The sequence below is a fragment of the Burkholderia sp. BCC1996 genome (genome assembly GCF_905339955.1).
Classification (GTDB): domain Bacteria; phylum Pseudomonadota; class Gammaproteobacteria; order Burkholderiales; family Burkholderiaceae; genus Burkholderia.
Map to the genome: position 1 here is coordinate 1 of NZ_CAJPHM010000017.1, position 195,002 is coordinate 195,002.

At 68.6% G+C, this 195,002-nt stretch carries 170 protein-coding genes, 3 tRNA genes, 1 pseudogene and 3 riboswitches; of the genes and pseudogenes, 120 read left to right on the forward strand and 54 right to left on the reverse strand.

Annotated elements, in window-relative coordinates; genetic code table 11:
- Nucleotides 1-64: 64 nt before the first annotated feature.
- Nucleotides 65-1,054, reverse strand: a complete 990-nt coding sequence (locus tag U4Z64_RS23630; protein ID WP_321821246.1) for an aliphatic sulfonate ABC transporter substrate-binding protein — start codon at nt 1,052-1,054, stop codon at nt 65-67.
- A 336-nt stretch (nt 1,055-1,390) separates the two neighbouring features.
- Nucleotides 1,391-1,477: transfer RNA gene (locus U4Z64_RS23635), tRNA-Leu, on the reverse strand.
- A 249-nt stretch (nt 1,478-1,726) separates the two neighbouring features.
- Here U4Z64_RS23635 and rnr point away from each other — a divergent pair.
- The 6 genes from rnr to U4Z64_RS23665 all read left to right on the forward strand — a co-directional run bounded on the left by rnr (nt 1,727) and on the right by U4Z64_RS23665 (nt 8,957).
- Nucleotides 1,727-4,189 (forward strand): ribonuclease R, encoded by a 2,463-nt coding sequence (rnr, locus tag U4Z64_RS23640; RefSeq protein ID WP_044845082.1) that lies wholly within the window; start codon nt 1,727-1,729, stop codon nt 4,187-4,189.
- Between the two features lie 151 nt (nt 4,190-4,340).
- Entirely contained in the window at nt 4,341-5,084 is a 744-nt protein-coding gene (gene rlmB, locus U4Z64_RS23645; protein WP_044845081.1) for a 23S rRNA (guanosine(2251)-2'-O)-methyltransferase RlmB, read from the forward strand.
- Nucleotides 5,085-5,186: 102 nt separating this feature from the next.
- Nucleotides 5,187-6,059: an N-acetylmuramoyl-L-alanine amidase gene (locus U4Z64_RS23650; RefSeq protein ID WP_321821247.1), complete on the forward strand. Its 873-nt coding sequence runs from the start codon at nt 5,187-5,189 to the stop codon at nt 6,057-6,059.
- Between the two features lie 116 nt (nt 6,060-6,175).
- Nucleotides 6,176-6,868: a ribose-5-phosphate isomerase RpiA gene (gene rpiA / locus U4Z64_RS23655; protein WP_044845079.1), complete on the forward strand. Its 693-nt coding sequence runs from the start codon at nt 6,176-6,178 to the stop codon at nt 6,866-6,868.
- 284 nt (nt 6,869-7,152) lie between these two features.
- Nucleotides 7,153-7,869, forward strand: coding sequence for a FadR/GntR family transcriptional regulator (locus U4Z64_RS23660; RefSeq protein ID WP_044845078.1), 717 nt, complete (start codon nt 7,153-7,155; stop codon nt 7,867-7,869).
- A 101-nt stretch (nt 7,870-7,970) separates the two neighbouring features.
- Entirely contained in the window at nt 7,971-8,957 is a 987-nt protein-coding gene (locus U4Z64_RS23665) for a Gfo/Idh/MocA family oxidoreductase (RefSeq protein WP_321821248.1), read from the forward strand.
- Between the two features lie 63 nt (nt 8,958-9,020).
- On the opposite strand, the gene U4Z64_RS23670 is transcribed toward U4Z64_RS23665, so the two are convergent.
- The 7 genes from U4Z64_RS23670 to U4Z64_RS23700 form a co-directional block, all read right to left on the reverse strand.
- A complete protein-coding gene (locus U4Z64_RS23670; protein ID WP_321821249.1) occupies nt 9,021-9,713 on the reverse strand; it encodes an amino acid ABC transporter permease in 693 nt (230 codons plus the stop codon).
- 122 nt (nt 9,714-9,835) lie between these two features.
- Nucleotides 9,836-10,630: a cystine ABC transporter substrate-binding protein gene (locus U4Z64_RS23675; protein ID WP_044845075.1), complete on the reverse strand. Its 795-nt coding sequence runs from the start codon at nt 10,628-10,630 to the stop codon at nt 9,836-9,838.
- Between the two features lie 102 nt (nt 10,631-10,732).
- Nucleotides 10,733-11,770 carry a quinone-dependent dihydroorotate dehydrogenase gene (locus tag U4Z64_RS23680; RefSeq protein ID WP_321821250.1) on the reverse strand — a complete coding sequence of 346 codons (1,038 nt, stop codon included), beginning with the start codon at nt 11,768-11,770 and terminating at the stop codon, nt 10,733-10,735.
- A gap of 178 nt (nt 11,771-11,948) precedes the next feature.
- Entirely contained in the window at nt 11,949-12,779 is an 831-nt protein-coding gene (locus U4Z64_RS23685; RefSeq protein WP_321821251.1) for an arginyltransferase, read from the reverse strand.
- 33 nt (nt 12,780-12,812) lie between these two features.
- Nucleotides 12,813-13,577, reverse strand: coding sequence for a leucyl/phenylalanyl-tRNA--protein transferase (aat, locus tag U4Z64_RS23690; protein ID WP_044845072.1), 765 nt, complete (start codon nt 13,575-13,577; stop codon nt 12,813-12,815).
- 11 nt (nt 13,578-13,588) lie between these two features.
- Entirely contained in the window at nt 13,589-14,134 is a 546-nt protein-coding gene (locus tag U4Z64_RS23695) for an NUDIX hydrolase (RefSeq protein ID WP_040144100.1), read from the reverse strand.
- Nucleotides 14,135-14,306: 172 nt separating this feature from the next.
- A tRNA-Met gene (locus U4Z64_RS23700) sits at nt 14,307-14,383 on the reverse strand.
- Between the two features lie 214 nt (nt 14,384-14,597).
- On the opposite strand from U4Z64_RS23700, the gene U4Z64_RS23705 reads away from it, so the two are divergent.
- Genes U4Z64_RS23705 through U4Z64_RS23715 form a run of 3 tightly spaced genes read left to right on the forward strand, consistent with a single transcriptional unit; the run spans nt 14,598 to nt 16,617 of the window.
- Nucleotides 14,598-15,095 carry a heme-degrading domain-containing protein gene (locus tag U4Z64_RS23705; RefSeq protein ID WP_044845071.1) on the forward strand — a complete coding sequence of 166 codons (498 nt, stop codon included), beginning with the start codon at nt 14,598-14,600 and terminating at the stop codon, nt 15,093-15,095.
- 3 nt (nt 15,096-15,098) lie between these two features.
- Nucleotides 15,099-15,437, forward strand: a complete 339-nt coding sequence (locus U4Z64_RS23710; RefSeq protein ID WP_044845070.1) for a DMT family transporter — start codon at nt 15,099-15,101, stop codon at nt 15,435-15,437.
- Between the two features lie 31 nt (nt 15,438-15,468).
- The gene (locus U4Z64_RS23715; RefSeq protein WP_321821252.1) at nt 15,469-16,617 is read left to right on the forward strand and encodes an enoyl-CoA hydratase/isomerase family protein; all 1,149 of its coding nucleotides are present in this window, start codon (nt 15,469-15,471) and stop codon (nt 16,615-16,617) included.
- Between the two features lie 117 nt (nt 16,618-16,734).
- Here U4Z64_RS23715 and U4Z64_RS23720 read toward each other — a convergent pair whose 3' ends face one another.
- Nucleotides 16,735-17,163 carry a hypothetical protein gene (locus U4Z64_RS23720; RefSeq protein ID WP_044845068.1) on the reverse strand — a complete coding sequence of 143 codons (429 nt, stop codon included), beginning with the start codon at nt 17,161-17,163 and terminating at the stop codon, nt 16,735-16,737.
- 341 nt (nt 17,164-17,504) lie between these two features.
- Here U4Z64_RS23720 and ssuD point away from each other — a divergent pair, with 341 nt between their 5' ends.
- The 9 genes from ssuD (at nt 17,505) to U4Z64_RS23765 (ending at nt 23,753) form a co-directional block, all read left to right on the forward strand.
- A complete protein-coding gene (gene ssuD, locus U4Z64_RS23725; protein ID WP_321821253.1) occupies nt 17,505-18,662 on the forward strand; it encodes an FMNH2-dependent alkanesulfonate monooxygenase in 1,158 nt (385 codons plus the stop codon).
- 16 nt (nt 18,663-18,678) lie between these two features.
- On the forward strand, nt 18,679-19,491 hold the full coding sequence (gene ssuC, locus U4Z64_RS23730) for an aliphatic sulfonate ABC transporter permease SsuC (protein WP_044845066.1): 813 nt from the start codon (nt 18,679-18,681) through the stop codon (nt 19,489-19,491).
- A complete protein-coding gene (locus tag U4Z64_RS23735) occupies nt 19,488-20,447 on the forward strand; it encodes an ATP-binding cassette domain-containing protein (protein WP_321821254.1) in 960 nt (319 codons plus the stop codon). The genes ssuC and U4Z64_RS23735 overlap by 4 nt, the downstream gene beginning before the upstream one ends.
- A 57-nt stretch (nt 20,448-20,504) precedes the next feature.
- Nucleotides 20,505-20,720, forward strand: coding sequence for a TOBE domain-containing protein (locus U4Z64_RS23740; RefSeq protein WP_006400187.1), 216 nt, complete (start codon nt 20,505-20,507; stop codon nt 20,718-20,720).
- 141 nt (nt 20,721-20,861) lie between these two features.
- Nucleotides 20,862-21,059: a hypothetical protein gene (locus U4Z64_RS23745; protein ID WP_044845064.1), complete on the forward strand. Its 198-nt coding sequence runs from the start codon at nt 20,862-20,864 to the stop codon at nt 21,057-21,059.
- Nucleotides 21,060-21,114: 55 nt separating this feature from the next.
- The gene (locus U4Z64_RS23750; RefSeq protein ID WP_044845063.1) at nt 21,115-21,369 is read left to right on the forward strand and encodes a hypothetical protein; all 255 of its coding nucleotides are present in this window, start codon (nt 21,115-21,117) and stop codon (nt 21,367-21,369) included.
- A gap of 126 nt (nt 21,370-21,495) precedes the next feature.
- A complete protein-coding gene (gene dusA / locus U4Z64_RS23755) occupies nt 21,496-22,482 on the forward strand; it encodes a tRNA dihydrouridine(20/20a) synthase DusA (RefSeq protein WP_044845062.1) in 987 nt (328 codons plus the stop codon).
- Between the two features lie 59 nt (nt 22,483-22,541).
- Nucleotides 22,542-22,617 (forward strand) — tRNA-His (locus tag U4Z64_RS23760).
- A gap of 575 nt (nt 22,618-23,192) precedes the next feature.
- Entirely contained in the window at nt 23,193-23,753 is a 561-nt protein-coding gene (locus U4Z64_RS23765; RefSeq protein ID WP_321821255.1) for a GNAT family N-acetyltransferase, read from the forward strand.
- 19 nt (nt 23,754-23,772) lie between these two features.
- Here U4Z64_RS23765 and U4Z64_RS23770 read toward each other — a convergent pair whose 3' ends face one another.
- Nucleotides 23,773-24,237, reverse strand: coding sequence for a plasmid fertility inhibition factor family protein (locus U4Z64_RS23770; protein ID WP_044845051.1), 465 nt, complete (start codon nt 24,235-24,237; stop codon nt 23,773-23,775).
- Nucleotides 24,238-24,500: 263 nt separating this feature from the next.
- On the opposite strand from U4Z64_RS23770, the gene U4Z64_RS23775 reads away from it, so the two are divergent.
- Both U4Z64_RS23775 and U4Z64_RS23780 read left to right on the forward strand, forming a co-directional pair.
- Nucleotides 24,501-24,980 (forward strand): hypothetical protein, encoded by a 480-nt coding sequence (locus U4Z64_RS23775; RefSeq protein WP_321821256.1) that lies wholly within the window; start codon nt 24,501-24,503, stop codon nt 24,978-24,980.
- Between the two features lie 193 nt (nt 24,981-25,173).
- Nucleotides 25,174-25,794 (forward strand): hypothetical protein, encoded by a 621-nt coding sequence (locus U4Z64_RS23780; protein WP_321821257.1) that lies wholly within the window; start codon nt 25,174-25,176, stop codon nt 25,792-25,794.
- Nucleotides 25,795-26,212: 418 nt separating this feature from the next.
- On the opposite strand, the gene U4Z64_RS23785 is transcribed toward U4Z64_RS23780, so the two are convergent.
- A complete protein-coding gene (locus U4Z64_RS23785) occupies nt 26,213-26,956 on the reverse strand; it encodes a DUF695 domain-containing protein (protein ID WP_044845048.1) in 744 nt (247 codons plus the stop codon).
- A gap of 201 nt (nt 26,957-27,157) precedes the next feature.
- Here U4Z64_RS23785 and U4Z64_RS23790 point away from each other — a divergent pair, with 201 nt between their 5' ends.
- From U4Z64_RS23790 to U4Z64_RS23800, 3 genes are all read left to right on the forward strand, one after another.
- Complete coding sequence (locus U4Z64_RS23790) at nt 27,158-27,466, forward strand: hypothetical protein (protein WP_044845154.1); 309 nt, start codon at nt 27,158-27,160, stop codon at nt 27,464-27,466.
- A gap of 260 nt (nt 27,467-27,726) precedes the next feature.
- Entirely contained in the window at nt 27,727-28,200 is a 474-nt protein-coding gene (locus U4Z64_RS23795) for a VOC family protein (protein WP_321821258.1), read from the forward strand.
- Between the two features lie 434 nt (nt 28,201-28,634).
- Nucleotides 28,635-28,853, forward strand: coding sequence for a hypothetical protein (locus tag U4Z64_RS23800; RefSeq protein ID WP_124485550.1), 219 nt, complete (start codon nt 28,635-28,637; stop codon nt 28,851-28,853).
- A 178-nt stretch (nt 28,854-29,031) separates the two neighbouring features.
- Here the strand turns inward: U4Z64_RS23800 and U4Z64_RS23805 are convergent, their stop codons facing one another.
- Together U4Z64_RS23805 and U4Z64_RS23810 are read right to left on the reverse strand one after the other, a co-directional pair.
- The gene (locus U4Z64_RS23805) at nt 29,032-29,655 is read right to left on the reverse strand and encodes a phospholipase D family protein (RefSeq protein ID WP_321810049.1); all 624 of its coding nucleotides are present in this window, start codon (nt 29,653-29,655) and stop codon (nt 29,032-29,034) included.
- A gap of 417 nt (nt 29,656-30,072) precedes the next feature.
- A complete protein-coding gene (locus tag U4Z64_RS23810) occupies nt 30,073-30,555 on the reverse strand; it encodes a helix-turn-helix domain-containing protein (RefSeq protein WP_321821259.1) in 483 nt (160 codons plus the stop codon).
- A 169-nt stretch (nt 30,556-30,724) separates the two neighbouring features.
- On the opposite strand from U4Z64_RS23810, the gene U4Z64_RS23815 reads away from it, so the two are divergent.
- Both U4Z64_RS23815 and U4Z64_RS23820 read left to right on the forward strand, forming a co-directional pair.
- Nucleotides 30,725-31,162, forward strand: coding sequence for a PaaI family thioesterase (locus U4Z64_RS23815; RefSeq protein WP_044845043.1), 438 nt, complete (start codon nt 30,725-30,727; stop codon nt 31,160-31,162).
- A 198-nt stretch (nt 31,163-31,360) separates the two neighbouring features.
- Nucleotides 31,361-32,413, forward strand: a complete 1,053-nt coding sequence (locus U4Z64_RS23820) for an NADP(H)-dependent aldo-keto reductase (RefSeq protein ID WP_321821260.1) — start codon at nt 31,361-31,363, stop codon at nt 32,411-32,413.
- A gap of 97 nt (nt 32,414-32,510) precedes the next feature.
- On the opposite strand, the gene U4Z64_RS23825 is transcribed toward U4Z64_RS23820, so the two are convergent.
- Both U4Z64_RS23825 and U4Z64_RS23830 read right to left on the reverse strand, forming a co-directional pair.
- Nucleotides 32,511-33,797 carry an MFS transporter gene (locus tag U4Z64_RS23825; protein ID WP_044845041.1) on the reverse strand — a complete coding sequence of 429 codons (1,287 nt, stop codon included), beginning with the start codon at nt 33,795-33,797 and terminating at the stop codon, nt 32,511-32,513.
- A gap of 36 nt (nt 33,798-33,833) precedes the next feature.
- Complete coding sequence (locus tag U4Z64_RS23830) at nt 33,834-35,255, reverse strand: M20 family metallopeptidase (protein WP_321821261.1); 1,422 nt, start codon at nt 35,253-35,255, stop codon at nt 33,834-33,836.
- Between the two features lie 163 nt (nt 35,256-35,418).
- Here U4Z64_RS23830 and U4Z64_RS23835 point away from each other — a divergent pair, with 163 nt between their 5' ends.
- The 4 genes from U4Z64_RS23835 to U4Z64_RS23850 all read left to right on the forward strand — a co-directional run bounded on the left by U4Z64_RS23835 (nt 35,419) and on the right by U4Z64_RS23850 (nt 39,275).
- Complete coding sequence (locus tag U4Z64_RS23835) at nt 35,419-36,372, forward strand: LysR family transcriptional regulator (protein ID WP_124485544.1); 954 nt, start codon at nt 35,419-35,421, stop codon at nt 36,370-36,372.
- 64 nt (nt 36,373-36,436) lie between these two features.
- The gene (gene mnmH / locus U4Z64_RS23840; RefSeq protein ID WP_321821262.1) at nt 36,437-37,564 is read left to right on the forward strand and encodes a tRNA 2-selenouridine(34) synthase MnmH; all 1,128 of its coding nucleotides are present in this window, start codon (nt 36,437-36,439) and stop codon (nt 37,562-37,564) included.
- Nucleotides 37,561-38,619: a permease gene (locus U4Z64_RS23845; RefSeq protein WP_321821263.1), complete on the forward strand. Its 1,059-nt coding sequence runs from the start codon at nt 37,561-37,563 to the stop codon at nt 38,617-38,619. The genes mnmH and U4Z64_RS23845 overlap by 4 nt, the downstream gene beginning before the upstream one ends.
- A 233-nt stretch (nt 38,620-38,852) precedes the next feature.
- Complete coding sequence (locus U4Z64_RS23850; protein ID WP_044843615.1) at nt 38,853-39,275, forward strand: hypothetical protein; 423 nt, start codon at nt 38,853-38,855, stop codon at nt 39,273-39,275.
- Between the two features lie 69 nt (nt 39,276-39,344).
- On the opposite strand, the gene U4Z64_RS23855 is transcribed toward U4Z64_RS23850, so the two are convergent.
- The 3 genes from U4Z64_RS23855 to U4Z64_RS23865 form a co-directional block, all read right to left on the reverse strand.
- Nucleotides 39,345-40,178, reverse strand: coding sequence for an ABC transporter permease (locus U4Z64_RS23855; RefSeq protein ID WP_321821264.1), 834 nt, complete (start codon nt 40,176-40,178; stop codon nt 39,345-39,347).
- A 6-nt stretch (nt 40,179-40,184) separates the two neighbouring features.
- A complete protein-coding gene (nodI, locus tag U4Z64_RS23860) occupies nt 40,185-41,099 on the reverse strand; it encodes a nodulation factor ABC transporter ATP-binding protein NodI (RefSeq protein WP_044843613.1) in 915 nt (304 codons plus the stop codon).
- Between the two features lie 164 nt (nt 41,100-41,263).
- Nucleotides 41,264-41,428 (reverse strand): hypothetical protein, encoded by a 165-nt coding sequence (locus tag U4Z64_RS23865; protein WP_185500322.1) that lies wholly within the window; start codon nt 41,426-41,428, stop codon nt 41,264-41,266.
- Here U4Z64_RS23865 and U4Z64_RS23870 point away from each other — a divergent pair.
- Nucleotides 41,427-41,924, forward strand: a complete 498-nt coding sequence (locus U4Z64_RS23870) for a universal stress protein (RefSeq protein ID WP_044843612.1) — start codon at nt 41,427-41,429, stop codon at nt 41,922-41,924. The two genes, U4Z64_RS23865 and U4Z64_RS23870, sit on opposite strands and share 2 nt — an antisense overlap.
- A 94-nt stretch (nt 41,925-42,018) precedes the next feature.
- On the opposite strand, the gene U4Z64_RS23875 is transcribed toward U4Z64_RS23870, so the two are convergent.
- The 3 genes from U4Z64_RS23875 to lexA are packed head-to-tail and all read right to left on the reverse strand — an operon-like array spanning nt 42,019 to nt 43,753.
- Nucleotides 42,019-42,711, reverse strand: coding sequence for a DUF2939 domain-containing protein (locus U4Z64_RS23875; protein WP_321810043.1), 693 nt, complete (start codon nt 42,709-42,711; stop codon nt 42,019-42,021).
- 29 nt (nt 42,712-42,740) lie between these two features.
- Nucleotides 42,741-43,079 carry a hypothetical protein gene (locus U4Z64_RS23880; RefSeq protein ID WP_044843610.1) on the reverse strand — a complete coding sequence of 113 codons (339 nt, stop codon included), beginning with the start codon at nt 43,077-43,079 and terminating at the stop codon, nt 42,741-42,743.
- 26 nt (nt 43,080-43,105) lie between these two features.
- Nucleotides 43,106-43,753 carry a transcriptional repressor LexA gene (gene lexA, locus U4Z64_RS23885; RefSeq protein WP_006754655.1) on the reverse strand — a complete coding sequence of 216 codons (648 nt, stop codon included), beginning with the start codon at nt 43,751-43,753 and terminating at the stop codon, nt 43,106-43,108.
- A gap of 264 nt (nt 43,754-44,017) precedes the next feature.
- Between lexA and U4Z64_RS23890 the strand changes: the two genes are divergently transcribed.
- The 18 genes from U4Z64_RS23890 (at nt 44,018) to U4Z64_RS23975 (ending at nt 67,286) form a co-directional block, all read left to right on the forward strand.
- Entirely contained in the window at nt 44,018-45,055 is a 1,038-nt protein-coding gene (locus U4Z64_RS23890) for a sulfate ABC transporter substrate-binding protein (protein WP_321821265.1), read from the forward strand.
- Between the two features lie 134 nt (nt 45,056-45,189).
- Entirely contained in the window at nt 45,190-46,089 is a 900-nt protein-coding gene (cysT, locus tag U4Z64_RS23895; protein ID WP_044843608.1) for a sulfate ABC transporter permease subunit CysT, read from the forward strand.
- Entirely contained in the window at nt 46,086-47,033 is a 948-nt protein-coding gene (gene cysW, locus U4Z64_RS23900) for a sulfate ABC transporter permease subunit CysW (RefSeq protein WP_044843607.1), read from the forward strand. Before cysT ends, cysW begins: the two co-directional genes overlap by 4 nt.
- A 13-nt stretch (nt 47,034-47,046) precedes the next feature.
- A complete protein-coding gene (locus U4Z64_RS23905) occupies nt 47,047-48,105 on the forward strand; it encodes a sulfate/molybdate ABC transporter ATP-binding protein (protein ID WP_044843606.1) in 1,059 nt (352 codons plus the stop codon).
- Between the two features lie 80 nt (nt 48,106-48,185).
- Entirely contained in the window at nt 48,186-49,112 is a 927-nt protein-coding gene (locus U4Z64_RS23910; protein WP_044843605.1) for a CysB family HTH-type transcriptional regulator, read from the forward strand.
- A gap of 520 nt (nt 49,113-49,632) precedes the next feature.
- Nucleotides 49,633-50,583, forward strand: a complete 951-nt coding sequence (locus U4Z64_RS23915; protein WP_044843604.1) for a sugar ABC transporter substrate-binding protein — start codon at nt 49,633-49,635, stop codon at nt 50,581-50,583.
- A 145-nt stretch (nt 50,584-50,728) separates the two neighbouring features.
- On the forward strand, nt 50,729-52,342 hold the full coding sequence (locus U4Z64_RS23920) for a sugar ABC transporter ATP-binding protein (protein ID WP_321821266.1): 1,614 nt from the start codon (nt 50,729-50,731) through the stop codon (nt 52,340-52,342).
- Entirely contained in the window at nt 52,339-53,358 is a 1,020-nt protein-coding gene (locus U4Z64_RS23925; protein WP_321810039.1) for an ABC transporter permease, read from the forward strand. Before U4Z64_RS23920 ends, U4Z64_RS23925 begins: the two co-directional genes overlap by 4 nt.
- Nucleotides 53,359-53,393: 35 nt before the next feature.
- On the forward strand, nt 53,394-54,425 hold the full coding sequence (locus U4Z64_RS23930) for a LacI family DNA-binding transcriptional regulator (protein WP_044843601.1): 1,032 nt from the start codon (nt 53,394-53,396) through the stop codon (nt 54,423-54,425).
- Nucleotides 54,422-55,351: a ribokinase gene (gene rbsK, locus U4Z64_RS23935; protein ID WP_321821267.1), complete on the forward strand. Its 930-nt coding sequence runs from the start codon at nt 54,422-54,424 to the stop codon at nt 55,349-55,351. The genes U4Z64_RS23930 and rbsK overlap by 4 nt, the downstream gene beginning before the upstream one ends.
- 278 nt (nt 55,352-55,629) lie before the next feature.
- The gene (locus tag U4Z64_RS23940) at nt 55,630-57,387 is read left to right on the forward strand and encodes a methyl-accepting chemotaxis protein (protein WP_321821268.1); all 1,758 of its coding nucleotides are present in this window, start codon (nt 55,630-55,632) and stop codon (nt 57,385-57,387) included.
- 543 nt (nt 57,388-57,930) lie between these two features.
- Nucleotides 57,931-59,853, forward strand: a complete 1,923-nt coding sequence (locus U4Z64_RS23945; protein ID WP_044843599.1) for a PrkA family serine protein kinase — start codon at nt 57,931-57,933, stop codon at nt 59,851-59,853.
- 126 nt (nt 59,854-59,979) lie between these two features.
- A complete protein-coding gene (locus tag U4Z64_RS23950) occupies nt 59,980-61,248 on the forward strand; it encodes a YeaH/YhbH family protein (RefSeq protein ID WP_044843598.1) in 1,269 nt (422 codons plus the stop codon).
- Nucleotides 61,245-62,924, forward strand: coding sequence for a SpoVR family protein (locus U4Z64_RS23955; protein WP_044843597.1), 1,680 nt, complete (start codon nt 61,245-61,247; stop codon nt 62,922-62,924). The genes U4Z64_RS23950 and U4Z64_RS23955 overlap by 4 nt, the downstream gene beginning before the upstream one ends.
- A gap of 235 nt (nt 62,925-63,159) precedes the next feature.
- A complete protein-coding gene (locus tag U4Z64_RS23960; protein WP_124485536.1) occupies nt 63,160-64,464 on the forward strand; it encodes an MFS family transporter in 1,305 nt (434 codons plus the stop codon).
- Between the two features lie 452 nt (nt 64,465-64,916).
- Nucleotides 64,917-65,732, forward strand: a complete 816-nt coding sequence (locus U4Z64_RS23965; protein WP_321799658.1) for an ABC transporter substrate-binding protein — start codon at nt 64,917-64,919, stop codon at nt 65,730-65,732.
- A 103-nt stretch (nt 65,733-65,835) separates the two neighbouring features.
- The gene (locus U4Z64_RS23970) at nt 65,836-66,558 is read left to right on the forward strand and encodes an amino acid ABC transporter permease (protein ID WP_321821269.1); all 723 of its coding nucleotides are present in this window, start codon (nt 65,836-65,838) and stop codon (nt 66,556-66,558) included.
- Nucleotides 66,559-66,560: 2 nt separating this feature from the next.
- Nucleotides 66,561-67,286 (forward strand): amino acid ABC transporter permease, encoded by a 726-nt coding sequence (locus U4Z64_RS23975; protein ID WP_044843594.1) that lies wholly within the window; start codon nt 66,561-66,563, stop codon nt 67,284-67,286.
- Between the two features lie 171 nt (nt 67,287-67,457).
- On the opposite strand, the gene U4Z64_RS23980 is transcribed toward U4Z64_RS23975, so the two are convergent.
- Nucleotides 67,458-68,735 carry a M23 family metallopeptidase gene (locus U4Z64_RS23980; protein WP_321821270.1) on the reverse strand — a complete coding sequence of 426 codons (1,278 nt, stop codon included), beginning with the start codon at nt 68,733-68,735 and terminating at the stop codon, nt 67,458-67,460.
- A gap of 330 nt (nt 68,736-69,065) precedes the next feature.
- Nucleotides 69,066-69,713 (reverse strand): TetR family transcriptional regulator, encoded by a 648-nt coding sequence (locus U4Z64_RS23985; protein WP_124485531.1) that lies wholly within the window; start codon nt 69,711-69,713, stop codon nt 69,066-69,068.
- 150 nt (nt 69,714-69,863) lie between these two features.
- On the opposite strand from U4Z64_RS23985, the gene U4Z64_RS23990 reads away from it, so the two are divergent.
- The 14 genes from U4Z64_RS23990 (at nt 69,864) to U4Z64_RS24055 (ending at nt 88,579) form a co-directional block, all read left to right on the forward strand.
- Nucleotides 69,864-71,048 (forward strand): MexX/AxyX family multidrug efflux RND transporter periplasmic adaptor subunit, encoded by a 1,185-nt coding sequence (locus U4Z64_RS23990; RefSeq protein WP_321821271.1) that lies wholly within the window; start codon nt 69,864-69,866, stop codon nt 71,046-71,048.
- A 19-nt stretch (nt 71,049-71,067) separates the two neighbouring features.
- Nucleotides 71,068-74,205 carry a multidrug efflux RND transporter permease subunit gene (locus U4Z64_RS23995; RefSeq protein ID WP_321821272.1) on the forward strand — a complete coding sequence of 1,046 codons (3,138 nt, stop codon included), beginning with the start codon at nt 71,068-71,070 and terminating at the stop codon, nt 74,203-74,205.
- A complete protein-coding gene (locus U4Z64_RS24000) occupies nt 74,202-75,665 on the forward strand; it encodes an efflux transporter outer membrane subunit (RefSeq protein ID WP_321821273.1) in 1,464 nt (487 codons plus the stop codon). The genes U4Z64_RS23995 and U4Z64_RS24000 overlap by 4 nt, the downstream gene beginning before the upstream one ends.
- A gap of 864 nt (nt 75,666-76,529) precedes the next feature.
- Entirely contained in the window at nt 76,530-77,042 is a 513-nt protein-coding gene (locus U4Z64_RS24005) for a fimbrial protein (RefSeq protein ID WP_044843588.1), read from the forward strand.
- 119 nt (nt 77,043-77,161) lie between these two features.
- Nucleotides 77,162-79,615: a fimbria/pilus outer membrane usher protein gene (locus U4Z64_RS24010; RefSeq protein ID WP_321821329.1), complete on the forward strand. Its 2,454-nt coding sequence runs from the start codon at nt 77,162-77,164 to the stop codon at nt 79,613-79,615.
- Nucleotides 79,616-79,631: 16 nt separating this feature from the next.
- A complete protein-coding gene (locus tag U4Z64_RS24015) occupies nt 79,632-80,378 on the forward strand; it encodes a molecular chaperone (protein ID WP_321821274.1) in 747 nt (248 codons plus the stop codon).
- Nucleotides 80,375-81,397: a fimbrial protein gene (locus U4Z64_RS24020; protein WP_321821330.1), complete on the forward strand. Its 1,023-nt coding sequence runs from the start codon at nt 80,375-80,377 to the stop codon at nt 81,395-81,397. The genes U4Z64_RS24015 and U4Z64_RS24020 overlap by 4 nt, the downstream gene beginning before the upstream one ends.
- A 321-nt stretch (nt 81,398-81,718) precedes the next feature.
- The gene (locus U4Z64_RS24025; protein WP_321821275.1) at nt 81,719-82,387 is read left to right on the forward strand and encodes an RNA polymerase factor sigma-70; all 669 of its coding nucleotides are present in this window, start codon (nt 81,719-81,721) and stop codon (nt 82,385-82,387) included.
- A gap of 117 nt (nt 82,388-82,504) precedes the next feature.
- Nucleotides 82,505-82,747: an MbtH family protein gene (locus U4Z64_RS24030; RefSeq protein WP_044843583.1), complete on the forward strand. Its 243-nt coding sequence runs from the start codon at nt 82,505-82,507 to the stop codon at nt 82,745-82,747.
- 44 nt (nt 82,748-82,791) lie between these two features.
- Nucleotides 82,792-83,811, forward strand: a complete 1,020-nt coding sequence (locus tag U4Z64_RS24035) for a TauD/TfdA family dioxygenase (RefSeq protein ID WP_321821276.1) — start codon at nt 82,792-82,794, stop codon at nt 83,809-83,811.
- A complete protein-coding gene (locus U4Z64_RS24040) occupies nt 83,801-84,652 on the forward strand; it encodes an ABC transporter ATP-binding protein (protein WP_321821277.1) in 852 nt (283 codons plus the stop codon). The genes U4Z64_RS24035 and U4Z64_RS24040 overlap by 11 nt, the downstream gene beginning before the upstream one ends.
- A complete protein-coding gene (gene fhuB, locus U4Z64_RS24045; RefSeq protein WP_321821278.1) occupies nt 84,649-86,751 on the forward strand; it encodes a Fe(3+)-hydroxamate ABC transporter permease FhuB in 2,103 nt (700 codons plus the stop codon). Before U4Z64_RS24040 ends, fhuB begins: the two co-directional genes overlap by 4 nt.
- Complete coding sequence (gene fhuF, locus U4Z64_RS24050) at nt 86,748-87,548, forward strand: siderophore-iron reductase FhuF (protein WP_321821279.1); 801 nt, start codon at nt 86,748-86,750, stop codon at nt 87,546-87,548. The genes fhuB and fhuF overlap by 4 nt, the downstream gene beginning before the upstream one ends.
- Complete coding sequence (locus tag U4Z64_RS24055) at nt 87,548-88,579, forward strand: iron-siderophore ABC transporter substrate-binding protein (RefSeq protein ID WP_321810025.1); 1,032 nt, start codon at nt 87,548-87,550, stop codon at nt 88,577-88,579. Before fhuF ends, U4Z64_RS24055 begins: the two co-directional genes overlap by 1 nt.
- Nucleotides 88,580-88,855: 276 nt before the next feature.
- Here U4Z64_RS24055 and U4Z64_RS24060 read toward each other — a convergent pair whose 3' ends face one another.
- A complete protein-coding gene (locus U4Z64_RS24060; RefSeq protein WP_321821280.1) occupies nt 88,856-90,601 on the reverse strand; it encodes a cyclic peptide export ABC transporter in 1,746 nt (581 codons plus the stop codon).
- A 272-nt stretch (nt 90,602-90,873) separates the two neighbouring features.
- Between U4Z64_RS24060 and U4Z64_RS24065 the strand changes: the two genes are divergently transcribed.
- The 9 genes from U4Z64_RS24065 (at nt 90,874) to U4Z64_RS24105 (ending at nt 113,223) form a co-directional block, all read left to right on the forward strand.
- Nucleotides 90,874-100,560: a non-ribosomal peptide synthetase gene (locus U4Z64_RS24065; protein WP_321821281.1), complete on the forward strand. Its 9,687-nt coding sequence runs from the start codon at nt 90,874-90,876 to the stop codon at nt 100,558-100,560.
- Between the two features lie 9 nt (nt 100,561-100,569).
- Nucleotides 100,570-105,573, forward strand: a complete 5,004-nt coding sequence (locus U4Z64_RS24070; RefSeq protein WP_321821282.1) for a non-ribosomal peptide synthetase — start codon at nt 100,570-100,572, stop codon at nt 105,571-105,573.
- Nucleotides 105,563-106,588 carry a GNAT family N-acetyltransferase gene (locus U4Z64_RS24075; RefSeq protein WP_321821283.1) on the forward strand — a complete coding sequence of 342 codons (1,026 nt, stop codon included), beginning with the start codon at nt 105,563-105,565 and terminating at the stop codon, nt 106,586-106,588. Before U4Z64_RS24070 ends, U4Z64_RS24075 begins: the two co-directional genes overlap by 11 nt.
- A 34-nt stretch (nt 106,589-106,622) precedes the next feature.
- Nucleotides 106,623-107,999, forward strand: coding sequence for a lysine N(6)-hydroxylase/L-ornithine N(5)-oxygenase family protein (locus U4Z64_RS24080; protein ID WP_321821284.1), 1,377 nt, complete (start codon nt 106,623-106,625; stop codon nt 107,997-107,999).
- A 46-nt stretch (nt 108,000-108,045) separates the two neighbouring features.
- Nucleotides 108,046-110,310, forward strand: coding sequence for a TonB-dependent siderophore receptor (locus U4Z64_RS24085; protein WP_321821285.1), 2,265 nt, complete (start codon nt 108,046-108,048; stop codon nt 110,308-110,310).
- 86 nt (nt 110,311-110,396) lie between these two features.
- Nucleotides 110,397-111,236 (forward strand): formyltransferase family protein, encoded by an 840-nt coding sequence (locus U4Z64_RS24090; protein ID WP_321821286.1) that lies wholly within the window; start codon nt 110,397-110,399, stop codon nt 111,234-111,236.
- The gene (locus U4Z64_RS24095) at nt 111,236-112,252 is read left to right on the forward strand and encodes a GNAT family N-acetyltransferase (protein WP_321821287.1); all 1,017 of its coding nucleotides are present in this window, start codon (nt 111,236-111,238) and stop codon (nt 112,250-112,252) included. Before U4Z64_RS24090 ends, U4Z64_RS24095 begins: the two co-directional genes overlap by 1 nt.
- Before the next feature lie 285 nt (nt 112,253-112,537).
- The gene (gene vapB, locus U4Z64_RS24100) at nt 112,538-112,804 is read left to right on the forward strand and encodes a type II toxin-antitoxin system VapB family antitoxin (protein WP_044843570.1); all 267 of its coding nucleotides are present in this window, start codon (nt 112,538-112,540) and stop codon (nt 112,802-112,804) included.
- Nucleotides 112,801-113,223: a PIN domain-containing protein gene (locus tag U4Z64_RS24105; RefSeq protein ID WP_257773187.1), complete on the forward strand. Its 423-nt coding sequence runs from the start codon at nt 112,801-112,803 to the stop codon at nt 113,221-113,223. The genes vapB and U4Z64_RS24105 overlap by 4 nt, the downstream gene beginning before the upstream one ends.
- A 42-nt stretch (nt 113,224-113,265) precedes the next feature.
- Here U4Z64_RS24105 and U4Z64_RS24110 read toward each other — a convergent pair whose 3' ends face one another.
- Both U4Z64_RS24110 and U4Z64_RS24115 read right to left on the reverse strand, forming a co-directional pair.
- Entirely contained in the window at nt 113,266-114,171 is a 906-nt protein-coding gene (locus U4Z64_RS24110) for a nucleotidyl transferase AbiEii/AbiGii toxin family protein (protein ID WP_321821288.1), read from the reverse strand.
- A complete protein-coding gene (locus U4Z64_RS24115) occupies nt 114,140-115,210 on the reverse strand; it encodes a type IV toxin-antitoxin system AbiEi family antitoxin (RefSeq protein WP_321821289.1) in 1,071 nt (356 codons plus the stop codon). The genes U4Z64_RS24110 and U4Z64_RS24115 overlap by 32 nt, the downstream gene beginning before the upstream one ends.
- A 355-nt stretch (nt 115,211-115,565) precedes the next feature.
- Between U4Z64_RS24115 and U4Z64_RS24120 the strand changes: the two genes are divergently transcribed.
- Together U4Z64_RS24120 and bamE are read left to right on the forward strand one after the other, a co-directional pair.
- Complete coding sequence (locus U4Z64_RS24120) at nt 115,566-116,729, forward strand: M20 aminoacylase family protein (RefSeq protein WP_321821290.1); 1,164 nt, start codon at nt 115,566-115,568, stop codon at nt 116,727-116,729.
- Between the two features lie 250 nt (nt 116,730-116,979).
- Nucleotides 116,980-117,519, forward strand: a complete 540-nt coding sequence (gene bamE / locus U4Z64_RS24125; RefSeq protein WP_321821291.1) for an outer membrane protein assembly factor BamE domain-containing protein — start codon at nt 116,980-116,982, stop codon at nt 117,517-117,519.
- Between the two features lie 35 nt (nt 117,520-117,554).
- Here the strand turns inward: bamE and U4Z64_RS24130 are convergent, their stop codons facing one another.
- From U4Z64_RS24130 to cobA, 4 genes are read right to left on the reverse strand one after another with little or no spacing between them, the layout of a single operon-like run.
- Nucleotides 117,555-118,859, reverse strand: coding sequence for a cobyrinate a,c-diamide synthase (locus tag U4Z64_RS24130; RefSeq protein ID WP_321821292.1), 1,305 nt, complete (start codon nt 118,857-118,859; stop codon nt 117,555-117,557).
- 3 nt (nt 118,860-118,862) lie between these two features.
- Nucleotides 118,863-119,465 carry a cob(I)yrinic acid a,c-diamide adenosyltransferase gene (cobO, locus tag U4Z64_RS24135; protein ID WP_321821293.1) on the reverse strand — a complete coding sequence of 201 codons (603 nt, stop codon included), beginning with the start codon at nt 119,463-119,465 and terminating at the stop codon, nt 118,863-118,865.
- A gap of 34 nt (nt 119,466-119,499) precedes the next feature.
- The gene (locus tag U4Z64_RS24140) at nt 119,500-119,877 is read right to left on the reverse strand and encodes a cobalamin biosynthesis protein (RefSeq protein ID WP_044843564.1); all 378 of its coding nucleotides are present in this window, start codon (nt 119,875-119,877) and stop codon (nt 119,500-119,502) included.
- Entirely contained in the window at nt 119,874-120,683 is an 810-nt protein-coding gene (gene cobA / locus U4Z64_RS24145) for a uroporphyrinogen-III C-methyltransferase (protein ID WP_415750591.1), read from the reverse strand. The genes U4Z64_RS24140 and cobA overlap by 4 nt, the downstream gene beginning before the upstream one ends.
- A 109-nt stretch (nt 120,684-120,792) precedes the next feature.
- Nucleotides 120,793-121,029, reverse strand: a riboswitch (cobalamin riboswitch).
- A 131-nt stretch (nt 121,030-121,160) separates the two neighbouring features.
- Nucleotides 121,161-121,424, forward strand: a riboswitch (cobalamin riboswitch).
- Nucleotides 121,425-121,608: 184 nt separating this feature from the next.
- Between cobA and U4Z64_RS24150 the strand changes: the two genes are divergently transcribed.
- From U4Z64_RS24150 to U4Z64_RS24185, 8 genes are all read left to right on the forward strand, one after another.
- A complete protein-coding gene (locus U4Z64_RS24150) occupies nt 121,609-122,667 on the forward strand; it encodes a HoxN/HupN/NixA family nickel/cobalt transporter (protein WP_044843562.1) in 1,059 nt (352 codons plus the stop codon).
- A 25-nt stretch (nt 122,668-122,692) separates the two neighbouring features.
- Nucleotides 122,693-123,790 (forward strand): cobalamin biosynthesis protein CobW, encoded by a 1,098-nt coding sequence (cobW, locus tag U4Z64_RS24155; RefSeq protein WP_321821294.1) that lies wholly within the window; start codon nt 122,693-122,695, stop codon nt 123,788-123,790.
- A 6-nt stretch (nt 123,791-123,796) separates the two neighbouring features.
- Nucleotides 123,797-127,609 (forward strand): cobaltochelatase subunit CobN, encoded by a 3,813-nt coding sequence (cobN, locus tag U4Z64_RS24160; protein ID WP_321821295.1) that lies wholly within the window; start codon nt 123,797-123,799, stop codon nt 127,607-127,609.
- Nucleotides 127,606-128,694 carry an ATP-binding protein gene (locus U4Z64_RS24165; protein ID WP_321821296.1) on the forward strand — a complete coding sequence of 363 codons (1,089 nt, stop codon included), beginning with the start codon at nt 127,606-127,608 and terminating at the stop codon, nt 128,692-128,694. Before cobN ends, U4Z64_RS24165 begins: the two co-directional genes overlap by 4 nt.
- A gap of 68 nt (nt 128,695-128,762) precedes the next feature.
- Nucleotides 128,763-129,371, forward strand: a complete 609-nt coding sequence (locus U4Z64_RS24170; RefSeq protein WP_321799596.1) for a vWA domain-containing protein — start codon at nt 128,763-128,765, stop codon at nt 129,369-129,371.
- 84 nt (nt 129,372-129,455) lie between these two features.
- On the forward strand, nt 129,456-129,908 hold the full coding sequence (locus U4Z64_RS24175; RefSeq protein WP_044843557.1) for a YaiI/YqxD family protein: 453 nt from the start codon (nt 129,456-129,458) through the stop codon (nt 129,906-129,908).
- Between the two features lie 128 nt (nt 129,909-130,036).
- Nucleotides 130,037-130,609, forward strand: a complete 573-nt coding sequence (locus U4Z64_RS24180; RefSeq protein WP_321821297.1) for a DUF1993 domain-containing protein — start codon at nt 130,037-130,039, stop codon at nt 130,607-130,609.
- Between the two features lie 36 nt (nt 130,610-130,645).
- The gene (locus tag U4Z64_RS24185) at nt 130,646-130,972 is read left to right on the forward strand and encodes a low molecular weight protein tyrosine phosphatase family protein (RefSeq protein ID WP_321799593.1); all 327 of its coding nucleotides are present in this window, start codon (nt 130,646-130,648) and stop codon (nt 130,970-130,972) included.
- Between the two features lie 15 nt (nt 130,973-130,987).
- Here U4Z64_RS24185 and U4Z64_RS24190 read toward each other — a convergent pair whose 3' ends face one another.
- Together U4Z64_RS24190 and U4Z64_RS24195 are read right to left on the reverse strand one after the other, a co-directional pair.
- Nucleotides 130,988-131,416, reverse strand: coding sequence for an NUDIX hydrolase (locus U4Z64_RS24190; protein WP_044843626.1), 429 nt, complete (start codon nt 131,414-131,416; stop codon nt 130,988-130,990).
- Nucleotides 131,417-131,561: 145 nt separating this feature from the next.
- On the reverse strand, nt 131,562-131,804 hold the full coding sequence (locus U4Z64_RS24195; protein WP_321799590.1) for a hypothetical protein: 243 nt from the start codon (nt 131,802-131,804) through the stop codon (nt 131,562-131,564).
- Nucleotides 131,805-132,076: 272 nt separating this feature from the next.
- Between U4Z64_RS24195 and U4Z64_RS24200 the strand changes: the two genes are divergently transcribed.
- The 4 genes from U4Z64_RS24200 to U4Z64_RS24215 all read left to right on the forward strand — a co-directional run bounded on the left by U4Z64_RS24200 (nt 132,077) and on the right by U4Z64_RS24215 (nt 136,761).
- On the forward strand, nt 132,077-133,273 hold the full coding sequence (locus U4Z64_RS24200) for a CoA transferase (protein ID WP_321821298.1): 1,197 nt from the start codon (nt 132,077-132,079) through the stop codon (nt 133,271-133,273).
- A 117-nt stretch (nt 133,274-133,390) separates the two neighbouring features.
- Complete coding sequence (locus U4Z64_RS24205) at nt 133,391-134,692, forward strand: CitMHS family transporter (protein ID WP_257773201.1); 1,302 nt, start codon at nt 133,391-133,393, stop codon at nt 134,690-134,692.
- Between the two features lie 106 nt (nt 134,693-134,798).
- Entirely contained in the window at nt 134,799-135,965 is a 1,167-nt protein-coding gene (locus U4Z64_RS24210) for an acyl-CoA dehydrogenase family protein (RefSeq protein ID WP_321821299.1), read from the forward strand.
- 52 nt (nt 135,966-136,017) lie between these two features.
- A complete protein-coding gene (locus tag U4Z64_RS24215; protein ID WP_321821300.1) occupies nt 136,018-136,761 on the forward strand; it encodes an IclR family transcriptional regulator in 744 nt (247 codons plus the stop codon).
- Nucleotides 136,762-137,001: 240 nt separating this feature from the next.
- Here U4Z64_RS24215 and cobJ read toward each other — a convergent pair whose 3' ends face one another.
- The 4 genes from cobJ to cobG are packed head-to-tail and all read right to left on the reverse strand — an operon-like array spanning nt 137,002 to nt 141,485.
- Nucleotides 137,002-138,777: a precorrin-3B C(17)-methyltransferase gene (cobJ, locus tag U4Z64_RS24220; protein ID WP_321821301.1), complete on the reverse strand. Its 1,776-nt coding sequence runs from the start codon at nt 138,775-138,777 to the stop codon at nt 137,002-137,004.
- Nucleotides 138,774-139,508, reverse strand: a complete 735-nt coding sequence (locus tag U4Z64_RS24225) for a precorrin-2 C(20)-methyltransferase (RefSeq protein ID WP_044843548.1) — start codon at nt 139,506-139,508, stop codon at nt 138,774-138,776. Before U4Z64_RS24225 ends, cobJ begins: the two co-directional genes overlap by 4 nt.
- On the reverse strand, nt 139,505-140,131 hold the full coding sequence (locus tag U4Z64_RS24230) for a precorrin-8X methylmutase (protein WP_124570491.1): 627 nt from the start codon (nt 140,129-140,131) through the stop codon (nt 139,505-139,507). Before U4Z64_RS24230 ends, U4Z64_RS24225 begins: the two co-directional genes overlap by 4 nt.
- Nucleotides 140,124-141,485 carry a precorrin-3B synthase gene (gene cobG, locus U4Z64_RS24235; protein WP_321821331.1) on the reverse strand — a complete coding sequence of 454 codons (1,362 nt, stop codon included), beginning with the start codon at nt 141,483-141,485 and terminating at the stop codon, nt 140,124-140,126. Before cobG ends, U4Z64_RS24230 begins: the two co-directional genes overlap by 8 nt.
- A 106-nt stretch (nt 141,486-141,591) precedes the next feature.
- A riboswitch (cobalamin riboswitch) is annotated at nt 141,592-141,784 on the reverse strand.
- A 215-nt stretch (nt 141,785-141,999) separates the two neighbouring features.
- Here cobG and cbiE point away from each other — a divergent pair.
- From cbiE to cobM, 4 genes are read left to right on the forward strand one after another with little or no spacing between them, the layout of a single operon-like run.
- A complete protein-coding gene (gene cbiE, locus U4Z64_RS24240) occupies nt 142,000-143,235 on the forward strand; it encodes a precorrin-6y C5,15-methyltransferase (decarboxylating) subunit CbiE (RefSeq protein ID WP_321821332.1) in 1,236 nt (411 codons plus the stop codon).
- Nucleotides 143,235-144,323, forward strand: coding sequence for a cobalt-precorrin-5B (C(1))-methyltransferase (locus tag U4Z64_RS24245; RefSeq protein WP_124570493.1), 1,089 nt, complete (start codon nt 143,235-143,237; stop codon nt 144,321-144,323). The genes cbiE and U4Z64_RS24245 overlap by 1 nt, the downstream gene beginning before the upstream one ends.
- Nucleotides 144,320-145,051 carry a cobalt-precorrin-6A reductase gene (locus U4Z64_RS24250; protein ID WP_321821302.1) on the forward strand — a complete coding sequence of 244 codons (732 nt, stop codon included), beginning with the start codon at nt 144,320-144,322 and terminating at the stop codon, nt 145,049-145,051. Before U4Z64_RS24245 ends, U4Z64_RS24250 begins: the two co-directional genes overlap by 4 nt.
- A 44-nt stretch (nt 145,052-145,095) precedes the next feature.
- Entirely contained in the window at nt 145,096-145,824 is a 729-nt protein-coding gene (gene cobM / locus U4Z64_RS24255) for a precorrin-4 C(11)-methyltransferase (protein WP_124485487.1), read from the forward strand.
- Between the two features lie 50 nt (nt 145,825-145,874).
- Here cobM and U4Z64_RS24260 read toward each other — a convergent pair whose 3' ends face one another.
- Nucleotides 145,875-147,059, reverse strand: coding sequence for an MFS transporter (locus U4Z64_RS24260; RefSeq protein ID WP_321821303.1), 1,185 nt, complete (start codon nt 147,057-147,059; stop codon nt 145,875-145,877).
- A 135-nt stretch (nt 147,060-147,194) separates the two neighbouring features.
- On the opposite strand from U4Z64_RS24260, the gene U4Z64_RS24265 reads away from it, so the two are divergent.
- Nucleotides 147,195-147,713: a MarR family transcriptional regulator gene (locus U4Z64_RS24265; RefSeq protein ID WP_321821304.1), complete on the forward strand. Its 519-nt coding sequence runs from the start codon at nt 147,195-147,197 to the stop codon at nt 147,711-147,713.
- A 155-nt stretch (nt 147,714-147,868) separates the two neighbouring features.
- On the opposite strand, the gene U4Z64_RS24270 is transcribed toward U4Z64_RS24265, so the two are convergent.
- The 3 genes from U4Z64_RS24270 to U4Z64_RS24280 form a co-directional block, all read right to left on the reverse strand.
- On the reverse strand, nt 147,869-148,573 hold the full coding sequence (locus tag U4Z64_RS24270; RefSeq protein ID WP_044843541.1) for a glutathione S-transferase N-terminal domain-containing protein: 705 nt from the start codon (nt 148,571-148,573) through the stop codon (nt 147,869-147,871).
- A gap of 325 nt (nt 148,574-148,898) precedes the next feature.
- On the reverse strand, nt 148,899-150,023 hold the full coding sequence (locus tag U4Z64_RS24275; RefSeq protein WP_321821305.1) for a porin: 1,125 nt from the start codon (nt 150,021-150,023) through the stop codon (nt 148,899-148,901).
- A gap of 290 nt (nt 150,024-150,313) precedes the next feature.
- Complete coding sequence (locus tag U4Z64_RS24280) at nt 150,314-153,007, reverse strand: LuxR C-terminal-related transcriptional regulator (RefSeq protein WP_321821306.1); 2,694 nt, start codon at nt 153,005-153,007, stop codon at nt 150,314-150,316.
- Between the two features lie 254 nt (nt 153,008-153,261).
- Here U4Z64_RS24280 and U4Z64_RS24285 point away from each other — a divergent pair, with 254 nt between their 5' ends.
- The 14 genes from U4Z64_RS24285 to U4Z64_RS24350 all read left to right on the forward strand — a co-directional run bounded on the left by U4Z64_RS24285 (nt 153,262) and on the right by U4Z64_RS24350 (nt 165,766).
- A complete protein-coding gene (locus U4Z64_RS24285; RefSeq protein ID WP_321821307.1) occupies nt 153,262-154,215 on the forward strand; it encodes a universal stress protein in 954 nt (317 codons plus the stop codon).
- A gap of 33 nt (nt 154,216-154,248) precedes the next feature.
- Nucleotides 154,249-155,229: a quinone oxidoreductase family protein gene (locus tag U4Z64_RS24290; RefSeq protein WP_124485480.1), complete on the forward strand. Its 981-nt coding sequence runs from the start codon at nt 154,249-154,251 to the stop codon at nt 155,227-155,229.
- Nucleotides 155,230-155,239: 10 nt separating this feature from the next.
- Nucleotides 155,240-156,088 (forward strand): TauD/TfdA dioxygenase family protein, encoded by an 849-nt coding sequence (locus tag U4Z64_RS24295; protein WP_321821308.1) that lies wholly within the window; start codon nt 155,240-155,242, stop codon nt 156,086-156,088.
- A 120-nt stretch (nt 156,089-156,208) separates the two neighbouring features.
- Nucleotides 156,209-157,264: a 3-keto-5-aminohexanoate cleavage protein gene (locus U4Z64_RS24300; RefSeq protein ID WP_044843535.1), complete on the forward strand. Its 1,056-nt coding sequence runs from the start codon at nt 156,209-156,211 to the stop codon at nt 157,262-157,264.
- A gap of 164 nt (nt 157,265-157,428) precedes the next feature.
- Nucleotides 157,429-158,757, forward strand: coding sequence for an MFS transporter (locus U4Z64_RS24305; protein ID WP_321821309.1), 1,329 nt, complete (start codon nt 157,429-157,431; stop codon nt 158,755-158,757).
- 22 nt (nt 158,758-158,779) lie between these two features.
- Nucleotides 158,780-159,373: an RBBP9/YdeN family alpha/beta hydrolase gene (locus U4Z64_RS24310; protein ID WP_321799556.1), complete on the forward strand. Its 594-nt coding sequence runs from the start codon at nt 158,780-158,782 to the stop codon at nt 159,371-159,373.
- 124 nt (nt 159,374-159,497) lie between these two features.
- Nucleotides 159,498-159,671, forward strand: a complete 174-nt coding sequence (locus U4Z64_RS24315) for a hypothetical protein (protein WP_174389514.1) — start codon at nt 159,498-159,500, stop codon at nt 159,669-159,671.
- Between the two features lies 1 nt (nt 159,672).
- Nucleotides 159,673-160,059, forward strand: a complete 387-nt coding sequence (locus tag U4Z64_RS24320) for a type II toxin-antitoxin system death-on-curing family toxin (protein WP_044843532.1) — start codon at nt 159,673-159,675, stop codon at nt 160,057-160,059.
- 305 nt (nt 160,060-160,364) lie between these two features.
- A complete protein-coding gene (locus U4Z64_RS24325; RefSeq protein ID WP_321821310.1) occupies nt 160,365-161,531 on the forward strand; it encodes an ABC transporter substrate-binding protein in 1,167 nt (388 codons plus the stop codon).
- Nucleotides 161,532-161,580: 49 nt separating this feature from the next.
- Nucleotides 161,581-162,660: an ABC transporter ATP-binding protein gene (locus U4Z64_RS24330; protein ID WP_321821311.1), complete on the forward strand. Its 1,080-nt coding sequence runs from the start codon at nt 161,581-161,583 to the stop codon at nt 162,658-162,660.
- Between the two features lie 145 nt (nt 162,661-162,805).
- Nucleotides 162,806-163,678, forward strand: coding sequence for an ABC transporter permease (locus U4Z64_RS24335; protein WP_044843529.1), 873 nt, complete (start codon nt 162,806-162,808; stop codon nt 163,676-163,678).
- On the forward strand, nt 163,678-164,601 hold the full coding sequence (locus U4Z64_RS24340; protein WP_321821312.1) for an ABC transporter permease: 924 nt from the start codon (nt 163,678-163,680) through the stop codon (nt 164,599-164,601). The genes U4Z64_RS24335 and U4Z64_RS24340 overlap by 1 nt, the downstream gene beginning before the upstream one ends.
- A 228-nt stretch (nt 164,602-164,829) precedes the next feature.
- The gene (locus tag U4Z64_RS24345; protein WP_321821313.1) at nt 164,830-165,267 is read left to right on the forward strand and encodes a hypothetical protein; all 438 of its coding nucleotides are present in this window, start codon (nt 164,830-164,832) and stop codon (nt 165,265-165,267) included.
- A gap of 286 nt (nt 165,268-165,553) precedes the next feature.
- Nucleotides 165,554-165,766, forward strand: coding sequence for a hypothetical protein (locus U4Z64_RS24350; RefSeq protein ID WP_044843526.1), 213 nt, complete (start codon nt 165,554-165,556; stop codon nt 165,764-165,766).
- A 356-nt stretch (nt 165,767-166,122) separates the two neighbouring features.
- Here U4Z64_RS24350 and U4Z64_RS24355 read toward each other — a convergent pair whose 3' ends face one another.
- Both U4Z64_RS24355 and U4Z64_RS24360 read right to left on the reverse strand, forming a co-directional pair.
- Nucleotides 166,123-167,088 carry a D-2-hydroxyacid dehydrogenase gene (locus U4Z64_RS24355; protein WP_321821314.1) on the reverse strand — a complete coding sequence of 322 codons (966 nt, stop codon included), beginning with the start codon at nt 167,086-167,088 and terminating at the stop codon, nt 166,123-166,125.
- A gap of 213 nt (nt 167,089-167,301) precedes the next feature.
- Nucleotides 167,302-167,457 (reverse strand): hypothetical protein, encoded by a 156-nt coding sequence (locus U4Z64_RS24360; RefSeq protein ID WP_321821315.1) that lies wholly within the window; start codon nt 167,455-167,457, stop codon nt 167,302-167,304.
- Nucleotides 167,458-167,484: 27 nt separating this feature from the next.
- On the opposite strand from U4Z64_RS24360, the gene U4Z64_RS24365 reads away from it, so the two are divergent.
- The 5 genes from U4Z64_RS24365 to U4Z64_RS24385 all read left to right on the forward strand — a co-directional run bounded on the left by U4Z64_RS24365 (nt 167,485) and on the right by U4Z64_RS24385 (nt 172,209).
- A complete protein-coding gene (locus U4Z64_RS24365; RefSeq protein ID WP_321821316.1) occupies nt 167,485-168,675 on the forward strand; it encodes a CoA transferase in 1,191 nt (396 codons plus the stop codon).
- 29 nt (nt 168,676-168,704) lie between these two features.
- Nucleotides 168,705-169,670, forward strand: a complete 966-nt coding sequence (locus tag U4Z64_RS24370; RefSeq protein WP_321809991.1) for a hydroxymethylglutaryl-CoA lyase — start codon at nt 168,705-168,707, stop codon at nt 169,668-169,670.
- A gap of 19 nt (nt 169,671-169,689) precedes the next feature.
- Nucleotides 169,690-170,073, forward strand: coding sequence for a VOC family protein (locus U4Z64_RS24375; RefSeq protein WP_044843522.1), 384 nt, complete (start codon nt 169,690-169,692; stop codon nt 170,071-170,073).
- Between the two features lie 294 nt (nt 170,074-170,367).
- The gene (locus U4Z64_RS24380; RefSeq protein WP_321821317.1) at nt 170,368-171,195 is read left to right on the forward strand and encodes an alpha/beta hydrolase; all 828 of its coding nucleotides are present in this window, start codon (nt 170,368-170,370) and stop codon (nt 171,193-171,195) included.
- Nucleotides 171,196-171,315: 120 nt separating this feature from the next.
- Nucleotides 171,316-172,209 (forward strand): LysR family transcriptional regulator, encoded by an 894-nt coding sequence (locus U4Z64_RS24385; protein ID WP_044843520.1) that lies wholly within the window; start codon nt 171,316-171,318, stop codon nt 172,207-172,209.
- 95 nt (nt 172,210-172,304) lie between these two features.
- Here U4Z64_RS24385 and U4Z64_RS24390 read toward each other — a convergent pair whose 3' ends face one another.
- A complete protein-coding gene (locus U4Z64_RS24390) occupies nt 172,305-173,762 on the reverse strand; it encodes an MFS transporter (RefSeq protein ID WP_321821318.1) in 1,458 nt (485 codons plus the stop codon).
- A 486-nt stretch (nt 173,763-174,248) separates the two neighbouring features.
- A complete protein-coding gene (locus U4Z64_RS24395; protein WP_321821319.1) occupies nt 174,249-175,418 on the reverse strand; it encodes a hypothetical protein in 1,170 nt (389 codons plus the stop codon).
- A gap of 143 nt (nt 175,419-175,561) precedes the next feature.
- Here U4Z64_RS24395 and U4Z64_RS24400 point away from each other — a divergent pair, with 143 nt between their 5' ends.
- The 7 genes from U4Z64_RS24400 to U4Z64_RS24430 all read left to right on the forward strand — a co-directional run bounded on the left by U4Z64_RS24400 (nt 175,562) and on the right by U4Z64_RS24430 (nt 181,714).
- On the forward strand, nt 175,562-176,488 hold the full coding sequence (locus U4Z64_RS24400) for a LysR family transcriptional regulator (protein ID WP_044843518.1): 927 nt from the start codon (nt 175,562-175,564) through the stop codon (nt 176,486-176,488).
- Nucleotides 176,489-176,605: 117 nt separating this feature from the next.
- Nucleotides 176,606-177,808 (forward strand): YbfB/YjiJ family MFS transporter, encoded by a 1,203-nt coding sequence (locus tag U4Z64_RS24405; protein ID WP_044843622.1) that lies wholly within the window; start codon nt 176,606-176,608, stop codon nt 177,806-177,808.
- Nucleotides 177,805-179,064 (forward strand): MFS transporter, encoded by a 1,260-nt coding sequence (locus U4Z64_RS24410; protein ID WP_321821320.1) that lies wholly within the window; start codon nt 177,805-177,807, stop codon nt 179,062-179,064. Before U4Z64_RS24405 ends, U4Z64_RS24410 begins: the two co-directional genes overlap by 4 nt.
- Before the next feature lie 275 nt (nt 179,065-179,339).
- A complete protein-coding gene (locus U4Z64_RS24415) occupies nt 179,340-180,440 on the forward strand; it encodes a nitronate monooxygenase (RefSeq protein ID WP_321821321.1) in 1,101 nt (366 codons plus the stop codon).
- Between the two features lie 180 nt (nt 180,441-180,620).
- Entirely contained in the window at nt 180,621-180,992 is a 372-nt protein-coding gene (locus U4Z64_RS24420; protein WP_044843515.1) for a GFA family protein, read from the forward strand.
- Nucleotides 180,989-181,132, forward strand: coding sequence for a hypothetical protein (locus tag U4Z64_RS24425; protein WP_185500367.1), 144 nt, complete (start codon nt 180,989-180,991; stop codon nt 181,130-181,132). Before U4Z64_RS24420 ends, U4Z64_RS24425 begins: the two co-directional genes overlap by 4 nt.
- 126 nt (nt 181,133-181,258) lie before the next feature.
- Nucleotides 181,259-181,714 (forward strand): MarR family winged helix-turn-helix transcriptional regulator, encoded by a 456-nt coding sequence (locus tag U4Z64_RS24430; protein WP_044843621.1) that lies wholly within the window; start codon nt 181,259-181,261, stop codon nt 181,712-181,714.
- Nucleotides 181,715-181,838: 124 nt separating this feature from the next.
- Here U4Z64_RS24430 and U4Z64_RS24435 read toward each other — a convergent pair whose 3' ends face one another.
- The 6 genes from U4Z64_RS24435 to U4Z64_RS24460 all read right to left on the reverse strand — a co-directional run bounded on the left by U4Z64_RS24435 (nt 181,839) and on the right by U4Z64_RS24460 (nt 185,089).
- Entirely contained in the window at nt 181,839-182,582 is a 744-nt protein-coding gene (locus U4Z64_RS24435) for a GNAT family N-acetyltransferase (RefSeq protein WP_321821333.1), read from the reverse strand.
- A 139-nt stretch (nt 182,583-182,721) separates the two neighbouring features.
- Entirely contained in the window at nt 182,722-183,051 is a 330-nt protein-coding gene (locus U4Z64_RS24440; protein WP_321821322.1) for a DUF4148 domain-containing protein, read from the reverse strand.
- Between the two features lie 72 nt (nt 183,052-183,123).
- Nucleotides 183,124-183,450, reverse strand: a complete 327-nt coding sequence (locus tag U4Z64_RS24445; protein ID WP_321821323.1) for a DUF4148 domain-containing protein — start codon at nt 183,448-183,450, stop codon at nt 183,124-183,126.
- 90 nt (nt 183,451-183,540) lie between these two features.
- A complete protein-coding gene (locus tag U4Z64_RS24450) occupies nt 183,541-183,867 on the reverse strand; it encodes a DUF4148 domain-containing protein (RefSeq protein WP_321821324.1) in 327 nt (108 codons plus the stop codon).
- Nucleotides 183,868-183,933: 66 nt separating this feature from the next.
- The gene (locus U4Z64_RS24455) at nt 183,934-184,353 is read right to left on the reverse strand and encodes an organic hydroperoxide resistance protein (protein WP_124485459.1); all 420 of its coding nucleotides are present in this window, start codon (nt 184,351-184,353) and stop codon (nt 183,934-183,936) included.
- A gap of 271 nt (nt 184,354-184,624) precedes the next feature.
- Nucleotides 184,625-185,089 carry a RidA family protein gene (locus tag U4Z64_RS24460; RefSeq protein ID WP_321799521.1) on the reverse strand — a complete coding sequence of 155 codons (465 nt, stop codon included), beginning with the start codon at nt 185,087-185,089 and terminating at the stop codon, nt 184,625-184,627.
- A gap of 339 nt (nt 185,090-185,428) precedes the next feature.
- Here U4Z64_RS24460 and U4Z64_RS24465 point away from each other — a divergent pair, with 339 nt between their 5' ends.
- Nucleotides 185,429-186,361 (forward strand): LysR family transcriptional regulator, encoded by a 933-nt coding sequence (locus U4Z64_RS24465; protein WP_044843509.1) that lies wholly within the window; start codon nt 185,429-185,431, stop codon nt 186,359-186,361.
- A 124-nt stretch (nt 186,362-186,485) separates the two neighbouring features.
- Here U4Z64_RS24465 and U4Z64_RS24470 read toward each other — a convergent pair whose 3' ends face one another.
- Nucleotides 186,486-187,193 (reverse strand): SDR family NAD(P)-dependent oxidoreductase, encoded by a 708-nt coding sequence (locus tag U4Z64_RS24470; protein ID WP_321821325.1) that lies wholly within the window; start codon nt 187,191-187,193, stop codon nt 186,486-186,488.
- Nucleotides 187,194-188,043: 850 nt separating this feature from the next.
- Complete coding sequence (locus U4Z64_RS24475; RefSeq protein ID WP_321821326.1) at nt 188,044-189,510, reverse strand: efflux transporter outer membrane subunit; 1,467 nt, start codon at nt 189,508-189,510, stop codon at nt 188,044-188,046.
- A gap of 98 nt (nt 189,511-189,608) precedes the next feature.
- Between U4Z64_RS24475 and U4Z64_RS24480 the strand changes: the two genes are divergently transcribed.
- From U4Z64_RS24480 to U4Z64_RS24490, 3 genes are all read left to right on the forward strand, one after another.
- A complete protein-coding gene (locus U4Z64_RS24480; RefSeq protein WP_044843507.1) occupies nt 189,609-190,226 on the forward strand; it encodes a TetR/AcrR family transcriptional regulator in 618 nt (205 codons plus the stop codon).
- 76 nt (nt 190,227-190,302) lie between these two features.
- Nucleotides 190,303-191,430 (forward strand): efflux RND transporter periplasmic adaptor subunit, encoded by a 1,128-nt coding sequence (locus tag U4Z64_RS24485; protein ID WP_321821327.1) that lies wholly within the window; start codon nt 190,303-190,305, stop codon nt 191,428-191,430.
- Nucleotides 191,427-194,525, forward strand: a complete 3,099-nt coding sequence (locus tag U4Z64_RS24490; protein ID WP_321821328.1) for an efflux RND transporter permease subunit — start codon at nt 191,427-191,429, stop codon at nt 194,523-194,525. Before U4Z64_RS24485 ends, U4Z64_RS24490 begins: the two co-directional genes overlap by 4 nt.
- Nucleotides 194,526-194,610: 85 nt before the next feature.
- Here U4Z64_RS24490 and U4Z64_RS24495 read toward each other — a convergent pair.
- Nucleotides 194,611-194,925 (reverse strand): annotated as a pseudogene (locus U4Z64_RS24495) (helix-turn-helix domain-containing protein); the annotation flags it as partial.
- Nucleotides 194,926-195,002 lie beyond the last annotated feature (77 nt).

Genomic DNA, 195,002 nt, shown 5'->3' on the forward strand with positions numbered 1-195,002 from the left:
GAGCATCTGTCAACACAATTTTTCGATCGCGATCAAAATTATCGCGCGTTGCAGGTTCCGGGCATCAGGCGCCGATCGGCTCCGCACGCTTTGCCGCGAAATTCCAGCGCAGCGCTTCACCCGTGTCGACGCGGGCGGGCAGCAAACCGGCCGCGAGGAACGTATCGGCGATCTTCTGCTGCTCACCGAAGTTCTGCGTGGCCACGGTGCGCACGAGATAGCTGCGTCGCGCGTTCGCGCGCTCGATCGTCTTCGCGTCGAGTCCCCAGATCGGGGCGAGGGTATTGGCGGCCTCCTGCTGATGTTCGCGCAGCCAGGTGCCGGCTTGCGACAACTGGTCGAACACGATCTGGATGACGTCGGGGCGCACGACGGCAAAGCTGCTCGACGCCAGGTAATAGCGTTGGTACGACGCAAGCCCGTCGCCGTCGGCCAGAATCCGCACGTCGGGATTCGCGTCGACCGATGCGACATACGGGTCCCAGGTGATCCATGCATCGACGCTGCCGCGCTCGAACGCCGCGCGGCCGTCGGCCGGCGTCAGGTAGTGGATTGCGGCGTCGGCGGGGGTGAGCTTTGCGCGCGCGAGTGCGGCAAGCAGCAGGTAGTGGCTGCCGGCTGCCTTCGTGACGGCGATGCGCTTGCCCTTGAGATCGGCGAGCGTGCGCAGCGCGCTGTCGCGCTTGACGATGATGGCCTGCGCTTTCGGTGACGGCGCTTCCTGCGCGACGTATACGAAGCGCGCATGCGCGGCCTGCGCGAAGACGGGAACGGTGTCGGCCACGTCGGCACTGAAATCGACCGCGCCGACGTTGAGCGCTTCGGTCAGCGGCAAGCCGCTCGCGAATTCATGCCACGACACGCGCAGGCCGAGCGTCGCAAGCGACTGCTCCAGCGTGCCGCGCGTCTTGAGCAGCGTAATGAGCGTCGACGATTTCTGGTATCCGATGCGCAACGTGGAGGGCGCGTTCTCGGCGTGCGTCCGGATGCCGGCGACGCTCAGGCCGGCGGCCAGCATCGCGCGCGCGAACGCGCGGCGGTTCATCGACGTCATGGGGTGGTTCCTCGTCGGGTTCGTTGAAAGCGAGGCGGCTAACGTACCAACGGGGAGGGCAATCGATAACCGATTAATTCTGCTATCGATCGGAGTGGCGGGCATATGGCGCGGCACGGTACGCGCAATGTGCGGCCGGAAATGAAAAAAGGCCGGCTAGAAGCCGACCTTTTCAAAAAACAGATGGTGCCCAGGAGAGGACTCGGTCACACGAGCGCGACCCCGGCTGCGCTTGCAAGCGCAGCCTTTCGAGTCCTCGCGCAAAGCGCGCAGGCGCTTTGCTTCCTGGGCCTGAAAAAGAAAAAGGCCGGCAGAAGCCGACCTTTTTTAAATAAGTGGTGCCCAGGAGAGGACTCGAACCTCCACGATGTTGCCACCGCTAGGACCTGAACCTAGTGCGTCTACCAATTCCGCCACCTGGGCACGTTTTGCAGTAGCTGCTTGCTGCAAAGAAGCGAAATTATAGCGCCCCAATTATCCGTGTCAACACTTTTTTGCGATGCGCCGCAAACCGGCCGCTGCGGCGCCTGCACGCGGCATTCGCGTCATTTGGCAACACAGGCGGGTGATAGAATGATCCGCCGCCGTCACTATAGAACTGTCTGACGGACACTTCTATGTTGATGCCGTGCACCATCAGTCAACGCAACGAGAACAATCATCGACAAACCCTTGAGCAAATATCCGTACCCCATTCCGAGCCGTGAAGAAATTCTCGGCGTGCTGCGTACGAGCGACGCGCCGCTGGCAGCCAACGACATCGCCGAAGCGCTGTCGATCAAGCGTCAGGAGCGCGAGGGGTTCTTCCGGCGTGTCGCCGCGATGGAACGCGACGGCCAGATCCGCCTCGACAAGCGCGGCCACTACCAGCTCACCCATCCGTCGAACTTCGTTGCCGGCCGCGTGCAGGGCCATCGCGACGGCTACGGGTTCGTGATCCGCGACGACGGCCAGGACGACCTGTTCCTGCCGAACGGCGAAATGCAGAAGGTCATGCACAACGACCGCGTGCTCGCGCGGATCGTCGGCTACGATCGCCGCGGCCGGCCGGAAGGGCACGTCGTCGAAGTCACCGAGCGCGCGAACAAGCGCGTGATCGGCCGCCTGCTCAACGAGAACGGCGCGCTGATCGTCGCCCCCGAAGACAAGCGCATCGGCCACGACATCCTGATCACGCAGAACGTGAAGAAGGCGAAGGTCGGGCAGGTCGTCGTCGTCGAACTGACCGACTTCCCGAGCCGCCATTCGCAGCCGCTCGGCCGCGTCGTCGAAGTGCTCGGCGACATCGACGATCCGGGCATGGAAATCGAGATCGCCGTGCGCAAGTACGGCGTGCCGCACGAATTCAGCCAGCCGGCGCTCGACGAAGCCGCCGCGCTGCCGGACAAGGTGCGGCCGACCGACCTGCGCTTCCGCGTCGACCTGCGCGACGTGCCGCTCGTGACGATCGACGGCGAGGATGCCCGCGACTTCGACGATGCCGTCTACTGCGAGCCGACCAAGGTCGGCCGCGGCGACGGCTTCCGCCTGATCGTCGCGATCGCCGACGTGTCGCACTACGTGCAGCCGGGCAGCGGGCTCGATGCCGACGCGCTCGAGCGCAGTACGTCGGTCTACTTCCCGCGCCGCGTGATCCCGATGCTGCCGGAGAAGCTGTCGAACGGCCTCTGTTCGCTGAACCCGCAGGTCGATCGCTGCGTGCTCGCGTGCGACATGGTGATTACCGCGCGCGGCGAGATCAAGGCGTACCAGTTCTATCCGGCCGTGATCCATTCGGCCGCGCGCCTCACGTACACCGAAGTCGCGGCCGTGCTGTCGAACACGAAGGGGCCGGAGGCCGCGCGCCGCGCGGACCTGCTGCCGCACCTGCAGGATCTGTACGGCGTCTACAAGGCGCTGTTCGCCGCACGCCAGAAGCGCGGCGCGATCGACTTCGACACGACCGAGACCTACATCGTCTGCAACTCGCAAGGCAAGATCGAGCAGATCGTCCCGCGTCAGCGCAACGATGCGCACAAGCTGATCGAGGAATGCATGCTGGCCGCGAACGTGTGCGCGGCCGATTTCCTGAAGCGCCACAAGCACCCGGGCCTGTACCGCGTGCACGCGGGGCCGACGCCGGAGAAGCTCGAGAACCTGCGCGCGTTCCTGCGCGGGATGGGCCTCTCGCTCGGCGGCGGCGACAAGCCGCATGCGAGCGACTACGCGGCGCTGATGGCGCAGATCCGCGACCGGCCCGACGCGCAGATGCTGCAGCCGATGCTGCTGCGCTCGATGCAGCAGGCCGTCTACAGCCCGGACAACATCGGCCACTTCGGTCTCGCGTACGAGGCGTACGCGCACTTCACGAGCCCGATCCGCCGCTATCCCGACCTGCTCACGCACCGCGCGATCTACGCGATCCTGTCCGGCAAGAAGTACGTGCCGAAGGCGCCGGACGGCTTCGAGCTGAACACCGCGCTGTCGCCGCGCGCCCGCGCGATGCAGCAGGCCGACGACGAAGCGCGCGGCCGTTCGCGCTCGAACACGGCGATCTGGGAAGAACTCGGCCTGCACTGCTCGGCGAACGAGCGCCGTGCCGACGAAGCGTCGCGCGACGTCGAGGCCTGGCTCAAGTGCTACTTCATGCGCGACAAGCTCGGCGAGGAGTACGGCGGGATGGTGAACGGCGTCACGTCGTTCGGCATCTTCGTGCAGCTCGATACGCTGTTCATCGAAGGGCTCGTGCACGTCACGGAACTCGGCTCGGACTACTTCCAGTACGACGAGATCAAGAACGAGCTGCGCGGCGAGCGCACGGGCATCCGTTATCGCCTGTCGGATCGCGTGCGCGTGCAGGTGAGCCGCGTCGATCTCGACGCACGCAAGATCGACTTCCGCCTCGTGCGCGACACGCCGGTGAAGGCGCCGCGTCCGGCACCGGCGCCGGCTGTCGCCGGCAACGGTAACGATCGCGGCGGCCCGCGCGTGCGTGCGTTGCCGCCGGTGGAGGACGCCGCGCCGCGCCGCAAGAAGGCGGCCAGCGCACCGACCGTTGCGGTGAAGGAGGCGCGCGCCGCGCGTGCCGCGAAGAAGAAGGGCGGTGCGGCGGCGAAGACGGCCGCGAAGAAGGTGCACGCCCGCAAGAAGTATTGAGCGTTCGGGGCGGCGCACGCGCACGCCCTTGCAGTATCGAGAGACGCCGCGCTTGACCGGTCACCGGCCGGCAACGCGGCGCTTTCCTTTTCCATGGATCGCGGCTGCGCACGTCGCGCGGCCGCACGTTTGATCGAAGGTTGTTCCAGTCATGTCTCGTCTGAAGGTTCTTTACGGTTTTCATGCGGTGACCGCACGTTTGCGGCACGATGCGTCGACGGTTGCGGAGGTGCTGTACGACCAGACGCGCCGCGACCGCCGCATGCAGGACTTCCTGCACGCCGCGAAGGAAGCGGGCGTGCGGCTGATTGCGGCCGATGAAACCCGCCTGTGGGGCCTCGCGCATACCGAGCGCCACCAGGGCGTCGTGGCGCGCGTCGAGGATGTTCCGCTCGCACAGAACCTGTCCGAGCTGCTCGACGGCATCCAGGGCCCGGCGCTGCTGCTGGTGCTCGACGGCGTCACCGATCCGCACAACCTCGGCGCATGCCTGCGTGTCGCCGATTCGGCCGGCGCGCATGCGGTGATCGCGCCGCGCGACCGCGCGGTCGGCCTGAACGCGACCGCGGCGAAGGTCGCGAGCGGCGCGGCCGACACGGTGCCGTACATCACGGTCACGAACCTCGCCCGCGCGCTGCGCGAGCTGAAGGACGCGGGCGTGTGGGTCATCGGTACGTCGGACGAGGCGTCGGGCACGCTGTACGACACGAAGCTCGACGGTCCCGTCGCCATCGTGATGGGTGCGGAAGGCGAAGGCATGCGCCGGCTCACGCGCGACACCTGCGACGAAGTGATGAGCATCCCGATGGCCGGCAGCGTGGAAAGCCTGAACGTGTCGGTCGCGAGCGGCGTGTGCCTGTATGAAGCGGTGCGGCAGCGGCGCGTGAAGGGCTGATACACGGGCTGACGCGCGGTCTCGCGCGCTGCGCGGGCCGTCACGACCCGCACGACGCGTGCCGCGACTGCGCGCGGCACGCGCCTCCCGGAACTCGCGAACATGACCCTGTTTCGCCTCGGCGCATCGTGCGCCATCCTCGGCCTGCTGGCCGCCTGCACGTCGCCGTCACTGGTCGGGCGCGGCACTTACTACGCCGACACGAGCCTGCACGCACGCGGCGCCGATTCGCGGATCCGCTTTCTCGTGATGCATTACACCGAAAGCGACGAAGCGAAATCGCTGCGCACGCTGACGGGCGATTCGGTCAGCGCGCACTACGTCGTGCCGCCGCAACCGCGCATCGAACGCGGGATGCCGGTGGTCTACCAACTCGTGCCCGAATCGGAACGCGCATGGCAGGCGGGCATCAGCGAATGGCAGGGCACGACCGAGCTCAACGCAGCGTCGATCGGCATCGAGAACGTGAATCGCGGCCCGCTCGATCCGCAAAACCGCACGTGGCAGCCGTATCCGCCCGAACAGGTCGATGCGCTGATCCGTCTGTCGAAAGATGTCGTCGCGCGCTACCGGATTCCGCCGACGCGCGTGGTCGGGCACAGCGACATCGCGCCGCAACGCAAGATCGATCCGGGGCCGCTGTTTCCGTGGCATGCGCTCGCGCAAGCCGGTGTCGGCGCGTGGCCGGACGATGCGACCGTGGCCGCCCGGCTCGGCGGCCGCGATCCGCACGCGCTCGTCGACGTGCGCGAACTGCAGCTGAAGCTCGCGCGCTACGGCTACGACGTGCCGGCCGACGGCGTGCTCGACACCCGCACGCGACGCGTGTTCGCGGTGTTCCAGATGCATTTCCGGCCGGCCGACTATGCGGGCGATCCGGACGCCGAAACCGATGCGATCGCACAGGCGCTGCTCGACAAGTATTTCTCCGCCACGCCGCCGGCGGGCGACGCATCCGCCACCGGCGCGCCGTGATCGCCGGCGTGCCCGGCGCCGATCGCAGCGCCGGCACCCGCACCGAAAATGCCCGGGTCGTCTCCCGAGTCCGGTAAACTGGCGGTTTTCCGCAATCCCGCTGTATTCCCACCCCCATGACTCAAGACGAACTCAAACGCCTGGTCGGCCAGGCGGCCGCCGATTATGTGATCCAGAACGTGCCGGAAGGCGCCGTGATCGGCGTCGGCACCGGCTCGACCGCCAACTGCTTCATCGACGCGCTCGCGGCCGTCAAGTCGCGCTATCGCGGCGCCGTGTCGAGCTCCATCGCGACCACCGAACGCCTGAAATCGCACGGTATCAAGGTGTTCGACCTGAACGAGGTCGAATCGCTGCAGGTGTACGTCGACGGCGCCGACGAGATCGACGCAAGCGGTGCAATGATCAAGGGCGGCGGCGGCGCATTGACGCGCGAAAAGATCGTCGCGTCGGTGGCCGATACGTTCGTCTGCATCGCGGACGGCAGCAAGCGCGTGCCGGTGCTCGGCGCATTCCCGCTGCCGATCGAGGTCGTGCCGATGGCACGCACGGCGATCGGCCGGCGCGTGACCGCGCTGGGCGGCGTGCCGGTGCTGCGCGTGACGAAGGACGGCGCGCCGTACATCACCGACAACGGCAACGAGATCATCGACGTCAAGGGGTTGCAAATCACCGATCCGCGCGGTTTCGAGGCGCAGGTCAACGCATGGCCGGGCGTCGTAACGGTCGGCCTGTTCGCCGCGCGCGGCGCGAATCTGTGCCTGCTCGGCACGGCAAACGGCGTTGAAACGATCGTTTATCCCGATTAATCGAAACTGAATGAGAAGCAGTCCGTAATGGCATCCGGATGCCGTAATGGATTGCATGTTCAAACTTCGTGGAAAGCCCGGCCCGGCAAGCGCAGCGCGCTTTCCGGGCTTTTTTTGAAGCCTTATAAATCAACCGCATCAAAAAGAGGGATAACCCTGTCAGGTGTTTACCAGATAGCGAAATATCCCCGAACTCATCAACTTATAGATCATAAGAACAGTCGTAACCAGGGCCGGCGGAACTGCGGAGCAGGTGTTCGCAAATCGACGCACGGGGAGGTGTCATGGAGCAGGGCAAAGACCGGTCACTGGTCGCCAAAGTGATGGATGGGCTTGTCGCAGGTATCGTCGAGGACAAGTACGGCGGCATTCTGCCGCCGCAGGATGTGCTGTCGAAAGAGTTCGACGTGAGTCGCACGGTGATGCGCGAAGCATTGTCGATGTTGCTCGCGCGCGACATGCTCGACGTGCGTCCGAAAGTCGGTACGCGCGTTCGGCCGATGCGCGACTGGCGCATGATCGATGAAGACGTGGTGAGCTGGCGGTTTCGTGCGAAGCCGGATCCGCAGTTCATGCGCGACGTCATCGAATTCCGGATGCTGATCGAACCGCGCGCGACCGCGCAGGCGGCGGTCCGTGCGACGGCGGCCGACATCGCGGGCATCCGCGAGGCGTTCGAAGCGTTCAAGGTGTTGCAACCGGGCGACCCCGGTTACGACACGGCGGACGAACTGCTGCACACGCGAATCGTCCAGGCGAGCGGCAACCAGTTCTTCCAGCAGATGGCGGCGATCGTGCGCGGCGCTGTGCGGCTCGTGAATCCGCGCGTCGCGCAGAAGGACGGTGCGCACGACATCGCGGTGAAGGCGCATGCGCGCGTCGTCGATGCGATCGAACGCCGCGATCCGCGCGAAGCCGAGGCGGCGTCGCTCGCCCTGATCGATTTCAGCGCCGACGAGATCTCGCGCGATTTCTCCGTCGACGTGCCGGTGCGCGCCTGAATCGGCGCGCGTCGCTTATCCCTGTGCCGGCGAGCCGTTTATCATGACGGCCGGCCGGCAGCGTGCCGGCCACCGTCATACGACCGACACGGAAGATCCGGATGAACGAATTCGACAACCGCCCGGTGCGCTTCGGCATCGTCGGCGCAGGCAGCATCGCACGCCGTTTCGCGCAAAGCCTCGCGCACGTGCCGGGTGCCACGCTTGCCGGCGTGTGGGCGCGCCGCGCCAATGCGGCAACCGCTTTCTGCGACAGCTGCGGCGGCACGCCTGCCGCCAGCCTCGACGCGCTCCTCGCGAGCGACATCGACGCGATCTATATCGCGACCCTCCACGACAGTCACGCGCACTACGCGCAAGCGGCGCTCGCCGCCGGCAAGGCCGTGCTGTGCGAAAAACCCGCGACGCTGAACGCGACGCAGCTCGATGCCGTGCTGGATGCGGCACGCACGGCCGGCCGGCTCTTCATGGAAGCGATGAAGCCGCCGTTCTTTCCGTTGTATCGTCGGTTGCGCGCGCATCTGCATGACGATCCGATCGGCGAGATCAGGCTCGTGCGCGCGGGCTGCGCGTCGTCGTCGGTGCCGGACGATCATTCCGTCTATCGGCTCGACCGCGCCGGCGGCGCGCTGCTCGACATCGGGATCTACGAAGCGTTTCTCGCGGTCGACTGGCTCGGCGCGGCAGTCGACGTGCAGACGCTCGGCCGCATCGGCGCGACGGGTGTCGACGTGTTCGCGAGCCTGAACAGCCGTCACGCGAACGGCGGCATTGCGCAGCTCTTCTGCGGGCTCGACGTGATGGGACGCGGCGATGCGCTGATCGCAGCAGCAGGCGGGCACGTGACGATTCACGAGAAGTGGTGGAACCCCGCGCGGGCGACGATCCGCTATGCGGACGGGCGCACGGTCGAACTCGACGCGCCGGTCGACGGCGGCGGCCTGAACTACGAGACCGCGCATTTCTGCGACCTGCTGCGCACGGGCGAACTCGAGAGCCCGATCATGACGCACGACCATTCGCGGCGCATGATCGCGATGACCGATGCGGCACGCGCGGCGCTCGGCGTGCGCTATTCGGGCGAGTAGGCGGGAAGGACGGGAAGGCGGAGCCGGGCGCGCATCCGCGGCCCGGCGCGAGAGGCGACGTGCTCAGTGCCGCGCGGGCAGCGACAGGCGCTTTTCGTACCAGCGCTGGACCCATTCGAGGATCTGGCACAGCACCCAGTAGACCGCGGCGGCGGCCAGGTACAGCGGCAACGGCTGGTAGGTCGCCGCGATCACTTCCTGCGCGCTGCGCAGCAGTTCGGTCACGGTGATGACGGACACGAGCGACGTGTCCTTGATCAGGCTGATCAGGCTGTTCGACAGGCTCGGCACCGCGATGCGCAGCGCCTGCGGGCCGATCACGTAGCGCAGCGTCTGCCCCCACGACAGCCCGAGGCTGTAGGCGGCCAGCCATTGGCCGCGCGCGATCCCGTTGATCGCGCCGCGCATGCTTTCGGACATGTAAGCGGCGACGTTCGCGGAGAGCGCGATCACGCCGGCCGGTGTCGGGTCGAGCGAGATGCCGAGGCTCGGCAGTCCGTAATAGATGACGAAGATCTGCACGAGCAGCGGCGTGCCGCGCATCAGGCTCACGTAGGCGCGCGCGAGCCCCGCGAGCGCGTTGACCCAGATGCGTTCGAAGCCGTCGAGCGGTTCGCTTTGCCGGATGCCCATCATCGCGAGCACGACGGCGCCGAGCAGGCCGAACACCATCGACAGCACGGCGAACTTGACGGTCAGTACGGCACCCTGGGCGAGCACCGGCAGCGATTGGACGAGCAGGGACGTTGTCGACATGGAATACGAATCGAATGCGTGCGCGAAAGCGCAATCATAAACCGGACCGATAAAACAAAGGGCGGCATCGTTTCGGATGCCGCCCTTTCCGGCCCGCCGTCAGGCGGGAAGCAGAGGCGTGCTTACTTGACCGGCTTCGTCACGTCGATGCCGAACCACTTGTCCGAGATCTTCGTGAACGTGCCGTCGGCCTCGAGTTGCGCCATCGCGTCGTCGATCGCCTTCTGGAACTTCGGGTTGCCCTTCTTGAACGGGATGCCCGACGGATTCGCCGAGCCGACGTTCGCGCCCGGGCGCAGCGGCAGTTGCGAGTTCTTCGTCAGGTACGCGAGCATCAGGCGGTCGTTGAGTGCCGCGTCGAGACGGCCGGCCGCGAGGTCGCGCAGGTACTCGGGCGCGCCCGGGTAGGTCTTCACGTCGATGCCGGGCACCGACTTCGCCATGTCCATGTAGTTCGTGCCGAGCGCGACGCCGAGCTTCTTGCCCTTGAGGTCGTCGAGCGACTTGAACTGGCGCGTGTCGTCCTTGCGCTGGATCAGCTGGGCGGACGAATAGGTGTACGCGGGCGAGAAGTCGAGCGTTTCCTTGCGCTTGTCGGTGATGCCGACCTGGTTGGCGATCACGTCGAACTTGCCGGCCTGCAGGCCCGCGATGATGCCGCTCCATTCGGTCGTGACGAACTCGGCCTTCACGCCGAGCTTCGCGGCGACGGCATTCGCGATGTCGACGTCGAAGCCGACGAGTTCGCCTTGCGGGTTCTTCGAGTTGAACGGCGGGAACGTGCCTTCGAGGCCGACGCGCAGCGTGCCGCGTTGTTTCACCTGGTCGAGGAGGTCGGCCGCCTGCGCGGTGGCGGCGGCGAACGACGTGCCGATCAGGCCGGCGACCAGCAGCTTCTTCAGCAGCGAAATTTTCATCGTGTGAGCTTCCTTGCCCCAGCGGGGCGCTTGATTCTGACTGTGGGGTCGATCATAGCAAAAATACAATCGACCATTAAATATCGTTTGTTTATGGCTATATCACACGGCGCGTTCGCGCGCGATCGCCTTCACGCACTCGGCGACGAGCGCGGGGCCGCGATAGATGAAGCCCGTGTACAGCTGGACGAGCGACGCGCCGGCCGCGAGCTTCGCGCGCGCGTCCTCGCCCGAGAAGATGCCGCCGACGCCGATGATCGGCACCGCGCTGCCGACTTCGGCATGCAGCTTGCGGATCACTTCGTTGGACGCATCGAACACCGGACGGCCCGACAGGCCGCCGGCTTCGTCCGCGTGCGGCAGGCCCTGCACGGCCGCACGCGACAGCGTCGTGTTGGTGGCGATGACCGCCTCGATCTTGTGGCGCAGCAGCGTGTCGGCGATTTCCTTGACCTGTTCGTCGTCGAGATCGGGCGCGATCTTCAGCGCGAGCGGCACGAGCTTGCCGTGCAGGTCGGCGAGGCGTTGCTGCTTGTCCTTCAGCGCGGCGAGCAGCGCGTCGAGTTCGCCCGCGCCCTGCAGCTGGCGCAGGTTCTTCGTGTTCGGCGACGAAATGTTGATCGTCACGTAGCTTGCGAACGGATACACGCGCTCGAGGCAGTAGAGATAGTCTTCCGCGGCGCGTTCGATCGGCGTGTCGGCGTTCTTGCCGATGTTCAGGCCGAGGATGCCGCGATAGCGGGCCGCCTGGACGTTCTTCACGAACTGATCGACGCCGTGGTTGTTGAAGCCCATCCGGTTGATCAGCGCTTCCGCCTGCGGCAGGCGGAACATCCGCGGGCGCGGATTGCCTGGCTGCGGGCGCGGCGTGACCGTGCCGACCTCGATGAAGCCGAAGCCGAGCGCCGCGAGGCCGTCGATGGCCGCACCGTCCTTGTCGAGGCCGGCGGCGAGGCCGACCGGGTTGCGGAACGTGAGCCCCATCACGGTGCGCGGCGCATCGGGCACGCGGGCCGACAGCGCGCAGGCGAGGCCCGTGCGGCCGGCCGCGCCGAGCGCGCGCAGCGTGAGGTGGTGAGCGTCTTCCGCATCCATCTTGAACAGGGATGCGCGGGCCAGCGGATAGAGGGAACTGAACACGGGAATTGGGCGGACGGCCGGAATGAATGACAACCCGCTATTTTACCGGGAGTTGCGCGGCAAGGGCGGGCTTCGCTTCGCATGCGCGGCCGGTGGCACCGCTTGTGCCGCGCGGCAACGCGTGCAAGGGCCGCAGGGTGCCCGTTGCAGGCGCGCCGCCGCGCTGCGGGATGGCCTGTCAGCCCGACCCGGAATGTCCGCCCGGCAGCGGCGCGCGGGCGAGTGCCGCGTCGACCGGCGGCAGGTCGATGCGATCCGGATCGAGTATTTTCCAGCGGCCGTCGAGCAACCCTTCGAGCGGATGGAAGTTGGCCTTGTAGGCCATCTTCGGGCTCTCGCGGATCCAGTAGCCGAGATACACGTACGGCAGGCCGAGGCTCTTCGCCTGCTCGATCTGCCACAGGATGTTGTACGTGCCGTAGCTCGTATGCGGCTCGTCCGGCTCGAAGAACGTATAGACCGACGACAGTCCGTCGCCGAGGATGTCGATCATGCTGACCATGCGCAGCTTGCCGGGCTCGCCGCCCGGCGCGTCGAGGTCGCGGAATTCGACGAGGCGCGAATTGATCCGGCTCTGCAGCAGGAACTGCTCGTACTGGTCGCGGCTGTCGCGATCCATGCCGCCGCCCGCGTGGCGCGCCGACTGGTAGCGCATGTAGAGCGCGTAGTGCTCCTCGTCGTAGTGCAGCGGCGAGACCGTCGCGACGAGCGCGCGGTGCCGCTTCCACATCCGGCGCTGGGTGCGCGACGGCGTGAACGCGCCGACCGGCACGCGCACCGGCACGCAGGCACGGCAGCCGTCGCAGTACGGGCGATAGGTGAACACGCCCGAGCGCCGGAAGCCGGCCTTCACGAGCTCGGTATAGATGTCGGAATTGATCAGGTGGCTCGGCGTCGCGACTTGCGAGCGCGCGACGCGGCCGTCCAGATAGCTGCACGGATAGGGCGCCGTTGCATAGAATTGCAGCGCCGAAAGCGGTGAAAGCGGCAGCTCAGTCGGGTGAGTCATGGGCAGCTCTCGATGCAGGGAGGGAGTGCCGCGCTAGCGCTCGATCCCGGAGGGGGCGGCCGGTTCGGCAGGGCTCGTCAGCATGGCGAGCACACGCTTGTCGAACTGCCACGGAATCGGCGGTTCGGCTACCGCGCGGCGCACGTGAGCGACAAAGGCCTTGCGTGCGATCTCGCGGCCACCGAGCGACGCTAGATGCGACGTATTCTGCTGGCAGTCTATCATCTCCAGCCCCTGCTCGCGAAGGTGGGCGACGAGCGTCGCCAGCGCGATCTTCGACGCATCGGTGACATCCGCATACATCGATTCGCCGAAAAACATCCGCCCGAACGCGACGCCGTAGAGCCCGCCCACGCGTCGCCCGTCGTGCCACGCCTCGATGCTGTGCGCGTTGCCGGAACGGTAGAGCGACGAATACGCGTCGATGATCTCGGCCGTGATCCAGGTGCCGCGCTGCCCGCGGCGCGGCGCTTGCGCACATGCGCGCATCACGCCCGGAAAGTCATGGTCGACGCGCACTTCCCACGCGGGGTCGCGCAGCACGCGCTTGAGCGTCTTGCGCAGCGACGGGGACACCTTGAATTCGGCCGGCGCGAGGATCATCCGCGGGTCGGGGCTCCACCACAGCACGGGCTGGCCGTCCGAATACCACGGGAAGATGCCGCGCAGGTAGGCCTCGATCAGGCGGGACGGCAGCAGGTCGGCGCTCGCGGCGAGCAGCCCCGGCGCGCCGGTCGCGGGGCCGAGCGCGCGTTCGACGGGCGGGAACGGATCGTCCGGGCCGAGCCAGGGGACCATGAGGCGCGGGCTCAGCCGTTGCGCAGCGAGCGGAAGATATCGCCGGTGTGGACGCCGTAGTCGCCGGCGGCGCGATCGGCGAAGAAGAAGCGCAGCGTCTGGCTGACGGTCGGGAACGCGATCTCGTCCCACGGAATGTCGGCTTCGTCGAACAGCTTGACCTCGAGGCTTTCCTCGCCGGCCTCGTAAGCCGGATCGACGAGCCGCGCCAGATAGAACAGATGGACCTGGTGCACGTGCGGCACGTTGAGCAGCGTGAACAGGTTCTGAACCTCGACGCGTGCGCCGGCTTCCTCGAGCGTTTCGCGCGCGGCGGCCTCGGCCGTCGTCTCGCCCATTTCCATGAAGCCTGCCGGCAGCGTCCAGAAACCGTAGCGCGGTTCGATCGCGCGGCGGCACAGCAGCACCTGATCGCCCCAGACCGGCACCGTGCCGACCACGTTGCGCGGATTCTGGTAATGGATCGTGCCGCAGTGATCGCAAATGAAGCGCTCGCGGTTGTCGCCCGGAGGAATGCGCGCGATGACTTCGTGACCGCAGACGGAGCAGAATTTCATGTCGAGTGGAAGGGACGAGGTGATGCGAGTGTATCACCGGGGCGGGGCATTCTCGAACGCGAGCGCATGTGCGCGGCGTGCGGCGCGAAGCGCAACGTGCGAGGCGCGCAATCGCGCGCCGGAAAACAAAAAGCCCGGCGCGGAGCCGGGCTTTTTGCATGAATCGGGACGTTGGTTGCGGGGGTAGGATTTGAACCTACGACCTTCGGGTTATGAGCCCGACGAGCTGCCAGACTGCTCCACCCCGCGTCCGTCGAAGAAATGAATTATATGGACTAACCCGAATGCTTGCAAGCACTTTCTGACAATCGCGTTTCAAGCGCCGGCGGGACGCCGGCAGGGCCGGTACGGCAGGCGCGTGCGCTAGAATCGAGCGGTTTGCTTGTGTCGTTCACGCCTGCAGCGGCGTCGCGCGCGATCGCGTCGGTGCCGTTGCAACACTCACTACTGCATCGACGGATTCATGGACATCGCTCACGATCTGCAATCGATCGGCGCGCAGGAACAGGCGCTCGTGTTTCCCCATTTCGACCCGGCTCGTGCCTGGGCGCTCGGCAACCGGATGCACGCGCTCGCGACGTCGCGCGGCCATGCGATCGCGATCGACATCGTCACGTTCGGCCAGCCGCTGTTCTATGCGGCGCTCGCCGGCGCGACGCCCGACAACGCCGACTGGGTACGCCGCAAGCGCAACGTCGTCGCGCACTTCCGCCGCAGTTCGTATGCGATCGGCCTGCGCATGCAGCAGGCCGGCGCCACGCTCGCCGACAAGCACGGGCTGCCGATCTCCGACTATTCGCCGCACGGCGGCGCGTTTCCGCTGACCGTCGCGGGGGCCGGCGTGATCGGCTCGATCACCGCATCGGGGCTGCCGCAGCGCGCGGATCACGAGTTCGTCGTCGAAGCCCTGTGCGCCGAGCTCGGGCAGGACTATGCCGTGCTGGCACTTGCAAGGAGCTGAGCGATGCAGATTCCGGGTTACGCATGGCTCGCGATCGCGATCGTCGCGGAAGTGGTCGGCACGTCCGCGCTGCGCGCGGCGGACGGCTTCACGCGCTTCTGGCCGTCGGCGCTCGTCGTGGCCGGTTACGGCATCGCGTTCTACTGTCTGTCGCTCACGCTGCGCACGATGCCCGTCGGCATCATCTATGCGGTGTGGTCGGGGGCCGGCATCGTGCTGATCACGCTCGTCGCGATGCTGCTCTATCGCCAGGTGCCGGATCTGCCGGCCGTGATCGGCCTCGGGCTGATCGTCTCGGGCGTCGTGGTGCTGAACCTGTTCTCGAAGATGCAGGCGCACTGAGCGTGCGCCCGCGATACGCCGGATGGCTCACATGACCGAATCCACTGCCGCTTCCGCCGAAGCCGCCCAGCCCGACGTGCGCGCGTATGTCGCGAACCGCATCGGCTATCTCGAACTGAACCGGCCGAAGGCGCTGAATGCGCTGTCGGTGGGGATGATCCGACTGATGCAGCAGGCGCTCGATGCATGGCGCGACGACGCGGAGGTGGCGGCTGTCGTCGTGCACAGCCCGCATCCGCGCGCGTTCTGCGCGGGCGGCGACGTGCGCTTCTTCCACGCTGCGTGGCAGCGCGGCGATCGCGATGCGGTCGACACGTTCTTCATCGAGGAATACACGCTCAACCATACGATCTTCACCTATCCGAAACCGTACATCGCGTTGATGCACGGCGTCGTGATGGGCGGCGGCATGGGCATTTCGCAGGCGGCGCGGCATACGGGCGGCCTGCGTGTGGTCACCGATTCGACGAAGATGGCGATGCCCGAAACGCGCATCGGCCTGTTCCCGGACGTCGGGATGAGCTGGTTCCTCGCGCGCACGCCGGGCGCGCTCGGCCGCTATCTCGCGGTGACCGGCGCGACGCTCGACGCGGCCGGCGCACTGTATGCGCAGCTCGCCGACGTATACCTGCCTGACGCCGCGCTGCCGGCGCTGCTCGATACGCTACAGAGCGCGCGGATCGACAGCGGCGCGCAGGCCGTCGCGTGCGTGGCCGACGCGGCTGCCGCGCACAAGGTCGTGCCGACGCCCGACACGTCGGCGCTGGCCGACGCGCGCGCCGGGATCGACCGGCATTTCGCGCAGCCCGATATCGGCGCGATCCTGGCGTCGCTCGACGCCGAGCAGGATTGCGCTGCAGTCGACGGATGGGTCGAGAAGGCGACCCACGCGATGCGCAGCCAGCTGTCGCCGCTGTCGATGGCCGTGTCGCTCGAAGTCGTCGAGCGCGCGCGCGGCGCGACGATGGCCGATTGCCTGCGGCGCGATCTCGACCTCACGCGTTCGACGTTCGCGCACGGCGACGTGATCGAAGGCGTGCGCGCGCTGATCGTCGACAAGGATCAACAGCCGGTCTGGCGTTTCAAGTCGACGGCCGATATCGACCGGGCCGACGTGCTCGCGATGTTCGACAGCCCGTGGACGCCCGACACGCATCCGCTGCGCAACCTGAAGGACTGACGCGCGCGGTATCGAAGCGAAAAGCAAAAAGGCCGCTTGCATGTGCAGGCGGCCTTTGCGTTTGCGGATGCCGATCCGGCTCGGCGGCAGGGCCGGGGCCTCGCCGCAAGCCGCGCGTTATTCGTCGCCGGCGTCGTCCGACATGAACGCGCGCATGAACACCAGCGCACCGAAACCCCACACCGCGTTCGCGGCGAAACCGGCGGCGAGCACCGGCATCATGTTGCCCGACGGCCAGATCCCGCGCAGCGGATCGATCGCGAACACGCGGGCGGCCGTCAGCACGATGCCGCCGAACACCAGCGCGCCGATCCACGGCGCTTCGCGCTCCGGCGACACGCGCAGCAGCCACGCCATCGGGATCGCGCAGCACGCGCTGATCAGCGCGTTCGCGACAAATTCAGGAATGCCGAGCGGCGCGAACGGTTGCGTGGAGAACCCGGCTGCGGCGATCAGGTCGGCCGTATGCAGCAGCGCGAGCGTCGCTTCGCGAAAGAAGAGGGCGGCCAGGAAGCCGGACAGGAACGGCAGGATGACTTTCTGCATCGATGAGCGTATTGCAGGCGCGGCCGGCCGGGGCCGGCCGCGCGAAGTTGTTCGGATAGGTGCGTCATTATAGGGCCCGGCCGATGCGATATTCGCTGGAGCGTCGTGCTAATCACGAAAGCGGAAAACCTAAGCTCAAAAAAATCGTTCCAAAGCCCTGCACCGATCCATAGACTGATTTCCCAGAAACAGCCGTGCAATCGCGTACTCGTCCGCGGCACGGCCTGACCGGCGAGCCATCCCGATTCGAATGCACACCATGCATGCGTCGCTGATTCGCGACGCGAGCAGGGCTTCGTTTTATCCAGATTCCGGCAAGGACAGTCAAGCAGGAGCAGCAGATGAATGTTTTCTGGTTTATTCCCACGCACGGCGACAGCCGTTATCTCGGCACCGCCGAAGGCGCGCGCGCCGCGGATTACGATTATTTCAAGCAGATCGCCGTCGCGGCCGACACGCTCGGCTACGAAGGCGTGCTGCTGCCGACCGGCCGTTCCTGCGAGGATGCGTGGGTCGTTGCGTCGAGCCTGATTCCGGCGACGCAGCGTCTGAAGTTCCTGGTCGCCGTGCGTCCGGGCATCGCATCGCCCGGTCTCGCGGCGCGGATGGCCGCGACGTTCGACCGCCTGTCGGGCGGCCGCCTGCTGATCAACGTCGTGACGGGCGGCGATGCCGCCGAACTCGAAGGCGACGGGCTGTTCGCGGATCACGATACGCGCTACGAAATCACCGACGACTTCCTGAACATCTGGCGCGGACTGCTGTCCGCCTCGCACGATAACGGCGGCTTCGACTACATCGGCAAGCACCTTCAGTCGAAGGGCGGCAAGGCGCTGTATCCGCCCGTGCAGCGCCCGCATCCGCCGCTGTGGTTCGGCGGATCGTCGCCGGCCGCGCACGCGATCGCCGCGGATCACATCGACACCTACCTGACCTGGGGCGAGCCGCCCGAGGCCGTCGCGAAGAAGATCGCCGACATCCGCGCCCGCGCCGAGGCGCGCGGCCGCAAGATCAAGTTCGGCATCCGCCTGCACGTGATCGTGCGCGAGACCGAGGACGAGGCGTGGCGCGATGCCGAGCGCCTGATCAGCCGTCTCGACGACGAGACGATCGCCCGCGCGCAGCAGGCATTCGCGAACATGGATTCGGAAGGCCAGCGCCGGATGGCCGCACTGCACGGCGGCAAGCGCGGCGGCCGCGAGGCGCTCGAGGTGTATCCGAACCTGTGGGCCGGTGTCGGTCTCGTGCGCGGCGGCGCGGGTACCGCGCTCGTCGGCAACCCCGAGCAGGTCGCGGAACGCATGCGCGAATACGCGGATCTCGGCATCGAGACGTTCATCCTGTCCGGCTATCCGCACCTCGAGGAGTCGTACCGCTTCGCCGAGCTCGTGTTCCCGCTGATCAAGGGCAAGAGCGCGGCGCGGCCGTCCGGCCCGCTGTCGGGGCCGTTCGGCGAGATCGTCGGCAACAACTACCTGCCGAAGGCGAGCCAGAGCTGAACGAAGGAGGCCTGCGATGACAACGAAAACGTCGACGACGGGCGCCGCCGTGGCCGCCCGCGCCTGGCGCGGCATCGCGCCGTGGCTCGTGCCGCTCGCGCTGCTGGCCGCATGGGAGGTCGGCGCGCGCGTCGGCTGGCTGTCGACCCGCGTGCTGCCCGAGCCGCTGGCGGTCGTGCGTGCCGCGTGGTCGCTCGTGACGTCGGGCGAGATGTGGGCGAACGTGAAGGTCAGTACCTGGCGCGCGCTGTTCGGCTTCGCGATCGGCGGCGGCGTGGGTCTCGCGCTCGGGCTCGCGACCGGCCTGTCGAAAGCGGCGGAGGTCGCGCTCGATTCGACGATCCAGATGATCCGCAACATCCCCGCGCTCGCGATGATTCCGCTCGTGATCCTGTGGTTCGGCATCGACGAGAAGGCGAAGCTGTTCCTCGTTTCGCTCGGCGTGTTCTTCCCGGTTTACATCAACACGTATCACGGAATCCGCTCGGTCGACGCGAACCTGATCGAGATGGCGAAGAGCTATGGCGTGCGCGGCTTCGCGCTGTATCGCGACGTGATCCTGCCCGGCGCATTGCCGTCGATTCTCGTCGGCGTGCGCTTCGCGCTCGGGCTGATGTGGGTGATGCTGATCGTCGCGGAAACGATCTCCGCGCAATCGGGCATCGGCTACATGACGATGAACGCGCGCGAATTCCTGCAAACCGATGTGGTGGTGGTCGGCATCCTGCTGTATGCGGTGCTCGGCAAGCTGGCCGACGTGCTGGCGAAATGGATCGAGCGCGTGACGCTGCGCTGGCACCCCGCTTATCAATCAGGAGCAAAGGCATGAATGCGACGACTTCGGCGGCCGCCTACGGCCCGCTCGCCGGCGCAGACCTCGAGGCCGAACTGGTACAGGCACGCGTGACGGACGACGACGCACGCGATGCGGCGATCGTCGATCGGGACGGCGGTGCATCCGTCGTTCCGCTCGCGCGGCGGCGCGCGGGCAGCCCGGCAGCCGACGACGCGGTGACGCTGTCGGGCGTCAGCAAGCGCTTCGGCACGCGCACCGTGCTCGACAACGTCGAACTCGGCATCGCGCGCGGCAGCTTCGTCGCGATCGTCGGCCGCAGCGGCTGCGGGAAATCCACGCTGCTGCGCCTCGTCGCGGGACTCGAGGCGCCGAGCAGCGGTGCGCTCGTGACGCGCGGCGAGGGTGGCGGCACGCTCGACACCCGGATCATGTACCAGGATGCGCGACTGCTGCCGTGGAAGACCGTGCTGCAGAACGTGATGCTGGGCCTGGGCCGCGGGGCACGCGACCAGGCGCGCGCGGTGCTCGATGAAGTCGGGCTGCTCGAGCGCGCGAATGACTGGCCCGCCCAGCTGTCGGGCGGCCAGCGGCAGCGCGTCGCGCTCGCCCGCGCGCTCGTGCACCGGCCGCAATTGCTGCTGCTCGACGAGCCGCTCGGTGCGCTCGACGCGCTGACCCGCATCGAGATGCATGCGCTGATCGAGCGCTTGTGGCGCGAGCATCGGTTCACCGCGCTGCTCGTCACGCACGACGTGCAGGAAGCCGTCGCGCTCGGCGACCGGATCCTGCTGATCGAGCAAGGGCGCGTCGCCCTCGATCAGTCCGTTCCGCTCGACCGGCCGCGTGCGCGCGCGTCGGCCGCATTCGCGGCGCTGGAAGACCGTGTGCTGCAACGCGTACTCGCCGGCGGGCCGGGCGCGGGCGAGCAGGGTGCGGTGCCTGAGGTGGAGCACGTACGACCGGTCGGGCAGATTCGCTGGGCCGTTTAAATCCGGGCGGCACCGGCCGCCCGTTCTCAGACTTTTTTCTTCGGAGCGATCAACCCGATGAGCATCACTGCAATCAACGTGCGTAACCAGTTCAAAGGCAAGGTGAAGGAGATCATTCGCGGGCCCGTGGTGTCCGAGGTCGACGTCGAGACGCCGTTCGGCATCGTCACGTCGGTGATCACGACGCGTTCGGTCGACGAACTCGAACTGAAGGTCGGCGCGGAAGTCGTCGCGCTCGTGAAATCCACCGAGGTGTCGATCGCGCGCCTTTGAGCGCGTTTCCGGTGCAGGGCGCCGCGGGCGGGCCGTCTGGCCGTCCGCGGCGCCCTTGGTTCACGGTCGAGCGTTTGCCTCGGTATTCGGCGTCAGGACGAAGTGCTAGGATGGAACGACACCGACGCCGGAGGCCAACGCATGACCCCCATCCTTTCTCCCGAAGCCATCGTGGCGCTGAAGTGGATCGACCAGTTCGGCGACAGCCGGCCGGTCCCTGCCGCGTTCGACGACGTCGTCTATGCGTTGCTGAACGAAGGGCTGATCTATCAGGCGGCGGCCGACCGTGTCGACCTGACCGCCGATGGCAAATCCGTTTTGTCCAACGAATACGATTGAGCGCACGGCGACGGCCGCCGCGGTGGCCTGGCGCCGTGTCGCCACGGAGCGAGCGATGGAACCGAGAGGCAGCGATCTCGGCGATTTCAGCGAGCCGTACCGCGGCTACGAGATCGAGGTGAAGACCGAGCAGGTGTGGGACGGCGAGCATGCGCACTACCGCGTGCTGCAGGGCTCGGCCGTGCGGATCGACTGGCGGCTCGTGAAAGTCGACGGGATGCTGCTGACCGAACGGCGCGTGATCGAGCGCGTACTTGACGAGGCGCGGCGGGCCGTCGACGCCGAACTGGGCGACGGCGGGCCGGTCTAGCCAGGCTGCCGGGCCGGCCTGGTCGCGTTGCGGTAAAATGTCGGGTTGTTTCCCGCGCCGCTTGCTGCCCCGAATTCCATGTCCGTACCGTCCTCGCTTCCTCCCCGCCGCGTTTCCGTGGCGCCCATGCTCGACTGGACCGACCGTCATTGCCGGTCGTTCCATCGCACGCTGACGCGCGACACGTGGCTGTATACGGAAATGATCACGACGGGCGCGCTGCTGTTCGGCGACGCCCAGCGGCATCTCGCGTTCACGCCGAACGAATCGCCGGTCGCGCTGCAACTGGGCGGCAGCGAACGGGACGATCTCGCGCGCGCCGCGAAACTCGGCGAGCAGTGGGGCTACGACGAGATCAACCTGAATTGCGGCTGTCCGTCCGAGCGCGTGCAGCGCGGTGCGTTCGGCGCGTGCCTGATGAACGAGCCGCAACTCGTTGCCGACTGCGTGAAGGCGATGCGCGATGCGGTGTCGGTGCCGGTCACGGTCAAGCACCGGATCGGTGTCGACGCGGTCGAGGATTATGCGTTCGTGCGGGACTTCGTCGGCACGGTGGCGGAGGCCGGCTGCGAAACGTTCGTGGTGCACGCGCGCAATGCGATCCTGAAGGGGCTGTCGCCGAAGGAGAACCGCGAGATCCCGCCGCTCAAGTACGACTATGCGTATCAGCTGAAGCGCGATTTCCCGTCGCTGGAGATCGTGATCAACGGCGGGATCAAGACGCTCGACGAAGTCGCGCAGCATCTCGAGCACGTGGACGGCGTGATGCTCGGCCGCGAGGCTTATCACAACCCGTATGTACTCGCGGGTGTCGATGCGCGCTTCTACGGGTCGACTGCGGCGGTGCCGACGCGCGAAGAGGCCGAGGCGAAACTGATCGAATACTGCGCGGCGGAACTGAAGCGCGGCACGTATCTCGGCGCGATCGTGCGGCATGCTCTCGGGCTCTATCGTGGCGTCGCGGGTGCGCGCGGCTGGCGTCGTGTGCTGTCCGACAACAAGAAGCTCGCGCGCGGCGATCTGGCCGTGTTCGACGAAGCGCGCACGCATCTGAACGACGCCGAAGAAATTTTTGAAAAAAATGCTTTGCAAGACGGAAAAGTCTTCGTATAATCTTGTTCTTCGCTGCTGAACACGAAACGAAACAGCGAAGAAACAAAGCAGTATCAGTGGTGGCTGTAGCTCAGTTGGTAGAGTCCAGGATTGTGATTCCTGTTGTCGTGGGTTCGAGTCCCATCAGCCACCCCAAAATTCTCAAACAAAACAGGCGCTTCGGCGCCTGTTTTGTTTTGTGCGGAAAATTCGATGCGATTGCATCGATTCGAGTCGCGCCATTTCCAGAGCGTTCTGCTCGCCATTCATCCATTTCGCGTCCGCCGACGAAAGCCGTTTCGATATTGAGACTGCGCGCCGAGCCACGTCACTCGCGCGTGGCTCGATTCATCGAGCGGCCGCTGCTCATGAGCCCGCGAAGCGAAGCGGCGACCGGCTTCGCTCATCGTCTCGCAGATTGGCGGATTAAACCAATGACTTGGCACGAGCCGCCAATGCTTAATAGTCTTACATTCATGTAATGTATCGATTCCTCGTGCCCTTAGCTTTGCAGGGCCGTTCGGTCCCGACGCCCCGGAAGGCGTCGGGACATTTTTTTTGGCGGCGCTGCTGTCGAGGAACTGGAGAAAGCGGCAGGCGTCACGGTGAACTACGCGATTACCACGGCATGACGCGCACTGCCGCACACGATTCCCTATGCAACCCGCCGCTGAAACGTCGCGATTGCTACACTTTCCCTGCCTCCATCGCACAACGAGAGCGACCCTCGCATGCTGGAAAACCGCACCATCACGCTGCGCAACGCGACACCACACGACGCGGAACACATCGCTCGTTTGCACACGCTGAGCTGGCAGAACGCCTATAGCCATATCCTGCCGGCGGCCTATCTCGCCGATGAGGTGCCGACGGAGCACGCGACGCGGTGGCGAAACTATTTCGACCGCGCCGAAGCGGAGTGGGGCCTCGTGCTGATCGCCGAGTCCGACGGGGCTCCGGTCGGTTTCGTCAGCGCCGAAAGGCCGGTCGATCCGGCGCGCGGCGTCCTGCTCGATTGCCTTCATGTGCATCCCGCGCATCACGGAAGCGGTACCGGCAAGCGCATGATCGAAGCCGTTCGCGCATGGGCCCGCCATATCGGCGAGGACAAGGTTCATCTTTCGGTACTCGACGGCAACGTCCGCGCGATCGGCTTCTACGAGCATAACGGCTGGCGGTTGGCAGGCGTCGAAACCAGCTTCATCGGCCGCACGGAGGTCGCCGACCGGATCTACGTGATCGATGCCGGCACCGAACCCCAAGGCTGCACGCTGCACGACCGATGCCGCTGAAGATGAAGCGGCGCGTCCGCTACTCGCCGCAATACCGCACGAGCAAATCTGCCTCCGTTTCATGCACCTCGACAGGCAGGCTCGTTGCCCCTGCAAATGCCAGATAGCGCGCGCGATGCTGACCGTTCCGGAACGACGCGATGCCGACTTTCGACAGGCCCGGAAGGCCAAGCAGCGTCCGCGTTCTCGTCTCGCGAAACGTGATGAAGGGCATGTCGGGAATCCGGGCTTCGGCCGGATCGAGGAAATCGCGGATGCCGGCGGCCTTGCCGGGCGCCCAGTATTGAACCGACGGCAGCACATAGTCGGTCGTGTCGCGATCGGCGCACGCGAGCAGCTTCGCCAGGTCGACCGTCACGACGCGATGCCGCGAGTCGTCGGACGCGAATACCCGTTTGAGATGTGTATAGGCATAGGCGGGGTGTCCCGGAAGCTGGATGATCCAGACATCGACGCCGTCATGTTGTGCCCGAGCGACTGTCATTGTTTCCTGAGGTGGGGCAAGCGTTTTTTGTGGCGGGAGTGTAGCAGCGCGGCTGCGACCGCGGAGCAGGCGGATACCCGGAATCGAGCCGGCGGCATCATGCGCGAAAGAACGCGGCGCGGAATCGATCACATAACGGGTATCGGTTACTGGACGGGTGCGGCCATGCATTTTCAGTCGCGGTCGACAGCTTGTGAGAATATCGCGATACTGCGTGTCTGCATGACGCGCGGTCCGGAATTCACACAAGATTCACGCGGCGCGTGAAACCGGACTGGCGCGGCACATCGATAAGAACCGAGAGAGCGGAGTGGCCGCAGAAAATCATGTCGCCTGAACTTGAGATCGAATATCTCGATTACCACTTCACAGCGACGCTCGAAACCCGGGAAACGGGGCGGGTCGCCGTGACCGAATGGCAACTGGATTCCGTTTCCCGAAGCAAGACGCTCGCGTGGGTCGTGTTCGATCGCTTTCTGAAGCGCACCGACTTCGCCGACGAGGACGACGCGCGCGCCAGTATCGTCGACTGGCTGGAGCAGCTGGTCAGCCCGCAGGGCGCGCCGCTCGTCGAAATCCCAGCTGCGAAGGCGGTCGCAGCAGGTGCTGCCGCCGGTACCGCCAGTGCGGTCGCCAGCGATTCTTCAGTCGAAGAAACCATCAGCGACGTCGTCGTCGAAATCGCCAGCGATCTCGACTGGATCGACATGATTGCGGAATGGTTCACGGACGGCCCGGCGTAGCGTCGGATTTGCACCGTTCCATCCAGCAAGAGTGGGTTGGATCGTGAAACGTCGTTTCACGAAAATCCGGAAAGAAAAGCGCGGATTCACGGAAAGCGGCATCACGCCGCTTTGACGATGCATGCGCGATACCGGAGACTGGCGCGCGATTTAAAAATCGCCGATATAAATCAAAAAAATCCGGACTCGAAACATGAAAAGAAGAACGCTGCTGACCGCCGGCGCGATCGTCGCTGCCGCCAGTCTGGCAGGATGTACCGCGATGCTGTTCGAAAACGGCCGATACGAAGAGACGGTCGATCGATTCCTCGTCAGCGAGGACGGCAAGAAATTCGTCGTGCTCGGCAACCAGTATCACTACATCTTCGACATGCCAGCGCATCTCGGCGCCGTGCTGACCTCGTCCTACCGGAAGTCGATCCAGGCGGCGCTCCATGGATTCGTCGCGCAGGGCAGCAAGATCTCGGGCGAATACCGGCTCGTGCTTTCCCGCGCCGGCATGACGGACGACGATTGGGCGCGTGCGCAGGCGGACGGCTTTACGACGTCCCGTCAAGGCGAGCTGAGCATGGAAGGCGCGCTGAACGGTTCGCGCTATCGGGCCGACGGGTTTGAGCAGGGCAAGACGTGGTCGTCGTTTTCCCATACCTACACGATCGAGGTCGACGATCGCCTGACGAAGGGCGACAAGGCCGTTCGCGCGCTCGCGACGCCGGTCACGCTGGCGGCCGACGGCGTGATGATGATCGGGGCCGTTGTGTTGTTCCCGGTGATCGTCGTGGTCGCCGCGCCACTCGCCGGCGTCGCGCGCTGACCGCGACGTGCCGCATGCGGTGCCGGCGCGTGCGGCCTTTCCGGTTGAAAGGGTGAGTTGCCGCACAGACGGTTGCACGGGCCACGATGACAATCTGGCCGGTTGACCGTTCTACCCCGGCCCGGTCAACCGTTACCCCGCTCGCTCGCGCAGGAGCGGGGGCTTTTTGGCCGCACGACGCATGCAAGCCGCGTCGGCGGAACCGGACAGGCGTTCGGCAGACGACGTTTCGCGTCCCGGCATCCGTTCGCCTGATCCGCATGAATCGCATTCCTCGTGCGTGAGCGATCGCTTGGGGCCGATCGCCGGTCGCGGCCGGCGATGCCTGGATCCCGGCGGTACGCGGTTGCGCCGCCGGGATGCTTTTGATCCCGAACCCGCCACGGTCCGATCGCGCGTCACGCGCGTGTCAGAGCAATCAGCCTGCCTGCTCGACGCTGGTTTCCCAGCCGTCGTATTCGCCGCCGAGAGAGTGCACCTCGCGATTGATCTCGAGTGTATGGTGCGTGATGTCGGCCAGCACCGTCGTACCTTCGTGCGCGAACCGCACGGCCGATTTGCCGTCCTCGGTGGGCGCGACCGATTCGACCAGATAGCCTTTCGACTCGGCCCAGTCGGCGAACTGGTGCGCGTCGCTGGGGTCCGGGAAGTAGGCCCAGTGCATCACGCGCCGGCTCACGTCGCTCACGTCGCCTTTCTGCCGCAGCGCCTCGAGCACGCGCATGTCGCGCATCAGTTGCCAGTCGTCGTCGGTCGGGTAGAGCGTGCGCCAGTACGTTTCCTTGTCCGGATCGTCCTGATAGGCGTACTGAAGTGCGTAGGTCGTCTGTTCGGCCAGCGAGTCGACGATCTCGCCCGCGGCTGCTTCGTCGAACGGCACGTAGAACAGGAAATCCTGGTTGCCGTCGACCGTGATGCGGCCGACCTGCACGCCGTTTTTCGCGGTCACCGCGGCGTCCAGCAGATCCTCGATCTTCGTGAGATCGGCGAATTCGTCACCGCTCGGCAGGCCGTCGGGCGTCGGATGCGCAAGCGTGACGCGCACGCTGAGCAGCGACGTGCGCGGGTCGCTTTCGGCGATTTCCGCAAAGCCGTGATTGAAGCTGATGAAGGCCTGATGGTCGCCCATTCGGGCAGGGAAGGTTCCCCAGGCGTCGGTCATGTGTTTCTCCCGTGCACGATTGTCTGTTGACGGTTGCAAAGCGTCCCAATGTATCATCGAAAATCGCGTTGGCCGAAGCTGCGTGCCTGGGTGATCGCGCGTCCGGCGGGTCCGGTGGCGATCGAACGCGTGCTGTCGCGCCATCGCCGGTTTCCATCGTCGGGCGTTCGCCCGGCCGCAACCGTTTCGAAGGAGATTCCGATGTCGATGTTCGCGGTGAATGGTGTCCGAATCGATGTGCGCAGTGCGCGTGTGACGCACGTGCGCTGGGCGGCCGTCAATCCGGCGGACCGGTCCTGGGCGGCGACGCCGAGCGAGGCGTCGGTGGCGGAAGTGGCACGTGCGCTCGCGGCCGGCAACGACGTTCGCGCCGTATTTGACGAAGCGGACGGCACAGCGGTGGGGCCGCGGCTGAAGCGCGTGCTGTATCGCGACGCGTCGGAGGGGATCGAACTCGACATCGATGCGACGAGCGAGTCGCGCACGTTGCGCGACCTTCCGCAGATCTGAGCGGCGATCGGCGCCTGTTCCGCGAGCCGTGCCATCGCGCACGAGGCCATGCCCGGATGCGCGATCGCCCCATTGGACGTCGCCCCCTGCCTGATGCTCGCGCGTTGTCGGGCCGAACCTGTTCCGGCGCCTGTCGCGAATAAAAAAATGTCGTCCGGCGTGTCGATTTCCGTCGAGTCCGTCCGTCGTAGCATCGGAGGCGTGCGCATCGTGCGTCCGTCCCGATTTCCGACACGACACCGACTGAAGGAGCGACACCCATGACCACATCCGTCAATCCGATCCCGGAAGGGATGCGCACGCTGACGCCGCATCTGATCTGCGCCGGCGCCGTCGCAGCCATCGACTTCTACAAGCGCGCGTTCAACGCGACCGAACGGTTCCGCCTGCCGACCCCGGACGGCCGGCTCGCGCACGCATGCCTCGCAATCGGCGATTCGACGCTGATGCTCGTGGATGAAATGCCGGAGCACGGCGCACTCGGGCCGAAGACGCTGAAAGGCACGCCGGTCTGCCTGCACCTGTTCGTGCGGGACACCGATGCGGCGATCGCGCAGGCCGTCGCGGCCGGCGCGACAGTCACGATGCCGGCCGCCGACATGTTCTGGGGCGATCGCTATGGGCAAGTGGAGGATCCGTTCGGCCATCGCTGGTCGATCGCGACCCACCAGCGCGACCTGACGCCCGAGCAGATCGCGGAAGCGATGGCGAGCGCGCCGCCGTGCGGAGCCTGACCGGGCCGGGCGAATCCGGTTGAACGCGACTGAACGTGGCTCATGGCCGCGCGTATCGGCGCGCGGCTCGTCCGCGTTCAGGTGCCGGCGGCGTTGCTTCGCTGCTTGTCCGCGGATTCGTACCTGTGCCGATCGGCCGATCCGAGCCGGTCGGTGACCGCGCGATGCCGCGCGGGATCGTATGTCGCTCGGCGCTCGCGCAAGCCGGGCGGCGTGCTTCGCTTCTGTCGATACCGCAACGCTCGACGAGCGCCCGTCGAGCAGCATCACGCATGCTCCATCGTGCTGCCACCACGCGTTGTAGCCGTGTCGATGCGACACGGACGCTTCACGCGTCGTGCGTTGCTGCCGGCCATGCAATTCGACGCCCGGTGCTCAAGCTGTCCGACGTGATGCCGTAAACAGGGCAAGATCAATCGTTCATCTAACGCACCATGGTTCGAATCCTGTACGCGGGGTATCTCGCGTTGGCGCTGTATCTGCTCTATCCGATGGTCCAGAACACGTTGACCTTCAGTGCCGACTGCGTACTCGACGCGTTGCCTGGCGGTACGCGCGATCGGCCGAAGCCTTCGGCAAGCGATGCGCGTGCGCATGCCGGCCGGTGCGTCGCGGCCACGCAGATCGCCGAGCGCTCGCCCGACATCCATTGATTTCAACCGATTCCAGCGATCGCGGCGCCGTCATGTCCTGTGTGCAGGCCATTCGGCCAGGTTGATCGCCATGCAATGCGCGCCGATCATTGACGACACCACGGCGCGGATGTGCGACGACGGCGCGCGTCGGCCGCGTCGCACGCGAACGGCGCCTGTGATCGCGGGCGGCGAAGCGTCAGTACGACGAGCGGTACGGCGTGCCCTGGTCGAAGCGGCTTTGCCAATGCGCGAGGTAGCGCGACGCGAGTTGCGGATTGTTCCAGACCACGACGACGTTTTCGGAATTGCGGCTGGCTGCCGAAGCGCTGTAGTTGAACGAGCCCGTCTCGACGTGCTCGGCATCGATCACGAGGTACTTGTCGTGGTGGATCGCATAGGCGTCGATCGTGCGCGTCGGAATCCCCGCGTTGACGAGCAGGTTCAGCGCCTGCTTGCTGCTCTTCGCGCGATTGCCCTTGTCGTCCACGACGACCGCGACGTTCACGCCGCGTCGCTTCGCGGCGAGCAGCGCGCGCGTGACGGGCGGCGACGTGAACGAGTAGGCGGCCACGCGAATCGAGGTGCGCGCGGCACCGATTGCCTTCAGCACGAGTGCCTCCGCACCGCCATCGGGTGAGAACGCCGATTCGACGGCCTGCGTGGCGGGCGCTTCATGGGTCGGGGTCGGCAGCAGTTGCGCGATGAAGTCGAACGCCTGCTGCAGCAGCGATTCGTTGTGCGTCTTGCCGAAGGCGGCGAAGGGTGTGGCGAGGAGGGAAGCAGCGAGGCAGGCGGCGGCGAGGCGTTTGCGCGACAACATCTTGGACAGCGAATCTTTTTTGAGACAGCGGGCCGTGAGTGTAACGCAGACACGGCGGCGCGGTCACGCCCGGATGTGAATGGAAGACGCTGGATGGCTGTCTGCAGCGCTCGACGTGGTGATGTTCATCATGCCGCGCCGCGCCTGCATCGGCTCGGCGGTCGTGCCGGGTGACGGAAGTCGATGCGGTGCGCGTGTGTGCGCAGACGGCACGGTCCCAGCGTGACGAACGGCACGCACGTGCGGGCGCAGGGTCAATGCGGCGTGCGATCGACGAGACGGGAACGGCAGGCAGGGCGCGGCAACACGAACGATGCGCGTCGAGCGAAGACGCATGCAACACGCGCACGCGTGATGGCCGCGCCGCGCTGTCATGGGCGTACCCATGTGCGTACGACCGGCGCTCAGCGCGACGCGTCACGCATCGTGCGTTCCGGCCACCTCGTGCGCGACCCAGCCGGGCCCGGGTTCCGGCTGCACGTCGCGCGGGTCGAGCGGCTCACCGCACGCCGAGCACACCGCGACCGCATGCATCAGCTGGCCACAGGTGCGATGGCGCAATTGCACCGGCGGCCCCTGGCCGTCGTCCTTCCAACGATCGCCCCAGGTCATCAGCGCGAGCAGGGCCGGGTACAGGTCGAGGCCTTTTTCGGTCAACCGGTATTCGAAGCGCGGCGGGCGTTCCTGATACGCGCGCTTGACCAGTACGCCCTCGTCGACGAGGCGCGCGAGCCGCTCGGCCAGTACGTGACGCGTGAGGCCCAGCTGCGTCTGGAATGCATCGAAGCGGCGGCAGCCGAGAAAGGCGTTGCGCAGGATCAGCATGGTCCAGCGATCGCCGAGCACGGCAAGCGTGCGCGCGACCGAGCAGTTCAGCGTACCGATGTCATCCCATTTCATGATCGAGTCTCGTGCGACGGTTCAGCGAAGGAGCGGGTTCGATTATAGAACTGAGCTTCGGTTGCACAGGGCGCCGGCTGCATTGACAAGCCTGGCGCGCTTGTCAATAATCAGTTCCAATTTGGAACTTACTCGCGCGGCGACGCGCGTTCAATCAGGAGACAAACCGATGAATCCGCTTTCCCTGTCCGGTCTCGAGCTGCTGCGCGCGGCGGCGGCGGGCGACGTGCCGCTCGCGTCGATCTCGGAGACGATCCCGATGCGGCCGCTGGGCGTCGAGCTCGGTTACGTGAAGTTTTCCGCGCGGGCGGACGGCCGGCACCTGAATCCGCTCGGCGGCGTGCACGGCGGATTCGCCGCGACGGTGCTCGACTCGGTCACGGGCTGCGCGGTGCATTCGATGCTCGACGCGGGCGTCGGCTACGGCACGGTCGACCTGCACGTGAAGATGCTGCGTCCCGTGCCGCGCGACGTCGACCTGATCGCCGAAGGGCGCGTGATTCACCTGTCGCGTTCGCTGGGCGTCGCCGAAGGCACGCTGAAAACGCCGGACGACAAGATCGTCGCGCATGCATCGGCGACCTGCTTCATTCAGCGGCCGCAGTAACGGGAGGCGTGGCGTCGTTACGCCCGGCGCGGCCGTCCGGCGCCATCCACCGGACGACGCGCGCGAAGGCGGCCGTATCCGTATCGGCGAGGGCTGAACGCACATCGAAGGCCGCCTGTAAGTGAACGCATCGGCCATCTGAAGCATTCGCTTCAGTGTGATAGCGTTTCTGCTTTCCACTGACGCGACAGGAACAGCATGGAATACCGCACACTCGGCGATTCGGGCATCGAGGTCAGCCTGATCGGTCTCGGCACGATGACGTGGGGCGAGCAGAATTCGGAGCGCGACGCGCACGAGCAGATCGATTACGCGCTCGGGCAGGGCGTCACGCTGATCGATGCCGCGGAAATGTACCCGGTCCCCCCGAAGCCCGATACCCAGGGCCGCACGGAGCAGTACATCGGCACCTGGCTCGCGCAGCATCGTGCGCAGCGCGACCGGATCGTGCTCGCGACGAAGATCGCGGGCCCGGCGCGGCAGCCGCACAATCCGCGCCATATTCGCGGCGAAGGCAACCAGTTCGACCGCAAGAACCTGACCGAGGCGCTCGACGGCAGCCTCAAGCGCCTGCAGACCGATTATGTCGACCTGTACCAGCTGCATTGGCCCGATCGCAGCACGACGACGTTCGGCCGCGCCGCGTATCCGTGGGTCGACGATGCGTATACGGTGCCGATCGAGGAAACGCTCGGCGTGCTCGCGGAATTCGTGAAGGCCGGCAAGATCCGCGCGATCGGCGTGTCGAACGAAACGCCGTGGGGCGTCGCGCAGTTCCTGCGCGCGGCCGAGAAGCTCGGGCTGCCGCGCATCGCGAGCATCCAGAATCCGTACAGCCTGCTGAACCGCACGTTCGAGAACGGCCTGTCCGAATTCACGCATCGCGACGGCATCGGCCTGCTCGCGTATTCGCCGCTCGCGTTCGGCTGGCTGTCCGGCAAGTACGAGAACGGCGCGCGTCCGGCCGGCGCGCGCATCACGCTGTTCGAGCGCTTCCAGCGTTACAGCAAGCCGCAGGCGGTCGAAGCGACGTCGCGCTACGTCGCGCTCGCGCAGCGCCACGGGCTGTCGCCCGCGCAGCTCGCGCTCGCGTTCGTCAACAGCCGGCCGTTCGTGCGCAGCAACCTGGTCGGGGCGACGTCGCTCGCGCAACTGAAGGAGAACATCGGCAGCATCGGCGTGAAGCTGTCCGACGAGATCCTCGCCGAGATCGACGCGCTGCACGAGCTGCAGCCGAATCCGGCGCCGTAACGTCACCGTAAATGGCGCGCGGCCGGTGCGGCACGGATGGCGCGACGGGCCGCATCAGGCGCGCATTGCCGCGCCGTCGTTTCCTTCGTGAACGCGGTCAGCGCATCCCGAGCCGCGTGCGCGCGACCAGCAGAGCGACGAGGCTCAACACAGCGCAACCGATCAGGTACAGCGCCGGCGACAGCCGGTTGCCGGTCGCGCTGATCAGCCACGTGATCACGAACGGCGCGAAGCCGCCGAACAGCGTGACGCCCGTGTTGTAGCTGACGGCGAGACCGGTCGCACGGGTCTGCGACGGAAACAGCTCGGCCATCAGCGCCGGCAGCGCGCCGCAGTACGTCGCCTTCAGCAGGCCGATCCAGATCAGCGCGGCGAGCATCGTCGCGAACGACGCGTGATGCGTGAGCCACGCGAACGTCGGCCAGACGGTGACGAGCATCAGTACGGCGGCTGCCGCCATCACGCGGATCCGTCCGGTGCGATCGGACAGGTGGCCGACGAGCGGCGTGACGAGCGTCAGCACGAAGCCGGTCGCGAGCGTCGCCGCGAAGCCCGTCGATGCCGGCAGCCCGAGCTGCTTGATCGCATACGTCGGCATGTACAGCACCATGTAGTTGATCGCGGTCGAGATCACGAGCACGCCGATCGACAGCAGCACGCGCATCTTCTGGTCCGCGAACAGTTCGCGCACGGGCGCTTCCGAGCGCGCCTGCGTCTTGAACTCGATGCCTTCGTCGACGTAGCGGCGGATGTAGAGCCCGACCGGGCCGATTGCGAGGCCGAACAGGAACGGCACGCGCCAGCCCCAGCTTTCGAGTTGCGCGGTGCTCAGCGTCGACGTCAGCAGTGCACCGAAGCCCGATGCGAGCAGCGTCGCGAGACCCTGGCTCGCGAACTGCCAGCTCGACATGAAGCCGCGCCGCTGCGGCGCGTGTTCGACGAGGAACGCGGTCGAGCTTGCGAATTCGCCGCCGGCGGAAAAGCCCTGCATCAGCCGCGACAGCATGATCCCGAGCGGCGCGAGGATGCCGATCGACGCATAGGTCGGCATCAGCGCGATCAGCAGCGTGCCGGCCATCATCATCGCGATCGACAGCAGCAGCGACGCCTTGCGGCCCGCGCGGTCCGCGTAGGCGCCGAGCACGAAGCCGCCGATCGGCCGGATCAGGTAGGACAGCCCGAACGTGCCGAGCGTGAGCAGCAGCGAGGTCGCCTCGCTCGTCGCGGGGAAGAACAGCTTCGCGATCGTCACCGCGAAAAAGCCGTAGACGATCAGGTCGAACCATTCGAGCGCATTGCCGATCGACGCGGCGAAGATGATGCGGCGGATCTTCGCGGTGCTGGGGCGCGCGGCGTCCTGCGAGGTCAGGGTGGTCGTATTCATCGTGTGAGCAGTCCCGAGAAAGGGGGGCGAAGCGCGTTACAGGGCGGCGCCGGCCGCGGCGGGTGCCGCGCGGCGAACGGGCGGCGCGGCGTCGCCGAGATCCCAGAAGAGGCCGGCCATCATCTGCAGTCCTTCCCGCACGACGCTCGCGAGCAGGTGCTCGTCGGGCGCGTGCTGCGAGCACGCCGGATACGAGTGCGGCACCCACAGCGTCGGCAGCCCGAGCGTGTCGGCGAACACTTCGTTCGGCAGCGTGCCGCCGAGGTTCGGCAGGATCGCGGGCTTCTTGCCGGTCGTGCGCGCGAGCGACGCGACGGCCCAGCGGACCCACGGATCGTCCGGCGGCAGGCGCGTCGCCGGTGCGCCGCGTTCGACGTCGATCTCGATGTCGGCGAAGCCGTGCGCATCCAGATGCGCGCGCAGGTGCGCATGCAGCGCCTCCCAGTCGGTGCCGACCACGAAACGCAGCTGGCAGTGCGCATACGCGACGGGTGGAATCGCATTGACCGGATGGTCGGGATTGCCGGCCTTGAACGCGAGGATCTCGAACGTATTCCAGCCGAACACGCGCTCGGCGGCGGAGAGGCCCGGTTCGCCCCAGTCGGCGTCGAGCGCTGGGTCGCCGGGGCCGCCGCCGACGGACAGGTCGGCGAGCGCGGCGCGCACGGCGGCCGGGATCGGCGGCGGGCGCAGCCCCGCGACGCGGATCGCGCCGCGCGCGTCGACGAGGCTTGCGAGCGCGTTCGCAAGCACGGTCGCCGGGTTGCGCAGCAGGCCGCCCCAGTTGCCCGAGTGATGGCCGCCGTCGCGGACGCGCAGGCTGAGCTTGAAGTTGACGGAGCCGCGCGAGCCGAGGAACACGGTGGGGCGTTCGGCGGTGACGCGCGGCCCGTCGGACGCGATCAGCACGTCGGCCGCGAGCGTGTCGCGCTCCTGGCGGCACAGTGCGTCTAGGCCCGGCGACCCCGTCTCCTCGCCCATCTCGATCAGCAGTTTCGCGTTGAAGCCGAGCCGGCCGCCGCGCGCGGCGAGCACGCTCGCCAGCGCGGCCAGGTTGATCGTGTGCTGCCCCTTGTTGTCGGCACTGCCGCGGCCGTACCAGCGATCGCCGTCGACGGTCAGTGTCCACGGCGACAGCGGCGCGCGCCATTGCGCGTCGTAGCCGCGCACGACGTCGCCGTGGCCGTAGATCAGCACGGTCGGCAGTGCGTCGTCCTCGTGGCGCGAGGCCAGCAGGAACGGGCCGCCGCCGTCGGCCGGATTCTCGACGATCCGCGACGTGAAGCCGAGGCGCGCGGCCTCCGGTGCGATCTCGTCGGTCAGGTAGGCGCGCAGCGCGGCGCCCGAGCCGCTGTCCTGGCTTTCGGTGCGCAGGCCGACGCGGCGGCTCAGGGTCGTGAAGAACGCGCCCGATTCGAACTGGTTCAGCGCGTGCTGGATGGCGGCGGTACGGCTCAAGACGGTCTCCTGTATCGGTTTTCCGGCGGGCGCGGCGCGCACGACCGGGAGTGCGATCGATTCTAGGAAGCCGTTTTTTTTGTCACAATGATCGAATTTCGAACATTTCTTTGCCGAAAAGGCAAAGCGGAGCGGCCTGGGCGACGGGCCCGGGGACGGAACGATGGCGGCTTTCCTGCATGGTCTTGCGCTGCGGTATTTCGTCGAAGTGGCGCGCACCGGGTCGATCAGCGACGCATCGGCGCGGCTGCACGTGGCCGTCTCGGCGATCAGCCGGCAGATCGCGAAGCTCGAAAGCGAGCTCGGCGCGCCGCTGTTCGAGCGCCGGCCGCGCGGGATGGCGCTGTCGGAGGCCGGCGAACGGTTGCTGGGCTTCGCGCAGCGCAGCCTGCTGGAGGCCGAGCACGTGATGAAGGAAATCGGCGGGCTGGAGGCGCTGCACGGCAGCCTGCTGAAGGTCGCCTGCTCGGAAGGGTTCGCGATCGATTTCCTGCCGGGTGCGCTCGCGGGCTTCAAGGCGCGCCACCCGGGCGTCGATTTCTCGGTGTGGGTCGTGTCGCCGGCGGAGGCGACGCGGCGCGTGCGCGACGGCGATGCCGACATCGGGCTGACGTTCAGCCTGGCGCCGGAGCAGGGCGTACGCGTCGAACACACGGAGCGTGCGCCGGTCTTCGCGCTCGTGCGGCGCGACCATCCGCTCGCGGCGCGCGATTCGGTGTCGCTCGCCGATGTCGCCCGGCACCCGCATGTGCTGCCCGAGGCCGGCACGACGGTGCGACAGCTGATCGACATCGCGTGCGTGCTCGACGGGCTCATGCTCGAGCCGGAACTGACCAGCAACAACACCGCGGTGATGTACCGCTACGCGCAGCGTACCGGTGCGGTCATGTTCACCGGGCTGCTGTCGGTGCGGGACCGCTTCGACGCGGACGGCTTCGTCGTCGTGCCCGTCACGAACCCCCAGCTGCGCGAGCGCAGCATCCAGGTGCAGACCATGGCGGGGCGCGATCTGCCCGCGTCGGTGCGTGCGTTTCGCGACCATCTGATCGACGTGATGAGCGCCGCGTCGCCGCCCCCGGTTGCCGCGCGCGGCCCGGGACGCCCGGGCGTGAGATAATCGCGAATCCGCCTTCCGTGCCCGTGCGGCTCGCCGAGCCGCATCGCCCCTGTTCGACGCCAAATTGAAGAACCTGATTGTCACCCTCGATCGCGCCGGCGAGTTCGACGAGATCATCGACGTGCGCACGCCGCTCGAATTCGCCGAGGATCACATCCCCGGCGCGCTGAACGCGCCCGTGCTCAGCAACGAGGAGCGCGTGATCGTCGGCACGATGTACCGCCAGGTGTCGCCGTATGAAGCGACGCGCGTCGGCGCGGCGATGGTCGCACGCAACATCGCGCGCCATCTCGACACCACGTTTGCAGACCGTCCGCGCAACTGGCGGCCGCTGATCTACTGCTGGCGCGGCGGCAAGCGCTCGGGTTCGATGACGACCTGGTTCAACCTGATCGGCTGGCAGGCGCGCCAGCTCGACGGCGGCTACAAGGCGTACCGCCACTCGGTGTGCGCGACGCTCGACACGCTGCCGACGCGGTTTCGCTACATCGCGCTCGTCGGTCATACCGGCTGCGGCAAGACCCGGCTGCTGAACGCGCTGCGCGACGAAGGGGCGCAGACGCTCGATCTCGAAGCGCTCGCGCGCCATCGCGGCTCGCTGCTCGGCGCGCTGCCGGGCAAGCCGCAGCCGTCGCAGAAGGGCTTCGATTCGGGGCTCGTCGAGACACTCGGGCGTTTCGACCCCGAATGGCCTGTGTTCGTCGAATCGGAAAGCCGCAGGATCGGGCTCGTGCACCTGCCGATCGCGTTGATCGACGCGTTTCACGCCGGGCCGTGGGTGCAGGTCGAGGCGGCGCACGACGAACGCATCGCGTTTCTCCTTGACGACTATGCCCACCTGTTCGACGAGCCGGCCGCGTTCAAGGCGCAGCTCAATCGGCTGATCGGCCTGCACAGCCGTGACGAGGTCGCGCACTGGCATGCGCTGATCGATGCCGACGCGCGGGCCGAGCTGTTCACCGAACTGATCGACAAGCATTACGATCCCGCCTATGCGCGCACCTACCGCGCCACGTACAACAAGCCGAACCGCGCACTGGCGTTCACTTTCCGGCCGAATGCGGCCGACGGGCGCGAGCAGGCGCGCGCGCTGCTCGACGCGCTCGCGCAGGCCGGGCTGCCGGCCTCGCCCGCCGCCGGCGGGGCGGCGCGAGCCGACACCGACCACAACCCTACGACCACCGCACGATGACGACCACACGCACCCAACCCAGTCCGGCGCTCGGCTGGCTGACCTTCCTGCTGATCGCGGTCGCGGGACTGTTCTACGTGAAATGGTTCCCGTACTACAACAAGGCGTTCGTCGCCGCCGAGCATCATTCGATCGGCCAGTCGATCCTGATGGGCACGTCGGCGAGCGCGCCCGAGCCGTCGCTGAAGGCGGCGCTCGACTACGCATGGGCGTATGGCAAGGCGATCTGGCAGGCCATGGTGCTCGGCCTGCTGCTCGGATCGGCCGTGCAGGCGCTGCTGCCCGCGCACTGGGTCGCGCGCGTGCTCGGCCGCACGGGCTTCGGCAGTGTCGCCGCGGGCGGCCTGCTGTCGCTGCCGGGCATGATGTGCACGTGCTGCGCGGCGCCGGTCGTCGCGGGCCTGCGTGCGCGGCACGCGTCGCCGGGCGGCGCGGTCGCGTTCTGGCTTGGCAACACGGTGCTGAATCCGGCCGCGCTGGTGTTCATGGGCTTCGTGCTCGGCTGGCACTGGAGCGCGTTGCGGCTCGTGCTCGGCATCGCGATGGTGTTCGGGATCGGCTATCTGCTGAACCGCATCGCGCGTCCGGAGGACCGCAGTATCGACGACGCGCAACTCGCCGCGCTGGTGGCCGAACAGGCTGCCGCGGGCAATCCGTTCGTCCGCTGGATGAAGCTGCTCGCACGCATGGCCATGCGGCTCGTGCCCGAATACATCGTGCTCGTGCTGCTGCTCGGCGCGGCGCGCGCGTGGCTGTTCCCGCATATCGGCCCGGACATCGGCAACCATCTCGGCTGGATCATCGCGTTCGCGGTCGCGGGGACGTTGTTCGTGATCCCGACGGCCGGTGAAGTGCCGATCATCCAGGCGATGCTGTCGCTCGGCATGGGCGTCGGCCCGGCCGCCGCGCTGCTGATGACGCTGCCGCCGATCAGCGTGCCGTCGCTCGCGATGCTCGCGCGGTCGTTCAAGCCTTACATGCTGGCGATCGTCACGGGCCTCGTCGTCGTGTTCGGGATCGTGAGCGGGCTGCTCGCGATCGCATTCGGGTTCTGACGGACTCGCGGACGGGACGGCGAGCGGGCGCGACGGCCGGACAAGTCCGGCTCGCGTGGCCGATCGACGCAGCGGGGCACGACATGCCCGGCTGCCGGCGACCGGACCCTGCGTTGGTGGCCGCTGCGGGCTGCGGCCCGCGCCGACCGGTCCCGTCGCATGACCGTCGTATTCATCCGGCGCCGCCGCCTCAAGCGCGCGGTGCCCTTTACAAGAAGCAAACAGGAAAACGCATGACCCAACCGAAGATTCATCCTCGACTCGAAAAGGCGCTGACACGTGGCGATCTCGCGATCCGCCAGGCCAATTCCGCGCGGGCGACTGCCGTGCTGAACGCGCTCGGCACGATGATCATCGAAGCCTCCGCCACGATCGGCGTCGAGGCCAGCATCGAGATTCCGCAGGGCGACCGCATCTACGATCCGGTAAACGGCCTGTGGCCGCAGAAGATGCTGGTGTCGTTCGACGGTCCGGTCGACGAAGCCGACGCCGAAGAATTGCGCGCGGTCTATCTGGTTGCCGACGATCCGGGTACGCAGTTCCGCGTCGAATGGCACCGCGCGGACGGCAAGCTCGGCCGCCACGAAGGCGGCCCGCTGGCGACCGTCGCATTCCTGACCGACGTCGAGATTCCGTGGAGCGACGACGACGAGTAACGCCGCCGCCGCTTCGTCGCCACTTCGCCACTTCGTCGCAGCGAGCCGGCGCGCCGTGCGCGCCGGCCGTCAGCGCATCATGCGCCGCCGGAACAGCCATGCGGAGACGATGAATCCGCCGACCGCATAACCGGCGAGTACCGCGAGATGCAGGCCGGCGTCCGTCGCCGGCCGGCCGAACATCGCGGGCCGGATCAGTTCGACCGCGTTGGCGAGCGGCAGCACGTGCGCGGCATGCTGCGCGATCGGCGGCAACTGCGTGATCGGGAAGAACACGCCCGACAGCAGCAGCATCGGCGTCAGCACGAGCGTCTGATAGAACATGAAGAAGTCGTAGGACGGCGCGAGCGCGGTGACGATCATCGCCGTGCTCGCGAACGCGAGGCCGGCGAGCACGATCACGGGTAGCGCCGCGAGCATCGACGGAAAGCGCGCATAGCCGAGCAGGCCCGCGACGAGCATGATCGCGACGCCCGACAACAGCGCCTTGCTCGCCGCCCAGACGATCTCCCCGAGCACGATGTCGCCCAGCGCGAGCGGCGTGTGCATGATCGCTTCCCAGGTGCGCTGCACGTGCATCCGCGAGAAGCCCGAATACATCGACTCGAAGCTCGCGGACATCATCACGCTCGAGCCGACCGTGCCGGCCGCGAGGAACGCGATATACGACACGCCGTCGACGTGGCCGAGCATCAGGCCGAGCCCGAATCCCAGCCCGAACAGGTAGATCATCGGATCGGCGAGATTGCCGAACAGCGACGCGAGCGCGAGCTTGCGCCACACGAGGTAGTTGCGCCGCCACACGGCGATCCAGTTGGTGGCATTCGCGGGCAGCGCGACTGCGAAGCGTGATTCGCGTGGCGGTGCGGACGGCGCGGCGGCGGAATAGTTGCGTGCGTCCATGATCGATCAGTCCTGCATTTCGCGGCCCGTGAGCCGCAGGAACACGTCTTCCAGATTGGCCGGACGATGCAGATAGCGCAATCCCGTGCGACCCTTGAGCCGGGCGCTGAGCGGCTCGGGATCGCTCACGTAGCAGAACAGCGTCTCGCCGCTGATCTCGGTGCGTTTCGCGAACGGCGTCAGCTCGTCGCGCAGCGCGACCGGGTCCGGCCCGTAGATCTCGATCACGTCGCAGCCGATCTCCGATTCGATCAGCGCGTGCGGCGCGCCTTCGGCGATCTTGCGGCCTTCCTCGATCACGCACAGCCGGTCGCACAGGCGCTCGGCTTCCTCCATGAAATGCGTGGTGATCAGGATCGTCTTGCCGCGCGCGAGCAGCGAACGCAAGCGCTCCCACATCAGGTGCCGCGCCTGCGGATCGAGCCCGGTCGTCGGCTCGTCGAGCACCAGCACGTCCGGATCGTTGACGAGCGCGCGCGCAAGCGTCAGACGGCGCTTCATCCCGCCCGACAGCTCGCCGACCTTCGCATCGGCCTTGTTTTCCAGCTTCGCGAATTCGAGCAGCGGCTGCACCAGCGCGCGTGAAGCCTGCGCCGACATCCCGAAATAGCGGCTGAACACGAGCAGGTTTTCGCGGACCGTGAAGTCGGGGTCGAGGTTGTCGAACTGCGGGACGACGCCGACGCGCTGGCGCGCATGCCGTGCGCGCGACGGAACCGGTTCGCCGCACAGTGAAATGGTGCCGGCGTCGGGATACACGAGGCCGAGCAGCATCTTCAGCGTCGTGGTCTTGCCGGCGCCGTTCGGCCCGAGCAGGCCGTAGCATTCGCCGGCCTGCACGTGGAAGGACAGGCCGTTGACGACGAGCTTGTCGCCATAGCGCTTTTCGACGTTCCGGAAATCGATCGGTGCAACGGACATGGGCAGGTTGTCGTTGTAGGCAGGCGCGGACGCGTTTCGCGGCCGGCCGGATGGGCATGCCGCTCGGCGAACGGATCGGGCGAATGCGTGTCACATGGGCATGACCGGGGCGAACGCACGTCGAGGACACGAACGGGCCATTCTAGTGCATCGGCTGCGTCTCTTCAGGGCGCGCACGCGCGCGACGGTGCATGCGCGCACGGATCGTGCACCGCATCATCGCCGACGCGCCCCGCGTGGCGAATCAGCGTTTTCCATCCCTTGCGTCCGGAATTGCGGCGCACCATGATGAGTGCATAGGGCACGTTGTCGCGATAGGGAGGTCTCATGGCTAGCTACAACAAGATTCTGCTGTGCTACGACGGCACGCTCGAAGGACGCAAGGCCTTGCGGTGCGGTGCGAATCTCGCGCTGGACCTGAAGGCGGAAACGCATTTGCTCTCGGTCGTCGACATGCGCTCGAGCATCGCGCAAAGCGCGGGGCTACTGACCGACGTCGCCTGCGGCCGCTTCGAGGAAACCGCGCGCGAGATCCTGCAGGAAGGCGTGAACTGGCTGCGCGAGCGTGGCGTCCAGGCCGAAGGCCATTTTGCGTTCGGTTATCCGATCGACGAAATCGCGAATCTCGCGACCGAGTTGAAGGCCGACCTCGTCGTTGTCGGCCATCGGTGCCGCAGCGGATTGTCGAGATGGTGGATGGGGTCGGGCAATACGCAACTGCTCGATCGCGTGAACTGCAGCATTCTGGTCGCGTGTTCGTCAGCGGAAGAGCAAAAGGCCGAGATCGCGCGCGAACGCGAAGCGGCCACCGCGAGCGGCAAGTGACACTGTGATCGTGTGACCGGCCGGGTTGTTACTGCGATCCGCGCCGGTCGCTCGCCATTGCCGCCGCAGCGGCATCGATCCCGATCGCGACCGCTCACGCGTGCAGGTCGATCGCGGACAGCTTCCACGAAAACAGGCCGAAGCGGTGGAAGATCGCCGCATAGCGCGTGCCGTCGGCACTGCGCTGATAGGTCACGACAAATTCATCGATATTCCGGTAGCCGGCGCTCGTTTGCTGCGGATGGCGCGTGTCGCCCGGGCCGGCTGGCGCGGATGCGGGGGCCGGCGCGGACGCGACCGAGGCATTGCTGCCCGGTACGGGTGTGCTCGCCGGATTGGCCGGCGGTGCGGCCGATGCGCTGCCAGGCGCACCGCCTGACGGCGGGCCCGACCATTCGGGTGGCCGCTCGCCCGGATTACCGCGCGGGGGAATGCCGCTCATCAGCGCCGCGACGCCTTCCGGTGTCGCATACGCATCGACGAGCGGGCCGATCAATGCAGAGCCGATCAGCGCGCCGATCACCGCGAACGGGTTGTCCTTCTTCACCGCGTCGATCCGGTGCATCAACTCTTCCGTGACCTGCTGCTTCAGGCTGATGCGCAGCGACGGAAAGTCGACATATTCGCTGACCGATTGCGCATCGCGCGCATCGATCGCCGATTTCAGGCGACCGAGCGCGACATACGGCGATGCGTACGCATAGCCGATCGCCACCAAAACGGCGACGGCCAGCGCGACGATCAGCAGGGGCTTGAGCCGCCACGCGCGGCCCGAAGATCCAGTCACGATGCCTCCGGTGCGGACAGGTTCCGCAATCAGAGACCGCCGTGCGTGGCCGATCGTTCCTCGTCGATGCAGCGATCGATCATCCGGCACACGGCATCGATCGTCCCGACCATGATCAGGCGCGACCGGCCGTGATAAACGCGCACGGGCGCACGGCGCGCCGGTTCCGCGTGGTGCAGGCCGGCGTTCAGCGAGACCCGTGCGAAGGCGGGAAGCGCTGAGGGCAGCAGCGACGCCTGCCGTTCAACTGCGACTTCTTGGCTCACCACGGGCGCCGCGGCGGACAGCGGCGCGCAGGGCGTGCGGCCGCGCAGGTGACGCAGGCGACCGAATTGACGGAAAGGCAGCAAACGGGAAAGGCGTTCCATGATGTTCTCCTCAGCGAGACCGATTGTCAGAGTTCGCCCGAGCGGATCAGCCCGACGGCGATGCCTTCCAGCGCGAATTCCGCGCTGCCGGCCTTGACGAAGATGTTTTCGTAATCCGGGTTCTCCGCGATCAGCTCGAGGCCGCCTGGCCGGCGCATCAGGCGCTTGACCGTGACGTCGTCGCCAAGCCGCGCGACGATGATCTGGCCGTCCTTCGCTTCCGTGCGCTTCTGCACGGCGAGGAGGTCGCCGTCGAGAATGCCGGCGTCGCGCATCGACAGGCCGCGCACCTTCAGCAGGTAGTCGGGCTTGCTGGTGAACAGCGCGGGATCGCACGCGTAATGCTGCGAGATGTGCTCCTGCGCGAGGATCGGGCTACCGGCCGCCACCCGGCCGACGAGCGGCAGCGACAGTTGCATCAGGCCGGCATGCGGCAGCGTGAACTGATGGGGGGCGTCGTCAATGCCGAGCAGGCGGATGCCGCGCGACGCGCCGGCGGCCAGCTCGATCACCCCTTTGCGCGCCAGCGCACGGAGGTGTTCCTCGGCCGCATTCGGCGAGCTGAAGCCCAGCTCTGCCGCGATCTCGGCGCGCGTGGGCGGGAAACCGGAGCGCTCGATCGCGCGGCGGATCAAGTCGAACACTTGCTGCTGACGGGCGGTGAGTTTGGTCATGGCTGAACTGTATGGATAGACAGTGAGCTGTATTTTTATACAGTACTTCGCGAATTTCAAGTGTTACTTGAGGTTCGACGTGATCGCGCCGGTTCCGACGTGATTTCGCGACGCCCGGACGCCGGTTCATCTGCCTCAACCGTCCATCCCGTCTGCGTTAGCACTTTTGAGTATTAAAAAATAAGGAACGATTATTTTTAATCATGTAACCCGTTCGCTAGACTGGCCCGACATCGCAATACCGACAACACTGGAGAACCAAGGATGGCGAAGCGCAATACGGGGCTGGTGGGCGGAGTGGGCCGCCTGATCGCAACACTCGCGCTGGGCGCGGCGGCGGCGCTGGGCGTCGCGACGCACGCCCAGGCCGATACGACGTTCCTGAACGTGTCCTACGACCCGACGCGCGAGTTGTACCAGGACTTCAACCAGGCGTTCGGCAAGGCGTGGAAGGCGCAGACGGGCGAGACGGTCAACTTCAAGCAGTCGCACGGCGGCTCGGGCGCGCAGGCGCGCTCGGTGCTCGACGGCCTGCAGGCCGACGTCGTGACGCTGGCGCTCGCCTACGACATCGACGCGATCGCCAACAAGGGGCTCGTCAACAAGGACTGGCAGAAGCGCCTGCCCGACAACGCATCGCCGTACACGTCGACGATCGTGTTCCTGGTGCGCAAGGGCAACCCGAAAGGGATCAAGGACTGGGATGACCTGACCAAGCCGGGCATCTCGATCGTCACGCCGAACCCGAAGACGTCGGGTGGGGCGCGCTGGAACTACCTGGCCGCATGGTCATACGCGGTCCACAAGCCGGGCGGCAACGAGCAGAGCGCGAAGGAATTCGTGACGAAGCTCTACAAGAACGCGGGCGTGCTCGACTCGGGCGCGCGCGGTGCGACGACGAGCTTCGTGCAGCGCGGGATCGGCGACGTGCTGATCGCGTGGGAGAACGAGGCGTTCCTGTCGATCAAGGAATTCGGCACCGACAAGTTCGAGATCGTCGTGCCGTCGGTGAGCATCCTGGCCGAGCCGCCCGTTGCCGTGGTCGACAAGGTGGTCGACAAGAAGGGCACGCGCAAGCTGGCCGAGGCCTACCTGAATTTCCTGTACAGCCCGCAGGGCCAGGAAATCGCGGCGCGCAACTACTATCGTCCGCGTTCGAAGAACGTGCCGGCGGACCTGACGAAGCAGTTTCCGAAGCTGAAGCTGTACACGGTCGACGACACGTTCGGCGGCTGGACGAACGCGCAGAAGACGCATTTCGCGGACGGCGGCGTGTTCGACTCGATCTACAAGCCGCAGTAACGCCAGGCAGCAAACCACAACGACAGCGGCGCGCCACGACAGCGCGCCGCATCCCCGACGGCCCGCCGGCGCGACTCCCCGCGCCGGCGTTTGCGTCGGACCCGTGAGCAGCAACGACCCAGCAAGAGCATCCGATGACGACGTACACCTTTCGCAAGCCGAGCGCGCTGCCCGGTTTCGGCGTGACGCTCGGCATCACGGTGGCCTATTTGAGCCTCGTGGTGCTGATCCCGCTCGCCGCCACGTTTCTGAAGACCGCGACGCTGTCGTGGGACCAGTTCGTCACCGCCGTCGCGTCGCCGCGCGTACTCGCGTCGTACCGGCTGACGTTTGCCTCCGCGCTCGGCGGTGCGGTGATCAATGCCGTGTTCGGCTTTCTCGTCGCGTGGGTGCTGGTGCGCTACACGTTCCCGTTCAAGCGGCTCGTCGACGCGATCGTCGACCTGCCTTTCGCGCTGCCGACGTCGGTCGCCGGCATCTCGCTGGCCGCCGTCTACGCGACCAACGGCTGGGTGGGCCAGTATCTCGCGCCGTTCGGCATCAAGATCGCGTTCACGCCGGTCGGCGTGCTGGTGGCGCTGACCTTCATCGGGCTGCCGTTCGTCGTGCGCACCGTGCAGCCCGTGCTCGAGGATTTCGAGCGCGAGCAGGAAGAGGCCGCCGCGTGCCTCGGCGCAACGCGCTGGCTGACGTTCCGCCGCGTCGTGCTGCCGGCCGTGCTGCCCGCGCTGCTCACCGGCTTCGCGCTGGCGTTCGCGCGCGCGCTCGGCGAGTACGGGTCGGTGATCTTCATCGCCGGCAACGTGCCGATGAAATCCGAGATCACGTCGCTGCTGATCATCACGAAGCTCGAGCAGTACGACTACGCGGGCGCGACCGCGCTGGCGGTCGTGATGCTGGTCGTGTCGTTCCTGATGCTGCTGCTCATCAACACGCTGCAGTGGTATCTGCAGCGCCGCACGAGCAAGGGCGCGAGCGGCCCCGCGCCCGCGACCGTCACCGTTGCCGCGACTGCCGCCGGAGGCCAGCAATGAGCCAGGAGTCCACCGCCGTGCTGAACAACCCGTCCGCCGCGCGCGTGCGCGCCGCGAAACAACCGGATCCCGTCAGCGAGCCGCGCGCCGTGCGCTGGCTGCTGATCGGCGTCGCGCTGGCGTTTCTCGCGTTCTTCCTCGTCGTGCCGCTCGCCGCGGTGTTCTTCGAGGCGCTGCGCAAGGGCGTCGGCTTCTATCTCGAATCGCTCGCGGATCCCGACGCATGGTCGGCGATCAAGCTGACGCTGACCGTCGCCGTGATCGCGGTGCCGCTGAACCTCGTGTTCGGCGTGTGCGCGTCGTGGGCGATCGCGAAGTTCGAATTCCGCGGCAAGGCGTTGCTGACGACGCTGATCGACCTGCCGTTCTCCGTGTCGCCGGTGATCTCGGGCCTCGTCTACGTGCTGCTGTTCGGTGCGCAGGGCTGGCTCGGGCCGTGGCTGCAGGGCCACGACGTGCAGATCATCTTCGCGGTGCCGGGCATCGTGCTCGCGACGATCTTCGTCACGTTCCCGTTCGTCGCGCGTGAACTGATCCCGCTGATGCAGGCGCAGGGCACCGATGAGGAGGAGGCAGCGCGCGTGCTGGGCGCATCGGGCTGGCAGATCTTCCGGCGCGTGACGCTGCCGAACGTGAAGTGGGGCCTGCTGTACGGCGTGATCCTGTGCAATGCGCGCGCGATGGGCGAGTTCGGCGCGGTGTCGGTCGTGTCCGGCCACATCCGCGGCGTGACCGACACGATGCCGCTGCACGTCGAGATCCTGTACAACGAATACAACTTCGCGGCGGCGTTCGCGGTGGCGTCGGTGCTGGCGCTGCTCGCGCTCGTCACGCTCGCGCTGAAGCTGCTCGCCGAGCGTCACCTCGCCGCCGAACTGGCCGGCGCACGCGATGACGTTCCCGCTCATGCCGGCCCCGCCGCCGCCATTTCGTCGAAATCGTAAAGAGGCAACCAGAATGGGTATCACCGTCCGTCACCTTCAGAAGCGCTTCGGCGATTTCACCGCGCTCGACAACGTGTCGCTCGACTTTCCGCCGGGCGAGCTCGTCGCACTGCTCGGGCCGTCCGGCTGCGGCAAGACCACGCTGCTGCGCGTGATCGCGGGCCTCGAGCACGCGGACGCCGGCCAGGTCGTGCTGCAGGGGCTCGACGTCGCGTCGGTCGGCGCGCGCGAGCGCCAGGTCGGTTTCGTGTTCCAGCATTACGCGCTGTTCCGCCACATGACCGTGTTCGAGAACGTCGCGTTCGGGCTGCGCGTGAAGCCGCGCCGCGAGCGGCCGTCGGAAGCCGTGATCCGCGAGAAAGTGCACGAACTGCTGAAGCTCGTGCAGCTCGACTGGCTCGCGCAGCGCTACCCGTCCGAGCTGTCGGGCGGCCAGCGTCAGCGGATCGCGCTGGCCCGCGCGCTCGCGGTCGAGCCGAAGGTGCTGCTGCTCGACGAGCCGTTCGGCGCGCTCGACGCGAAGGTGCGCAAGGAACTGCGCGGCTGGCTGCGGCGCCTGCACGACGACCTGCACATCTCGACGATCTTCGTCACGCACGACCAGGAGGAGGCGCTGGAAGTGGCCGACCGGATCGTCGTGCTGAACCGCGGTCATGTGGAGCAGGTCGGCAGCCCGCAGGACGTCTACGATCATCCGCAAAGCGCGTTCGTCTACGAATTCCTCGGTGCGGCGAACCGGTTGCCGGGCACGGTCGCCGGGCGCGGCTTCGTGGCCGAGGGGGCGGCCGCGCCGATCGCGGTCGACGCCGATTTCGCGGGCCCCGCGAACGCATACGTGCGGCCGCACGACCTGCAGCTGTGGCCGGCCGGCGACGACCATCGCGACGGCATCGCGGTCGACGTGCGCCGCGTGATCCCGCTCGGCGGCTCGGTGCGGGTCGAACTCGAGGCGCGCACGGGCGGCGCACTCGAAGCGGAACTCGATCGCGACGCGTGGCGTGCGCTCGCGCTGCAGGTCGGCGACGGCGCGACGGCCGTGCCGCGCGCGGTCCGCGTGTTTCCCGCGCACTGACGCCCGGCCGCGGTAAAGAGAAGAGGGCGGATACCGCTCCGAATCGACATTCAAACAACGACAGCCTAAGAGGCATACCCATGAATTTTCAGCAATTGCGTTTCGTGCGCGAGGCCGTGCGGCAGAACATGAACCTGACGGAAGTCGCGAACGTGCTGTACACGTCGCAGTCGGGCGTGTCGAAGCAGATCAAGGATCTCGAGGATGAACTGGGCGTCGATATCTTCATCCGGCGCGGCAAGCGGCTCACGGGGCTCACGGAGCCCGGCAAGGCCGTGCACCAGCTGATCGAGCGGATGCTGCTGGATGCGGAAAACCTGCGCCGTGTCGCGCGCCAGTTCGCGGACCAGGACAGCGGCCACCTCGTCGTCGCGACGACCCACACGCAGGCGCGCTACGCGCTGCCGAAGGTGATCCGCCAGTTCACCGAGGTGTTTCCGAAGGTGCATCTCGCGCTGCGCCAGGGCAGCCCGCAGCAGATCGCGCAGATGATCCTGAACGGCGAAGCCGATCTCGGCATCTCGACCGAGGCGCTCGATCGCTATCCGGACATCGTCACGTTCCCGTGCTATTCGTGGCACCACACGGTCGTCGTGCCGAAGGGGCATCCGCTCGTCGGCCGCGAGAACCTGACGCTCGACGAAATCGCCGAGTACCCGATCATCACGTATGACCAGGACTTCACGGGCCGCTCGCACATCGACCAGGCATTCGCGCAGGCCGGCGCCGTGCCCGACGTCGTGCTGACTGCAATCGACGCGGACGTGATCAAGACCTACGTCGAGCTCGGCATGGGGATCGGCGTCGTCGCGGCAATGGCCTTCGATCCGCAGCGCGACACCGGGCTCGTCGCGCTCGACACGCAGCACCTGTTCGAGGCGAGCACGACGCGGGTCGGGTTGCGCAAGGGCGCATTCCTGCGCGCGTATGCGTACCGGCTGATCGAGATGTTCGCGCCGCATCTTAACGAAGCGGAAATCGCCGGGCTGCTGCGCGAAGCGGTCTGACGGCCGGACGATGTTCCGGGGGCGCGGCAGGCGCCCTTCGGACGCGTTGCATCGGGCGCCGATGCTGCATCCGCCATCTCAGGGCGTGCCGACGCGTCGGTCCTTCGATCGAAGCTGTCGCTCACAAGCCGGGTTGCCGTGAGCGGCGGCCGTCAACCAATCGCCGGTCAACAGAAAAACAAGAGGGCGCATGCGCGTACCTCGCTTCGATCATGTAACGCGCCGCAATCGGCACGTGCAACCGCGCGCTCCGAATAAACCCTTAAATATTGATCAGACGGGTTGCGCGTCGATCCGAAACGGTACAGCATAGCTTCCACTCCGCCGGCGTCCCGCCGGCGGTGGCGCGTCGACGACAGCACGCGCCAGGCAGTCGGCCGTCTGCCTCGCTTCCATTCCGTGGTACCGACAAGCAGCAACGATGGCCAATGCCCGGGAAGTGTAGCGCAAACGTTTGCTCACATTAAAACAACAGTCAAACAATAATCTGGCCCGTCGGGCCAGTCGCCAGGAGATGTGTATGAATGTCCTCTTTCGCCGTCGCTTCCTGACCGCCGCGCTTGCCGCCGTCGCGGTCGCTGCCGCACCGGCCGTCCATGCGCAGGCTGCGGCCAAGCCGAAGGTCGCGCTCGTGATGAAGTCGCTCGCCAACGAGTTCTTCCTGACGATGGAAAACGGCGCGAAGGAATACCAGAAGCACAACGCCGGCCAGTTCGACCTGATCACGAACGGCATCAAGGACGAGACCGACACCGCGAACCAGATTCGCATCGTCGAGCAGATGATCGTGTCGAAGGTCGATGCGATCGTGCTCGCGCCGGCCGATTCGAAGGCGCTCGTGCCGGTCGTGAAGAAGGCGGTCGACGCGGGCATCACCGTCGTGAACATCGACAACCGGCTCGACCCGGACGTGCTGAAATCGAAGAACCTGAACGTGCCGTTCGTCGGCCCCGACAACCGCAAGGGCGCGCGCAAGATCGGCGACTACCTCGCGAAGCGGCTGAAGGCGGGCGACCAGGTCGGCATCCTCGAGGGCGTGTCGACGACGACCAACGCGCAGCAGCGCACGGCCGGCTTCGAGGACGCGATGAAGGCGGGCGGGATGAAGGTCGTGTCGGTGCAGTCGGGCGAATGGGAGATCGACAAGGGCAATGCGGTTGCGTCCGCGATGCTCAACGAATACCCGAACCTGCGCGCGTTGCTGTGCGGCAACGACAACATGGCGATCGGCGCCGTGTCGGCCGTGCGCGCGGCGGGCAAGCAGGGCAAGGTGTTCGTGGTCGGCTACGACAACATCAACGCGATCAGGCCGATGCTGAAGGACGGCCGTGTGCTCGCGACCGCCGACCAGTACGCGGCGAAGCAGGCCGTGTTCGGCATCGACACGGCGCTCAAGGCGATCGCCGAGCATCGCAAGCAGGCCGACATGTCCGGCGTGGTCGAGACGCCGGTGGATCTCGTGACGAAGTAACGCCGCCCCGTCGCGGCCGCCGGCCTCAAGAAGCGGGCCCGGCGGCCGTTATACGGAGTGAGCGCGATCACGGCCACTGCATGCACATGCACTTGTGAGCGTCACACCCGCGCGCCGCGTGCGCGCGGCCGCAACCAGGATCGCGATGGAACCGACCTTCCAACCCTCCCGTTCAGCCGTTCCCGTGTTGTCCGTCTCCGGTGTGGGCAAGACCTACGCCGAACCTGTGCTCGCCGACGTCACGTTGACGCTCGTGCCGGGTGAAGCGCTCGCGCTGACGGGCGAGAACGGCGCCGGCAAGAGCACGCTGTCGAAGATCATCGGCGGGCTCATCGACCCGACGACCGGCACGATGCAACTCGGCGGCCAGGCCTACGCGCCGGCGAGCCGCACGCAGGCCGAGGCGCTCGGCGTGCGCATGGTGATGCAGGAGCTGAACCTGCTGCCGACGCTGACGGTCGCCGAGAACCTGTTCCTGAACCGTCTGCCGCGGCGCTTCGGCATCATCGATCGCGCGCGGCTGCGCGACGATGCGCGTGCCGCGATGGCGCAGGTCGGGCTCGACGCGGTCGATCCCGATACGCCGGTCGGCGCACTCGGCATCGGCCACCAGCAGATGGTCGAGATCGCGCGCAACCTGATCGGCGACTGCCGTGTGCTGATCCTCGACGAACCGACCGCGATGCTGACCGCGCGCGAGGTCGAACTGCTGTTCGAGCAGATCGACCGGCTGAAGGCGCGCGGCGTGGCGATCGTCTACATCTCGCACCGGCTCGAGGAACTCGCGCGGGTCGCCGAGCGTGTCGCGGTGCTGCGCGACGGCCGGCTCGTGCACGTCGGCGACATGGCCGCGACGACGTCCGACGGGCTCGTCACGCTGATGGTCGGGCGCGAGGTCGGCGAGCACATCGACCTCGGCGCGCGCCGCATCGGCGCGCCGCGCCTCGTCGTGTCGGGCATGACGCGCGGCACGGCCGTGCAGGACGTGTCGCTCGAAGTGCGCTCGGGCGAAATCTTCGGCATCTCGGGGCTGATCGGTGCCGGGCGCACCGAATTGCTGCGGCTGATCTACGGTGCGGACACGCCGGACGCCGGGATGATCGCGGTCGGCGATCCGCTGAAGCCGGCGCGCATCGGCTCGCCCGTCGACGCGGTGAAGCACGGCATCGCGCTGATCACCGAGGACCGCAAGGGCGAAGGGTTGCTGCTGTCGCAGTCGGTCACGTCGAACGTGTCGCTCGGCCAGCTCGACCGGCTCGCGCGCGGCGGCATCGTCGATACGGCGCGCGAGACGGCGCTCGCCGAGCAGCAGATCGACGCGCTGCGGATCCGCACCCACGGCGCCGCGCAGGCGGTCGGCGAACTGTCGGGCGGCAACCAGCAGAAGGTCGTGATCGGCCGCTGGCTCGCGCGCGACATGGGCGTGCTGCTGTTCGACGAACCGACCCGCGGGATCGACGTCGGCGCCAAATTCGAGATCTACACGCTGATGGGCGCGCTCGCGCGCGAGGGCCGGGCGCTGGTGGTCGTCTCGAGCGACCTGCGCGAGCTGATGCTGATCTGCGACCGGATCGGCGTGATGTCGGCCGGCCGCATGACCGCCGTGTTCGAACGCGGCAACTGGACCCAGGATGCGCTGCTGGCCGCGGCGTTCGCCGGCTTCGGCCGCGCAGCGCTGCCGGACGGCGCACGCCATCCGGATGCGGAAAGCGCGCCGCGCGCGGCTTCCGCCTCTTCGACGACAGGACGACAGCAATGACCCAGCCTCCCGTATCCCCGAGCGACGCCGGCGCGCAGCAGGACGTGACCGGGCGCCGCGCGCGCACGCTGTCCGGCACGCGGCTCGGCGTGTCGAACTATCTCGGGCTCGCCGGCGCGCTCGCCGCGATGATCGTGCTGTTCTCGACGCTCAGCTCGCATTTCCTGACCTACGATACGTTCAGCACGATCGCGAACCAGATCCCCGATCTCGTCGTGATGTCGGTCGGGATGACGTTCGTGCTGATCATCGCCGGCATCGACCTGTCGGTCGGCTCGGTGCTCGCGCTGGCCGCGTCGATGGTCAGCGTGGCCGCGCTGAAATGGCATTGGGGGCCGCTGCCCGCCGCGCTGATCGGGATCGCGGTCGCGACCGTGACCGGCTCGCTGACGGGCGCGATCACGGTGGGCTGGCGGATTCCGTCGTTCATCGTGTCGCTCGGCGTGCTCGAGGCCGCGCGCGGTGTCGCGTACCAGCTGACGAATTCGCGCACGGCCTACATCGGCGACGCGTTCGATTTCCTGTCGAACCCGATCGCGCTCGGCATCTCGCCGGCGTTCCTGATCGCGGTCGCGGTGATGATCGCGGCGCAGTTCGTGCTCACGCGCACCGTGTTCGGGCGCTATCTTGTCGGTATCGGCACGAATGAAGAAGCCGTCCGGCTTGCCGGGGTTAACCCGCGGCCGTATAAAATCCTCGTATTCGCACTGATGGGCGCGCTCGCGGGGCTCGCGTCGCTGTTCCAGATCTCGCGGCTCGAGGCCGCCGACCCGAACGCGGGCGTGGGCCTCGAACTGCAGGTGATCGCGGCCGTCGTGATCGGCGGCACGAGCCTGATGGGCGGGCGCGGCTCGGTGATCAGCACGTTCTTCGGCGTGTTGATCATTTCCGTGCTGGCCGCGGGGCTGGCGCAGATCGGCGCGAACGAGCCGACCAAACGGATCATCACCGGGGCGGTGATCGTGGTGGCGGTCGTGCTCGATACGTATCGCAGCCGGCGCGCGCGCGCCCGGTAAAACTACACAGAAAGCAGACCAGAGAGAAACGGGAAATGGCGACGATCAAGGATGTGGCGGCCATGGCGGGCGTGTCGTTTACGACCGTCTCGCACGTGGTGAACAATTCGCGGCCGGTGTCCGCGGATGTGCGTGCGAAGGTCGAAGGCGCGATCCGCGAGCTGAACTACGTGCCGTCGGCCGTGGCGCGCTCGCTGAAGGCGCGCTCGACGGCGACCATCGGCCTCGTCGTGCCGAACAGCACGAATCCGTACTTCGCGGAGCTTGCGCGCGGCATCGAGGACCAGTGCGCGGCCAACGGCTATTGCGTGTTCTTCTGCAACTCGGACGACGATCCCGTGAAGCAGCGCAACTACCTGCGCGTGCTGCAGGAAAAGCGCATCGACGGGCTGATCGTCGCGTCGGCCGGCGAGGACGCGGTGCTCGCGCAGACGCTCGCCGACGCGCATGCGCCGCTCGTCGTCGTCGACCGCAACATCGAGGGGCTCGCGGCCGATCTCGTGCAGATCGACCACGAACGCGGCGCCTACCTGGCGACGCGTCATCTGCTCGAACTCGGGCACGCGAAGATCGGCTGCATCACCGGGCCGACCGACACGGCCGTCAGCGCGATGCGCGTGCACGGCTTCATCCGCGCGATGGCCGAGCGCGGGATCGACATCGTGCCGGGCGCGATCGCGGAAAGCGATTTTTCGTGCCTGGGCGGCTATCACGCGGCATCGCGGCTGTTCGAGTCGGTGCACCCGAGCGCGATTTTCGCGGGCAACGACCTGATGGGCGTCGGCGCGCTGCGCGCGGCGGCCGAGCGCGGCATGCGCGTGCCGGACGACTGCTCGATCATCGGCTTCGACGACATCGAATTCTCCCGTTATACGTATCCGGCGCTGTCGACGGTCGGCCAGTCGGTGCGCGCCCTCGGCGAAATGGCCGCGCAGACGCTGATCGAGCGGATCGGCGGCGGCTCGACGGCCGCGCCGAGCCGTCGCCGCGTCGTGTCGCCGCGGCTCGTGCTGCGCGAATCGACGGCGGTCTACCGCGAGCCGGCCGCGCCCGGTGCTCGCCCATGACGGCGCGTGCGGCAGGCGCCGGCCGCGTGACGGTGGTCGGCAGCCTCAACATGGATCTCGTCGTACGGGCGTCGCGGCTGCCGTTGCCGGGCGAAACGCTCGCCGGTCACGCGTATGCGCAGGCCGCGGGGGGCAAGGGCGGCAACCAGGCCGTCGCGGCCGCACGGCTCGGCGCGCAGGTCGCGATGATCGGCTGCGTCGGCGCGGATGCGCACGGCGCCGCGCTGCGGGCCGGCCTCGAGACCGAAGGCATCGACTGCTCGCGGCTCGCGACGAGCAAGGCGGCGTCGACCGGCGTCGCCTTGATCGTCGTCGACGACGCCAGCCAGAACACGATCGTGATCGTCGCGGGCGGCAACGGCGAAGTCACGACGGATACGGTGGCGCGGCACGAGGCGGCGCTGGCCGCGACCGACGTGCTGATCTGCCAGCTCGAGACGCCGCCGGACGCCGTGTTCGCCGCGCTGTCGGCCGGACGGCGGCTCGGCCGCACCGTGGTGCTCAATCCGGCGCCTGCCGTCGCGCCGCTGCCGGACGGCTGGCTGCCGCTGGTCGATTACCTGATCCCGAACGAAGTCGAGGCGGCCGCGCTGACCGGGCTGCCGGTGCGCAATCCGGCCGAGGCGGAAGCCGCGGCGCGTGCGTTGCGGGCAGCCGGCGCGCGCAATGTGCTGATCACGCTCGGCGCGCGCGGCGTGTTCGCGCTGACGGCCGACGGCGCGGCACGCCACTATCCGGCCCCCGTCGTCAAGGCGGTCGACACGACCGCGGCGGGCGACACCTTCATCGGCGGTTTCTCCGCACGGCTCGCGGCCGGCGCGGACGTCGACGCCGCCATCCGCTTCGCGCAACGCGCGGCGGCGCTGTCGGTCACGCGCGCAGGCGCGCAGCCGTCGATTCCCACGCTCGCCGAACTGGCCGAATAGGGCTGGATCGCGCATCCCGGCCGGCGCGTGCGACAGCAGGCGGCCGGCCATCTTTCCCCATTTGCCTGACCTCGATTGCTTGCGACGTGCGTTCGCGAAGCGGCCGGCGATGCTTCGCCCCTATTATTCTGAAATCCGTAATGAACGGATGAATTGCTGAAAAAATTGATGTGAATACCATCAAGCTGCGCAACATCCGGTCGTAAATACACCTGGGCGAAACACTGTTTCGAAAAACGGGCCTTGCCCGTTCACGACGACGCAATACAGGAAGAATGATGGTGATCGGAAACCTGACGATACGTGCGCGCATCGGTTTGACGATGGCGTTTCTCGCGGTACTGCTGGGTGTGATCGGCGTGCTCGGCGTGTACGGGATGACGCGCTCGAACGACGCGACGCGCGAGATTTTCACGAACCAGATGCCGAGCGCGGTCGACGTGGCCGTTGCCGAAATGTACGCGGCGCGCGAGCGCCTGGCGCTCGATCGCGCCGCGCTGCTGGCGGGCACGCCCGACTCGGCTGCGGCCGTGGAACGCAGCCGCGCGATGCGCACGCAGTCCGACGCGTGGTGGCAAAAATACCTTGCACTGCCGCGCGGCCCGGAGGAAGACCGGCTCGCGCAGGACGTCGCCGCGAAGCGGCAGGCGCTGCAGCGCAGTTGCGACGCGTTCGTAGGGCTGGTCGCGGCGGGCGACCACGACCGGATCGGCGAGGGCGCCAAGCAGCTCTCGACGCTTTATAACGAGCTCTCGGTTGCGGGCGAAGCACTGCGCAATTTCCAGTTCACCGACGGGCAGGCGGGCTTCGACCGCGCGGAATCGTTGTACGAGACGCTGCGCGTGCTGTCGATCGTCCTGCTGGCGGCCGGTCTGGTTGCCGCCGCGTTTTCCTGGCTGACGCTCAGCCGTGCGATCGGCCGTCCGCTCGCGGACGCGCTCGCGCATTTCGACGCGATCGCCGCGGGCGACCTGCGCCGCTCGATCGTCGTGCATCGGCGCGACGAAATGGGCCAACTCCTGGACGGTCTCGCGAGGATGCAGCGCGGCCTCGTCGACACGGTGCGCACCGTGCGCGGCGGCAGCGAGTCGATCGCGACCGCGGCGCGCCAGATCGCCGCCGGCAACATCGACCTATCGTCGCGCACGGAAGAGCAGGCGTCCGCGCTGCAGGAAACCGCATCGAGCATGGAGCAGCTGACCGGCACCGTGAAGCAGAACGCGGACAATGCGCGGCAGGCAAGCTCGCTGGCCGCGAACGCGTCGGAGATTGCAAACAAGGGCAATACGGTGGTCGGCCAGGTGGTCGGCACGATGGGCGAGATCAACGACAGCTCCGCGAAGATCGCGGACATCATCGCGATCATCGAGGGAATCGCGTTCCAGACCAACATCCTGGCGCTGAACGCGGCGGTCGAGGCCGCGCGCGCCGGCGAGGAAGGCCGCGGCTTCGCGGTCGTGGCGGGCGAGGTGCGCAGTCTCGCGCAGCGTTCGTCGAGCGCGGCCAAGGAGATCAAGATGCTGATCGACGCGTCGGTGGAGCGCATCCGGACGGGGTCGACGCTGGTCGACGAAGCCGGCCGCACGATGAGCGACGTGATCGGTGCGGTGCAGCGCGTGACCGACATCATGGGCGAGATCGCGGCGGCGTCCGAGGAACAGAGCGGCGGCATCGACCAGGTCGCGCGCGCGGTCGCGCAGATGGACGAGGTCACCCAGCAGAACGCCGCGCTCGTCGAGGAAGCGGCGGCCGCCGCGCAATCGCTCGACGAACAGGCCGCGCGCCTGCGCGAGACGGCGTCGGTGTTCCGGATCGACGACGACGCGGCGCAGCCGGCGACCGCTGCCGCCGCACGTCAGGCGCCGCGCGCGGTGCCCGCAGCGGCTGCGGTGCCGGTTTCGCCGCCCGCGCCGGCCGTGGCGCGCAACGATCGTGATGCAGCGCCGAAGCGCGCCGCGCCGGTGCGCAAGCCGGCTGCCGCGGCCGCCGCGCCCGCTCCGGTGGCTGCCGGCGCCGACGACTGGGAAACGTTCTGATTCGCGCGTGACGCGCATCTTTTCGCGGTAACGCTCCCCGGTATCTCTCCCCGTATCTCTCCCCATTTGGCAGCACACGACGCCCGCGACATGCGGGCGTCGTCGTTTCGACCGATGGAATGTGACAGCGCACGTGAAAGTTCGTGCGTCGCCGCGCGCTGCGTGTTCGCATCCGCACTACGGGTATCTCCGGACGATGCGAAAAAAATTTGTAACGGCGCGCGCAGCGTGTCGTCGTAAACGTCCGCTCGAACGTCTAGGGATGAAGGGGGAGTGAAGGGTGCCGCGACGACGACGGAGGTGTCCAACGCACGAGACGTTCCGATGCTCGACGAGAGGTGGCGGATGCCGTTTCTGCGACACGGGAGATCGATTGTAAAGCGTCGAAATGCGTTGTCCAAGCGGTGTTGTCGAGAATGACGAACTTCATACGAAGAGTTCGTGAAAAAAAATAAGAAAGGGTTTAGGATGAATTCGAACGCGCTTGCTTCTGCGCAGTCATAGAAGGCAGGCACGTCTTCAGACTCAGGCGAGGGAGGTAGCATGGATATTTACAGCAGCTTCGCGAACCGCTTCGAAAAAACGCGAGAGGAAGAGTTCTCGCTGGAGGAGTACCTCGCGCTCTGCAAGAACGATCCGTCAGCGTACGCCACGGCTGGCGAACGCATGCTGGCTGCAATCGGGGAACCCGAACAAATCGATACCCGCATCGACCCGCGCCTGTCGCGGATCTTCGCGAACAAGGTTATCAAGGTCTATCCCGCGTTCCGTGAATTCTACGGAATGGAGGAAGTGATCGAGCAGGTGGTCGCGTACTTCCGCCACGCTGCGCAAGGGCTCGAAGAGAAGAAGCAGATTCTCTACCTGCTCGGCCCGGTGGGCGGCGGCAAGTCGTCGATCGCCGAGCGCCTGAAGCAGCTGATGGAGCGCGTGCCGTTCTATGCGCTGAAGGGTTCGCCCGTCAACGAATCGCCGCTCGGGCTGTTCGACTACGACGAAGACGGCCCGATCCTCGAAGAGCAGTACGGCATTCCGCGCCGCTACCTGAAGAGCATCCTGAGTCCGTGGGCCGTCAAGCGCCTGCACGAATACAACGGCGATATCCGCCAGTTCCGCGTGGTACGCCGCTTTCCGTCGATCCTGCGGCAGATCGGCATCGCGAAGACGGAACCTGGCGACGAGAACAACCAGGACATCTCGTCGCTCGTCGGCAAGGTCGACATCCGCAAGCTCGAACAGTATGCGCAGGACGACGCCGATGCGTACAGCTACTCGGGCGGCCTGTGCCTGGCGAACCAGGGCCTGCTCGAATTCGTCGAAATGTTCAAGGCGCCGATCAAGGTGCTGCACCCGTTGCTGACCGCGACGCAGGAAGGCAACTTCAAGGGCACCGAAGGATTCGGCGCGATTCCGTTCGACGGCGTGATCCTCGCGCACTCGAACGAATCGGAATGGAAGGCCTTCCGCAACAACCGCAACAACGAGGCACTGCTCGACCGGATCTTCGTCGTGAAGGTGCCGTACTGCCTGCGCGTGTCGGAAGAGATCAAGATCTACGAGAAGCTGATCCGCAACTCGTCGCTGGCCGAGGCCGTGTGCGCGCCGGGCACGCTGAAGATGATGTCGCAGTTCTCGGTGCTGTCGCGCCTGCATGAGCCGGAGAATTCGAGCCTGTTCTCGAAGATGCAGGTGTATGACGGCGAAAACCTGAAGGACACCGATCCGAAAGCGAAGTCGTACCAGGAGTATCGCGACTACGCGGGCGTGGACGAAGGAATGACCGGCGTGTCGACGCGCTTCGCGTTCAAGATCCTGTCGCGCGTGTTCAACTTCGACTCGAGCGAGGTCGCGGCCAACCCCGTGCACCTGATGTACGTGCTCGAACAGCAGATCGAACGCGAGCAGTTCCCGCCGGAGACCGAGCAGAAGTACCTGTCGTTCGTGAAGGACGTGCTCGCGTCGCGCTACGCGGAGTTCATCGGCAAGGAGATCCAGACGGCTTACCTCGAGTCGTATTCGGAGTACGGGCAGAACATCTTCGACCGCTACGTCACGTATGCGGACTTCTGGATCCAGGACCAGGAATTCCGCGATCACGACACGGGCGAGAGCTTCGACCGCGCCGCGCTGAATGCGGAACTGGAGAAGATCGAGAAGCCGGCGGGGATCAGCAATCCGAAGGATTTCCGCAACGAGATCGTGAACTTCGTGTTGCGTGCACGGGCGGCGAACGCCGGGAAGAACCCCGTGTGGACGAGCTACGAGAAGTTGCGCGTCGTGATCGAGAAGAAGATGTTCTCGAATACCGAGGAACTGTTGCCGGTCATTTCGTTCAATGCGAAGGGCTCGGCGGAGGAGCAACGCAAGCATGAGGACTTTGTGAACCGGATGGTCGCGAAGGGCTATACGCCGAAGCAGGTGAGGCTGCTTTGCGACTGGTACCTGCGCGTGCGCAAGTCGTCATGACGCGGCGCGGTACCGCGCCCGTGCGGCGAGTCCGTACGGGCGCTTTCAGAGGCGCCGCCCGCATGACGGCAGACGGCATGCGCGGCGAGTGCCCCGGCAGATCGACTTTCGAGCGGGAGACCGGGAGTGCTTCATCAAATCATCGACCGCAGGCTGGCCGGCAAGAACAAGAGCATCGCCAACCGCGAACGCTTTCTGCGTCGCGTCAAGAACTACATTCGTCGTGCCGTGTCCGACGCGGTGCGCGACCGTAGCATCAAGGATATCCAGAGCACGCAAAGCATCACGATTCCGCGCAAGGACATCGCCGAGCCGAATTTCCGGCACGCGCCGGGCGGGCGTCGCGAATACGTGCACCCGGGCAACGAGGACTACGTGCGCGGCGACAAGATTCCGCGTCCGCAGGGCGGCTCGGGCGGCGGCGGCAGTCAGGCGAGCAACGAAGGCGAAGGGCAGGACGACTTCGTGTTCGAGTTGTCCCGCGACGAATTCATGCAGTACTTCTTCGACGACCTCGAACTGCCGCGCCTCGTGAAGACGCACCTGCTGACGGTGCCGAGCTGGAAGAACGTGCGCGCGGGCTGGTCGGCGGAAGGCACGCCGAACAACATCGACGTCGTGCGCTCGCTGCGCAGCGCGCTCGGGCGACGCATCGCGCTCGGTTCGCCGCTCGTCAACGAGCTGCGCGAACTCGAAGCGCGGCTCGAGGTGATGAAGCTCGATCCGGAAGACCGTCGCGAGGATATCGCGACGCTCGAGGCCGAGATCCATCATCTGAAGGGGCGCATCTGGCGGATCCCGTTCATCGATCCGTTCGACCTGCGCTACATCAACCGCGTGAAGCAGCCGCAACCGTCGAGCCAGGCCGTGATGTTCTGCCTGATGGACGTGTCGGGCTCGATGGACGAGCAGCGCAAGGATCTCGCGAAACGCTTCTTCATCCTGCTGTACCTGTTCCTGAAGCGCAACTACGAGCGCATCGAAGTCGTGTTCATCCGTCACCACACGCGCGCCGAGGAGGTCGACGAGGACACCTTCTTCCATTCGACCGAAAGCGGCGGCACCGTCGTGTCGAGCGCGCTCGAGCTGATGCGCAAGGTGATGAACGAGCGTTACTCGCCGACCGAGTGGAACATCTACGGCGCGCAGGCGTCCGACGGCGACAACTGGACTGACGATTCGCCGAAGTGTCGCAAAATCCTGGAAGAGGATATCCTCACCAAGACGCGTTACTTCGCGTATATCCAGGTCGCCCCGGAAGAGCAGAACCTGTGGCTGGAGTACGCACAGCTGGCGCTGTCGCAACCGCACCTCGCGATGAAGAAAGTCGAATCGGCTGCCGATATTTACCCGGTATTTCGCGAATTGTTCGAAAAGCAGGTGGAAATGTCATGACGACCCGCCATCTGCACAACGAGTCGCGCGGCTATGCGCCGCGCCCTTCCGGCGACGACACGGCCGGCCCTGCCGCATCGCAGCAAAGCGGCCGGACCGAACCGGCGGCGCCGGCCGCCGACTTGCCCGGTGCCGGGCAGAAGGAAGCGCGTATGAACGTTGCCGAACGCAAGCCGCTGCCGTGCCCGTCCGACTGGACGTTCGAGCTGCTCGAGGAATACGACACGCACATCTCGCAGGTCGCCGAGCAGTACGAGCTCGACATCTATCCGATCCAGCTCGAGCTGATCAGCGCCGAGCAGATGATGGATGCGTACGCGTCGGTCGGGATGCCGGTCAACTATCGCCACTGGTCGTTCGGCAAGCACTTCCTCGCGACCGAGAAAAGCTATCGCCGCGGCCAGATGGGCCTCGCGTACGAAATCGTCATCAACTCGAATCCCTGCATCGCGTATCTGATGGAAGAGAACACGATGACGATGCAGGCGCTCGTCATCGCGCACGCGGCGTACGGGCACAACTCCTTCTTCAAGGGCAACTACCTGTTCCGGCTGTGGACCGACGCGCACGCGATCATCGACTATCTCGTGTACGCGAAGAACTACGTCGCCGAATGCGAGGAGCGCTACGGCCTCGATCGCGTCGAGGAACTGCTCGATTCGTGCCATGCGCTGATGAACTACGGCGTCGACCGCTACAAGCGGCCGCAGAAGCCGTCGTTGTCGAAGGAGGCCGCGCTGCGGCGCGAGCGCGAGGCGTATCTGCAGTCGCAGGTCAACGAGCTGTGGCGCACGCTGCCGGGCAAGAAGCCCGAGCAGATGGAGGAGCAGGAAGGACGCTATCCGCCTGAGCCGCAGGAGAACCTGCTGTATTTCGCGGAGAAGAACGCGCCGCTGCTCGAGCCGTGGGAGCGGGAAGTGATCCGCATCGTGCGCAAGATCGGCCAGTACTTCTATCCGCAGCGGCAGACGCAGGTGATGAACGAAGGCTGGGCGACGTTCTGGCACTACACGCTGCTGAATACGCTGTACAACCAGGGCAAGCTGGAAGACGGCTTCATGATGGAGTTCCTGCACTCGCACAGCAACGTGGTCTACCAGCCGCCCGTCACGAAGCCGTACTACAGCGGGATCAACCCGTATGCGCTCGGCTTCTCGATGATGAGTGACATCCGCCGGATCTGCGAGGCGCCGACGGAAGAGGACTACAAGTGGTTTCCGGAGATCGCGGGCACCCCGTGGCTGCCGGCGATGCACTACGCGATGCGCAACTTCAAGGACGAGAGCTTCATCGCGCAGTACCTGTCGCCGAACCTGATCCGCGAGATGCGGCTGTTCTCGGTGCTCGACGACGACATGCGCGATTCGCTCGAGGTGTCGGCGATCCACGACGAGTCCGGCTACCAGTACGTGCGGCAGGCGTTGTCGCGGCAGTACGACATCCATCACCGCGAGCCGAACATCCAGGTGTGGGCCGTGAACACACGCGGCGACCGCAGCCTCACGCTGCGCCATTTCATGACCGACAACCGCCATCTGTCGAACGACAGCGAGGAAGTGCTCAAGCACATGGCGCGGCTCTGGCAGTTCGACGTGTTCCTGGAAAGCGTCGACGAGGCCGGGACCGTGCGCAAGCGCTACGAGTGCCGCTACGTGCCGCCGGAGGTGCGCGTCTGACGATCGCCCGAGAACAGTTTGCACCGGACGCCAGCCTGAGGGCTGGCGTTTTCATATGACGAACGCGTACCGGGAGAAAAATTTTCTACATCCGGACGAACCCGGAAAGCCCGTTACTTTACATTTCGCTAAAATCCCGTAGCGCCGTGCCGCCGGAACCGGTGCCACGTGCGACCGTACGCGACGGCCCGCGAGCCGTCTCGCCCAGAAAGCACTAAAAGGAACAGACCAACCCATGGACGTCCAGACCGACCAAGCTGCGCTGTCCGCGCATGACACCCGGCGGCGCGTGTTCGCCATCGTCGGCGCCTCGTCGGGCAACCTCGTCGAGTGGTTCGACTTCTACATCTACTCGTTCTGCGCGCTGTACTTCGCACCGGCGTTCTTCCCGAGCGGCAACACGACCACGCAGCTGCTGAACACGGCCGGCGTGTTCGCGGCCGGCTTCCTGATGCGTCCGATCGGCGGCTGGCTGTTCGGCCGCATCGCCGACCGTCACGGCCGTCGCACGGCGATGATGATCTCGGTGCTGATGATGTGCGGCGGCTCGCTCGTGATCGCGGTGCTGCCGACCTATGCGCAGATCGGCGCGCTGGCGCCGGCGCTGCTGCTGGTCGCGCGCCTGTTCCAGGGGCTGTCGGTGGGCGGCGAATACGGGACGAGCGCAACCTACATGAGCGAAGTCGCGCTGAAGGGGCGGCGCGGTTTCTTCGCGTCGTTCCAGTACGTGACGCTGATCGGCGGCCAGCTGTGCGCGCTGCTGGTGCTCGTGATCCTGCAGCAGGCGCTGTCGAACGACGAGCTGAAGGCGTGGGGCTGGCGCATTCCGTTCGTCTGCGGGGCGGCGGCCGCGCTGATCTCGCTGTACCTGCGCAAATCGCTCGACGAGACGTCGACGAGCGCATCGCGTGACAAGAAGGACGCGGGCACGATCCGCGGCGTGTGGCAGCACAAGGGCGCCTTCTTCACGGTGGTCGGTTTCACGGCCGGCGGCTCGCTGATCTTCTACACCTTCACGACGTACATGCAGAAATACCTCGTGAACACGGCCGGCATGCATGCGAAGACGGCCAGCAACGTGATGACCGTCGCGCTGCTCGTCTACATGCTGATCCAGCCGGTGTTCGGCGCGCTGTCCGACAAGATCGGCCGCCGCACGTCGATGATCCTGTTCGGCACGTTCGCGGTGATCGGCACGGTGCCGCTGATGCACGCGCTGAAGACCGTCACGAGCCCGACGGCCGCGTTCGTGCTGATCACGATCGCGCTGGCGATTGTCAGCTTCTACACGTCGATCAGCGGCCTCATCAAGGCCGAGATGTTCCCGCCCGAAGTGCGCGCGATGGGCGTCGGCCTGTCGTATGCGGTCGCGAACGCGATCTTCGGCGGCTCGGCCGAGTACGTCGCGCTGTGGTTCAAGTCGATCGGCAGCGAGGAAACCTTCTACTGGTACGTGACGGTGCTGTGCGCGATCTCGCTGATCGTGTCGTGGCGGATGCGCGATCCGAGCAAGGAAGGGTACCTGCGTCACGAACCGTGATCGGCAGGGCAGCCCGCCGGGTTGCCCGCATCGACCGGCAACGTGCAACAGGACGGCGCTCCGCCATGCAGGCGGAGCGCCGTTTTTTATGCGTGGCGTTTTCGCATGCGCGCGTGCAAGCTCATCGCGGGGCGCACGATATCGATATCGGAATCGCTTCGTTGTCCGCAGCGGACGATGCGCTTATTCTGAACGCGTAGTTCGTGTGACACCTCCTTGACTGGGATTCGCGCCCGCTGCGTGCAGCGGGCGTTTTTTTGTGCGCATGCGCCGCATGCAGCCGCTGCAAGCCTCATCACGAAACCCGCAGAGCAAAGCACCATTTGTTGGTTCGGAATCGCCGCACGCGCTGATACGTTAGCGGCTTCGCGACGACACACAGCGTCGCGATGTTCCTCGAACCGGCCGCCGCGCGATCCGCGCCGGCCTTCATAACAAATCAGGTCGTGCTCATGAAATTCCACACTCTCGCTACGTGGCTCGTCGGGGCCGCACTCGTTACGGCCGGCACGGTCGCGCACGCGGACCGCCTCGACGACATCAAGAAGGCCGGCGTGCTGCGCGTCGCGACCTTCGACAGCAATCCGCCGTTCGGCTATGTCGACGGCAAGAGCAATCACATCGTCGGCCTCGACGTCGACTATGCGAAGGCGCTGGCCGACAAGCTCGGCGTGAAGCTGCAGCTGCAGCCGACCAATCCCGCGAACCGCATTCCGTTCCTGACCTCCGGCAAGGTCGACCTGGTGCTCGCGAACTTCACGATCACCGACGAGCGCGCGAAGCAGGTCGACTTCAGCATCCCGTATTTCTCGTCGGGCCAGCAGTTTCTCGCGAAGAAGGGCGTGCTGAAATCGGCCGACCAGCTGAACGGCTTGCGCGTCGGCGCGGACAAGGGCACGACGAACGAGATCACGCTGCGCGAGAAATTCCCGAAGGCGACGATCGTCGCGTACGACGACACGCCGTTCGCGTTCGCCGCGCTGCGCGCCGGCAACGTGCAGGCGATCACGCAGGACGGCCCGAAGCTGATCGGCCTGCTCGCGAACGTGCCCGACAAGCAGAACTACGAGATCCCGGCATTCACGATCTCGAACGACTACATGGGCGTCGGCGTGCCGAAGGGCGAGACGCGCCTGCTCGGCTTCGTGAACGACACGCTGAAGGGGCTCGAGGCGAATGGCCGCGCGGGCCAGATCTACGACGCGTGGTTCGGTCCGACGACGAAGACGCCGCTCACGCGCATCTTCCGCATCGGCGACAAGACCTGAGGCGCATGCAGGGCGCGCCGCGTTCCGCCATCGGTCGTGCCGGTGCGCGGGAATCGCGGCGCTTTCCGTTTCTCTTGATCGCTTGCTTCGCGCCCGCACCACCATGCTCGGCTTGGTTCCCAAATATCTGTCCTGGCTTTGGCAGGGCTTCCTGCTGACGCTCGGCCTCGCGGCCGCGTCGGCGCTCGCCGCGACGGTCGGCGGACTGCTGCTCGCCGTCATGCGGCATGCGCGCGGCACGGCGCCGCGCACGCTCGCGGCCGGCTATGTCGTCGCATTCCGCAACACGCCGTTGCTCGTGCAGTTGCTGTTCTGGTATTTCGGCGTCGCGTCGTTGCTGCCCGACACATGGGTCGCGTGGCTGAACGCGCGCCATCAGCTGAGCGCGGGCCCGTTCACGCTCGCATGGCCGTCGTTCGAGTTCGTCGCGGGCTGGTTCGGGTTGAGCGCGTACACGGCCGCGTTCGTCGCCGAGGAATGCGAAGCCGGGCTGCGCGGCGTGCGCCGTGCGCAGCACGATGCGGCCGCGGCGCTCGGCCTCACGCCGATGCAGTCGCTGCGCTACGTCGTGCTGCCGCAGGCCGTGCGCATCGCGCTGCCGCCGTTGTTCGGCCAATACATGAATCTCGTGAAGAACTCGTCGCTCGCGATGGCGATCGGTGTCGCCGAGCTGTCGTACGCGTCGCGGCAGGTCGAGACGGAGACGTTCAAGACCTTTGCCGCCTTCGGTGTCGCGACCGTGCTGTACATCGCCGCGGTGGCCGCGATCGAGGCCGGTGCCTATGCGGCCACGCAATGGCGCGACCGACTCGGGGCGGGGCGTTGACGATGGATCTCTCGCTGCTGCTCGACAACCTGCCGTATCTGCTCGTCGGCGCATTCCCGGATGGTCCGCTCGGCGGCGCCGCGCTGTCGCTCGTGCTGGCGATCGCGTCGGCCATCGCATCGGCGGTGCTGGGCGTGGCGCTCGGCGTCGCGATGGCGCTCGCGCGCGGCCCGCTGCGCGTGCTGCTGCTCGCGTTCATCGGCTTCTTTCGCGCGATTCCGGTGCTGATGCTGATCTTCTGGACGTACTTCCTGATGCCGATGCTGCTGCACATGGACGTGCCGGGACTCGCGACGGTCGTGTGCGCGCTGGCGCTGATCGGCGGCGCGTATCTCGCGCATGCGGTGCATGCGGGCATCGTCGCGGCCGGCGACGGGCAGTGGCAGGCGGGGCTGTCGCTCGGGCTCACGCGCTGGCAGACCGTGCGCTACGTGCTGCTGCCGCAGGCGATCCGGATCATGACGCCGTCGTTTGTCAATCAGTGGGTCGCGCTCGTGAAGGACACGTCGCTCGCGTATATCGTCGGCGTGCCGGAACTGTCGTTCGTCGCGACGCAGGTGAACAACCGGCTGATGGTGTATCCGGCGCCGATCTTCCTGTTCGTCGCGGCGATCTATCTGGTGCTGTGCACGTCGCTCGACGGTGCGGCGCGCTGGTTGCTGTCGCGTCGTCCTCGCGCGGAGCGCATCGCGCGGGCTGCGGCTGAACGCACGGAACCGGTGCGGTGACGGCGTGCGCGCCGCGTGCGATGCATGCGGCGCGTTTCCGGTGATGAAGGTGAGAGCGTGCGGCTATCCGCAGCGGGCCGCGTCGTCGCCGAGCGAGCGGCGACGGGTGTGAAGGTGCTTCAGAACTTCGGTGCTTGAGAACTTCAGCACTTCAGCGCGTCAGCGTCAGCGTCAGGACGCGCTGTAGTGCGTATCGAACACCGAACGCAGCGTCGACGGACCGGTCGCGAAGTCGCCCCACAGCGGGCCGTCGCTCTGCGCGAATGCAAACGGCGTCGTACTGATCGACGCGAGGCGGAAGCGCCATTGCGCCGCTTCCTGGCGGAACGCGGTGAGCTGCATGTCGGACAGCCCCGTCTGCGCGCTCGCGAGCGTGACGAGCGGATCGACCGGGTCGTTCGCGACGCGCACTTCGAAATGCAGGTGCGGACCGGTGGCCGCGCCGGTCATCCCGACCGAGCCGATGCGCTGGCCCTGCCTGACGGTTTCGCCGGTCTTCAGCCCGCGCGCGAACGCGGACAAATGCGCGTAGTAGGTCGAATAACCGTCCGCGTGATCGACGATCACGTAGTGGCCGTAGCCGCCCGGATCGGTGCCGACGAACGACACGACGCCGTCGGCCGCCGCATTGACGGGCGTGCCGGACGGTGCGGCGAGGTCGACGCCGGTATGGAATGCCATCGCCTGCGACAGCGGGTGGACGCGTTCGCCGAAGAACGAGCTGATGCGCGTCCACTTGACTGGCATCGTGAACGCGGCCGCTTCGAGCGGCGCGCCGTCGAGCGTGTAGTACGCGCCGTGGTCGGCGCCCGGCGCGCGGAACCAGATCGCCCCGAACGTGCGGCCCGCGACGCGCAGCTCGAGCGCGGTGAGGTGCGGCGTGCCGTTGTTGGTGTCGTACGCGATGCGGTAGTAGTCGCCGCGCTGCGCGCCGGCGCGCAACGCGACCTTCCCGGTGACGAGATCGCCGAGCTGGATGCGCACTTCGGGCGGCACGTCGAGACGGTTCAGCGTATCGGACAGCGTGAGTTCGATGTCGCCCGCGCGCATTCCGTGCTGCTGCTCGGGCGGCGCGAGCTGGAACAGGCTCGTATAGCCGAGCATGTCGTTGCGGTGCGCGCTGAGCGGCGCGAACAGGCCCGGCTGCAGGTTGCGGTCGGTGCGTTCATCGCGTTCGTTGCGCTCGCCGATCGTGCGCGCGAGTTCGCTCGTCACGAAATGCTGCGCGGTGGGAAACGGCGTGTCGGACAGCACGCGCTGCGGCAGCGCGGCCGTGCCCGAATCGACGGCGCCCGGCAGTTGCGAGACGGCCGGCAGCGCGGCGGCGAGACCGAAGGCGGCGAGGGCGCCGAGCACGGCGGCCGGCACGAGCGCGCGCACGAGGCGCTGCGCGCGCCCGGGCGCGAAAGCATCAGGAATTGCGGCAGGCTTGACCAAAGGTGTCCACATCCAGGAAAAGCGGTTCAAAGAGGTGTGGGCGTGAACCATCGGCGGCAGATCCGTCGGGTGACGACGGGGCGGGCGACGGGCGTGCAACAAAACAGGCCCCGCCAGGGGCCTGTGTCGTTTCCGTTCGACCCAACTCGCGGGCAGGCCCGCTTCGAACGGCGGCGTGACCTTTCCGGGTCGAACCCGGTTTATCACGAAGACGCTAAAGAAAGATGACAGCGTCAGTCTACCGATGTTCCGCGAAACGTTAAAAATTTTAAAGAGGGTCGGCTCATTCGTTTCGCACTGCGGTAAATCGGGTTAAATCAGCATTTATTGCGCGGCTTTTCGTCAGACAGGAAATTTTTGCGCGCGCACGCGCAGCGCGGCGGATGTCCTGACCGCGTCGAAGCCGGCGTCGAGCATCGCTTCCGCGTCGTTCCACAGATTGCCGCGCAAGCGGTTGGTCCAGATCATCGATGCGAACACGCCTTCGAGCAGCGACACGAGATGGACGGCCGCGAGATGCACGTCGAGATCGGCGGCCAGTTCGCCGGCCGCGATCGCGCGGCGCAGCAGCGCCTTGGTGATGCGCAGCATCTGCAGCTCGAGCAGCATGCGGCGGCGCTGCAACGCGCCGTTCTCCTCGCTCTGCTCGCATTTCGTATAGAGGATCACGAGCACGCGCTGCATCGCGCCCGGCTCGCCGCATTGCCGCAGGTAATGCGACGCCGCGCGGCGCAGCGTGGCGAACGCGGGCAGGCTGTCCACCGCGTCGAACCCTTCCGACGTACGTGCGAATGCGCGGTCGCACATCGCGAGACACACTTCCATCTTGTTGCGGTAATGGCCGTACACGGCGCCCCGCGACATTCCGGCGGCCTCGGCGAGGTCCGCCATCGCGGTTTGCGCGACGCCTTTTTCGAGCAGCACGAGCTCGGCGGCGTCGAGGATCCGGTGCTTGATGGCGAGCGATTCTTCCCGGGTCTTGCGGGCCATGTCGTGAATTTCCTTACAGTTCGCTGTCGTTTTATTGAGACAGTATGGCGGCCGGATTGCAACCGCCTGTATTTAATCAGTCGTGACTGATTATAATCGGCCACCCTGAGCCGCCGCATTGTATGGCGGCGAACGATCCGAGGTCAGCACATGAATAACAAACGCTCCCTGGGGCGCCGCCTGCGGCTGGCGTCGTTTGCGCTCGCGGCCGCGCTGGCCGCGACCGGCTGCGGAAAGGGCGAACGGGACAAGGCGCCGGAGGCCATTCAGAACGCGACGGTCGTGACGGTGCGTCCGACGGCCGTGCCGATGACCGTCGAATTGCCGGGCCGGCTCGACGCATATCGGCAGGCGGAAGTGCGCGCGCGGGTCGCGGGCATCGTCACCGCGCGGACTTACGAGGAAGGCCAGGAAGTGAAGCAGGGCGCGGTGCTGTTCCGCATCGACCCCGCACCGCTGAAGGCCGCGCGCGACGCCGCGAGAGGGGCGCTCGCGAAGGCGCAGGCCGCCGCGCTCGCGGCGAGCGACAAGCGCCGCCGTTACGACGACCTGGTGCGCGACCGCGCGGTCAGCGAGCGCGATCACACCGAGGCCGTCGCGGGCGACACGCAGGCGAAGGCCGACGTCGCGTCCGCGCAGGCCGAGCTCGCCCGCGCGCAACTGCAGCTCGACTATGCGACCGTCACCGCGCCGATTTCGGGCCGCGCCCGGCGCGCGCTCGTGACCGAAGGCGCGCTCGTCGGCCAGGACCAGGCGACGCCGCTCACGACCGTCGAGCAGCTCGACCCGATCTACGTGAATTTCTCGCAGCCGGCGGCCGACGTCGACGCACTGCGCCGCGCGGTGAAGAGCGGGCGCGCGACGGGCATCGCGCAGCACGACGTCACGGTGACGCTGCTGCGCGCCGACGGCACCGCGTATCCGCTGAAGGGCAAGCTGCTGTTCAGCGATCTCGCGGTCGATCCGACCACCGATACCGTCGCGATGCGCGCGCTGTTCCCGAATCCCGAACGCGAACTGCTGCCGGGCGCGTATGTGCGGATCGCGCTCGACGCGGCCGTCGACCAGCGCGCGATCCTCGTGCCGCGCGATGCGCTGCTGCGCACGGCCGATCGCACGTCGGTGCGCGTGGTCGGCGAGAACGGCAAGGTGAAGGACGTCGAAGTCGCCGCCGACCGGATGAGCGGCCGCGACTGGCGCATCACGCGCGGTCTCGCGGGCGGCGAGCGCGTGATCGTCGACAACGCCGCGCAGTTCGCGCCCGACACCGCCGTCAAGCCCGTCGAGCAGGCCTCGCCGAAGGCCGCATCACCGGCGGCCGCCCGTCAAACCTGACCGGTTCACATAGACCAACATGGCACGTTTCTTCATCGATCGCCCCGTCTTCGCGTGGGTGATCGCACTCTTCATCATGCTCGGCGGCGTGTTCGCGATTCGCGCGCTGCCCGTCGCGCAGTATCCGGACATCGCGCCGCCCGTCGTCAGCATCTATGCGACGTATCCGGGTGCGTCCGCGCAGGTCGTCGAGGAATCGGTGACCGCGCTGATCGAGCGCGAGATGAACGGCGCGCCGGGGCTGCTATATACGTCCGCGACGAGCAGCGCCGGGATGGCGTCGCTCTATCTGACGTTCAAGCAGGGCGTCAATGCCGATCTCGCGGCCGTCGAAGTGCAGAACCGGCTGAAGACGGTCGAGGCGCGGCTGCCCGAACCCGTGCGGCGCGACGGCATCCAGGTCGAGAAGGCCGCGGACAACATCCAGCTCGTCGTGTCGCTGACCTCCGACGACGGCCGGATGAGCGACGTGCAGCTCGGCGAATACGCGTCGGCGAACGTCGTGCAGGCGCTGCGCCGCGTCGACGGCGTCGGCCGGGTGCAGTTCTGGGGCGCCGAATATGCGATGCGGATCTGGCCCGACCCGGTGAAGCTGGCCGGGCACGGCCTCACCGCGTCGGACATCGCGTCGGCCGTGCGCGCGCACAACGCGCGCGTGACGGTCGGCGACATTGGCCGCAGCGCGGTGCCGGACAGCGCACCGATCGCGGCGACGGTGTTCGCCGACGCGCCGCTGAAGACGCCGGCCGACTTCGGCGCGATCGCGCTGCGCACGCAGCCGGACGGCGCCGCGCTCTACCTGCGCGACGTCGCGCGCATCGAATTCGGCGGCAACGACTACAACTATCCGTCGTACGTGAACGGCAAGGTCGCCACGGGCATGGGCATCAAGCTCGCGCCGGGCTCGAACGCGGTGGCCACCGAGCAGCGCGTGCGCGCGGCGATGGACACGCTGTCCGCCTACTTCCCGCCGGGCGTGAAATACCAGATCCCGTACGAGACGTCGTCGTTCGTGCGCGTGTCGATGAACAAGGTCGTCACGACGCTCGTCGAGGCCGGCGTGCTGGTGTTCCTCGTGATGTTCCTGTTCATGCAGAACCTGCGCGCGACGCTGATCCCCACGCTCGTCGTGCCGGTCGCGCTCGCGGGCACGTTCGGCGTGATGCATGCGGCCGGCTTCTCGATCAACGTGCTGACGATGTTCGGGATGGTGCTCGCGATCGGCATCCTCGTCGACGATGCGATCGTCGTCGTCGAGAACGTCGAGCGGCTGATGGTCGAGGAAGGGCTCGGCCCCTACGACGCGACCGTCAAGGCGATGCAGCAGATCAGCGGCGCGATCGTCGGCATCACGGTCGTGCTGACGTCGGTGTTCGTGCCGATGGCGTTCTTCGGCGGCGCGGTGGGCAACATCTACCGCCAGTTCGCGCTGGCGCTCGCGGTCTCGATCGGCTTCTCGGCGTTTCTCGCGCTGTCGCTGACGCCCGCGTTGTGCGCGACGCTGCTCAAGCCGGTGTCCGGCGACCATCACGAGAAGCGCGGTTTCTTCGGCGGGTTCAACCGCTTCGTCGCGCGCTCGACGCAGCGCTATGCGACGCGCGTCGGCGCGATGCTGAACAAGCCGCTGCGCTGGCTGGTCGTGTACGGTGCGCTGACCGCGGCGGCCGCGCTGATGCTCACGCAACTGCCGAGCGCGTTCCTGCCCGACGAGGACCAGGGCAACTTCATGGTGATGGTGATCCGCCCGCAAGGCACGCCGCTCGCGGAAACGATGCAGAGCGTGCGCGAGGTCGAATCGTACATTCGTCGCGACGAGCCGGCCGCGTACACGTTCGCGCTCGGCGGTTTCAACCTGTACGGCGAGGGGCCGAACGGCGGGATGATCTTCGTCACGCTGAAGAACTGGAAGGAGCGCAAGGCCGGGCGCGATCACGTGCAGGCGATCGTCGCGCGCATCAACGCGCGCTTCGCGGGCACGGCGAACACCACGGTGTTCGCGATGAACTCGCCGGCGCTGCCCGATCTCGGTTCGACGGGCGGCTTCGACTTCCGGCTGCAGAACCGCGGTGGGCTCGACCATGCGGCGTTCAGCGCCGCGCGCGAGCAGCTGCTCGCGGCGGGCGGCAAGGATCCGGCGCTCACCGACCTGATGTTCGCCGGCACGCAGGACGCGCCGCAGCTCAAGCTCGACATCGACCGCGCGAAGGCGTCGGCGCTCGGCGTGTCGATGGACGAGATCAACACGACGCTCGCGGTGATGTTCGGCTCCGACTATATCGGCGACTTCATGCACGGCACGCAGGTGCGCCGCGTGATCGTGCAGGCCGACGGGCGGCACCGGCTCGATCCGGACGACGTGCAGAAGCTGCGCGTGCGCAACGCGCGCGGCGAGATGGTGCCGCTCGCGGCGTTCGCGACGCTGCACTGGACGCTCGGGCCGCCGCAGCTCACGCGCTACAACGGCTATCCGTCGTTCACGATCAACGGCTCGGCCGCGCCGGGGCACAGCAGCGGCGAAGCGATGGCCGCGATCGAGCGGCTCGCCGCGAAACTGCCGGCAGGCATCGGCTACGCGTGGTCGGGGCAGTCGTTCGAGGAGCGGCTGTCGGGCGCACAGGCGCCGATGCTGTTCGCGCTGTCGGTGCTCGTCGTGTTTCTCGCGCTCGCGGCGCTGTACGAGAGCTGGTCGATCCCGTTCGCGGTGATGCTGGTCGTGCCGCTCGGCGTGATCGGCGCGGTGCTCGGCGTCACGCTGCGCGCGATGCCGAACGACATCTATTTCAAGGTGGGGCTGATCGCGACGATCGGGTTGTCCGCGAAGAACGCGATCCTGATCGTCGAAGTCGCGAAGGACCTGGTCGCGCAGCGCATGTCGCTCGTCGACGCGGCGCTCGAGGCCGCGCGCCTGCGGCTGCGGCCGATCGTGATGACGTCGCTCGCATTCGGCGTCGGCGTGCTGCCGCTCGCGTTCGCATCGGGCGCCGCGTCCGGCGCGCAGATGGCGATCGGCACCGGCGTGCTCGGCGGCGTGATCACGGCGACGGTGCTCGCGGTATTCCTCGTCCCGCTGTTTTTCGTGATCGTCGGCCGCCTGCTCGACGTCGGCCCGCGCCGGCGCGGCGGGTCGCGGCCGGCGACGATGGAGGGTGCGCAATGACGTTTCACCTGAAGGCGCGCGCGACGTCGCGGGCCCCGGTCGCGCTGGCCGCTGCACTCGCGTTCGCGCTCGCCGGCTGCTCGCTCGCGCCGCGCTACGAGCGGCCGGCGGCGCCGGTGCCGGCCAGCTATGCGCCGGTCTACGGCGGCACGCAGCCGGCGTCGGTCGCGGCGCCTGTCGATGCCGCGCTGCTCGACGACTGGCGCGCGTATTTCACCGACCCGGCGCTGCAGGCCTGGATCGACGCGGCGCTCGCGAATAATCGCGACCTGCGGATCGCGGCCGGCCGGCTCGACGAAGCGCGCGCGCTGTACGGCGTGCAGCGCGCGGACCGGATGCCGTCGCTCGACGCGAACCTCGGCTACGAGCGCACGCGCCAGTACGACCCGGTCGTGCGCGAGAGCGCGGTGAGCGGGCTGTATCGCGCGGGCGTGGGTATCAGCGCGTACGAGCTCGACCTGTTCGGCCGCGTGCGCAATCTGTCGGATGCAGCGCTCGCCGAGTATTTCGCGACGGCCGACGCGCAGCGCACGGTGCGCATCGGCGTGATTGCCGAAGTCGCCGGCGCGTACGTTTCCGAACGGTCGTTGCACGCGCAACTGGCGCTGGCGCAGCACACCCTCGACGCGCGCGAGCGCATCGCCGCGCTCACGCAGCGCCGCTATGCGGCCGGCACGAGCGATGCGATCGAGCTGCGCTCGGCCGAGATGCTGGTCGCGTCCGCACGTGCGTCGCAGGCCGCGCTCCAGCGCGAACACGCGCAGTCGGTGCGCGCGCTGCAATTGCTTGCCGGCGATTTCGCGCGCACGGTGCCGGCCGACGGCACCGCGCTCGACGCGCTCGCGATCGCGCCGGTGGCGCCCGGCGCGCCGAGCGCGCTGCTCGGGCGGCGGCCGGACATCCGGCAGGCCGAGTCGCGGCTCAAGGCCGCGAACGCGCAGATCGGCGCCGCGCGCGCCGCATTCTTCCCGCGCGTCGCGCTGACGACCGACTACGGCTCGGTCAGCGACGCGTTCTCGAGCCTGTTCGCGGGCGGCACGAGCGTGTGGACGTTCGCGCCGCGCATCACGCTGCCGATCTTCGCGGGCGGCCGCAATCGCGCGAATCTCGACGTCGCGACCGCGCGCAAGCACATCGCGGTCGCCGAATACGAGAAGACCGTGCAGACCGCGTTTCGCGAAGTGGCCGACGCGTTCGCCGCGCGCGACTGGATCGATCGCCAGCTTGCCGCGCAGCAGGACGTGTACGCGGCCGACGGCGCGCGGCTGAAGCTCGCCGAGCGTCGTTATGCGGGCGGCGTCGCGACGTATCTCGAACTGCTCGACGCGCAGCGCAGCACGTACGAGTCGGGACAGGAACTGATCCGGCTCAAGGAACTGAGGCTCGCGAATGCGATTGCGCTGTATCGCGCACTGGGCGGCGGCTGGACGCCGGCTTCAGCCGGGGAGGCCGCCGCGTGATTCGCTAGCTGTGCGGGTGGCGATCGCGCATCGCGATGTGTCGTCGCCACCCCGGCCGGTGTGGCGTCCATGCGGCCATCGGCACCGATCGACGATGAACGCATCCGCGCGTCGTCGTCATCCACGTAGTTTCTCCCCGCTGTCGAGCTGAAGCGCGCCTTCAACCCGTCACGCATCCTGGCGACCGATCGCGTCGTCACACGGCCCCGAGCGTGCCGGACTTCCTCCTTTTTCGATTCCATCCAGGGCGCCGAAACGTCGCGTGCGCGTTGTCGCGCAGGTACGCCGAATGTCGTGACGGCGCACGGCATTACATGCGGCTTTTAATCCCGGCTTGACGACTCAATTGATTCTTGTATCGAGAATAATGACGGGTGACGAAATGTCGCGGTAAAACGTTTGTGCGGATTGCGCAATCGTTTGCGCGAGAAGTCCGCAGTACCGAAAATCGGCCGTTAATTTCCGCTCAGTTGAAAATCGATGAATGCATTCGTTGCGGTCGGGCAACGATGGCAGGATCGGACAGAATTTTGGCCTTTTTGATTGGTAATCAGACTAATCCATATCCAGCAAGGAAAGGCGGGGAATAAGCGATCCCGAAAAGGAAATGTCTTTAATTTTCAGTCGGTTCTAGAAAATCAAAAAGGACTGCGGATGAAAATATCGGGATTGAGAATTTCAAGGAAACAGTGGGTTTGAAAGTACGCAAGGCGAAGATTGTCATTTGCGATTTGACAATGCTTTACAGAATTCTTTCATTCATATCTCGATAATGCCGCCTCGTGACGGACGGGAGCCAACCACACGCTGCCTTTTGTATCCGCCACGTCGTCCATTCCCTTTGCAATTCTCACGGAAAACGTCATGAAAAAATCCCTCCTGGCCGCTGTCGCACTCGCAGCCCTGTCCACCTCGGCCTTCGCAGCCGGCACCGGCACGATCAACTTCACGGGCGAGATCGTCGCGGGCGCGTGCGGTATCGACTCGGGTTCGGTCAACCAGACCGTGAACCTCGGCAAGGTGCCGACCCACACGTTCAAGAAGGCCGGCGACAAGTCCGAGCCGGTCAAGTTCGACATCGTCCTGACCGACTGCGACACCAGCATCTCGAAGAACGCGTTCTTCACGTTCACGGGTACGTCGAACGCGGCCCAGCCGAAGCTGCTCGCCACGATCGGCTCGGCAACCAACGTCGGCATCCGCGTACAGGGCGCAACGGGCGAAGACCTCGACAACGGCGTCGAACAGGCCGCTGCAACCCTGCTGCAGAACGGCAACAACACCGTGCGCTTCGCCGCACGCTACGAAGCGACGGCAGCCGACGTGACGCCGGGTACGGCCGACGGCGTCGCGAACTTCACGGTTCGCTACCAGTAAGCGGCCGTCACGGAGGAGGGGTGCGCGCACCCTTTCTCCGGCTTGTCCTCCTGCCCAGCTTTTTCTCGGACTTCCGGTAGCGCCGCGTGCGAATCAGACATTCCTTCCTTTGCGTCTCCGTGCTGGTGGTCGGCAGCCAGAGCCATGCGACGGAATTCAATTCGTCGTTCCTCGACATCGACGGCTCGAACAACGTCGACCTGTCGCAGTTCGCGCAGGCCGACTTCACGCTGCCGGGCGAATACATGCTCGACGTGCAGGTCAACGACCTGTTCTACGGGCTGCAGGCGATCCAGTTCATCGCGCTCGACCCGTCCGGCGCGGGCAAGCCGTGCCTGCCTCCGGAACTCGTCGCGCAGTTCGGGCTGAAGCCGTCGCTCGCGAAGGACCTGCCGCGCTTCCAGGGCGGTCGCTGCGTCGACCTCGGCGCGATCGAGGGCGCCACCGTGCGTTACCTGAAGAGCGACGGTCGGCTCAAGATCACGATTCCGCAGGCCGCGCTCGAATTCACCGATTCGAACTACCTGCCGCCGGCGCGCTGGTCCGAAGGGATTCCGGGCGCGATGCTCGACTATCGCGTGATCGCGAACACGAACCGCAACTTCGGTTCGGGCGGCGAGCAGACGAATTCGATCCAGGCCTACGGAACGATCGGGGCGAACTGGGACGCGTGGCGCTTTCGCGGCGACTACCAGGCGCAGTCGAACGCGGGCAGCAGCGCGTACGCGGATCGCACGTTCCGCTTCAGCCGGCTTTACGCATTTCGTGCGCTGCCGTCGATCCAGTCGACGGTGACGTTCGGCGACGACTACCTGAGTTCGGACATTTTCGACACGTTCGCGCTGACCGGCGCGTCGATCCGCAGCGACGACCGCATGCTGCCGCCTTCGCTGCGCGGCTATGCGCCGCTGATCGCGGGCGTCGCGCGCACCAATGCGACCGTGACCGTCTCGCAGGCGGGCCGCGTGCTGTACGTGACGCGCGTGTCGCCGGGCGCATTCGCGCTGCAGAACATCAACACGAGCGTGCAGGGCACGCTCGACGTCGCGGTCGAGGAAGAAGACGGCAGCGTGCAGCGCTTCCAGGTGACGACGGCCGCCGTGCCGTTTCTCGCGCGCACCGGACAGCTGCGCTACAAGGCCGCGGTCGGCAAGCCGCGGCAGTTCGGTGGCGCCGGCATCACGCCGTTCTTCGGTTTCGGTGAAGCGGCGTACGGCCTGCCGCTGGATTTCACCGTGTACGGCGGCTTCATCGCCGCGTCGGGCTATACGTCGATCGCGCTCGGTGTCGGGCGCGATTTCGGCACGTTCGGCGCAGTCTCGGCCGACGTCACGCATGCGCGTGCGCGCCTGTGGTGGAACGGCGCGACGCGCAACGGCAACTCGTACCGGATCAACTATGCGAAGCATTTCGACACGCTCGATGCCGACGTGCGCTTTTTCGGCTACCGCTTTTCCGAGCGCGAATACACAAACTTCGCGCAGTTCTCGGGCGACCCGACCGCATACGGCCTCGCCAACAGCAAGCAGCGCTATTCGGCGACGCTGTCGAAGCGCTTCGGCGATACGTCGTCCTATTTTTCGTACGACCAGACGACTTACTGGGCGCGCTCGTCCGAGCAGCGCATCGGCCTCACGTTGACGCGTGCGTTCTCGATCGGTGCGCTGCGCAACCTGAACGTCAGCCTGTCGGCGTTCCGGACGCAAAGCGCGGGCACGAGCGGCAACCAGTTCTCGGTGACCGCGACGCTGCCGATCGGCGGTCGTCACACGGTCACGTCGAACCTGACGACAGGCAACGGCAGCACGAGCGCGAACGCGGGCTATATCTACGACGATCCGGACGGCCGCACCTACCAGGTCAACGCGGGCGCGACCGATGGCCGCGCATCGGCGAACGCGAGTTTCCGCCAGCGCACGTCGACCTACCAGTTGACCGCACAGGCGTCGACGGTCGCGAACGCGTATGCGGCCGCGTCGCTCGAGGTCGACGGCTCGCTCGTCGCGACGCAGTACGGGCTGGCCGCACACGCGAACGGCAACGCGGGCGATACGCGCCTCCTGGTCTCGACCGACGGCGTGCGCGACGTGCCGCTGTCCGGCACGCTCACGCACACCGACTCGCGCGGCTATGCGGTGCTCGACGGGATCTCGCCGTACAACGTGTACGACGCGACCGTCAACGTCGAGAAGCTGCCGCTCGAAGTGCAGGTGTCGAACCCGATCCAGCGCATGGTGCTGACCGACGGCGCGATCGGCTTCGTCAGGTTTTCGGCGGCGCGCGGCAGCAACCTGTACCTGACGCTGACCGACGCGGCCGGCAAGCCGCTGCCGTTCGGCGCATCGGTGCAGGACGCGGCGAACGGCAAGGAGCTCGGCATCGTCGGCGAGGGCGGGGCCGCGTTCCTGACCCAGGTTCAGCCGAAATCCGCGCTCGCGGTGCGCGCGGGCGAACGCACGCTGTGCACGGTGGACGTGCTGCCGAACCAGCTTCAACTCGAAGGCACGCCGATTCCGGTGACGTGCCAGGCATCCGGCGAGTCGCACGCAGCGGCCGCACGGATCGAACGATGATTTCACGGATCCAGCGATGAACCACGTTTTCTCCCTTTCCTTCCTGCGACGCGCGTCGTGCATGCTGAGTGCGGCGAGCGCGCTGCTCGCCGGTGTCGCGCACGCGGCGATCGTCCCGGACCGCACCCGCGTGATCTTCAACGAAGGCGAACAGGCCGCGATCGTCACGATCACGAACAAGAGCACGACGTATCCGTATCTCGTGCAGTCGTGGCTCGAGGACGCGAAGGGCAACAAGATCGCGTCGCCGCTGATGGTCGTGCCGCCGCTGCAGCGCATCGAGGCGAACGAGCGCAACGTGCTGCGGATCGCGAAGCTGCCCGGTGCCGCGCTGCCGGCCGACCGCGAATCGGTGTTCTACCTGAACATCCGCGAAGTGCCGCCGAAGTCCGATATACCGAACACGCTGCAGATCGCGCTGCATACGCAGATGAAGCTGTTCTACCGGCCGAAGGCCGTGCAGCCCGCGCGCGACGAGGACTGGACGCTGCCGATGACGCTGCGGGTGGACCCGGCCGCGCACACGCTCGTGTTCGACAACCCGACGCCGTACCACGTGACGGTGGTCGAGGTGACGGCAGGCGCGCAGAAGACGCCGGTGCCGATCGAGCCGGTGATGGTGAGCCCGATGAGCACGGCCGACGTGCCGTTCAAGGCCGCGACGCCGTCGACGCTGTTCGTCACGCATATCGACGATTACGGCGGCCAGGTGGCGGTCGAATACGCGTGCGATGCCGGTGCGTGCAAGAGCGTGAAGCGATGAGCGGCGGGATGCGCGAACGGCAACGGCCGGCAGCATGGCTGCGCTGGCTCGTGCTTGCGTTGCTGGTCGCGGCGGCGCAGCCGGCGTGGGCGCTGCGATGCCTGACGAACAGTGGCGCGACCTCGCTGACCGAGCCGATCGGCGGCGTGGCGTCGTATCCGACCGACGCGCCGGACGGCTACGTGATCTGGGTGTCGCCGGTCCGCACGACGTCGGGGTATTGCTACAAGGATCTCGGCGATGCCGACAGCCTGAAAGTCGTCGACAACATCTATTTCTACGCGAATCCGAACCGCACGAACCCGGCCGCGTGGGGGCTGGAGATCGGCATCCGCTACAAGGGCGTCGACTACTTCGACAAGACGAGCAATCGCGGCGGCGGGGTGTTTACCGGCTATGCGGTGCCGCCGTGCAGCAGGGAAGACTTCGATCGCAGGCGTTGCGAGCAGACCCGCATCAGCATCGACTACCAGGTCGTCGTGCGCAAGAAGGGCAACTGGGTCCAGCCGCCGAGCGATATCTACACGGTGTTCCAGTTCGACGGCGAGTTCGGGCTGAATGCATTCGGCACGAGCTTCCAGTACCGCCTGAGCGGCCTGCGCAACCTCAAGCCGACGCCGTGCTTCGTCGACGTGCTCGTGACGCCCGAACCGGGCATCGTCAACTTCGGACAGGTGCAGGCGGTGGGTAACGGCTTCCTGCCCGCGGTGCCGCGCAAGCCGTTCTCGTTGTCGTTGTCCAAGAAGTGCAACGTCGCGGTGCGCGTCGACGGTTATTTCGAAACGAGCTATCCGCTGCAGAACGGCCTGCTGGTGCCGGCGAAGGACAGCAATTTCGGGATCGGCATCGAGGACAGCAAGGGCAACGCGATTCCGTTCAACCAGCAGTTCACGCTCGCGCAGTTTCCGTCGAACGTGATGAACCAAAGCGTGCGGATGGATGCGGTGCTGAAGTCGTTCGGGCCGCCGAAGATCGGGCGGTTCGATGCGACCGCAACGATCCGGCTGTTCATCTACTGACGCGCGCTGCGTGCGCGGCCGGACGAGCCGCGCGCGCCATGAAAGAAGCGCCGGCATGCCGGCGCGTCTTTGCGGCGCTCCCGACACCGTGCCACACCCACCAGGCGCCGCGGGCCGTTTACGGTGCCATGCCAATTCCTTCCCGCGGAAAGCTTTCCCCACGCCACCGCTCCGCGCCAGCCATCCCGTCCGACAAAAACACGGATCCCGTCAATTAATCAGACAAATCCTGACGATCTGAAGGGGCATTTCGTAATCGTATTGAGAATGATTTGCGTTTACGTTAAATTGCGCTATCTCGAAATCTGACGGAGCAGATCGATGGCAATGGCGGAAGTGCTCGAACGGCCGGCGGCCACAGCGGCGAACCCGTTCCTCGGCAGTTGTCCGGACCTCCCGTCACGTCCCGCACCGCGGGCGCATCGCGGCGCGCAGCCGCGTGCGCAGGGCGCGCTGCTCGACGTGCTGATCGCCCATCGCGCGATGCTCGTCAACGTCGCGCGCGGCTTCGTCGGTTGTGCGAGCCGGGCCGAGGACGTCGTGCACGACGTGTTCGTGAAGCTCGTCGAATTCCCGAACCAGGACGCCGTGCGCCAGCCGGTCGCGTACGTGACGCGGATGGTGCGCAACGCGTCGATCGACGCGTGCCGCCGGCAAAGCCTCGAGAACGTCTATCACACGGAAGAGGACGACGGCTTCGACGTGCCGTCGCCGGAACCGACGCCCGAGGCCGCGCTGCTGACGCGCGACACGCTGCGCCGCGTATGGGCCGCGCTCGACGACCTGCCGGCGCGCAGCCGCGCGGCGTTCGAGATGGTGCGGCTGCGCGAGGAGACGCTGCAGACCGCGGCGCGCGCGCTGAACGTGTCGCAAACCCTCGTGCATTTCATGGTGCGCGACGCGGAGCGGCACTGCGCGGAATGCCTCGACGCATGCCATCGCGGCGTCGCGTGCCCGGTGTTTCTCGGCGGCCGCGCGCGGCGACGGTAAAAAAACGCGCCGGCCAATCGTCTTCAAGACAGGAGCGGCCGATTCAACGGTCCAACGATCCGACGGTCCGGTCACTTGCCGCTTCGCATCCTTCAACCGCTTCCCGTTTTTTCGATCATGACGCAAGCCACGACGCCTTCCGCCGATACCGACGACCTCGTCTACACGGTCGTCATCAACGACGAAGAACAGTATTCGATCTGGCCGACGTTCCGGCCCGTGCCGGCCGGCTGGCGCGAGGTCGGCGTGCGCGGCCCGAAAGCCGACTGCCTCGCGCACATCGAGACCGTCTGGACCGACATGCGCCCCGCGAGCCTGCGCCGCGCGATGGACGGCGAGCGCGCGACGCGCACGTCGTGACCCGCCGCGCCGCGATCCGGCGCGTCACCTGAAGAGGACGTTGCATGACCCTGCTTTCGTTGCCGACGCTCGACGACCTGCGTATCGAGCCCGGGCTGCCCACCGTCGTGTCGCCGCGCAGCGCCGACGGCATTTCGATCGACGAGATCGCGCCGCTCGCGCAGGCGATCGCGGCCGACACGCTCGAACGGGCGGGCGGTGTGCTGTTCACGGGCTTTCACGTGCCGTCGATCGATGCGTTCCAGCGGTTCGCGGCATCGTTCGGGGATCCGCTGATCGGCTATGAATACGCGTCGACGCCGCGCAGCCAGGTCGAGGGCGCCGTCTACACGTCCACCGAATACCCGCCGCACCGCGCGATTCCGCTGCACAACGAGCAGTCGTATACGCGCGAGTGGCCGCTGCGGATCTGGTTTCATTGCGCGCTCGCGGCGCCGAAGGGCGGGGCGACGCCGATCGCGGACAGCCGCGCCGTCTATCGCGCGCTCGATCCGGCGCTCATCGCGCGCTTCGAGCAGCGCGAACTGCTGTACGTGCGCAATTTCGGCCAGGGGCTCGACCTTCCGTGGCAGCAATCGTTCGGCACCGACGTGCCGGCCGAGGTCGAGCGGATGTGCGCGGCACGCGGGATCGAATGCGCATGGCGTACCGACGACGACGGCGAACTGCTGCTGCGCACGCGCGAACGCTGCCAGGCCGTCGCGCGCCATCCGCGCACGGGCGAGCGCGTGTGGTTCAACCAGGCGAACCTGTTTCACCTGTCCGCGCTCGACGACGACATGCAGGAAGCGCTCGTCGACGCGGTCGGGCTCGAGAACGTGCCGCGCAACGTGTACTACGGCGACGGCGCGCCGCTGGAGGCCGACGCGCTCGCGGAGATCCGCGGCGTGCTCGACCGCCAGCGCATCGTGTTCCCGTGGCGGACGGGCGACGTGCTGATGCTCGACAACATGCTGACCGCGCACGCGCGTGACCCGTTCGAGGGGCCGCGCAAGGTGGTCGTCGCGATGGCGCAGAGTTACACGGTCCCGCGCGCGACCGAACGGAGGACCGATGACGCGTAGTACCGCCGCGCTGGCCGCGCGCGGGCTGAGCGTGGGTTATCGCGACCATGTCGTGATCGACGGGCTGGACCTGTCGATCGCGGCCGGCCGCGTCACGGCGCTGTGCGGCCCGAACGGCTGCGGCAAGAGCACGCTGCTGCGCACGCTCGCGGGCCTGCAGCCCGCGCGTGCGGGCCAGGTCGACGTGAACGGCAAGCCGCTCGCGTCGTTTCGCCGCCGCGCGCTCGCGCGCGAGCTCACGATGCTCGCGCAGTTCAACCAGATTCCGTCGGGCCTGACGGTGCGCGAGCTCGTCGCGTACGGGCGCTACGCGTACGGCGGCTTCCTGCGCGGGCTGTCGCGCGCCGATCATGCGGCGATCGACGAGGCGCTCGACACGAGCGGCCTCGCCGGCGACGCCGGGCGCGACGTCGGCGCGCTGTCGGGCGGCGAGCGGCAGCGCGCGTGGATCGCGATGGCGCTCGCACAGCAGGCGCCGATCGTCCTGCTCGACGAGCCGACGACCTATCTCGACATCCATCACCAGCTCGACATCCTCGACGCGCTGCGCACGCTGAACCGCGCGCGCGGGCTGACGATCGTGTGGGTCCTGCACGACCTGAACCAGGCGGCGGCGTACAGCGACGAGATCGTGCTGATGCGTGCCGGCCGCCTCGTCGCGCAGGGCTCGCCCGACGCGATGCTGGAGCCGGCGCGGCTGCGCGCGGCGTTCGGCGTCGACATGCTGAAGCTCGCGCATCCGCAGACGGGCGCGCCGATGTGCGTGCCGGCCTACGGGCCGCCGGCATCCGGCACGCCGGACGCGTTCGATCGCACAGTCCAGCGGGATATCGCCGTATGACGACGTTCGCGATGCGCAAGCGGCTCGCCGCGAGCGGGCAGGGCGCCCACGGTGCGGTAGCCGGCCGCCGCGCCGGCGCGCTCGCGCTCGGCCTCGTTGCACTGATCGCCGTGCTGGCGGCGCTGCGCGTCGCACCCGACCTGCGCGTGTGGTGGAACGCCGTGCCGGGCAGCGACGCGGCCGCGCTCGCGGGCGTGTTCCTGTTCGATCTCAACCTGCCGCGCGTCGCGGCCGCGCTCGTCGCGGGCGGCTGCCTCGGCATCGCGGGCGCGCTGTTCCAGTCGCTCACGCGCAACCCGCTCGCGTCCCCCGACCTGCTCGGCGTGACGGGCGGCGCCCAGCTCGGCCTGCTCGCGGCGATGCTGGTGCCGGCGCTCGCCGGGGTCGCATCGGTGCCGCTGCTGTTCGTCTGCGGGCTGGTCGCCGCCGCGTGCGCGATCGTCGCGGCCGGCGGCTGGCGCGCGACGCCGCTGCGGCTCGTGCTCGCGGGCAGTGTCTGCATGCTGCTGTTCGCGGCGCTGTCGACGCTCGTGCTCGCGTTCTTCGAGCAGAACATCGCGGGCGCCGCGCTGTGGACCAACGGCAGTCTCTATCAGCCGGGCGCGACCGGGCTCGCGCTCGCCGCGCGCTGGCTCGTCGTGCCGCTGCTGGCGCTGCCGTTCGTGATCCGGCCGCTGAATCCGCTCGCGCTCGGTGACGAGGCGGCGGCCGCGGCCGGCGTGCGTGTCGACGCGACGCGGCTCGCGGCGACGATCGTCGCCGTCGCGTTCACGAGCGTGGCCGTCAGCATCGCGGGTCCGCTGTCGTATGTCGGGCTGGTCGCGCCGAATCTGCTGCGCCAGGTGCGCGGCGCACGCGCGGCGCGGCTCGGCGTGCTGGTGCCGCTGTCGGCGCTCGCGGGCGGTGCGCTCGTGCTCGTCACCGACAGCGCGGTGCTCGCGTCGGGCCTCGACGCGACGCTGTCGACCGGCGTCGCGATCGCGCTCGTCGGCACGCCGCTGATGCTCGCGATGATCCGGCGCGGCGCCGCGTGGTCGGGCGTGCTGCACGCACAAGCCGAACGCGCGGCTGGCGGCGGGGCGAAGCGCATGGTCGGGTGGCTCGAACGGCTCGGCTGGCCGCTGCGCACCGCGCTGTTCGTCGCGGCCGGCGCGCTCGTCGTGTTCGTCGGCGTGTCGGCCGGCCCCGAATGGCTGTCGCCGGCACGCTGGTCCGCCGCGCTGTCGGGTCACGATGCCGTCGCGCGGATGCTGATCGACCTGCGCATGCCGCGGCTGCTGTGTGCGCTCCTAGCGGGTGCGCTGCTGGCGGTGAGCGGGGTCGCGATGCAGAGCGTCGTGCGCAACCCGCTCGCCGGCCCCGAAGTGCTCGGCGTCACGCAGGGCGCGGGGCTCGTCACGCTGTTCGCGTTGTCGACGTGGCCGCTGATGGGGCACGTGACGCTCGCGGCGGCCGCGTTGAGCGGCGGTGCGGCGTCGCTCGCGATCACGCTCGTGCTGAATCACCGGCATCGTTACGCACCGCTCGCGGTCGCGCTGACCGGCATCGCGATCGGCGCGCTGTGGACCACGCTCGCGCAATGGCTGATCACGCAGCAAAGCGTGCAGCCCGCGCGCTTCGTCGTCTGGCTCGTCGGCGGCACCTACGGCCGCAGCTGGGGCGAGGTGTCGATGCTGCTGCCGTGGTGCGTGCTGGCGCTGCCGGTATTCGCATGGCTCGCGCGGCCGCTCGACATGCTCGCGCTCGGCGACGAGCAGGCGGCCGCGCTCGGCCTGCCGGTCGCCGCGCTGCGGCCGCTCGCGCTGACGATCGCGACGCTCGCCGCCTGCGCGGCCGTCGCGGCGGTCGGCCCGGTCGGCTTCATCGGGCTGATGGCGCCGCACGTCGCGACGATGCTCGGCGCGAGCCGGCATCGCACACGGCTGTGGCTCGCGGCCGCATGCGGCGCGCTGATTCTCGGCCTCGCCGATCTGGCCGCCCGCACGGTCGTCGCGCCGCGCGAAGTGCCGGCCGGCGTGCTGACCGCGCTGATCGGCGCGCCTTACCTGCTCGGGTTGCTGATCCTCGAGGGGCGCCGCGCCCGGCGCGCGGTGCGATGACGCCGGCGCTCGACGGCGCACGCGCCACGCGATTCTCCGCGTTCGCGCCCGAACCGTTCGCCGCGCATCTCGACGCCGTGTGGCTCGGGATGCCCGACGACACGCACGCGCCGGGCCGGATCGTCGTGCCGGTCAGCGCGCTGCCCGAGCATCGCGATGCGGTGCTCGACGCGATGGTCCGCCACTACGGCGGCGATCCGGCGCTGCATGCGCGCGCGCTGGTGTCGCAATGGAGCAAGTACTACTTCGGCCGCGCGGCGCCCGCCGGCGTGGTCGCCGCGCTGACGCTCGGGCGGCCGCTCGACATGGCGCCGGAGCGCACCTTCGTCGCGCTCGACGACGGGATGCCGGCCGCGCTGTATGTCGCGCCGGACGCGCTCGGCGCGCCGTGCGACGAACCTGCGCCGCGCTATGCGGGACTCGTCGCGCATCTCGGCGCGGTGATCGACGTGCTCGCGGCGATGGGCCGCGTCACGCCGCGCGTGCTGTGGAGCAATGCGGGCAACCTGCTCGACTATCTGCTCGACACGTACCGCGCGCTGCCGTGCGCGGCCGATCCCGTTCGCGATGCCGACTGGCTGTTCGGCGCGTCGTGCGTCGCCGGCGAGCCGAATCCGCTGCGCATGCCGGTGCGCGACGCCGTGCCGCGCTCGCCGCTGCTGCCGACGCCGTTTCGCGCGCGCCGCGTGTGCTGCCTGCGCTATGAAATTCCTGGAGAAACGCAACTGTGTGGAAGCTGCCCGCTGCTATTGACGATGGACGACGCGGCGCTGGCCGGGCAGGATGCGATCCGGTGATGCCGGTACCGCATGCCGGCCGCCGCCATGCGCTCGCGGCACTGGCCGCGCTCGGCGCCGCGTGCTGCGGTGCGCCGGCCGCCGCGATCGCGGACGGCGCGCGCGCCGGGCAGGGCGGCATGCCGTCGCAACCGGAACGCTCGCTCGCCGCCAACCCCGTCGTGTCGCAGGCGAGCGCGACGATGCCGCTGCGGCCGCAGCGCGTGGTCGCGCTCGACTTCATGTTCGCGGAAAGCGTGATCGCGCTCGACCTCGTGCCGGTCGGCATGGCCGATACCGCGTTTTATCCGGGCTGGCTCGGCTACCAGAGCGACCGGCTCGCGCACGTGACCGACATCGGTTCGCGGCAGGAGCCGGGGCTCGAGGCGATTGCCGCGGTGAAGCCCGACCTGATCATCGGCGTCGGCTTCCGGCATGCGCCGATCTTCGCCGCGCTCGACCGGATCGCGCCGACGATCCTGTTCCAGTTCAGCCCGAACGTGTCGGAAGACGGTGTGCCCGTCACGCAGCTCGACTGGATGCGCCAGATCTTCCGGACGATCGGTCGCGTGACCGGGCGCGAGGCGCGCGCGCAGGCGGTCGAAGCGCAACTCGACGCAGGGATCGCGCGCAATGCGGCTCGGCTCGCGGCCGCGGGCCGCGGCGGCGAACGCATCGCACTGCTGCAGGATCTCGGGCTGCCCGACCGCTACTGGGCCTATACGGGCAACAGCACGTCGGCCGGCCTCGCGCGCGCGCTCGGGCTCGATCCGTGGCCGAAGAAGCCGACGCGGGAAGGCACGCTTTACGTGACGTCCGCCGATCTGCTCCGGCAACGCGATCTCGCCGTGCTGTTCGTCACCGCGACGGGGATGGACGTGCCGCTGTCGTCGAAACTCGATTCGCCGGTGTGGCGTTTCGTGCCCGCGCTGCGCGAGCGCAGGATCGCGCTCGTCGAACGGAACATCTGGGGATTCGGCGGGCCGATGTCGGCGCTGAAGCTGGCCGACGTGATGACCGATACGATGCTGAAGCTGCCGGCCGTGCGCTGAACGCGCGGCGGGTCGTCGGCAGGTGGGGCGGCGTGGTCGCGAATTGCATGGTCTCGCGCGTGTTGCGCGAATGCCTATTCCGCTGTATTACGTCGGCGTCGTAAACAACTACGTACACCGAACGATATATTTCCGGTGCTTCCGGTGCTTCCGGTGCTTCCGGTGCTTCCGGTGCTTCCGGTGCTTCCGGTGCTTCCCGACGCTCACCATCCTTCGAACCTGAAACCGCCTGCGTGCAGCATCCGCTGCGCGCAGGCGGCCGGTGTTTGACGATACTTACGCGCTCAGCGCATCCGCACCATCGCGTGCGCGTGACCGCGCGGGCGTCGTATCGCTGACGATCTGCCCGTTGTCGAGCTTCAGCAGGCGATCGGCGAGACCGAAATAGCGGTCGTCGTGCGTGATCACGATCACGGCCTTGCCGCGCGCGCGCAGCTCGGGCAGCATCTGTTCGTAGAACACCGCCTTGAACGACGGATCCTGGTCGGCCGCCCATTCGTCGAACAGGTAGAACGGCCGGTCCTCCAGGTACGCGACGACGAGCGCGAGCCGCTTGCGTTGCCCGGTCGACAGCGCGCGGTTCGAGAACGCGCCGTCGACGACCTTCACCTTGTGATCGAGCGCGAGCTTCGCGACCAGCGCGTTCGCGCGCGCATCGGCCTGCGCCCGCGCCGGATCGTCGGGATCGACGATGCCGAGCAGCGCATCGAACAGGTGGAAGTCGTTGAACACCGCGCTGAAACGCTGCCGGTACGCGGCGCGCTCGCGCCAGCCGATCGGGCGGCCGTCGACCTCGATCGTGCCTTCCTCCGGCTCGTAGAGCCCCGTCAGCACCTTCGCGAGCGTCGTCTTGCCGCTGCCGTTGCCGCCGACGATGAACACGAGCTCGCCCGGCCGGATCGTCAGGTCGATCGGCCCGATGCGGAACATCCGTTCGTCGCGCTCGTGGAAATACGCGTGCGTGACGCCGCGCAGCGTGACGGCGCCTGCCGGCGGCACGTCGGGTGCGTCGCTGGCGGGCGGCACCGTGCGCAGCGCGCCGAATTCGGCCATTACGCCTTCGATGCGCCCGAGCGACACGCGCGCGGCGTTGACGGTCGGCAGGTTGTTCAGCAGACCGTCGAGCGGCACCAGCATGAACAGGAACACGACGACGTAGCCGGCCGCCGTGCCCGCATCGGCATGCACGCCGAGCTGCGGCCAGAACGCGGCCGCGCCGAGGAACACGTAGAACAGGAAGATGATCCAGCCGACGCCGACCGCATACGCGCTGAACGCGCGGCGGCGGTGGTCGCGCACCTCGCCGATCGCGGCGCCGAGCTGGCCGTCGACGAACTGGCGCGCGCGCGCGTCGTGCAGCTTCAGTTCCTTCGCGCCGGAGAACAGCGAGCCGAGATAGCCGAACAGGCGGTCCTGCGCGTGGCCGGCCGCCTCCAGAGACGCGATCGCGCGGCGATCGCCGGTGTGATAGCCGAGCGAGCCGGCGACGATCGCGGTCAGCGCGAGCACGCACACGGGCCACGACAGCCACGCGAGATAGCCGAGGCAGCCGAACACGATCGAGCCGTGCATCACCAGGTTCGGCAGCGCGAAGAACAGCATCGACACGTTGGTCGCGTCGTCGGTCAGCACCGACTGCACGGGCGCCGCGCCGATCCGCTCGATGTCGCGCAGCTCGGCCGCGCCGACGCGCCGCGCGAGATGCACGCGCAGCCGCGCCATCGTGTCCTGCGACAACCGGGCGAACAGCGTGCCCGACACGATCCGCGTGACGAGCGCGATCACCGCGCACAGCGCGAAGCGCCACGCGAGCGCCGCGTCGGCCGCGCCGGGCGTCGCGAGCGCGCGGTTCAGCGTCGCGACGAGCAGCACGCTCGCGACGCCGTTGAGCACGCAGGCGACGAGCGCGAGCGCGAGCGACGCGCGGCTTTCGCGCAGCAACGCGAGGATCAGGCGGGCCGCGGGGCGGCCGGGGGAGGCGTCGAGGGACGGCGGGGAAGAAGGCTCGTGGGCAGCGGTCATCGGCAACGTCGGTAAATGAAGGGCAGGCAAACCCTGCGGAAACGGCAAGACTGATGCGAAAGCGGCGCGCGGGGCGGGCCCGGTTGCGACTTTCCTCCCTGATAGACGAACGGGCCGCGCAAATATTTAGCCCTGCCTTCAAAAAATGCATCCGTGCCGGCTTTGCGCGCAAAACGGTAAAAAATCGGCCGCGCCGTTCGTCACACCAGTGAAGCCGCCCCATGCGGCCCCGAGACTTGGCCGAAGCGGCCGGACCGAAGGACTTCACGCACATGACGAGTTTCCCGACTGCGTTGCATCACCGAATCCGCGAACTGGCGCGCCGCGCGCCCGACGCGCCCGCGCTCGCCGCGCCTTTTCAGAACGACCTGCGCCTGTCGCGCGGCGCGCTCGACGCGCGTGCGTCGCACCTTGCCCGCCAACTGCGCGCGGCCGGTGTCGGCGCGGAAGTGCGGGTGGGTGTCTGCGTCGAGCGCTCGTGCGAGCTGTTCGTCGCGCTGCTCGCCGTGCTGAAGGCGGGCGGCGTATTCGTGCCGCTCGATCCGCGTCATCCGGCCGCGCGCCTCGACTGGATCGTCCGCGATGCGCAACTGCGGCACGGCGTCGTCGATGCGGCCGGCCGCGCGTCGTTCGAACACGCATTCGACGCAAGCTCCGCGGAGGCCGCCGCCGGCGTCGACGACGAGGACGTGCCCGTTCATCCGCGCTCGGCCGCCTACATGATCTATACGTCGGGCTCGACCGGCACGCCGAAGGCGGTGGTCGTCGAGCACGGGCCGCTCGCCGCGCATTGCGATGCGCTCGCGGCCGCGCTGCCGATCGCGGGCGGCGACCGCCTGCTGCATTTCGCGTCGGTCAATTTCGATGCCGCGCACGAATGCTGGCTCGCGCCGCTCGCGGTTGGCGCGAGCGTGACGATCGCGCCGCCGCAACCGTTCGCGCCGGACGCCGCGCATGCGCTGATGGTGCGCGAAGCGGTCAGCGTCGCCGCGTTCCCGCCGGCCTACCTGCGCGAATTCGCGGCCGTCGCCGCGCGCGACGGCGTGCCGCCGGCCTTGCGCGTGCTCGCGTTCGGCGGCGAAGCGCTGCCGCAACAGGCATTCGAATTCGTGCGCCGCACGTTCCCGTCGGTACGCCTGATCAACGGCTACGGGCCGACCGAAGCCGTGATCTCGCCGATGCTGTGGCCGGTCGAGCCGGGTGAAATGCCCGCGCTGGCAGCGGACGATGCGTATGCGTCGCTGCCGATCGGGCGCGCGATCGGCCCGCGTGTCGCGCGCATCGACGGCGACGAGGGCGGCGAGTCGAGTGAAGCGGGCGAGGGCGGCGAGCTGCTGCTCGGCGGCGTGTGTCTCGCGCGCGGCTATCACGGCCGCCCGGCGCTGACCGCCGAACGCTTCATTCCCGATGCGCACGGCGAACCCGGTGCCCGCGTGTACCGTACCGGCGACCTCGCGCGCCTGCGCGCCGACGGTGCGTTCGATTATCTCGGCCGCCTCGACGATCAGGTCCAGGTGCGCGGCGTGCGTGTGGAGCCCGCGGAAATCGCCGCGTGCCTGCGCACGCATCCGGCAGTGGCCGACGCGGCCGTGATCGCCGAAACCGGCAACGGGCCGACGCGGCTGATCGCGTGCGTCGCGCTGCGCGCGGCCGCCGACGACGCGGCGCTGAAGGCGCACGTGGGCGCGCAATTGCCCGCCGCGTGGCAGCCGCACCGCTTCGTGCGCTGCGATGCGCTGCCGTACACGCTGAACGGCAAGCTCGACCGTGCCGCGCTGCGCGAGCGCAGCGCGGCCGCGCGCGACGCCGAAGCACCCGCCGGCGCCGCGCCGCGCACGCCGACCGAAGCGCAGATCGCCGGCTTCTGGCAGACGCTGCTCGGCCTCGACGCGACGCCGTCGCGCGACGATCGCTTCTTCGCGCTGGGCGCCGATTCGCTCGCCGCGATGCAACTGCAGGCCGCGATCCGCGCCGCGTTGCGCGTGAACCTGCGGCTCGACACGCTGTTCGCCGATCCGGCACTGGCCGAGCTGGCCGCGCGCGTCGATCGCGCGGAGCGCGAAACGGGCGAGCCGCTGGCCGCGATTGCCGCACGCCGTGCACCGGCCGAAGCCGCCGCATCGGGTGCCCCGCATGTCGATCGTGCCGCATCGCTCGCACAGCAACGCTTCTGGGTGCTCGCGCAAACGCGCGATGCCAGCGCCGCGTATCACATCGCCGCGCACTGGACGATCGACGGCGCGCTCGACCGCGCTGCGCTGCAGCGTGCGCTCGATCACGTGATCGGGCGGCACGACGCGTGGCGCACGACACTCGTCGACAACGACGACGGCATCGTGATGCAGCGCATCCATGCCCGTCTGCCGGTTACGATCGCGACGCTCGACTTGCGCGACCAGCCGCCGGCCGCTCGCGACGCGCAAGCCGCGCGTATCGCCGAGCGCGACGCGGGCGCACCGTTCGATCTGTCGAACGGGCCGCTGCTGCGCGCGACGCTCGTCGTGCTCGCCGACGATCGCCACCGGCTGCTGCTGACTGCGCACCACGCGATCACCGACGGCTGGAGCTCGCGCTGCGCATTCGACGAATTGTCGGCCGCGTACCGTGCGTATGCGGAAGGGCGCGAACCGTCGTTGCCGCCACTGCCGATCCAGTACGCCGACTATGCGGACTGGCAGCGCGACATGCTCGCCGGCGGCGAAGGCGAGCGCCAGCTCGATTACTGGCGCGGCGCCTTGCGCGACGTGCCGGGCCCGCTCGCGCTGCCGGTCGATCGGAAGCCGGGTGGGACGCGCACGCTGCAGGGCGCACGCGTGTCGGTTCGCCTGCCCGACGCGGTTGCGGCCGACGTCCGGCGTCTCGCGCGCGACGCGCAGGCCACGGTCTTCACGGTACTGCTGGCCGCGCTCGACGCATGGCTGTCGCGCCTGACCGGCGAGACCGACGTGGTCGTCGCGGTGCCGGTCGCGCATCGGCAGCGGCCGGAAACCCGCGCGCTGCTCGGCCTGTTCCTGAACACGGTCGCGCTGCGCGTGCAGGTGGCGCCGACGCTGCCGTTCCGCGCGCTGGTCGACGCGGCGCGTACGGCGGCACTCGATGCGGTCGCGCACCAGGACGTGCCGTTCGAGCGCGTCGTCGATGCGGTGAAACCGCCCGTCAGGCGCGGCGACGAATGGCTGCGCGTGAAATTCGCGCAGCAGTTCGACGCGCGGCACGACAGCGTGCTGCCGGGCGCGACCGCCGTTGCGACGCCGGGGCCCGATCTCGCCGCGCGCTTCGACTTCGCACTGGATTTCACCGACGACGCGCACGGGATCGAACTCGTCGCCGCCTATGCGACCGACTGCATCGAGGCCGACACCGCGCGCGCATGGCTCGACAGCTATGCGGCGCTCGTCGCGTCCGCCGCACATGAACCGCACCGCGCGACGGCCGCGCTGCCGTGCGATGCGTCGCCGGCATCGCGCCAGCCGCGCGACGGCCGTGCGTTGCAGATCGAACACGCCGACATCGTCGCCGCGTTCGCGCGGCAGGCCGCCGCGTATCCGCATCGCGTCGCACTCGCCGATGCGTCGGCGTCGCTGACGTTCGCCGAACTCGACGATGCGTCGAACCGTATCGCACATGCGCTGAAACTGCGCGGCGCGACGGCCGAAGCACCCGTCATCGTCTGCATCGAGCGCTCGGCCCGCTTCGTCGTCGGCCTGCTCGGCGCACTGAAGGCCGGCGCGCTGGCCGTGCTGCTCGACCCGGCCCAGCCGGCCGCGCGCCTCGTGGCCGCGGCCGCCGATTGCGGCGCGCGCTGGGCGCTCGTCGCGCAGCAGCCGGACGGGGCCGCGTGGCCGGCCGGCAGCGCCGCACAGCCGCTCGACGTCGACACGCTCGCGCAGGACGCGACGCTCGCGCATGCGGCCGGCATCCGCGTCGCGCCGCATCCGGAACAGGGCGCGTACCTGATCTATACGTCGGGTTCGACCGGCACGCCGAAGGGTGTCGTCGTGTCGCACGGCGCACTGGCCGACTACGTGCAGGGGATGCTCGACGAACTCGCGTTCGCACCGGACGCGTCGTTCGCGATGGTGTCGACGGTTGCCGCCGACCTCGGCCACACGACGCTGTTCGGCGCGCTGTGCGCGGGCCGCACACTGCACCTGCTGCCGGCCGCGTGCGCGTTCGATCCGGACCTGTTCGCCGACGAGATGCGCCGCCGCGACGTCGGCGTGCTGAAGATCGTGCCGAGCCACCTGCAGGCGCTGCTCGACGCGCGCGTGCCGGCCGACGTGCTGCCGCGCCATGCGCTCGTGACCGGCGGCGAAACGCTGACGTGGGCGCTCGTCGCGCGAATCGCCGCGCTCGCGCCGGCCTGCCGCGTGATCAACCATTACGGGCCGACCGAGGCGACCGTCGGCGCGATCGCGTGCGACACCGCGTCGATCGCCGCCGATGCGCGCGATCCCGCGAGCGGCGTGCCGCTCGGCGGCCCGCTGCCGAATGCGCGCGCGCTGGTGCTCGACGCGTTCGGCGCGTGCGTGCCGGCCGGCGCGGCGGGCGAACTGTATCTCGGCGGGCCGGGCGTGGCGCGCGGCTACCTGAACCGGCCCGCGCAGACCGCCGAGCGCTTCGTGCCCGATCCGTTCGCGGCCGGTGCGCGCCTGTATCGAACCGGCGACCGCGTGCGCCTGCGCGCGGACGGCCGTCTCGCGTTCCTCGGCCGCATCGACGACCAGGTGAAGATTCGCGGCTATCGCGTCGAGCCGGGCGAGGTGAGCGCGGCGGTACGCGCGGCCGGCCCGATCGCGCAGGCCGAAACGCTCGCGATCGAGCACGACGCCCGCCTGCGGCTCGCCACGTTCGTCGTGATGCGCGACGGCGCGGCATTCGACGAAGCGGCGGTACGCGCGGCGCTCGGCGCGACGTTGCCCGACTACATGGTGCCCGCGCAGTTCGTCGCGCTCGCGAGCCTGCCGGTGACCGCGAACGGCAAGCTCGATCGCGCGGCGCTGCGTGAGCTGGCCGCATCGCCGATGGCGGTGGCCGCCGGCGATGCGCCGCAGGGGCCCGTCGAAACGGCGCTCGCCGAAGTCTGGCAAGCGGTGCTGAAGGCGCCGCACGTCGGCCGCGACGACAATTTCTTCGAACTCGGCGGCGATTCGATTCTAGTGCTGCAGGTGATCGCACGTGCCCGCAAGCGCGGCGTGCGCTTCACGCCGAAGCAGCTGTTCGACGGCCCGACGGTCGCCGAACTCGCGCGCATCGCGAAGTTCGAGGACGTTGCCGCCGCAACGACATCGACCGCGCCGGCTCGGTCCGCAACGGTTTCCGCAGCGGTCCTGACGCCTGCACAGCAGCACTTTTTCGCGCTCGACGTGCCGCATCCGGGCCACTGGAACCAGTCCGTCGCGTTCGACGTGCGCGGTCCGTTCGACGCCGACGCATTCGCGCGTGCATTCGATACGTTGCTCACCCATCACGACGCATTCCGCCAGCGCTTCGCGCGTGGTGCGGACGGCAAGTGGCACGCGAGCGATGCGCCGAAACCGTACGACGCGCTGCCGTTCGTCGAAGTCGCCGCGCGCGACGAAGCCGATGCATTGGCGCGCTTCGATGCGTTGCAGCGCCGCCTCGACCTCGGCCGCGGGCCGCTCGCGTGCGCATGCACGGCGCGGCTGCCGGACGGCGCGACGCGGCTGTATCTGGCGATTCACCACGCGATCGTCGACGGCGTGTCGTGGCGCATCCTGCTCGACGACCTCGACGCCGCGTATCGCGCCGCATGCGAGCGCACGCCGGTTCGCCTGTCGCAGCCGGGCCTGCGCGCGGATGCGTGGGCCGCGCGCCTCGCGCGTGCCGCGACGGAGCCGGCGTCGCCGTTCGCCGCTGAAGCGGCTTACTGGGCCGGCATGGCACAGGGCGACGACCTGGTGCCCGATCATCCCGACGCGCCGGCGACGAACGCCGACGCAGCCGTCGTCGTGCAGACGATCGATGCGGCATTGACCCGTGCCGCGCTGACCGACGCGCACGCCGCGTATCGCACGCAGACGATCGAACTGCTGGGCGCGGCGCTCGCGCTGGCGCTTGCCGGTGCCGACGGCGCCGCGTCGTGCCGCGTCGAACTCGAAGGGCATGGCCGCGAGGCGCTGTTCGACGATGCGGACGCGAGCCGCACGATCGGCTGGCTGACGAGCCACTATCCGGTCACGCTGCCGGTCGAAGCCACCGCGCGCGACACGCTGTGCGCGGTCAAGGACACGCTGCGCGCGGTGCCGCACAAGGGGCTCGGCTTCGGCGTGCTCGCGCATTACGGCGACGCGGCGACGCGGGCGGCGCTGGCCGCCGTGCCGCGTCCGCGCGTCACGTTCAACTATCTCGGCCAGTTCGACGCACCGCGCGACGCGACGCTCGTGCCGCGCTTCGGCGGCACCGGCATCGAGCGCGATCCGCAAGGGCCGCTCGGCAACACGCTCGCGATCCATGCGTACCTCGATACCGACCGCGACGGCGCACGCACACTGAAGGTTCACTGGGTGTACGGCGCGCCGCAGTTCGAGCGCGCGACGATCGATGCGCTCGCGGAACGCTATGCGGCCGCACTGCGCGAACTCGCCGACGCATGCGCATCGCGTGTCGCGCATCGCGGCGGCGGCGCGACGCCAGGCGACTTCCCGCTCGCGCAGGCCGCCGGCCTCACGCAGGCCGCGATCGAGCGCGCGCCGCTCGACTGGCGCACGATCGACGACGTGTATCCGCTGTCGCCGATGCAGCAGGGGATCCTGTTCCATGCGCTGTTCGCGCCCGGTCACGCGAGCTACGTGAACCAGCTCGTCGCGACCGCGACGGCGCTCGATGCCGACCGGCTCGCGGCCGCGTTCGCCGCCTCGGTCGCACGTCACGACATCCTGCGCACCAGCGTGATGCCCGACGAGGCCGCACCGCTGCAATGCGTGCATCGCCATGCGCGGATGCCGGTCGAGCAACTCGACTGGCGTACGCGCGGCGACACGCTCGACGCCGACTTCGACGCGTGGCTCGCGGTCGATCGCGCACGCGGCTTCGATTGGCGCGAGCCGCCGCTGATGCGGCTCACGCTGATCCGCGTAACGGACGATGCGTGGCGCGTCGTGTGGACGCGCCACCATGTGCTGCTCGACGGCTGGAGCACCGCGCGCCTGCTCGCGGACGTGCTGCGCGACTATCGCGACCCCGATGCGGTGTCGCCGTTCGCGAGCCGCCCGGCGCTGCGCTATCGCGACTTCATCGCGTGGCTCGGCACGCGCGACCGCGACGCCGATGAGCGTTTCTGGACCCGGCGGCTCGCGCGCCTCGACGCGCCGACGCTGATCGCCGAGCGTGTGGCCGACCGCGCGGACGCCGAGATGGTCACGTGGCGCGCGACGATCGACGCGGCTGCGACGACGCGTATCGCGCACACGGCGCGCGCGCTGAAGCTGACCGTCAACACGCTGGTGCAGGGCGCGTGGGCGCTCGCGCTGCAGCGCATGACGCACCAGCCGGCCGTCGCGTTCGGCGCGACCGTCGCGGGCCGTCCCGATGCGCTCGCGGACGTCGATACGGTGCTCGGCCTCTTCATCAACACGCTGCCGGTGATCACGGCGCCCGCGCCGCAACAACGCGCGGCCGACTGGCTGCAAGGATTGCAGCGCGAGAACGCGGCGGCCGCCGAGCATGCGCATACGCCGCTCGCCGACATCCAGCGCTGGGCGCGCGGCGCCGGCGGCGCGCTGTTCGACACGCTGGTCGTGTTCGAGAACTACCCGGTCGACGACACGGCGCGCGATGCCGATCCGCGTGCGCTCGCGCTGCGCGGCGTGCGCAGCATCGAGTCGACCGATTTCGCGCTGACGCTCGTGATCGAAAGCGGCGCCGAGCTGACGATCGACTACGGCTACGACACCGCGCGCGTCGATGCGCACCAGGTCGAGACCTGGCACCGCGCGTTCGCGTGCGCGCTCGATGCTCTGGCCCGCACGCCCGACGCGCTGCTCGGCACGCTGTCGATCGCCGACGACGCGACGCGCGACGCGCTGGCCAGCGCGCAAGACACCGCACGGAGCTGGCCGGACGCGCAGCGGCAACCGCTGCATCTGCAATTCGCGGACGCCGCACGCGCAACGCCCGATGCGATCGCACTCGAATACACGGATGCCCAGGGCCACCTGCAACGCGCGACCTATCGCGAACTCGACCGGAACACGACGCGCGTCGCCGCCGCCTTGCGCCGGCGCGGCGTGCGGCCCGACACGCCGGTCGCGCTGTGCGTCGAGCGTTCGTTCGACATGGTGACGGCGCTCGTCGGCGTGCTGAAGGCAGGCGCCGCGTACCTGCCGGTCGACCCCGACTATCCGGCCGAGCGCATCGCGTACCTGCTGCGCGACGCGCGGCCCGCGGTCGCGATCACGCAGGCCCATCTGCGCGCACGAGTCGAGGCCGCGCTCGGCGACGACGCGACGACGCAGTTGCTGACGGTCGCCGATCTGCTCGCCGATGACGCGAACGATGGCGGCGAGCACGGCGAAGCGGGCGATGCCGCCGAGATCGCGACCGACATCGACGCCGCCCAGCTCGCATACCTGATCTACACGTCCGGCTCGACCGGCAAGCCGAAGGGCGCCGGCAACTCGCACGGCGCGCTCGCGAACCGGATCGCGTGGATGCAGCACGCGTACCGGCTCACGCGCGACGACGTCGTGCTGCACAAGACGCCGTTCGGCTTCGACGTGTCGGTGTGGGAATTCGCGTGGCCGCTCGCGACCGGCGCGAAGCTCGCGATCGCCGCGCCCGGCGACCACCGCGATCCGGCTCGCCTCGCGGCCGCGATCCATGCGCACGGCGTGACGGTGCTGCACTTCGTGCCGTCGATGCTGGCCGCGTTCGCCGCGTATCTCGACGATTTCCAGGCCGCCGCGCAATGCGACAGCGTGCGCCTGATCGTCGCGAGCGGCGAGGCGCTCGCGCCGGAACTCGTCGCGAAGGTCGCGCGGCTCGTGCCGAACGCGACGCTCGTGAACCTGTACGGGCCGACGGAAGCCGCGATCGACGTGTCGCACTGGACCTGCGGCCCCGACGACGCCAACGCATTCGCGGTGCCGATCGGCCATCCGATCGCGAACCTGCAGTTGCACGTGCTCGACGAGGCCTGGCAGCCGGTGCCGGCCGGCGCGACCGGCGAACTGTATCTGGCCGGCGCGGGGCTCGCGCGCGGCTATCTCGGCCGCCCGGGGCTGACCGCCGAGCGTTTCGTGCCCGATCCGTTCGTGCCGGGCGCGCGCATGTATCGCACCGGCGACCTCGCACGGCGTCGCGCCGACGGCGCGCTCGACTACCTCGGCCGCGTCGACACGCAGGTGAAGCTGCGCGGCCAGCGGATCGAGCCGGGCGAAATCGAGGCGCTGCTGCGCACGGCGCCGGGCGTGCACGACGCGGTCGTGATCGTGCGCGACGAGCAGCTGATCGGCTATGTCGCACGCGGCGACGCGGGGCCGCTCGACCGTGCGGCCCTGCTGGATTCGCTGCGCGCGCAGTTGCCGGCCTACATGGTGCCGTCGCAATTGATCGAACTCGACGCGCTGCCGGTCACGCCGAACGGCAAGTGCGACCGCCATGCGTTGCCCGCACCGGTGCGCGAGGCGGCCGCGGCCAGCGAACTCGCGACCGACACGGAGCGCGCGCTCGCGGCGATCTGGCAACGCGTGCTGCACGTCGACGCGATCGGCCGCGACGACGATTTCTTCCTGCTCGGCGGCCACTCGCTGCTCGCGACGCAAGCCCATGCGCAGGCGAACCTGCACTGGGGCCTCGCGCTGCCGCTGCGCACGCTGTTCGACACCCGCACGCTCGCACGCTGCGCGGACGCGATCGATGCGGCCTGCGCGGCACGCGGCGCGACCGACGCGGCGAGCGCGATCGACGCGCTGCTCGGCGAACTGGAAACCCAATAAGGACGACGGATGACGAGGATGCAACCCGACTGGCTCGCACTCGCGACGCGTTTCGCGCAATTGCCCGACGCGCAGCGCGCGGTGTTCATCGACAAGCTCGGCGCGGCCGGCATCGACTTTCGCATGCTGCCGATCCCTCCGCGCACGCCGCGCGGCGACCGTGTGCCGGCATCGTTCGCGCAGACGCGGCTGTGGCTGCACGCGCGGCTGATCGACGCGCCGGACGCGTATCACATCACCGAGCGGCTCGCGCTGACAGGCCCGCTCGACGCGCACGCGCTGCGGCTCGCGTGCGATGCGCTGATCGCGCGCCATGAAGCGCTGCGCACGACCTTCGACGAAGCGGAGGACGGCGTCGCGCAGACGATCCATCCGCCGCTGCGCTGCCCGTGGCGCGAGACCGGTCTCGAAGCGCTGCCCGACGCGCAGCGCATGGCACGCGCCGAAAGCATCGCGACCGCCGACGAAGCCGCCGCGTTCGATCTCGGCGCGGCGCCGCTCATGCGCGCACACCTGATCCGTCTCGACGCGACGCATCACTGGCTCGCGCTGACCGTTCACCACATCGTGTCGGACGGCTGGTCGTCGGACGTGATGCGGTTCGAGCTCGCGGCGTTCTATCGCGCGTATGCGTCGGGCGCGCCGGTGCCGCTCGCGCCGCTGCCGATCCAGTATGCGGACTATGCGCTGTGGCAACGCCGCTGGCTCGATGCCGGCGAGCGCGATCGGCAGCTGGCGTTCTGGCGCGAGCGCCTCGACCCGCAACGCGGCGTGCTGACGCTGCCCGGTGCCGCAGCGCGGCCGGCGCGCCGCAGCGCACGCGGTGCGCGTCACGTGTTTTCCCTCGACGCACACACCGGCGCGCGGCTGCGCGCGTTCGCGGCCGCGTCGGGCGCGACGCCGTTCGCGGTGCTGCTCGCGGCGCTCGACGCGCTGCTCGCGCGCGCGACCGGCGATGCGCGGATCTGCGTCGGCGTGCCGGCCGCGAACCGCGAGCGCGCGGAAACGGCCGGCCTGATCGGCTTTTTCGTCAACACGCTCGCGATCGATGTCGACGTGCCCGCGCACGGCGATTTCGCGTCGCTGGTCGCGCGCACGCAGCGCGCGCTCGTCGATGCGCAGATGCATCAGGACGTGCCGTTCGAGCAGGTCGTCGACGCGCTCGGCGTGCCGCGTAGCGCCAGCCACCATCCGCTGTTCCAGGTGATGGCCGCATACGGCGAGCGCCGCGCGCTGCCGGCGCTGGGCGCGGCATCGGCAACCTTGCTGCCGTCCGGCACGCCTTCCGCGAAATTCGACCTGACGCTTGCCGTCGAGGCGACGCCCGACGGCACGTTCGACGCCGCATTCATCTACGCGCTCGACCTGTTCGACGGCGACGCGATCGCGCGGCTGGCCGCGCGCTTCGTCACGCTGCTCGGCGATGCGCTCGCGCGCCCCGACATGCCGATCGGCGATCTCGACTGGCTGCCGGCCGACGAACTCGCGCAACTCTTCGCGTGGAACGCACCGGCGGGCGCGGCCGAAGCCGAACCGTTCGTGCCGGTGCACGCGCGGATCGCAGCGCACGCGCACGCACGGCCCGACGCACGCGGTGTCGCCGACATCGATCGCGCGCTGACGCGCGGCGAGGTCGACGCGCGCGCGGCCCGCATCGCACGCAATCTCGTCGCGGCCGGCGTGCGGCCCGAGATGCGCGTCGGCGTCGCGCTGCAGCGCTCGGTCGACCTGCTGGTCGCGCTGATCGCGGTGCTGAAGTCGGGCGCCGCGTTCGTGCCGCTCGATCCGGCGCATCCGCGCGAACGGCTCGCGCAGATCGTCGGCGACGCGGGCATCGCGCACGTGCTGACCGACGCCGCGAGCGCCGCCTCGCTGCCCGAGCTGCCGGCGCTGCGCGTCTGGCGCGCGGACGAAGTCGACGCGCTCGACGAAGCCGCGGACGTCGCGCTGCCGGACGTGCTGCCCGGCCATGCGGCGTACGCGATCTACACGTCCGGCTCGACCGGCAAGCCGAAGGGCGTGATCGTCGATCACGCGGCGTTCGCGCGGCATTGCGTGGCGATCGCCGAGCGCTACGGCGCGGGCGAGCACGACGTGTTCCTGCTGTTCCAGTCGGTCAACTTCGACGGCGCGCACGAAGGCTGGTTTTCGCAGTACCTGTCGGGCGCCGCCGTGTCGGTGACGGCCGACGTGCTGTGGCCGCCCGCGCAGACCTGCGCGATGATGATTCGCGACGGCGTGACGATGACCTACGTGCCGCCCGGCTGCGCCGCACAGCTTGCCGAATGGGCGCTCGTGCATGGCGCGCCGCCGACGCTGCGCTCGCTGACCGTCGGCGGCGAGGCGACGTCGCGCGAAGCCTTCGCGATGTTGCGCCGCGCGATGCCGAAAGTACGCGTGGTCAACGGCTACGGCCCGACCGAAACCGTGATCACGCCGACGCTGTGGATGTTCCGTCCCGGCGACGATCTCGCGACGCTCGGCGACGCCGCGTACCTGCCGATCGGCACGCTGGTCGGCGCGCGCACCGCGCACGTGCTCGACGCGCGGCTGCATCCGCTGCCGGTCGGCGTGATCGGCGAGCTGTACCTCGGCGGCGAGGGGATCGGCGTCGCGCGCGGCTATCTCGACCGTCCCGCGCTGACGGCCGAGCGCTTCGTGCCCGATCCGTACGGCGCGCCGGGCGCACGCCTGTATCGCACGGGCGACCTCGTGCGGCGGCGCGCGGACGGCGTATTCGACTTCATCGGCCGCGTCGATCACCAGGTGAAGCTGCGCGGGCTGCGCATCGAACTCGGCGAGATCGAGGCGCAACTGGCCGCGCACGACGCGGTGCGCGAAGCGTGCGCGGTCGTGCACGGGCAGGGCGCGCAGGCGCAGCTCGTCGCGTACGTCGAACTGACCGCCGACGCGCAGGCGGCCGCGCAACCGGTGGAGGCCGCGACGCTCGACGCACATCTGCGCCGCACGCTGCCCGACTACATGGTGCCCGCGCAGCTGATCGTGCTCGACGCGCTGCCGCGCAACGCGAACAGCAAGGTCGATCGGGCGCGGCTGCCGGCGCCGGTGCGCGTCGAACGTGCCTACGAGGCGCCGCACGACGGCGACGAAACGGCGCTCGCGGCGATCTGGCGCGACGTGCTGAACGTCGAGCGCGTCGGCCGCGGCGATCACTTCTTCGAACTCGGCGGCCATTCGCTGGCGGCGGTGCGCGTCGCGACGCGCGTTGCCGAGCGGCTCGGCCGCGACGTGCCGGTGCGCGCGCTGTTCGAAGCGCCGGTGCTCGCGCAATACGCGCGCCAGGTGGCCGATGCGCCGCGCGCCGCGCACGCCGGCGCCGCGGCGCCGGGCGTCGCGATGGTGAAGCCCGATGCGCACGGCGTGTGGCCGCTGTCGCCCGCGCAACTCGGCCTGTGGTTCCTGTGGCGCGCGCAGCCGGACAGCGCCGCATACAACATTCCGGTCGCGCTGCGCGTGCGCGGCCCGCTCGACGTCGATGCGCTGCGCGCGGCGTTTTCGGCGGTCGCGGCCGCGCATCCGGCGCTGCGCACGCGGCTCGTCGCGCGCGACGGCATGCTGCCGGGCCAGCGGATCGACGCCGCGGCGAGCGTCGCGCTGCCGGTCGTCGACTTGTCCGCGCAGCCCGACGCGCTCGCGCGCGCGGCGGCGCTGACCGGCGCCGATGCGCTCGCGCCGTTCGATCTCGCGGCCGACGCGCCGCTGTGGCGCGCCCGCGTGCTGCGGCTCGGCGCGGACGATCACGTGCTGTCGGTGACGATCCATCACATCGTGTCGGACGGCGAATCGATCGAGCTGTGGCTCGACGCGGTGCGCGCGCGCTATGTCGCGCTCGTGCGCGGCGAAGCGGCCCGGGCCTCTTCGACGACGACAACAACGCCAGAAAACACGCCGCTCGTGCTGCCCGCGCCGTGCCAGCCGGCCCGCGTCGCGTACTGGCGCGACACGCTGGCCGACCTGCCGCCGCCCATGCTGCCGCAGCGCGCCGACGCGCCGGCCGTGCCGCAATGGCGTGCGGCGCGCATCGCGTTCGAGTTCGACGCGTCGCTGATCCGTGCCGCGCGCGATGCCGCGTCGGCGTCGCACGCGACGTTGCCGATGCTGCTGCATGCGGCGCTCAATACCGCGCTGTTCCGCGTGACCGGCGCGGCCGACCAGCCGGTCGGCGTGCTGGCATCGACGCGCGAACTCACGGGTGAAGCCGCACGCGACGCGCTCGGTCTCTTCATCAATTCGGTGGTCGTACGCACGCGGCTCGATTCCACGGCCCGCCGCGCGGACGTGCTCGCCCAGGTGCGCGACACGGCGCTCGCCGCGTATGCGCATGCGGACGTGCCGTTCGCCGACGTCGTCGCGGCGCTGCGCGCGCCGCGTGCCGCGCGGGCCAATCCGCTGTTCCAGGTGATGTTCAACTACCTGCGTCCGACCGGCGCGGCCGCACGCGACTGGGCCGGCCTGTCGCTCGCCGGCTTCGACGACGTGCGTCATCGCGTCGTGTTCACGCTGGAGCTGGACGTCGTCGAGCATCCGGACGGCCGCGTGAGCGCCGCGTTCTCCTATGCGGACGAACTGCTCGACGGCCGCTTCGTCGATGCGCTCGTCGATCTTTACCACGACGAAGTCGCGCGTTTCGCCGGTGCGGCGCAAGCGCCGCTCGGCGTGCCCGATGCGCTGTTCGCCGCGCGGGCAGCGGTCGCGATCGCACCGGCCGGCAACGCGAACCATGCGACGGCGTCATCGCGCGCGCCGACCACGGCTGCCGCGCTCGCCGCGCTGTGGTCGGACACGTTCGCGACGGCCGCGCCCGCGCCCGATGCCGATCTGTTCGAGGCCGGCGCGACGTCGTTCGACGTCGTGCGGTTCGTCGATGCGGCGAGCCGCGCCGGGCACGCGCTGACGGTGGCCGACGTGTTCGCGGCGCCGACGCTCGCGGCGCTCGGCACGCATCTCGACGCAGCGGCGCACACGCGGCTGGAGGTGCGCGATGCTGGCTGAAGTGCGCCCGGACGGATTCACGATGCTCGATACGTACCGCCTCGCGTTCGCGGACGGCTTGTTCGCGGTGCGCGACGGCACGGAGATCCGCGTCGCACAGGGCGACGGCATCGGCGCGCAGTTGCTGCGTGCGCAACTCGGCGACGACGGCGCGCTGCGCCTCGTCGCCTACAACCACCGTGCGGCGCCGGCCGACCAGCGCCGCGCGCTGCTGGCCGCGCTCGCCGCGGCGTTTTCGGACAGCGCGCGCCACGCGGCGATCCGGCTCGACCCGGCCGCATGGCCGGCGGTCGCGCTCGATGCGCTGCGCGCGAGCGGCGTGCTGGCCGACGGCGGCCGGTGCATGCGCGAGGGCTGGGCCCAGCAGGCCGATCTGTGGCGCGTCGGCGCGCATCTGCCGTGCGCGACGCTGCCGATGCTGACCGACGGCCGGCGTCATCCGCGCCGGCCGCCCGCGCCGCGCGGCGACGTGTATGCGCGCGACCTGCCGGCGCTCGGCGTGCGCTTCACGCTGCGCGGCTGGCAGCCGGGCGAGGATGCCGCGCGCCTTGCGCACTGGTTCGACGAGCCGCGCGTGCGCGACGGCTGGCCGGGCGCGCAGCCCGGCGCGCACGGCACGGCGCCCGATGCCGATCCGCACGTGAGCCCGCTCGTCGGCTGCTTCGACGGCGAACCGTTCGCGTACGTCGAGGCGTACTGGCTGAAGGAAGACCCGCTCGCGCCGCACGTCGGCGCGCGCGACTACGACCGCGGGCTGCGGATGCTGGTCGGCGCATCGCGCTGGCGCGGCCCGCATTGCGTGGCGGGCTGGCTGCCGTCCGTCGTGCATTACCTGTTTCTCGACGACCCGCGCACCGAAGCGGTCGGCTGCGCGGTCCCGGCCGGCCGCGCGCGGGTCGTCGATACCCTCGCGCGGCATGGCTTCGCGCGGCAGCGCCGCCTGGCGCTCGCCGGCGGGCAGCCGCTGTGGATGCGCACGCTGCGCGAGACCTTCTTCTCCGGCCGTCACGTCTGACGAGCCGGTTTCACCGACAAGGGAGCTGAGAGACATGCAGAGAGAAACCGTATTCGACCTGATCGGCGTCGGCTTCGGGCCGTCGAACCTGGCGCTGGCCGTGCGCCTCGCGGAACGCCGCGGCACGCGTCCGTTCGTGCATTGCTTCGTCGAACGCCAGCCGGAATTCGGCTGGCACCGCGGCATGCTGCTCGACGACTGCCGGATGCAGATCTCGTTTCTGAAGGATCTCGTCACGATGCGCGATCCGAAGAGCCGCTACACGTTCATCAACTATCTGTTCGAACGCGGCCGGCTGAACGAATTCGTCAACCTGAAGAACTTCTATCCGACCCGCGTCGAATTCCACGACTACCTGAGCTGGGTCGCCGACGCGTTCGACGAGCACGTCCACTACAGCGAAACCGTCACGGCGATCGAGCCCGTTCACGGCGACGGCGCGCGCGTCGATGCGCTGCGCGTGTTGTCGCGCGATGCGGCCGGCCGCGAACGCCAGCGCGTGACGCGTGCGCTGTCGGTCGGCGTCGGCGGCACGCCGGCGGTGCCGGACGCGTTCGCCGCGCTCGGCCGCGACCGCGTGATCCATTCGTCGTCCTACCTGACCGCCATCGACCGGCTGGTCGCGTCGCCGGACGGCGAGCGTCGTCGCGTCGCGGTGATCGGCGCGGGGCAGAGCGCGGCCGAGGTGTTCATCGACCTCGCGCGCCGCTTCCCGCACGTCGACGCGAGCCTCGTGATGCGCGCGGGCGCACTGAAACCGGCCGACGACAGCCCGTTCGTCAACGAGATCTTCAGCCCCGCGTTCACCGACGTCGTCTACGCGCAGCCGCACGACGCGCGCCGCGCGCTGCTCGAGCGCTATCGCGACACCAACTACGCGGTGGTCGACCGGCCGCTGATCGAGCAGATCTACGAAATGCTGTATCTGCAGCGCATCGACGGCACGCCGCGTCACGCGCTGCGCGCGAACAGCGCGATCGAGGCCGCGGTGCGCACCGCCGACGGCCGCATCGAGCTGACGCTGCGCGACCGGATGAGCGGCGCGACGCACGTCGAACGCTTCGACGCGCTGGTGCTGGCGACCGGCTACCGGCGCGACACGCATTCGGCGCTGCTCGAAGGACTCGCGCCGCACCTGGGCGATGCGCTCACGCGCGGCGACGTCACGCGCGACTACCTGCTCGCGACGCCCGAGCACTTCGCGCCGCGCATCTACCTGCAAGGCTGCTGCGAAGACAGCCACGGCCTGTCCGACACGCTGCTGTCGGTCCTCGCGCGTCGTGCGGACGAGATCTGCGCGTCGCTCGAAGAAGGGATCGCGCCCGGCCATGACGACGGGGCGGTCCGGGCGCTGCATGAACAACGACACCAAAACGGGGCGAGCGCGGGCCGCATGGCTTTCGCTCTTTGACAAAGGCGCGGTCGGAGACCGCATCAAAAAAGTGGAGCAGAGAAAGATGGAGTGGGCAACAGGCACGCGTGTGCGTGCGATCGCAGCCGCGGCGAGCGTGGCGTTCGGGATGGCGGCAGGGCATGCATACGCCCAGACGGCGCCGGCCGTGAACGCAGGTGCCGCGGTGTCGGCCGGCAGTGCGCAGAATGGTGCGGCGGCCAGTGCGGCGGCAAGCACGTCGACCGGCGCGCAGAATGGCCCGACGACCGGCACGCTGCCGGCGATCAACGTCAACGCGGGCTCGCAAGGCGACGGCACGGTCGGGCTCGTCGCGAAGCGCAGCCGGACCGGCACCAAGACCGATACGTCGATCAACGAAATCCCGCAGACGATCAACATCGTCACCGCGCAGCAGATCGAGATGACCGGCGCGACCGACGTGAACGCGGCGCTGCGCTACGTGCCGGGTTTCTCGTCGTACGGCTCGGACAACCGTTCCGACTGGTACGCGGCGCTGCGCGGCTTCACGCCGACCGCGTACGTGAACGGCCTGCAGGTGCCGAACACGCTGAACCTGTCGAGCTGGCGCGTCGATCCGTACATGATCGACAGCATCACCGTGCTGCGCGGGCCGACGTCGGTGCTGTACGGCGCCGGCGACCCGGGCGCGATCATCGACGTGCAGACCAAGACGGCCGACGGCGAACGCGTGCGCGAAGCCGGCGTGCAGTTCGGCAACTATGCGCGCAAGCAGTTCATGATCGACGTCGGCGACAAGCTCGATGCGGACGGCAAGTATGCGTACCGGTTCGTCGGCGTCGCGCGCGACGGCAACGCGCTGACCGGCCCGAACAACGACCAGCGCGTTGCGCTCGCGCCGTCGTTCCGCTGGCGTCCGGACGCGGACACGTCGCTGACGCTGTCCGCCACGTACCTGCAGGACTGGGGCGACATCTCGTCGAACTTCCTGCCGGCGCAAGGCACGGTGCTGCCGAACCCGAACGGGCAGCTCGACAAGGACGTCTACGGCGGCGATCCGGATTTCAACTACTACCGCAAGAAGCAGTGGTCGCTCGGCTACCAGTTCGAGCGGAATCTGAATTCGACGTGGACGTTCCGCCAGAACGTGCGCTGGATGCACCTGTCGCTCGACAACGGCTCGGTGTTCGGCGCGGGCTTCGCGGACGGCAGCCTGACCGACATCAACCGCTGGGCCGGCGTGTTCCAGACGAACTACAGCCGCTTCGACATCGACAACAACCTGCAGGGCCGCTTCGGCACGGGGCCGCTCGAGCACACGCTGCTGCTCGGCTTCCAGTACAACCGGCAGACCGCGACCGACAGCGAATGGCTGGCCGCCGCGCCGACGCTGAACATCTACAACCCGGTCTACACGCCCGTCACGCTGTCCGTGTTCTCGCCGCCGAACACCACGTACCGCACCAACACGTACACGACGATGAACACGTTCGGGCTGTACGTGCAGGACCAGGTCAAGTGGAACCGCTGGACGCTGACGCTCGGCGGCCGCGAGGACTGGGTCAACCAGCGGATGGACGACCGCGAGGGCGGCACGCAGTCGAAGGCCGACATCAGCGCGTTCACCGGCCGCGTGGGCCTCACCTACCAGGGCGACTACGGGCTGTCGCCGTACGTCAGCTACGCGACGTCGTTCAACCCGCTGATCGGCGTGAACCTGTACGGCGGCGGCCTGCCGCAGCCGACCCGCGGCAAGCAGATCGAGGCCGGCCTGCGCTGGCAGCCGCCCGGCAAGAACCTGATGCTGAGCGCGGCGATCTACCAGATCAACCAGACCAACGTGCTCACGTCGACGCCGCTCAATCTCGATCCGTCCGGCACGACGTCGGTCCAGACGGGCGAAGTGCGCTCGCGCGGGATCGAGCTGAACGCGACCGGCAAGCTCACGCGCAACCTGTCGCTGATCGCGTCCTACGTCTACCAGGACGTGAAGAACGTGAAGGCGAACGACGCATCGCTGAACAACTGGCCGGTCGACATTCCGCGACCGCGCCAGATGGCGTCGCTGTGGGCCGACTGGACGTGGCACACGGGGCCGCTCACGGGCTTCGGCCTGGGCGGCGGCGTGCGTTACCAGAGCGCGTCGGCCGGTGCGGCCGACAACTCGCTGACGGTCGCGAGCTACACGCTGTTCGACGCGGGTGTGCACTACGACACGCGCAACTGGCGCTTCGCCGTGAACGGGACGAACCTGTTCAACCGCCACTACATCAGCGGTTGCCAGTCGACGAGCGTCTGCATTTTCGGGACCGACCGCACGGTGCTCGCCACCGCGAAATACAACTGGTGACGCCGCGCGCGGCGGCGCCCCGGCCGGCCTTCGGGCCGGCGCGGGCGGGCCGCGGCGCCGTCGTCCGTTTTTTCCACGACGCCTCCATGCCGAAGAAAAATCTCGTCTACATCCAGTCGCTGCGCAACGGCGCGGCCGATCGCGCCGGCCAGCCGGTCGCCTACCGGGGCGGCACGCGCTACATGAAGGCGCCGCTCGAATTCCTCGTCGAGCGCCTGAACGACTCGCCGCTCGGCGAACGCTATGCGCTCAAGGGCGTGATCGTCGACGACGACGCAGGCTCGCCGGCCGACCGCGCGAAGGTCGCCGACTACGGCTTCGCGCGCACGCCGGGCCGCCCGTGGATCCTGCCCGACGGGCTGACGGTGCAGGGCCGGCCGGTCGACGAACTGTTCTGCACGATTGCATCGACGTACCGCCGGCTGCCGCGCGACGCGCGCGAGCGCGTGACGGGCAAGCAGGCGTTCGAGCGCCGCCTGCTCGAACGCCTGCTCGAACTCGACGCCGACGTGGTCGTGCTCGACGGGCTGCTCGTGATCCTCGACGAGCTCGTGCGTCCCGGCGCGCGCTTTCACCGCCGCATCGCGAACATCCATCCCGGCATTACGGCCGACGCTTCGCCGTACCAGCGGCGCGGTGCGTGGGCGACGCTCGACGCGCTGCACGGCGCGCGCGGCGAACGGGTCGACTGGGCGAGCGGCGCGACCTCGCGCATCGAACCGGTGACGATGACGGGCGCCTCGTTCCACTACGTCGACAACGGCATCGATTCCGGCGAGGTGATCTGCGACGTGCTCGACACGCCGATCGCGCCGGACGACACGATTCTCGAACTGCGCTGGAACAACTTCCAGCGCAGCCTGTTTCCGGCGCTCGAGCGGGGGCTGCACATCCTCGCCGACCGCCACGACGCGGGAGCACTGTGATGGAAGACACGCTGACGAAACCGGCCAACGCGGCAGACGCGGTCGAAGGCGAGGTGGCCGCGGCACTCGACGGCGCCGCGCACGGGCAGGAGCCGCCCGCCGTCGAGCGCACGCTCGACGCGTGGCGGCCCGGCGATCCGCCGGCGGCGCTGCTCGCGGAATTCGTCGCGCTGTTCAACACGGACACGCGGCACGACGCGGCGACGGTGTCGGTGCCGCTCGGCGGCGCCGATCCGGCGGCCGTTGCGTCGTACGTCGCGCGCGCGGTGCGCGAAGGCGTGATCGACGGCGCGCGGATCGCGGGCGACCGGCTGCGCGTCACCGCATCGCGCGCGACGTTCTGGCAGAACCCGCGGCCGTGGCTGAAGGCCCCCGCGTCGGGCGGGATGCCGCTGCGCTACACGATCACGAACGGCCACCGGCACCCGGTGCGGCCTCCGTCGCCGGCCGGCGAGATCTATGCGCGCTACATGCCGCAGGTCGGGATGACGTTCAGCCTGCGCACCGTCGACATCGCTGCACATGCGCAGCTGTTCAGCGACTGGATGAACCTCGATCGCGTCGCGCATTTCTGGGATCAGCGCGGCACGCTCGACGAGCACGCCGCGTATCTCGCGGAGCGGCTCGCCGATCCGCACATGCATCCGATGATCGGCTATTTCGACGACACGCCGTTCGGCTATTTCGAGTTCTACTGGGCGAAGGAGGACCGCCTCGCGCCGTTCTACGACGCGCACGACTACGATCGCGGGCTGCACCTGCTGATCGGCGACTCGCGCTTCCAGAGCGCGGGCAAGCTGCATGCATGGTGGAGCGGGGTGCTGCACTACATGTTCGTCGACGAACCGCGCACGCAGCGGCTCGTCGGCGAGCCGCGCGTCGATCACGTGCGGCATATCGCGTACATGCACCGGCTCGGGTTCCATACGTTGAAGGAGTTCGATTTCCCGCACAAGCGCGCGGCGCTTACCGTGATGGAGCGCGAAACATTCTTCGACACTTTCCGGTTGCCGTGACGGGGACGGGGGCGCGAAGTGTCGAGGCGTCGATTCGTCGAAACGTCGATTCGCAAGCGTGGACGTTTCGCGCGGCTTGCAGGGGGCGCGCATCGGCCGTTCGGGATATGGATCGGGTGGGCGGCATGAGGAAGAATGGTCGCTCCCTCATCGCAGACAGGTCGTGACGACATGGCAAGCACACCCGCGACAGCATCAGGCGCGATCCCGCATCCGCGCCGCCCGATATTGACATATGCCAGCATATGCCTAGAATGGACGCATCGTACTCCATTGGAGTGGCTCATGCGCACCGTTTCCATTTTCAAGAACGCCCGTAACCAGGCAATCCGCATCCCGAAGGACATGGAATTCGAGGGGGTGACGGAACTCGAGATCCGCCGCGAGGGCGACACGCTGCTGCTGCGGCCGGTGCGGCCGACGTGGCTGTCGCTCGCGAGTGAACCGCTGGCCGATGCCGACTTCCTCGTCGAGCGCCCGGCTGTCGTCGAATCCGGCCGTTTCGACTTGTCCGGCGCCGATGACGCCGCACCGACGGAGTCGGGCCGGTGACCACGCTCTACATGCTCGATACGAACATCTGTTCGTTCATCATGCGCGAGCGCCCACCGGTGGTGTTGTCCCGGCTGCAGTCGTGCGTCAATGCGCAGCACCGGATCGTCGTGTCGGCGATTACCTATGCGGAAATGCGGTTCGGCGCGGTCGGCAGAAAGGCATCGCCGAAGCATGCGGAACTCGTGACGGCCTTTGTCGCTCGGCTGGACGGCGTGTTGTCGTGGGATACCGCGGCGGTCGATGCAACGGCGGCGATTCGCGCCGACCTCGCCGCGCGCGGCACGCCGATCGGCGCAAACGATGCGTCGATCGCCGGTCACGCGATCGCGGCCGGTGCCGTGCTCGTCACGAACAATCGTCGCGAGTTCGGCCGCGTCGCGGGGTTGTCGCTCGAAGACTGGGCGGCCTCGGCCTGAGGTCGTGAATGCGCGATGGCGTGGCGCCCGCGCGGTCGCACGTCACGCGCGAGGAACAGGCGGATCCGCGAGGAAGGCGCGGCGGAACGCGTCGAGATACCGGTCGGCGTCCGCGCTGAATTCCCCCGGCAGCAGCGCGAACGCGCGGGCCTGCAGATCCTGCCCGAGCGTCGCGTAGATTGCTTCGTCGGACAACAGCGCGCGGATCGCATCGTACGTCGGCGGCGAAGCAATCCGCTGCGCATCGCGCGCCAGCAGCGCAGCCGCCGCCACCTCAGGCTGGAAACCGTGCTGCTCGAGCAGGTCGGGCGCCACGTCCCAGATGCGCTCGCGATTGCCTGCGTCGTGGAAATGCGTGAGCAGGAACAACAGGTCGTACGCGTCGCTGTTCTGGCGCGCGCGCCGGTCCTTCCACGCGAGCAACTTCAACAGCGCAAGGGCCGGCAGGCTCGCCACCGGCACCGCGACGTCGGCCGCGATCGACACGACCAGCGCCGTATCAATCGCCTCCTGAAAGCCCAGCACATTCAACACGAAATCGCCGCCAGGCGGCCACGCGATTTCGCCGGGCGGCGTTTCGAGCGGCCCGAACGGCACGAGATCGAGTTCCGTGCGAAAGCCTTGCGTCCCGCTGTCGAACAGCAGTTTCTGCTGATGCTTCGGCGCACGCGCGAATCGCCCGGTCGCGACGAGCGCGTCGACGAGCCGTTCGTGAAACGGCCAGCTCACCGCGCACACCGCGACGTCGACGTCCCGCGTCGCACGCACCGGGCGGATGCCGTGGACATGCCACATCAGGATGTCGCGCGCGGTCGCACCGGCGACGACGAATGCCGCGTCGAGCTGCGCGCAGGCCGCGCGGACCGCCTGCAGCAGCGCGACCGCCGCCGGCTCGAGCGGCCGGCGCGCGTCGACTTCAAGCGGGCGGGCGGGCGAGGTATCGGTCATGGATGTGTTCGGCGGCGGCGAGATTGCGACTGTCCCCGGACGAGACGAGATCCGCGTAGATCAGCAGCGGCGGCACGAGCGGCACGTCCTGCTCGCGCCAGTCGAGCGCCGGCGACGGCGGCCAGAAGGCTTCGAGCAGCTCGACGTCGCCACGCTCGTCCGGGCGCAGGCGTGCCTGGAGCAGCAGGCGGTTCGACACGGCGCCATGCGTATAGACGGTGATCGCGGCCGGCTTCAGGTCGTGCGTCAGCAAGTCGGCCGCGGGTTCGCCGCCCAGCCGCGCGTCGAATGCCGCGAAATCGAAGCCGCGCCACCAGTCGGGCGCGAGCGCGGCAAACCGCCGGGCCGGCAGTTTCGCGCGCAGGCGGCTCGGATACAGCGCGACCCATTCCTGCATGAAGCGCGGCCAGTCGGGCATCAGCCGTTCGCCGTTGCGCCGCTGCGCGACAAGGCCGCGCGCGAGCAGGTCGTCCATCGCGAGATTGACCGTGCCGAGCGCGACGCCCGACGCGGCAGCGATCGCCCGGTACGGTTGCGCGACGAGGCCCGGCTGCGTCGCGAGCGCGAACATCACGGCCAGCCCCTTGGGCGTCGTCGCGCGCGATGCCTGCCGGCGCGGCGTGCGGGCGGGTTTCGGCCGGCCGGAAATCATCACGGTCGCTTCCGGCTGGATCAGGCACGCATTGCCGGCCGTGTCGAGAAACGGGATGCCTTGATCGGTCAGGCGGGCGGCCAGCTCGACCGATACGTACGGCGCAACCAGCATCAGCGGCCGCTCGCCGGGCAGCGGGGCGCCGCCGCGCCGGCGCAGCGCCGCGCGTGCGTCCTGCACCGATTCGACCCCGACGCTCACCGCCGCCGGCATCTCGAAGGCCTGCCCGGCAATGGCGAAACGGATCATCGCGTCGGCATGCGCGTCATAGGCGGCCGGCACGCGCACAGGCCGCGCACGGAAGCGCCGGGTCGCGCGTTCGAACGCGGCGCAGGCTTCGTCGAGCACGTGCTGTTCCGCTATCGGCAGGGTGGCGTTCTCGGGCATCGGGGTGGATCGCTTGTTCACTTTTCTGCCAGCGTACACAAAAAATGTACAACCGTCAAAAAATGAACAAGAACGCTCAACCCTTTGATGGGACGGGATTATTCCGGAATGACGAACGGAACTCAACGTGCACTCCCACCCGAGAAATCAAGACGAACTCGCAGTGTCCCGCATCCCGATGCGTGGCCGGCAGTCGCCCGAATGGCCGGTTTCCTCCCGCCGTGCGATTCGTCTTGTGCCGGAGGATAGACCGGCAACTCAAGGTTGTCTCAGCGACGACTTTCTGTCTGTCAGGTTGCCGCTCAACCGACTATCCTTGCCTGCACATTCCCCACGGAACCCAGGAGACGACACCGTGACGCACAGCGTGATCCCCGCAGGCCTCGCCGACGAAATGATCGAGATCCGGCACCGCATTCATGCCCGCCCCGAACTGGGCTTCGAGGAATTCGCGACGAGCGATCTCGTCGCCGGGCAGTTGCAGGCGTGGGGCTACACGGTGCAGCGCGGGCTCGGCGGCACGGGCGTCGTCGCGCAGCTGAAGGTGGGCAATGGCACGCAGCGCCTCGGCCTGCGTGCCGACATGGACGCGCTGCCGATCCACGAGTCGACCGGCCTGCCGTACCAGAGCACGATCCCCGGCAAGATGCACGCGTGCGGTCACGACGGCCACACGGCGATGCTGCTCGCGGCCGCGAAGCACCTGGCGCGCGAGCGCCGCTTTTCCGGCACGCTGAACCTGATTTTCCAGCCGGCCGAGGAAGGGCTCGGCGGCGCGAAGAAAATGCTCGACGACGGGCTGTTCGAGCAGTTCCCGTGCGACGCGATCTTCGCGATGCACAACATGCCGGGCTTCCCGACGGGCAAGTTCGGCTTCCTGCCGGGGCCGTTCATGGCGTCGTCCGATACCGTGACCATCGACGTGCAGGGGCGGGGCGGCCACGGCGCGGTGCCGCACAAGGCGATCGACCCGGTCGTCGTGTGCGCGCAGATCGTCATCGCGCTGCAGACGATCGTCTCGCGCAACGTATCGCCGCTCGACATGGCGATCGTCACGGTCGGTGCGATCCACGCGGGCGAGGCGCCGAACGTGATTCCCGACCGTGCGCAGATGCGCCTGTCCGTGCGCGCGCTGAAGCCCGAGGTGCGCGACCTGCTCGAGACACGCATCAAGGAAGTCGTTCATGCGCAGGCGGCCGTGTTCGGCGCGACCGCGACGATCGATTACCAGCGTCGCTATCCGGTGCTCGTCAACGATGCGGAGATGACCGCGTTCGCACGCGGTGTCGCGCGCGGGTGGGTCGGCGAAGCGAACCTGATCGACGGGATGGTGCCGCTCACCGGCAGCGAGGATTTCGCGTTCCTGCTCGAGAAGCGGCCGGGCTGCTACCTGATCATCGGCAACGGCGACGGGGAGGGCGGCTGCATGGTACACAACCCCGGCTACGACTTCAACGACGCGGCGCTGCCGATCGGCGCATCGTACTGGGTCAAGCTGGCGGAGACCTTCCTGGTGTGACGCCGCGTCGCATCGACGTGGGCACCGCCGCCCGGTGCGCCCCCGCGCGGCCATGACACCGGCCGCGCGGGACGCATTGGAAACGCGCCAAAGGCGCTACACAAGAGCTACCGCAAACCCTCGCCCAGGCTCCTGTTCCATTGGAAACGCTCACGCGCTGAATTTGACGCTCCTTGACATCGACGGCACGGGCCGCGTGCTACGCTGCGCGCGACGCCGGATCGGCTCGATGAATACAGGTGTGGACGACATGCGAAAACAGTTTCTGACCGCGCTGACGGCTTGCGCGGTCGGCGTTCTGGCGGCCGGATGCGACGACCAGAAGGTGGCTGACGCGGTGAATGCGATCAAGCCCGATCCGATGGCGTTCGGCAATCTGCGGCCGGGCGTCTCGACGACCGAGGACGTGCTGCGCCAGGCGGGCAAGCCCGAGATGGTCCGGCAGGGCGACGACGGCTCGCAGCGTTTCGAGTATCCGCGCGGCCCGTACGGCACGAGCACGTACATGCTCGATTTCGGGCCCGACGGCCGGCTCGTGTCGATCACGCAGGCGCTGACGGCGGCGAACATCGCGAAGGTCGTGCCGGGGATGTCGAAGGACGACGTACGGCAACTGCTCGGCAAGCCGACCGAGGTCGCGCAATACGCGTTGAGCCATGAGGAAGTGTGGAGCTGGCACTGGGCCGAGGGCGGCGTATCGGGCGACGCGATGTTCAACGCGCATTTCTCCCCCGACGGCACCGTGATCCGGACTTCGCGCTCGGAAGCGCCGGGCCGCGAAAAACCCTGACCGCGCAGCCGCGCGGTGTCCCGGGGTATTTTTCGTCAGAATGCCGTGCCGCCGAACAGCGCGGCCGCCATCTCCGGATTCGACGGCCAGTACATGTGCATGTAGGTCGCGACGATCGGGCCCGCGCGATACACGGCTTCGCCGCTTCCGGGCGCGCCGTCGGGCCGCGCGGCCGTCGCCGCCGGCGCCAGCGGCGTATCGAGCCGCGAATAATGAAACGTATGACCGCGCATCGGCCCGGTGCGCGTGTCCAGCTGCTGCATCCCGAGCGCCGCGAACCGGCGCTGCATCGTCGCATGGCCTGACAACAGTCCGAGCATCGGCGTCGTCGCGCCGTCCACGTCGGTCAGCGATTCGCACAGATACACCATTCCTCCGCATTCCGCGACGATCGGCAGGCCGGCCGCCGCATGCGCGCGAATCGTCCGCGCGGTCACGGCATTCGCCGCGAGCGTCGCCGCGTGCAGTTCCGGATAGCCGCCCGGCAGGAACAGCGCATCGCAATCGTCGGGCACGGGTTCGTCCGCAAGCGGCGAAAAGAACGTCAGCTGCGCACCGAGCGCGTCGAGCAGCGCGAGATTGGCCGGATAGATGAACGAGAACGCGGCATCGCGCGCGATCGCGATCCGCTTGCCGGCGAGCGCGCGCGGCAGCGCGGCGTGAACGTCCGGTTCCGCGAACGCGACGGCCGGCGGCAATTCGGCGAGCGCCGTCTGCGCGAGCACGTCGGCCGCACGCTCGAGACGCGCGTCGAGATCGCCGATGTCGGCCGGCTGGTGCAGGCCGAGATGCCGTTCCGGCAGCGCGATGCCCGCATCGGCCGGCACGTGCCCGAGCCAGCGCAGGTCGTCCGGCAGCGCCTGCCGCAGCAGTTCCGCGTGTCGCGGCGACCCGACACGATTGCCCAGCACGCCGTGAAACGGCACCTCCGGCCGGAACCGCGCGAGCCCGAACGCGATCGCCGCGAACGTCTGCGCCATCGACTTCGCGGCAATCACCGCGACGACCGGCACGCCGAACGCGACCGCGAGATCGGCGCTGCTCGGCGTGCCGTCGAACAACCCCATCACGCCTTCGATCAGGATCAGGTCCGCGTCGCGCGCCGCATCGGCGAGCAGCGCGCGGCAGCCGGCTTCGCCGACCATGCCGAGGTCGAGCGCGTGCACGGGCGCGCCGCTCGCGCGTTCGAGCAGCATCGGATCGAGAAAATCCGGCCCGGTCTTGAACACGCGCACGCGCCGGCCGAGCCGCCGGTGCAGCCGCGCGAGGCCGGCCGTCACCGACGTCTTGCCCTGGCCGGACGCGGGCGCGCTGACGAACAGCGCGGGGCAGGCCGGCATCGCTCAGAACTCCACGCCGGGCTGCGCCTTCACGCCTTGCTCCTTGTACGGATGCTTGACGAGCCGCATTTCGGTGACGAGGTCGGCTGCGTCGATCAGCGCATCGGGCGCATGCCGCCCGGTGACGACGACGTGCACCGATTCCGGGCGCGCGACGAGCGTCGCGAGCACTTCGTCGAGCGGCAGGTATTCGTACTTCAGCACGGTGTTCAGCTCGTCGAGGATCACCATCCGGTACTCGCCGCTTTCGATCATCCGGCGCGCCTCGTCCCAGCCCTTGCGCGCGGTTGCGATGTCGGCGTCGCGGTTCTGCGTGTTCCACGTATAGCCGTCGCCCATCGTCACGAAGTCGCATTGCGCGACCGCGCCGAGGAAGTCGCGCTCGGACGTGTGCAGCGCGCCCTTGATGAACTGCACGACACCGAGCCGCATGCCATGGCCGAGCACGCGCACGGCCATGCCGAACGCGGCCGTGCTCTTGCCCTTGCCGTTGCCGGTATTGACGATCAGCAGGCCCTTTTCCAGCGTGGCGGCAGCCTGCTTCTTTTCATGGCCGGCGCGGCGGCGTTCGGTCATCCGCTGATGGGATTCGGCATCGGTCTTCATCGGGAATCGTCCTGTCGAAAGCGAAACAAAAGGTTCAGAGCGGGCCGGCGAGCGCGACCGTCACGCCGTCCCGGATGGATTTGGGGCCGAGCAGCCGGCCATCGGGCGCCGCGAGCCGCGCGCACGGCTCGGCCACGCCCGCGACGCCGAAACGCGCGAGCGCGGCAGCCGACGGGCGGCTCAAGGCCGGTTCGGGGCACCGCGCGAGCTGCGCCGCGTCGAACGCGACGAGCGGCCAGCCGCGGCGTGCGCACAGCGTGCGCAGCGGCCGGGCACGCGCCTTGTCGGCGAGCGTCGCGACGACGGCCGGTTCGGCGCCCGGGTAGCGCGCCAGCGCCGCGCGGATCGCGGCATCGAGTTGCGCGGCCGTCACGCCCGCGCGGAAACCGACGCCGAGCGCGACGCGCATCATGCGCGGCCGCCGAGCGCCGCGCGCACCGCCGGATCGTCGGCGAGCGCCGCGACGCGGCCGATCACGACGATCGCGGGCGAGCCGATACCGGCGGCGCCGATGCGTTCGACGACCGTGTCGAGCGTCGCGAGCGCGTGCCGCTGCCCGTCGCGCGTCGCGTTCTCGATCGCCGCGCACGGCATGTCGCCGGGCACGCCGCCGTCACGCAGCGCGGCCACGATCGTGTCGAGCCGGCGTATGCCCATGTAGATCACGATCGTCATCCGCGTCGCGGCCAGCGCGCGCCAGTCGGGCTCGTCGGCGCCCGCGCCGTGGCCCGTGACGAAGATCACGCCCTGCGCGTCGCCGCGATGCGTGACCGGAATGCCGAGCGCGGCCGGGGCCGCGATACCGGCCGTGATGCCGTTTACGACCTCGACCGGGAAACCCGCCGCACCGAGCGCGAGCAGCTCCTCGCCGCCGCGGCCGAACACGAACGGATCGCCGCCCTTGAGCCGCGCGACGCTGCGGCCCGCGCGCAGGTGCGCGAGCATCGCGGCGACGATCGTTTCCTGCGGCGTCGACGCGTGGCCGCCGCGCTTGCCGACGTGCTCGATGCGCGCGTCGGCGCGCGCATGGCGCAATACATCGGGGTTCACGAGATCGTCGACGAGCAGCACGTCGGCCGCGGCGATCGCGCGCACGGCCTTCAGCGTCAGCAGATCGGCGTCGCCGGGGCCGGCGCCGACGAGCCAGGCGCGGCTCATCGGACGCGGCACGGCGCACACCGTGTCGTGGCAGTGGAAAGGGGACAGCGAGCGGCGCATCGGCGGCCGGCGGACAGGCAAGGCATGACGGATCGGGCGAAGCCCGCGCGAACGCGGGCGGAAAGCGCACCCCATCCGTCCCCCGCGGATCGGGCGTTCGGCGAGCAGCGGGCTCGCCCCTTGCGTCGGCCGGTATCCGGGCTGGCCGCTTGCCAGGCCGCAGCCTTCCCGCCCGCTGAAGGGCAGTGGCATCGCGGGCGGCCTGGGCGCGTGCGGGGGGAACCGCGGCGCGCGGGCGGCGTACCGTTGCGGGGACAGCACAGGCCGGGCGGACTTCCGCCTCCTGTTTCCCGTTTAACTGCGTGCGCGGAATGCGCATGCGAGCACCGAACGCGGCGCATACGATAGCACAGCGGTCGGCCCGCGCGAACCCGCCGCGCGGGCGCCGCAAGCGCCCCCGGTGCGATGCCGCCACCACGCCGGACGCGCCGCGGCGGGCCGTTCCGCCTTTACCTTGACGCTCCCCGCACCGCCGCCTACACTCGCACGCGTTTCGGTGCTCGCGCGCGCTCCTCCGGCGCGCGCAGTTAAACGGGAAACAGGGAGCCTGCCTGCGCCGCAGTCGGGCCAACCTGTGCTGCCCCCGCAACGGTAAGCGAACGCGTCGCGCCCAGCGCGATGCAGCGCCGCTTCGCCGCATGCCTGCCGCATGCGGACGACCGCCACTGGATGCCGCGCATCCGGGAAGGCGAAGCGGCGTGTTCGTCAGCCCGGATACCGGCCGAGACGTTGGGGTTCAGCGCCGCGGGGAGGCGGCGCATCGTCCACGGCCGCAGTTCGCCGGACGCCCGGGCGTTGCCCTTCCTTCGCCGATCCGTCAGCCGCTGCACGCGTGCGGGCCGGGGCGAAGAACGGCCAGCGCCGCGGGCAGGCCGACGACGGCCGTGTTGGCATTCATCATGTCGACCGTTCGCAAAGGAGCATCATGCTCGACTCGTTCTTCCGCCTGTTCAACGACAGCCCGTCCGGGCTGCGCGGCAAAATCGTCGCGATCTATTCATTGCTCGTCGCATTCAACGTCGGCGCGTGGATCTGGGCCTTCATCGCGTTTCGCGACCAGCCCGTGCTGCTGGGTACCGCGCTGCTCGCCTACGTGTTCGGGCTGCGCCACGCGGTCGACGCCGATCATATCGCCGCGATCGACAACGTCACGCGCAAGCTGATGCAGGAGGGCCGCAGCCCGCTCGGCGCGGGCCTGTTCTTCTCGCTCGGCCATTCGACGGTGGTGATCGTGATGTCGGTCGCGGTCGCGCTGACCGCGGCGTCGCTCGCGCGCTTCGAGAGCATGAAGACCTGGGGCGGCGTGATCAGCACGAGCGTGTCGGCGTTCTTCCTGCTGGTGCTCGCGGCCGCGAACCTGCTGATCCTGATCTCCGTGTACCGGACGTTTCGCGCGGCCCGCCGCGGCGAGCCGATCGTCGACGCCGACCTCGACATGCTGATGAACCAGCGCGGCGTGCTGGCCCGCCTGTTCCGGCCGTTGTTCCGCCTCGTGTCGCGCAGCTGGCACCTGTATCCGGTCGGCTTCCTGTTCGGCTTCGGCTTCGATACCGCGACCGAGATCGCGCTGTTCGGCATTTCGGCCACGCAGGTGCAGGGCGGCCTGTCGTTCTGGTCGGTGATGGTGCTGCCGGTGCTGTTCACCGCGGGCATGACGCTCGTCGACACGACCGACGGCATCCTGATGATGGGCGCGTACCGCTGGGCGTACGTGCGGCCGATCCGCAAGATCTACTACAACATGACGATCACGTTCGTGTCGGTGCTGGTTGCCGCGCTGATCGGCGGCATCGAGGTGCTCGCGCTGCTCGCGGACAAACTCTCGCTGCAGGGCCCGGTATGGGATTTCGCGACGATGGTCGCATCGCATTTCGGCATGCTCGGCTACGTCGTGATCGGCCTGTTCGTCGCGTGCTGGATCGTATCGGCCGCGATCTACCGCCTCAAACGCTACGACGAGATCGACGTGACGCTCTCGGCCTGACTCCCTTTTAGACACAGGACCCACCATGACCCTACGCAAGCTTCCCGTCACGATCGTCACGGGCTTTCTCGGCAGCGGCAAGACCACGCTGATGCGCCACATCCTGCAGCATGCAGAAGGCCACCGCATCGCGGTGATCGTCAACGAATTCGGCGAGCTCGGCATCGACGGCGAAATCCTCAAGGGCTGCGGGATCGGCTGCGAGGATGCAGACGGCGCAGAAGGCGCCCGCAGCGAAGCGTCGGGCCAGCTGTACGAACTCGCGAACGGCTGCCTGTGCTGCACCGTGCAGGAGGAGTTCTATCCGGTGATGGAAGCGCTCGTCGAGCGCCGCGCCGACATCGATCACGTGCTGATCGAGACGTCGGGCCTCGCGCTGCCGAAGCCGCTCGTGCAGGCCTTCAACTGGCCGACGATCCGCAACAGCTTCACGGTCGACGCGGTCGTGACCGTCGTCGACGGGCCGGCCGCCGCGAGCGGCCAGTTCGCCGAGAACCCGCAGGCCGTCGACGCGCAGCGCCGCGCCGATCCGAACCTCGACCACGAATCGCCGCTGCACGAACTGTTCGCCGATCAGCTGTCGTCGGCGGATCTCGTGATCGTGAACAAGGCCGACCTGGTCGGCGACGCACAGTTCGCCGAAGTCGAAGCCGCGATCCGCGAGGAAATCCCGCCGCAGGTGAAGATCGTGCGCGCGACGCGCGGCGAACTCGATCTCGCGATGCTGCTCGGGCTCGAGTCGGCATCGGAGGAAACGATCCACCTGCGCCACGACCATCACGGCTCGGCCGACGACGGCGATCACGATCACCATCACGACGATTTCGATTCGGTGGTGGTGTCGGGCGACGCCGGCTCGCGCGAAGCGACGATCGCCGCGCTGCAGCGTGTCGTCGAGACGCACACGATCTACCGCGCGAAAGGCTTCGCGGCGCTGCCCGATGCGCCGATGCGGCTCGTGATCCAGGGCGTCGGCCGTCGCTTCGACAGCTATTTCGACCGTCGCTGGCAGGACGGCGAACCGCGTGCGAGCCGCTTCGTGCTGATCGGCGAGGATCTCGACGCGGCCGCGCTGCAGCGCGCGTTCGAGGTCGCGTGCGCGGCCGAGCCGCAACAGGCGTAACGCACGATGCATCTGCTGCGCACCACGCCGGGCGGCTTCGTCGACGATACGCAGGGTGTCGTCCGGATCGACCAGCAGCCGGCCGACATCGTGATCCTGAGCTCGGCCGACACGACGCTGTCGCTGCTGGCCAGCGTCGTGCCGAGGCTGCCGGCCGGCTTTCCGAGCGTGCGGCTCGCGAACGTCACGTTCCTGCGGCAGCCGGCGTCGGTCGATTTCTATGTCGACGACGTGCTGCGTCACGCGAAGACGGTCGTGATCGATCATCTGGGCGGCGAAGCGTACTGGCCGTACGGGATCGAACAGGCCGTGTCGCTCGCGTCGAAACGCAGGCAGCAGCTCGCGATGTTCTCGGGCGACCTGCAGGAAGATCCGAACCTCGTCGCGAAGAGCACGGTCGCACCCGACCTGTGCCGGTTGTGGTGGCGCTATCTGCGCGAAGGCGGGATGCACAACGCCGAAGCGTTGCTGCGCAGCATAGCGTTCCATACGCTCGGGGTCGGCGACGAACCCGAGCTGCCGCGCCCGCTGCCGGCCGCCGCGCTGTATCACCCGGCGCGCGACCCGGCGAGCGTCGACGACTGGCGTCCGCGCTGGACGCCCGGCGCGCCCGTCGTCGCGATCCTGTTCTATCGCGCGCACTGGCAGGCCGCGAACACCGCCGTGTTCGACGCGCTGGCCGATGCGCTCGTGCGCGAAGGGCTCAATCCGCTGCCGATCGCGGTCACGTCATTGAAGGATGCCGTGAGCCGCGAGGTCATCACGCGGCTGTGCGACACGCACGGTGTCGCGCTCGTGCTGAACACCACGGCCTTCGCGGCCGGCGCGATCGACAGCCCCGAGCCCGACGTGCTCGCCGGCGACGCGCCGGTGCTGCAGGTGATCCTGTCCGGCGGCAACCGCGACGCGTGGGTCGCCGACAACCAGGGGCTGCACGCGCGCGACATCGCGATGCACATCGCGTTGCCCGAAGTCGACGGGCGCATCGTCACCCGCGCGGTGAGCTTCAAGGGGCTGGCGTATCGTTGTCCGCACACCGAGGTCGACGTCGTGCGCTACCAGCCGGACGCCGAGCGGATCGCGTTCGTCGCGGCGCTCGCGCGCGGCTGGTGCCGGCTGCGCACGCTCGACCCTGCCGACAAGCGCATCGCGCTGATCCTCGCGAACTATCCGCAAAGCGAAGGGCGGATCGGCAACGGCGTCGGGCTCGACACGCCGGCGTCCGCGCTGCGCGTGCTGGCGGCGCTGCGCGACGCGGGCTATAGCGTGGCCGATCTGCCGGCCGACGGCGACGCGCTGATCGCGCGGCTCACCGAAGGCGTGACCAACGACCCGGCCGTGCGCGCATTGCGCCCGGCGTTCCAGAGTTTCGCGCTGGCCGATTACATTGCGCGTTTCGCGCGGCTGCCGGCCGCCGTGCGCGACGCGCTGAACGCACGCTGGGGCCCGCCCGAAGCCGATCCGACGCTGCGGCAGGGGCGCTTCACGATCGCCGGCTGGCGCGCGGGCAACGTGTTCGTCGGCATCCAGCCGTCGCGTTCGCGCGGCGAGAACGACTATGCGAGCTACCACGACGCGGATCTCGTGCCGCCGCACGCGTACCTCGCGTTCTATTTCTGGCTGCGCGATGCGTTCGGCATCGACGCGGTCATCCACCTCGGCAAGCACGGCAACCTCGAATGGCTGCCGGGCAAGAGCGTCGCGCTGTCCGACGCGTGCTGGCCCGACCTGACGCTCGGGCCGCTGCCGCACCTGTATCCGTTCATCGTCAACGATCCGGGCGAGGGCAGCCAGGCGAAGCGCCGCGCGCAGGCGGTGATCATCGATCACCTGATGCCGCCGCTCACGCGCGCGGAAAACTACGGCCCGCTGCAGGATCTCGAACGGCAGGTCGACGAATACTACGAGGCGCTGATGGTCGATGCGCGGCGCGCGAAGCTGCTGCGCAAGACGATCCTCGCGACGATCGCCGAACACCGGCTGCACGACGAACTGAGCGTGTCGCCGCCGCGCGATGCGGGCGACGAAGATGCGCTGCTGACGCGCGTCGACGCGTGGCTGTGCGAATTGAAGGAAGCGCAGATTCGCGACGGGCTGCATGTGTTCGGCGCGTCGCCGGCCGACCGTCAGCGCCGCGACACGCTGCTCGCGCTCGCGCGCTTTCCGGTCGGCGACGGCAAGGGCGAACGTGCGGGGCTGATCGGCGCGCTCGCGCGCGATCTCGCGCTCGGCGACGATTTCGATCCGCTCGCGGCCGACTGGGCCGCGCCGTGGACGGGCCCGCGGCCGGCCGTGCTGCAGGCGCTCGACACATCGCCGTGGCGCCATGCGGGCGACACGCGCGAGCGGCTCGAACGGCTCGCGCAGCAGTGGCTCGACGGCGTGTGCGCGGCCGGCACGTCCGGCGCTTCCGGGATCGGCACGACGCCGCCCGGCGACTGGCCGCACACGCTCGCCGTCATCGAACGCGTGCGCGCGACGCTGATGCCCGCGCTCGACGCGTGCGGCGGCGAGGAACTGCGCCAGCTGCTGCGCGGGCTCGACGGCCGCTTCGTGCCGCCGGGGCCGAGCGGCTCGCCGTCGCGTGGCCGCCCCGACGTGCTGCCTACGGGCCGCAACTTCTATTCGGTCGATACGCGCGCGGTGCCGACGCAGGCCGCGTGGTCGCTCGGGCTGAAATCCGCGCAGCAGCTCATCGAACGTCATCTGCAGGATCACGGCGACTATCCGCGCGCGATCGGGCTGTCGGTCTGGGGAACGGCCACGATGCGCACCGGCGGCGACGACGTCGCGCAGGCGTTCGCGCTCCTCGGCGTGCGGCCGAAATGGGCGCACGGCAGCCATCGCGTGACCGACTTCGAGATCCTGCCGATCGAGATCTTCGACCGGCCGCGCATCGACGTGACGCTGCGCGTGTCCGGCTTCTTCCGCGACGCGTTCCCGAACCTGATGCACCTGTTCGACGCAGCCGTGCAGGCCGTGGCCGCGCTCGACGAACCCGAGGAACTGAACCCGATCCGCGCGCGCGTCGAGCGCGAACGCGCAACGTGGATCGAGCGGGGCGTGGCGCCGGACGAAGCGCGACGCCGTGCCGGCTGGCGCGTGTTCGGCGCACGGCCGGGCAGCTACGGCGCCGGCCTGCAGGACCTGATCGACCGGCGCCGCTGGCAGAGCGACGCCGATCTCGCCGATGCGTACCGCCAGTGGGGCGGCCACGCATACGCGCAGAACAGCGCGGGCGAGTCCGCGCCCGACGTGTTCGGCGAGCGGCTCGCGACGATCGACGTGGTCGTGCAGAACCAGGACAGCCGCGAACACGACATCCTCGATTCGAACGACTACTACCAGTTCCAGGGCGGGATGACGGCGGCCGTGCGGCACCTGTCCGGGCAGCAGCCGAGCATCTACCACGGCGACCATGCGAACCCGGCCGCGCCGAAGATGCGCACGCTGCGCGAGGAAATCGCGCGCGTGATCCGCTCGCGCGTCGTCAATCCGAAATGGCTCGACGGCGTCAAGCGCCACGGCTACAAGGGCGCGGCCGAAATGGCCGCGACCGTCGACTACCTGTACGGCTACGACGCGACCGCGCGCGTGCTGTCGGACCACCAGTACGCGCTCGTCGCCGACGCGTACCTGTTCGACGACGACACGCGCGCGTTCCTCGAACGCCACAACCCGAAGGCGCTGCACGGCATCTGCGAACGCTTCGTCGAAGCGATGCAGCGCGGGCTGTGGCAGCAGCCGGGCGACTATCGCGAGCGGATCGAAGCGGTCTGGCTCGACAGCGAACAACTTCAGGAAGGAGGACGGCGATGACCGATCCGACGACGCAGCACGCACGCGCGGTATTCCCGTTCGCGGCGCTGGTCGCGCAGCAACCGCTGCAGCAGGCGCTGCTGCTCGCGGCGATCGACCCGTCGCTCGGCGGCGTGCTCGTCAGCGGGCCGCGCGGCACCGCGAAATCGACCGCCGCACGCGCGCTCGCCGAACTGCTGCCCGAAGGGGCATTCGTCACGCTGCCGCTGTCGGCGAGCGACGAGCAGGTCACGGGCACGCTCGATCTCGCGCATGCGCTCGCCGAAAACGGCGTGCGCTTCCGGCCGGGCCTGCTCGCGCGCGCGCATCGCGGCGTGCTGTACGTCGACGAGGTGAACCTGCTCGCCGACGGGCTCGTCGATACGCTGCTCGACGTCGCCGCGAGCGGCGTGAACGTGGTCGAGCGCGATGGCGTGTCGCATGCGCACGACGCGCGCTTCGTGCTGGTCGGCACGATGAACCCCGAGGAAGGCGAACTGCGCCCGCAATTGCTCGACCGCTTCGGGCTGATGGTCGAACTCGCGAACTGCTTCGACGCCGCGCAGCGCGAGCAGATCGTGAAGGCGCGCCTCGCGTTCGATCTCGATCCGGATGCGTTTCGCGCACGTCACGCGACTGCACAGCGCGACCTCCGCGACCGCATCCACGCGGCGCGGGCAAAGTTGCCGACGCTGGATTTCGACGATGCGGTTCACGCGCGCGTCAGCGCGCTGTGCATCGACGCGGCCGTCGACGGCCTGCGCGCCGACCTCGTGATGCTGCGCGCCGCGCGCGCGCTCGCGGCGCTGGAACAGGCCGACGCGGTGACGGTGTCCCATGTCGAACGCGTGGCCGACGCGGTGCTGCGGCATCGGCGTCATGCGGGTGCGCCGCCGTCGTCGGGCGCGTCGCAGTCGAATGCAGAGGGCGGCGGCGACCACGACGACCCTGCGCCGCCGGACCTGCACCGGCAGCCCGATCATCGACCGGGCGCGGCACGAAACGATGCAACGGCGTCGCAAGGCGACTGGGGCTACCTGCCGCCCGAGCCCGCCGGACTGCGCGACGTGAAAGGCGTGGTGCCGCTGCCGCTAAAAAAACGCTGAGCCATCGAGCCGACGCCGCCGCGAACACCGTTCGCGGTCCTCGATGGCTGCCAGGCGCTGCCGCGCGCGTGCCGGGTACGGTGCGTGCCGGCACGGCCGTTGCATGGCCGGCGACGCTCGCCGCGAAGCGCGGCGGCCCGCTGCACGCCGACCACCTGCGTTTTCGCAAGCAGGCCGGCACGCCGCGCGCACTCCATTGCTTCGTGCTCGATTGTTCGGCGTCGATGCTGTCGCACGAACGGCTCGCGCTCGCGAAAGGGCTGATCGTCGCGTACTTCGACCAGGCCGCGCGCGACCGCGTGGCAACCGCGCTGATCTGTTTCGGCGGCAACGGCGCCGCGCGGCGCTTCGGCCCGGCCGTGCCGCGCTGGTGGAATGCGCGCTGGCTCGAGCCGGTGGACGGCGGCGGCGGCACGCCGCTTGCGGACGGCATCGCCGCCGCCGCACACTTGCTCGCCGGCGCCGCACGGCGCACGCCGGACCAGCAGCGCTGGCTGTGGGTGCTGTCCGACGGGCGCACGCGCGAAACACCGCCGAAACCGGCGGCCGCCGATCACGTCGTGTTCGTCGATTTCGACGATGCAGCGGTGCGGATCGGGCAGGGCAGGCGGCTCGCCGATGCATGGGGCGCGCAATGGATGACGGCCGCGTCGCTGTGCCCAGGGCTGGCCGGCTGATCCGGTGATCGGGCGCGCGGGCCGGGCGGGTCGATTGCCGGCGCTGCGCTATGATCGCCGTTTCTACTCACCGGAATGCCTGCCATGCAAGTACTCGTCGATGCCGACGCGTGTCCCGCCGTCATCAAGGACATGCTGTTTCGCGCCGCGCGTCGTGCCGAGATCTGCGTGACGCTGGTCGCGAACCAGTTCCTGCGCACGCCGCCGTCGCCGTTCATCAAGGCGCTGCAGGTGCCGGCCGGCTTCGACGTGGCCGATGCGCGGATCGTCGAGCTCGCGGCAGCCGGCGATCTCGTGATCACCGCCGACATCCCGCTGGCCGCCGCCGTCCTCGACAAGGGCGCGCATGCGCTCGACCCGCGCGGCAACTGGTTCAGCCGCGAGAACATCGAGGAGCGCCTGTCGACGCGCGCGATGATGGATCAGCTGCGCAGCGCGGGCATCGATACGGGCGGGCCGGCCCCGTTCAGCGCACGCGACGGCAAGGCGTTCGCGTCGCAGCTCGACCGGTTCCTGGCACGCCACGGCAAGCCCTGACCCATCAGGCCCCACGGGTCGGTCGTGCGATACGCCACCGGTTTCGCGTCGAACCGTCCGCTACGGCAGAATACGGATGCTGCCCCGGCATCGATGTCGTGGCGCGAACGACCCACCGGAGGGCATGGATGTCACCGACTCAACTTCTCGTTCCAACGTTCACCCAGATGCTGCGCGCGCAATCCGCGTGGCTCGACAAGGCCGTGGCGCACCGGCAGGCCGCCGGCGACGCGCCCGATGCGGTGCTCGCACTGAAGCTCGCACCCGACATGTATCCGCTTGCGGCGCAGGTGCGGTTCTCGTGTTTCCAGGCGATGGAACCCGTCTACCGGCTGCGCGGCGAACCGCTGCCGGACGCGCTGCTGGCGTTGCGGGAAGCCGGCTGGCATGCCGATGCGCAGCCCGGCACGCTGGGCGACGCGCAGGGCATCCTAGCCGGCACGATCGCGTTCCTGGGCGAACTCGCGCCCGACGCCCTCGACGGTGGCGCCACGCTGCCGATCGCGCTCGCACTGCCGAACGGCATCGCGTTCGACATGACGGGCGAGCAGTACGTGCGCGACTGGGCGCTGCCGCAGTTCTATTTTCATTCGATTGCGGCGTACGCGATCCTGCGCCATCACGGCGTCGAGCTCGGCAAGGCCGACTACGTGCCGCACATGCTGGCCTACGTGCGGCCCGGCACGATTCCGCAGGGTTGAACGGTCGAGCGGACGAACCCGCCGCTGCGCACCGGCATGACACGCGCCCTGTTCATCTGCAGCCGCAATCGGCTGCGCAGCCCGACGGCCGAGGCGGTGTTCGCCGCGTGGCCGGGCGTCGAAACCGACTCCGCGGGCCTCGCGCCCGACGCGGAAACGCGTCTGTCCGCGGAACAGCTCGAATGGGCCGAAATCGTGTTCGTGATGGAACGCGCGCACCAGGCGAAGCTGCACGCCCGATTCGGCGCATGGCTGAAGCACAAGAAGATCGTCTGTCTCGACATCCCCGATCGCTACGCCTACATGCAGCCCGAACTGGTCGCACTGCTCGAGCGCAAGGCCGGGCCATTGCTGCGCGCGTGAGCCGCGCGGGCCGGTTCAGCGCGAGCGAGGCGGCCCGTCCGCGAGCGCGGAAAAGCGGTCGAGGTGCAGCAGCTCGATGATCTTGCGGGTCGGCACGCTCGCACGCAGCGTCTCCAGCCGCTCGACGTCGAACCACTTGCAGCGCGCGATCTCGTTGCTCGCGCGTGGCGTCAGGTGTTTCGGCACGTCGGCCACGAACACGTGATGGAGCTTCGTGAGGCCGCCGAATTGCACCGCGTAGTCGAGCGCGAGCCCCTCCAGCCGCGTTTCCTCCGCCAGTTCCCGCTGCGCGGCCTCGAGCGGCGTCTCGCCGCGCCGGATCGTGCCGCCCGGCAGCGACCAGCGCGCCGCGGTACGGGCGACCAGCAGCACGCTGCTGCGCTGGCGGCACACGATCGTGGCGCGTTCCTTGATGCTGACGACGGTATCCGGCCCGGTATTCATGTTCGGCAAAACAAAACTGGTGCTCAATCGTGAAGGGAAATGCACGTCGGCCGATCGCCGGGCACGACGGCATGCAAGCCGCCGCGCCGATCATACCGGCCGTTCGTGACAGTTCCGTGCGTTGCCGCGCACAACGCGGATCACCTCACGCGTGCGTGTCGATCCCCGCGCGCGGCGGCTTTCCGGACCGCCCGTGGCGCTGCTTGTGGACGGCACGCCGGTGGTGATGCGGCGGCGTCACGTGCGGGCGCACCGGCGCGGGTCGTGCCACCGGCGCGGCCGCCCGCGGCTGTAATTGTCCCTCGCCAAAATGGAAGGTCTGGGTTTGCGCGCGGGCGACGCCCAGCGTCGACGCCAGCAGGATGGCCGCGAGCAGCATGCGTTTCATGAAATCTCCGTCTTTCTTCAGTTGAGCACCGTCCGCCAGCTTAGCGAATCGCGGCCCGGCGCGGCAACCGGCCGGCGTTCGGTGGCGTCCCCACTTGCGGCCGGCCGCGTTCTCGGCGCGGCCGCCGGGGCATCTCCTGCTTGACAATGAAATTCTCGAGTGTGAATATAAATTCACGCACAAGAATTATTCTTCGAGTCCGGACAACCGTGCCGCTGCTGTCGGCCCGGCGGAACCGGCCGTCCGATCAACCGGAAGCAGGAGCGAGACGCATGGCGGAACTGAAGCAGCAGGGCGCGTTGGCGGGGTTGCGCATCATCGATCTGTCGCGGGTGCTGGGCGGCCCGTACGCGACGCAGATCCTCGCCGACCACGGCGCGGAGGTGATCAAGGTCGAACCGCCGTCGGGCGACGAGACGCGCACCTGGGGGCCGCCGTTCGACGGCGACACGGCGTCGTATTTCCTCGGCGTGAACCGCAACAAGCTCGGCATCGCGCTCGACCTGACGCAGCCGGCGGATCGCGAGCGGCTGCTCGGCCTGCTCGAGCACGCCGATGCGCTGGTCGAGAACTTCAAGATCGGCACGATGGAGCGCTGGGGCCTCGGCTTCGACACGCTGCACGCGCGCTTTCCGCGCCTCGTCCATTGCCGCGTCTCGGGCTTCGGCGCGGACGGCCCGCTCGGCGGCCTGCCCGGCTACGACGCGGCCGTGCAGGCGCTGGCCGGGCTGATGAGCGTGAACGGCGAGGCGGGCGGCGCGCCGCTGCGCGTCGGCGTGCCGATCGTCGATCTCGTCACCGGGATGAACGCGGCGCTCGGCGTGCTGATGGCGCTGCGCGAACGCGATGCGAGCGGGCGCGGCCAGTTCGTCGAAGCGACGCTGTTCGACTGCGCGCTGTCGATCCTGCATCCGCATACGCCGAATTTCTTCCATTCCGGGAAGGCGCCGGCGCGCACCGGCAACGCGCATCCGAACATCACGCCGTACGACAGTTTTCCGACCGCGAGCGTCGACATCTTTCTCGCGGTCGGCAACAACGGGCAGTTCGCCGCGCTGTGCGACGTGCTCGGCACGCGCGACTGGCCCGCCGATCCGCGCTTCGCCGACAACCGCGCGCGCAGCGCGAACCGCGCCGCGTTGCGCGCGCTGCTCGAAACGGCGCTGGCCGCGCACGACGGCGCGGCGCTCGCCGAGCAGCTGATGCGCCGCGGCGTGCCGTGCGCGCCGGTGCTCGGGCTCGATGCGGCGCTCGACCATCCGCACGTCGCGCATCGGCAGATGAAGGTCGAACTGGGCCGGCATCGCGGCATCGCGTCGCCGATCAAGCTCGGCCGCACACCGGCCACGTACCGGCGGCCGCCGCCGGCGCTGAACGAACACGCGGCACAGGTGTTTGCCGAGGATGCATGCGACGCCGGCCACGGCAACGACGCCAACGACAACGCCGGCCGCACGCGCCGAAACTGACACGCGTGGCGGCCGGCGGCCGTGCGAAGGCGCCCGACGCCGCCGCACGCCCGCACGCCGCTTCGGACATCGCGCCGCACCGCGCCCGACGCGCGCCGGCGCCAGAGGAGACACATCATGCTCGCATGGATCGGCGCGATCGCGATCGTCGCGCTGTTCGGCCTGATCATCACGAAGCGGCTGTCGCCGCTCGTCGCACTGATCGTCGTGCCGGTGGCCGCGTCGCTCGCGGCCGGCTTCGGACTCTCGACCGGCACGTTCATCGTGCGCGGCGTGCAGAACATCGGCCCGATCGCCGGGATGTTCGTTTTTGCGATTCTATTTTTCGGAATCCTCACCGATGCGGGGATGCTCGACCCGATCATCGCGGGCGTGCTGCGCGTGATCGGCTGCCATCCGCCGCGCATCGTGACGGGCTCGGCGCTGCTCGCGCTGCTGATCCACCTGGACGGCTCGGGCGCCGTCACGTTTCTCGTCACGCTGCCCGCGATGATGCCGCTCTATACGCGGCTCGGCATGGACCGGCGGATTCTCGCGTGCGTCGCGTCGATGGCGGCCGGGGTCAACTTCCTGCCGTGGGTCGGGCCGATGCTGCGCGCGTCGGCGGCCTTGCACATTCCCGGCTCGGCGATCTTCATGCCGATGATCCCGGTGCAGATCGTCGGGCTCGCGTTCGTGTTCGGCACCGCCTACGTGCTCGGCGTGCGCGAGGCCAAGCGGCTCGGGCTCGATCGCGCCGGCGCGGCGTCGCTCGCGGTCGCGCCGCGCGAGCTGACCGACGCCGAGCGCGCGTTGCGCCGGCCCGGCCGCTTCCGGATCAACCTGGCGCTGACGCTCGTCGTGCTCGGCACGCTGGTGTCGGGCATCGTCGACCCGATGGTGATGTTCATGCTCGGCACGGTCGCCGCGCTCGTCATCAACTATCCGGACGTGCAGGCGCAGCGCGAGCGGATCGACGCGCACGCGAAGGCCGCGCTGATGATGGCGAGCGTGCTGCTCGCGGCCGGCGCGTTCACCGGGATCATGTCCGGCACCGGGATGCTGAAGGCGATGGCCGAGGTCGTCGTCGCGCACGTGCCGGTCGAGCATGCGCGCCACATGCCGTTCGTGCTCGGCCTGCTGTCGATGCCGCTCAGCCTGCTGTTCGATCCCGATTCGTTCTACTTCGGCGTGCTGCCGGTGCTCGCGGAAAGCGCGAAGCTGCTCGGCGTACCGCCGATCCAGATGGCGCAGGCCGCGCTGCTCGGCCAGATGACCACCGGGTTCCCGGTCAGTCCGCTCACGCCCGCGACGTTCCTGATCGTCGGCCTGACCGGCGTCGAGCTGGCCGAGCACCAGAAGTTCACGATCCCGTTCCTGTTCGCCGCCACCGTGCTGATGGTCTTCGCCGCGGTCGTGGCGGGCGTGTTTCCGTTGTGAGCGTCCGCATGCCTGTCGCACCGCGCCGGCCGCCACCGACGCGCCTCGAAGCCCGGTGTCGTCTCGAGCGCGGCGCGGCCGTTCACGTTTTCCTGGAGAGCAATCCATGCAGTTCGACCTGACCGACGACCAGCGCGCGATCGAAAGCGCGATCGAGAAAATCTGCGAACGCTTCGGCGACGATTACTGGCTCGAGCGCGATCGCGCGGGCGGATTTCCGTCCGACTTTCACGCGGCGCTCGCCGAGGCCGGCTGGCTCGGCATCGCGATGGATCCGGCCCACGGCGGCGCCGGGCTCGGGATGACCGAGGCCGCGCTGATGATGCGCACAATCAGCGCGTCGGGCGCCGGCCTGTCGGGTGCCTCGGCCGTCCACATGAATATCTTCGGGCTGAACCCGGTGCAGGTGTTCGGCAACGACGCGCAGAAGGCGCGCTTCCTGCCGCCGCTGATCGCCGGGCGCGACAAGGCCTGCTTCGCGGTGACCGAGCCCGACGCCGGCCTCGACACGACGCACCTGAGCACGCAGGCGCGCCGCGACGGCGACCACTACGTGCTGAGCGGACGCAAGATCTGGATCTCGACCGCGCAGGTCGCGAACAAGATGCTGATCATCGCGCGCACGACGCCGCTCGACCAGGTCGCGAAGCCGACCGACGGCTTGAGCCTGTTCTACACCGACCTCGACCGTTCGCGCGTCGAGGTGCGCGAGATCGAGAAAATGGGCCGCAAGGCCGTCGATTCGAACATGCTGTTCATCGACAACCTGCGCGTGCCGCGCGACGACCTGATCGGCAACGAAGGCGACGGCTTTCGCTACCTGCTGCACGGGCTGAACCCCGAGCGGATCCTGATCGCCGCCGAGGCGATCGGCCTCGGTCAGGCCGCGCTGCGACGCGCGACGCAGTATGCGTGCGAGCGCGTCGTGTTCGGCCGGCCGATCGGGCAGAACCAGTCGATCCAGCATCCGCTCGCGCAGGCGTGGATGCAGCTCGAGGCCGCGTGGCTGATGGTGATGAAGGCCGCGACGCGCTACGACGCGGGGCAGCCGTGCGGCGCGGAGGCGAACGCCGCGAAGTACCTCGGCGCGGAAGCCGCGTTCCAGGCGTGCCAGACGGCGATCGCGACGCACGGCGGGATGGGCTATGCGAAGGAATACCATGTCGAGCGCTACCTGCGCGAGTGTATGATTCCGAGGCTCGCGCCCGTGAGTCCGCAACTGATCCTGTGCTACATCGCGGAGAAGGTGCTCGGGCTGCCGAAGTCGTACTGACACGCGGCGGCTCGCCCGGCGCGCGTTTCCCGTTCCGAATCAAGCGCTCGTCATGGACGTCAAACTCGTTGCCCGCACGCTCGATCTCTTCGAGCTGTTCGCCGCCGAACGGCGGCCGCTGCCGCTCACCGAACTCGCGCGCCTGCTCAACGTGCCGGCGTCGAGCTGCCTGGCGATGGCGCGCACGCTCGTGAGCCGCGGCTATCTGTACGAGGTGCGCAAGCGCGGCGGCTACTATCCGACGCGGCGCCTGCAGACGATCGCCGCGGCGATCGACGCGACCGATCCCGTCGTCGACATCGTGCATCCGCATCTCGTCGCGCTGCGCGACGCGAGCCGCGAGACGGCCGTGCTCGGCAAGATCCAGGGCGCGTCGGTCACGTATCTCGACGTCGTCGAGTCGGAGCAGGCGATCCGCTATACGCGCCAGCCGGGCGAGCTGCGCCCGCTGCATGCGAACTCGATCGGCAAGGCGATCTTCGCGGAACTCGCGAGCGATGCGCGGCAGGCGCTCGGCGCGCAGTTGTCGTTCGAGCGCTTCACCGATGCGACGGTGGCCGACCTGCCGGCGCTCGTCGCGCAAACCGCGCGGTTTCGCGAACTCGGCTGGGCCGAGAACTTCGGCGAGAGCGCGCCCGAGCTGTCGGCGATCGCGGTCGCGCTGACGCTCGACGGCGACTGGTACGGGCTGTCGGTCGTCGGGCCGACCGAGCGGATCCGCCAGCATCGCGACACGCATGCAGCGCTGCTGGTCGATGCGAAGGCGCGGCTGCTGGCCGAGCAGGCGCGCGGCTAGCAAAGGCCGCGAAGCGGGGCGGAGTGGCTGCTTCGCTTCGCGTCCCGTTCACCGCGATGCAGGATAGCGACCGGGAACGGCCGCATCGCATCACGTGCCGGTACGCCGCTCGCCGTCGAGCGCCCCGAAGGTCGCTGCGAACGCGTACGGCTGCTGCGCGATATCCGGGCAGCTCGACGCCCGAACCACGCCACCGCCCCGGCCAGCAAGGCTGGACTGTGGCTCAATCCGCATCAAAGTTCAGCGATACCAGCGCGGCGTATACACCCACTCACGCCCGTCGCCGATCGCGAAACGCCGCGTCGTCGACGAACCGACGATCACCATCGTGCGCATGTCGACCTGATCGCTGCGCAGCGCGCCGAGCGTCGTCGTCGCGAGCGTCGCGCCGGGCCGGCCGATGTCGCGGCCGAGCACGACGACCGTATCGGCCGCGCGGTGCGCGCGCACCGCATCGAGCGCACGATCGAGCTGCCACGGCCGAGCACGCGAGATCGGGTTGTAGAACGCCATCACCAGATCGGCTTGCGCCGCGTGCCGCAGGCGCGTCTCGATCACGTCCCACGGCTTCAGGTTGTCCGACAGCGAGATCGCGCAGAAATCGTGGCCGAGCGGCGCGCCGGCTTGCGCGGCGGTCGCGAGCGATGCCGATACGCCGGGTTCGATGCGCAGTTCGACCGCGGCCCAGCGCGGATCGCGCGCTTCGTCGAGGGCTTCGAGCACGGCCGCGGCCATCGCGAACACGCCCGGATCGCCCGACGAGACGACCGCGACGCGCCGGCCCTCGGCCGCCAGTTCGAACGCATGACGCGCGCGCTGCATTTCCTCGCGATTGTCGGTGCCGTGCACGCGCTGCTCTGCGCGGAACGGGCCGGCCATCGTCACGTAGGTCGTATAGCCGAGGATATCGGTGGCGTCCGCGAGCGCGCTGCGCGCCGCTGGCGTGAGCCATGCAGCGTCGCCGGGGCCGAGGCCGAGCACCGTCAGGCGGCCGCGTGCACGGCCGAGCGTGGCGGGGTCGACGGGCTCGGCAGCGACCGCGCACGCGAGGCCATCGGTCGCTGCGCGCAGCGTATGCGCGACGCGCAACGTGCGGGCGAGCAGGGTGGCGGCAGCGGAGTTGCCAGCGCGGACCTTATCGCCTTCGCCATCACCATCGCCTTCGCTATCACCATCGACTTCAACTTCGACATCGCCTTCGGCAAAGCGCAGCGGCACGTCCAGCGTCCGTGCGGCGGCTTCGACCCGCGCATCGCCGAGCAACGTCGCCGGTGCGACGAGCGCGGCAAGCGCCAGCCGCGCGAGGCCGTGCGCGTCGAGCAGCGCGTCGATGCGTTCGGCAAGCGACGGCGCCGCATCGGCCCGCACGCCGCGCGCATCGACGCCGACCACCACGCTGCGCGGATGGATCACGAGTTCGTCGCGCGCGCCGCGCCACGCATCGGGCGTCACGCGGATCGCATGCGCGGCCGCGTCGTCGCGCGGCAGCGCGACGTCGTCGAGCCACGGCGCCGCGCCGTCGACGCGCGTGGCCGCGCCCGCGAGCAGGTCGGACACGAAGCGCTTGCCTTGCTGGAGATCGGCGAGCGCATAGCCGTCGGGCGGATTGAGCACGCACGCGCCGAAACGCAGCTCGCCGCTCGTAGTGATCGCCGGCGCGACGCCGAGGCATGCGGCGATTTCGCGCGCGATCACGTTGACGCCCGTCAGCCCGCCGAGCAGCGGCACGACGGCTGACCCGTCTTCCGCGACCGCGAGCACCGGCGGTTCGACACCCTTGTCGGCGAGTGCCGGCGCGACGCAACGGATCACGATGCCGGCCGCGCACAGCGCGACGATCGGCAAGCCGCGCGCGTAGAGTTCGCGCAGGTGCGCGCCGAGTTCGTCGAACGGCACGTCGGCCTCGACGCGCGACGCGAGCCCGTGCACGGCGGCCCCCGGATAACGCGCCTGGATGCGCCGCGCGGTATCGAGCGCGCCCGCGCCGAGAATCACGATCGCGGGCGGGGTCGTCATCCTTGCCATTTTTCCCCCGGGACGACGAGCAGCGAGAAATACGGCGACGCCATCGGATCGACTTCGTCGAGCGGCACGATGCGCTGGGCCGCCATCGTCGCGCGCTCGACGTACAGCGCGCGCTTCGCGAGCCCCAGTTCGTCGAGCACGCGCCGCACCTTGTCGAAGTTGCGGCCGAGCTTCATCACGACGGCCGCGTCGGCCTGCGCGAGCCGCGCGCGCAATTCGTCCTCCGGCAGCACGCCGGACAGCACCGACAGGCTCTGGTTGCGATAGACGAGCGGCTGGCCGAGCACGGCCGTGCCGCCGAGCATCGCGCACACGCCCGGGATCACTTCGGTGTCGTAGCGCGGCGCGAGGCGATCGTGCAGGTACATGTACGACCCGTAGAAGAACGGGTCGCCTTCGCAGATCACCGCGACGTCGCGCCCGGCGTCGAGATGCGACGCGACGATCTCGGCCGCCGTGTCGTAGAAGTCGGCGATCACGGTCTCGTAGCAAAGCGGCGGCGCCAGCGCCTCGGTCGTCACCGGATAGACGAGCGGCAATTGCGTCTGCGCGTCGCGCAGGTGCGCCTCGACGATTCCGTACGCATTGCCCTTCTTGCCCTTCGCGACGAAATACGCGACCACCGGCGCGGCCTGCAGCACGCGCAGCGCCTTGATCGTCATCAGTTCAGGATCGCCGGGGCCGACGCCGACCCCGAACAGGCGTCCGCGCGGGGCCGTCATTCGGCCTCCGTCGCGAGTGCGTTGACCGCGGCGGCCGCCATCGCGCTGCCGCCGCGCCGGCCGAGCAGCGCGACGTACGGCACGCCGCGGCTGTCGGCGTCGAGAGCCGCCTTCGATTCGGCCGCGCCGATGAAGCCGACCGGAAAGCCGAGGATCAGCGCGGGGCGCGGCGCACCGGCGTCGATCATGTCGAGCAGGTGGAACAGCGCGGTCGGCGCATTGCCGATCACGACGACGCTGCCGGCCAGATGCGGGCGCCACAGTTCGAGCGCCGCGGCCGAGCGTGTGTTGCCGAGATGCCGCGCGAGGTCGGGCACTTCCGGTTCGCCGAGCGTGCAGATCACGCGATTGCCGGCCGGCAGCCGCGCGCGCGTGATGCCTTCGGCAACCATCTTCGCGTCGCACAGGATCGGCGCGCCGGCCGCGAGCGCCGTACGGCCCGCCGTGCCGGCGCCGGCCGAGAAGCGCAGGTCGTAGGTGACATCGACCATCCCGCACGCGTGGATCACGCGCACCGCGAGTTTCTCGAGATCGGGCGGAACCTGCGACAGGTCGGCCTCGGCGCGGATCGTCGCGAACGACTGGCGGTAGATTTCCTGCCCGTCGCGAATGTAGTCAAGCATCGGTGGTGTCCTGGCTGTGGCGCGCGCCCGTCAGTCGGGCCGCGGCCTGGTCAATCGTCAGATGGCGCGCGAGCGGGGCGCCGAGGCCCGCGGCGGCGTCGCGCCGGTAAAGGTCGTAGCGCGCGGGCGCGACCGCGACGAGCGTATGCGTCGCGGGGTGCGGCAGCGCACAGTGGCGCTCGCAGCCGGTCAGGTGCACGTCGACCGGATGGCCGACGCGCGCGGCCAGCGCGAGCGCATCGCGTTTCGTATCGGCGCGCGACTTCGCGCAGCCCGCGCTGCCGGTGCAGGCGACCAGCGCCGCCAGCGGGTCGGATGTCGTGCACACGAGCCCGAGCGACGCGAGCGCGTCGAGCACGGCCGGCGCACGTTCGTGCCGCACGCCGTGCACGAACACGCCTTGCCACGGCGTCATCGACAGTGTGCCGTCGCCGTCGGCGTCGGCCAGTGCCGCGAGCCGTTCCAGTTGCGACGCGTCGAGCCGGCCGAGCACGAACTGCGCGCCGACGCTGCAGCGATCCGCGTCGCGCGACGGCTGTGCGCCGAAACGCAGCGCGGCATCCGCTTGCGTGCGCCGCCAGCCGGCCAGTGCCGGATCGGCTTCGAGCGGGAACGGTACGTAATGCTGCGCACGCTCGCGCAACGCGCGTGCGCCGCCGGTCGCGAGCCACGCGCGCATCCGCGTGACGTCGGCCGGCGCGAGATCGAGGAACGCCAGCAGCAACGCGCGGACGAGCGCGACGGTCTGGTCCGGCGCCACGTCGAACGCGGCGGGCGGATCGCCGGGCGCGACCGGCGGACAGCCGGCCAGGCCCGCGGCGATGCGGACCGCGCCGTCGCCGCGACGCCACGCGGCGAGCCAGATGTCGTGCGGATGATCGAGCGCCGCGACCGATTCGCCGCCGTCGAGCTGGATCGAGAATTTCGGCGACAGTTCGCCGCGGCGCGGCTCGTGCGTCAGCATGTCGAGCAGCGCAAGCGCGAGTGTGCGGCTGTCGAGCAGCGCGTCGGGATCGCGCCCCGCAAGCGGGCTGAGCATCAGGTTGCGGACGTCGTCGCTTGCGGCAAGCGCGGCGCGGTCGTCAGCGGCCTCGCCCGCGTTGATGCGTGGGCCCAGGCCCGCGTCGAGCAACGCGTCGACCAACGTATCGGCCGTGCCGTCGCGAATGCCGCGCAACTGGAGATTCGCGCGATTGGTCGCGTCGATCGCGCCGGAGCCGCAGGCACGCGCGACGGCGGCGATCGCGCGCGCCTGCCGCGCGTCGAGCCGGCCGCCCGGCAGCTTGATCCGGCACAGCCCGCCGTCGGCGGCCGCGACGACGCGCACGAGCCCCGGGCAAGCCGAAGGGCGCACGACGGGCGAAGCAGGATTCGAATCGGGGGCGGATCTCAACGGGATACCGGGACAGTGTCGCGCCGCGGCCAACGCATCGGTACACCCCGCCCGACGCCGACTGGCACGCACGCACTTTCAGGCCGGCAGGTCTCCTGGCTGACAGGTCGGCGCCGGCTCCCGGCCTTCCCGGTGAAACCAGTGGCATGAGGGGGGAGATCGGCTCGCTGTCTACAGTTGCGGGGGCAGCCACAGCGGCGCGAGGCGCGCCCTGTGTTCCCTCTTCGGCCCCGAAGGGCACCGGCGAACGAACGGCCGTAGGATACCCGATTTCACCGGCGTTTCGGGCCCCCCAGGCGACCGTCGGGCAGGCGCCGTGGCCGACGCGAAACGCGGCCCGGCGTCGGCGGGCTCGCAGATGAAACGCGCGGTGGAACACGGTACCATGCCGACTTTCGCAATGCGGACGGCCGCACCGGCGCCTTCACGGCCGCCGTGCGGCGACTCGATGGAATCGGACGAAGGGGAAGGGTGCATGACGGCGTGGCTGACGGTAGTGGGCATCGGCGACGACGGCTACGCGGGGCTCGGGCGCGGCGCGCGGCGCGCGCTGCTCGAGGCGAAGCGGGTCGTCGGCGCGAAGAGGCACCTCGACATGCTGCCCGCGCGGCTGCCGGCCGAACGCGCCGCATGGCCGTCGCCGTTCGACCTGTCGGGCCTGCTCGCGCAGCGCGGTTCACCCGTCTGCGTGCTGGCGAGCGGCGACCCGATGCTGTTCGGCGTCGGCGCGACGCTCGCGCGCGAACTGTCCCCCGACGAATGGCGCGTGCTGCCCGCACCGTCGTCGCTGTCGCTGGCGGCCGCGCGGCTCGGCTGGGCGTTGCAGGACGTCGGCGCGGTGTCGCTCGTCGGCCGGCCGCTCGCGACGCTGGCGCGTCACCTGCTGCCGGGCCGGCGCCTGTTCGTGCTGAGCGCCGACGGCCGCACGCCGGCCACGGTCGCCGCCGAACTCGCCGCGCGCGGCTTCGGCCCGACGCGCATCAGCGTGTTCGAGCACCTCGGCGGCCCGCTCGAGCGGCGCATCGACGGGCTCGCGCAAGACTGGCACATCGACGAAACCGCCGCGCTCAATCTCGTCGCGCTCGATTGCCAGGCCGGCCCCGATGCGCCGCGCCGCGCACTCACGCCTGGCCTGCCCGACGACGCGTACCGCCACGACGGCCAGCTCACCAAGCGCGACATGCGCGCGCTGACGCTCGGACGCCTCGCGCCTGCCCCCGGCGAACTGTTGTGGGACGTCGGCGCGGGCAGCGGCTCGATCGGCATCGAGTGGATGCGCGCGCATCCGTCGTGCCAGGCGATCGCGATCGAGTCGCATGCGGAGCGGCAGCGCTACATCGAGCACAACCGCGACGCGCTCGGCGTACCGGGCCTGCAACTCGTGGCCGGGCGCGCGCCCGATGCGCTCGCGGGGCTCGCCGCGCCCGATGCGATCTTCATCGGCGGCGGCGCGACCGTGCCCGGCGTGCTCGACGCGTGCTGGTCGGCACTGAAGCCCGGCGGCCGGCTCGTCGCGAACGCGGTCACGCTGCAGGGCGAGCTGGCGCTCGCCGCGTGGCGCGACGCGCACGGCGGCACGCTCACGCGCGTATCGCTCGCGCACGCCGAGCCGCTCGGCCGCTTCGACACGTGGCGGCAGCCGTTGCCCGTCACGCTGTACGACGTGCACAAGCCCGCTTCCACGGCGACCGACCTCGCGGACCCTGCCTGATGCGCGACGAGACCCCCGAACAACCGGCACCGCTGCGGTTCGGCTACACGACCGGCAGCTGCGCGACCGCGACGTCGCTTGCCGCCGCACGCGTGCTGCTCGCGGGCCGCGCGGACGATGCGGTCGAGATCGTGTTGCCGAAGGGGCAGCGCGTGATGATGCGGCTCGCGTTCTGCCGGGCCACGGCCGACGGCGCGGAAGCCGGCACGATCAAGGATGCCGGCGACGATCCGGACGTCACGCACGGCGCGCTGATCTTCGCGCGGGTCGCGCTCGCCGCCGCGCCCGGCGTGCGTTTTCACGCGGGGCCGGGGGTCGGCACCGTCACGCGCGCGGGGCTCACGCTGCCGGTCGGCGAACCGGCGATCAATCCGGTGCCGCGCCAGATGATGACCGCGCACCTCGACGCGCTCGCGGCCGAATACGGCTACACGGGCGGCTTCGACGTGACGATCGGCGTCGAGGGCGGCGAGGCGCTCGCGCTGAAGACGATGAACCCGCGGCTGGGCATCGTCGGCGGCTTGTCGATTCTCGGCACGACCGGCATCGTGCGGCCGTTCTCGTGCTCGGCATACATCGCGTCGATCCATCAGGGCATCGACGTCGCACGCGCGAACGGGATCGCGCACATCGCCGCGTGCACCGGCAACGCGAGCGAGGATGCGATGCGCGCGCACTACGGCCTGCCCGACATGGCACTGATCGAAATGGGCGATTTCGCCGGCGCGGTGCTCAAGCACCTGCGCCGTGCGCCGGTCGCGCGCCTGTCGATGTGCGGCGGCTTCGGCAAGCTCAGCAAGCTCGCGGCCGGCCATCTCGACCTGCACAGCCGCCATTCGAGCATCGACCTGCCGCTGCTTGCGCAGTGGGCGGCCGAGGCGGGCGCGAACGACGCGCTGCAGGCCGCGATGCGCGCGGCGAACACCAGCCAGGAAGCACTGAAGCTCGCGCAGGCCGAAGGCGTGCCGCTCGGCGACCTCGTCTGCGCGCACGCGCTGCGGGTCGCGCGCGACATCGTGCCGCCATCGGTCGCCGTCGAGATGTTCGCGATCGACCGGCAGGGCCGCTTCGTCGGGATCGCACGATGAGCGCGCGCATCCTGCTGCTCGGCGGCACTGGCGACGCGCTGAAGATCGCACGCGCGCTCGGTCCGCGGCACGTCTATAGCCTCGCGGGTCTCGGCAAGGTGCCCGACGACCTGCGCTGCGACGTGCGCGTCGGCGGCTTCGGCGGGGCGGCTGGGCTCGCCGCGTATCTGCGCGGTGCCGGCATCGGCCTCGTGATCGACGCCACGCATCCGTATGCCGCGCGCATCAGCGCGAACGCGGCGGCCGCCGCGCGCGACGCGGGCGTGCCGCTGTGGGCGCTGCGCCGCGCGCCGTGGGCGCCGCAACCCGGCGACGACTGGCGGATGGTCGACGACTGGGCCGGCATCGACGCCGCGCTCGCGCCGTTCCGGCGGCCGCTGTTCACGCTCGGCCGCGAACCGCTCGCGCATCTCGACGCGATCCCGCCGCACCAGTTCTGGCTGGTGCGCTGCCTCGATGCGCATCCCGGCAACGCGCGCGCGCAGATCGTCGCCGCGCGCGGGCCGTTCACGCTCGAGAATGAACGCGCGCTGTTCGCGCTCGCGGGCATCGACGTCGTCGTCAGCAAGAACAGCGGCGGCGCCGCGACCGAAGCCAAGCTCGACGTCGCGCGCGAACGCCGGCTGCCGGTCGTGATGCTGCGCCGGCCGCCGCTGCCCGACGCCGACCGCGCGTTCGACTCGGCCGCTGCGCTGCTCGATGCGCTCGACCCGGCCGCGCGTGCTTGATGCCACGCGACCCGGCTGACCCATGAATTGACGGAGATTTTTCGATGACGGTGTATTTCATCGGCGCGGGCCCCGGCGACCCGGAGCTGATCACGGTAAAGGGCCAGCGCCTCGTGCGCACGTGCCCGGTGATCCTGTATGCAGGGTCGCTCGTGCCGCCGGCCGTGCTTGACGGCCATCGTGCGGAACGGGTCGTCAATACCGCCGAGCTCGACCTCGACGCGATCGTCGCGCTGCTCGCCGACGCGCATGCGAAAGGGCAGGACGTCGCGCGCGTGCATTCGGGCGATCCGTCGCTGTACGGTGCGATCGGCGAACAGATCCGCCGGCTGAAAGCGCTCGGGATTCCCTATGAAATCGTGCCGGGCGTGACGGCCACGGCCGCCTGCGCGGCGACGCTCGGGGTCGAGCTGACGCTGCCCGGTGTCGCACAGACGGTGATCCTCACGCGCTTCGCGGGCAAGACGACGATGCCGGAAGGCGAAGCGCTCGGCGCGCTCGCCGCGCATCGCGCGACGCTCGCGATTCACCTCGGCGTGCGGCATCTCGCGCGGATCGTCGACGAAGTGCTGCCGCATTACGGGCCCGCGTGCCCGGTCGCGGTGATCTACCGCGCGAGCTGGCCCGACGAGGAACGCGTGACCGGCACGCTGGCCGACATCGTCGGCAAGGTGCAGGGCACGCAGATCGAACGCACCGCGCTGATCCTGATCGGGCGCGTGCTCGATGCGGAAGGGTTCGCGGATTCGACGCTGTACGCAAGCGGGGGGTGATGCCGGCCACGAACCGGGGCGACGCCTTCACGCGCCGCGTCTGACCGGCGCTACGCACGCGCGACACGCCGCGCAAACTGCGGCGCGAAGCCGGCCGCCAGTGCGAACAGCACGACGCACAGGCATGCCATCGCGATCCATGCCGGCGTCAGATCCGCGAGATGCTGGCGCACGATGCCGGCCGCGAACGGAAACAACCCGGCGACCAGATAGCCGACGCCCTGCACGAACCCCGTCAGCGATGCCGCATCAGCCGGCGTCGCCGCATGATCGACCGTGACGATCAGCGACAGCGGAAACAGCGCGCCGATGCCCGCGCCAAGCAGCAGCGCGGCCGGCATCGCGAGCGTGTCCGGCGCGGCCAGCATCACCAGCAATCCGACGAACAGCGACGCGATCGCCGCGTGCAGCGCGGGCCGGCGATCGGGCAGGCGGTCGATCGTCGCCGAGATCGCCAGCCCCGCGACGACTTCCGCGAGCGTCACGCCGCCGAGCAGGCTGCCGGCCGCCGTCGGCGACCAGCCAAGCCGCATGTAGTACGGCGGCAGCCATGCGAGCACGAGGGTGTAGGCACCCGTCGCGATCCCGAAGAACATCGCGAGCCGCCAGGCCCGCGGCGAGCGCGCCGGCCGCGCCTGCATCGGCGGCGCGGCCGTCGGCCCGGACGCCGGTGCGTCGCCGCCACGACTGGCCAGCGGCCACGCGAGCGCCGCGACCGCGGCCGGCAGCGCCCAGCCCGCGAGCGCGACCAGCCAGCCCCAGCGGGCCGCGGCGAACGGCGCGACGACGCTCGCGAGCACCGCGCCGCCCATGATCGACGTCGAATAGACGCCCATCGCGCCGCCGATGCGCGTCGCGAAATGCGCCTTCACGAACCCCGGCAGCAGCGCCTGCACCATCGCGATCCCGATGCCCGCGCAACCTGCGCTCGCGAGCAGCAGCCACGCGTGCTGCGCGCCGAAGCGCGACGCGCACGCGAGCCCGATCAGCACGACGCCGAGCCACACGCCGCCGGCGATCCCCGTCACGCGCTGCAGCCGCCGCGCGCCGAGCGCGCCCAGGCCCATCAGCAGGATCGGGATCGTGGTCAGCAGGCTCGCCGCGCCGTCGCCGATGCCGGTCGCACGCTGGATCATGTCGAGCAGCGGACCGATCGCGGCCAGCGCGGGCCGCAGGTTCAACCCGACCAGTACGACGGCGGCCAGCCGCCAGCCGGGGGAAATGAAGCGATTCATGATGGAGTGGCCCTCGATATCGGTGCACGACACCTTCGTCCTGCGTGCCGTGCATTTTCATGTAAAGTATCTCGACATCAAGATAAATGCGTATTTATCTCGACGTCAAGATAACTGGTGAGCCGAGGAGGGTTAATGGATCGAGCCGCGCATGCGCTCGCGCAATGGCGCGTCGAGCGTCCGGATCTGGATGCATCGTCGATGCTCGTGATGGGACGGCTGCAGGAAGCCGCGCTCGTGATCGCGCGCGACGGTCTCAATCCGCTGTTCGCGCGCTACGGGATGCAGCCGGGCGAGTTCGACGTGCTGGCGACGCTGCGGCGCAGCGGCGCGCCGTTCGCGCTGACACCGACCGCGCTGTACGACGCGCTGATGATGTCGTCCGGCGGGATGACCGCGCGCATCGACCGGCTGCAGAAGGCCGGCTGGGTCGAGCGCCGGCCGAACCCGGCCGACGGCCGCGGCACGCTCGTCGCGCTGACCGACGCCGGCCGCGCGCTGATCGACGATGCGGTGGTCGCGCACGTCGACAATCAGCGTGCGATGCTGGCCGCGCTGTCGGAGGCGGAGCAGGCGCAACTTGCGGCGTTGCTCGAAAAGCTGCTGGCGGGATTGGGAGGAGAAGCGTCGGCGTCGGCGTCGGCCGATAGGTAGCGCCGCTGCATCGTCACGTCGAACGAACGCGACGAGCGGGAAATGGAAACGCCGACAGGAAACGCGCAAAAGGAAGGCAGCGCGTGAACCGCCCGCCGCGCGCCGCGGCGGGCCGGACAAACGGCGGGCCGCACCGGGTGCGCCCGCCGCGGGGCTCAGCCGCGTGCCGGGATGTTGAGCCCGCGAGCGACGGCCGGACGCGCGACGAACGCGTCGAGCGCCCGCGCGACATGCTTGAATTCGCCGAAGCCGACCAGGTCGCCCGCTTCATAGAAGCCGACGAGGTTGCGCACCCACGGGAAGATCGCGATGTCGGCGATCGTGTACGTATCGCCCATCACCCACTTGCGGTTCGCGAGATGCGCGTCGAGCACGCCGAGCAGGCGCTTCGATTCGGCGACGTAGCGGTCGCGCGGACGCTTGTCCTCGTAGTCGCGGCCCGCGAACTTGTGGAAGAAGCCGACCTGCCCGAACATCGGGCCGATGCCGCCCATCTGGAACATCACCCACTGGATCGTCTCGTAGCGGCCCGCCGGATCCTTCGGGATCAGCTGGCCCGTCTTGTCCGCGAGATAGATCAGGATCGCGCCGGATTCGAACAGCGCCAGCGGCCGACCGTCGGGGCCGTTCGGATCGATGATCGCCGGGATCTTGTTGTTCGGGTTCAGCGACAGGAATTCGGGCGACAGCTGGTCGTTCGTGTCGAAGCGCACGAGGTGCGGCTCGTACGGCAGGCCGGTTTCCTCGAGCATGATCGACACCTTGACGCCGTTCGGCGTCGGCAGCGAGTACAGCTGGAGACGGTCGGGATGCTGGGCCGGCCATTTTTTCGTGATCGGGAAGGCGGACAGATCGGGCATGGAGGTTCGTTCGTCAACGTTGAGGATCCGCGCCCCGCCGGCCTGCCGCGCGTCGCCGGCAGCCGCTGACACGGCGGCAGGAACGGGACGAACGCATCGACCGGCGGGCGGGGCGCGCCGAAGACGCCCACTGTAGCCGATCCCCGCGATCGCTGCAGACGGCGGCCGCGCGTCGTGTCCGTGCGCCGCCGCGCGCAGCGCGCCTGCCTGTTTCGGTCAGCCGCCTCAACAGACGACGCATCGACGTGTCGCGAACGGGTGCCTGCGGACATCGCGCCAGGCCCTGCGCGCTGCGGCACCCGTGCCACACCGCACTGCTGCATCGTCAGAAGTTGTGCCGCAGCCCGACCATCGCCGCGGTCGTGCCGACCCCGGGCGCGACCGGCTGCCCGTACACGAGCATCTGGTTCATCGTGCCGCGGTTGTTCACGTGGCCGACCTGCGCATAGACCATCGACCGCTTCGACAGGCTGTAGTCGGCCGTGAGCACGACGGCCGTCGAGCGGTTTTCCGAACGGTTGCGGTCCTTCAGGTAATACACCGCCGACGTCACCTGCAACGCGGGCGTGAAGCGATAGCCGACGCCGGCCGACAGCATGTCGAGGTTCACCTTGTCCGCATGCGACGGATTCCTGCCGTTGCCGTACGACGCCGACACCGAGAAATCGCGGATCGTGTATTTCGCGCCGACATAGATGAAGCGGTTGTTGTCGACGCCGGTCGGCGCGACACCCGCCGCCGGATTCGTGTCGTGGCCGTTGTAGTAGACGGCCGACGCGTTGAGCCCGTAGTTCGAATACCGCAGCACGACCGATTCGCGCGTGCCGCCCTGGAACTGCCCGGCGACGCCGCCGGGCGCGTATTCGAGCGCGATCGACGCGCCCGCGAAGGTCGGCGACTGATAGACGAGCGCATTGCTGTCGTACAGCGCGCCGATCGCGCCGTTGGTGCTCGTGCCCGGCCAGCCGGCCGCGGTGTTCAGGCCGAGCCACGCGGTCAGCACGCTGCCGAAGAACTGCGCGTTGCGCACGTCGGTGTCGGCCATCGCGTAGATCATCGGCACGATCTGCCGGCCGGCCGTGAAGGTGCCGAACGGCCCGGACACGCCGAGCGACGCAACCTGGTTGAAGATCGCGACGGCGCCCGGCGTGTCGCTCAGCTGCATCCTGCCGGTGCCGCTGTCGAACGAGCCCTGCAGCTTGAAGTTGACCTTGTAGCCGCCGCCGATGTCCTCGCTGCCCTTGATGCCCCAGAAGCTCGAATAGATGCCGCCGTCCTTCATGCGGAACACCTTGCCGGTGTTCGGCGCGTTCGGGCCGAACGACGCGGCCGACGTGCTCTGGTACAGCAGGCCCGTGTCGACCACCCCGTACAGCGTGACGGAGGATTGCGCGTGCGCGAGCGCCGCACTGCCGGCAAGCGCCGCGAGCGCGGCCAGTTTCGTCTTCATCGAAGTCTCCAGGATCGTAATGGACCGCCCGGGATCGAGCCCGGACGGGTGCAGCGGGGGAAGCATCGAGGCAGGCGGGAGGGCGCCGGGTGCGACGCCGGTGCGAGCCGTGCGGAAAGACTACGCAACGGCGCGCGGCCGCTCCCCCCCATGCGCGGGGGGCAGGGTTGTGGAGAATCGGCGGGGAACCCGGGCAACGCGGTTGTCATCAACGGCCGGGCAAGGCCGATCAAGGCGGATCAAGGCCAGTTAAGGTCGCTTCGGACGTGCGCAGGCGGGCAACGCGCGCGTCAAGGCGCGCTTTCGAGCAACCCGAGCACCAGCGCGCGGCGCACCGCATGCTTGCGCGAGCTGGCGTCGAGCTTGCCGAACAGGTTCTTCAGGTGCCACTTCACGGTTTCCTCGCCGACGGCGAGCGCCACCGCGATCTCCTTGTTCGACAGGTTGCGCGCGAGCAGCTCGAGGATCGCGCGCTCCTTGGGCGTCAGCACGACGCTCGGCACCGCGCGCGGGCTGGCCGTGCTGCGCGGCGCGGGCGGCACGATGCGCGGCTGCGGCTGCGCGGGCCGGGCGGGTCCGTCGCCCGCGGCCGTCTCGTCGCCGATGCGGCGCGCCCAGTCGGCGACGGCCGGATGCGCGTCGGCGAGCGTGCGCGTGAGGCCGAACATGTCCGCGAGGTTCATCGCCTCGTCAAGCAGCGCGCGGCCGCCGTGTCCGGACTGTTCGAGCGCGAACGCGCTGAGCGCCATGATCTCGATGCGCTCGCGTCCCATGCTCATTTCGCGGGCCAGCACGGCGGCTTCGTCGAGCGCCGCGCACGCATCGTCCCAGCGGCGCGCGGCAAGCGCGGCGCCCGCGTGCGCCATCGCCTGCAGCAGCACGACGGGGCGCCGCCACAGCGGCCCGTGCGACGGAAACTCGGCCGCGGCGATCGCATCGATCCGCTCGACCAGCGCATGGCAGGTCGCCTCGCGATAGCGCGCCGCGTGAATGCGCACCTGCTCGGCGAGGCTCGCGACCGACAGGCGCGGCAGCCGGCGCGCGACGCCCATCGCGTCGAGCGCCTCGAGCAGGTCGATCGCGCGATGCTCGACGCCGCGCAGCAGCGCGATGCGCGCGGCCGTGCGGTAGCCGAGCAGCACGGTGTCGGGCGTGCCCGCGTGCTCGAGCACGTCGAGCCGGTTCGCGAGCAGCGCGGCGGCCTGGTCGACGCGATCGGCTTCGCAGGCGATCGCCGCGCACATCGCCGCAAGCATGCAGGTCAGCGGATGGCGACGGCCGAGGTCCGCTTCCGCGCGCGCGAGCGCCGGCGACAACGCGTCGTCCGCGAGCCGGATCTGGCCTTCGCGCAGGTAGCTCAGGCCGGTGATCAGCTCGCCCCAGCGCGCGACGTAGCCGAACCCGGCCGCCGTCGCGCCGCGCGGCGCGGCCTGCTGGAAGCGGCGCGCCTGCGCCGGTTCGCCGACGATGATCGCGCGCGCCGACAGGCGGTTCGCATGCATCTGCGCGAGCCACGTCGCCGCGGGCGGCGTGAAGTCGGCCCACGGTTCGAACAGCTCGACGAAATGGTCGATTTCGTCCGCGTAGTAGGCCGCTGCACTGAGGATCAGCGCGCATTCGTAGCGCATCGCGGCCGGCGTGCCGGGGTCGGCCAGGATGCCGGCGATCTGGCGCCGCGCCTCGACATGGCGCTCGCCGAGCGCCAGCGCCCACGCGACCGCGATCCGCAGCGTCGGACGCTTGTCGAGTTCCGCATCGGGCAGCAGCGCGAGCCAGTCGAGCACGTCGTTGATGCGGCCCTGCTTGATCGCGTCCTCGAGGCAGCGCTGCGCGAGCGCGTATGCCGTCTCGAACTGGCCGGCCGCATACGCGTGGCGCGCCGCTTCCTCCGTCATCCCGTGCGCGTCGAGCCACGCGGCCGCGCGTGCGTGCAGCGCGCTGCGGTCCGCTTCGGCGCTCGTCGTCAGACGGTCGCGCAGCGTATCGCGCACGAGCGGATGCAGCCGGCACCAGTCGGAAGCGTCGGACGCGATGAACAGCGGCGTGTCGCGCGCAAGCCGTGCGAGCCGATCGGGGGCCGCCGCGTCGTCGAGCAGCGCGGCGCACAGCGACGGATGCAGGCGGTCGGCAACGCTCGTGCGTGTCAGGAACGCGGTGTCGTCGGCCGACAAATTCGCGAGCAGCAGTTCGACGAGCCGGTCGCGCGTGCCGTCCATGCGCGCGGCGAGCGCATCGACGGCCTGGCGCGGATCAGCCGAGCGCGCCATCGCGGCCATCGCGAGCTGCAGCCCGAGCGGCCAGCCGTCGACGCGCTCGAACAGCCGCGCGCACGCGTCGGCGTCGACCCGCTGCGCAAAGCGCGCGCCGACCAGCGCGATCGTCTCGTCGAGCGTGAAGCGCAGCCAGTCGGGGCCCGCGAGCGTGCATTGCCCGCCGGCGAGCAGGTCGCCGGCCGCGTGATCGAGCCCGCGCCGGGCCGCGACGACCACCCGCAGGTTCTGCGGCGCGTTGTGCAGCACGTAGGTCAGCGCGTCGAGGCCGGCGGCGGGCAGCCGCTCCGCATCGTCGACGATCAGCAGCGCGTCGATCGACAGTTGCGCGACCTCGGCCAGCCACGCGGTCAGCCCCTCCAGCGCGCGGGCCGCGCCGTCCGGAATCAGGCGCCCGAACGCGGGCCGCGCGCAACCGGTGCGCACCGCCTGCACGAGCCCCTGCAGCAGGCGCGGCGCGTCGTCGCGCTCGTCGGCGGACAGCCACACGACCGCGCGGCCGAGCGCGAGCGATTCGCGCCGCCATTGCGCGAGCAGCGAGGTCTTGCCGTAGCCGGCCGGCGCCTGCACGAGCGTGACGGGCCGGGCGTCGAACGCCGCCGCGGCGAGGCTCAGCCGCGCGCGCGCGAGCAACTGCGCCGGCACGCGCGGCGCGGTTGTCTTCAGCACGAGTTCGGTGGGGGGCGCGTCGGCGCGATCGGGTGGGTGGGCCATCGGGGCAGCAGTCGGAATCCGGCGCTGCCGTGCAGGCCGGCGTCCGGGGTGGGCGTGGGGGGAAGGATCGGCCGAACCGCGTTCGCGCGTCAATCCCCCCCGCGGCGAGTGGGGCCGCGCCGCCGCCCGGCCGATAGCATGGGTTCCGAGGCGTGACGAACGCGATTGACGAATGCAACGGGGAGGGGCCATGAACATCGTATCGACCGGCGCGCGCCGCAGCGCGCCGAGCGCCGGATAAACGGAGCGGCACGATGTATCGCCATCTGCTCGTGACGGTCGACGGCGTGCCCGGCGGCATCGACGCGATCGGCCATGCGCTCGAACTGGCGCGTGCGGTCGGCGCGCGGGTCACGTTCGTGCTGTCCGGCGCGGCGCCGCAATCGCCTGGCTCCGACTCGCGTTTATCCGGAGCGCGGATGCCGGAACACGGTGCGAAAGTGGAAGCCGCCGCACGGGCCCAGGGCCTGTCCCATGCGATCGCGGCGGCCGGCGATCCGGGGGCCGGCGGCACGTCGCCCGCCACGCTCGCCGGCGAACTCGGCTGCGACCTGATCGGCGTCGCGGCGCTGCCGCACGATGCCGGTGCCGGCGCGGCCGCGCAACGGCGGTTGCTGCTCGCGACGAGCGGCGTGCCGGTGCTCGTGTGCCCGGCGCGGCGTGCGCCGGCAGAGGCGCGCGTGATGGCCCGCTGTCTCGCCGCGCATCGCGCGCTCGGCGCGCAGTTGCAGGCGCTGACGCAGTTGCAGGCGCCGACGCTCGCGAGCGAAGACCCGGACTCGGCAACGCGGCCGGCCGCCGACGCGGCCCGCACGCTGGCGGTGCACGCCGCGTTGGCGTCGCTCGCGGCGCTGCAGGACGCGCGTTCCGGGCCGTCCGCCGAAGCACGCCTGTGCGCGGCATTGCGCAGACGGGCGGAGAGCACCGCGGCCGAACTCGACGAGCTCGACCGCCAGCGGCGCCGCGATGCGCACGCGCTCGACGCGCTGGCGCGGCTCGCCGCCGACGGCTTGCCGTCGGCCGCGTTCGACGCCGCGCTCGCCGTCTATGCGCGCGGCGCGTTCGAGCAGATGGGGCGCATGGAAGGCGTGATTTTCCCGGCCGCGCGGCGCTATTTGAGCGACGCCGACTGGACCGAACTGGACGCGCCTCCGGCGAGCGGCTCAGCCGCGACGACGCCGGGCGCGGACGAACCCGACGATGCGTGACGCGCATCCGACTGAAATCCTACGGAGAACCAGATGGCACATGCAGTGCGATTCCACGAAACCGGCGGCCCCGACGTGCTGCGCTGGGAAGCGGTCGAAGTCGGCGACCCGGGCGCGGGGCAGGTCCGCCTGCGGCACGAGGCCGTCGGCCTGAACTTCGCCGACACGTATTTCCGCAGCGGCCTGTATCCGGTGCCGCTGCCGGCCGGCATCGGCGTCGAGGCCGCCGGCGTGGTCGAGGCCGTCGGCCCCGGCGTGACGAACGTCGCCGCCGGCGACCGGGTGACCTACACCGGCTTCCTGAACACGCTCGGCGCGTACAGCACCGAACGGCTGATCGCCGCCGCGCCGCTCGTGAAGCTGCCGGCCGGGATCGCCTGCGAAACGGCCGCGGCGATGACGATGCGCGGCCTGACGTCGGCGTACCTGTTGCGCCGCATCCACGCGTTCGCGCCGGGCGACACGATCCTGCTGCACGCGGCCGCGGGCGGCGTCGGGCTGATCGTGTCGCAATGGGCGAAGCTGCTCGGGCTCACGGTGATCGGCACCGTGTCGAGCGAGCACAAGGCCGCGATCGCCCGCGCGCATGGCTGTGACCATACGATCGACTACAGCCGCGAGGACGTCGCGAAGCGCGTGCGCGAACTGACCGGCGGCGCCGGCGTCGACGTCGTGTTCGACAGCGTCGGCAAGGACACCTTCGAGGGCTCGCTCGATTCGCTGAAGCGGCGCGGGCTGATGGTCTGCGTCGGCACCGCGTCGGGCCCGATCCCGCCGTTCGACCCGCAGCGCCTCGCGATGAAGGGTTCGCTGTACCTGACGCGCCCGGCGCTGGCCGACTACATCGCCGATCCGGCCGAGAAGAACGACCTGGCCGGCGAGTTGTTCGCGCACGTCGCGGCCGGCCGCATCCGGATCGAGATCAACCAGCGTTACGCGCTGCAGGACGCGGCGCAGGCGCACCGCGATCTCGAGTCGCGCAAGACGACCGGCTCGTCGGTATTCATCGTCTGAGGAGACGCGCATGCGAGTCGAACCCCTGACCTGTGCGATCGGCGCGGAGCTGCTGGACGTGAGCCTCGCCGACGCGGTGCACGACGACGGCCTGTTCGCCGAAATCCGCACGCAGCTGCTGCGCCATCGCGTGCTGTTCCTGCGCGACCAGGACATCACGCGCGCCGAGCACGTCGCGTTCGCGCGCCGCTTCGGCGAGCTCGAGGATCATCCGGTCGCCGGCAGCGATCCCGAGCACCCGGGGCTCGTGCGGATCTACAAGTCGCCCGACCAGCCGAACGACCGCTACGAGAATGCGTGGCACAGCGATGCGAGCTGGCGCGTGGCGCCGCCGCTGGGCTGTGTGCTGCGCTGCATCGAGGGTCCGCCGGTTGGCGGCGACACGATGTGGGCGAACATGGTGCTCGCGTACGCGCACCTGCCGGAACACGTGAAGCAGCAGATCGAAGACTTGCGCGCGCGTCACAGCATCGAGGCGAGCTTCGGCGCGGCGATGCCGGTCGACAAGCGCCTCGCGCTGAAAGCGCAGTATCCGGACGCCGAGCATCCGGTCGTGCGCACGCATCCCGAAACCGGCGAGAAGGTGCTGTACGTGAACGCGTTCACGACGCACTTCACGAACTTCCATACGCCCGGGCGCGTGCGCGTCGGGCAGGACGCGAATCCGGGCGCCGGCCAGCTGCTGCAATACCTGATCAGCCAGGCTTACATCCCCGAATACCAGGTGCGCTGGCGCTGGAAGAAGAACAGCGTCGCGATCTGGGACAACCGCAGCACCCAGCATTACGCGGTGATGGACTACCCGCCGTGCGTGCGCAGGATGGAGCGCGCGGGCATCGTCGGCGACGTGCCGTTCTGAACGCGCCCGCACCTTAACCGACTCGCAACCCTGTACACGACGCGCCGGGCCAGCCGCCCGGCGCGGCGGGATACGCACGCCCGTACGCCTGCACTAAAACGATTCCCACTGGAGGACGACATGCAATTTCTCGACGATTCGCTGCACCCGGAAAACCAGGACAAGGTAGTCATCACGGTCGCGCCGTACGGCCCCGAATGGATGCCCGCCGACTTTCCGGAAGACATTCCGGTGACGATGGACGAGCACGTGCAGAAGGCCGTCGACTGCTACAACGCGGGCGCGACGGTGCTGCACCTGCACGTGCGCGAGCTCGACGGCAAGGGCAGCAAACGACTGTCGAAATTCAACGAGCTGCTCGGCCGGCTGCGCGAGGCGGTGCCCGACATGATCCTGCAGGTCGGCGGCTCGATCTCGTTCGCGCCGGAAGGCGACGGCGCCGAGGCGAAATGGCTGTCCGACGACACGCGCCACATGCTCGCCGAGCTGACGCCGAAGCCCGACCAGGTGACGGTCGCGATCAACACCGTGCAGATGAACATCACCGAGCTGATGAACCGCAAGGACATCGCCGGCACGTCGCTGAACGAAGCCGCGCTGTGGGACGCGTACCGCGAGATGACCGTGCCGGCCGGCCCCGGCTGGGTCGACGAGCACCTGCGCCGGCTGCAGGCGGCCGGCATCCAGCCGCATTTCCAGCTCACCGGCATGCACGCGCTGGAAACGCTCGAGCGGATCATCCGCCGCGGCGTCTATCGCGGGCCGCTGAACGTCACGTGGGTCGGCATCGGCGGCGGCTTCGACGGCCCCAATCCGTACAACTTCATGGAATTCGTGCGGCGCTGCCCGGACGGCGCGTGCATCACGCTCGAATCGCTGATGAAGAACGTGCTGCCGATCAACACGGTCGCGATGGCGCTGGGCCTGCATCCGCGCTGCGGGATCGAGGACACGATCATCGACCAGAAGGGCAACCGGATGACGTCGGTGCAGCAGGTCGAGCAGTGCGCGCGGATCGCGCGCGAACTCGGGCGCGAGATCGCCACCGGCAAGGAAGCCAAGGCGATCTACCGGATCGGCGTGCAGTACGACGGCGTCGACGAGACGCTCGCGCAGCTCGGGATGGCGCCGAACCGCCGGCCGGGCCAGCTGAGCGTGCCGCTGCGCGCGGCCTGACGCACCGGGCGACCGTGCAACCGGGCGGCCCGCGAGCGCCGCCCGCCGATCGATGTGGCGCGGCACCCACCCTCGCGCGGTGCGCGAGGCAAGCTCCGACGAACGGAGTGGGGCCGCGCAAGCCGCGCCGGCGCGTTGCCGCACCGGTGCCGGAGGAGACACGCATGCTGATTCATCACGTCGAGCCGTCGCTGCAGGACGTGGCGGCCACCGGGCGGCGCGCGCCGGCCTATGCCTGGCTCGTGTTCGGGCTGACCGTCGGCCTGCTGCTGTCGGACTACATGTCGCGGCAGGTGCTCAATGCCGTGTTTCCGCTCCTCAAGCACGCGTGGGGACTATCGGACACGCAGCTCGGCTCGCTGTCCGGCGTCGTCGCGCTGCTGGTCGGCCTGCTGACGTTTCCGCTGTCGGTGCTCGCCGACCGCTTCGGCCGCGTGCGCAGCATCGTCCTGATGGCCGCGTTGTGGAGCATTGCGACACTGGGTTGCGCGCTGTCGACCAACTACGCGGAAATGCTGGTTGCGCGCGGCCTCGTCGGGCTCGGCGAAGCCGCGTACGGCAGCGTCGGCGTCGCACTGATCCTCAGCATCTTTCCGGCGCGCCTGCGCGCGACGTTGACCGGCGCGTTCATGGCCGGCGGCGCGTTCGGCTCGGTGTTCGGGATGGCGCTCGGCGGCCTCGTCGGCGCGCATCTCGGCTGGCGCTGGTCGTTCGGCGTGATGGCCGCGCTCGGCATCGTGCTGCTCGTCGCGTACCGCGGCGTGGTCACCGAACGGCGGCTCGCGGCCTGCCGCGTCGAACCGTGCCGGCCCCATGCCGATACGCCGCGCGACCTGCGCGGCAGCGTGCGCGCGCTGATGTCGGGGCTGTTCGCATCGCGTTCGGTGATCTGCGCGTATGTCGGCAGCGGGCTGCACCTGTTCGTGCCCGGCGCGCTGTTCGCGTGGCTGCCGAGCTACCTGAACCGTTATTACGCGATGGCGCCGGACCGCGCCGCGGTGCTCGCGGCCGGCTTCGTGCTGCTGTCGGGCGTCGGGATGGTCGGCTGCGGGATCGTCACCGACCGTGTCGGCAAAACCGACGGCAAGCGCAAGTGGTTGACCGCGATCGCGTATTGCGTGCTGACGGGCGTGTGCCTCGCGGCGGCGTTCCGGCTGCCGCCCGGGCCGCTGCAACTCGCGCTGATCTGCGCGGGCATGCTGGTCGGTGCGGGCGCGTCCGGCGCATCGGGCGCGATGGTCGCGAACCTGACGCCCGCCGCGATCCATGCATCGGCGTTCGCGACGCTCACGCTCGCCAACAACCTGCTCGGCATGGCGCCGGGCCCGCTGCTGACGGGGTGGGTCGCCGATCGCGCCGGCCTCGTCGGCGCACTGCAATGGATTCCCGTCGTGCCGCTCGCGGCCGCCGTGCTGTTCGCGATCGGACGCGCGAGCTACGCGGCCGATCTCGCGCGCGTCGAACGCGAACGGCGCGCGTCCCACCTTTCCTGAACCGAACCCTCCCGGAGGCTGCATGACCCTGGCGACCGCGCCCACCATCCTGATCGTGCCCGGCTTGCGCGATCACGTCGAAGACCACTGGCAGACGCATCTGCAACGACGCCTGCCGAACGCACGGTCCGTCGCACCGCTCGAAGCCGACAAGCTGAGCCGCGCCGCGCGCGTCGCGGCACTCGATGCGGCGCTCGCCGCGATCGACGGCCCCGTGATTCTGGTCGCGCACAGCGCGGGCGTGATGATCACGGTGCACTGGGCACGGCAGGCCACGCGCAAGATCCACGGCGCGCTGCTCGCGGCACCGGCCGATCTCGACACGCCGATGCCCGCCGGTTATCCGGCGCCCGACGCGATTGCCGCGAACGGCTGGACGCCGGTACCGACCGGGCGGCTGCCGTTTCCGAGCGTCGTGGCCGCGAGCCGCAACGATCCGCTCGCGCGCTTCGAACGCGTCGAAGTGCTGGCGGCCGGGTGGGGCAGCAAGCTCGTCGATCTCGGCGAAGTCGGGCATCTGAATCCGGCGTCCGGGTTTGGCGAGTGGCGGGATGCGGAGCGGCTGATCGGGGAAGTCGCGGCACTCGGCAAAAGCCGTTACAGCTTGTCGGGCTGACGTCGCCGCCATCGTCCGGGCGCTTCGGCGCCACTTCGGGTGCTATGATTGTCGCCAACGCGGCCGCTCGGTTCGAGCGCAGGCAAGCGGCTGATTATTCATGCTTTTATGGTGGAAAACTGTCATGGCCCCCAAAAGAAAGACGCTGTATGGGGTTGAACTGAAACCCCGCACGATCATCCGGCCCACGACGGAAGTCAAGGCTTCAACGGAAACCGAGAAAGGTGACGTGCTTCGCGCTGCCCGAAAAGTCATTTCCGAACACCGAGACGTGCTGATCGCGTTGAAGGATCGTTGATTTGCTGGACCTTGATTACGTCATCACGATTCATGACGAGATAATCCGGGACCTTGGCGGCTTGGGCGGATTTGCTCATGCCGGCCGGGGCGGTGTCGAGGCCGCCCTGCATCGCGTCGACAATCACGCCCATTACGCCGGCCTCGATGACGTGTTCGGGATTGCCGCGACCTATGCGGTTGCCATCGCGCGCGGGCATGTCTTCAACGATGCCAACAAGCGCACCGGTCTCACCTGTGCATTGACCTATATGGAACGGCAGGGGATCACGATTCCTCGCCTCGCCGATCTCGAGGACCTCATGGTCGATGTGGCGGACGGCAATGTCAGCAGCGAAGAACTGGCCGATTACTTCAGCGCAGTCTGGGAATTGTCTCTGTCCCGCTGACGACGTCGCGTCGTCGGCTTTTCAGTCGTTCTTGATCACTCGACACCACGCACTGACTCGATTGCTGCCCAGGCGTCCGATCGCGCGGAGCTTCAATCAGCGCTAATTTGATATACGACGTCCTAACACGTCGAACCTCTGCTGCCCCGGCGCGCCGCGAAATCATCAAATCGTCGACTACCGGAAGGTTTCTGTTAGGGAAATTCCCGCCCCGCGCCAGTCGGTTTTTTGTTGACCGACATCGTATAACACCGTCATGATTTCCTGAAAAGAAAGGTCCCATCCACCGACCGAAGTGAGGAGACATGAACGCCACCCCGATCGCTCGCCGTGTCCGCCGGATCGCACTCGCGCTGGGTTTCACGCTGTCGGCCGCGGCAGCCGTTGCCGCACCCGTATCGCTGAACGTCGTCGACGTCGCGGGCAACCTGCAGCTCACGCAGAAGGCCATCGAGGCGTTCAAGGAGAAGAACCCGAATCTCGTCGCGAACGTCACGTTCACGAACGCGCCCGCGCCGCAGCTGCCGGGCAAGATCAAGGCGATGCAAGCGGCGGGGCGCGCCGACATCGATCTCGTGCTGACCGGCACCGACGCGCTGGCCGCCGGCATCGAGCAGAACCTGTGGCTGAAGCTGCTGCCCGACAACGCGGGCGCGTTTCCCGGCGTGCTCGACCGGTACGCGCCCGGCCCGCGCAAGATGCAGGATGTCGCGCAGGGCTTCGGCCTCGAAGTGACCTACATGCCGGCCGGCCCGCTGCTCGAATACAACCCGGCGAAGGTCGCCGACCCGCCGAAGACGCCCGAACAGCTGCTCGCGTGGTGCAAGGCGCATCCGAACAAGCTGATCTACGCGCGCCCGGCGAACTCGGGCCCCGGCCGCACGTTCCTGATGGGGCTGCCGTACGTGCTGGGCGACAAGAACCCGCAGGATCCGATCAACGGCTGGGACAAGACCTGGGCGTTCCTGAAGCAGCTCAACGACTGCGTGCCGTACTACCCGGGCGGCACGTCGGCCGTGATGAAGGAGCTCGGCGAAGGCACGCGCGACATGACCGTGACCGTCACCGGCTGGGACCTCAACCCGCGCGCGCTCGGCATCGTGCCGGCCGACTTCCGGATCCAGGCGTTCGACAACATGACGTGGGTCAACGACGCGCACTACATGGTGATTCCGAAAGGCGTGGCGAAGGACAAGCTCGACGTGCTGTTCAAGCTGATGAACTTCCTGCTCGAACCGGCGCAGCAGGCGATGACCTACGACGACGGCTACTTCTATCCGGGCCCGGCGGTGAAGGGCGTGACGCTCGAGATGGCGCCCGAGCACAGCCAGGAAGTGATCAGGAAGTTCGGCCGCCCCGAGTACGCGAAGCTGCTCGCGGAGCGTCCGCACGTGCAGCCGCTCAACGCGCAGGCGATGGTCGCCGCGTTCCAGAAGTGGGACCGCGAGATCGGGTCGCAGAAGTCGAAATGACGGATGAACCCGCGGGCGCCGCGGCGCCCGCGCCGACGGAGTTCGCGTAATGAAGCACAGTTTCGAACGGTTGCGGCTCGACGGCGTGTGCCGCAGCTTCACCAATGCGGAGGGCGCGCAGGTCGCCGCACTGAACGGGCTCGATCTCGACATCCGGCGCGGCGAGTTCGTCGCGCTGCTCGGCCCGTCGGGCTGCGGCAAGTCGACCGCGCTGAACTGCATCGCCGGGCTGCAGCCGCTCACGAGCGGCGGCATCTGGCTCGACGACACGCGCATCGACGTGCTGCCGCCCGAGCGCCGCGGCTTCGGCATGGTGTTCCAGAACTACGCGCTGTTTCCGCACATGTCGGTGCTCGAGAACGTCGGCTTCGGGCTGAAGATGCGCGGCGTGCCGAAGCAGGAAACGCGGCGGCGCGCGCAGCAGGCGCTCGAACTCGTGCAACTCGTCGGCCACGAGGGCAAGCTGCCCGGGCAGCTGTCGGGCGGGCAGCAGCAGCGCGTCGCGATCGCGCGCGCGATCGTCATCGAGCCGCCGCTGGTGCTGATGGACGAGCCGCTGTCGAACCTCGACACCAAGCTGCGCATCGAGATGCGCGCCGAGATCCGCCGCATCCACACGCAACTCGAACGCGCGACGATCTACGTGACGCACGACCAGGACGAGGCGCTGTCGATGGCCGACCGGATCGTCGTGATGAAGGAGGGCGTCGTGCAGCAGGTCGCGTCGCCGAAGGACGTGTACACGCGCCCGCACAACCTGCACGTCGCGCGCTTCATGGGCTATCGCAACGTGCTGCCGTTCACGCTCGAAGGCATGGCCGGCGATTACGTGAACGTCGCCGCCGCGGGTGTGCGCATCACCGGCGTGCCGATGGCGGGCTTCGACGGCAAGGACGTCGTGGTCGCGCTGCGCCCCGACGACATCGAGCGCGCGGAAGCAGGGGCCGACAACGCCTTCGACGCGACCGTCGAAACGGTCGAATACGGCGGCCGCGACTCGCTCATTCGCGCGCTCACGCCGTTCGGCCCGATCTGGGCGCGCGTCGCCGGCGAATTCGCGGAGGGCGAACGGCTGCGGCTGCGCGTGAGCCCGGCGCGCACGCTCGTCTATGCGGGAGACGCGCGATGAACGGCCGCGGCGCCGCGCGCGCGGCAGCGCGCGCCCGGGAGGCCAGCATGAAAACCATCCCCGATCGCCGCCGGACGCACATTCTTGCTCAACGGAATGCTTCTGTCGGGCACTGTCGAAACAGCACTTGCAAGGGCGGGGCAGCATGAGCACGCTCGCGACCGGCGGCGCGCCGCGCGACGCGAAGGCGTGGCTCGTCACGCCCGCGCTCGCGTTCATCGTCGCGCTGTTCATCTATCCGTTCGCGTACGGCCTCGTGCTGTCGTTCCAGCCGACGAACGGCGGCGGCGTGCTCGCGAACTACGTGCAGTTCTTCACCGACACCGCGATGTGGCCGACCGTGCTCGTCACGCTGAAGCTCGCGGTGCCGGCGACGCTGATCAACGTCGGCATCGCGGTGCCCGTCGCGTTCGCGCTGCGCCGCAACTCGCCGTACCAGAAGTTCGTCACGACGCTGCTCGTGATTCCCGTCACGCTCGGCACGGTGCTCGTCGCCGACGGGATGCTCACGTACTTCGGCCCGAACGGCTGGTTCCCGCAGGCGCTGCAAGGGCTGCACCTGTACACCGACGAGGTGCGCCTCACGCACAACTACTGGGGCGTGCTGCTGTCGCTGATCGTGTCGGGCTTTCCGTTCGCGTTCCTGCTGATGCTGTCGTACATCAGCGGCATCGACCCGACGCTCGCGCGCGCCGCGGCCACGCTCGGCGCGAACCCGTGGCAGCAGTTCCGGCGGATCTACCTGCCGCTGCTCGTGCCGGGGCTCACGATGGCCGCGTGCCTGTCGTTCGTGCAGGCGTTCTCGGTGTTCCCGTCGGCCGTGCTGCTCGGCGCGCCGGCCGGGCCGACGCGGGTGATCTCGATCGCGGCCGCCGAAGCCGCGTTCGAGAGCTACGACTATTCGCTTGCGTCGGCGATCGCGATCGTGATGGGCTTCGTGCAGCTGCTGGTGGTCGCGTCGATGCTCGGCGCGCGCCGCTTCTTCTATACCGGTCCGGTCACGGGAGGCAAGGGCTGATGGCGACCGACAATCATGCCGCGCCGGCGTGGCCGCCGAAGCACAGCCCACCCGGCACGCAGCCCGTCAACGCGATGAAGCCGCGCAAACTGCGCGGCAGCCTCGCCGGCCGTTCATGGAAGGCGCTCGTGTGGGGGCTGATGGCGTTCTTCCTGCTGAACGTGATGCTGCTGATCGCGACCGTCGCGGTGAACTCGGTCGCGACGCGCTGGTTCGGCACGCCGCTGCCGCAGGGCTTCACGCTGCACTGGTATGCCAAGGCGTGGGAAGACTTCCAGCTCGCGAGCGTGCTGTGGGTGACGCTCGAAGTAGTCGGCGCGGTGGTGCTGCTGTCGGTCGCGCTCGGCGTGCCGGCCGCCTATGCGCTCGCGCGCGTGCAATTCCGCGGCAAGCGCTTCGCGCTGCTGGTGTTCCTGCTGCCGCTGATGGTGCCGCCCGTCACGTACGGGATCCCGATGGCGACCGTGATGTACAAGGTCGGGCTCGCGGGCACGCTGCTGGGCGTGATCCTCGCGAACCTCGTGCCGGCACTGCCGTTCGTGATCCTCGTGATGACGCCGTTCATCGAGCAGATCGATCCGAACCTCGAAGCCGCCGCGCGCATCTTCGGCGCGAACACGTGGCGCTATTTCCGCTACGTGCTGCTGCCGCTGCTGGTGCCCGGCATGCTCGCGGCAGGGCTGCTCGTGCTGGTGCGCACGATCGGGATGTTCGAGCTGACCTTCTTCACCGCGGGCCCGAGCACGCAGACGCTCGTCGTCGCGCTGTATTACGCGGTGTTCTCGACCGGCGTGCGCGCGCCGCAGTCGATCGACGCGATGGCGATGATCTATATGGCCATCACGCTCGTGTGGGTCGTGATCGCGCTGCAGTTCGTGAGCCCGACGCAGCTCGTGAGTCGCGTGAAGCAGGAGCGGCAGTAGGCGTCCACGTGTGGCGGCGTGCGTTAACGCGACTCAACGCGAAGGACGGCGGCGGCGCAGCGATGCAGGCGGTCCGCCGATGCTTGCGCGCGCCATCCGTGCAATTGGTTACAAATGGATACCGCGAACCGTGCACGGACGTTGCAGACTACGCAGCGTACCGGCCCGGCGATACGTTCGCTCGCATCGCCGCATGCCGCCCGACGTTCACCCGATTCGCGGAGTTCCATGAAGTTTCCCACGCTGCTCCCGCTCGGCTGTGCCGCCACGCTGCTTGCCGCCTGCAACCTGCTCCACGACGGCCCCGGATCGAGCGACGTCGATGCCGCAGTGCGCCGCGCGCTCGAAGCGGAAAACCACGGCGGTCTGAACGCGCTGTTCGGCCAGCCGCTGCCCGTGTCGGCCGACGTGATCTCCGCGAAACCCGACGGCGACTGCAGGAAGGTCGGCGAACGGACCTACACGTGCGACGTCGTGGTCACGTGGCGCAACCACGATTACGCGCCGTCGCGCGCGAACCTGACCTTCGTCAAGGCCGCCGACGGTTCGTGGCAGACCTCGGGCGTCGACGCGGCCATCGCGACCGGCGCCGCCAAATCGCTGATCGACAGAATCGGCAAGGCGTGGCCGGGCAACGCGGCGAGCGGTGCATCCGCGCCGCAGTGACGCGGCCGGCGACGGCTTCGTCGCGCTTTCTTCAGAGGACGCTCCCGGCGAGCGGAGCCGTACCGTTCTCCACGGACCGCCGGCGGGCTGTGCGAACGGCCGGGCGGGCGCCGCGACCGCGGCGGCGCCCCATCTTGTTCGACCCGCGCTTGAGCCCGGATTAGCGGCGAAAAAGGGGAGCAAACGCGACCGAGGTTCAGTCGAACCCATCCTCGGTATGCGGATCGGAATATAGGGAAAACCCTTAATTCGAGCTATAATCACGGCCTAGAAGAAAGGTCGAACCATGCCCGAACGTCTCCAATCCCTTGAAAAATTTGTGTTTTCCCTGGTCGTGATGTCCGCGGTCTTCTGCTCCGCGTTCCTCGCGTACGAGCGTCACCCCGAGATCAAGATCGCGCTGCACGAAGGCGAAGCGCTGATGCGCGAAAGCGCCAAGTATTCGGTCATCTGCTCGCCGTCCAAGGTCGATCCTTGCGTCGAGATGTCCGCTTACTGATCGATCTCGCGTCGAGGCTCGCGCGCCGGTCGGCGCGCGGCAGTGAACGGCGTCCTGGGCACCGTTTCATCAGTTTCGGACTCGCCCTACAGATTTGGCGGCCTGAATTCCTTGAAGTAGCGCCCATCAGGAATTCGGAAACCGGCCGCAAGACAGGGCGGATGTACGAACCCGGAACGTGCCGAGTCGCTGGCGTAAGCAGCCCCCATTCCGTCGGCCCCGCCTCGAGCAATCGAGCGGGGCCGCTCCATTTGCGCGGGCCATTTGCACGGTCCATCTGCGCGCCCCATTTACACGGCCCTGACTGCACGGCCCGAATTCGCGCGGCCCGCAGGTTCGGTCCGCAGCGACCGGCGTCACACCACCTGCGTCGGTTCGCCGCGCGCAAACGCGGCAACGTTGTCGACGAGCTGATCGGCCAGTGCCCGCATCGCCTCGTCGCTCGCCCACGCGACATGAGGCGTCAGGATGAACGCCGGATGCGACAGGATCGCGTGGAACGGATGCGCGGCCGGCAGCGGCTCCTGCGTGACCACGTCGAAGCCGGCGCCCGAAATCTGCCCCGCCCGCAGCGCGTCGACGAGTGCACCTTCATCCACGAGCCCGCCGCGCGCGGTGTTGATCAGCAGCGGCCGGCGCGCCATCCGCGCGAACGCGGCCGCGTCGATCAGGCCGCGGGTCGCCGGCGTGAGCGGGCAGTGCAGCGTGATCACGTCGCTGTCGCGCAGCAGCGTGTCGAGCGGCACGTGCCCGGCGCCCCGCGCAGCGCCGTGCGCGGCGAACAGCACGCGCATGCCGAGCGCGCGGGCGATGCCGGCCACCGCGCGGCCGAGCACGCCGTCGCCGACGATCCCGAGCGTCGCGCCGGCCAGGTCGCGGATCGGATGATCGAAGAAGCAGAACTGTCCGCTGTCGAGCCAGCGCCCCGCGCGCACCGCGTCGCGATACGCGACGAGGCTGCGCCGCAGCGCGAAGATCAGCGCGAACGTGTGTTCGGGTACGGTGCGCACCGCATACCCGCGAATGTTGCTGACGACGATGCCGCGCGCGGCGCACGCATCGAGATCGACGATGTCGGTACCGGTCGCGGCGATCGCAATCATTTTCAGGTGCGGCGCACGGTCGAGCGCCGTCGCGTCGAGCCGGACCTTGTTGGTGACGACGATGTCCGCGTCGCCGATACGCGCGGCCACTTCGTCCGTTGTCGTCCGTTCGAAGGTCCGCAGCGCGTGCGGAAACGGAAACGGCTTCAGCACGGTCTGCGGCGACAGCGTCGCGCGGTCGAGAAACACGATCTGCGCGGGAGAGGAACGGGAAAACATGGCGGGCCTCGCTGACGGGCGCCCGGCGGGCGCGCAACGGCAACGATTCTGCCAGCGGCGCATGCGATCGGGCTTGCGCATTGCGCGAGCGCGCTTTCCCGCGCGGAAAACGTCGGTGCCATTTGTGCACGGCCGGCCCGACAACTTCCCGGTTCACTGTTCCGTCGCACGGGCCGCTTGGCGGCGCCCCGTCGTGCTGCTGCAGGCGATGGCTCACGCGGGCGCCGCTGGGACGATGCGTGTGCGGCGCTCGACGAAGCCGCCGTGCTGGCCCGCGAAATGAGCCACGCGCCCCTTTCCGTTCAGGAAAGGCTGGTTGAGCATCGATCGATTTTCGCCGGATGCAAACGCCGTCATGATCGCCGTCATCGACAACACGATTTTCAGGAGACAGTCATGACGCGCCCCCTGGACGGTATCCGCGTGCTGGAACTCGGCCAACTGATCGCCGGTCCGTTCGCGGGCCGGATGCTCGCCGAATTCGGCGCGGACGTGATCAAGGTGGAGCCGCCCGGCGTCGGCGACCCGCTGCGCAAATGGCGGCTGCTGCACGACGGCACGTCGGTCTGGTGGGCCGCGCAGTCGCGCAACAAGCGCTCGCTCGCGCTCGACCTGCGCACGCCCGAAGGGCAGGACGTCGTGCGCCGCCTCGTCGCCGGGACCGACGTGCTGATCGAGAACTTCCGGCCCGGCACGCTGGAAGGCTGGGGGCTCGACTGGGAGACGCTGTCCGCGATCAACCCGCGGCTCGTGATGCTGCGCGTATCGGGCTTCGGCCAGACCGGCCCGTATCGCGACCGGCCCGGCTTCGGCGTGATCGCCGAAGCGATGGGCGGCCTGCGCCACCTGACCGGCGAGCCCGGCCGCACGCCGGTGCGCGTCGGCGTGTCGCTCGGCGATTCGCTGTCGGCGCTGCACGGCGTGATCGGCATCCTGCTCGCGCTGCGCCATCGCGAACAGCAGGGCGGCAAGGGCCAGGTCGTCGACGTTGCGCTGTACGAATCCGTCTTCAACATGATGGAAAGCCTGCTGCCCGAATACTCGGCGTTCGGCGCGGTGCGCGAGCCGGCCGGCAGCAGCCTGCCGGGCATCGCGCCGACCAACGCGTACCGCTGCCGCGACGGCAGGTACGCGCTGATCGCCGGCAACGGCGACAGCATCTTCCGGCGCCTGATGGCGTTGATCGGGCGCCCCGATCTCGGCGACGATCTCGCGCTCGCGCACAACGACGGGCGCGTCGCGCAGGTCGCGCGCATCGACGCGGCGATCGGCGAATGGAGCGCGCGGCTCGATCTCGACGACGTGCTCGCCGCGCTGCACGACGCACGCATCCCGTCCGGGCGCATCTACGACGTCGCGGACATCGCGGCCGATCCGCATTACCGCGCACGCGACATGATCGTCGACGCCGCGCTGCCCGACGGCACGCCCGTGCTCGTGCCGGGCATCGTGCCGAAACTCGGCGCGACGCCGGGACGCATCGAGCGTCCGGCGCCCGCGCTCGGCGCCGATACCGACGCGGTACTCGAATCGATCGGCATCGATGCCGCGACGCGCGACGACTGGCGCACGCGCGGCGTGATCTGAAGCGACCAACCCGCCACCGGGACGACGACATGAACCAGCCCCATCCCCAACGACTTTATATTCAAGAAGTCGCTACACGCGACGGTTTCCAGAATGAAGCGGCGTTCGTCGACACCGACGACAAGATCGCGCTCGTCGACGCGTTGAGCGCGTGCGGCTACGCGAAGATCGAGGTCACGTCGTTCACGTCGCCGAAGGCGATCCCCGCGCTGCGCGACGCGGAAGCCGTGATGCACGGCATCGTGCGCGCGCCGGGCGTCGTCTATACGGTGCTCGTGCCGAATGTGCGCGGCGCGGAACGCGCGCTGTCGTGCGGCGTCGACGAGGTGAACCTCGTGATGTCGACGAGCGAGAGCCACAACCGCACGAACCTGCGGATGACCCGCGAGCAGTCGTTCGCGCAACTGCGCGACGTGATCGACACGGTGCGCGGCACCGGCGTCGCGCTCAACGTGTCGCTGTCGACCGCGATGGGCTGCCCGATGGAAGGCGACGTGCGTGCGGAAACCGTGCTCGCGTGGATGCAGCGCTTCGCGGATCTCGGCGTGCACGGCTTCACGCTGTGCGACACGACCGGCATGGCGTATCCGTCCCAGGTGCGCGACCTGGCCGAACGCGCGCGCGAACGCTTCGGCGCGCTGCAGCTCACGCTGCACTTTCACAACACACGCGGGATGGCGCTCGCGAACACGCTCGCCGCGCTCGACGCCGGCATCGACCGCTTCGACGCATCGCTCGGCGGCCTCGGCGGCTGTCCGTACGCGCCGGGCGCGACCGGCAACGCGTGCACCGAGGAACTCGTGCACATGCTCGCGCTCGACGGCTACGATACGGGCGTCGACTTGGCGGGCGTACTCGCCGCGGCCGCGCGGTTGCCCGCGCTGATCGGGCATGACGTGCCGAGCCAGATCCTGAAGGCCGGGCGCCGCTCGGACCTGCATCCGCCGCCGCGCGCCGAAGCCGGCCACATGCCGGCGCAGCGGGCTTTCTCGTAACCGAACCGGAGCGAATCACATGGCACTGATTGACCACCTCGACCACCTCGTGCTGACTTGCGTCGATCCGGAGCGGACGAAGCATTTCTATACCGAAGTGCTGCAGATGCAGCTCGAAACCTTCGGCGCGGGCCGGCTCGCGTTCCGCTTCGGCAACCAGAAGATCAACCTGCACGTGCGCGGCGCGGAGTTCGAGCCGAAGGCGCACGTGCCGGTGCCCGGCGCGCTCGACCTGTGCTTCATCGCGTCGGTGCCGCTCGACGACGTGATCGCGCATCTGCACCGCGTCGAATGGCCGATCGTCGAAGGGCCCGTCGAGCGCACCGGTGCGACGCAGAAGATCCGGTCGGTGTACGTGCGCGACCCGGACCTGAACCTGATCGAGATCTCCGAGTTGATCTGAGTTGCGTTGCGTTGAATTGCACGGCGCGCGCGGCGGTCATGCCGAGCTGTCGTGCGGCGTGGGCGCAGCATCGCGTCCGTTCTGCCGGTTCCGCATGCGCCGGCGCGATGCGTCCGCCACGCAGCAATCCTCCGCCGAAAGCGGACAGGCGCGTACCGCACCCGCCGATTCCGGATAGGCGCGCCGCGTTGCACCGCGGATAATGGCGTGCATCGGCGCCGGTCCGTCCGCCGCCTTCGCAGCGGGCGCGACGCGCGTCCCGCGGATCCGCAATCCGACCCACGCACATTCCGAATGACGATCCTCTATCGCGGCATGGACCGCGCGGCGCTCGACGCCGCTTACCTGAACACGAAGGCCATTCCCGACTTCCCCGCGGTACTCGCGTCCTGCCAGGCACGCAGTGCCGCGCTTTACGCCGCGACGCCCGCGCAGCGCGACCTGCGTTACGGGTCGCGCCCCGCGCAGCGCTTCGACTGGCTGCGCTGCGGCCGGCCCGGCGCGCCGCTGTTCGTGTTCATTCACGGCGGCTACTGGCAGCACTGCGCGAAGGAAGATTTCGCGTACGCGGCCGCCGGGCCGCTCGCACGCGGGTTCGATGTCGTGCTCGCCGAATACACGCTCGCACCGGCTGCATCGATGACCGACATCGTCGGCGAGATCGGCGCGCTGCTCGACCATCTCGCGGCCGATCCCGATCGTATCGGCACCGGCGGCCGGCCGATCCACCTGAGCGGCCACTCGGCAGGCGGTCACCTGAGCGCCGTGTATCGCGCGCATCCGGCGGTCGTGTCGGCGCTTGCGATCAGCCCGCTCGTCGATCTCGAGCCGATCTCGCTGTGCGTGCTCGGCGAGAAGCTTCGACTCACCGCGCAGGAAATCGCCGCCTACAGCCCGCTGCGTCATGTCGGCCCCGGTGCGCCGACCGTCGTCGCGGTCGGCGCGGTCGAGTTGCCGGAGCTCGTGCGCCATGCAGATGAATACGCGCACGCATGCGAGGCGGCCGGCGAGCCGGTTGCGCGCGCGTGGCTGCCGGGCATGCAGCACTTCACGGTACTCGACGATCTCGCGCGACCGGACAGCGCGATGCTCGCCGCACTGCAGGCGATCGCGCCGCGCTGAGCGCGCGGTCCTGCGTCGTTTCGCGCGATTTCGCCGCGTGCATGGCCGGGCGTATGATCGGCATCAAGCCGGTCGGGCGCCGTTCGCACGCGCCGCATGGCACACCCCAGGATCTTCGTCATGGTGAACCCGCTTCATTTCGATCTGCAGTCGCTGCGCGTGTTCGCGCTCGTCGCCGAGCACGGCAGCCTGACCAAGGCGGCCGAACACGGTCAGCTCACGTTGTCCGCAGTCAGCAAGCGGATCGCCGAACTCGAGAGCGTGACCGGCAGCGCGCTGTTCGTCCGGCATGCGCGCGGCGTCGAGCTGACGCCCGCGGGCCGCGCACTGCTCGAACATGCGGCGAAAGTGATCGAGCAGGTGAACCGGATGGCGCACGAGATGAGCGATTACGTCGCCGGCGTGCGCGGCCACATTCACGTGTGGACCAATACGTCGGCGATCGTCCAGTTCCTGCCGGCCGATCTCGCCGCGTTCCTGACCGACAACCCGGGCATCAAGGTCAGTCTCGAGGAAAGGCTGAGTCACGAGATCGTCGATGCGCTCGGGTCCGGCAAGGCCGATCTCGGCGTGTTCGCGGACAACGTGCCGGCGCCCGGCATCGAACGCCGGCTGTACCGGCGCGACGAGCTCGTGCTGCTCGTGCCGCGCGGGCATCGCTTCGCCGCGCGCGACAGCATCCGCTTCGCGGAGACGCTCGATGAAGACTACGTCGGCCTGAGCGACGGCAGTTCGCTGCTCGCGCGGATGACCGACGCCGCGTTCGCGGCCGAGCGCTCGCTGAAGCTGCGCATCCAGGTATCGAATTTCGACGGCGTGAGCCGAATGATCGAGGCCGGGCTCGGGATCGGCGTGCTGCCGCGCGATGCGGTGACGGGCGAGCGCGCGGCGCGGCTCGGCGTCGTGACGCTCGACGACGCGTGGGCGACGCGCACGCTGTGGGTCGGCGTGAAGGCCGGCACCGTGCTGACCACGGACATCGCGAAGCTGTTCGATTTCATGTCGGCGCGCTGAACGCGCTGAATGCGAGGAATGCGCGACCTGCGTTCAACGCGCGCCAGGCGCGACGCACGGGGCACCCATGCGCATGCCTCGTGCCGCATACCGCGTCATACCGGGTTGATGTCGTCCTGGCTGCGCCGCGTGGTCAGCGGCCCGAGCACGCGCAGCGTGACCGCGACGATGCCGAGCGCGACCGAGATCACGCCGAACATCGCTCCCGCGCCGTGTTGGGCCAGCACCGGCAGCAGCACGAACGGCAGCGCGCCGCTGACGATGCGCGACAGCGAGTAGGTGCTGCCGATCGCGGTCGAACGCACGCGCGCCGGGAAGATCTCCGCCTGATACACGTGATACGCGTTGCTGAACACGTTCGACGCGCAGGTCGTCAGGAACCCGAAACAGACGATCAGCGCCGTATTGCCCGAATACGCAAAGCACAGCCCGAACGCGGCGATCGAGAGGATCGACACGATCACGAGCGTGCGGCGCTCGATCCAGTTCAGCAGCGGAATCGACAGCAGCGAGCCGATCGGATAACCGATGAACGACAGTGCGATGAACAGCGTGCTGTCGGTGACGTCGAACCCGCGGCTCTTGACGACCGTGCTCGCGAGCGTGCCGAAGCCGTAATAGCCGAAGCCCTGAAACAGGTGGAACACCGCGAGCATCAGGTAGCGCGCGCCGTACGGCCGGCGGCGCAGCAACGCGATGCGCTCGCCGACGCGCAGCGGCCGCTGCGGTTCGGCCGATGCCGCGAACTGGTCGGGCACGCGCACCCCCGCGCTGTCCGCGAAGCGCTTCGCCGCGGCATGCGCATCCGCGGCGCGGCCCTGCGCGAGCAGCCAGCGCGGGCTTTCCGGCAGACGATGCTGGACCAGCAGCACGTACACGGCGCCGAGGCTGCCGATCGCGAGGATGATGCGCCAGCCGGCCACGCCCGCGACGTGCAGCGGATTCAGCCACAGCGCGAGGAAGCCGACCAGCGGCACGGCGACGTACGAAGTCGTATAGGCCCAAGCGGCAAGCCGTCCGCGCTTGTCCTTCGGCAGGATTTCGGACAGGAAGCTGTCGGCGACCGGGTAGATCGCGCCGACGCCGATGCCCGTGAGAAAGCGGCATGCGACGAGCATGTCGGCGTTCATGGAGAACGCGCCGATCAGCGAGAACGCGCTGTACCAGACGAGCGTCATCAGGAACGCCTTGCGCCGGCCGATGCGGTCGGCGAGGCTGCCGAGACACAGCGCGCCGACGAACATTCCGATGAATGCCGACGCGAGCAGCAGCTTGAAATCGGCGCTTTGCCGGCTGAGCCCGTATTCGTGCTGCAGCGCGGAGCCGATCGTGCTGACGAGGAAGATCTCGTACATGTCGAAGAACAGCCCGATGCCGATCACCCAGACGACGAACCGGTGCAGCGCACCGACCGGCAGGTCGTCCATGAATTCGCCGAGCGTGATGCCGCGGGCGGGCAGGGCCGTCGCATCGGCGCCGGCCCGGGCCGCGGACGATGCGGCGGACGCGGGGCCGCCCGCGGTGCCGCCAAGGTCGAGGGATTGGCTGTTCATCGTGTCTCCTGATTATCGATTTGCCGTGGCGCGATGCCCGGCCGTTCGCGGCTATTCGCGGCCGGCATCACGGGCCCGGTCGCGCGACGCGGCGCACGTGCCCGCAAGGCCCGCGAAAGGCCGGATGCGCGGGATCGCGCCGATCGTCCGAAACATGGTCGGCGAATTAGCGCGACGCGATAATTGCGGATGCTTCAAGCATCCTTTCCCGCGCAGAAAGGCCGGGAAACGCCCGCTGGGCGGGCGTCGGGCGGAAGGCGAGCCGAGGCGGGAAGGTCAGGGCAGGGAAAACGATAGGCCGCGCTGCGCGGATTCGGCGACCGGTGATGGTGATCGCGTACCGCGCGGTTCGGTATCCTCGGTCAATCCGCCGGCGCCGCGCGAGGGAAAGGCGGAGCGACGCCGCGGGCCCTTGCATTCGTCAGCGTTCATCGATCGCTGCGACGCACCGAATGTGCAGCGCCGCCGCTCGTCTGCACATCCGGCTCATGGCGACGCGCACGGATCGGACCGTCCATCCGTCGCCGCCGCACCGGCATCGGTGCCGGTCCCGCCCCCGACGTCGGCCCGTTCATGCCGCACCGTCTCCGACGCAACCGCCTGCAGCTTCACCGCCAGGTCCGGCGCGATGCCGAGCTGCGCGGCTGCTTGCTCCCGCGCGCCCAAGGTGCGCACGTCGACGCCGGCGATCTGCTGGAACAGCACGAGCGCGCTGAGGTAAGCGCCCGTCACGCCCGGATGCTGATAGTCGAGCCGCGAGATCGGCGGGTCGTTGTGCGCGCGCATGCCGTACCACAGCAGCGGGGCACCCGACGGCGCATACGGATCGGGATCGGCGATGCCCGCCATCCACGCGCGCTGCCATGCGCGGCCGACCGGCGCGACGGCCACGATCGACGGATCGGTGCGGCGGGCGCGTTCGAATGCATCGCGATACGCGGCGACGAGGTCGGCGAGACGCTCGACGTAGCGCGCGTGAAAGCCTGCGCTGCCCGGCTCGCCCGCCAGCGCCTTCGCGAGATCGGCGCCCGGCCAGGTTTCGTACAGATAGACGCGCGCGTGCGGTGCAGCAGCGCGAATGCCGCGCGCGATCTTCGCGACGCTCGCGCAGAAGGCGGCGGGATCGCTGGCACGGCTATGCGTGAGCACGAACGGCAGCGGCTTCGCGCTCAACTCCTGCAGCACGACCGCGTCCCAGACAGGCCGGTCGATCACGTCCGATGCAACGCGGTCGTGTTTGGCGAGACTCGTCGCCGACATCGCTTCGAGATGGACGTCATAGTCGAGCCCGGCTTCGACGGCAAACCGCGCGAAGATGCCCGGAATCCCGCCCCACGGGCCCGGCTCGCGTTCCGCGCGGGCGCCGGTCTGCCCGAAGTTCTCGTCGATCACCCGCGCCGCGGCCGCGCCTGCGGCCTGACGGCCGGCATGCATCGCGCCGTACGAACGCACGGGTGTGTAACGGCCGTGCGTGAGGCTGTCGCCGACGAACAGGATGCGTTGCGGCGTGCGGATTGCGGGTGCCGGCAACCCGGGCGGCGACACGGCCGACGAGCCGGCCATCGCCGGCCCGGCGACCAGCCACGCGACGACGCACGCCGACGCGCAACGCATGACGACGCAACGCAACGCGGGCACGGCAGGCAAGTCGGTCATCTCGAAGTTCCGCAAGGACGCGTGGCCGAAGTATTTCACGAAGCGGCGCGACCGCGCTGCCCCCGCGTTGCGCAACGCGTACGGTAGACTGCTCGCTGGCTTTTCCCGCCCACGACACGACCCCACGCGCCCCCGCACACGACATGGACCGAATCGATGCGATGAAGGTGTTCGTCGCCACGCTCGACGAGGGCAGCCTCGCGGGCGCGAGCCGCCGCCTGGGCCGCTCGCCGGCGGCCGTCAGCCGCGCGCTCGCGTTTCTCGAGGAACACACGGGCACCGCGCTGCTGTACCGGACCACCCGGACGATCCGTTTGAGCGAAGCCGGTGAACGTTATGCGGCAGCGTGCCGCCGCATCCTCGCGGATCTCGAGGAAGCCGACATGCTGATCGCCGACGAACGCTCGGCGCCGCGCGGCCTGCTGACGATCACCGCACCGGTCGCCGCGGGCGAAGACGTGCTGCGTGCGCTCATCGACGAATTCATCGACCGCCATCCGGCCGTGTCGATTCGCCTGCAACTGCTCGACCGTCCCGTCAGCCTGATCGACGAGGGCATCGATGTCGCGCTGCGCATCGCGCACCTGAGCGATTCGACGCTCGTCGCGATGCCGGTCGGCGCGGTGCGGCGTGTCGTCGTCGCGTCGCCGGACTACCTTGCGAACCATCCGCCGATTACCGCGCCGGCCGATCTCGCCCGGCACCGGATCATCTCGATGACGCACTTCGGGCTCGATTCGTGGAGCTTTCCGCCGTCCGCGCCGTCGGCGCTGCCGCAAGTGGTCCAGTTCGCGCCGCGCTTCATCGTCAACACGATCCGCGGCGCGCTCGCGTCGGCGCTCGCCGGTCACGGCGTCACGCGGCTGTTCTCGTATCACGTCGCGGAGCCGGTGCGGGACGGCGCGCTGCGCATCGTGCTGCGCGACAGCGAGCACGCGCCGCTGCCGATTCATCTGGTCACGCCTTACGGACGCCTGTCGGTGCCGAAGGTGCGGACGTTCGTCGATTTCGCCGCGCCGCGATTGCGCGAGCATTTCGCGCAGCTGGCGGCCATCACCGACGGAGATTGAATCGCGTTACGGAAGAATGGCTTCCGTGCTGCATGGATTCTCCCGATACCCGGTTCAATCTAGACTTCCTTCAACCGGCGGATGCGCGTGCATCCGCCCAGCGAATGGGAGGTCTCCATGCAACAAGCGCTTCTCGACCGGCCGCACGCCCCCGCGTTCAACGTGTGGCGCGGCACGGTGTCCGGCGCCAGTGCGAGCCTGATCGGCATCGGCCTGGCGCGCTTTGCGTACACGCCGCTCTTGCCGGCGATCATCGGTGCGCACTGGTTTCCGGCGTCCACCGCCGCGTATCTCGGGGCGGCCAACCTCGGCGGCTATCTGGCCGGCGCGCTGGTCGCCGGCACGCTCGCGCGCCGCGCCGGCTCGACCGCCGTGCTGCGCGCGATGATGCTGCTCGCGACGCTCGCATTCGTCGCGTGCGCGGCGCCCGTGTCGTTCCTGTGGTTCTTCGTGTGGCGGTTCGCGTCCGGCCTGTCGGGCGGGGCGCTGATGGTGCTCGCGGCGCCGGCGATCCTCACGCACGTGCCGCCGTCGCGGCGCGGTTTCGCGAGCGGCGGCATCTTCACCGGGATCGGGCTCGGCATCGCGGCATCGGGCACGATCGTGCCGATCCTGCTGCGGCAAGGGCTCACCGTCACGTGGCTCGGGCTCGCGATCGTGTCGCTGCTGCTGACCGCCGTCGCGTGGCGCGGCTGGCCGGCCGACGACGCACAGCCCGCAGCCGCCGCGGCGCATGCCGCGCACGCGCGCAACCTGCCGGCCGGCAGCCTGCGCGCGCTGTACGTCGAATACGGGCTCAACGCGGTCGGGCTCGTCCCGCACATGATCTTCCTCGTCGACTACGTCGCACGCGGACTCGGCAAGGGCGTCGACGCGGGCGCGCAGTACTGGGTGCTGTACGGCCTCGGCGCGATCGTCGGGCCGCTCGCGTGCGGGCATCTGGCCGATCGCGCGGGCTTCGGCCGCGCGCTGCGGATCGCATTCGCGATCGAAGCCGTCGCGGTCGCGCTGCCGCTGCTCGGCCTGGGCCCGGCCGCGCTGATCGTGTCGAGCCTGCTCGTCGGCGCGTTCACGCCCGGCATCGTGCCGCTCGCGCTGGGCCGCGTGAACGAGCTGCTCGCACATCATCCGTCGGTCGCGAAGCGCGCATGGCGCAGCGCGACGACCAGCTTCGCGATCATGCAGGCGGTCGCCGCCTACGGTCTGTCGTACCTGTTCGCATCGAGCGGCGGCCGTTACGAAGCGCTGTTCGGCGTCGGCACCGCCGCGCTGTTGCTGGCGCTCGCGGTCGACGTGATCTCCTCGGCGAGGGCGCGATGAGCACGACCGCCCACCCACCGGCCGCCGCACACGCCGGCCGCTCGAGCGCCGGCTACGCCGAACGCAATGCGCGCTACTGGCGCCGCAATCTCGCCGTGTGCGTGTTCGGGTCGTTCACGACGCTCGTGAGTCTCAGCATGCTGCTGCCGTTCCTGCCGCTGTACGTGCGGCAGCTCGGCGTCGACGCGCAGTCGGCCGTGATCCAGTGGTCGGGTGTCGCGTTCGGCGCGACGTTCCTCGGCACGGCCGTCACCGCACCGCTGTGGGGCCGCCTCGCGGACCGCTTCGGCCGCAAGCCGATGCTCGTGCGCGCGGCGCTCGGGATGGCCGTCGTGATGTCGCTGATCGGCGTCGCGCACAACGTGGTGGAACTCGTGGCACTGCGGCTGATCGCCGGGCTCGTCGGCGGCTATGCGTCCGCGTCGACCGTGATGGTCGGCACCCAGGCGCCGCGCGAACGCGCGGGCTGGGCGCTCGGCATCCTGTCGACCGGCGCGCTCGCGGGCAATCTCGTCGGGCCGCTCGTCGGCGGCCTGCTGCCGGGCTGGCTCGGCATTCGCGGCACGTTTTTCGCGGGTGGCGCGATGATCGCCGTCGCCGCGCTGCTGACGATCGTCGTCGTGAAGGAGGACTTCGATCCGGCCACCGACGCGCACGCGCGGCACGCCCTCGCAACGTCGGCGAACCCGGCCCGGCGCACCGATCGCGTGGCGGTCGCCGCGCTGCTCGTGACGGCGATGATGGTGCTGCTCGCGAACATGTCGATCGAGCCGATCATCACGGTCTATATCGGCGGGCTCGGCGTGGACGGCAGTCATCTGGCGCGCATCGCCGGCGTCGTGATGGCCGGCTCCGCACTCGGCAGCATGCTGACCGCCGCGCGGCTCGGCGCGCTCGCCGACCGGATCGGCAGCTGGAACGTGATCGTCGGCTGCCTGCTGCTGACCGCGCTCGCGATGCTGCCGCAGGCGTTCGTCACGCACTGGTGGCAGCTCGCCGCGCTGCGCGTGCTGATGGGGATGACGCTCGCCGGGTTGCTGCCGTCGATCGGCAAGCTGGTCCGGCAGTCGGTCGACGAGCGCGCGACGGGCCAGATGCTCGGCTACCTGCAGTCCGCGCAGTTCGGCGGGCAGGTGATCGGCCCGGTGATCGGCGGCCAGATCGGCGTCACGCTCGGCCTGCATTCGGTGTTCTTCGTGACGGCCGCGCTGCTGGCGGCCTGCGCGGCGCTCGCATATCGGGTGCGCAGCCGGTAGAAGCGCTGCGCGCTGACCCGCGGGCGGCGCTCTGGCGTAGCATGGGCGCAGTTGCGGGGACGCCGGTTCGCACGCCGTGCGGAGGCGACGCCGCAAGCACGTGTCGCGCGACGTCCGCGTCGTCGTTTGGTGGGCCGCCACACCCGACACCACTTTCGCATGACAGGCTCCATGCGACGCACCGCGCATGCGCGACGTCGCCGGACCCGACCCCGCCGCTTCGGCCGGCAGCCGGCCCGAGCCTTCCGATCCCGGACGTTGCAGGAGGCAACGACATGAATCGACCGACCGACAACCGGACGCTGCTGCGCACGCTCGGCGTCCGCACTCCGATCATCCAGGCGCCGATGGCCGGCGTCAGCACGCCCGCGCTGGCGGCTGCCGTGTCGAACGCGGGCGGGCTCGGCTCGCTCGGCGTCGGCGCGACGAACGCCGACGGCGCGCGCACGATGATCCGCGACACGCGCGCGCTGACCGACCGTCCGTTCAACATCAACCTGTTCTGCCATCAGCCGGCGCGTGCCGATGCCGCCGTCGAACGCGCGTGGCTCGAGTGGCTCGCACCGGTGTTCCGCGAATACGGCGCGACGCCGCCGGCGGCGCTGTCGGAGATCTACACGAGCTTCGTCGCGGACGATGCGATGCTCGCGATGTTGCTCGAGGAAAAACCGGCGGTCGTGAGCTTTCATTTCGGGTTGCCGTCCGACGAGGCGATCGCGATGCTCAAGCGCGCCGGCATCACGCTGTTCGCGTCCGCGACGCATCCCGACGAAGCCCGGCAGATCGCCGCGGCCGGCATCGATGCGATCGTCGCGCAGGGCATCGAAGCCGGCGGGCATCGCGGCGTATTCGACTCGACGGCGCACGACGACCGGCTCGGCACGTTCGCGCTGACGCGACTGCTCGTGCGCGAATGCGCGCTGCCGGTGATCGCCGCCGGCGGCATCATGGACGGCGACGGCATCGCCGCGGCGCTCGCGCTCGGCGCGCAGGCCGCGCAACTCGGCACGGCGTTCGTCGCGTGTCCGGAAACGTCGATCGACGACGGTTATCGCCGCGCGATCCTCGGCGACGCGGCGCACCGCACGACCTTCACGACCGCGATCTCCGGCCGTGTCGCGCGCGGCATCGCGAACCGGCTGACCGCGCTCGGCGACGATCCGCACGCACCGGCGACGCCCGCCTATCCGATCGCGTACGACGCCGGCAAGGCGCTGCATGCGGCCGCGAAGGCGAAAGGCGAGTTCGGCTACGGCGCGCAGTGGGCAGGGCAGGCGGCGCCGCTCGTGCGATCGCTGCCGGCGGCTGAACTGTTCGCGACGCTCGAGCGCGAGACGCGGGCGGCCATCGCGCGGCTGCAGCACGCGCTGGACTGACTGCCGGACTGAGTGCCGGATCACGCGGCGCGCGGCGGACGTGCCGGAAGGCGCTGAAATCCGCACCGTTCGCGACAAAATTGCAATGCTCTGTGTCTGCGCACCGCGCGGATACAGAGCGATACGACGCGTCCGCACGGGTTCGTTATAAAGCAGACATCACCTCTCGAGGAGCACGACATGTCTGCTACATGGTTCAACGGATCCTGCCATTGCGGCGCCGTGAAATTCCAGGTCCGGACCGCGCTTGCGCCGGCCGTTCGCTGCAACTGCAGCCTTTGCCGCCGTCGCGGCGCGCTGATGAGCCCGATGTTCCCCGCCGCCGACCTGAAGATCGTCGCAGGCGAGGACGCGCTGACGACCTACCGTTTCAACACGCGCACGGCCCGTCACTTTTTCTGCAGCCGGTGCGGCGTCTACCCGTTTCATCAGACGCGCAAGGATCCCGCGTGCTGGCGCGTCAATCTCGGCTGCCTCGAAGGCGTCGATCCGTATGCGCTCGATGCGACCGTCGCCGACGGCGCGAGCCTGTCCGTCGTGGAGGATGCATGAAACGCTGGCTGACGATCCTGCTGTTCGCCGCGGGCGGCCTCGCGACCGAAATCGCGCATCCGGTGCAGTGTTCGCTGCTGTCGATCAGCCGGCAACGGCACGGCGAGCGCCGGGGCCGGAACGACGGCGATCGAGCCTGAGCGTGAGCGGGCATCGCTCGCGTCGCGTGCTGTCGATCGGAAACGATAATCAAGCTTCCGATAAGATCGCATGCGATATATAATGCATTCATCTGCGACACGCTCCCGTGTCGATGGAGGATGCTCATGAAACCGACCGAAACCCAATCGCCCGCCACGCCGAAGCTTTCCGAGTTCCTGTGCTTTGCGATCTACTCGACGAACCTCGCGTTCGGCAAGGCCTACAAGCCGATCCTCGAGGAGCTCGGCCTCACGTACACGCAATACATCACGATCATTGCGCTGTGGGAGGAGGGCGACCAGACGGTCGGGCAGCTCGGCGAAAAGCTGTTCCTCGAATCGAACACGCTGACGCCGATCCTGAAGAAGCTCGAGGCGATGGGTTATCTGGAACGGCACCGCGATCCGTCGGACGAGCGCCAGGTGGTCGTGAGCCTGACGAAAAGCGGTCGCCGCGTGCGCGAGAAGGGGCTCGACATGAATCTCGTCGAAGCCACCGGGCTCAAACCCGACGAATTCGCGAAGATGCAGAAGGCGATCGTCACGCTGCGCGGCAACCTGATCGATTCGATCGACGAGTAAACCACGAATAGCGTGGCCGCCGGCTCGATGTCGAGCCGGCGATACGATTGCAGCCTGCTTCCTCCACGATTTCCATGCTTTTCCGGCCGTCCGGACCGACTTTTGCAATGCTGCGCTCGGTTGCTTACGGTTGACGCTCGGGCTGGCCCGTCCCGGTATCCTCACGCCCCAACACCAGCAATTGCATGTCGCGACGGATCGTGAAACCGAGCGCCAGATAGCGCTCGATTGCGACGCGATTCGACGACAGCACATGCAGAAACGGCGTTTCCGCCCGCGCACGAATCCGCGCGATCAATGCGCGGATCAGTCCGGCCGCGAGGCCCTGGCCGCGAAAGGCGGGATCCACGCACACGGCGCTGATCTCCGTATGGCCGCCGGCAGTCAGTCGCTGACCGGCCATCGCCACGAGCCGTCCTTCTCTCCGTACACCGAGATAGCCACCGAATTCGATCGTGCGCGGGCCGAACGGACCCGGCTCCGTCGCCGCGATCAGCTCGAGCATGGCCGGTACGTCGACTTCGGTCAGCCGGACATGCTCCAGCGGCTGCGCATCGTCAGGCGTTCCCTGCCAGATCATCTGATGCAGCACCGCGCGCCGGACCACGGAACATCGGGCCGGCGTCGGGATCTCGTCAGGCGTGACCAGTGCCGCGGGCCCGTGCGTGTCGATCAATGCGCGCAACGCGTCGAAAGCGGCGGGGCTGCGGTCGGCCAGGCCGGCAAACGGCGCGAGTTCGGGAGGAAACCGCCGCGCGCGCTCGTCGCCGAGCGCAAAACGCTGCTGCTCGCCGGCGAGCGCATGCCACACGGCGTTGTCGAGCGGATGAGCTCCGCTTCCTTCGTTCCCCGTCGTTGCTTGCCGCATCGCGTGCTCCCTGATTGAAGTCGTTCGTCGCACAGCATAGACGCGATCGTCCACTCAGGTCTCAGACGTACAAAAGCGCATGCGATTACATCGCATGCGCTTTATTTGATGGATGACGTCGTCGACTTCGGCGCGGTGCTCAATGACCGAAGTGGATCGAGCGCGCCGCCGTGCGAATTGCGCTCCGGCTGCCGGCTTGCGTCGCGCCGTCGGCGTCGCTGCCGTAACCGGATGCCTCGGTATCGGCCGCTGTCGCAGCGTTGTCACGGACCCGCTTCAGCGCGGCCTGCAGATTCTCCGGATAGTTCGGATCGTTCGGGCGATTCGGCAGATAGCCGGCCTTCTGGAGCGCGGCCAGCTCTGCCCGCACCTGCGCACGCGTGACGGTGCTTTCGGTCGCGAATGTCGGTGCGGCAGCGGAAGCCGACACGGCGACGAGCAGGGCAGCAATCAGTTGGGTCTTCATCATTTACCTCGACAGAAAAGAGTGATCGGAGTGTGAGCGTCGCACGCCGGCAACCGGCGCCGATCGCGGTTTCATTCAATGGCCGAAGTAGATCGAGCGCTCGGCGACACGCGTGACGGGACGGCTGCCCGAATGCGTGCCGGCTGCCGCGTCGCTGCCGTAACCGGACGTCGCCGTATCGGCTGCGGCGGTGTCGTTCGCATGAATACGCGTCAGCGCGGCCTGCAGGTCGTCCGGATAGTGCGGATCGTTCGCGCGGCCCGGCACATAGCCGGCTTGCTGCAGCTGGGCGAGCTCGGCACGCACTTGCGCACGCGTCACGACGGCTTCATTGGCAAAGGCGGGTGCGGCAACGGCGGCGGATACGGCAACGAGAAGGGCGGCGATCACTTGGGTTTTCATCATTTACCTCGACAGATTCAATGGAAAGAAACGGGGCGTTCAGGCGTGTGCGGCATGTCGGCGCGATTCGTCCGGAATCGCGGATCGCGCTCAACGACCGAAATAAATCGAACGCTCGGCCATCTGCACGACCACGCGTCGGCCCGACTGCGTCGACGCGACTGCGTCGACGCCGTAGCCCGCGTTCGACGGTGCGTTGGCCACCGCGTCGTCCGCGTGGATCTGCGTCAGCGCGGCCTGCAGGTTGTCCGGGTAGGTCGCGTCGCTGGCGCGGTTCAGCGGGTAGCCGGTCCGTTCGAGCTGCACGAGTTCGGCGCGCACTTGCGCACGCGTCACGACGGCGTCACTGGCGAAGGCCGGCGCGGCAACGGCAGCGGACACGGCGACGAGCAGGGCGGCGATCAGTTGGGTCTTCATCATTTACCTCGACAAGAAAATGGCAGGAGATTCGGGAGGGCGGCGCCTGGCCGCCCGATTCAACGTTCAGACGATGCGGATCTCGACGTCGATGTTGCCGCGCGTCGCTTTCGAGTACGGGCAGGTCTGATGCGCGGTGTCGACGATGTGCTGCACGACGTCACGATCGAGCCCCGGCGCGCTCACGTTCAGGCGGGCCTGCAGGAAGTACGCGTTGCCGCCCATGCCCAGGTCCACTTCCGCATCGACCGCGAGATCGGCCGGCAGCGTGACCTTCGCCGCACGTGCCGCGAGCTGCATCGCGCCGATGAAGCAGGCCGACCAGCCGGCCGCGAACAGTTGTTCCGGATTCGTGCCGGTTCCGGCGGTGCCCGGCGACGACAGCTGGATGTCGAGGCGACCGTCGGAACTGCGCGCCGCGCCGTCGCGGCCGCCGGAAGTCGTATGCGTCTTGCCCGTGTACAGCACTTTTTCGATCTTGCTCATCGTTCACTCCGTCAGGTTGGAAGGTTCTATCTAATGCGATTCGATCGCATGCGATGCAGTTTGGTCGAGACGCCGAACCTCGTCAAGCGGATTCGATTAAATCGCATACGATATTTTGTATTTCAATGTATCTGGATCGTGTACGGCCTTGCCAGGCAAGGATGTGCGGTGTTCCATCCCTTATATCGAAAAGATCGCGTCCCACGGAATTCCAGTCACCGGCAGGGCAGCCGCCGTCGAAACGGCGACTGCCCGCGCGACGGCAACGCGCCTACGCCGGCCGGATTTCGGCGATCACGACCAGAATCACGGCTGCGTCGGCCGGCAACTGGCGCTGGGAAAACGCCGAGCGCGCATGTCCGGCCTTGTCGCCCAGCACGGCGGCGAACAGGTCGGATGCGCCGTCGATCACGGCTGGCTGGCCGAAAAAGCCGTCCGCCGACGCAACGTGCCCCTCGACACGCACGATGTGATGCAGGCGGTCGAACCCGCCGAGGTGCTTGCGGATCTGCGCAAGCACGTTCAGCGCCGCGAGTTGCGCCGCATGCCGCCCGTCGTCGACGCTCAGCCGTTCGCCGACGCGGCCTGTATAGGCAACCTTGCCGTCGACGAGCGGCAGTTGTCCGGAGATGAACAACAGGTTGCCGGCTTCGCTGACGGCCGTGTAGCTGCCGAGCGGTTGCGGCGGTTCGGGTAACGTGAGGCCGAGTTCGGCCAGCTTCTGTTCGATCGTCATCGCTTGCTCCTTCGGGGAAAATTGAGAGGCGCCCAGGCTCGGAAGATTCACTCGCACGGGTCTCTGGCAGTCACTCTATTGAGGCGATCGAAGCCGGCAAATATCGTTCGCGCAATTGAATCGACACGCGATGTAACGAATCGCGCGCGGCGCAACACGGCGCGAACAGGTGTCGGCGACGGTCATCGGTACGCTGGTTTCCCGGCCGGGATTCATGCACACTCGCTGCTTCAGCGTCACGCGAAGAAACGGCTCGCGCCGACTCGCCGCGAGCGCGATTCCGTGATGCCTATGTTCGCGTTGCCGGCCACGCCACGCACGAAGCAGCAGGAGCGCCCCATGCAGAGAAAATTCGACGACCTGCTGCTCGGCAGCATCGAGCTGTTCTGCCTGGCCGCGGAACTCGGCAGCTTCACGCTCGCGGCGACGGCTGCGAGCGTCACGCCGGCCGCGGTCAGCCGCTCGGTCGCGCGCCTCGAGGAGCGTCTCGGCGTACGCCTGTTCGTGCGGACGACACGGCAGATCCGCCTGACCGATTCCGGCCGGCGCTATTTCGAGCAATGCCGTGATGCACTGTCGCAGCTCGTCGACGCCGAGCGCGAAGCGACGGGCCAGCAGGCCACGCCGGCCGGCGTGCTGCGCATCAGCATGCCGACGCCGTACGGACACTATCGCGTGTTGCCGCTGTTACCTGCGTTTCGCGAGCGATATCCGGACGTGCGCGTCGAAACGCATCTGAGCAACCGCAACATCGACTTCGCCGAGGAGGGTTTCGATCTTGCGATCCGCGGCCGCGCGCCGGCGGATTCGAGCCTGGTCGCGCGCAAGCTGGAGGATGCGGAACTCGTTGTCGTCGCGACGCCCGGCTACCTGAAACGCGCCGGCGTGCCGCGCGCCGTCGACGATCTGCACGCGCACGAATGCATCCAGTTCGAGCTCCCGAGCAGCGGCCGGCCGGTTCCGTGGTTGTTCAACGACGGCTCGGCGGAAATCGACGTCGCGACGACCGGCGGCTACGGCACGTCGGGCGACGTCCTCGCCGGCGTCACGCTCGCGCGCAGCGGTGCGGGCCTGTTCCAGACCTATCGCTTCATCGTCGACCGGGATCTGCGCGAGGGCACGCTCACGGAGGTGCTGTCCGGCCAGGGCGGCCGGTCGCGGCCGTTCATGCTGCTCTATCCCCACGCGCGCTATCTGTCTTCGCGCGTGCGCGTGTTCGTCGACTTTCTCGTCGAACATCTGCAACAGGCGCCCGGCAAGCGGGCACGCTAGGCGCGTCCGGGGAGAATGCCGGCAACGGGGCAGAGCGGGGCGCGAATGGCGCGGCTGCGCCGTTGCCGGACCGCCGCTCACCATTTGCCCCCTTTGCCCCGGCGCAGTCTCCCATCGTCGCCACTCAATGCCCGGCGCTCTGGCCGCCATCCACGTGCAGGATCTCGCCGGTAACGAACGGCGCCGAATCGAGATACAGGATCGCGCCGACGATGTCGCTCATCTCGCCCATCCGGCCGACCGGATGCAGCGAGGCGAGCGTCGCGTGCGTGTCGGGCGCATGCATCGGCGACTTGATGATGCCGGGGGACACGGCGTTCACGCGGATGCCGGCCTTCGCGTACTCGATTGCGAGCGACTTCGTCGCCGCATTGAGCCCGCCTTTCGTCAGCGACGCGAGCACCGACGGCACGTTGCTGTTCGCGTGGTCGACGAGGCTCGTCGTGATGCTGACCACGTGTCCGCCGCCGGTGCGTTGCATCGCCGCGATCGCGCGCTGCGTGACGTGGAAGAAACCGTCCAGGTTCACGCGGGTGATGGCCGCATAGTCGTCCGCGGTGTATTGCGTGAACGGCTTCGCGATGAACACGCCGGCGTTGTTGACGAGCGTGTCGACCCGGCCGAAGCGCTCGAGTGCGGTGTCGACCACGCGCCGTGCGACGGCCGCGTCGCCGATGTCGCCCGCGACAGTGACCAGATCGGGATCGTCCGACGCGCCGATCGAACGGGACGTCGCGACCACCCGATGACCGTGGGCGCGGAATGCGTTGACCGTCTCTGCGCCGATGCCTTGCGATGCGCCGGTGACGATGATGACTTTGGATGTGCTCATGATATGCCTCGACAGGTGACTGGTTTTCGGCGTTGGTGCCGACCGGATCGATGAATCCGATGGACCAGACTTTAGGCGCGTCGCGCCGGAGTTCGAACACCCACCGTGGACCAACAGTCTTGCGTCGCGGGAACAAATGCGGGAAAGAACGGGGCGGCCGCGACGGCGATCGTTGCGGCGGAAGGGGAATCGACGCGGCTGCGAACGAAGCAGCAATCGGGGGCGACACCGCGCGTCGAATCGCCGTGAAATCCGGGATTCGTGCGAGGAAGTGCTGTCAATGCCGCGCGATGGTGTACTCGGACACGTCGGGTACTTCGAGGGTTTATCGAATCTATCCGGATAACTTTTCTTATCACAATAGCATCGATATGAATCGAAACCGGCGAGTACGAAAACGCGTCTGACCTGACCTGCATACGCTTCCTGTGCCTTCCGCGCTCAGGCTTGCTCATCTGCTGGCGCATCGAATCGAACTGCAATCACGGCAACGGTCCGTACGTCTCCGTTTTCTCGCTTACGTCGGCCGCCGACTCAAGCCTCGGAGAACAGTCGGGCGAGGTGCGGTTCGAGATCGGGGAGCGCATCTGCGTGCCGATCTCCGAGCCGGTCTGGCGTCGAGGGCTTGGGTTCCGCGACCAACCTGGCCGATCTCTGACCGCCCCGATACCGCGGCAGATCGATGGACGACGCCTTGATCATCGCCATCGAGTTGCTGCACATCGCATTCCGCGTGCGCTTTGGACGAAAGACCGAATCCCCCGGGCAATCGAGTCGCCCGTGGTCCGCTATTGCGCGAACCAGGAACGTGCGCAGGCTCCATTGCGCGCGCCAGTGCAGGGCGGCGGCGTCAGCGTGAGCTCAGCGTCCTCTGCGCATCGTGCGATGCCGGGTCCCAGCCGCCGCCGAGCGCCTTGAACGTCGAGATCGCTGCACGAGCGGATTCCGTCTGTGCCTGTGCACGCGCGTCGGCGGCCTGGAGCAGGGTCTCGTTGGCGTGCAATACGTCGATGAAACTCGCTGCACCGCTGCGGTACGCGGTCATCGAGGAATCCTTGGCGCGGGAAAACGACGACTCGGCATGCGACAGCGTGGCAGCCTGCGCCTCTCGATTCACCAATGACGAGAGCGAGTTTTCGACGTCCTCGGAGGCGCGGAGCACGGCCTGCCGATAGGCTGCGAGCGCTTGCGCGTCGGCGCCTTTCGCCGCGTCGACATCGGCACCGATGCGCGCGAAATCGAACAGTCGCCAGCGCAGCCCGACGAGGCCGGCCGCCTGGTTGGCGCCGCCCGAGAACAACGTACCGGCGGCGGCCGAGGCCGCGCTGCCGAGGAAGGCGTTCAGCGAGACCGTCGGGTAGTACTCGCCGATCGCAGCGCCGATGCGCGCATTGGCGGCGGCGAGGTGACGTTCGGCGGCGATCAGATCGGGACGTCTTTGCAGCAGATCGGCTGGCGTGCCCATTTCCGCGAGCGCCGGCGCGACGGGGATCGGGGAAGGCGAGCCCAGCTCTGCCCGGTGCGTGCCAGGAGGTGTACCGAGCATCACGTCGAGGGCGTTCGACGCCGCATCGAGCGCCGCGAGGAGGACGGGCACGCTGGCCTGCACCTGGTCGAGCGCACCTTGCGCCTGCTGAACCTGATAGTCGGCTGCCGCGCCCTTCGAATACAGGAGTTTCACGTCTGCGAGAAGCGCCTGCTGCGTCTGCACCTGCCGGGTCGCGATATCCAGACGGGCCTGGAGGCCTCGGATCGTGACGTAGATATCGGCAGTCTGGGCCGCGACGGCAAGCCGGGTGGCAACTGCCGCCGCCTGCGTTGCCGAGTAATCGGCGAGCGCGGCTTCACGCTGACGGCGCAGACCGCCAAAAATGTCGATCTCCCAACCGGCCTCCAGGTTGGTTTCGTACGCGGTGCCCCAGCGCTCGTACCCCGGCGTGGCGTTGAGCAATCGCCCCAACGGCGTATCGACAGACTGATAGGCTCGTGCCGCCGACGCGGAAACCGAGGCCGACGGCAGGAGCGCCGCGTTGGCAGTGCCGAGGCGCGCGCGCGCCTGAGTGATTTGCGCGACGGCCTGGGCCAGGTCCAGGTTCTCGGCCAGCGCCAGCGAAACGTAATGCGCGAGCAGCGGGTCGTTGAAGCTTTTCCACCATGCGGACAGGTCGGCAACCGGCGCCTTTGCCGCGCGGGCGGGCGGCTGGGTCATGTAGTGCTGCGCCAGCGGCGCATCCGGGCGGTGGTAGTCGGGACCCACGGCGCACGCCGAAAGGGCGGCGACGCTAGTCAGGAGAACAAGTGGACGGCGCAAGGGCATGATCATCTCGGGAGCGACAACGGGAGAGGAAATATAGTGACCAATATACAATATGGTCACACGTTGTCAACTGACGATCGTCGGACTAAGCTTGACGCATGAACAAACCGACTCCCTCCACCTCTTCGTCCCGTGGCCCCTCGGACCACGAAGTTCGCGCCCAGATCGTCGACGCCGCAACGGAATACTTCAGCCGCTACGGCTACGAAAAAACCACGGTCTCCGACCTCGCGAAGGAAATCGGGTTTTCAAAAGCCTATATTTACAAGTTTTTCGACTCCAAACAGGCGATCGGTCAGGTCATCTGCGCCAATCGGCTCGCCGCGATCGTGGCCGCAGTCAGCGAAAATGTCGACGGCGCGCACGGTGCAACCGAGAAATTTCGCCGTATGTTCAAGACCTTGCTTGCGTCTGGAAGCCAGCTTTTCTTCCAGGATCGCAAGCTCTACGATATCGCCGCCGAGGCGGCCGCATCGCCCTGGCCCTCCGTCAAAGGCTACGAGGACCAGATCCGGCAACTCATCGCCGATATCCTGCGACTCGGACGCGAAACCGGCGAATTCGAACGCAAGACGCCGCCAGACGAAGCGGTGAATGCGATCTTTCTGGTGATGAAACCTTACTTCAATCCGTTGATGCTCCAGTACAACCTCGATGGTGCGGAAGAGGCGACGGCCCAACTCGCGAACCTCGTCCTCAGAAGTCTCGCTCCATGAATCTTGTTGTGACTATTGACTGATTTGGTCACTGGTATCAGAATGAGGTCTCCTGTTCTTTGCGAGAGGGGATCTCATGTTCCGGCGCCATCGTCTTGTCTACACATTGGGCCTGGCTTCGCTTGCGCTCGCAGCATGCGGCGAGCATCCGGCTGCTGATCCGCGTACCGAGGCGCCACTTGTGCGTACAAGCGCCGTTCACGGCGCGGCGCGTACGAGCCGGTCGTTTTCGGGTGTCGTGGGCGCCCGCGTTCAGAGCGATCTCGGTTTCCGCGTTCAGGGTAAAGTCATCGAGCGGCTGGTCGACGCAGGCCAAACGGTCACGCGCGGCCAGCCCCTGATGCGCATCGATCCGATCGATCTGGGGCTGCAGGCCCGTGCGCAGCAGAAACTCGTGGACGCGGCGCAGGCGCGCGCGACGCAGACGGCTGCCGACGAGGCGCGGTATCGGGATCTCGTCGGGGCTGGCGCGGTGTCGGCATCGACCTACGACCAGCTCAAGGCGGCGGCCGATTCCGCCAGGGCCCAGCTCGTCGCAGCGCAGGCGCAGGCCGTGCTCGCCAACAATGCTTCCGGATACGCCGTCGTCATGGCGGACGCCGACGGCGTGGTGGTCGAGACGCTGGCGGAGCCGGGCCAGGTCGTCGGGCCGGGACAAATCGTCGTGCGGCTCGCGCATGCCGGCCCCCGCGAGGCCGTCGTCCAGCTTCCCGAGACGCTGCGTCCCGCGTCCGGCTCGATTGCCGCGGCGACGCTTTACGGCGCGGACCAGAAGCCCGTTCCCGCCGTCCTGCGCCAGCTCTCCGATTCTGCCGATCGGCTGACACGGACCTACGAGGCCAGATACGTCCTCGAGGGCGCGCTCTCGAATGCACCGCTCGGCGCGACCGTGACCATCGATCTCGCCGGCAATGCCGGCCAGACACAGGCCGGCATGGTGGTACCGGTCGGCGCCTTGTTCGATCCGGGCACGGGAACCGGCACCGGCGTCTGGACCGTCGATCGATCTCAATCGCGTGTGACCTGGCACAAGGTTCGTGTCACCGCATTGAGCGACGACAGTGCGACGGTGACTGGCGATCTTCGCGAAGGCGACCAGGTCGTCGCGCTCGGTGCCCAGTTGTTGCACGATGGAGAGCGCGTGCGTCTCGCCAACGACAAGCTGGCCGCGGCATCCGTCTCCACGCAAGGAGCAGCGCAATGAGCGGCTTCAATTTGTCGGCTCTTGCGGTGCGGGAGCGCTCGGTCACGCTGTTTCTGATCATCCTGATTTCGATCGCCGGCGTGATTGCCTTCCTGAAACTGGGGCGGGCCGAAGATCCGCCATTCACCGTCAAGTCGATGACGGTCATTACGGCATGGCCCGGCGCGACCGCGCAGGAAATGCAGGACCAGGTGGCCGAGCCGCTCGAAAAGCGCATGCAGGAGCTGCGCTGGTACGACCGGACCGAGACCTATACGCGTCCGGGGCTGGCCTTCACCACCGTGACCTTGCTCGACAGTACGCCGCCCGCGGACGTGCCCGAGGAGTTCTATCAGGCGCGCAAGAAGCTGCACGACGAAGCGGGCAACCTGCCGCCCGGCGTGATCGGCCCGCTCGTCAATGATGAGTATTCCGACGTAACGTTCGCGCTGTTCGCGCTCAAGGCGAAAGGCGAGCCGCAACGATTGCTGGTGCGCGACGCCGAGGGATTGCGCCAGCGGCTTCTTCATGTACCGGGCGTCAAGAAGGTGAACATCATCGGCGAGCAGGCGGAACGGATCTACGTGTCGTTTTCGCACGACCGGCTCGCGACGCTCGGCGTGACGCCGCAGGAGACCTTTGCCGCGCTGAACAACCAGAACGTTCTCACGCCGGCTGGGTCGATCGATACGGCGGGCGCGCAGGTCTTCATTCGTGTCGAAGGCGCCTTCGACAAGCTGCAGACCATCCGTGATACGCCGATCGTCGTTCAGGGCCGCACACTGAAGCTCTCCGATGTGGCGACCGTCGAACGCGGTTACGAAGACCCGGCCACGTTCCAGATTCGCAACAAAGGCGAACCGGCGTTGCTCCTCGGCGTCGTGATGCGGGACGGCTGGAACGGGCTCAATCTCGGCAAGGCGCTCGACACGGAAGTCGCATCGATCAATGCCGGGCTGCCGCTGGGCGTGAGCCTCACGAAGGTGACCGACCAGGCCGTCAACATCCATTCGGCCATCGACGAATTCATGGTGAAGTTCTTTGTCGCGCTGCTCGTGGTGATGGTCGTGAGCTTCGCGAGCATGGGATGGCGTGTCGGCATCGTCGTGTCGGCGGCGGTGCCGCTGACACTCGCGGGCGTCTTCGTCGTCATGGCCGCAACGGGCAAGAGCTTCGACCGCATCACGCTCGGTTCGCTGATTCTCGCGCTCGGCCTGCTCGTCGACGACGCGATCATCGCCATCGAAATGATGGTCGTGAAAATGGAGGAGGGCTATAGCCGCGTCCAGGCATCAGCTTACGCGTGGAGCCACACGGCCGCACCGATGCTGTCGGGCACGCTGGTCACGGCTGTCGGCTTCATGCCGAATGGCTTTGCGCGCTCGACGGCCGGCGAATACACCAGCAACATGTTCTGGATCGTCGGCATCGCGCTGGTCACCTCGTGGATCGTGGCCGTCGTCTTCACACCGTACCTCGGCGTCAAGCTGTTACCCGACATCGCCGTGATCGAAGGCGGCCACGAGGCGATCTACAACACGCCGAACTACCGGCGCTTTCGCCGCTTCCTCGGGCGCGTGGTCGCGCGCAAGTGGATGGTCGCCGGGATCGTGGTGGCATCGTTCGTGGTCGCCGTGATGGGCATGGGGCTCGTGAAGAAGCAATTCTTCCCGACCTCCGATCGCCCGGAAGTGCTCGTCGAAGTGCAGATGCCCTATGGGACTTCGATCGAGCAGACCGCGTCGGCAACGGAAAAAGTCGAGGCATGGCTCGCGAAGCAGCCGGAAGCGCAGATCGTGACCTCGTACATCGGGCAGGGCGCTCCGCGCTTCTATCTGGCCATGTCTCCGGAGTTGCCGGATTCGTCCTTCTCGAAGATCGTGATCCGCACGAATGACGAGCGACAACGGGAAGCGCTCAAATTCCGTCTGCGCAAGGTCATCGCCGAAGGGTTGGTGCCCGGGGCGCAGGTTCGCGTCACGCAGCTGGTGTTCGGCCCTTACTCGCCTTACCCCGTCGCGTTCAGGGTCATGGGCCCGGACGCCCAGACGTTGCGCACCATCGCCGCACAGGTCGAACGGACCATGAACGCCAGCCCGATGATGCGAACGGTGAACGCCGACTGGGGGCCGCGCGTTCCCACCGTGCATTTCACGCTCGATCAAAATCGTCTCGGGGCGTTCGGACTGACGTCCAGCTCGGTCGCGCAGCAACTGCAATTCCTGCTGACCGGCATTCCCGTCACGCACGTGCGCGAGGACATTCGTTCGGTGGAGCTTGTCGCGCGTTCGGCGGGCGACATCCGGCTCGACCCGCAACGGATCGACGGATTCACGCTGATCGGCGCCGCAGGGCAGCGGGTGCCGCTCTCGCAGGTCGGCAAAGTCGACATCCGCATGGAGGATCCGGTCCTGCGCCGGCGCGACCGAACGCCGACGATCACCGTGCGCGGCGATATCGCCGAAGGGTTGCAACCGCCCGATGTGTCGACCGCGATGCTCGCGCAGCTTCAGCCCATCATCGCGAAGCTGCCGGGCGGCTACCGGATCGAGGAGGCCGGCTCCATCGAGGAGGCCAACAAGGCGACAACTGCGCTCGCGCCGCTGTTCCCGATCATGATCGCGCTGACGCTGCTCATCATCATTTTTCAGACGCGCTCGATTTCCGCCACGATGATGGTGTTTGCGACCAGTCCGCTGGGATTGATCGGCGTGGTGCCGACACTCCTGCTGTTCAATCAGGCATTCGGCATCAACGCATTGGTGGGACTCATTGCGCTCTCCGGCATCCTGATGCGCAACACGCTGATCCTGATCGGCCAGATCGAAGAGAACGCGCGCGCGGGCATGACACCGTTCGATGCGGTGGTGGAGGCCACGCTGCAGCGCTCGCGGCCCGTGATCCTGACTGCGGTCGCCGCGATGCTTGCGTTCATTCCGCTTACCCATTCCGTGTTTTGGGGCACGCTGGCTTATACGCTTATCGGAGGAACATTCGCCGGAACGGTTCTGACGTTGGTGTTTCTGCCGGCTATGTACTCGATCTGGTTCAAGATCCGTCCCGGGGCAGGGGAAAACAATCCTGCGCTCGAACCCAGCGCCAGCGTGACGACGTAGGCAGGTGCGCTCCGGGCGATGACGGTCTCGCCCGGGGCCGTCGATGTGAACCAGCAACGATGCGTCCGGACGGAAGGCAACTCCGCCCGTGACATTCGGGGAGCTTCTCGCAGGCCAGCGTCGGGCCAAAATCGGCGTAGCGATCACGGATGATCGACAGTGCCCGGTCGGCCAGATCAGCGTCCAGCCGCCGATTACCGGGACGCCCACGCTTGCGCGAAGCCAGTCCGGCGGCGCCAGACTCACGGTAACGATCCACCAGACGCTGGAGCTGACGCACGGTCACGCCCAGTCGTTCGGCCGCGCGTCCGGGCTTGAGTCCCATGTCCACCACGGCCTGGATTACCTTCAGACGGTCGAGTTCTCGCATGTTCCGTGTCACCAGTGCACCTGGATACATGGCCGGCTCCGTGGTCCCGCAAAGAACCGGCCAGCATACCGAGGTCAAAACACGACATTTCTAAAAAGCTACTACAA

What these genes read in the sequence shown, in the direction of transcription:
- U4Z64_RS23920 (WP_321821266.1), top strand. Translation starts at nt 50,729, where the DNA reads ATGGAACCGACCTTCCAACCCTCCCGTTCAGCCGTTCCCGTGTTGTCC.
- U4Z64_RS24150 (WP_044843562.1), top strand. Translation starts at nt 121,609, where the DNA reads ATGCTCGACTCGTTCTTCCGCCTGTTCAACGACAGCCCGTCCGGGCTG.
- U4Z64_RS23820 (WP_321821260.1), top strand. Translation starts at nt 31,361, where the DNA reads ATGGAATACCGCACACTCGGCGATTCGGGCATCGAGGTCAGCCTGATC.
- U4Z64_RS23865 (WP_185500322.1), bottom strand. Translation starts at nt 41,428, where the DNA reads ATGAGACCTCCCTATCGCGACAACGTGCCCTATGCACTCATCATGGTG.
- U4Z64_RS24460 (WP_321799521.1), bottom strand. Translation starts at nt 185,089, where the DNA reads ATGACGATCGAACAGAAGCTGGCCGAACTCGGCCTCACGTTACCCGAA.
- U4Z64_RS24180 (WP_321821297.1), top strand. Translation starts at nt 130,037, where the DNA reads ATGTCACCGACTCAACTTCTCGTTCCAACGTTCACCCAGATGCTGCGC.
- lexA (WP_006754655.1), bottom strand. Translation starts at nt 43,753, where the DNA reads ATGACCAAACTCACCGCCCGTCAGCAGCAAGTGTTCGACTTGATCCGC.
- U4Z64_RS24440 (WP_321821322.1), bottom strand. Translation starts at nt 183,051, where the DNA reads ATGATGAAGACCCAACTGATTGCTGCCCTGCTCGTCGCCGTGTCGGCT.
- U4Z64_RS24360 (WP_321821315.1), bottom strand. Translation starts at nt 167,457, where the DNA reads ATGACGGCGATCATGACGGCGTTTGCATCCGGCGAAAATCGATCGATG.
- U4Z64_RS23740 (WP_006400187.1), top strand. Translation starts at nt 20,505, where the DNA reads ATGAGCATCACTGCAATCAACGTGCGTAACCAGTTCAAAGGCAAGGTG.
- U4Z64_RS23750 (WP_044845063.1), top strand. Translation starts at nt 21,115, where the DNA reads ATGGAACCGAGAGGCAGCGATCTCGGCGATTTCAGCGAGCCGTACCGC.
- U4Z64_RS23815 (WP_044845043.1), top strand. Translation starts at nt 30,725, where the DNA reads ATGAATCCGCTTTCCCTGTCCGGTCTCGAGCTGCTGCGCGCGGCGGCG.
- U4Z64_RS23765 (WP_321821255.1), top strand. Translation starts at nt 23,193, where the DNA reads ATGCTGGAAAACCGCACCATCACGCTGCGCAACGCGACACCACACGAC.
- U4Z64_RS24405 (WP_044843622.1), top strand. Translation starts at nt 176,606, where the DNA reads ATGCAACAAGCGCTTCTCGACCGGCCGCACGCCCCCGCGTTCAACGTG.
- U4Z64_RS24355 (WP_321821314.1), bottom strand. Translation starts at nt 167,088, where the DNA reads ATGTTTTCCCGTTCCTCTCCCGCGCAGATCGTGTTTCTCGACCGCGCG.
- U4Z64_RS24435 (WP_321821333.1), bottom strand. Translation starts at nt 182,582, where the DNA reads ATGCGGCAAGCAACGACGGGGAACGAAGGAAGCGGAGCTCATCCGCTC.
- U4Z64_RS24130 (WP_321821292.1), bottom strand. Translation starts at nt 118,859, where the DNA reads ATGCCGGCCTGCCCCGCGCTGTTCGTCAGCGCGCCCGCGTCCGGCCAG.
- U4Z64_RS23745 (WP_044845064.1), top strand. Translation starts at nt 20,862, where the DNA reads ATGACCCCCATCCTTTCTCCCGAAGCCATCGTGGCGCTGAAGTGGATC.
- U4Z64_RS23670 (WP_321821249.1), bottom strand. Translation starts at nt 9,713, where the DNA reads ATGTCGACAACGTCCCTGCTCGTCCAATCGCTGCCGGTGCTCGCCCAG.
- cobO (WP_321821293.1), bottom strand. Translation starts at nt 119,465, where the DNA reads ATGAAGACCGATGCCGAATCCCATCAGCGGATGACCGAACGCCGCCGC.
- U4Z64_RS23965 (WP_321799658.1), top strand. Translation starts at nt 64,917, where the DNA reads ATGAAATTCCACACTCTCGCTACGTGGCTCGTCGGGGCCGCACTCGTT.
- U4Z64_RS23735 (WP_321821254.1), top strand. Translation starts at nt 19,488, where the DNA reads ATGAATGCGACGACTTCGGCGGCCGCCTACGGCCCGCTCGCCGGCGCA.
- U4Z64_RS23870 (WP_044843612.1), top strand. Translation starts at nt 41,427, where the DNA reads ATGGCTAGCTACAACAAGATTCTGCTGTGCTACGACGGCACGCTCGAA.
- U4Z64_RS24055 (WP_321810025.1), top strand. Translation starts at nt 87,548, where the DNA reads ATGCCGGTACCGCATGCCGGCCGCCGCCATGCGCTCGCGGCACTGGCC.
- U4Z64_RS24325 (WP_321821310.1), top strand. Translation starts at nt 160,365, where the DNA reads ATGAACGCCACCCCGATCGCTCGCCGTGTCCGCCGGATCGCACTCGCG.
- U4Z64_RS24260 (WP_321821303.1), bottom strand. Translation starts at nt 147,059, where the DNA reads ATGAATCGCTTCATTTCCCCCGGCTGGCGGCTGGCCGCCGTCGTACTG.
- fhuB (WP_321821278.1), top strand. Translation starts at nt 84,649, where the DNA reads ATGACGACGTTCGCGATGCGCAAGCGGCTCGCCGCGAGCGGGCAGGGC.
- U4Z64_RS24035 (WP_321821276.1), top strand. Translation starts at nt 82,792, where the DNA reads ATGACCCTGCTTTCGTTGCCGACGCTCGACGACCTGCGTATCGAGCCC.
- U4Z64_RS23825 (WP_044845041.1), bottom strand. Translation starts at nt 33,797, where the DNA reads ATGAATACGACCACCCTGACCTCGCAGGACGCCGCGCGCCCCAGCACC.
- U4Z64_RS24455 (WP_124485459.1), bottom strand. Translation starts at nt 184,353, where the DNA reads ATGAGCAAGATCGAAAAAGTGCTGTACACGGGCAAGACGCATACGACT.
- U4Z64_RS24020 (WP_321821330.1), top strand. Translation starts at nt 80,375, where the DNA reads ATGAGCGGCGGGATGCGCGAACGGCAACGGCCGGCAGCATGGCTGCGC.
- U4Z64_RS24415 (WP_321821321.1), top strand. Translation starts at nt 179,340, where the DNA reads ATGAATCGACCGACCGACAACCGGACGCTGCTGCGCACGCTCGGCGTC.
- U4Z64_RS23790 (WP_044845154.1), top strand. Translation starts at nt 27,158, where the DNA reads ATGTCGATGTTCGCGGTGAATGGTGTCCGAATCGATGTGCGCAGTGCG.
- U4Z64_RS24485 (WP_321821327.1), top strand. Translation starts at nt 190,303, where the DNA reads ATGTTCCGGCGCCATCGTCTTGTCTACACATTGGGCCTGGCTTCGCTT.
- U4Z64_RS24465 (WP_044843509.1), top strand. Translation starts at nt 185,429, where the DNA reads ATGCAGAGAAAATTCGACGACCTGCTGCTCGGCAGCATCGAGCTGTTC.
- U4Z64_RS24420 (WP_044843515.1), top strand. Translation starts at nt 180,621, where the DNA reads ATGTCTGCTACATGGTTCAACGGATCCTGCCATTGCGGCGCCGTGAAA.
- U4Z64_RS24400 (WP_044843518.1), top strand. Translation starts at nt 175,562, where the DNA reads ATGGACCGAATCGATGCGATGAAGGTGTTCGTCGCCACGCTCGACGAG.
- U4Z64_RS24345 (WP_321821313.1), top strand. Translation starts at nt 164,830, where the DNA reads ATGAAGTTTCCCACGCTGCTCCCGCTCGGCTGTGCCGCCACGCTGCTT.
- U4Z64_RS23630 (WP_321821246.1), bottom strand. Translation starts at nt 1,054, where the DNA reads ATGACGTCGATGAACCGCCGCGCGTTCGCGCGCGCGATGCTGGCCGCC.
- U4Z64_RS24275 (WP_321821305.1), bottom strand. Translation starts at nt 150,023, where the DNA reads ATGAAGACGAAACTGGCCGCGCTCGCGGCGCTTGCCGGCAGTGCGGCG.
- U4Z64_RS24015 (WP_321821274.1), top strand. Translation starts at nt 79,632, where the DNA reads ATGAACCACGTTTTCTCCCTTTCCTTCCTGCGACGCGCGTCGTGCATG.
- U4Z64_RS24380 (WP_321821317.1), top strand. Translation starts at nt 170,368, where the DNA reads ATGACGATCCTCTATCGCGGCATGGACCGCGCGGCGCTCGACGCCGCT.
- U4Z64_RS23805 (WP_321810049.1), bottom strand. Translation starts at nt 29,655, where the DNA reads ATGTTGTCGCGCAAACGCCTCGCCGCCGCCTGCCTCGCTGCTTCCCTC.
- U4Z64_RS24095 (WP_321821287.1), top strand. Translation starts at nt 111,236, where the DNA reads ATGGAAGACACGCTGACGAAACCGGCCAACGCGGCAGACGCGGTCGAA.
- U4Z64_RS23985 (WP_124485531.1), bottom strand. Translation starts at nt 69,713, where the DNA reads ATGGCCCGCAAGACCCGGGAAGAATCGCTCGCCATCAAGCACCGGATC.
- U4Z64_RS24430 (WP_044843621.1), top strand. Translation starts at nt 181,259, where the DNA reads ATGAAACCGACCGAAACCCAATCGCCCGCCACGCCGAAGCTTTCCGAG.
- U4Z64_RS23940 (WP_321821268.1), top strand. Translation starts at nt 55,630, where the DNA reads ATGGTGATCGGAAACCTGACGATACGTGCGCGCATCGGTTTGACGATG.
- U4Z64_RS23960 (WP_124485536.1), top strand. Translation starts at nt 63,160, where the DNA reads ATGGACGTCCAGACCGACCAAGCTGCGCTGTCCGCGCATGACACCCGG.
- cobM (WP_124485487.1), top strand. Translation starts at nt 145,096, where the DNA reads ATGACGGTGTATTTCATCGGCGCGGGCCCCGGCGACCCGGAGCTGATC.
- U4Z64_RS24205 (WP_257773201.1), top strand. Translation starts at nt 133,391, where the DNA reads ATGCTCGCATGGATCGGCGCGATCGCGATCGTCGCGCTGTTCGGCCTG.
- U4Z64_RS24165 (WP_321821296.1), top strand. Translation starts at nt 127,606, where the DNA reads ATGACCGATCCGACGACGCAGCACGCACGCGCGGTATTCCCGTTCGCG.
- U4Z64_RS24475 (WP_321821326.1), bottom strand. Translation starts at nt 189,510, where the DNA reads ATGCCCTTGCGCCGTCCACTTGTTCTCCTGACTAGCGTCGCCGCCCTT.
- U4Z64_RS23660 (WP_044845078.1), top strand. Translation starts at nt 7,153, where the DNA reads ATGGAGCAGGGCAAAGACCGGTCACTGGTCGCCAAAGTGATGGATGGG.
- U4Z64_RS23770 (WP_044845051.1), bottom strand. Translation starts at nt 24,237, where the DNA reads ATGACAGTCGCTCGGGCACAACATGACGGCGTCGATGTCTGGATCATC.
- rpiA (WP_044845079.1), top strand. Translation starts at nt 6,176, where the DNA reads ATGACTCAAGACGAACTCAAACGCCTGGTCGGCCAGGCGGCCGCCGAT.
- U4Z64_RS24265 (WP_321821304.1), top strand. Translation starts at nt 147,195, where the DNA reads ATGGATCGAGCCGCGCATGCGCTCGCGCAATGGCGCGTCGAGCGTCCG.
- U4Z64_RS24245 (WP_124570493.1), top strand. Translation starts at nt 143,235, where the DNA reads ATGCGCGACGAGACCCCCGAACAACCGGCACCGCTGCGGTTCGGCTAC.
- U4Z64_RS24470 (WP_321821325.1), bottom strand. Translation starts at nt 187,193, where the DNA reads ATGAGCACATCCAAAGTCATCATCGTCACCGGCGCATCGCAAGGCATC.
- U4Z64_RS24335 (WP_044843529.1), top strand. Translation starts at nt 162,806, where the DNA reads ATGAGCACGCTCGCGACCGGCGGCGCGCCGCGCGACGCGAAGGCGTGG.
- U4Z64_RS24285 (WP_321821307.1), top strand. Translation starts at nt 153,262, where the DNA reads ATGTATCGCCATCTGCTCGTGACGGTCGACGGCGTGCCCGGCGGCATC.
- U4Z64_RS24000 (WP_321821273.1), top strand. Translation starts at nt 74,202, where the DNA reads ATGACGTTTCACCTGAAGGCGCGCGCGACGTCGCGGGCCCCGGTCGCG.
- U4Z64_RS23980 (WP_321821270.1), bottom strand. Translation starts at nt 68,735, where the DNA reads ATGTGGACACCTTTGGTCAAGCCTGCCGCAATTCCTGATGCTTTCGCG.
- U4Z64_RS23780 (WP_321821257.1), top strand. Translation starts at nt 25,174, where the DNA reads ATGAAAAGAAGAACGCTGCTGACCGCCGGCGCGATCGTCGCTGCCGCC.
- ssuD (WP_321821253.1), top strand. Translation starts at nt 17,505, where the DNA reads ATGAATGTTTTCTGGTTTATTCCCACGCACGGCGACAGCCGTTATCTC.
- cbiE (WP_321821332.1), top strand. Translation starts at nt 142,000, where the DNA reads ATGACGGCGTGGCTGACGGTAGTGGGCATCGGCGACGACGGCTACGCG.
- U4Z64_RS23970 (WP_321821269.1), top strand. Translation starts at nt 65,836, where the DNA reads ATGCTCGGCTTGGTTCCCAAATATCTGTCCTGGCTTTGGCAGGGCTTC.
- U4Z64_RS23835 (WP_124485544.1), top strand. Translation starts at nt 35,419, where the DNA reads ATGGCGGCTTTCCTGCATGGTCTTGCGCTGCGGTATTTCGTCGAAGTG.
- U4Z64_RS23800 (WP_124485550.1), top strand. Translation starts at nt 28,635, where the DNA reads ATGGTTCGAATCCTGTACGCGGGGTATCTCGCGTTGGCGCTGTATCTG.
- U4Z64_RS24280 (WP_321821306.1), bottom strand. Translation starts at nt 153,007, where the DNA reads ATGGCCCACCCACCCGATCGCGCCGACGCGCCCCCCACCGAACTCGTG.
- U4Z64_RS23850 (WP_044843615.1), top strand. Translation starts at nt 38,853, where the DNA reads ATGACCCAACCGAAGATTCATCCTCGACTCGAAAAGGCGCTGACACGT.
- U4Z64_RS24085 (WP_321821285.1), top strand. Translation starts at nt 108,046, where the DNA reads ATGGAGTGGGCAACAGGCACGCGTGTGCGTGCGATCGCAGCCGCGGCG.
- U4Z64_RS24115 (WP_321821289.1), bottom strand. Translation starts at nt 115,210, where the DNA reads ATGCCCGAGAACGCCACCCTGCCGATAGCGGAACAGCACGTGCTCGAC.
- cobN (WP_321821295.1), top strand. Translation starts at nt 123,797, where the DNA reads ATGCATCTGCTGCGCACCACGCCGGGCGGCTTCGTCGACGATACGCAG.
- U4Z64_RS23695 (WP_040144100.1), bottom strand. Translation starts at nt 14,134, where the DNA reads ATGAAATTCTGCTCCGTCTGCGGTCACGAAGTCATCGCGCGCATTCCT.
- U4Z64_RS24395 (WP_321821319.1), bottom strand. Translation starts at nt 175,418, where the DNA reads ATGACCGACTTGCCTGCCGTGCCCGCGTTGCGTTGCGTCGTCATGCGT.
- U4Z64_RS23855 (WP_321821264.1), bottom strand. Translation starts at nt 40,178, where the DNA reads ATGGACGCACGCAACTATTCCGCCGCCGCGCCGTCCGCACCGCCACGC.
- U4Z64_RS24250 (WP_321821302.1), top strand. Translation starts at nt 144,320, where the DNA reads ATGAGCGCGCGCATCCTGCTGCTCGGCGGCACTGGCGACGCGCTGAAG.
- rbsK (WP_321821267.1), top strand. Translation starts at nt 54,422, where the DNA reads ATGACGGCGCGTGCGGCAGGCGCCGGCCGCGTGACGGTGGTCGGCAGC.
- U4Z64_RS24040 (WP_321821277.1), top strand. Translation starts at nt 83,801, where the DNA reads ATGACGCGTAGTACCGCCGCGCTGGCCGCGCGCGGGCTGAGCGTGGGT.
- dusA (WP_044845062.1), top strand. Translation starts at nt 21,496, where the DNA reads ATGCTCGACTGGACCGACCGTCATTGCCGGTCGTTCCATCGCACGCTG.
- U4Z64_RS24330 (WP_321821311.1), top strand. Translation starts at nt 161,581, where the DNA reads ATGAAGCACAGTTTCGAACGGTTGCGGCTCGACGGCGTGTGCCGCAGC.
- U4Z64_RS24410 (WP_321821320.1), top strand. Translation starts at nt 177,805, where the DNA reads ATGAGCACGACCGCCCACCCACCGGCCGCCGCACACGCCGGCCGCTCG.
- U4Z64_RS24490 (WP_321821328.1), top strand. Translation starts at nt 191,427, where the DNA reads ATGAGCGGCTTCAATTTGTCGGCTCTTGCGGTGCGGGAGCGCTCGGTC.
- U4Z64_RS23705 (WP_044845071.1), top strand. Translation starts at nt 14,598, where the DNA reads ATGGACATCGCTCACGATCTGCAATCGATCGGCGCGCAGGAACAGGCG.
- U4Z64_RS24295 (WP_321821308.1), top strand. Translation starts at nt 155,240, where the DNA reads ATGCGAGTCGAACCCCTGACCTGTGCGATCGGCGCGGAGCTGCTGGAC.
- U4Z64_RS24425 (WP_185500367.1), top strand. Translation starts at nt 180,989, where the DNA reads ATGAAACGCTGGCTGACGATCCTGCTGTTCGCCGCGGGCGGCCTCGCG.
- U4Z64_RS24175 (WP_044843557.1), top strand. Translation starts at nt 129,456, where the DNA reads ATGCAAGTACTCGTCGATGCCGACGCGTGTCCCGCCGTCATCAAGGAC.
- cobJ (WP_321821301.1), bottom strand. Translation starts at nt 138,777, where the DNA reads ATGACGACCCCGCCCGCGATCGTGATTCTCGGCGCGGGCGCGCTCGAT.
- U4Z64_RS24450 (WP_321821324.1), bottom strand. Translation starts at nt 183,867, where the DNA reads ATGAAGACCCAACTGATCGCCGCCCTGCTCGTCGCCGTGTCCGCTGCC.
- U4Z64_RS24370 (WP_321809991.1), top strand. Translation starts at nt 168,705, where the DNA reads ATGAACCAGCCCCATCCCCAACGACTTTATATTCAAGAAGTCGCTACA.
- U4Z64_RS24195 (WP_321799590.1), bottom strand. Translation starts at nt 131,804, where the DNA reads ATGAAACGCATGCTGCTCGCGGCCATCCTGCTGGCGTCGACGCTGGGC.
- U4Z64_RS24200 (WP_321821298.1), top strand. Translation starts at nt 132,077, where the DNA reads ATGGCGGAACTGAAGCAGCAGGGCGCGTTGGCGGGGTTGCGCATCATC.
- cysT (WP_044843608.1), top strand. Translation starts at nt 45,190, where the DNA reads ATGACGACGTACACCTTTCGCAAGCCGAGCGCGCTGCCCGGTTTCGGC.
- U4Z64_RS24075 (WP_321821283.1), top strand. Translation starts at nt 105,563, where the DNA reads ATGCTGGCTGAAGTGCGCCCGGACGGATTCACGATGCTCGATACGTAC.
- U4Z64_RS24310 (WP_321799556.1), top strand. Translation starts at nt 158,780, where the DNA reads ATGACCCTGGCGACCGCGCCCACCATCCTGATCGTGCCCGGCTTGCGC.
- U4Z64_RS24080 (WP_321821284.1), top strand. Translation starts at nt 106,623, where the DNA reads ATGCAGAGAGAAACCGTATTCGACCTGATCGGCGTCGGCTTCGGGCCG.
- U4Z64_RS23995 (WP_321821272.1), top strand. Translation starts at nt 71,068, where the DNA reads ATGGCACGTTTCTTCATCGATCGCCCCGTCTTCGCGTGGGTGATCGCA.
- U4Z64_RS24300 (WP_044843535.1), top strand. Translation starts at nt 156,209, where the DNA reads ATGCAATTTCTCGACGATTCGCTGCACCCGGAAAACCAGGACAAGGTA.
- U4Z64_RS23915 (WP_044843604.1), top strand. Translation starts at nt 49,633, where the DNA reads ATGAATGTCCTCTTTCGCCGTCGCTTCCTGACCGCCGCGCTTGCCGCC.
- U4Z64_RS24480 (WP_044843507.1), top strand. Translation starts at nt 189,609, where the DNA reads ATGAACAAACCGACTCCCTCCACCTCTTCGTCCCGTGGCCCCTCGGAC.
- U4Z64_RS24065 (WP_321821281.1), top strand. Translation starts at nt 90,874, where the DNA reads ATGACGAGTTTCCCGACTGCGTTGCATCACCGAATCCGCGAACTGGCG.
- U4Z64_RS24185 (WP_321799593.1), top strand. Translation starts at nt 130,646, where the DNA reads ATGACACGCGCCCTGTTCATCTGCAGCCGCAATCGGCTGCGCAGCCCG.
- U4Z64_RS24270 (WP_044843541.1), bottom strand. Translation starts at nt 148,573, where the DNA reads ATGCCCGATCTGTCCGCCTTCCCGATCACGAAAAAATGGCCGGCCCAG.
- U4Z64_RS23905 (WP_044843606.1), top strand. Translation starts at nt 47,047, where the DNA reads ATGGGTATCACCGTCCGTCACCTTCAGAAGCGCTTCGGCGATTTCACC.
- bamE (WP_321821291.1), top strand. Translation starts at nt 116,980, where the DNA reads ATGCGAAAACAGTTTCTGACCGCGCTGACGGCTTGCGCGGTCGGCGTT.
- nodI (WP_044843613.1), bottom strand. Translation starts at nt 41,099, where the DNA reads ATGTCCGTTGCACCGATCGATTTCCGGAACGTCGAAAAGCGCTATGGC.
- U4Z64_RS24340 (WP_321821312.1), top strand. Translation starts at nt 163,678, where the DNA reads ATGGCGACCGACAATCATGCCGCGCCGGCGTGGCCGCCGAAGCACAGC.
- U4Z64_RS23715 (WP_321821252.1), top strand. Translation starts at nt 15,469, where the DNA reads ATGACCGAATCCACTGCCGCTTCCGCCGAAGCCGCCCAGCCCGACGTG.
- U4Z64_RS23955 (WP_044843597.1), top strand. Translation starts at nt 61,245, where the DNA reads ATGACGACCCGCCATCTGCACAACGAGTCGCGCGGCTATGCGCCGCGC.
- U4Z64_RS24110 (WP_321821288.1), bottom strand. Translation starts at nt 114,171, where the DNA reads ATGACCGATACCTCGCCCGCCCGCCCGCTTGAAGTCGACGCGCGCCGG.
- U4Z64_RS24375 (WP_044843522.1), top strand. Translation starts at nt 169,690, where the DNA reads ATGGCACTGATTGACCACCTCGACCACCTCGTGCTGACTTGCGTCGAT.
- U4Z64_RS23650 (WP_321821247.1), top strand. Translation starts at nt 5,187, where the DNA reads ATGACCCTGTTTCGCCTCGGCGCATCGTGCGCCATCCTCGGCCTGCTG.
- U4Z64_RS23925 (WP_321810039.1), top strand. Translation starts at nt 52,339, where the DNA reads ATGACCCAGCCTCCCGTATCCCCGAGCGACGCCGGCGCGCAGCAGGAC.
- U4Z64_RS23880 (WP_044843610.1), bottom strand. Translation starts at nt 43,079, where the DNA reads ATGGAACGCCTTTCCCGTTTGCTGCCTTTCCGTCAATTCGGTCGCCTG.
- U4Z64_RS24290 (WP_124485480.1), top strand. Translation starts at nt 154,249, where the DNA reads ATGGCACATGCAGTGCGATTCCACGAAACCGGCGGCCCCGACGTGCTG.
- U4Z64_RS24140 (WP_044843564.1), bottom strand. Translation starts at nt 119,877, where the DNA reads ATGATGCGCGTCGCGCTCGGCGTCGGTTTCCGCGCGGGCGTGACGGCC.
- U4Z64_RS24230 (WP_124570491.1), bottom strand. Translation starts at nt 140,131, where the DNA reads ATGCTTGACTACATTCGCGACGGGCAGGAAATCTACCGCCAGTCGTTC.
- U4Z64_RS23685 (WP_321821251.1), bottom strand. Translation starts at nt 12,779, where the DNA reads ATGACTCACCCGACTGAGCTGCCGCTTTCACCGCTTTCGGCGCTGCAA.
- U4Z64_RS24005 (WP_044843588.1), top strand. Translation starts at nt 76,530, where the DNA reads ATGAAAAAATCCCTCCTGGCCGCTGTCGCACTCGCAGCCCTGTCCACC.
- U4Z64_RS23845 (WP_321821263.1), top strand. Translation starts at nt 37,561, where the DNA reads ATGACGACCACACGCACCCAACCCAGTCCGGCGCTCGGCTGGCTGACC.
- U4Z64_RS24190 (WP_044843626.1), bottom strand. Translation starts at nt 131,416, where the DNA reads ATGAATACCGGGCCGGATACCGTCGTCAGCATCAAGGAACGCGCCACG.
- U4Z64_RS24385 (WP_044843520.1), top strand. Translation starts at nt 171,316, where the DNA reads ATGGTGAACCCGCTTCATTTCGATCTGCAGTCGCTGCGCGTGTTCGCG.
- U4Z64_RS24350 (WP_044843526.1), top strand. Translation starts at nt 165,554, where the DNA reads ATGCCCGAACGTCTCCAATCCCTTGAAAAATTTGTGTTTTCCCTGGTC.
- U4Z64_RS24030 (WP_044843583.1), top strand. Translation starts at nt 82,505, where the DNA reads ATGACGCAAGCCACGACGCCTTCCGCCGATACCGACGACCTCGTCTAC.
- U4Z64_RS24210 (WP_321821299.1), top strand. Translation starts at nt 134,799, where the DNA reads ATGCAGTTCGACCTGACCGACGACCAGCGCGCGATCGAAAGCGCGATC.
- U4Z64_RS23795 (WP_321821258.1), top strand. Translation starts at nt 27,727, where the DNA reads ATGACCACATCCGTCAATCCGATCCCGGAAGGGATGCGCACGCTGACG.
- U4Z64_RS23810 (WP_321821259.1), bottom strand. Translation starts at nt 30,555, where the DNA reads ATGAAATGGGATGACATCGGTACGCTGAACTGCTCGGTCGCGCGCACG.
- U4Z64_RS24365 (WP_321821316.1), top strand. Translation starts at nt 167,485, where the DNA reads ATGACGCGCCCCCTGGACGGTATCCGCGTGCTGGAACTCGGCCAACTG.
- U4Z64_RS23945 (WP_044843599.1), top strand. Translation starts at nt 57,931, where the DNA reads ATGGATATTTACAGCAGCTTCGCGAACCGCTTCGAAAAAACGCGAGAG.
- U4Z64_RS23710 (WP_044845070.1), top strand. Translation starts at nt 15,099, where the DNA reads ATGCAGATTCCGGGTTACGCATGGCTCGCGATCGCGATCGTCGCGGAA.
- U4Z64_RS23990 (WP_321821271.1), top strand. Translation starts at nt 69,864, where the DNA reads ATGAATAACAAACGCTCCCTGGGGCGCCGCCTGCGGCTGGCGTCGTTT.
- U4Z64_RS24090 (WP_321821286.1), top strand. Translation starts at nt 110,397, where the DNA reads ATGCCGAAGAAAAATCTCGTCTACATCCAGTCGCTGCGCAACGGCGCG.
- U4Z64_RS24215 (WP_321821300.1), top strand. Translation starts at nt 136,018, where the DNA reads ATGGACGTCAAACTCGTTGCCCGCACGCTCGATCTCTTCGAGCTGTTC.
- U4Z64_RS24225 (WP_044843548.1), bottom strand. Translation starts at nt 139,508, where the DNA reads ATGACGGCCCCGCGCGGACGCCTGTTCGGGGTCGGCGTCGGCCCCGGC.
- U4Z64_RS23785 (WP_044845048.1), bottom strand. Translation starts at nt 26,956, where the DNA reads ATGACCGACGCCTGGGGAACCTTCCCTGCCCGAATGGGCGACCATCAG.
- U4Z64_RS23930 (WP_044843601.1), top strand. Translation starts at nt 53,394, where the DNA reads ATGGCGACGATCAAGGATGTGGCGGCCATGGCGGGCGTGTCGTTTACG.
- U4Z64_RS24445 (WP_321821323.1), bottom strand. Translation starts at nt 183,450, where the DNA reads ATGAAAACCCAAGTGATCGCCGCCCTTCTCGTTGCCGTATCCGCCGCC.
- rlmB (WP_044845081.1), top strand. Translation starts at nt 4,341, where the DNA reads ATGTCTCGTCTGAAGGTTCTTTACGGTTTTCATGCGGTGACCGCACGT.
- vapB (WP_044843570.1), top strand. Translation starts at nt 112,538, where the DNA reads ATGCGCACCGTTTCCATTTTCAAGAACGCCCGTAACCAGGCAATCCGC.
- U4Z64_RS24390 (WP_321821318.1), bottom strand. Translation starts at nt 173,762, where the DNA reads ATGAACAGCCAATCCCTCGACCTTGGCGGCACCGCGGGCGGCCCCGCG.
- cobW (WP_321821294.1), top strand. Translation starts at nt 122,693, where the DNA reads ATGACCCTACGCAAGCTTCCCGTCACGATCGTCACGGGCTTTCTCGGC.
- U4Z64_RS23890 (WP_321821265.1), top strand. Translation starts at nt 44,018, where the DNA reads ATGGCGAAGCGCAATACGGGGCTGGTGGGCGGAGTGGGCCGCCTGATC.
- U4Z64_RS24060 (WP_321821280.1), bottom strand. Translation starts at nt 90,601, where the DNA reads ATGACCGCTGCCCACGAGCCTTCTTCCCCGCCGTCCCTCGACGCCTCC.
- aat (WP_044845072.1), bottom strand. Translation starts at nt 13,577, where the DNA reads ATGGTCCCCTGGCTCGGCCCGGACGATCCGTTCCCGCCCGTCGAACGC.
- U4Z64_RS23910 (WP_044843605.1), top strand. Translation starts at nt 48,186, where the DNA reads ATGAATTTTCAGCAATTGCGTTTCGTGCGCGAGGCCGTGCGGCAGAAC.
- cobA (WP_415750591.1), bottom strand. Translation starts at nt 120,683, where the DNA reads ATGCGCCGCTCGCTGTCCCCTTTCCACTGCCACGACACGGTGTGCGCC.
- U4Z64_RS23975 (WP_044843594.1), top strand. Translation starts at nt 66,561, where the DNA reads ATGGATCTCTCGCTGCTGCTCGACAACCTGCCGTATCTGCTCGTCGGC.
- U4Z64_RS23675 (WP_044845075.1), bottom strand. Translation starts at nt 10,630, where the DNA reads ATGAAAATTTCGCTGCTGAAGAAGCTGCTGGTCGCCGGCCTGATCGGC.
- ssuC (WP_044845066.1), top strand. Translation starts at nt 18,679, where the DNA reads ATGACAACGAAAACGTCGACGACGGGCGCCGCCGTGGCCGCCCGCGCC.
- U4Z64_RS23720 (WP_044845068.1), bottom strand. Translation starts at nt 17,163, where the DNA reads ATGCAGAAAGTCATCCTGCCGTTCCTGTCCGGCTTCCTGGCCGCCCTC.
- U4Z64_RS24305 (WP_321821309.1), top strand. Translation starts at nt 157,429, where the DNA reads ATGCTGATTCATCACGTCGAGCCGTCGCTGCAGGACGTGGCGGCCACC.
- cysW (WP_044843607.1), top strand. Translation starts at nt 46,086, where the DNA reads ATGAGCCAGGAGTCCACCGCCGTGCTGAACAACCCGTCCGCCGCGCGC.
- fhuF (WP_321821279.1), top strand. Translation starts at nt 86,748, where the DNA reads ATGACGCCGGCGCTCGACGGCGCACGCGCCACGCGATTCTCCGCGTTC.
- U4Z64_RS23665 (WP_321821248.1), top strand. Translation starts at nt 7,971, where the DNA reads ATGAACGAATTCGACAACCGCCCGGTGCGCTTCGGCATCGTCGGCGCA.
- U4Z64_RS24025 (WP_321821275.1), top strand. Translation starts at nt 81,719, where the DNA reads ATGGCAATGGCGGAAGTGCTCGAACGGCCGGCGGCCACAGCGGCGAAC.
- U4Z64_RS24315 (WP_174389514.1), top strand. Translation starts at nt 159,498, where the DNA reads ATGGCCCCCAAAAGAAAGACGCTGTATGGGGTTGAACTGAAACCCCGC.
- U4Z64_RS24070 (WP_321821282.1), top strand. Translation starts at nt 100,570, where the DNA reads ATGACGAGGATGCAACCCGACTGGCTCGCACTCGCGACGCGTTTCGCG.